209 protein-coding genes, 2 tRNA genes, 2 pseudogenes and 3 riboswitches (2 of these 216 running past the window's edge) are annotated in these 227,987 nt (G+C 66.0%); of the genes and pseudogenes, 94 read left to right on the top strand and 119 right to left on the bottom strand.

Annotated features, from left to right (window positions below; translation table 11 throughout):
* Window positions 1–2,302, bottom strand: partial view of a glycoside hydrolase family 31 protein gene (locus tag AB8808_RS03280; RefSeq protein WP_369926713.1) — the 5' portion only. 302 nt of this gene lie to the left of the window's left edge; the window shows 2,302 of its 2,604 coding nt (coding positions 1–2,302); its start codon is at window positions 2,300–2,302; the stop codon falls past the left edge of the window.
* A 154-nt stretch (window positions 2,303–2,456) separates the two neighbouring features.
* On the opposite strand from AB8808_RS03280, the gene AB8808_RS03275 reads away from it, so the two are divergent.
* The gene (locus AB8808_RS03275; RefSeq protein WP_036137703.1) at window positions 2,457–2,711 is read left to right on the top strand and encodes a CsbD family protein; all 255 of its coding nucleotides are present in this window, start codon (window positions 2,457–2,459) and stop codon (window positions 2,709–2,711) included.
* Between the two features lie 1,033 nt (window positions 2,712–3,744).
* Here AB8808_RS03275 and AB8808_RS03270 read toward each other — a convergent pair.
* The gene (locus tag AB8808_RS03270) at window positions 3,745–5,016 is read right to left on the bottom strand and encodes a GGDEF domain-containing protein (protein WP_369926711.1); all 1,272 of its coding nucleotides are present in this window, start codon (window positions 5,014–5,016) and stop codon (window positions 3,745–3,747) included.
* Between the two features lie 115 nt (window positions 5,017–5,131).
* On the opposite strand from AB8808_RS03270, the gene dusB reads away from it, so the two are divergent.
* Window positions 5,132–6,118: a tRNA dihydrouridine synthase DusB gene (dusB, locus tag AB8808_RS03265; RefSeq protein WP_369926709.1), complete on the top strand. Its 987-nt coding sequence runs from the start codon at window positions 5,132–5,134 to the stop codon at window positions 6,116–6,118.
* Window positions 6,119–6,133: 15 nt separating this feature from the next.
* On the opposite strand, the gene AB8808_RS03260 is transcribed toward dusB, so the two are convergent.
* The gene (locus AB8808_RS03260; protein WP_369926707.1) at window positions 6,134–7,141 is read right to left on the bottom strand and encodes a glycoside hydrolase family 15 protein; all 1,008 of its coding nucleotides are present in this window, start codon (window positions 7,139–7,141) and stop codon (window positions 6,134–6,136) included.
* Window positions 7,142–7,297: 156 nt separating this feature from the next.
* Here AB8808_RS03260 and AB8808_RS03255 point away from each other — a divergent pair, with 156 nt between their 5' ends.
* Both AB8808_RS03255 and fdhD read left to right on the top strand, forming a co-directional pair.
* Window positions 7,298–9,604, top strand: a complete 2,307-nt coding sequence (locus AB8808_RS03255; protein ID WP_369926705.1) for an FdhF/YdeP family oxidoreductase — start codon at window positions 7,298–7,300, stop codon at window positions 9,602–9,604.
* Entirely contained in the window at window positions 9,591–10,412 is an 822-nt protein-coding gene (gene fdhD / locus AB8808_RS03250; RefSeq protein ID WP_369926703.1) for a formate dehydrogenase accessory sulfurtransferase FdhD, read from the top strand. Before AB8808_RS03255 ends, fdhD begins: the two co-directional genes overlap by 14 nt.
* Before the next feature lie 10 nt (window positions 10,413–10,422).
* On the opposite strand, the gene AB8808_RS03245 is transcribed toward fdhD, so the two are convergent.
* From AB8808_RS03245 to fusA, 4 genes are read right to left on the bottom strand one after another with little or no spacing between them, the layout of a single operon-like run.
* The gene (locus AB8808_RS03245) at window positions 10,423–10,761 is read right to left on the bottom strand and encodes a hypothetical protein (protein WP_369926701.1); all 339 of its coding nucleotides are present in this window, start codon (window positions 10,759–10,761) and stop codon (window positions 10,423–10,425) included.
* Window positions 10,758–11,294, bottom strand: coding sequence for a molybdenum cofactor guanylyltransferase (gene mobA, locus AB8808_RS03240; protein WP_369926699.1), 537 nt, complete (start codon window positions 11,292–11,294; stop codon window positions 10,758–10,760). Before mobA ends, AB8808_RS03245 begins: the two co-directional genes overlap by 4 nt.
* On the bottom strand, window positions 11,291–12,487 hold the full coding sequence (locus AB8808_RS03235; protein WP_369926697.1) for a molybdopterin molybdotransferase MoeA: 1,197 nt from the start codon (window positions 12,485–12,487) through the stop codon (window positions 11,291–11,293). Before AB8808_RS03235 ends, mobA begins: the two co-directional genes overlap by 4 nt.
* Window positions 12,484–14,580, bottom strand: a complete 2,097-nt coding sequence (gene fusA, locus AB8808_RS03230) for an elongation factor G (RefSeq protein WP_369926695.1) — start codon at window positions 14,578–14,580, stop codon at window positions 12,484–12,486. The genes AB8808_RS03235 and fusA overlap by 4 nt, the downstream gene beginning before the upstream one ends.
* A gap of 544 nt (window positions 14,581–15,124) precedes the next feature.
* On the opposite strand from fusA, the gene AB8808_RS03225 reads away from it, so the two are divergent.
* Window positions 15,125–15,697 (top strand): aldo/keto reductase, encoded by a 573-nt coding sequence (locus tag AB8808_RS03225; protein ID WP_369926693.1) that lies wholly within the window; start codon window positions 15,125–15,127, stop codon window positions 15,695–15,697.
* Between the two features lie 57 nt (window positions 15,698–15,754).
* Here AB8808_RS03225 and AB8808_RS03220 read toward each other — a convergent pair whose 3' ends face one another.
* Window positions 15,755–17,125, bottom strand: coding sequence for a glycosyltransferase (locus tag AB8808_RS03220; RefSeq protein WP_369926691.1), 1,371 nt, complete (start codon window positions 17,123–17,125; stop codon window positions 15,755–15,757).
* Between the two features lie 34 nt (window positions 17,126–17,159).
* Window positions 17,160–17,381, top strand: a riboswitch (cobalamin riboswitch).
* A 196-nt stretch (window positions 17,382–17,577) separates the two neighbouring features.
* Between AB8808_RS03220 and metE the strand changes: the two genes are divergently transcribed.
* The 3 genes from metE (at window position 17,578) to AB8808_RS03205 (ending at window position 22,130) form a co-directional block, all read left to right on the top strand.
* Window positions 17,578–19,869 (top strand): 5-methyltetrahydropteroyltriglutamate--homocysteine S-methyltransferase, encoded by a 2,292-nt coding sequence (metE, locus tag AB8808_RS03215; RefSeq protein WP_369926689.1) that lies wholly within the window; start codon window positions 17,578–17,580, stop codon window positions 19,867–19,869.
* Window positions 19,870–20,237: 368 nt separating this feature from the next.
* Window positions 20,238–21,458, top strand: a complete 1,221-nt coding sequence (gene metK, locus AB8808_RS03210) for a methionine adenosyltransferase (protein ID WP_036137726.1) — start codon at window positions 20,238–20,240, stop codon at window positions 21,456–21,458.
* Window positions 21,459–21,608: 150 nt separating this feature from the next.
* A complete protein-coding gene (locus AB8808_RS03205; protein WP_369926686.1) occupies window positions 21,609–22,130 on the top strand; it encodes a DUF4142 domain-containing protein in 522 nt (173 codons plus the stop codon).
* 122 nt (window positions 22,131–22,252) lie between these two features.
* Here AB8808_RS03205 and AB8808_RS03200 read toward each other — a convergent pair whose 3' ends face one another.
* The 5 genes from AB8808_RS03200 to xylA all read right to left on the bottom strand — a co-directional run bounded on the left by AB8808_RS03200 (window position 22,253) and on the right by xylA (window position 28,946).
* Entirely contained in the window at window positions 22,253–23,398 is a 1,146-nt protein-coding gene (locus AB8808_RS03200) for a sugar ABC transporter permease (RefSeq protein ID WP_051938464.1), read from the bottom strand.
* Window positions 23,399–23,438: 40 nt separating this feature from the next.
* Window positions 23,439–24,986, bottom strand: coding sequence for a xylose ABC transporter ATP-binding protein (locus AB8808_RS03195; protein ID WP_285405523.1), 1,548 nt, complete (start codon window positions 24,984–24,986; stop codon window positions 23,439–23,441).
* An 80-nt stretch (window positions 24,987–25,066) separates the two neighbouring features.
* Window positions 25,067–26,083 carry a D-xylose ABC transporter substrate-binding protein gene (gene xylF / locus AB8808_RS03190; protein WP_221174271.1) on the bottom strand — a complete coding sequence of 339 codons (1,017 nt, stop codon included), beginning with the start codon at window positions 26,081–26,083 and terminating at the stop codon, window positions 25,067–25,069.
* A gap of 51 nt (window positions 26,084–26,134) precedes the next feature.
* Entirely contained in the window at window positions 26,135–27,616 is a 1,482-nt protein-coding gene (xylB, locus tag AB8808_RS03185) for a xylulokinase (RefSeq protein ID WP_369926683.1), read from the bottom strand.
* A 13-nt stretch (window positions 27,617–27,629) separates the two neighbouring features.
* The gene (gene xylA / locus AB8808_RS03180; RefSeq protein ID WP_369926681.1) at window positions 27,630–28,946 is read right to left on the bottom strand and encodes a xylose isomerase; all 1,317 of its coding nucleotides are present in this window, start codon (window positions 28,944–28,946) and stop codon (window positions 27,630–27,632) included.
* 153 nt (window positions 28,947–29,099) lie between these two features.
* Here xylA and AB8808_RS03175 point away from each other — a divergent pair, with 153 nt between their 5' ends.
* The 3 genes from AB8808_RS03175 (at window position 29,100) to AB8808_RS03165 (ending at window position 33,385) form a co-directional block, all read left to right on the top strand.
* Complete coding sequence (locus AB8808_RS03175) at window positions 29,100–30,278, top strand: XylR family transcriptional regulator (protein ID WP_369926679.1); 1,179 nt, start codon at window positions 29,100–29,102, stop codon at window positions 30,276–30,278.
* A gap of 27 nt (window positions 30,279–30,305) precedes the next feature.
* A complete protein-coding gene (locus tag AB8808_RS03170; protein WP_369926677.1) occupies window positions 30,306–31,352 on the top strand; it encodes an aldose epimerase family protein in 1,047 nt (348 codons plus the stop codon).
* A 161-nt stretch (window positions 31,353–31,513) separates the two neighbouring features.
* Window positions 31,514–33,385 carry an ATP-binding cassette domain-containing protein gene (locus AB8808_RS03165; RefSeq protein ID WP_369926675.1) on the top strand — a complete coding sequence of 624 codons (1,872 nt, stop codon included), beginning with the start codon at window positions 31,514–31,516 and terminating at the stop codon, window positions 33,383–33,385.
* A gap of 133 nt (window positions 33,386–33,518) precedes the next feature.
* Here the strand turns inward: AB8808_RS03165 and ppc are convergent, their stop codons facing one another.
* On the bottom strand, window positions 33,519–36,224 hold the full coding sequence (gene ppc, locus AB8808_RS03160; RefSeq protein ID WP_369926673.1) for a phosphoenolpyruvate carboxylase: 2,706 nt from the start codon (window positions 36,222–36,224) through the stop codon (window positions 33,519–33,521).
* Window positions 36,225–36,316: 92 nt separating this feature from the next.
* Window positions 36,317–36,398: riboswitch (S-adenosyl-L-homocysteine riboswitch) on the top strand.
* Window positions 36,399–36,416: 18 nt separating this feature from the next.
* Between ppc and ahcY the strand changes: the two genes are divergently transcribed.
* Entirely contained in the window at window positions 36,417–37,847 is a 1,431-nt protein-coding gene (ahcY, locus tag AB8808_RS03155) for an adenosylhomocysteinase (protein WP_369926671.1), read from the top strand.
* 233 nt (window positions 37,848–38,080) lie between these two features.
* Here ahcY and AB8808_RS03150 read toward each other — a convergent pair whose 3' ends face one another.
* A complete protein-coding gene (locus AB8808_RS03150; RefSeq protein ID WP_369926669.1) occupies window positions 38,081–38,593 on the bottom strand; it encodes a DUF4232 domain-containing protein in 513 nt (170 codons plus the stop codon).
* A gap of 142 nt (window positions 38,594–38,735) precedes the next feature.
* Here AB8808_RS03150 and metF point away from each other — a divergent pair, with 142 nt between their 5' ends.
* Together metF and AB8808_RS03140 are read left to right on the top strand one after the other, a co-directional pair.
* Window positions 38,736–39,557, top strand: a complete 822-nt coding sequence (gene metF / locus AB8808_RS03145) for a methylenetetrahydrofolate reductase [NAD(P)H] (protein WP_369926667.1) — start codon at window positions 38,736–38,738, stop codon at window positions 39,555–39,557.
* A 53-nt stretch (window positions 39,558–39,610) separates the two neighbouring features.
* Window positions 39,611–40,648, top strand: coding sequence for a CDP-glycerol glycerophosphotransferase family protein (locus tag AB8808_RS03140; RefSeq protein ID WP_369926665.1), 1,038 nt, complete (start codon window positions 39,611–39,613; stop codon window positions 40,646–40,648).
* 3 nt (window positions 40,649–40,651) lie between these two features.
* On the opposite strand, the gene AB8808_RS03135 is transcribed toward AB8808_RS03140, so the two are convergent.
* Window positions 40,652–41,440 (bottom strand): glycosyltransferase family 2 protein, encoded by a 789-nt coding sequence (locus AB8808_RS03135; RefSeq protein WP_369926663.1) that lies wholly within the window; start codon window positions 41,438–41,440, stop codon window positions 40,652–40,654.
* 150 nt (window positions 41,441–41,590) lie between these two features.
* Here AB8808_RS03135 and AB8808_RS03130 point away from each other — a divergent pair, with 150 nt between their 5' ends.
* The 3 genes from AB8808_RS03130 (at window position 41,591) to AB8808_RS03120 (ending at window position 43,993) form a co-directional block, all read left to right on the top strand.
* On the top strand, window positions 41,591–42,121 hold the full coding sequence (locus tag AB8808_RS03130; RefSeq protein ID WP_369926661.1) for a DUF4124 domain-containing protein: 531 nt from the start codon (window positions 41,591–41,593) through the stop codon (window positions 42,119–42,121).
* 65 nt (window positions 42,122–42,186) lie between these two features.
* A complete protein-coding gene (locus AB8808_RS03125) occupies window positions 42,187–43,104 on the top strand; it encodes a branched-chain amino acid transaminase (protein ID WP_369926659.1) in 918 nt (305 codons plus the stop codon).
* A 64-nt stretch (window positions 43,105–43,168) separates the two neighbouring features.
* Window positions 43,169–43,993 (top strand): DUF2846 domain-containing protein, encoded by an 825-nt coding sequence (locus tag AB8808_RS03120; RefSeq protein WP_369926657.1) that lies wholly within the window; start codon window positions 43,169–43,171, stop codon window positions 43,991–43,993.
* 1 nt (window position 43,994) lies between these two features.
* Here the strand turns inward: AB8808_RS03120 and AB8808_RS03115 are convergent, their stop codons facing one another.
* The 8 genes from AB8808_RS03115 to AB8808_RS03080 form a co-directional block, all read right to left on the bottom strand.
* Complete coding sequence (locus AB8808_RS03115) at window positions 43,995–44,870, bottom strand: hypothetical protein (protein ID WP_369926655.1); 876 nt, start codon at window positions 44,868–44,870, stop codon at window positions 43,995–43,997.
* 11 nt (window positions 44,871–44,881) lie between these two features.
* Complete coding sequence (locus AB8808_RS03110; protein ID WP_369926653.1) at window positions 44,882–46,381, bottom strand: esterase-like activity of phytase family protein; 1,500 nt, start codon at window positions 46,379–46,381, stop codon at window positions 44,882–44,884.
* On the bottom strand, window positions 46,381–48,693 hold the full coding sequence (locus AB8808_RS03105; protein WP_369931322.1) for a TonB-dependent receptor: 2,313 nt from the start codon (window positions 48,691–48,693) through the stop codon (window positions 46,381–46,383). Before AB8808_RS03105 ends, AB8808_RS03110 begins: the two co-directional genes overlap by 1 nt.
* Window positions 48,694–48,854: 161 nt before the next feature.
* Window positions 48,855–50,138 carry a sensor histidine kinase gene (locus AB8808_RS03100; protein ID WP_369926651.1) on the bottom strand — a complete coding sequence of 428 codons (1,284 nt, stop codon included), beginning with the start codon at window positions 50,136–50,138 and terminating at the stop codon, window positions 48,855–48,857.
* A complete protein-coding gene (locus AB8808_RS03095) occupies window positions 50,122–50,808 on the bottom strand; it encodes a response regulator transcription factor (RefSeq protein ID WP_036110317.1) in 687 nt (228 codons plus the stop codon). Before AB8808_RS03095 ends, AB8808_RS03100 begins: the two co-directional genes overlap by 17 nt.
* Window positions 50,809–51,004: 196 nt before the next feature.
* A complete protein-coding gene (gene rimK / locus AB8808_RS03090) occupies window positions 51,005–51,940 on the bottom strand; it encodes a 30S ribosomal protein S6--L-glutamate ligase (protein ID WP_369926649.1) in 936 nt (311 codons plus the stop codon).
* The gene (locus AB8808_RS03085) at window positions 51,937–52,386 is read right to left on the bottom strand and encodes an ATP-dependent zinc protease family protein (protein WP_369926647.1); all 450 of its coding nucleotides are present in this window, start codon (window positions 52,384–52,386) and stop codon (window positions 51,937–51,939) included. The genes rimK and AB8808_RS03085 overlap by 4 nt, the downstream gene beginning before the upstream one ends.
* A gap of 190 nt (window positions 52,387–52,576) precedes the next feature.
* Window positions 52,577–53,884, bottom strand: coding sequence for an MFS transporter (locus AB8808_RS03080; protein WP_369926645.1), 1,308 nt, complete (start codon window positions 53,882–53,884; stop codon window positions 52,577–52,579).
* 133 nt (window positions 53,885–54,017) lie between these two features.
* Here AB8808_RS03080 and AB8808_RS03075 point away from each other — a divergent pair, with 133 nt between their 5' ends.
* Window positions 54,018–55,886, top strand: coding sequence for a DUF1302 domain-containing protein (locus AB8808_RS03075; RefSeq protein ID WP_369926643.1), 1,869 nt, complete (start codon window positions 54,018–54,020; stop codon window positions 55,884–55,886).
* Between the two features lie 18 nt (window positions 55,887–55,904).
* Here the strand turns inward: AB8808_RS03075 and AB8808_RS03070 are convergent, their stop codons facing one another.
* The gene (locus AB8808_RS03070) at window positions 55,905–57,110 is read right to left on the bottom strand and encodes a sensor histidine kinase (protein WP_369926641.1); all 1,206 of its coding nucleotides are present in this window, start codon (window positions 57,108–57,110) and stop codon (window positions 55,905–55,907) included.
* 156 nt (window positions 57,111–57,266) lie between these two features.
* Here AB8808_RS03070 and AB8808_RS03065 point away from each other — a divergent pair, with 156 nt between their 5' ends.
* Window positions 57,267–58,394: a Gfo/Idh/MocA family protein gene (locus AB8808_RS03065; RefSeq protein ID WP_369926639.1), complete on the top strand. Its 1,128-nt coding sequence runs from the start codon at window positions 57,267–57,269 to the stop codon at window positions 58,392–58,394.
* Window positions 58,395–58,401: 7 nt separating this feature from the next.
* On the opposite strand, the gene AB8808_RS03060 is transcribed toward AB8808_RS03065, so the two are convergent.
* The 4 genes from AB8808_RS03060 to fabR form a co-directional block, all read right to left on the bottom strand.
* Complete coding sequence (locus AB8808_RS03060; RefSeq protein WP_369926637.1) at window positions 58,402–59,178, bottom strand: HAD-IIA family hydrolase; 777 nt, start codon at window positions 59,176–59,178, stop codon at window positions 58,402–58,404.
* A 67-nt stretch (window positions 59,179–59,245) separates the two neighbouring features.
* Window positions 59,246–60,451, bottom strand: coding sequence for a Na+/H+ antiporter NhaA (nhaA, locus tag AB8808_RS03055; RefSeq protein ID WP_369926635.1), 1,206 nt, complete (start codon window positions 60,449–60,451; stop codon window positions 59,246–59,248).
* A 109-nt stretch (window positions 60,452–60,560) separates the two neighbouring features.
* Entirely contained in the window at window positions 60,561–61,016 is a 456-nt protein-coding gene (locus AB8808_RS03050) for a hemerythrin domain-containing protein (protein WP_369926633.1), read from the bottom strand.
* A gap of 85 nt (window positions 61,017–61,101) precedes the next feature.
* Window positions 61,102–61,755 carry an HTH-type transcriptional repressor FabR gene (fabR, locus tag AB8808_RS03045; protein ID WP_369926631.1) on the bottom strand — a complete coding sequence of 218 codons (654 nt, stop codon included), beginning with the start codon at window positions 61,753–61,755 and terminating at the stop codon, window positions 61,102–61,104.
* A 93-nt stretch (window positions 61,756–61,848) separates the two neighbouring features.
* Here fabR and AB8808_RS03040 point away from each other — a divergent pair, with 93 nt between their 5' ends.
* Together AB8808_RS03040 and AB8808_RS03035 are read left to right on the top strand one after the other, a co-directional pair.
* Window positions 61,849–62,919: a ferredoxin reductase gene (locus tag AB8808_RS03040; protein ID WP_369926629.1), complete on the top strand. Its 1,071-nt coding sequence runs from the start codon at window positions 61,849–61,851 to the stop codon at window positions 62,917–62,919.
* Between the two features lie 9 nt (window positions 62,920–62,928).
* The gene (locus AB8808_RS03035; RefSeq protein ID WP_036137782.1) at window positions 62,929–64,050 is read left to right on the top strand and encodes a fatty acid desaturase family protein; all 1,122 of its coding nucleotides are present in this window, start codon (window positions 62,929–62,931) and stop codon (window positions 64,048–64,050) included.
* A gap of 82 nt (window positions 64,051–64,132) precedes the next feature.
* Here the strand turns inward: AB8808_RS03035 and AB8808_RS03030 are convergent, their stop codons facing one another.
* The 6 genes from AB8808_RS03030 to AB8808_RS03005 form a co-directional block, all read right to left on the bottom strand.
* On the bottom strand, window positions 64,133–64,708 hold the full coding sequence (locus AB8808_RS03030; RefSeq protein ID WP_369926627.1) for a hypothetical protein: 576 nt from the start codon (window positions 64,706–64,708) through the stop codon (window positions 64,133–64,135).
* 73 nt (window positions 64,709–64,781) lie between these two features.
* Window positions 64,782–65,603, bottom strand: a complete 822-nt coding sequence (locus tag AB8808_RS03025; protein ID WP_369926625.1) for a hypothetical protein — start codon at window positions 65,601–65,603, stop codon at window positions 64,782–64,784.
* A gap of 148 nt (window positions 65,604–65,751) precedes the next feature.
* The gene (locus tag AB8808_RS03020) at window positions 65,752–67,089 is read right to left on the bottom strand and encodes a sigma-54-dependent transcriptional regulator (protein ID WP_369926623.1); all 1,338 of its coding nucleotides are present in this window, start codon (window positions 67,087–67,089) and stop codon (window positions 65,752–65,754) included.
* Window positions 67,080–68,516 carry a sensor histidine kinase gene (locus AB8808_RS03015; RefSeq protein WP_369926621.1) on the bottom strand — a complete coding sequence of 479 codons (1,437 nt, stop codon included), beginning with the start codon at window positions 68,514–68,516 and terminating at the stop codon, window positions 67,080–67,082. The genes AB8808_RS03020 and AB8808_RS03015 overlap by 10 nt, the downstream gene beginning before the upstream one ends.
* Before the next feature lie 87 nt (window positions 68,517–68,603).
* Window positions 68,604–68,828: a hypothetical protein gene (locus AB8808_RS03010; RefSeq protein ID WP_369926619.1), complete on the bottom strand. Its 225-nt coding sequence runs from the start codon at window positions 68,826–68,828 to the stop codon at window positions 68,604–68,606.
* 127 nt (window positions 68,829–68,955) lie between these two features.
* Window positions 68,956–69,303, bottom strand: coding sequence for an energy transducer TonB (locus AB8808_RS03005; protein WP_369926617.1), 348 nt, complete (start codon window positions 69,301–69,303; stop codon window positions 68,956–68,958).
* A gap of 169 nt (window positions 69,304–69,472) precedes the next feature.
* Here AB8808_RS03005 and AB8808_RS03000 point away from each other — a divergent pair, with 169 nt between their 5' ends.
* Together AB8808_RS03000 and AB8808_RS02995 are read left to right on the top strand one after the other, a co-directional pair.
* Window positions 69,473–70,303 (top strand): transporter, encoded by an 831-nt coding sequence (locus AB8808_RS03000; protein WP_369926615.1) that lies wholly within the window; start codon window positions 69,473–69,475, stop codon window positions 70,301–70,303.
* A 110-nt stretch (window positions 70,304–70,413) separates the two neighbouring features.
* Window positions 70,414–70,890 carry a P-loop NTPase family protein gene (locus AB8808_RS02995; protein ID WP_369926614.1) on the top strand — a complete coding sequence of 159 codons (477 nt, stop codon included), beginning with the start codon at window positions 70,414–70,416 and terminating at the stop codon, window positions 70,888–70,890.
* Window positions 70,891–70,958: 68 nt separating this feature from the next.
* Here AB8808_RS02995 and AB8808_RS02990 read toward each other — a convergent pair whose 3' ends face one another.
* Window positions 70,959–72,566, bottom strand: coding sequence for a methyl-accepting chemotaxis protein (locus tag AB8808_RS02990; protein ID WP_369926612.1), 1,608 nt, complete (start codon window positions 72,564–72,566; stop codon window positions 70,959–70,961).
* A gap of 441 nt (window positions 72,567–73,007) precedes the next feature.
* On the opposite strand from AB8808_RS02990, the gene AB8808_RS02985 reads away from it, so the two are divergent.
* Complete coding sequence (locus AB8808_RS02985; protein ID WP_369926610.1) at window positions 73,008–73,136, top strand: hypothetical protein; 129 nt, start codon at window positions 73,008–73,010, stop codon at window positions 73,134–73,136.
* A 44-nt stretch (window positions 73,137–73,180) separates the two neighbouring features.
* On the opposite strand, the gene AB8808_RS02980 is transcribed toward AB8808_RS02985, so the two are convergent.
* Window positions 73,181–74,110, bottom strand: coding sequence for a LysR family transcriptional regulator (locus AB8808_RS02980; protein ID WP_369926609.1), 930 nt, complete (start codon window positions 74,108–74,110; stop codon window positions 73,181–73,183).
* A 97-nt stretch (window positions 74,111–74,207) separates the two neighbouring features.
* On the opposite strand from AB8808_RS02980, the gene AB8808_RS02975 reads away from it, so the two are divergent.
* The 3 genes from AB8808_RS02975 (at window position 74,208) to AB8808_RS02965 (ending at window position 77,106) form a co-directional block, all read left to right on the top strand.
* Window positions 74,208–74,966, top strand: a complete 759-nt coding sequence (locus tag AB8808_RS02975; protein WP_369926607.1) for an SDR family oxidoreductase — start codon at window positions 74,208–74,210, stop codon at window positions 74,964–74,966.
* A gap of 259 nt (window positions 74,967–75,225) precedes the next feature.
* Entirely contained in the window at window positions 75,226–76,254 is a 1,029-nt protein-coding gene (locus AB8808_RS02970) for a hypothetical protein (RefSeq protein WP_369926605.1), read from the top strand.
* A gap of 405 nt (window positions 76,255–76,659) precedes the next feature.
* Window positions 76,660–77,106: a DUF3060 domain-containing protein gene (locus AB8808_RS02965; protein WP_185754200.1), complete on the top strand. Its 447-nt coding sequence runs from the start codon at window positions 76,660–76,662 to the stop codon at window positions 77,104–77,106.
* Window positions 77,107–77,148: 42 nt separating this feature from the next.
* On the opposite strand, the gene AB8808_RS02960 is transcribed toward AB8808_RS02965, so the two are convergent.
* Both AB8808_RS02960 and AB8808_RS02955 read right to left on the bottom strand, forming a co-directional pair.
* Window positions 77,149–78,354: an OmpA family protein gene (locus tag AB8808_RS02960; RefSeq protein WP_369926603.1), complete on the bottom strand. Its 1,206-nt coding sequence runs from the start codon at window positions 78,352–78,354 to the stop codon at window positions 77,149–77,151.
* Between the two features lie 165 nt (window positions 78,355–78,519).
* Window positions 78,520–80,007 (bottom strand): S41 family peptidase, encoded by a 1,488-nt coding sequence (locus AB8808_RS02955; protein WP_369926602.1) that lies wholly within the window; start codon window positions 80,005–80,007, stop codon window positions 78,520–78,522.
* 424 nt (window positions 80,008–80,431) lie between these two features.
* On the opposite strand from AB8808_RS02955, the pseudogene AB8808_RS02950 reads away from it, so the two are divergent.
* From AB8808_RS02950 to AB8808_RS02925, 6 genes and pseudogenes are all read left to right on the top strand, one after another.
* A pseudogene (locus tag AB8808_RS02950) lies at window positions 80,432–80,482 on the top strand (hypothetical protein); the annotation flags it as partial.
* Window positions 80,483–80,551: 69 nt separating this feature from the next.
* Complete coding sequence (locus AB8808_RS02945) at window positions 80,552–80,674, top strand: hypothetical protein (protein ID WP_506193284.1); 123 nt, start codon at window positions 80,552–80,554, stop codon at window positions 80,672–80,674.
* A gap of 98 nt (window positions 80,675–80,772) precedes the next feature.
* On the top strand, window positions 80,773–81,153 hold the full coding sequence (locus AB8808_RS02940) for a VOC family protein (RefSeq protein ID WP_369926598.1): 381 nt from the start codon (window positions 80,773–80,775) through the stop codon (window positions 81,151–81,153).
* 31 nt (window positions 81,154–81,184) lie between these two features.
* Window positions 81,185–81,646, top strand: a complete 462-nt coding sequence (locus tag AB8808_RS02935; RefSeq protein ID WP_369926597.1) for a hypothetical protein — start codon at window positions 81,185–81,187, stop codon at window positions 81,644–81,646.
* Window positions 81,647–81,695: 49 nt separating this feature from the next.
* On the top strand, window positions 81,696–82,343 hold the full coding sequence (locus AB8808_RS02930) for a hypothetical protein (protein WP_369926595.1): 648 nt from the start codon (window positions 81,696–81,698) through the stop codon (window positions 82,341–82,343).
* Window positions 82,344–82,352: 9 nt separating this feature from the next.
* A complete protein-coding gene (locus AB8808_RS02925; RefSeq protein ID WP_369926594.1) occupies window positions 82,353–83,687 on the top strand; it encodes an XVIPCD domain-containing protein in 1,335 nt (444 codons plus the stop codon).
* Here the strand turns inward: AB8808_RS02925 and AB8808_RS02920 are convergent.
* The 5 genes from AB8808_RS02920 to AB8808_RS02900 form a co-directional block, all read right to left on the bottom strand.
* On the bottom strand, window positions 83,680–84,468 hold the full coding sequence (locus AB8808_RS02920; RefSeq protein ID WP_369926592.1) for a hypothetical protein: 789 nt from the start codon (window positions 84,466–84,468) through the stop codon (window positions 83,680–83,682). The genes AB8808_RS02925 and AB8808_RS02920 overlap by 8 nt on opposite strands.
* A 149-nt stretch (window positions 84,469–84,617) precedes the next feature.
* The gene (locus AB8808_RS02915) at window positions 84,618–84,806 is read right to left on the bottom strand and encodes a hypothetical protein (RefSeq protein ID WP_369926590.1); all 189 of its coding nucleotides are present in this window, start codon (window positions 84,804–84,806) and stop codon (window positions 84,618–84,620) included.
* A 348-nt stretch (window positions 84,807–85,154) separates the two neighbouring features.
* Window positions 85,155–85,589, bottom strand: a complete 435-nt coding sequence (locus tag AB8808_RS02910; protein ID WP_369926588.1) for a hypothetical protein — start codon at window positions 85,587–85,589, stop codon at window positions 85,155–85,157.
* 261 nt (window positions 85,590–85,850) lie between these two features.
* Complete coding sequence (locus AB8808_RS02905; protein WP_369926586.1) at window positions 85,851–86,096, bottom strand: hypothetical protein; 246 nt, start codon at window positions 86,094–86,096, stop codon at window positions 85,851–85,853.
* A 24-nt stretch (window positions 86,097–86,120) separates the two neighbouring features.
* Window positions 86,121–86,423, bottom strand: a complete 303-nt coding sequence (locus AB8808_RS02900) for a helix-turn-helix domain-containing protein (protein WP_369926584.1) — start codon at window positions 86,421–86,423, stop codon at window positions 86,121–86,123.
* Between the two features lie 184 nt (window positions 86,424–86,607).
* Between AB8808_RS02900 and AB8808_RS02895 the strand changes: the two genes are divergently transcribed.
* From AB8808_RS02895 to AB8808_RS02870, 6 genes are all read left to right on the top strand, one after another.
* Window positions 86,608–87,390, top strand: coding sequence for a hypothetical protein (locus AB8808_RS02895; protein WP_369926583.1), 783 nt, complete (start codon window positions 86,608–86,610; stop codon window positions 87,388–87,390).
* On the top strand, window positions 87,387–88,046 hold the full coding sequence (locus AB8808_RS02890) for a hypothetical protein (RefSeq protein WP_369926582.1): 660 nt from the start codon (window positions 87,387–87,389) through the stop codon (window positions 88,044–88,046). Before AB8808_RS02895 ends, AB8808_RS02890 begins: the two co-directional genes overlap by 4 nt.
* Before the next feature lie 297 nt (window positions 88,047–88,343).
* Window positions 88,344–89,300, top strand: a complete 957-nt coding sequence (locus AB8808_RS02885) for a reverse transcriptase domain-containing protein (protein WP_369926580.1) — start codon at window positions 88,344–88,346, stop codon at window positions 89,298–89,300.
* Window positions 89,297–90,637 (top strand): AAA family ATPase, encoded by a 1,341-nt coding sequence (locus AB8808_RS02880; RefSeq protein WP_369926578.1) that lies wholly within the window; start codon window positions 89,297–89,299, stop codon window positions 90,635–90,637. The genes AB8808_RS02885 and AB8808_RS02880 overlap by 4 nt, the downstream gene beginning before the upstream one ends.
* A 218-nt stretch (window positions 90,638–90,855) precedes the next feature.
* Entirely contained in the window at window positions 90,856–91,278 is a 423-nt protein-coding gene (locus tag AB8808_RS02875) for a hypothetical protein (RefSeq protein WP_369926576.1), read from the top strand.
* Between the two features lie 165 nt (window positions 91,279–91,443).
* Entirely contained in the window at window positions 91,444–93,045 is a 1,602-nt protein-coding gene (locus tag AB8808_RS02870) for a site-specific integrase (RefSeq protein ID WP_369926574.1), read from the top strand.
* Here AB8808_RS02870 and AB8808_RS02865 read toward each other — a convergent pair.
* The 4 genes from AB8808_RS02865 to AB8808_RS02850 form a co-directional block, all read right to left on the bottom strand.
* Window positions 93,038–94,204 carry a hypothetical protein gene (locus tag AB8808_RS02865; protein ID WP_369926572.1) on the bottom strand — a complete coding sequence of 389 codons (1,167 nt, stop codon included), beginning with the start codon at window positions 94,202–94,204 and terminating at the stop codon, window positions 93,038–93,040. The genes AB8808_RS02870 and AB8808_RS02865 overlap by 8 nt on opposite strands.
* Entirely contained in the window at window positions 94,197–95,918 is a 1,722-nt protein-coding gene (gene herA / locus AB8808_RS02860; protein ID WP_369926570.1) for an anti-phage-associated helicase HerA, read from the bottom strand. The genes AB8808_RS02865 and herA overlap by 8 nt, the downstream gene beginning before the upstream one ends.
* A 47-nt stretch (window positions 95,919–95,965) precedes the next feature.
* Window positions 95,966–97,201 (bottom strand): SIR2 family anti-phage-associated protein, encoded by a 1,236-nt coding sequence (locus AB8808_RS02855; RefSeq protein ID WP_369926568.1) that lies wholly within the window; start codon window positions 97,199–97,201, stop codon window positions 95,966–95,968.
* Between the two features lie 101 nt (window positions 97,202–97,302).
* Complete coding sequence (locus AB8808_RS02850; RefSeq protein ID WP_369926566.1) at window positions 97,303–98,985, bottom strand: MobA/MobL family protein; 1,683 nt, start codon at window positions 98,983–98,985, stop codon at window positions 97,303–97,305.
* Window positions 98,986–99,336: 351 nt separating this feature from the next.
* Between AB8808_RS02850 and AB8808_RS02845 the strand changes: the two genes are divergently transcribed.
* On the top strand, window positions 99,337–99,603 hold the full coding sequence (locus AB8808_RS02845; protein WP_369926564.1) for a hypothetical protein: 267 nt from the start codon (window positions 99,337–99,339) through the stop codon (window positions 99,601–99,603).
* 5 nt (window positions 99,604–99,608) lie between these two features.
* Here AB8808_RS02845 and AB8808_RS02840 read toward each other — a convergent pair whose 3' ends face one another.
* A complete protein-coding gene (locus tag AB8808_RS02840; protein ID WP_369926562.1) occupies window positions 99,609–99,992 on the bottom strand; it encodes a hypothetical protein in 384 nt (127 codons plus the stop codon).
* 80 nt (window positions 99,993–100,072) lie between these two features.
* On the bottom strand, window positions 100,073–101,980 hold the full coding sequence (locus AB8808_RS02835; protein WP_369926560.1) for a tyrosine-type recombinase/integrase: 1,908 nt from the start codon (window positions 101,978–101,980) through the stop codon (window positions 100,073–100,075).
* 351 nt (window positions 101,981–102,331) lie between these two features.
* Between AB8808_RS02835 and AB8808_RS02830 the strand changes: the two genes are divergently transcribed.
* The gene (locus AB8808_RS02830; protein WP_285405222.1) at window positions 102,332–103,159 is read left to right on the top strand and encodes a hypothetical protein; all 828 of its coding nucleotides are present in this window, start codon (window positions 102,332–102,334) and stop codon (window positions 103,157–103,159) included.
* A gap of 7 nt (window positions 103,160–103,166) precedes the next feature.
* Here AB8808_RS02830 and AB8808_RS02825 read toward each other — a convergent pair whose 3' ends face one another.
* The 3 genes from AB8808_RS02825 to AB8808_RS02815 all read right to left on the bottom strand — a co-directional run bounded on the left by AB8808_RS02825 (window position 103,167) and on the right by AB8808_RS02815 (window position 107,037).
* Window positions 103,167–103,376 (bottom strand): plasmid partitioning protein RepB C-terminal domain-containing protein, encoded by a 210-nt coding sequence (locus AB8808_RS02825; RefSeq protein WP_506193242.1) that lies wholly within the window; start codon window positions 103,374–103,376, stop codon window positions 103,167–103,169.
* A gap of 730 nt (window positions 103,377–104,106) precedes the next feature.
* Window positions 104,107–104,826 carry a DUF6624 domain-containing protein gene (locus AB8808_RS02820; RefSeq protein WP_369926558.1) on the bottom strand — a complete coding sequence of 240 codons (720 nt, stop codon included), beginning with the start codon at window positions 104,824–104,826 and terminating at the stop codon, window positions 104,107–104,109.
* Window positions 104,827–105,928: 1,102 nt separating this feature from the next.
* Window positions 105,929–107,037 (bottom strand): IS3 family transposase gene (locus tag AB8808_RS02815; protein ID WP_369926556.1). Its coding sequence is split into 2 segments (ribosomal slippage): window positions 105,929–106,776 and window positions 106,776–107,037, totalling 1,110 coding nucleotides; the frame shifts between segments, so codons are not numbered across the junction.
* Window positions 107,038–107,375: 338 nt separating this feature from the next.
* On the opposite strand from AB8808_RS02815, the gene AB8808_RS02810 reads away from it, so the two are divergent.
* A complete protein-coding gene (locus AB8808_RS02810) occupies window positions 107,376–107,675 on the top strand; it encodes a hypothetical protein (protein ID WP_369926554.1) in 300 nt (99 codons plus the stop codon).
* Between the two features lie 453 nt (window positions 107,676–108,128).
* Here AB8808_RS02810 and AB8808_RS02805 read toward each other — a convergent pair whose 3' ends face one another.
* Together AB8808_RS02805 and AB8808_RS02800 are read right to left on the bottom strand one after the other, a co-directional pair.
* Window positions 108,129–108,530 carry a hypothetical protein gene (locus tag AB8808_RS02805; RefSeq protein ID WP_369926552.1) on the bottom strand — a complete coding sequence of 134 codons (402 nt, stop codon included), beginning with the start codon at window positions 108,528–108,530 and terminating at the stop codon, window positions 108,129–108,131.
* Window positions 108,531–108,689: 159 nt separating this feature from the next.
* Window positions 108,690–108,763: transfer RNA gene (locus AB8808_RS02800), tRNA-Gly, on the bottom strand.
* A gap of 134 nt (window positions 108,764–108,897) precedes the next feature.
* On the opposite strand from AB8808_RS02800, the gene AB8808_RS02795 reads away from it, so the two are divergent.
* The 4 genes from AB8808_RS02795 to AB8808_RS02780 all read left to right on the top strand — a co-directional run bounded on the left by AB8808_RS02795 (window position 108,898) and on the right by AB8808_RS02780 (window position 114,180).
* Window positions 108,898–109,605: a hypothetical protein gene (locus AB8808_RS02795; RefSeq protein ID WP_369926550.1), complete on the top strand. Its 708-nt coding sequence runs from the start codon at window positions 108,898–108,900 to the stop codon at window positions 109,603–109,605.
* Between the two features lie 15 nt (window positions 109,606–109,620).
* A complete protein-coding gene (gene trmB / locus AB8808_RS02790) occupies window positions 109,621–110,349 on the top strand; it encodes a tRNA (guanosine(46)-N7)-methyltransferase TrmB (protein ID WP_369926548.1) in 729 nt (242 codons plus the stop codon).
* Window positions 110,350–110,444: 95 nt separating this feature from the next.
* On the top strand, window positions 110,445–112,178 hold the full coding sequence (gene poxB / locus AB8808_RS02785; protein WP_369926546.1) for a ubiquinone-dependent pyruvate dehydrogenase: 1,734 nt from the start codon (window positions 110,445–110,447) through the stop codon (window positions 112,176–112,178).
* 184 nt (window positions 112,179–112,362) lie between these two features.
* A complete protein-coding gene (locus tag AB8808_RS02780) occupies window positions 112,363–114,180 on the top strand; it encodes an SLC13 family permease (RefSeq protein WP_285405299.1) in 1,818 nt (605 codons plus the stop codon).
* Here the strand turns inward: AB8808_RS02780 and AB8808_RS02775 are convergent.
* On the bottom strand, window positions 114,167–114,532 hold the full coding sequence (locus AB8808_RS02775) for a Rieske (2Fe-2S) protein (RefSeq protein WP_369926544.1): 366 nt from the start codon (window positions 114,530–114,532) through the stop codon (window positions 114,167–114,169). The genes AB8808_RS02780 and AB8808_RS02775 overlap by 14 nt on opposite strands.
* An 80-nt stretch (window positions 114,533–114,612) precedes the next feature.
* Here AB8808_RS02775 and AB8808_RS02770 point away from each other — a divergent pair, with 80 nt between their 5' ends.
* From AB8808_RS02770 to AB8808_RS02755, 4 genes are all read left to right on the top strand, one after another.
* Entirely contained in the window at window positions 114,613–114,900 is a 288-nt protein-coding gene (locus AB8808_RS02770; RefSeq protein ID WP_369926543.1) for a hypothetical protein, read from the top strand.
* A gap of 76 nt (window positions 114,901–114,976) precedes the next feature.
* Entirely contained in the window at window positions 114,977–115,855 is an 879-nt protein-coding gene (locus tag AB8808_RS02765) for a methylated-DNA--[protein]-cysteine S-methyltransferase (protein ID WP_369926541.1), read from the top strand.
* A gap of 94 nt (window positions 115,856–115,949) precedes the next feature.
* Window positions 115,950–116,861 carry a drug/metabolite exporter YedA gene (gene yedA, locus AB8808_RS02760; RefSeq protein WP_369926539.1) on the top strand — a complete coding sequence of 304 codons (912 nt, stop codon included), beginning with the start codon at window positions 115,950–115,952 and terminating at the stop codon, window positions 116,859–116,861.
* Window positions 116,862–116,985: 124 nt separating this feature from the next.
* A complete protein-coding gene (locus tag AB8808_RS02755; protein ID WP_369926537.1) occupies window positions 116,986–117,237 on the top strand; it encodes a hypothetical protein in 252 nt (83 codons plus the stop codon).
* A gap of 2 nt (window positions 117,238–117,239) precedes the next feature.
* On the opposite strand, the gene AB8808_RS02750 is transcribed toward AB8808_RS02755, so the two are convergent.
* The 4 genes and pseudogenes from AB8808_RS02750 to AB8808_RS02735 all read right to left on the bottom strand — a co-directional run.
* Window positions 117,240–118,562, bottom strand: a complete 1,323-nt coding sequence (locus AB8808_RS02750; RefSeq protein WP_369926536.1) for an ABC transporter permease — start codon at window positions 118,560–118,562, stop codon at window positions 117,240–117,242.
* A 9-nt stretch (window positions 118,563–118,571) separates the two neighbouring features.
* A complete protein-coding gene (locus AB8808_RS02745) occupies window positions 118,572–119,738 on the bottom strand; it encodes an ABC transporter permease (protein ID WP_369926534.1) in 1,167 nt (388 codons plus the stop codon).
* 14 nt (window positions 119,739–119,752) lie between these two features.
* Window positions 119,753–120,439: an ABC transporter ATP-binding protein gene (locus tag AB8808_RS02740; protein ID WP_369926532.1), complete on the bottom strand. Its 687-nt coding sequence runs from the start codon at window positions 120,437–120,439 to the stop codon at window positions 119,753–119,755.
* Between the two features lie 22 nt (window positions 120,440–120,461).
* Window positions 120,462–121,523: pseudogene (locus AB8808_RS02735) on the bottom strand (efflux RND transporter periplasmic adaptor subunit); the annotation flags it as partial.
* Between the two features lie 118 nt (window positions 121,524–121,641).
* Between AB8808_RS02735 and AB8808_RS02730 the strand changes: the two are divergent.
* The gene (locus tag AB8808_RS02730) at window positions 121,642–122,328 is read left to right on the top strand and encodes a fumarylacetoacetate hydrolase family protein (RefSeq protein ID WP_369926530.1); all 687 of its coding nucleotides are present in this window, start codon (window positions 121,642–121,644) and stop codon (window positions 122,326–122,328) included.
* A 70-nt stretch (window positions 122,329–122,398) separates the two neighbouring features.
* Window positions 122,399–122,809, top strand: coding sequence for a large-conductance mechanosensitive channel protein MscL (gene mscL, locus AB8808_RS02725; RefSeq protein ID WP_369926528.1), 411 nt, complete (start codon window positions 122,399–122,401; stop codon window positions 122,807–122,809).
* Between the two features lie 191 nt (window positions 122,810–123,000).
* Here mscL and AB8808_RS02720 read toward each other — a convergent pair whose 3' ends face one another.
* Together AB8808_RS02720 and AB8808_RS02715 are read right to left on the bottom strand one after the other, a co-directional pair.
* Complete coding sequence (locus tag AB8808_RS02720) at window positions 123,001–125,946, bottom strand: outer membrane beta-barrel protein (RefSeq protein ID WP_506193266.1); 2,946 nt, start codon at window positions 125,944–125,946, stop codon at window positions 123,001–123,003.
* Between the two features lie 232 nt (window positions 125,947–126,178).
* On the bottom strand, window positions 126,179–127,174 hold the full coding sequence (locus AB8808_RS02715) for a helix-turn-helix domain-containing protein (protein ID WP_369926525.1): 996 nt from the start codon (window positions 127,172–127,174) through the stop codon (window positions 126,179–126,181).
* A 195-nt stretch (window positions 127,175–127,369) separates the two neighbouring features.
* Here AB8808_RS02715 and AB8808_RS02710 point away from each other — a divergent pair, with 195 nt between their 5' ends.
* The 3 genes from AB8808_RS02710 (at window position 127,370) to AB8808_RS02700 (ending at window position 131,008) form a co-directional block, all read left to right on the top strand.
* Entirely contained in the window at window positions 127,370–128,083 is a 714-nt protein-coding gene (locus tag AB8808_RS02710) for a response regulator (RefSeq protein ID WP_369931321.1), read from the top strand.
* Window positions 128,084–128,109: 26 nt separating this feature from the next.
* Window positions 128,110–129,489 (top strand): ATP-binding protein, encoded by a 1,380-nt coding sequence (locus AB8808_RS02705; RefSeq protein WP_369926524.1) that lies wholly within the window; start codon window positions 128,110–128,112, stop codon window positions 129,487–129,489.
* Window positions 129,490–129,574: 85 nt separating this feature from the next.
* On the top strand, window positions 129,575–131,008 hold the full coding sequence (locus tag AB8808_RS02700; protein ID WP_369931320.1) for a M20/M25/M40 family metallo-hydrolase: 1,434 nt from the start codon (window positions 129,575–129,577) through the stop codon (window positions 131,006–131,008).
* Between the two features lie 137 nt (window positions 131,009–131,145).
* Here AB8808_RS02700 and AB8808_RS02695 read toward each other — a convergent pair whose 3' ends face one another.
* The 3 genes from AB8808_RS02695 to AB8808_RS02685 all read right to left on the bottom strand — a co-directional run bounded on the left by AB8808_RS02695 (window position 131,146) and on the right by AB8808_RS02685 (window position 135,973).
* Window positions 131,146–134,244: an efflux RND transporter permease subunit gene (locus tag AB8808_RS02695; RefSeq protein ID WP_369926523.1), complete on the bottom strand. Its 3,099-nt coding sequence runs from the start codon at window positions 134,242–134,244 to the stop codon at window positions 131,146–131,148.
* 10 nt (window positions 134,245–134,254) lie between these two features.
* Window positions 134,255–135,394 carry an efflux RND transporter periplasmic adaptor subunit gene (locus tag AB8808_RS02690; protein ID WP_369926521.1) on the bottom strand — a complete coding sequence of 380 codons (1,140 nt, stop codon included), beginning with the start codon at window positions 135,392–135,394 and terminating at the stop codon, window positions 134,255–134,257.
* 117 nt (window positions 135,395–135,511) lie between these two features.
* The gene (locus AB8808_RS02685) at window positions 135,512–135,973 is read right to left on the bottom strand and encodes a MarR family winged helix-turn-helix transcriptional regulator (RefSeq protein WP_036137870.1); all 462 of its coding nucleotides are present in this window, start codon (window positions 135,971–135,973) and stop codon (window positions 135,512–135,514) included.
* A 77-nt stretch (window positions 135,974–136,050) separates the two neighbouring features.
* On the opposite strand from AB8808_RS02685, the gene AB8808_RS02680 reads away from it, so the two are divergent.
* Window positions 136,051–136,575 carry an O-acetyl-ADP-ribose deacetylase gene (locus AB8808_RS02680; protein WP_369926519.1) on the top strand — a complete coding sequence of 175 codons (525 nt, stop codon included), beginning with the start codon at window positions 136,051–136,053 and terminating at the stop codon, window positions 136,573–136,575.
* Here AB8808_RS02680 and AB8808_RS02675 read toward each other — a convergent pair.
* From AB8808_RS02675 to AB8808_RS02620, 12 genes are all read right to left on the bottom strand, one after another.
* Window positions 136,572–138,257, bottom strand: coding sequence for a BatD family protein (locus AB8808_RS02675; protein ID WP_369926517.1), 1,686 nt, complete (start codon window positions 138,255–138,257; stop codon window positions 136,572–136,574). The genes AB8808_RS02680 and AB8808_RS02675 overlap by 4 nt on opposite strands.
* 2 nt (window positions 138,258–138,259) lie before the next feature.
* A complete protein-coding gene (locus tag AB8808_RS02670) occupies window positions 138,260–140,212 on the bottom strand; it encodes a tetratricopeptide repeat protein (RefSeq protein WP_369926515.1) in 1,953 nt (650 codons plus the stop codon).
* A gap of 8 nt (window positions 140,213–140,220) precedes the next feature.
* Entirely contained in the window at window positions 140,221–141,201 is a 981-nt protein-coding gene (locus AB8808_RS02665; RefSeq protein ID WP_369931319.1) for a VWA domain-containing protein, read from the bottom strand.
* The gene (locus tag AB8808_RS02660) at window positions 141,194–141,700 is read right to left on the bottom strand and encodes a DUF4381 domain-containing protein (protein WP_369926513.1); all 507 of its coding nucleotides are present in this window, start codon (window positions 141,698–141,700) and stop codon (window positions 141,194–141,196) included. Before AB8808_RS02660 ends, AB8808_RS02665 begins: the two co-directional genes overlap by 8 nt.
* Window positions 141,700–142,620, bottom strand: a complete 921-nt coding sequence (locus AB8808_RS02655) for a DUF58 domain-containing protein (RefSeq protein ID WP_369926511.1) — start codon at window positions 142,618–142,620, stop codon at window positions 141,700–141,702. Before AB8808_RS02655 ends, AB8808_RS02660 begins: the two co-directional genes overlap by 1 nt.
* Window positions 142,617–143,609, bottom strand: coding sequence for an AAA family ATPase (locus AB8808_RS02650; RefSeq protein ID WP_369926509.1), 993 nt, complete (start codon window positions 143,607–143,609; stop codon window positions 142,617–142,619). Before AB8808_RS02650 ends, AB8808_RS02655 begins: the two co-directional genes overlap by 4 nt.
* A 120-nt stretch (window positions 143,610–143,729) precedes the next feature.
* Window positions 143,730–144,404: a hypothetical protein gene (locus AB8808_RS02645; protein WP_369926507.1), complete on the bottom strand. Its 675-nt coding sequence runs from the start codon at window positions 144,402–144,404 to the stop codon at window positions 143,730–143,732.
* A 168-nt stretch (window positions 144,405–144,572) separates the two neighbouring features.
* Entirely contained in the window at window positions 144,573–146,852 is a 2,280-nt protein-coding gene (locus tag AB8808_RS02640; protein ID WP_369926505.1) for a type IV pilus secretin PilQ, read from the bottom strand.
* Window positions 146,853–146,871: 19 nt separating this feature from the next.
* Window positions 146,872–147,399: a pilus assembly protein PilP gene (locus tag AB8808_RS02635; protein WP_369926503.1), complete on the bottom strand. Its 528-nt coding sequence runs from the start codon at window positions 147,397–147,399 to the stop codon at window positions 146,872–146,874.
* Window positions 147,399–148,049, bottom strand: coding sequence for a type IV pilus inner membrane component PilO (locus AB8808_RS02630; protein ID WP_036137887.1), 651 nt, complete (start codon window positions 148,047–148,049; stop codon window positions 147,399–147,401). Before AB8808_RS02630 ends, AB8808_RS02635 begins: the two co-directional genes overlap by 1 nt.
* Window positions 148,046–148,810 (bottom strand): PilN domain-containing protein, encoded by a 765-nt coding sequence (locus tag AB8808_RS02625; protein ID WP_369926501.1) that lies wholly within the window; start codon window positions 148,808–148,810, stop codon window positions 148,046–148,048. Before AB8808_RS02625 ends, AB8808_RS02630 begins: the two co-directional genes overlap by 4 nt.
* Window positions 148,810–149,868, bottom strand: a complete 1,059-nt coding sequence (locus AB8808_RS02620; protein WP_369926499.1) for a pilus assembly protein PilM — start codon at window positions 149,866–149,868, stop codon at window positions 148,810–148,812. Before AB8808_RS02620 ends, AB8808_RS02625 begins: the two co-directional genes overlap by 1 nt.
* Window positions 149,869–150,101: 233 nt before the next feature.
* On the opposite strand from AB8808_RS02620, the gene AB8808_RS02615 reads away from it, so the two are divergent.
* Together AB8808_RS02615 and AB8808_RS02610 are read left to right on the top strand one after the other, a co-directional pair.
* Window positions 150,102–152,678 (top strand): penicillin-binding protein 1A, encoded by a 2,577-nt coding sequence (locus AB8808_RS02615; RefSeq protein ID WP_369926497.1) that lies wholly within the window; start codon window positions 150,102–150,104, stop codon window positions 152,676–152,678.
* Window positions 152,679–152,716: 38 nt separating this feature from the next.
* On the top strand, window positions 152,717–153,343 hold the full coding sequence (locus AB8808_RS02610; protein WP_369926496.1) for a hypothetical protein: 627 nt from the start codon (window positions 152,717–152,719) through the stop codon (window positions 153,341–153,343).
* Between the two features lie 369 nt (window positions 153,344–153,712).
* Here AB8808_RS02610 and AB8808_RS02605 read toward each other — a convergent pair whose 3' ends face one another.
* The 4 genes from AB8808_RS02605 to glnE form a co-directional block, all read right to left on the bottom strand.
* Entirely contained in the window at window positions 153,713–155,008 is a 1,296-nt protein-coding gene (locus AB8808_RS02605) for a citrate synthase (RefSeq protein WP_369926494.1), read from the bottom strand.
* A 270-nt stretch (window positions 155,009–155,278) separates the two neighbouring features.
* The gene (locus tag AB8808_RS02600; protein ID WP_036137903.1) at window positions 155,279–155,524 is read right to left on the bottom strand and encodes a type B 50S ribosomal protein L31; all 246 of its coding nucleotides are present in this window, start codon (window positions 155,522–155,524) and stop codon (window positions 155,279–155,281) included.
* Window positions 155,525–155,608: 84 nt separating this feature from the next.
* The gene (locus tag AB8808_RS02595; RefSeq protein ID WP_369926492.1) at window positions 155,609–156,556 is read right to left on the bottom strand and encodes a nucleoside hydrolase; all 948 of its coding nucleotides are present in this window, start codon (window positions 156,554–156,556) and stop codon (window positions 155,609–155,611) included.
* Window positions 156,557–156,606: 50 nt separating this feature from the next.
* Window positions 156,607–159,495 (bottom strand): bifunctional [glutamate--ammonia ligase]-adenylyl-L-tyrosine phosphorylase/[glutamate--ammonia-ligase] adenylyltransferase, encoded by a 2,889-nt coding sequence (gene glnE, locus AB8808_RS02590; RefSeq protein ID WP_369926490.1) that lies wholly within the window; start codon window positions 159,493–159,495, stop codon window positions 156,607–156,609.
* Window positions 159,496–159,672: 177 nt separating this feature from the next.
* Here glnE and AB8808_RS02585 point away from each other — a divergent pair, with 177 nt between their 5' ends.
* Both AB8808_RS02585 and AB8808_RS02580 read left to right on the top strand, forming a co-directional pair.
* A complete protein-coding gene (locus tag AB8808_RS02585) occupies window positions 159,673–161,568 on the top strand; it encodes an LTA synthase family protein (RefSeq protein ID WP_369926488.1) in 1,896 nt (631 codons plus the stop codon).
* Window positions 161,569–161,782: 214 nt separating this feature from the next.
* Window positions 161,783–162,790 (top strand): hypothetical protein, encoded by a 1,008-nt coding sequence (locus AB8808_RS02580; protein WP_369926487.1) that lies wholly within the window; start codon window positions 161,783–161,785, stop codon window positions 162,788–162,790.
* 59 nt (window positions 162,791–162,849) lie between these two features.
* Here AB8808_RS02580 and AB8808_RS02575 read toward each other — a convergent pair whose 3' ends face one another.
* The 3 genes from AB8808_RS02575 to AB8808_RS02565 form a co-directional block, all read right to left on the bottom strand.
* Window positions 162,850–163,761, bottom strand: a complete 912-nt coding sequence (locus AB8808_RS02575; protein ID WP_369926485.1) for a hypothetical protein — start codon at window positions 163,759–163,761, stop codon at window positions 162,850–162,852.
* Window positions 163,762–163,947: 186 nt separating this feature from the next.
* A complete protein-coding gene (gene groL, locus AB8808_RS02570; protein ID WP_369926484.1) occupies window positions 163,948–165,594 on the bottom strand; it encodes a chaperonin GroEL in 1,647 nt (548 codons plus the stop codon).
* 98 nt (window positions 165,595–165,692) lie between these two features.
* Window positions 165,693–165,986: a co-chaperone GroES gene (locus tag AB8808_RS02565; protein ID WP_036110126.1), complete on the bottom strand. Its 294-nt coding sequence runs from the start codon at window positions 165,984–165,986 to the stop codon at window positions 165,693–165,695.
* Window positions 165,987–166,229: 243 nt separating this feature from the next.
* On the opposite strand from AB8808_RS02565, the gene AB8808_RS02560 reads away from it, so the two are divergent.
* From AB8808_RS02560 to accC, 6 genes are all read left to right on the top strand, one after another.
* On the top strand, window positions 166,230–168,491 hold the full coding sequence (locus AB8808_RS02560; protein WP_369926483.1) for a protein-disulfide reductase DsbD family protein: 2,262 nt from the start codon (window positions 166,230–166,232) through the stop codon (window positions 168,489–168,491).
* Window positions 168,488–169,027, top strand: a complete 540-nt coding sequence (locus AB8808_RS02555; protein WP_369926481.1) for a TlpA family protein disulfide reductase — start codon at window positions 168,488–168,490, stop codon at window positions 169,025–169,027. The genes AB8808_RS02560 and AB8808_RS02555 overlap by 4 nt, the downstream gene beginning before the upstream one ends.
* A 20-nt stretch (window positions 169,028–169,047) precedes the next feature.
* Window positions 169,048–169,602, top strand: coding sequence for a DUF1415 domain-containing protein (locus tag AB8808_RS02550; RefSeq protein ID WP_369926479.1), 555 nt, complete (start codon window positions 169,048–169,050; stop codon window positions 169,600–169,602).
* A gap of 129 nt (window positions 169,603–169,731) precedes the next feature.
* Window positions 169,732–170,181: a type II 3-dehydroquinate dehydratase gene (aroQ, locus tag AB8808_RS02545; RefSeq protein WP_036137924.1), complete on the top strand. Its 450-nt coding sequence runs from the start codon at window positions 169,732–169,734 to the stop codon at window positions 170,179–170,181.
* Between the two features lie 62 nt (window positions 170,182–170,243).
* Window positions 170,244–170,705: an acetyl-CoA carboxylase biotin carboxyl carrier protein gene (accB, locus tag AB8808_RS02540; protein ID WP_036137926.1), complete on the top strand. Its 462-nt coding sequence runs from the start codon at window positions 170,244–170,246 to the stop codon at window positions 170,703–170,705.
* 10 nt (window positions 170,706–170,715) lie between these two features.
* Window positions 170,716–172,080, top strand: coding sequence for an acetyl-CoA carboxylase biotin carboxylase subunit (accC, locus tag AB8808_RS02535; RefSeq protein ID WP_369926476.1), 1,365 nt, complete (start codon window positions 170,716–170,718; stop codon window positions 172,078–172,080).
* A 238-nt stretch (window positions 172,081–172,318) separates the two neighbouring features.
* Here accC and prmA read toward each other — a convergent pair whose 3' ends face one another.
* Entirely contained in the window at window positions 172,319–173,218 is a 900-nt protein-coding gene (gene prmA, locus AB8808_RS02530) for a 50S ribosomal protein L11 methyltransferase (RefSeq protein ID WP_369926475.1), read from the bottom strand.
* A gap of 62 nt (window positions 173,219–173,280) precedes the next feature.
* On the opposite strand from prmA, the gene AB8808_RS02525 reads away from it, so the two are divergent.
* The 3 genes from AB8808_RS02525 (at window position 173,281) to purH (ending at window position 176,210) form a co-directional block, all read left to right on the top strand.
* On the top strand, window positions 173,281–174,090 hold the full coding sequence (locus AB8808_RS02525; protein WP_369926474.1) for a zinc-ribbon and DUF3426 domain-containing protein: 810 nt from the start codon (window positions 173,281–173,283) through the stop codon (window positions 174,088–174,090).
* A gap of 177 nt (window positions 174,091–174,267) precedes the next feature.
* Complete coding sequence (locus tag AB8808_RS02520; protein WP_369926472.1) at window positions 174,268–174,549, top strand: helix-turn-helix domain-containing protein; 282 nt, start codon at window positions 174,268–174,270, stop codon at window positions 174,547–174,549.
* A gap of 71 nt (window positions 174,550–174,620) precedes the next feature.
* Complete coding sequence (gene purH / locus AB8808_RS02515; protein ID WP_369926470.1) at window positions 174,621–176,210, top strand: bifunctional phosphoribosylaminoimidazolecarboxamide formyltransferase/IMP cyclohydrolase; 1,590 nt, start codon at window positions 174,621–174,623, stop codon at window positions 176,208–176,210.
* Here purH and AB8808_RS02510 read toward each other — a convergent pair.
* Window positions 176,182–177,180, bottom strand: coding sequence for a bile acid:sodium symporter family protein (locus AB8808_RS02510; RefSeq protein WP_369926468.1), 999 nt, complete (start codon window positions 177,178–177,180; stop codon window positions 176,182–176,184). The two genes, purH and AB8808_RS02510, sit on opposite strands and share 29 nt — an antisense overlap.
* Window positions 177,181–177,272: 92 nt before the next feature.
* Between AB8808_RS02510 and AB8808_RS02505 the strand changes: the two genes are divergently transcribed.
* Complete coding sequence (locus AB8808_RS02505) at window positions 177,273–178,163, top strand: LysR family transcriptional regulator (RefSeq protein ID WP_369926466.1); 891 nt, start codon at window positions 177,273–177,275, stop codon at window positions 178,161–178,163.
* A gap of 44 nt (window positions 178,164–178,207) precedes the next feature.
* Entirely contained in the window at window positions 178,208–178,906 is a 699-nt protein-coding gene (locus AB8808_RS02500) for a glutathione S-transferase (protein ID WP_369926464.1), read from the top strand.
* A 67-nt stretch (window positions 178,907–178,973) separates the two neighbouring features.
* Here AB8808_RS02500 and AB8808_RS02495 read toward each other — a convergent pair whose 3' ends face one another.
* Window positions 178,974–179,498, bottom strand: coding sequence for a DUF2782 domain-containing protein (locus AB8808_RS02495; RefSeq protein WP_285405131.1), 525 nt, complete (start codon window positions 179,496–179,498; stop codon window positions 178,974–178,976).
* 96 nt (window positions 179,499–179,594) lie between these two features.
* Here AB8808_RS02495 and polA point away from each other — a divergent pair, with 96 nt between their 5' ends.
* Complete coding sequence (gene polA, locus AB8808_RS02490; protein ID WP_369926462.1) at window positions 179,595–182,330, top strand: DNA polymerase I; 2,736 nt, start codon at window positions 179,595–179,597, stop codon at window positions 182,328–182,330.
* A gap of 423 nt (window positions 182,331–182,753) precedes the next feature.
* Complete coding sequence (locus tag AB8808_RS02485) at window positions 182,754–183,410, top strand: VOC family protein (RefSeq protein ID WP_285405128.1); 657 nt, start codon at window positions 182,754–182,756, stop codon at window positions 183,408–183,410.
* A 52-nt stretch (window positions 183,411–183,462) separates the two neighbouring features.
* Here the strand turns inward: AB8808_RS02485 and AB8808_RS02480 are convergent, their stop codons facing one another.
* The 3 genes from AB8808_RS02480 to AB8808_RS02470 all read right to left on the bottom strand — a co-directional run bounded on the left by AB8808_RS02480 (window position 183,463) and on the right by AB8808_RS02470 (window position 186,061).
* The gene (locus AB8808_RS02480; protein ID WP_285405126.1) at window positions 183,463–183,999 is read right to left on the bottom strand and encodes a hypothetical protein; all 537 of its coding nucleotides are present in this window, start codon (window positions 183,997–183,999) and stop codon (window positions 183,463–183,465) included.
* Between the two features lie 10 nt (window positions 184,000–184,009).
* Entirely contained in the window at window positions 184,010–184,735 is a 726-nt protein-coding gene (locus AB8808_RS02475; RefSeq protein WP_369926459.1) for a hypothetical protein, read from the bottom strand.
* Between the two features lie 780 nt (window positions 184,736–185,515).
* Window positions 185,516–186,061: a hypothetical protein gene (locus tag AB8808_RS02470; RefSeq protein ID WP_285405122.1), complete on the bottom strand. Its 546-nt coding sequence runs from the start codon at window positions 186,059–186,061 to the stop codon at window positions 185,516–185,518.
* Window positions 186,062–186,284: 223 nt separating this feature from the next.
* On the opposite strand from AB8808_RS02470, the gene AB8808_RS02465 reads away from it, so the two are divergent.
* The 4 genes from AB8808_RS02465 to AB8808_RS02450 all read left to right on the top strand — a co-directional run bounded on the left by AB8808_RS02465 (window position 186,285) and on the right by AB8808_RS02450 (window position 191,741).
* Window positions 186,285–186,503, top strand: coding sequence for a hypothetical protein (locus AB8808_RS02465; RefSeq protein ID WP_036137951.1), 219 nt, complete (start codon window positions 186,285–186,287; stop codon window positions 186,501–186,503).
* 42 nt (window positions 186,504–186,545) lie between these two features.
* A complete protein-coding gene (gene uvrD / locus AB8808_RS02460) occupies window positions 186,546–188,753 on the top strand; it encodes a DNA helicase II (RefSeq protein WP_036137954.1) in 2,208 nt (735 codons plus the stop codon).
* A 67-nt stretch (window positions 188,754–188,820) separates the two neighbouring features.
* On the top strand, window positions 188,821–190,539 hold the full coding sequence (locus AB8808_RS02455; protein WP_369926456.1) for an Hsp70 family protein: 1,719 nt from the start codon (window positions 188,821–188,823) through the stop codon (window positions 190,537–190,539).
* Entirely contained in the window at window positions 190,536–191,741 is a 1,206-nt protein-coding gene (locus AB8808_RS02450) for a hypothetical protein (protein ID WP_369926454.1), read from the top strand. The genes AB8808_RS02455 and AB8808_RS02450 overlap by 4 nt, the downstream gene beginning before the upstream one ends.
* A gap of 1 nt (window position 191,742) precedes the next feature.
* Here AB8808_RS02450 and AB8808_RS02445 read toward each other — a convergent pair whose 3' ends face one another.
* From AB8808_RS02445 to AB8808_RS02435, 3 genes are read right to left on the bottom strand one after another with little or no spacing between them, the layout of a single operon-like run.
* A complete protein-coding gene (locus tag AB8808_RS02445; protein ID WP_369926452.1) occupies window positions 191,743–192,996 on the bottom strand; it encodes a heme biosynthesis protein HemY in 1,254 nt (417 codons plus the stop codon).
* Complete coding sequence (locus AB8808_RS02440; RefSeq protein WP_369926450.1) at window positions 192,993–194,204, bottom strand: uroporphyrinogen-III C-methyltransferase; 1,212 nt, start codon at window positions 194,202–194,204, stop codon at window positions 192,993–192,995. The genes AB8808_RS02445 and AB8808_RS02440 overlap by 4 nt, the downstream gene beginning before the upstream one ends.
* Window positions 194,205–194,250: 46 nt before the next feature.
* Entirely contained in the window at window positions 194,251–195,030 is a 780-nt protein-coding gene (locus AB8808_RS02435; RefSeq protein ID WP_369926448.1) for a uroporphyrinogen-III synthase, read from the bottom strand.
* A gap of 111 nt (window positions 195,031–195,141) precedes the next feature.
* Here AB8808_RS02435 and AB8808_RS02430 point away from each other — a divergent pair, with 111 nt between their 5' ends.
* From AB8808_RS02430 to AB8808_RS02420, 3 genes are read left to right on the top strand one after another with little or no spacing between them, the layout of a single operon-like run.
* A complete protein-coding gene (locus AB8808_RS02430) occupies window positions 195,142–195,606 on the top strand; it encodes a YiiD C-terminal domain-containing protein (RefSeq protein WP_036137968.1) in 465 nt (154 codons plus the stop codon).
* A gap of 29 nt (window positions 195,607–195,635) precedes the next feature.
* Window positions 195,636–196,049: a YgdI/YgdR family lipoprotein gene (locus AB8808_RS02425; protein ID WP_369926446.1), complete on the top strand. Its 414-nt coding sequence runs from the start codon at window positions 195,636–195,638 to the stop codon at window positions 196,047–196,049.
* Window positions 196,050–196,096: 47 nt separating this feature from the next.
* Window positions 196,097–196,543, top strand: coding sequence for a rhodanese-like domain-containing protein (locus tag AB8808_RS02420; protein WP_036137970.1), 447 nt, complete (start codon window positions 196,097–196,099; stop codon window positions 196,541–196,543).
* Window positions 196,544–196,581: 38 nt separating this feature from the next.
* On the opposite strand, the gene AB8808_RS02415 is transcribed toward AB8808_RS02420, so the two are convergent.
* On the bottom strand, window positions 196,582–197,670 hold the full coding sequence (locus AB8808_RS02415; RefSeq protein ID WP_369926444.1) for a 2Fe-2S iron-sulfur cluster-binding protein: 1,089 nt from the start codon (window positions 197,668–197,670) through the stop codon (window positions 196,582–196,584).
* A 15-nt stretch (window positions 197,671–197,685) separates the two neighbouring features.
* On the opposite strand from AB8808_RS02415, the gene AB8808_RS02410 reads away from it, so the two are divergent.
* The 7 genes from AB8808_RS02410 (at window position 197,686) to pssA (ending at window position 203,751) form a co-directional block, all read left to right on the top strand.
* Window positions 197,686–198,138 (top strand): hotdog fold thioesterase, encoded by a 453-nt coding sequence (locus AB8808_RS02410; RefSeq protein ID WP_369926442.1) that lies wholly within the window; start codon window positions 197,686–197,688, stop codon window positions 198,136–198,138.
* A complete protein-coding gene (locus tag AB8808_RS02405; RefSeq protein WP_369926440.1) occupies window positions 198,135–199,079 on the top strand; it encodes a serine/threonine protein kinase in 945 nt (314 codons plus the stop codon). Before AB8808_RS02410 ends, AB8808_RS02405 begins: the two co-directional genes overlap by 4 nt.
* 57 nt (window positions 199,080–199,136) lie before the next feature.
* On the top strand, window positions 199,137–199,580 hold the full coding sequence (locus AB8808_RS02400) for a hypothetical protein (RefSeq protein ID WP_369926439.1): 444 nt from the start codon (window positions 199,137–199,139) through the stop codon (window positions 199,578–199,580).
* A 28-nt stretch (window positions 199,581–199,608) separates the two neighbouring features.
* On the top strand, window positions 199,609–200,778 hold the full coding sequence (locus tag AB8808_RS02395) for a class I SAM-dependent rRNA methyltransferase (RefSeq protein ID WP_369926437.1): 1,170 nt from the start codon (window positions 199,609–199,611) through the stop codon (window positions 200,776–200,778).
* Window positions 200,779–200,825: 47 nt separating this feature from the next.
* The gene (locus tag AB8808_RS02390; protein ID WP_369926435.1) at window positions 200,826–201,908 is read left to right on the top strand and encodes a DNA topoisomerase IB; all 1,083 of its coding nucleotides are present in this window, start codon (window positions 200,826–200,828) and stop codon (window positions 201,906–201,908) included.
* A 65-nt stretch (window positions 201,909–201,973) separates the two neighbouring features.
* Window positions 201,974–202,894 carry a hypothetical protein gene (locus tag AB8808_RS02385; RefSeq protein ID WP_369926433.1) on the top strand — a complete coding sequence of 307 codons (921 nt, stop codon included), beginning with the start codon at window positions 201,974–201,976 and terminating at the stop codon, window positions 202,892–202,894.
* 236 nt (window positions 202,895–203,130) lie between these two features.
* A complete protein-coding gene (gene pssA, locus AB8808_RS02380; RefSeq protein WP_369926431.1) occupies window positions 203,131–203,751 on the top strand; it encodes a CDP-diacylglycerol--serine O-phosphatidyltransferase in 621 nt (206 codons plus the stop codon).
* Between the two features lie 6 nt (window positions 203,752–203,757).
* Here pssA and pnuC read toward each other — a convergent pair whose 3' ends face one another.
* The 3 genes from pnuC to AB8808_RS02365 form a co-directional block, all read right to left on the bottom strand.
* Window positions 203,758–204,345 carry a nicotinamide riboside transporter PnuC gene (gene pnuC / locus AB8808_RS02375; RefSeq protein WP_369926429.1) on the bottom strand — a complete coding sequence of 196 codons (588 nt, stop codon included), beginning with the start codon at window positions 204,343–204,345 and terminating at the stop codon, window positions 203,758–203,760.
* Complete coding sequence (locus AB8808_RS02370) at window positions 204,335–206,515, bottom strand: TonB-dependent siderophore receptor (protein ID WP_369926427.1); 2,181 nt, start codon at window positions 206,513–206,515, stop codon at window positions 204,335–204,337. The genes pnuC and AB8808_RS02370 overlap by 11 nt, the downstream gene beginning before the upstream one ends.
* Window positions 206,516–206,571: 56 nt before the next feature.
* A riboswitch (TPP riboswitch) is annotated at window positions 206,572–206,668 on the bottom strand.
* Window positions 206,669–206,671: 3 nt separating this feature from the next.
* Entirely contained in the window at window positions 206,672–207,823 is a 1,152-nt protein-coding gene (locus tag AB8808_RS02365) for a phosphotransferase enzyme family protein (RefSeq protein WP_369926425.1), read from the bottom strand.
* Window positions 207,824–208,045: 222 nt separating this feature from the next.
* On the opposite strand from AB8808_RS02365, the gene AB8808_RS02360 reads away from it, so the two are divergent.
* On the top strand, window positions 208,046–208,936 hold the full coding sequence (locus tag AB8808_RS02360; RefSeq protein ID WP_369926423.1) for an MASE1 domain-containing protein: 891 nt from the start codon (window positions 208,046–208,048) through the stop codon (window positions 208,934–208,936).
* 15 nt (window positions 208,937–208,951) lie between these two features.
* Here the strand turns inward: AB8808_RS02360 and AB8808_RS02355 are convergent, their stop codons facing one another.
* From AB8808_RS02355 to AB8808_RS02315, 9 genes are all read right to left on the bottom strand, one after another.
* The gene (locus AB8808_RS02355) at window positions 208,952–209,410 is read right to left on the bottom strand and encodes a hypothetical protein (protein WP_369926421.1); all 459 of its coding nucleotides are present in this window, start codon (window positions 209,408–209,410) and stop codon (window positions 208,952–208,954) included.
* Window positions 209,411–209,544: 134 nt separating this feature from the next.
* Window positions 209,545–209,838 carry a hypothetical protein gene (locus AB8808_RS02350; RefSeq protein ID WP_369926419.1) on the bottom strand — a complete coding sequence of 98 codons (294 nt, stop codon included), beginning with the start codon at window positions 209,836–209,838 and terminating at the stop codon, window positions 209,545–209,547.
* A gap of 2 nt (window positions 209,839–209,840) precedes the next feature.
* Entirely contained in the window at window positions 209,841–210,167 is a 327-nt protein-coding gene (locus tag AB8808_RS02345) for a hypothetical protein (protein ID WP_369926418.1), read from the bottom strand.
* Window positions 210,168–210,177: 10 nt separating this feature from the next.
* Entirely contained in the window at window positions 210,178–210,555 is a 378-nt protein-coding gene (locus tag AB8808_RS02340; RefSeq protein WP_369926416.1) for a hypothetical protein, read from the bottom strand.
* 54 nt (window positions 210,556–210,609) lie between these two features.
* Window positions 210,610–210,873, bottom strand: a complete 264-nt coding sequence (locus AB8808_RS02335) for a hypothetical protein (protein WP_369926411.1) — start codon at window positions 210,871–210,873, stop codon at window positions 210,610–210,612.
* Window positions 210,874–210,933: 60 nt separating this feature from the next.
* Window positions 210,934–211,563 (bottom strand): DUF2589 domain-containing protein, encoded by a 630-nt coding sequence (locus AB8808_RS02330; RefSeq protein WP_369926409.1) that lies wholly within the window; start codon window positions 211,561–211,563, stop codon window positions 210,934–210,936.
* A 71-nt stretch (window positions 211,564–211,634) separates the two neighbouring features.
* Window positions 211,635–212,168 (bottom strand): DUF2589 domain-containing protein, encoded by a 534-nt coding sequence (locus AB8808_RS02325; protein ID WP_369926408.1) that lies wholly within the window; start codon window positions 212,166–212,168, stop codon window positions 211,635–211,637.
* 3 nt (window positions 212,169–212,171) lie between these two features.
* Window positions 212,172–212,729, bottom strand: a complete 558-nt coding sequence (locus AB8808_RS02320; RefSeq protein WP_369926406.1) for a glycoside hydrolase family 108 protein — start codon at window positions 212,727–212,729, stop codon at window positions 212,172–212,174.
* Window positions 212,730–212,845: 116 nt separating this feature from the next.
* Window positions 212,846–213,580: a LuxR C-terminal-related transcriptional regulator gene (locus tag AB8808_RS02315; protein WP_369926405.1), complete on the bottom strand. Its 735-nt coding sequence runs from the start codon at window positions 213,578–213,580 to the stop codon at window positions 212,846–212,848.
* 134 nt (window positions 213,581–213,714) lie between these two features.
* Here AB8808_RS02315 and AB8808_RS02310 point away from each other — a divergent pair, with 134 nt between their 5' ends.
* Window positions 213,715–214,506: a winged helix-turn-helix domain-containing protein gene (locus tag AB8808_RS02310; protein ID WP_369926403.1), complete on the top strand. Its 792-nt coding sequence runs from the start codon at window positions 213,715–213,717 to the stop codon at window positions 214,504–214,506.
* Window positions 214,507–214,528: 22 nt separating this feature from the next.
* Here AB8808_RS02310 and AB8808_RS02305 read toward each other — a convergent pair.
* From AB8808_RS02305 to rplM, 3 genes are all read right to left on the bottom strand, one after another.
* A tRNA-Gln gene (locus AB8808_RS02305) sits at window positions 214,529–214,602 on the bottom strand.
* A 54-nt stretch (window positions 214,603–214,656) separates the two neighbouring features.
* Window positions 214,657–215,049, bottom strand: coding sequence for a 30S ribosomal protein S9 (gene rpsI, locus AB8808_RS02300; protein WP_036138010.1), 393 nt, complete (start codon window positions 215,047–215,049; stop codon window positions 214,657–214,659).
* A 9-nt stretch (window positions 215,050–215,058) separates the two neighbouring features.
* On the bottom strand, window positions 215,059–215,487 hold the full coding sequence (rplM, locus tag AB8808_RS02295) for a 50S ribosomal protein L13 (RefSeq protein ID WP_369926400.1): 429 nt from the start codon (window positions 215,485–215,487) through the stop codon (window positions 215,059–215,061).
* A gap of 269 nt (window positions 215,488–215,756) precedes the next feature.
* On the opposite strand from rplM, the gene coq7 reads away from it, so the two are divergent.
* Window positions 215,757–216,398 (top strand): 2-polyprenyl-3-methyl-6-methoxy-1,4-benzoquinone monooxygenase, encoded by a 642-nt coding sequence (gene coq7 / locus AB8808_RS02290; RefSeq protein ID WP_369926398.1) that lies wholly within the window; start codon window positions 215,757–215,759, stop codon window positions 216,396–216,398.
* On the opposite strand, the gene AB8808_RS02285 is transcribed toward coq7, so the two are convergent.
* Both AB8808_RS02285 and AB8808_RS02280 read right to left on the bottom strand, forming a co-directional pair.
* Window positions 216,395–217,081, bottom strand: a complete 687-nt coding sequence (locus tag AB8808_RS02285) for an extensin-like domain-containing protein (protein ID WP_369926396.1) — start codon at window positions 217,079–217,081, stop codon at window positions 216,395–216,397. The two genes, coq7 and AB8808_RS02285, sit on opposite strands and share 4 nt — an antisense overlap.
* Before the next feature lie 40 nt (window positions 217,082–217,121).
* Window positions 217,122–217,994 (bottom strand): aldo/keto reductase family oxidoreductase, encoded by an 873-nt coding sequence (locus AB8808_RS02280; protein ID WP_369926394.1) that lies wholly within the window; start codon window positions 217,992–217,994, stop codon window positions 217,122–217,124.
* 138 nt (window positions 217,995–218,132) lie between these two features.
* Here AB8808_RS02280 and AB8808_RS02275 point away from each other — a divergent pair, with 138 nt between their 5' ends.
* On the top strand, window positions 218,133–219,017 hold the full coding sequence (locus tag AB8808_RS02275) for a LysR family transcriptional regulator (RefSeq protein ID WP_369931318.1): 885 nt from the start codon (window positions 218,133–218,135) through the stop codon (window positions 219,015–219,017).
* Between the two features lie 47 nt (window positions 219,018–219,064).
* On the opposite strand, the gene speD is transcribed toward AB8808_RS02275, so the two are convergent.
* Window positions 219,065–219,850 carry an adenosylmethionine decarboxylase gene (gene speD / locus AB8808_RS02270; RefSeq protein WP_036109987.1) on the bottom strand — a complete coding sequence of 262 codons (786 nt, stop codon included), beginning with the start codon at window positions 219,848–219,850 and terminating at the stop codon, window positions 219,065–219,067.
* 414 nt (window positions 219,851–220,264) lie between these two features.
* Here speD and crp point away from each other — a divergent pair, with 414 nt between their 5' ends.
* Window positions 220,265–220,879, top strand: a complete 615-nt coding sequence (gene crp, locus AB8808_RS02265) for a cAMP-activated global transcriptional regulator CRP (RefSeq protein WP_216165444.1) — start codon at window positions 220,265–220,267, stop codon at window positions 220,877–220,879.
* A gap of 19 nt (window positions 220,880–220,898) precedes the next feature.
* Here the strand turns inward: crp and AB8808_RS02260 are convergent, their stop codons facing one another.
* The gene (locus AB8808_RS02260; RefSeq protein ID WP_369926390.1) at window positions 220,899–221,849 is read right to left on the bottom strand and encodes a bifunctional helix-turn-helix transcriptional regulator/GNAT family N-acetyltransferase; all 951 of its coding nucleotides are present in this window, start codon (window positions 221,847–221,849) and stop codon (window positions 220,899–220,901) included.
* Window positions 221,850–221,988: 139 nt separating this feature from the next.
* On the opposite strand from AB8808_RS02260, the gene AB8808_RS02255 reads away from it, so the two are divergent.
* Window positions 221,989–222,735, top strand: a complete 747-nt coding sequence (locus AB8808_RS02255; RefSeq protein WP_369926388.1) for a sulfite exporter TauE/SafE family protein — start codon at window positions 221,989–221,991, stop codon at window positions 222,733–222,735.
* Window positions 222,736–222,754: 19 nt separating this feature from the next.
* On the opposite strand, the gene AB8808_RS02250 is transcribed toward AB8808_RS02255, so the two are convergent.
* From AB8808_RS02250 to AB8808_RS02235, 4 genes are read right to left on the bottom strand one after another with little or no spacing between them, the layout of a single operon-like run.
* Window positions 222,755–223,462, bottom strand: a complete 708-nt coding sequence (locus tag AB8808_RS02250; RefSeq protein ID WP_369926386.1) for a haloacid dehalogenase-like hydrolase — start codon at window positions 223,460–223,462, stop codon at window positions 222,755–222,757.
* 8 nt (window positions 223,463–223,470) lie between these two features.
* A complete protein-coding gene (trpC, locus tag AB8808_RS02245; protein ID WP_369926384.1) occupies window positions 223,471–224,310 on the bottom strand; it encodes an indole-3-glycerol phosphate synthase TrpC in 840 nt (279 codons plus the stop codon).
* Between the two features lie 49 nt (window positions 224,311–224,359).
* Window positions 224,360–225,391, bottom strand: a complete 1,032-nt coding sequence (gene trpD, locus AB8808_RS02240) for an anthranilate phosphoribosyltransferase (RefSeq protein WP_369926383.1) — start codon at window positions 225,389–225,391, stop codon at window positions 224,360–224,362.
* Window positions 225,392–225,410: 19 nt separating this feature from the next.
* A complete protein-coding gene (locus AB8808_RS02235; protein WP_369931317.1) occupies window positions 225,411–226,007 on the bottom strand; it encodes an anthranilate synthase component II in 597 nt (198 codons plus the stop codon).
* A gap of 236 nt (window positions 226,008–226,243) precedes the next feature.
* Here AB8808_RS02235 and AB8808_RS02230 point away from each other — a divergent pair, with 236 nt between their 5' ends.
* Entirely contained in the window at window positions 226,244–226,936 is a 693-nt protein-coding gene (locus AB8808_RS02230; RefSeq protein WP_369926381.1) for a hypothetical protein, read from the top strand.
* A gap of 38 nt (window positions 226,937–226,974) precedes the next feature.
* Here the strand turns inward: AB8808_RS02230 and AB8808_RS02225 are convergent, their stop codons facing one another.
* On the bottom strand, window positions 226,975–227,934 hold the full coding sequence (locus AB8808_RS02225) for a thioredoxin domain-containing protein (protein WP_369926379.1): 960 nt from the start codon (window positions 227,932–227,934) through the stop codon (window positions 226,975–226,977).
* Window positions 227,922–227,987, bottom strand: partial view of a hypothetical protein gene (locus tag AB8808_RS02220; RefSeq protein ID WP_369926377.1) — the final stretch only. The gene runs 444 nt beyond the window's last position; 66 of the gene's 510 nt are visible here — the last part of the coding sequence; its start codon lies off the right edge, out of view; the stop codon is at window positions 227,922–227,924. The genes AB8808_RS02225 and AB8808_RS02220 overlap by 13 nt, the downstream gene beginning before the upstream one ends.

Here is a 227,987-nt window from a genome sequence, read left to right as displayed (position 1 = left end):
GACGGACACGCGCGATCACCTCGTGCGCCTCGTCCATGCTCACCGGGCCGAGATCGATCCGGATGCACAACCACGCCGTGTCGAACAGCCACGTGCCCTGCTTCGGCTGCGCACTGTAAGGCAGCACGCGCCCGTCCACCTCCACGCTGTCCGGCATGCCCGCATCCAGGAACTGCACGATGTAAGAGCGCACCGGATGCTTGCCCGGGAAGTCGCCTTCGCTGCGGGCGATGTGCAACCGGTGCGAGGTGGCATCCTTGCGGTTTTCCAAACGGATGCGCGAGCACTCGCCACGCCGGTAGCCCTGGCTCTCGCCGTCGTCGTCGTAAAGTTCGGTGTGGCCCTCGGCGCCCGGGAACACCTGCAGGATCAGCTCATCCGGCACCTTGGCCAGGTCGCGCATGCCTTCCGGGTACAGCGGAACGACACTCCCGTGGCGAACGAACACCGGCGTTTCCTCCAGGGTGTAGCACTGCGCCAGCACGCGGCCACCCTCGAAAACGTCGGCGCCGTCACGGCTGTACCACCGACCCGGCGGCAACCAGACCGGAAACGGCGCGGTGCCGTCGGCGCCTACGGGCACCGTCACCGGCGCCACCAGCAGGTCGTTGCCGAACATGTATTGCGAGGGGTGCGTGTACGCCTCGTCGTGCTCGGGCCAGTGGTAATACATCGGCCGCACGATGGACAGGCCCGTCTCGTAGGCCTGCCGCGCGGCTGCATAGATATACGGCGCCAACTGGTAACGCAGGCGGATGGCCGCAAAGATGGCATCGCCATAGGGCGGCCCGAAGTGCCACGGCTCCTTGTGCAGGCTGGCCTCCTTGGCCGAATGCGTGCGCAACACCGGGCTGAACACGCCCAGCTGCATCCAGCGCGCGTAGAGCTCCGGCTCCAGGTGCCGCTCCGGGCGCGGGATGTGCTTGTGGAAGGTGTGCCCGCCGATGTCGTGGCTCCAGTACCCATACAGCACGTTGGACGCCATGGCGGTGAAGTGCGGCTGGTAGGCCAACGAGGTCCAGGAGATCACACTGTCGCCGGAAAAACCGATCGGATAACGGTGGTTACCGAGGCCGCCCCAGCGATGGTAGATCAGCCCGCGCTGGTCGCCCTCGCGCTGCATCTGGGTAAAGAACACGTGGTTGAGCCACCAGGTGTTTGAAAGGCCCGGATGGGCTTTCGACTCGGGCCACTGCTGCCAGTCGAGCCACCAGAAGTCCACACCCTCCCGCTCCAGCGGGTGCAGCACCGTGTCGAACAGGGCGCGCATGTACGAACGCGACGTGCCCTCGAAGGGGATGGGCGCCTGCGTGGAGGTATCCCACGACAGCGCATCGGCCATCGCCTGGTACTTTTCCTCGTGCGGCATCACCCCCGAGGCCGGGTGCAGGTTGAGCGTCACGCGCAGCTTCTGGCCATGCGCCCACTGCATGAATGCGACTGGGTCCGGAAACAGGCTGCGGTTGAAGGTGTAGCCGGTCCATCCGGACTGTTCGCCGAAGACATCCTTTTCCTCGTGTCCCGGGCGCAACGACAGCCCGGGCGTGGTGTGCCAGTCCATGTCCAGCACCAGCACGTCGAGCGGAATGCGTTCCTTGACGAAGCGCGCACCCAGCGTACGCAGCTCCTGGTCCGAATAATTCCAGTAACGCGACCACCAGTAGCCGAACACGAACCGCGGCGGCATCGGCTGCGGCCCGGCGATCGCCGCGAAATCGGCCAGGGCCGCCGTGTAGTCGTGCCCGTAACCGAAGAAATACAGGTCCTGGCGCTCGCCGGACGGACGCGCCGTGACCCAGTCGTCGTCGTCCAGGCCGAAGCTTTCGGTATCGTCGACCACATGCCAGCCATCGCGGGCGAGCAGGCCCTCTTCCAGGGGCAAGGTGCTGCCGTCCTGCCAGGTGTCGCCGTCGTAACGGTCCAGCGTGCGGTACGTGCCACCCAGGTTGGCGGTCTGCATGTCGCCCGGATGCCAGACGACGTCCGCGTCGCCGTGCCCACGCAGGCGCACCGAGAGATTGCCGGCCTGGAAGCGCCCGCCGGCCTTGTCGTAGCGCAGGCTCAGGCGATCAGTGTCGATCTGGAGGGACGCGTCGTCCTCGGTCACCTGGAACGCCGGCACATCGAGGTCACGGTGCACGACCACCTGCGTACGGCCATCGCGGAACCGGCCCTCCGCACTCCACTCCAGTCGCAGCAACCGCGGCGTGAGGACAGTGAACCGGACAGGGCACCGGGTCACGACCGCCGCGGGCCTGGCGGCCGCGCCGGACGAGGATGGCTTGTCTTTTTTCGCTTCCATGGGCGGATGGACCCTTCGTCGAACCGGAAGTCCACGATTATGGCGCGTCGCCGCATGGACCCGGTGAATGAACGGAGTCGACGAGGTCTTGTCGCTTCGTGCACTTACGACAAGGCACTGTCGGCCCTCGTCCAACCCACCTGGAGCAAAAACCATGAACGAAGACCAGATCCGCGGCGCCGCCAACACTGTCGGCGGCCGTGTGCAGCGTGCCGCCGGCGCCCTCGTGGGCGACCACGGCATGGAAGGCGAAGGCGCCATCCGTGAGACGGCCGGCCGCGTCCAGGCCAAGGCCGGCGAAGCCGTCGACACCGTCCGCGATGCGGTTGCCCATCGCCCGCTCGGCGCGATCCTGAGCGGCTTCGGCGTCGGCATCCTCGTCGGCATGCTGCTCGCGCGCCGCGACTGATCGTTCGTCAGGTTTGTGCGAAGACAGCCGCGCGGGCGGCGGGGAGTTGCTCCCTGTCGCCTGCGCGGTTTTTTTGTTTTTGCGGGTTTGAAAGCTCGCCTTCGGCATCGCGTTGGGCCTTATTGCGTTGGAGCAAGAGCCGGCGGGTGCCACCCTCGTGGCCACGCCTGCGGCGACCCGTCAATGAAAGCCGCTCCGCGGCCATGTATTGATTGCCCTACGGGCCGCGTCGGGCTTCGAGCGGGGGTTTTCGACTCGACATCCCTGTCTCGCGAAAACGGCCGGCCGTCCTGGCCGGCCCCCTTCGGGCCTTTTCCGTTCGAATCCCTCGCCTGCGGCTACCGGCCACGAGGGTGGCACCCGCCGGCTCTTCCTGACACTGAGGTTGCGTGTGGGAAGAGCGAAGAGCCTGGTTTCGCTTCGTGGCTGGGAACGCTCGCTTGCCTGCTTTACATGGCATCGGTCGCCTTAGATACGTTGAGGGTTCGCGCACGTGCGTGCGCTCCTACCCCCCCCCCCAAGCCGGCGGATCACGCGTGGGATATGCCACAACCTGTCCTACCCCTAGGGTAGGAGCCCACGATGTGGGCGAAAAGCCAACGAAGCGCTGACGCCATACCCCGCACATCTGCGACCGCTCGCGTCACAACCCACCTCAGTGTCGGGAAGAGCCGGCGGGTAGCCCCCTCGGTGCCGGTAGCCGCAGGCGAGGGTTTCGCACAGATCAGGCCCGAAGGGGGCCGGCCAGGACGGCCGGCCGTTCTCGCGAGACAGGATGTCGAGTCGAGAACCCCTGTGCGAAGCCCGACCCGGGCCCGAAGGGCAATAGATATACGGCCGCGCCAGCGGCCCTTCCTTAGCGGGTCGCCGCAGGCGTGGCACCGAGGGGGCTACCCGCCGGCTCTTGCTCCACGGCACACGGCACACGGCACACGGCACACGGCACACGAAAACCTTATCGTGAAAAGATGTCGCGCACATCGTGCGCTCCTACAAACACGTGGTACATCGTGCGGCGTGCGCCAAAGCGGGATCAGCCTGCTTCGCAGCGATTGCGGCCTGCGCGTTTTGCCGAATACAGTGCCTGATCGGCGCGTTCGAACACCTCGGTGGTCGTGTCGTTCCGGCCGAAGCAGGCGACGCCGCCGGACATGGTAACGGTGACCGGCTTTCCGCTGGCATGGAACGCGAGTGAGGCCACTAGGGCGCACAGCGCCTTTGCAGCCTGGAGGGCGGCATCGCGTTCGATGCCGCTGAATACCACGACGAATTCCTCGCCGCCGTAACGCGCCACGAACGCCGCATCAGGGAGCTCGCGGGTCAGCGTCTGGCCCACGATACGCAGCACGGCGTCGCCGGCGGCGTGGCCCAGGCTGTCGTTGATCGTCTTGAAATGGTCGATGTCGAGCGCCGCCAGGCAGAGCGACGCGCCGGTTTCGCGCATCCGCGCCTGGGCCGCTTCGATGTGACGCTCGTAGGCCAGCCGGTTGGGCAGGCCGGTGAGCAGGTCGGTCAGCGCCAGCGCGTGCTCGCGGCGCAGCGAATCCTGCAGCGAGCTTGCCTGGGTTTCCAGCTCCTCGACACGGTCGCGCATGCGCTCGGCGCGGTCGCGGTAGGCGGCCATGCGGGCGTCCTCGCGGTCGCGGTACTCGCGGAAGTGCGTGTCGATCAGCGACAGGCGCGCATTGACCTCCGCCTGAAGGGCGCCAAGGTCTGTCGCGGTGAGGGTGCTTTCGCCCAGCGCGCGCATTTCCTCGCGCACCGTGGCATCCAGTTCGCGGCCGCCCGCGGTGGCTTCGCCATAGGCCAGTTCGGCGGCGAGGTAGCGGGTCATGTCGCCGAGACGCGAGCTGACCGCGGCCAGTAGGTCCTGCAGGCGGGCGATATCCGTGCGCAGCGACGCCACCACCTCACTGTCTTGCTGCAAGGGTGAGGGTGCTACGGCCTCGGTTGCCGCGACGGCGGGCGCAGCCGGCGCGGCGGCGACCACGGAGACGGCGGGCGCGGCCGGGGCATCGTCGTTCACCGCCGGCGGCAGGCGATCCAGCCCGGCCACGGCTTCCGACAAGGATTCCAGCAGCGTATCCAGCAGGGCGGGCTGGGGGGAGTCGCGCAGCGCCTCGTTCAGCCGGTCGAGCAGGCCGTCGATGTCGCTGCCTTGGCCCCGGGCAAGGGCGGCCAGGCGCACGGCGAGGCGGCGCAGGCCTTCCTCCAGCTCGCGGAAATCGCGCTCGTCGCGCTCCATCCTCTCCAGTGCGAGGTGGTATTTACGCTCCCAGATGTCCTGTTCCACACCCGTACCCATGATCCGGCTTCAGCCCCTTGGTGCCATGGAAGCATATCGGCCGGCCGGCGTGGGACTTGATCCCGACCCATCGGGCCCGACGACGGTCGTGCCGCGGATCGCGTAAAATCACGCCATGCGCATCGGCCCCTACACCATCGCGCCCCACGTGGTGCTCGCACCCATGGCGGGCGTGACCGACAAACCGTTCCGGCTCCTGTGCAAGCGCATGGGCGCGGGCCTGGCGGTGTCCGAGATGACTGCGTCCGATCCGCGCCTGTGGAACACCCCCAAATCGCTGCGCCGGATGGACCACCAGGGCGAGCCGGAGCCGGTCAGCGTGCAGATCGCCGGCTACGACCCCGGCATGCTGGCCGAAGCCGCGAAGTACAACGCCGACAACGGCGCCCAGCTGGTCGATATCAACATGGGTTGCCCGGCCAAGAAGGTCTGCAACGTGTGGTCCGGTTCCGCCCTGCTCCAGGACGAACCCCTGGTCGCGCGTATCCTGCATGCCGTGGTCCGCGCCGTGGACGTGCCGGTCACCCTGAAGATCCGCACCGGCTGGGACCGGGAACACCGCAACGCGCTGACCATCGCGCGCATCGCCGAGGACGCCGGTATCGCGGCGCTGGCCGTGCACGGCCGCACGCGCGCCGACAAATACGAGGGTGACGCCGAATACGCCACCATTGCCGCCGTCAAGGCTGCGGTCGGCATTCCGGTGATGGCCAACGGCGACATCACCTCGCCGGAGAAGGCACGGCACGTGCTGGCCGCCACCGGCGCGGACGCGATCATGGTGGGTCGCGGCGCCCAGGGCCGGCCGTGGATCTTCCGCGAGATCGCTCATCACCTGGAAACCGGCGGCTTCCTCGCCGAGCCGTCGCCTGCCGAGGTGCGCGACATCCTCGCCGGCCATCTCGAACAGCTTTATGCGTTCTACGGCGAACGGATGGGCGTGCGCATCGCCCGCAAGCACCTGGGTTGGTACGCGAAGGACCGCCCGGAAAACGCCGCTTTCCGCCACGTGGTCAACCAGGCCGAGGACGCCGCGTCGCAGCTGCGGCTCATGCGCGAGTATTTCGATGCACTGGCCGCCGGCGTGTCGCTGGCGGCCTGACCCGAGGCATCGACCCTACACGGCCCGCTGTAGCGGGGCATCCGGCGAGACGACCGCCTGGCGCAATCCCTCCGGCAGGCCGGCATCGCCATAGCGCTCGATATAACGGGCCAGCGTGTCCGCGAAGCCCTCGTCCGAGGCCCAGCTGACCTGGTCCACGGCAGGCCGATGACCGTGCACGTGGTTCAGCAGGTCGACGCATTCCTGGCGATAACCCAGGTCCAGGAAGCGGGCCGCCGCACGGGAGCATTCCACCAGCGGCGCGGCGGCGAAGCCGCCCGTGCCGGGATGTTCACCCACGATGCCGCCACCGGGTGCGCAGCACAGCTTCAACGCCAGCACGTCGCGCAACCGTTCCTCGAAGTCGGAACCCTTGTAACGGCAGCGGTCGCTCCACCAGGTCCAGTAATGGATGGTGTCGCCCAGGCCGTGCAAGGTATCCGCGATCAATGCGGCACCGCCGTCCACCGGTGCGGCCGCCAGCACGATGGCCATGCTTTCGCCGGCGGCAAGCCGCACATGCGTCGCAGCCAGTTCGTCGGCGAAGTCCAGCGGACGTGAACACGCCACGTACCAGCCGTCCACGGTGCGCGCCTCCAGGGCGGGCGCGGCGTCCACCGCCACGGCGCACACCAGCCGGAAGGCCACCTCGCCTTCCGTGCAGCTGACCAGGCGAACGAAACGCCCCGCCGGCACCGACTCGCCCTGCCCCGGGCGGCCTTCGGCCAGCGGCATGAAGTCCACCACGCGCACCTCGCCCGTCGCCATGCGCCCGGTGGTTTCGAGCACCTGGGTGCCGGGCACGTAAGCGGCGGTCCACTCGACCGGGCCGTCCGTGTGCAGCGCCAGCAGGGCGCGGTCGGGATGCGACGGCTGCAAGGCCCCCCGCGCACGGTCGAGCGCCAGGCAGGCCAGGGACGCGTCGTCGCCCACGCGGCCGAAGCCCCGGAGATCGCCGATGGGCAGTCCACGCGGCGCGGGGGCGTCATCGTGCAGCACGGTTGCGAGCGGTTGGGCTGGCACGTTCGATTCTTCCTGGCGACGGGGAGGGGCGCCGAGCGGCGCGGAGGTTGGGGCAGCACCCGGCAAGGCCGCGTGAATGCCCTCGGCCACCGTTCAATTTCCTCGCCGACACAGGCGCGTAGAATGGCGCCAGGCGGGTCAACCTGAGGCACAGGCATGAGCGAGAACGACATTCCCGGCATCGAACCCTACGACGGTGCGGCAGGTGGGTGGGGCGCGCTCGGCGCGGTCGCCCGCGCGCTCAGCGGCCAGATGGCCCTTGCCCGCGAGTCCATCGCGCTGCACAAGGTCAACCAGCCCAAGGGCTTCGACTGCCCCGGTTGCGCCTGGCCCGATCCAAAGGAAACCTCCTCGTTCGAGTTCTGCGAGAACGGCGCCAAGGCGGTGTCGTGGGAAGCCACGGCGAAACGCGTAAAACCGGAGTTCTTCGCGGCCAATACCGTCGCCGACCTGTGGAACCTGACCGACTACGCCCTGGAGGGCCTGGGCCGGCTGACCCACCCGCTGGCCTATGACGCCGACACCGATACGTACCGCCCGATCGCCTGGGACGACGCGTTCGCGCGCATCGGCGCCGCCCTGCGCGCGCTGCCCTCGCCGGACATGGCCGAGTTCTACACGTCGGGGCGCGCCTCCAACGAGGCGGCGTTCCTTTACCAGCTGTTCGTTCGCGAATACGGCACGAACAACTTCCCCGACTGCTCCAACATGTGCCACGAGGCCACCAGCGTGGGCCTGCCGGAATCGCTGGGCTCGGGCAAGGGCACCGTGACGCTCGAGGATTTCGATCACTGCGACGCGATCTTCTGCATCGGCCACAACCCCGGCACCAACCATCCGCGCATGCTTTCTACATTGCGCGAGGCCTCGCTGCGCGGCGTGCCCATCGTCGTGCTCAACCCGCTGCCCGAGCGGGGCCTGGAACGCTTCACCTCGCCGCAACACCCGGTGGAGATGCTCACCAACAGCGCCGTGCGCATCGCCTCCACCTATTACAAGCTGAGGATCGGCGGCGACGTGGCGGTGCTCAAGGGCATGATGAAGTATCTGCTCGTCGAAGACGCCAGGGCCCTCGCCGAGGGCATGCCGGGCGTGATCGACCGGGATTTCATCGCCGCCAACACCACCGGCTTCGAGGCGCTGGTCGCCGACATCGAGGCGACCGACTGGGCGGCCATCGAACGCACCTCCGGCCTGACGCGCGCGGAGGTCGAGCACGCGGCATCCATCTATGCCCGTGCGTCCAAGGTGATCGTCTGCTACGGCATGGGCATCACCCAGCACGCGCACGGCACCGAGAACGTCCAGCAGATCGCCAACCTGTTGCTGATGCGCGGCAACATCGGCCGCGAAGGCGCCGGCATCTGCCCGCTGCGCGGCCACAGCAATGTGCAGGGCGACCGCACCGTGGGCATCACGGAGAAGCCGAACGCCGCGCTCAACGAGGGCCTTCGCAGCACCTACGGCTTCGAGCCACCGGTTGGGCATGGCCACGATGCCGTCGCCGCGGTGATCGCCATTCGCGAAGGCCGCTCGAAGGCGCTGGTGGCGCTGGGCGGCAACCTGGCCGTGGCCATGCCCGACACCGAGGAAACCTTCGCCGCCATGCGTGGCCTCGACCTCGCCGTGCATATCGCCACCAAGCTCAACCGCTCGCACCTGATCCTGGCCCGGCAGTCGTTCATACTGCCCTGCCTGGGCCGCACCGAACTGGACGAGCAGGCCACCGGGCCGCAGGCGGTCACGGTGGAGGATTCCATGTCGATGGTGCATGCGTCCGCCGGCACGCTGAAACCCGCGTCGGAACACCTGCGCTCCGAGCCGTGGATCGTCGGCGGCATCGCCAAGGCCACGCTGCCCGCCACCCGCGTGGACTGGGACCGCCTGATCGGCGATTACAACCTGATCCGCGACGACATCGAGAAGGTCTTTCCGCTCTTCCGCGACTTCAACCGGCGCGTCGGTGCACCCGGCGGTTTCCGCCTGCGCGTCGCCGCCAGCGAGCGCGCCTGGGACACGCCGGACGGCCGCGCGCATTTCCTCCTGGCTCGCGGGCTGGACGAGGATGCGCCGCTGGCCGAGGGCGACCTGATGCTCACCACCATCCGCTCGCACGACCAATACAACACCACCATCTACGGCCTCAACGACCGCTACCGCGGCGTGACCGGGCGGCGCGACGTCATCTTCCTGCACGCCGACGACCTCGCCGCACGCGGACTGAAACACGGCGATCGCATCGACGTATTCGCCACCGGCGCCAACGTGGCCGACGGCAAGGCACGCGCCGTGCGCGGGTTCACGGCGGTGGCCTACGACATCGCGCCGGGCTCCGTGGCCATGTACTACCCGGAGGGCAACGCGCTGATCGCGCTGGAAAGCCACGATCGCCGCTCCGGCACGCCGGCCTATAAATCGGTGCCCGTGCGGATCGAACGGGCGGCGGCGCATGCCGTTGCCTGATCGTAAGTCGACGGCCGGATGGGTGACGCGACCCGTGCTGCGCTTCGAGCGCGGCGCGGCCACGCAGGACGACGACCGGCTGGCCGAGGAAGTGCCGGTGGCGATGCATGTGGACGGCGAACCGTTCGCAGTGATGATGGCTACGCCGCACGACCTCGAGGACTTCGCCCGCGGTTTCGCCCTGACCGAAGGCAAGGTGGCGTCGATCGACGAGATCACGTCGATCGACATTCGTGAAGTGCTGGAGGGCGTCACGGTGGACGTGCGTACCGTGGGGCACATGCCGCGCGAGCGTCCTGTCGAACCGCCATCGCGCACCCTGCCCGGCCGCAGCGGCTGCGGCATCTGCGGCAGCCGTGAGCTGGAAGACGTGGTGCGGCATCCGCGCCCTGTCGGGGCCGGCCCGTCGATCACACCTTCCGCCATCGAACACGCCCTGGCATCCCTGCGCGGGTCGCAACCCATCAACGCATTCACCGGGTCCGTCCACGCCGCCGCCTGGGCCTTGCCGGACGGCACCCTGCTCAGCGTGCGCGAGGACGTCGGCAGGCACAACGCGCTGGACAAGCTGATCGGCGCACTGCTGGCGGCGCGCATCGACACCGACCAGGGATTCGTGGTGCTGACCAGCCGGGCCAGCTACGAGATGGTGACCAAGGCCGCCGTCGCACGTATCGCGGTGGTGGTGGCTATCTCCGCGCCTACCGCGCTGGCGGTGCATCTGGCGGCCGACTGCGGCGTGACCCTGATCGGCTTCGCACGGCCGGGGCGCTTCAACGTCTACACGCGGCCGCAGCGGATACTTTAAGGGGACGGGATCAACCGCGCCGCCGACGCAGGCTGTCCTTCACGTCCACATCGAAACGCACCGTGGTGGCGACGGTCTCATGGCCGGGTATCTCGAACACCAGGCCGTCCTTGCTAGGCAGCCGCGCCTGCAGTTCCTGCAACGCCGTGCGTGGCACTTCCATCCGCCACTCGTGCGCATCGCCTGAAAGCACGCATGCCGCGCCATCGGTGGCATCCACTGCGTAGCGCATCGTGAACACCGTGCCGAACGCTGTCGAACCCAGCAGGGCGACGTTTTCCAGCAGGACGGACAGTTCGTCCTCGTCGATGCGCACGCGGATCGTGTGGTTCTCCAGCTGCACTCTCATGCCGTCGCCTCGCGCCATTGATCGGGTGTGTTGCAATTGACCAGTCGCGGCGTCACCGCTGCGTCGAGTGGCAGCATGGCCACACCCAGTCGCGACTGCAGCGCGGCGATCGAGCATGCCGGACCGGGCTGGGTCATCAGCTCCTCAAGCGCCGTGCGTGACATCGCATCCAGGCGCAGGCGCATCGGCAGGGGGTGGCCTTGCCAGCAACTCGTGGCGTGGATGCCTGCCGACGCCAGCAAGGGCGCGAGCAGGGGCTCGCCCAGGTGCGGCATGTCCACGGGCACCACGAGCAATTCTCCGTCGGGCAGGTGGTCGGCCACGCTGGCGATACCGCCGACGGGGCCGCTGCGCGGCCAGCGGTCGGGGATGCCACCAGGCCGATCGCCGCTGACCGCGACGATGGCCGCGCCGGCGGCGTGCAATGCAAGGATCGCGCGCTGCAACAGCGTGGCACCGTCTATCACCAGTCCGGCCTTGTCACGCCCCATGCGCGAGGACAGGCCGCCGGCAAGCACCAAGCCGAGGATCATCGAGCATCCGCCGGGTCGAGGGGCCACGCATCCACCCTTCCGTTGAACGCATCCGCCGCGGACAGCCATGTGTCCGCCTGCGTGTAAGGCACGATGCGATAGGCGGCCTGAGCCGGCATGACGCACACCCTCGTTTCGCCATCGATGTCATCGATGAATCGACCGAGGGCGAAGTGATGCAGGCCCTCGCGCAAGCTCACGCCTTCCGCGACGCGCACGCGCTGCGGGCGTTCGGGAGGCAAGCCCGCCATCGCGCGCAGCACCGGCGCCACGAAGAAGCGATAGCCCACCGCGACGGCCATGGGGTTGCCCGGCAGGCCGAGCACCAGCGGGCCGTCGTCGAAGCGGGCGGCGAGCAACGGCTTGCCCGGCCGCATCGCCACCTTGTGGAACAGGGTATGCGCGCCCAGTGCCGACAGCGTGGTGGGAACGAAGTCGAACCGACCGGCCGACACGGCACCCGTGGTGACGATCAGGTCCACACCGGCCACCAGGGCGTCGGCGATGGCCTCGTGGAAAGCCGTACCGACATCGGGAACCTGCCGACGGAAGACCAGCCCGGCGCCCCAGCGCAGCAAGCTGGCCGCGAGGAACGGGCCGTTGGAATCGTGGATGCCACCGGCCGGCAGCGCACCGGCGGGATGCAACTCGCTGCCCGTGGCGATGATGGCCACACGCGGCCGCCGTACGACATCGACGCCGTCGATACCCAACGCGGCCAGCAGCATGACGGCCGACGCATCGATACGCCGGCCAGCGTGCAAGGCGACGCTGCCCGAACGGATGTCCCCACCGACGGTGCGCACGTTCTGGCCCCGCGGTTCGTCCGCAAGAAAACGTACGCGATCGCCGTCGCGCTCGCAGCGCTCCAGCGGCACCACGCTATCGAAGCCTTCCGGCATGCGCGCCCCGGTGGCGATCTCGCAACATTCTGCTTCCGGGTAGGCCGGCGCGCCATCGCCCGCGGCATGCATGGCGGCCACACGATAGCCGGTACCGGCGGCGATGGAGGCCCCGGGGGCCCGTAACGCGTAGCCATCCATGGCCGCGTTGTCGAACCCCGGTAGCGATAGCGGGCTGACGACATCGGCGGCGAGGACCCGCCCCGCCGCCTTGTCGAGCCCTGGATGCTCACTGCTAAGCGTCCTGCATTCGGCGAGCAACCGCGTCACGGCATCGGGATAGGCAATCATCCGCCAAGACTAACGGCAGCACGCCCCGCATGCGACACCTCCTGCGCCGACGCCGGACGGTAGGCATGGAACGCCACCGTGGCCGATGCGCGCCCCTGGCTCAGCGAACGCAGCGCGGTGCTGTAGCCATCCAGCCGGGCCAGCGGCACGTCGGCTTCGATCGCCGTGCGCGCCTGTGCCTCGGTGAGCTGGACGATATGCCCGCCACGGCGTTGCAGGTCGCCGAGCACATCGCCGACGGCCGTGCCCGGGGTGCTGACCGATACCCGCATCACCGGCTCCAGCAGTACCGTGCCTGTCGCCTCCAGGGCGGCTTTCACTGCCATCTGCGCGGCCCGATGGAAGGCCGCCTCGTTCGAATCCACCGCGTGGGCCTGGCCGTCGAGCACCGTCACGCCGGCACCGACCACGGGGTGACCACGCGGGCCCTCGAGCAGCGCCGACCGCACGCCCTTCTCCACGGCCGACTGGAAGGCCTTCGGAATGACGCCACCAGTGCTGCGGTCCTCGAAGCGATTGCCCGCCTCGCCGGTCGGGGCCAGCGACAGCACGACACGCGCGTACTGCCCGCTGCCGCCGGTCTGCTTGGCCAGCTTGCCTTCGACCGGACCGGAGGCCTTCGCCGGGGTTTCCTGGTAGGCCACGCGCGGCGAACCGGTACGTACCGACACACCCCATTCGCGGCGAAGGCGCTCGACCATCACCTCCAGGTGCAGTTCGCCCATGCCCCAGACCAGCGTCTCGCCGGTATCCGGATCGGTGCCCACGCGAAACGACGGGTCCTCCTGCGCCAGTCGCGCCAGGCCGTTGCCGAGCTTGAGCAGGTCGGCGGAGCGCTCCGGCGACAACCGCCAGGACAGCACGGCCGGCTGCGCCTGGATCGTCTCCAGCCTTACCGGGCGATGCGGGTCGGCCAGCGTTTCGCCCGTGGCGACGTCCTTCCAGCCGGCGACGGCTACGATGTCGCCCGCTTCGGCAAACTCGACGGCGTCGGTTTCGTCGGCACGCACGACGGCAAGCCGGCCCACGCGCTGGACGCGATCGGTGCCGCTGCGCCACACCGCATCGCCGACGCGCAGGCGTCCGGCATAGACACGCACGAACGCCAGCGGGCCATGCGCCTGGTGGACCACCTTGAAGACCAGCGCCGCCAGGGGCGCCTGCGCATCGGGCAGCACCGCGATGTCACCGTCGTCGGCATGCGCGACCACGGGCGGACGATCCACCGGCGACGGCAGATAGTCGACCATCGCATCGAGCAACGCCTCGATGCCGACGTTGCGGAACGCAGAGCCCGCCAACACCGGCGAACCGATGCCCGCCAGCGTGCCGCGGCGCAACGCTGCGCGCAGTTCGTTCGCCGTGATCGGTTCGTCCGCCAGCCAAAGAGCGGCGAGCGTGTCGTCGTGATCGGCCACCGCGGCCACGAGGTCCGCACGCGCGGCCGCATGGACGGCGCGCTCGGCGGCATCCCACGCGTGCACGCCGGCCGGACCGGCGGCATCGAAGCGCCACGTGCGCTCACCGACCAGGTCGACCAGGCCGGTCATGTGTTCGGCCTCGATGACCGGCCGCGCGACGACCCAAGGGCGGGCGCCCAGCGTGTCCCGCATCTGCGCGACCACGGCATCGAAGTCCGCCCCCGGGCGATCCATCTTGTTGACGAACGCCATGAGCGGCACGCCATGGCGGCGTGCCTGGTGCCACACCGTTTCCGATTGCGGCTGCACGCCCGCCACGCCGGAAAAGACGGTGACCGCGCCGTCGAGCACGCGCAACGAACGTTCCACCTCGATCGCGAAATCGATGTGTCCCGGGGTATCGATAAGGGTAAGCCGATGCGGCTCGCCGCCATCCGGCGTCCACTGCGCGCGCACGGCCGCGGCACCGATCGTGATGCCGCGCTCGCGCTCGAGCTCCATGTGGTCGGTGGTGGTCGCGCCGTCGTGCACCTCACCCGTGCGATGGATCGCGCCGGAGGCGTAAAGCAGGCGCTCGGTGAGCGTGGTCTTGCCTGCATCCACGTGCGCGATGATGCCAAGGTTGCGCCAGCGGTCGACGGGAATGCGGGTATCGCGGTTGACGGTGTTCATGGGTGACAGTGTCCTGAAGGGATCGCCAGGGGCGTGGACGAGGGGGCAAGCGAGGCACTCCCCGATCCGACGACCGCCGCCCCTGGCGGAGCCGGACGGGTCAGGATCGGGGGTCGCGGCGGTTCTTCATGGCACGTGCACTCCGGAGACGACGAAAAAAAGTCAAAAAAAAGCACCCTTGCGGGTGCTGTCGACAGGCTGCTGGCGCCGGCCGCCTAGGAGGGCGTGCCGCACCGCACGAAGCGCGCGCACCCGCGACGCGCCCCAGGGGCGATCGATAGGCGGTGCTTCAAATCGTGCTTGCAACGGAACATGGGGTGGCGCTCTTCAAAGGTTGGCAGGGATGACACCATAGCGTCGTGCGCATGACATAGGGGCATGCACGACGCTTTCAAGCACGCCATCGAAAGATTACGAAGACTATATCCGGTCGAGCGGCGTCGCGAAGACGCCAAAAGCAGCGGCGGGGATGTCACGGGAGCTCTATGCCACGTCCACGTGACATCCGCCAAGATCGCTGTTTCTTTCCATGGAGTCCCTACCCATGCGCTACGTGAAACTCGGCCGCACTGGCCTGGAAATCTCCCCCGTCGTCCTGGGTTGCATGACCTACGGCGTGCCCGACCGCGGCAACCACGCATGGACGCTGGATGAAGCGCAGAGCCGCCCCTTCCTGCGCAAGGCGCTGGACCTGGGCATCAATACGTTCGATACCGCCAACGCCTACTCGGATGGCACCTCCGAGGAAATCGTCGGCCGCGCGCTGCTCCCGTGGAGCCCGCTCGCACGCGGACGGCTGACGCGCGACTGGGACGAAGACAGCACCCGGCAGCAGAGCGATGTGTTCGGCAGCACGCTTTACGGCGCCACGGAAGATGCCGACCGTGCCACCGTTTCGGCGGTGAAGCAGGTGGCGGAAGCGCGCGGCGTACCGCGGGCACAGGTGGCTCTGGCATGGGTCGCGCAGCGCGAAGGCATTACCGCGCCGATCGTGGGCGCATCGAAGCCGCAGCACCTGGACGATGCCGTGGCGGCGATCGAGCTTACGCTGACCGCCGACGAGATCGCCACGCTGGAGGGCGCTTATACGCCCAGGGCCATTGCGGGCTTCGAATGATGCATGCCCTGCCCAAATGACGCGCAATCGCCGCGCACCGACGCGTGGCGGTTGCGATCAGCGCGCTGTCGAAGGGGCGGGTGAATGCCGCCGCGTTTCGATCGCCTTTTCGATAACGTCGGCGGCCTGTGACGCACCCGTTTCCGCCCGGATAGCCGCAGCCGCGCGTTGCGCGCGCAGGGCGACGCCTTCGTCGGCAAGCAACTCGCGCAACCGCGCGGCGGCGCGATCCGCACGATAACGAGCCGCTGGCAACACGGCGCCCACGCCGAGTCGAACCACTCGCGCCGCGTTGTCCGGCTGGTCGAACCCATGCGGCACGACCAGGGAGGGGCAGCCGGCGCGGAGGGCTTCCTGAGTGGTGCCTACGCCGCCGTGATGCACGACGGCCGCGGCACGTTCGAACAGGGCGCCGTGCGCGGCGTATTCGACGGCAAGCACGCCATCGGGCAGCACGGTCGGCAGGCGCGAACGCATTTCCGGCGATCCCGTCAGCAGCACGGCGCGGCGGCCAAGCATCGCGGCGGCACCCAGGCTTTCGCGAAGGAAGCCTTCGCCCGCGTGGACCGCGGCCGAGCCCAGCGTGAACACCAGCGGTGGATCGCCGGCGTCGAGGAACGCCGTGAGCAGTGGCGGCAGGCTGCCCCGGGAGGGAGCGTAACGACAGTAGCCGGTCACCACGGTGCGCGCCGGGGCATCGGCCGGCGCCTGCCCCAGCAACGGGGAGTACATCGCCAGCACACCGTCGCGCGCGTGCTGGCCGCGGTGGAAGGGATCGCCCCCTGCCGATACCGGCGCCAGGCCGAGCGACTGGCGGAATCGGCGCACCGGGCGCGTCCACGGTGCCGTGACGTGCTCGGCCAGACGGCGAAGCCAGGCACCGCGGCGTGGCGTGGCGCGCAGGAAGCGGTCGAGCACCGCCAGGCCTGTGGCGGGCGGATCGTACGCCGACAGGAACGCGGCCGGCGACAGTACCGCCGACAGCCAGGCGACAGCCGTGGTCTCCCCGAGGATCTGCGCGGCGAAGGCCAGTGTGGTCGTGACGATGGCGTCCGCATCCGTGCAGACGGGCGCCAGCGCCCGGTAGCTCGCCGCCACATCCGCAGCCGCCAGGTCGCGAACGACGAAACGCGGGCCGCGTAGCGGGTGGAACGCGCGCGCGGCAAAGGCGGCCTTGTCCTCCGGCTCGGCGATGCCGCTGGCCAGGAGGAAGCGCAAACCAGCGTCCGCCACCGCCTCGCGATGGATGGCGTGCGCGGCCACGGTGACCCGGTGCCCGCGCGCCGCCAACTCCCGGCCCACCGCCAGGAAGGGAAACAGGTCGCCCTGTGACCCGACCGTCGCCATCACGATGTGTCGCCCCGCCATGTCCTGCCTCCCGTCGATGTCCAGGCGCATCCTCGCGGCCGGCATGTCGAGGCGATGCATGCCGCCCGCGTTGACCTGGCCCCGTCACGCAGGCTAGTCTTCGCTCGCCAGCGGTCTTTATCTCTCTATTCGAATGGAGAGATAAAAGCTAAGAGGGAAGCCGGTGCGAATCCGGCGCTGCCCCGCAGCGGTATGTGGAGACGAACGCGTCACAGGCACTGGATCGAACAACGATCCGGGAAGCGACGCGCAAGGCGGCACCTTTCCCGGTGCCACATCCACGAGCCCGAAGACCTGCCGCCGGCCTGAGCGCGGGTACCGTCATGGGTACCCGCGCTCCGCACGACCTGGACCCACCGCGCCTGCGTGGTGGCCCGGTTCGCCCGCGGGGGCGAAGGTCGACGGCACGCCGCATGACACCCACGACGCCGCGCACCTGCGTGCGGCGGCGCGCGCGTATCCGGCAGCGGGCCGCCCTTCCCTCCTCTTTGCCACGAAGAGGACGTATCCACATGCCACACGTTACCTACCCCGGTTTTCCCCGCATCGGCAGACGCCGTGAACTCAAGCGCGCCCTCGAAAGCCACTGGCGGGGCGACACCGACCGCGAGGCCCTGTTCACGGTGGCCCGCCAGCTGCGCGAGCGGCACTGGCAACTCGCCCGCGAGGCCGGCGCCGACAGCGTGCCGGTCAACGACTTTTCCCTGTACGACCACGTGCTCGATGCCGCCGTCGCGGTGGATGCCATCCCCGACCGCTACCGCGACCTGCATACGCGGGACGCCCTGGCCGGCTACTTCGCCATGGCGCGCGGTCGCCAGGACGACACGGTGGACCTGCACGCACTGGAAATGACCAAGTGGTTCGATACCAACTACCACTACATCGTTCCGGAACTGCACGCGGGCCAGGTCTTCGCCACCCGGGCCGACAAGGCGGTGGCGGAATACCGTGAGGCCGTGGCCGCGGGCCATACGGCGCGCCCGGTGCTACTGGGGCCGTTGAGCTTCCTGCGCCTGGCCAAGACCGTGGACGGCAGCGATCCCCTTGCCCTGCTGGATGCCCTGTTGCCGGCCTGGAGCGGCTTGCTCGACGCGCTGACGGAGGCAGGTGCCGACTGGATACAGGTCGACGAACCGGCCCTCGTGCTGGACCTCGACCCGGCCTGGCAGGCGGCGTACCGGTCGGCGTACGCCGCCATCGGCGAGCGCAAGCGCGGACGTATCCTCCTGGCCACGTACTTCGGCGAACTGGGGGCCAACCTGGCCCTGGCCACATCGTTGCCGGTGGCCGGCCTGCACGTGGACCTGGCCCGCGCGCCCGGGCAACTGGACCAGGTGATCGACGCGCTGCCCGCCGGGAGCGTGTTGTCCGCCGGCGTGCTCGACGGCCGCAACATCTGGCTGAGCGACCCCGCGATCATCGGCCCGCGCATCGCCCATGCACGCAAGCGCCTGGGTGACGATCGGCTCTGGCTGTCCACCTCGTGCTCACTGTTGCACGTGCCCATCGACGCCGCCGAGGAAAAGCGCCTGCCCGGCGCGATCGGCGAGTGGCTGTCGTTCGCCCGGCAGAAGATCGTCGAACTGCGCCGCTACGCCGATGCCGCGACCGGCGACGAGGCCGCGCAACGCGTGCTCGCCCGCCAGCACGATACGGTGGAGGCGCGTCGCCGCTCGCCCGACGTGGTGCGCGCCGAGGTGCGTACGCGCGTGCGCGGGCTGACACCGCAGTTCGGCCAGCGCCGTTCGGCCTATGCGTTCCGGGCCAACGTGCAGCGTGAGCGCTTCGGGCTACCCGACCTGCCCACCACCACCATCGGCTCGTTCCCGCAGACCGCCGACCTGCGGCTCGCACGTGCCGCCCACCGGTCCGGCAAGCTGGACGACGAGGCCTACCAGGCTGTGCTGCGTGACGAAGTACGCCGCGCGGTGACGTTCCAGGACGAGGTAGGGCTGGATGTCCTCGTGCACGGCGAGCCCGAGCGCAACGACATGGTGGAGTACTTCGGCGAGCAGCTGCAGGGCTATGCGTTTACCTCGCTGGGCTGGGTGCAGAGCTACGGCTCGCGCTGCGTCAAGCCACCGATCATCTACGGCGACGTGGCCCGTCCGGCGGCGATGACGGTCGCCTGGTCCAGCTACGCGCAATCGCTGACCAACAAGCCCATGAAGGGCATGCTGACGGGCCCGGTGACCATGCTGCAATGGTCGTTCGTGCGCGACGACCTGCCCCGCGCCGAGGTCTGCCGGCAGATCGCGCTGGCCCTGCGCGACGAGGTGCACGACCTGGAAAAAGCCGGCATCGGCATCGTGCAGATCGACGAGCCCGCGCTGCGCGAGGGCCTGCCGCTGCATCGCGCCGACTGGGCCGATTACCTCGGCTGGGCGGTGGACGCGTTCCGGATCACGGCCGGCGGCGTGAGCGACGCTACCCAGATCCACACCCACATGTGCTACTCGGAGTTCAACGACATCATCGAGGCCGTCGCGGCCATGGATGCGGACGTCATCTCCATCGAGACCAGCCGCTCGCGCATGGAACTGCTGGATGCCTTCACCCGCTTCCGCTACCCGAACGGCATCGGTCCCGGGGTCTACGACATCCATTCGCCCCGCGTACCGGCCGAGGCCGAGATGGCCGACCTGCTGGACCGGGCACTTAAGGTGCTGCGACCCGACCAGTTGTGGGTCAATCCGGATTGCGGCCTGAAGACCCGTGACTGGCCGGAAGTGGCCGAGGCGCTGAAAGGCATGGTCTGGGTCGCCCGAACGGCCCGGGAAAAGCTGACGACGGCGGCATAAAAGGACCGGTAGGAGCCCACGACGTGGGCGAACCCTCAGACCACACCCGGCGAATGAAGCCATGGACCGCATCCATGCCGGCGTTTCCGTGCGACGAACGAAGCAGCTTCAAAAGCGCCCAGGCGAGTCTGAAAACGCTCGCCTGGGCACGAGGTCGGCTTTTTTCGCCATAGCTACGTAGACGGTTCGCCCACATCGTGGGCTCCTACACGGAAGGGGCGGGTCCGGTTAATCGGGCCCGGCCCCTGAACATCCATGCAATCGTCACCGTCGAGGCGTACCCTCCCCCGCTGCAAACCGGCGATGGGGGGTGTATCATGGCGCGCCCCATTTATCTCTTTATCCGTAAAGAAGGATATATACCCTCGATGAGCAATTACCTCTTCACCTCCGAGTCGGTCTCCGAAGGCCACCCGGACAAGATCGCCGACCAGATCTCCGACGCCGTCCTGGACGCCATCCTGGCCCAGGACCCGCGTGCACGCGTGGCCTGCGAGACGCTGGTGAAGACCGGTGTCGCCATCGTCGCGGGTGAAATCACCACCAGCGCCTGGATCGACCTGGAAGCGCTGACCCGCAAGGTCATCCTCGACATCGGCTACGACTCCTCGGACGTCGGCTTCGATGGCGAGACCTGCGGCGTGCTCAACCTGATCGGCAAGCAGTCGCCGGACATCAATCAGGGCGTGGATCGCAAGAAGCCGGAAGAACAGGGCGCGGGCGACCAGGGCCTGATGTTCGGCTACGCCACCAACGAGACCGCCGAATACATGCCGGCGGCCATCCATTACGCCCACCGCCTCGTCGAGCAGCAGACCAAAGTCCGCAAGAAGAAGAACTCGCCGCTGCCGTGGCTGCGCCCGGATGCCAAGAGCCAGGTCACCCTGCGCTACGAAAACGGCGAAGCAGTGGCCATCGACGCCGTCGTGCTCTCCACCCAGCACGATCCGGACGTGAAGCAGAAGGACCTGATCGAAGGCGTGCGCGAGCTGATCCTCAAGCCGGTGCTGCCGGCCAAGCTGCTGCACAAGGGCACCAAGTTCCACATCAACCCGACCGGCAAGTTCGTGATCGGCGGTCCCGTGGGCGACTGCGGCCTCACCGGTCGCAAGATCATCGTCGACACCTACGGCGGCTGGGCCCGTCACGGTGGCGGTGCGTTCTCGGGCAAGGATCCGTCCAAGGTCGACCGTTCGGCCGCCTACGCCGCGCGTTACGTCGCCAAGAACATCGTGGCGGCCGGCCTGGCCGACCGTTGCGAAATCCAGGTCAGCTACGCCATCGGCGTGGCCGAGCCCACCTCCATCTCGGTCACCACCTTCGGCACGGGCAAGATCGCCGACGACAAGATCGAGAAGCTGATCCGCAAGCACTTCGACCTGCGCCCGTACGGCATCATCCAGATGCTCGACCTGGTGCACCCGATGTACCAGCCGACGGCTTCCAACGGCCACTTCGGCCGCAAGCCCTACGAGATCACCGACAAGAACGGCAACACGTTCACGGCGTTCTCGTGGGAGAAGACCGACAAGGCCGACATCCTGCGCGAGGCCGCCGGCCTCGGTGCGAAGGTCGCTCGCGTCAAGTAAGAATCACGCGATACGCATGACGTAACGGGCGCCTTCGGGCGCCCGTTTTCGTTGGTGGCATCGGCGGCGCGCGGCAGTCCGGTGCGGCAAGGTCACGAGCCTTTCATGGCCGGAATGCGACATCTGGGCCCTGTTATCGGAGGATCCACCATGTCCCGTACCCTGCCCCGCTTCCTCGCCGCCACGCTGCTGGTGGCCGCCCTGCCCTTCGCCGCCCATGCCCAGGTCAAGGATTCCAAGGGTGGCAGCGCCACCGACGCCGGCTTCGTCACCAACGCCAGCGGCGCGGGCCTGACCGAGGTCGAACTGGGCAAGCTGGCGCAGACCAACGCCGGCTCGGCGAAGGTGAAGGCCTTCGGCCAGAAGATGATCGACGACCACACCAAGGCGGGCGAGGAACTGAAGGGCCTCGCTGCCGGCGATCGTGGTTACGCCACCGCGGAAGCACCGCCGCCGGCCAACCAGAAGGACATCGATGCGCTGAAGCGCATGAACGGTGCGGCCTTCGACAAGGAGTTCGCCAAGGTGATGGTGGCCGACCACGAAAAGGCCGTGGCGATCTTCGAGGTCGAAGCAGAGAAGGGGTCCAACAAGGAGCTGCAGGCGTTCGCCAAGAAGACCCTGCCGACGCTGAAGCAGCACCTGAAGATGGCCCGCAACCTCGACAAATAACGAGGCATAGCCAACCCACGCAGGAGCGCACGGTGTGCGCGAACGGGTAATGCGGAAGGTTTATGTATTCCGTCACCACCCATCGCGCACATCGTGCGCTCCTACATGGTGGTTATGGGCGATCAGCCGTTGCGGTTGGAGCCGGAGAGGACGTCCACCCACACGGCGAGGACCAGGATGGCGCCCTTGATGATCATCTGCCAGGAATTGTCCACGTCCATCAGCTGCATGCCGCTGTCGAGGCTGGCCATGACCAGGGCGCCGATCAGCGCACCGTAGACCGTGCCCGAACCGCCGCGCATGGAGGTGCCGCCGATGAAACAGGCCGAGATGGCGTCCAGCTCGCCGCCGGTACCGGCGGAAGGTGAACCGGAGCCCGTGCGTGCCACCGTGATGATGCCGGCGAAGGCGCACATCAGGCCCATCAGCGCGAACACCACCAGCTTGACCCGGGCCACGTTGACGCCGGACAGGCGCGTGGCTTCCATGTTGCCGCCGACGGCGTAGATGTGCCGGCCGAACACCGTCTGCGTCGACACGTAGGTGAACACCGCCAGCAGGCCGAGCAGGATCATCACCGGGATGGGGATGCCGTTGGCGTCGTTGAGCGTGCGCACGAAGGCGAAGATGACCGCACCGATCGCCACCAGCTTGACCACGTCGATCCACGTCGCGGCCTGCTGCAGGCCGAGCTTCGACCGGCGCAGCCGACGGCGGACGGTCAACGCGACCATGGCGAGGAAGATGACGCCGCCGATCCAGCGCGACATCTCAACCGGCACGAAGCCCTGGCCCAGCTGGATCAGGTCGTCCGGTGCCGGCGCGATGGTGGAACTGCCGGTGATGTAGAGCACGATGCCGCGGAACGCCAGCATGCCACCCAGGCCGACGATGAACGAGGGCACGCGCATCTTCGTGACCACGAAGCCGTTGAACGCGCCGATAGCCAGGCCCAGCAGCATCACCACGCCGATGGACGGCCATGTACCCCAGCCCTGGTTGACCGTGAGGATGGCGACGACGCCTCCCAGCAGGCCGAGCTGCGAGCCGATCGACAGGTCGATCTCGCCCGCGATGATGACGAACACCATGCCGCAGGCAAGCATGCCGGTGATGGCCATCTGCCGGAACAGGTTGGACAGGTTGCCCGGCGTGATGAACGCCGCGTCGGTCTTGACGTGGAAGAACACCCATATGAGCGCGACGGCGATGAGCAGCGCGAGGATCTTGTAGCGGACGAACAGTTGCTGGATTTGCTGGGCCTGCATGGAGGAGCTTCCGTGGTGGCGCGTGAAAGGGTTCGAAGGATCAGGCCGCGTGAGCGGGGCCTTCGGCGGCATGGGAGATCGCAGCCTCGAGGACCTGCTCCTGGGTGAGACCGACGTTCTTGAAATCGCCGCGAAGCTTGCCCTCGCCGACGACGAGCACGCGATCGCTCACACCGAGCACCTCGGGCATTTCCGAGGACACCATGATGATGGCGACGCCTTTCGCCGCCAGCTCGAACATCAGCTTGTAGATGTCGTACTTGGAGCCGACGTCCACGCCGCGCGTGGGCTCGTCGAGGATCAACACCTTCGGCCCGGGCAGCAGCATCTTGGTCAGCACCGCCTTCTGCTGGTTACCGCCGGACAGGCCGACGATGGCCAGTTCGGGGCTGGCGGTCTTCACACGCAGCCGCTTGATCTCGGCGTCGACCACCTGCAGCTCGGCCTGGCGATCGATCTGGCCGGCGTGCGCGTAATGCGCCAGCGTGGCCAGGGTGATGTTATCGCCGACACCGAGCAGCGGCACGATGCCCTGGCGCTTGCGATCTTCCGGCACCAGCGACAGGCCGGCCTTGATCGCCTGCTCGGGCGAACGGATCTTCACCGGCTTGCCTTCCAGCACCAGCTCCGCTTCGTAGCGGCCCGGGTAGGCACCGAAGATGGCCGAGACCAGCTCCGTGCGGCCCGCGCCCACCAGCCCGGCGATGCCGAGGATCTCGCCGCGACGCACGGCGAAGGAGATGTCGTCGACCCGCTTGCGGTTCGGGTTGGCCACGTCCCAGCAGGTGACGTGCTTCGCCTCGAAGATCACCTCGCCGATGTCGTGGTCCATCTTCGGGAACAGGTTCTCGATCTCGCGGCCCACCATCGCAGTGATGATGGAATGCGTGGTCATCTCGCTCATGGGCTTCGTGACGATGTGCTTGCCGTCGCGGATGACCGTGACCGTATCGCAGACCCGCGCCACTTCATCCAGCTTGTGCGAGATGTAGACGCAGGCCACGCCGTCGCGCTTCAGGTCTTCGATGATCGACAGCAACGTGTCGGTCTCGGACGAGGTGAGCGACGAGGAAGGTTCGTCGAGGATCAGCAGGCGCGCATTCTTGGCCAGCGCCTTGGCGATCTCGAACAGTTGCTGGTAGCCGCCGCCGTAGTTCATGACCGGGGCCGCGACGTTGACATCCTTCAGCTTCAGCCGGGCCAGCAGGGCCTCGGCCTTGGCGTACATGGCGTCGTAGTCCATCACGCCGCCGAACTTGCGGATCTCGTTGCCCAGGAAGATGTTCTCGGCGACGGAGAGCTGCGGTACCAGCATCAGCTCCTGGTGGATGATGACGATGCCGGCGTGTTCGCTGTCGCGCACGGACTGCGCCTGCAGTGGCTTGCCGTCGAACAGGATCTCGCCTTCCCAGGTGCCGTAGGGATACACGCCGGAAAGCACTTTCATCAACGTGGACTTGCCTGCGCCGTTCTCGCCGCACAGGCCGACGCACTCGCCGGGCCGCACGGCCAGGTCGATGCCATTGAGCGCGCGCACGCCGGAAAACTCCTTGACGATCTGGCGCATCTCGAACAGGTATTCGCTCACGGTGTTCCTCTCTCATGGCGACGCCCCGCACCAGGGCGGGGCGTCCCGATCTTACGCTTTAACGCCCTGCGCCTGACGCCTTACTGGCCGACCTGCGCCTGGGTGTAGAAGCCGTCCTTGACCACCAGGTCGACATTGGCCTTGGTCAGCGCCGTCGGCGACAGCAGGATGGTGTTGATGTCGCCGGTGCCGTTGTTCATCTTCGAGGTGAAGTTGGGCGTCTTGCCCTGGGCGAGGTCGACGGCGAGGTTGGCGGCATCCGTGGCGATCGTCTTGATCGGCTTGTACACCGTCATGGTCTGCGTACCGGCCTTGATCCGCTTGATCGCGGCGAGGTCGGCGTCCTGGCCCGACACGGCCACCTTGCCGGCCAGCTTCTGGCCGTTCAGCGCGGCGATGGCGCCACCCGCGGTGCCGTCGTTGGAGGCGACGATGCCCTGGATGTCGTTCTTGCTGGCGGTGAGCGCGTTCTCGATGATCTTCTGCGCATTGGCGGCCAGCCACTCGTTGGTCCACTGCGAACCGACGATCTTCACCGCACCGCTCTTGACCAGCGGGTCGATGACCTTCATCTGGCCTTCGCGGAGGATCTTGGCGTTGTTGTCGGTCGGCGCGCCGCCGAGCAGGAAGTAGTTGCCCTTGCCACCGGTGGCGTCGACCACGCCCTGTGCCTGCATCTGGCCGACCTTGTCGTTATCGAACGAGATATAGGCGTCCACGGGCGCACCCAGGATCAGGCGGTCGTACGAGATCACCTTGATACCGGCTGCCTTGGCCGACTTGACCACGTTGGTCAGCGTCTTGGCGTTGAACGGCACGATGACGATGACGTCGACCTTGCGTGCGATCAGGCCTTCGATCTGCTGGATCTGCTTCTGCTCGTTGGCGTCGGCGGACTGCACCGACACGGTGGCGCCCTTGGCTTCGGCCGCGGCCTTGAAGTAGTCGCGATCCTTGGTCCAGCGCTCCACGCGCAGGTCGTCGATGGAGAAGCCGATCACCGGCTTTTCCTTGCTGGCGTGCGCCTGCGGAGCGCCGAAGATGCCGGCGCCGACCATCGAAACGGCGAGTAGGGTGTATAGGGCCTTCTGCTTCATGCTCATCTCCATGCTTGGGTACACCCCCGGTCGGGGTGGAAAAAACGCGCCTCAGGGGGCGTCGGAATACAGCGGCTTCAAACGCTCGTACGAGCGGCGGAACAGAGGGTGACGCGTTTGCAGGAAATATGCATGACGCGCTGCATCGGGCTCGCGCACGGCGGTCACCTCGGGCATCGGGCAGACCTCGTCCAGCGTGGCGTCGGTATCGACGGCCAGCCGGGCCAGGCGCGCCGCGCCCAGGGCCGGCCCCACCTCGCCACCGCTGCGAAGCACCAGCTTCTTGCCGAGTATGTCGGCCAGCATCTGGGTCCAATAGGCGCTGCGCGACCCGCCACCGATCACCGTGACCTCGTCGGCCACCAGGCCGGTGGATTCCACGGCGAGCAGGCCGTCGAGCAGACCGAGCCCCACGCCTTCGAGCGTGGCGTTGGCCAGGTCGGCGCGCGACGTGCCCGGCACCAGGTGCGTGAACGAACCGCGGGCGTGGGCATCGTTGTGCGGCGTGCGCTCGCCGGTGAGGTAAGGCAGGAACATCGGGCCGTCCGCCTTGAGACCGGACGCCTCCGCCTCGGCGAGCAGGGCGGGTACGTCGGTGAAGCCGGTGAGCCGCGCGGTGAAGTCCAGGCAGCTGGCCGCGTTGAGCATCACCGACATCAGGTGCCAGGTATCGGGTAGCGCGTGGCAGAAGCTGTGCACCGCCTGTTCGGGACTGGCGCGGAAACCGTCGGAGACGGCGAAGTACACACCCGACGTACCCAGCGAGAGCATTGCCTGTCCGCTGCGTACGATGCCGACGCCCACGGCGCCGGCGGCATTGTCACCGCCACCGGCCGCGACCGGCACGGTGTCCATGCCCCAGCGATCGGCCAGGGCCTGGCTCAGCCGGCCCGCCGGCTGGCTGCCTTCGAACACCTCCGGCATGTGCGAGCGATCCAGGCCCGTGGCGGCCAGCATCGCGTCGCTCCACTGGCGCTTGCCGACATCCAGCCACAGGGTGCCGGCGGCGTCGGACGCATCGGTCATGTACTGGCTGGTCAACCGGAGCCGCAGGTAATCCTTCGGCAGCAGCACCTTCGCCACCCGAGCGAAGATGTCCGGCTCGTGCGTGCGTACCCACGCCAGCTTGGGCGCGGTGAAGCCGGGGAACGCCACGTTGCCGGTGATCTCGCGGAACCCGGGCACGTTCTCCAGTTCGAGGCATTCGCGATCGGCGCGGGTGTCGTTCCAGAGGATCGCCGGACGCAGGACGGCATCGTCCGCGTCCAGCAGCGTGGCCCCGTGCATCTGCCCGGACAGGCCGATGGCGGCCACGCGGCGGGCATCGGTGCCCTCGAGCACTTCGGCCACGGCCGCTTCGGTCGCGGTCCACCAGGTGGCCGGGTCCTGCTCGGACCAGCGCGGTTTGGGGTGGGATACCTCCAGCGGGCTGGAGGCACTGGCCCGCACCGCCCCGGTATCGTCGATGAGCACCGCCTTGACCGATGAGGTGCCGAGGTCGATGCCCAGGTACATGCGTTCCTTTGCTTCCATGACGGGTTCCCGGTCAACCGTAGATATAGCGGTTGACGATGTTCTCGAGCAACTCCTGGCCGCCGGAGACATGCTTCGGCTGGATGTCACGCGTCATGGCTTCATCCGACAGCGATGCGAGGGTAAACCCACCGTTGAGGATCTTCGCACCCAGCTCGGCATCCCAGCCCGCGTAACGCTTCGCCTTGAAATCGGCGATGGCGTCGCGCTCGATCATCTTCGCCGCACGCTCGAGGCTGAGCGCCAGCGCATCGATGCCGCCGATGTGGCCGTGGAAGAGGTCTTCCGCCGCGCTGCTCTGGCGACGCACCTTGGTGTCGAAGTTGTAGCCGCCCGTGGTGAAGCCGCCGGCCTTGAGGATCTCGTAGGTCACCAGCGTGAGTTCCTCGACGCTATTGGGGAACTGGTCGGTATCCCAGCCGTTCTGCGGATCGCCACGGTTGGCGTCGATGGAACCGAACAGGCCCAGCGCGATGGAGGTGGCCACCTCGTGCTGGAACGAATGCCCCGCCAGCGTGGCGTGGTTGGCTTCGAGGTTGGTCTTGATCTCGTTTTCCAGCCCGAAATCCTTGAGGAATCCGTAGACCGTGGCGCTGTCGTAGTCGTACTGGTGCTTGGTCGGCTCCTGCGGCTTGGGCTCGATCAGGATCGTGCCCTTGAAGCCCAGCTTGTGCTTGTGCTCCACCACCATCTGGAGGAAGCGGCCCAGCTGCGCGCGCTCGCGTTTCAGATCGGTGTTGAGCAGGGTCTCGTAGCCCTCGCGGCCGCCCCACAGCACGTAGTTCTCACCGCCCAGGCGGTGCGTGGCTTCCATCGCGTGGCGCACCTGGGTGGCCGCGTAGGCGAACACTTCCGGCTGCGGGTTGGTCGCGGCGCCGGCGGCGTAACGCGGGTTGCTGAACACGTTGGCGGTGCCCCACAGCAGCTTGACGCCGGTCTCGGCCTGCTTCTGTTCCAGCACGTCGACCATGGCGGCGAAGTTGTTGCGGTACTCCGCCAGATTGGCGCCTTCCGGTGCCACGTCGGTGTCGTGGAAGGTGTAGAACGGCGTGCCCAGGCGCGAGAAGAAATCGAAGGCGGCATCGGCTTTCTCGCGGGCCTTGCTCATCGGATCGCCGGCGGTCTGCCAGGGACGCTCGAACGTGCCCGCGCCGAATACGTCGGAGCCCGGCCACACGAACGTGTGCCAGTAGCAGACGGCCAGGCGCAGGTGCTCGGCCATGCTCTTGCCCAGGATCTGCTTCTTCGCATCGTAGTGATGGAACGCCAGCGGGTTGTCCGAGCCGGGGCCCTCGAAGGCGATGTTGGGAATATGGGAAAAGTACGACATAACGAATCCTTGACAAACATGGGGACGAATCGTGTCGATGCTGACTAGCCCAGGGCATCCGGCGCAATTGCGATTTCCCTCGCCGCCCCGGTACTTTTCTTTGCCGCGCTGCGTCATGGCCGGAAACAGCGATTCCTGCTAGTTTTCGCGGCCATGGCACCGCACCGCATCGCCCTGCTCTTCAATGCCAACAAGGTGTACGACCGCCAGGTCATCGCCGGCATCGGGTATTACCTCAACAGCACGCGGGTGGAGTGGGACCTCTTCATGGAAGAGGACTTCCGCAGCCGCATGCGAGACATCCACCTGTTCCGTGGCGACGGCGTCATCGCCGACTTCGACGATCCCGAGGCCCCGGATGCGCTGCGCGACCTGCACATCCCCGTGGTAGCGGTCGGCGGCTCGTACCGCGACGCCGCCGACTACCCGGTCGGCGTGCCATACATCGCCACCGACAACGTCCGCCTCGTGCGCCTGGCCTACGATCACCTGATCGAGCAGGGGCTGACGCGATTCGCCTTCTACGGCATTCCCCGCAGCCCCGGCAGCCGCTGGGCCCAGGAGCGCGAGCACGCCTTCCAGGCCATGGTCGACGAGGAATCGGTGGACGGCGTGTTGTACGAGGGCTCGCCCACCAGCGCGGGCGGCTGGGGCCATGCGGTCGAGGAACTGGTCACCTGGCTGGCGGAGCTGCCCAAGCCGATCGGCATCATCGCGGTCACCGACGCGCGCGCGCGCCAGCTGTTGCAGGCGTGCGTGATGGGCGGCTTCGCCGTGCCCGAACAGATCGCCATCGTCGGTATCGACAACGACCCCATGGCGCAGCTGCTCACCCGCATTCCGCTCACTTCCGTGATCCAGGGCGCGGAGGAAATGGGCCGCACCGCCGCCCACCTGCTGCACCAGATGCTGCGCGGCGTGGACTGCTCGGCCTCGCGCGTGCTGGTACCGCCGGTAGGCATCAACGTGCAGGTGTCCAGCCGGTTCCAGCCGATGCGCAGCCCGCACGTCATGCGCGCCAGCCACTACATCCGCCAGTACGGCTGCCTGGGCATCAAGACCGAACAGGTGGCCGACTACGTGGGCGTGTCCCGCACCGTGCTCGAGGAACACTTCAAGCGCGAACTGAAGCAGACCGTCCACCAGGTGATCCTCAAGCACAAGCTGGACACCGCCTGCGACCTGATCGCGCACTCCGAGGTGCCGCTGGGCGACATCGCGCTGCGCTGCGGTTTCACGTCGCTGCAATACATGTATGCGGTATTCCGTCGCGAGTACGACTGCACGCCACGCCAATACCTCGACCTCCATCGCAAGACGGCGGCCACCTGACCGCCTTCCGCAAGGAACGCTTCATCCATGCCCGTATCCAACGCCACCGCCTGGGGCCACCTCCCCGACGGCCGCCCGCTCCATCGCTGGACCCTGCGCAACGCCCGCGGCGCCCAGGTCGACATCGCCGACCTGGGAGGCACCCTGCTCTCCTGGCAGTCGCCGGACCGCCAGGGCCGGATGGGCGAGGTGCTGCTCGGACACGCCGACGCAGCCCAATACCTAGCCTCCGACGCCTACATGGGCGCCATCGTGGGCCGCTGGGCCAACCGCATCCGCGGCGGCCGGTTCCGGCTGGACGGCATCGACTACCGCGTAGACCGCAACGATGGCGGCAACCACCTGCACGGCGGCCACGAGGGCTTCCACGTGCAGCGCTGGGATGTCGAACCGGATGGCGATTCGCTGGTGTTGCGCCTGGTCTCACCCGAAGGCGACGGCGGTTTTCCCGGCGAGGTAAGCGTGGAACTGCAGGTGCGCCTGGACGACGAGGGCACGCTGGACCTGACCTATGTCGCCACGAGCGATGCGCCGACGCCGCTAAGCCTCACCGCCCATCCTTATTTCAACCTCAACGACCGCCGGCCGGATATCCGTGACCATATGCTGCGGATCGACGCCGACGAGTTCCTGGCGATCGATGCCGGCGCCATTCCCGTGGGACGCCAGCATGTCGCCGGCACGGCCTTCGATTTCCGCGAGGCCGCCCCGATCGGCTCACGCCTGCACTGGCCCGATCCCCAGTTGCGCCTGGTCGGCGGGTTCGACCATTGCTACGTACCGCAGGGCCCGGCCGGCGCGACCCCACGCACGGTGGCCGTGGTCAGCGAACCCGCCAGCGGCCGCCGGCTGACCGTGGCGACCGACCGCCCCGGACTGCAGTTCTACAGCGGGCAGAAACTCGCCGGCCAGCTCGATCGCCATGGCGAGGTCTACGGGCCATTCGCCGGCTTCGCCCTGGAAACCCAGGCTTTTCCCGACCAGATCAACAGCCCCGAGGCCGAGGCGGTCGTGCTCCGCCCCGGCACCCCCTGGCGCCAGCACACGCGCTATACCCTCGGCACAGGGGCGTAGGAGCGCACGATGTGCGCGAAAAGCCAACAGGGCGGCGACGCGGCCACGTAGCGACGTAGCGACGCGGCACCGCCCATCGCGCACATCGTGCGCTCCTACACCCCCTTCGTACAGCGCGACCGATCCACCCCGTGCCCCGCTACCCGGTTACAATCGCGGGTATGTCTCTTATTCAATTGCTCAATGTCGACTACAGCGTCGGCGGTCCGCTCCTGCTCGAACAGGTGAACCTCTCCCTCGACGCGGGCGAGCGCGTCTGCGTGGTCGGGCGCAACGGCGCGGGCAAGTCCACGCTGATGAAGCTCATCGCCGGCGAGATCCATGCCGAGGACGGCGAGATCCGCCTGCAGGGCGGCACGCGCATCGCGCGTCTGACGCAGGAAGTGCCGCAGGACACCACCGGCAGCGTGTTCGACGTGGTGGCCGAGGGTCTGGGCGAGCTGGGCCACCTGCTCGCGCGGTACCACCACCTTCTGGAAGAAGGCGACATGGATGCCCTGGGCGATGTCCAGGCGCAGATCGAGGCACACAACGCGTGGGATCTGGATTCCCGCGTGCAGCAGGTCATCGAGCGCCTGGAACTGCCGGCCGAGACCGACTTCGCCGACCTCTCCGGCGGCATGAAGCGCCGCGTGCTGCTCGGCCAGGCACTGGTCCGCGACCCGAACCTGCTGTTGCTGGACGAGCCGACCAACCACCTGGACATCGAGGCGATCGCCTGGCTGGAAACCTTCCTCAAGGGCTTCGCCGGCAGCATCGTCTTCATCACCCATGACCGCAGCTTCCTGCGCGCGCTGGCCACCCGCATCGTCGAGATCGACCGCGGCAACGTCACCAGCTGGCCGGGCGACTACGACAACTACCTGCGCCGCCGCGAAGAGCGCCTGCACGCCGAGGCGCAAGCCACGGCGCATTTCGACCGCAAGCTGGCCCAGGAAGAAGTGTGGATCCGCCAGGGCATCAAGGCGCGCCGCACCCGCAACGAAGGCCGCGTCCGCGCATTGAAGGCCCTGCGTCGCGAGCGCGCCGAGCGTCGCGAGCAGACCGGCACGGCCAAGATCACCCTGGGCAGCGCGCAGGCCTCGGGCCGCAAGGTGGTCGACCTCAAGCACGTCACCCATGGCTACGCCGGCCGCACGCTGCTCCGCGACCTGTCCACCACCATCATGCGCGGCGACCGCGTCGGCATCATGGGCCCCAACGGCGCGGGCAAGTCCACCCTGCTGAAGATCCTGCTGGGCGAGCTGAAGCCGCAAACCGGCGAATCCACGCTCGGCACCAGCCTGCAGATAGCCTACTTCGACCAGCACCGCTCCACGCTGGACGACACCGCGAACGCCCTGGACAACGTGGCCGAAGGGCGTGAGTACATCGAGCTCAACGGGCAGCGCAAGCACATCATCGGCTACCTGCAGGATTTCCTGTTCTCGCCCGAGCGCGCACGCGCGCCGATCACCCGACTGTCGGGCGGCGAGCGCAACCGCCTGCTGCTGGCCAAGCTGTTCGCACAGCCGTCCAACCTGCTGGTGATGGACGAACCGACCAACGACCTCGACGTCGAGACGCTGGAACTGCTGGAAGAGCTGCTCAACGAATACACCGGCACGCTGTTGCTGGTGTCGCACGACCGCGACTTCATCGACAACGTGGTCACCAGCACGCTGGTGCTGGAAGGCGACGGCGAAGTCGGCGAGTACATCGGCGGCTACAGCGACTGGCTGCGCCAGAAGCCGGCCATCGAGGCGGCCCGCGCCGCCAGCGCAAAGGCCTCCGCACCGGCGCCCGCTGCGGCAACGCCGCCCCCGGCCGCGCCGAAGAAGAAGCTGTCGTTCAAGGAACAGCGCGAGCTGGACCTGCTGCCGGCGAAGCTCGAGCAGCTCGAGACCGAGATCGCGAAGCGCACCGAGGCGATGAACGACCCGAAGTATTACCAGCAGGATGCCGCGGCCATCACCCGCGCCAACGACGAACTGGCGAAGCTGCAGGCCGAGCTGGATGTGGCGTTCGCGCGGTGGGAAGAGCTCGAGGGTTGAGGGGCGTTAAAAGCATCGCCCACATCGTGGGCTCCTACCCGGCCTCGCCCCGGTAGGAGCGCACGATGTGCGCGAAAAGCCAACAAAGCGGCAACGCGGCAAGTCCCATCGTTGCCGCGTCGCGCGCCCGATCTCACCCCGTGTTCTGCAACCCCTGCGACACGCCATTGACGCAGGCCACCAGGGCATTGAGCAACGCATCGTCCTTACCCTCCGTCGCCCGCCAGCGGCGCAGCAGGTCCACCTGCAAGAGACTCATCGGGTCCACGTACGGGTTGCGCAGGCGGATGGATGTAGCCAGCCGCGGGTCACCGGCCAGCAACTCGCTGGCGCCCTTCAGCTTCAGCACCCAGGCCACCGTGCGCTCGAATTCGGCGCGGATCATCGGGAAGAACCGCTCGTGCAGCGGCCCGGCCAGGCGCGAGAACGCTTCCGCGATGTCGATATCGGCCTTGGCCAGCACCATCTCCACATCGTCGAGCATCGTCGAGAAGAACGGCCACTCGTGGGCCATGCGGACCAGGTCGTCTTCGCCGCATTCCTTCGCCACGGCGTCCAGCGCGCTACCCAGGCCGTACCAGCCGGTGAGCACCGCACGACACTGGGTCCACGAGAACACCCAGGGAATGGCGCGCAGGTCTTCCACGCCCTTCATGCTGCGTCGACGCGCCGGGCGCGAGCCGAGGGTCATGCGCTCGATCACGTCGATCGGCGTGGCGCCGCGGAAATAGTCGACGAAACCCTCCGTATCGACGAAAGCGCGGTAGGCCTTGCGGCTTTCGTCGGACAGGCGGGCCATGAGGTCCTTCCAGCCGGCCTCGCGGGTCTCGGTCTCGCGCGGACGCAACGAGGCCCGCATTACGGCGCCCAGGGTCTGCTCCAGGTTGCGCACGGCCAGCGCGCGGATCCCGTATTTGCGATGGATCACCTCGCCCTGCTCGGTCACCCGCAACACGCCGCCGACCGAGCCGCGCGGCGAGGCCATCAGCGCAGGCGTGATCCGCGAGCCGCCACGGCTGGCCGAACCGCCACGACCGTGGAAGAAGGCCACGCGGATACCGGCCTTCGCGGCCACCTCGAGCAATTCGACCTGGGCGCGCTGCAGGCTCCATTTGGAAGCGACCGTGCCGCCATCCTTGCCGCTGTCGGAGTAACCGAGCATCACCCACTGGCGATCGCCGCGAGCCTTCAGGTGTTCGCGGTAGACCGGGTCGTCCAGCAGCGCCTGCAAGGTTGCCGCGCCGCCGGCGAGGTCGTCGATGGTCTCGAACAGCGGCGCCACGTCGAGCGGCACGCGACCGTCGTCGACCAGACCGCCCCGACGCGCCAGCGCCAGCACGGCCAGCACGTCGGCCGCGGTTTCGGCCATGCTGATGATGTAGAGGCCGGTGGCCTCGGTGCCGTAGCGCTGCCGCGCGTCCGCCAGCGTCGCGAACACGGCACGCAGCATCTCCGCCGCGTCGTGGCTTTCGCCGGCGGTGAAGGCGAGCTCGCCGGAGGCATACGGCCTCAGGGCCTCTACCCGTGCCCCGGTGTCGCGCTGCGCCCATTCGGCGTCGTCGAGTAGCGCACCCAGCGCCTCGTCGTGTACGCGGGCGTCCTGACGCACGTCCAGACGAGCCAGATGGAAGCCGAACGTGCGTGCGCGCCACAGCAGGCGGCCGACCGCATAAGCGCCGGCATGGCGGCCATCGTGATCGAGCAGGCTTCGCTCGATCAGCGCGATGTCGTCGATGAACGCATCGGCATCCGCGTAGGCCTGTGCCCCCTCGTGCAGCGTCGCCTCCAGGCGGGCCGCGACGAACGCCAGGAAGGTGCGATAAGGCATGTCCGCGTGACGCGGGCGGATGCGCGCCGCCGCCTCGGGAAGATCGTCGCGGTAGGTGTGCAGGCGCCGCGCCAGCGTGTCGTCCAGGGTCACGCGATCGTCGGTCTGGCTGAGCAGGCGGCCCAGCGCCGTGACGTCTTCGAGGTAACGCTCCAGCACCAGTGCGCGCTGTGCGGACAGCGTGGCGGCAATGGTGTCGGCGTTGACGTTGGGGTTGCCGTCCATGTCGCCACCCACCCAGGTGGCGAAGCGGAGCAGGCGGGGAATCGTGATGCCCTCGCCATAGGTCTCGTCGATGGCCTGCCGCAGCGCCTCGTAAAGGGCCGGCAGCACGCGGTAGATCGGCCGGGCGATATAGAACCCGACGTGATCGAACTCGTCCTGGACGCTGGGCCGCACCGGCGATGCTTCGGCGGTCTGCCACCCCGAGGACAGCGCCATGAGGATGCGCGCGTCGTCGTCACGGCGCTCCTGCGGTGTACGCGAAGGATCGAACTCGTCGACCAGCGCGCGCACGATTTCCTGTTCCTTCTCCAGTAACGACCGGCGCACCGCCTCGGTGGGATGCGCCGTGAACACCGGCTCCACGTCGAGCCGGTCCAGCAGGGAAGCCAGCTCCTCGCGACCGACCCCGTCCTTCTTCAGCCGGGCCAGCACGGCGGCCAGCGACTCGGGCTGGGCCGACCCGCCCTCGCGCTGGTAATCGCGACGGCGGCGGATGCGATGCACGCGCTCCGCGGTGTTCACCGCCTGGAAGTAGGTGGCGAAGGCGCGGGCCAGGGACTCCGCGTCGGCGGCCTCCAGCCCGGTCAGGGTATCGGCCAGGGCGTCCACGGCGGCTCCGCTGCGCCGGCGGTGGATGGCCGCGGTGCGTACATGCTCCACCCGTTCGAAGAAGGGCTGACCGCCCTGCTCGGCCAGCATCTGGCCCACCAGGGCACCGAGGCGGCGCACGTCCTCGCGCAGGGGGCCGTCGTGGGGCAGGAATTCGGGATCGCGCGCAGCTTCCATCGGACTCTCACGTAAGACGAAACCCCGAGAGTACCGAAAAACGTGTTCATCCTTGCATCCGGATTCCGCGATATAATCGCCGGACCGTTTTGCCCGTCGAGGGGCGCTGCGACCATGGGCATCGTCCCCTGGCCAGGCTCGACGCGGCGTCCCACCAAACGGCGCCCCCGTGAACTCCCGGAGCTACGCCAGATGAACGCCGTTACCAAAGACCAAGCCTTCGACGATTTCAAGGTCCGCGATATCTCGCAGGCCGCCCTCGGCCGCCGCCGCATCCGCATGGCGGAAGAGGAAATGCCGGGCCTGATGCAGATCCGCGCCCGCTACGCCAACGAAAAGCCGCTCAAGGGCGTGCGCCTGTCGGGCTCGCTGCACGTGACCAAGGAAACGGCCGTGCTCGCCGAGACCCTGCGCGAGCTGGGTGCGTCCGTGCGCTGGGCCTCCTGCAACATCTTCTCCACCCAGGACGACGTCGCCGCGGCCCTCGCCGCCGACAGCCTGCCGGTGTTCGCCTGGAAGGGCGAGTCGCTGGAGGAGTACTGGGAGTGCACGCTGGACATGCTGACCCACCCGGGTGAGCTGGGCCCGCAGCTGATCGTGGACGACGGTGGCGACGCCACCCTGTTCATCCACAAGGGCGTGGAGCTGGAAGACGGCAGCGACTGGGTCAACACCCCCAGCGGCAGCCACGAGGAGCAGGTCATCAAGGATCTGGTCAAGAAGACGGCCGCCGCGCGTCCGGGCTGGTTCAAGAAGGTGGCCGCCGAGTGGAAGGGCGTCTCCGAGGAAACCACCACCGGCGTGCATCGCCTCTACCAGCTGGCCGAAGCCGGCAAGCTGCTGATCCCGGCGATCAACGTCAACGATTCGGTCACCAAGAGCAAGTTCGACAACCTCTACGGTTGCCGTGAGTCGCTGGCCGACGGCATCAAGCGCGCCACCGATCTCATGGTGGCCGGCAAGGTCGCCGTGGTCTGCGGTTACGGCGACGTGGGCAAGGGCTGTGCCCATTCGCTCAAGGGCTTCGGCGCCCGCGTGATCGTCACCGAGATCGACCCGATCAACGCCCTGCAGGCAGCGATGGAAGGTTTCCAGGTCACCACGATCGAAGAGACCCTGGGCCTGGGCGACATCTACGTCACCACCACGGGCAACAAGGACATCATCACGCTCGAGCACATGGCGGCGATGAAGAACAACGCCCTGGTCTGCAACATCGGCCACTTCGACAACGAGATCCAGATCGATCGCCTTAACGGCGCGAAGGATGTCACCCGCGAGACGATCAAGCCTCAGGTGGATCGCTACACCTTCGCCAAGGGCAACGCCATCTACATGCTGGCTGAAGGTCGCCTGGTCAACCTCGGTTGCGCCCATGGCCACCCGAGCTTCGTCATGTCGAACAGCTTCTCCAACCAGACGCTGGCGCAGATCGACCTGTGGAAGAACAAGGATACTTACGAGAAGAAGGTGTACCGCCTGTCGAAGAAGCTGGACGAGGAAGTGGCTCGCCTGCACCTCGCACAGATCGGCGTGAAGCTGACCGTGCTGACCAAGGACCAGGCCGACTACATCGGCGTGCCGGTGGAAGGCCCGTACAAGCCGGATCACTACCGCTACTGATCGACGGTTCGTATCGTTGAAAAAGGAAGGCGCCTTCGGGCGCCTTTTTTATGGTTCGTCACGCATGACCGGGGCCGTCCCGAAGCCGAAGCCAGAGCCATCGTCCCTCGTAGGGCGCGGCGATGAGGCGCTGGGTGGTCATCCTCTGAGCGAGTTCGGCCGCTTGCGGCCGCTGCCCGGGAGCAGAGGGTGACCGCCCGACGCCTCCTTTCCGGTAACGCGCGACGAACCTTCTATTGCTTCGATGTCATCGGCGGTTGCTCGACCTTCGCCGGCGCATCGCCCTGCGCGCACACATGCGCCTGCATTGGCCCCTCGATCACCGCGGTAGCGCCGAAACGGACGCGGACACGCGCCGAGGTGAAGCAGCGGCTCCGATCGTAAACCTCACCACTTATCCAGCGCAGGGTGGTCACCGCCTCCGTGCCCGGCGCCAGGCGCACCGGCAGCACGATGGGACCGGGATGCATGCCGGGAGGTGCGTTGCGTAGGGTCGGTTGCTCGGCGCCCGAGGCATCCAGAAAAACGACCGTCGGCAGGCCGGGAAGCAGGCAAGGCGTGCGACCCGTGTTGCGCACGATCAGCCGCGTGCCGCCATGTGACATACCGTTGAATTCGCCGTCGCCCGCGTCGGTGCGCACGGCGAGGTCTTCGGCGCGGCAGGCGGTGGGCGCCCGAGGAGAAGCGCCGGTGGCGGCGAGTCCCTTGGTAGCGATGATCGTGGCGAGTGCGAGGGAAGCGATCATGACGGGTCTCCTGGATGCCTTGTTTCTAGAGGCTACCGGTTGAACGGACGTGCAACAGGGCGGAGGCACCTTCCCTAACAGGCATCTTTCCATCGAGATATAAAGATATATACAATGACGGCGACCCTCCTGGATGCCGACCATGCCTGCGATCAGCTTCGAATTCTTCCCGCCCAAGACCGAAGAGCAGCGCGTCCAGCTCGATGCCGCCGTCGCCCGGCTCAAGAAGAGCGAGCCGGACTACGTCTCGGTGACCTTCGGTGCCGGCGGTTCGACCCTCAGCTACACGGACAGGACCGTGAAACAGCTGCGCCAGGAGCACGGGCTGTCAGTGGCCCCGCACCTGTCTTGCATGGGCGGCACGCGGGCCGAGATCGGCGAGCTGCTCGATACCTACAAGGCCTCGGGATGCCGGCGCATCGTCGCCCTCCGCGGCGACCTTCCCTCGGGCATGGCCACGCCAGGCGATTTCCGCTATGCGGCGGAGCTGGTCGCCTTCATACGAGAGCACAGCGGCGATCACTTCCACATCGAGGTGGCGGCCTATCCGGAAACGCACCCGCAGGCGGAGAACGCCCTGGCCGACCTGCGCCATTTCCGGGACAAGGTGGACGCGGGCGCGGATGGCGCGATCACGCAGTATTTCTTCAATGCCGATGCGTACTTCCGCTTCGTGGAAGACGTGACCCGCCTCGGCGTGAGTATCCCCATCGTGCCCGGCGTCATGCCGATCGCCAATTTCAGCCAGCTACGCCGGTTCTCGGAGCAGTGCGGCGCGGAGATTCCGCGGTGGATCGTCAAGCGCATGCAGGCCCATGGCGACGACGCGGCAGCGGTGCGTGAACTGGCGGCGGACGTGGTCGCCGAACTGTGCCGCCGATTGATCGACGGCGGCGCACCGGGCCTGCACTTCTACACAATCAACCGTGCACGCGCGACGACGGCGGTGCTCGACCGGTTATAGAGGCGTCGTCTTCTATACTTCGGCCCGTTCACCGACCCACCAGGAATTCCTGCATGCGCGCCTGCGTCATGTTCGCTACCGAAGCCTATGCGCTGCCGATCCTGCGCCCCCTGGCAGCGGCTGCCATGGCGCGGGGTATCGCGGTGCGCTGGCTGACGACCGATGCCGTGGCGGCCCGGCTGAGCAACGACGAAGTGCGCCTGCGCCAGCTGTCCGAAGCACGCGCCTTCGCACCGGATGCCACGTTCTGCGCCGCGAACTGGGCGCCACCCGGCATCCCGGGGCTCAAGGTGCAGGTGTTCCACGGCTTCAACGCGAACAAGCGTGAGCCGGATCGCGGCCACTTCGCCATCCGCGGCTTCTTCGATCTGTATACGACACAGGGGCCGGCGACGACGCTGCCCTTCCAGGCACTGGCGGCGCAGCACGGCCACTTTGCCGTGGTCGAGACGGGCTGGCCCAAGCTCGATCCCTTGTTCGGCCACAAGCCCAGCCCACTGATTGCAGGTGATGGTCGACCGGTGGTGATGTTCGCCTCCACCTTCAGTCATCGCCTCAGTTGCGCACCGGCGATGCGGGAGACGTTGCGTTCGCTCATCGCCCGTGGCGACCGCCATTGGCTGCTGACGCTGCACCCGAAGTCCGAGCCGGCACTCATCCAGGCCTATCGCGCGCTGGAGGCGCCCAATGCGCGCTACCTGGATGCCGAGCGACTGATCGACATGGAACGCGCCGCGGACGTGCTGGTCTGCGACACCTCGTCGGTGATCCACGAATTCGCGGTGCAGGACAAACCCGTGGTCACCGTGGCGAACCGGCGGCCCGAGCCGTTCATGCTGGACGTGGCGACGCCTGCCGAGGTGGATGCGGCCATCGACGTGGCGCTGTCGCACCCGGCACCGCTGATGGCGGCACTCGAGGCCCACGGCGACGACATCCACCCTTACCGCGACGGGCGTTCGAGCGAGCGCGTGCTCGATGCGACCGAAGCCATGCTTGCCGGCGGCGCGGCGCGGCCTGGTCGCAAACCACTCAATCCCGTGCGTCGCTACAAGGCCTGGCGCGATCGCGCGGCCCTGTTCGACCGGTGACCCTCAGGGCTTGAAGCCCTTCTGCAGCAGGTATTGCTTCACGTACTTGCGGCGAACGTATTCCACGCGAAGCAGGGCATAGATCAGCCCGCGCCAGCCGTCGAGGAAGCCGCCACGGAAGACATAGCCCTTGAGGAAACGGAACGCGGGGCTGAGCACGATCTGCGCCAGGCCCGTGCGCTTGCGCCTGGCGAAGGCCTCTTCGGCCATGAGGTGCGCGTAGCGTTCCTGCTTGGCCAGCATGGCCGACAGCGAACGGTAGGGATCGTGGTCGAGCCAGCCGTCGATGGTTTCCGTGCGGCCTTTGACCACGACGGATTCGTGGATCTCGCGGGCACCGTGCCAGCCCGCGGTGCGCCGGTCGAACAGGCGCACGACACGATCGGAGCCCGCGTTGCCGTGCTTCATCACCTTGCCGAGGAAGCGGTTGCGCCGGACGATGCGGAACGCGGCGGTGTCGCCGGTGCCCTTGGCGAAGCGGGCCAGGATCGCCGCGCGAAGACTGGGGTCCACCCATTCGTCCGCGTCCAGGCAAAGGACCCAGTCGTTGCGCGCGGCGGCGACGGCAAAATCCTTCTGCGTACGGAAGCCGTCGAACGGGCGGTGGATCACGCGCGCGCCCGCTGCTTCGGCCAGCGGGACGGTCGCGTCCAGGGAGCCGCCGTCCACGACGACCACGTCGTCGCAGAAGTCGGCGGAGGCGAGGCAGGCGACGATACGGTCGGCTTCGTTTTGCGCGATGACGCACAGGGAGATCGGCAAGCGCGACGTGTCGGCGGGGGTCGGGGCCATGAAGGTGTGGGCCGCTGCGTGGTGGGATGTGCCACTTTACCAGAGCCCCCCTACCGGACCGGTCGCGCCCCTCGCCCTCCGTTGCCGTCCGTCACCGTCCGTGGAGGCGTCGTGGGAGACGATGGTCACCCCCTTTCTCGCATGCCTCCCGTGAACCGTCAGCGCGCCCTTCCCACCCTCTGCACCCTGCTCGCGATCGCCGTGCCTGCCGCCGCGCAGACGGCCATTCATCGTTGCGTGGGGACGGACGGGCGCCCGGCGTTCACTGACCAGCCCTGCGGGACCATCGGCGCCACTCCGGTCCTGCCGCCCGCGGCTACGTCGGCCCGGCCAGGTGGCGCCGTCGCCGATGGCGCCTCGGTGGGGCTGCTCTGCGCCAAGAGCCTGGCCGACCTGCGCGGAAGCATCGCCCAGGCCTTCGCCCTGAAAAGCGCCAATCGTATCGGTGGGCTGGTGCTGTGGAACGCGTCGGGCCAGAGCGCAGCCGAGGGCATCCGCGGCATCGAGGCACTCATCCGCCAACCGCTGGTGTCGCTGGATGGCGATGAGGCGGCCGGCATCGACGTCGCGACCTCCGTACCCGGGGGCGGCCTGGCCACGCGCCACACGCATTTCGACGTGGTCCGCGATTCGGGATGCCTGTGGCTGCGTCCTCGCCCCCAGCCGTCCGCCTCGCCCTGACGCAACGCGCCATGTGCCGCCGCCTGGCACCCGTTATCATGGGCGGTCCCCTCCGGAGCGCTCACATGTCGCAGAATTACCCCGAATGGATCTGGCAGAACGGGCAGATCAAGCCCTGGCGCGATGCCACCGTCCACGTCATGGCCCACGCGCTGCATTACGGCTCGTCCGTTTTCGAAGGCATCCGCAGCTACAAGACGCCCGACGGCGCGGCGATCTTCCGTCTGACCGATCATCTCAAGCGGCTGTACCTGTCCGCGAAGATCTACGACATCGAGATCCCCTATTCGCTCGAGGAACTCGCGGCCGCCTGCCGTGAGGTGGTGAAGAAGAACGACCTGCAGGCCGCTTACCTGCGCCCGGTCGCATTCCGAGGCCTGGGCGGTTTCGGCCTCTCCGCCGACTGCCCGACCGACGTGGCCGTCGCCACCTGGCCCATGGGCCCCTACCTCGGTCCCGAGGCCCTGGAGAACGGCATCGACGCCTGCGTGTCGAGCTGGCAGCGGTTCGCACCCAACACCATCCCGGCCGGTGCCAAGGCCGGCGGCAACTACCTGTCCGGCCAGCTGATCGCGCGGGAAGCGCGCCGCCTCGGCTTCGGCGAGGGCATCGCGCTCGCCTCCACGGGTCTGCTGAGCGAGGGTGCCGGCGAGAACCTGTTCCTGGTCATCGACGGCGCGCTGCACACCACCCCGGCCAGTGCGTCGATCCTGACGGGCATCACGCGCCACACGCTGATGACGCTGGCCCGCGAGGACGGCCTCGAGGTGGTCGAGCGCGACCTGCCACGCGAGTACCTCTACCTGGCCGACGAGATCCTGATGTGCGGCACGGCGGCGGAAGTCACGCCCATCCGCTCGGTCGACGGCAAGCAGATCGGCAGCGGCAAGGCTGGCCCGATCACGCGCCGCCTGCAGGAGCAGTTCTTCGGGCTGTTCAGCGGCAAGACGACCGACCGCTGGGGCTGGCTCGAGCCGTTGTGATAAAACATCGCGCGCAGGGGGATGCCCTGCGCGCGATGTTCCGCATTCCACAGGGGGAAAACGAATGAAAATCCAGCAGGTCGCCGTCTGGGCGATAGCCGCCGCGTGCGCCGTCAGCGGTTGCGCCAGCGTACACAAGGCCGGCCAGGATGCCGATGCCAGGGCGAAGCGTTTCGCACCGGTTCCTGACAAGGCCTTGGTCTACATCTACCGCAATGAGATCCTCGGTACCGCAATCAAGCTTCCGGTCCTCGTCGATGGCATCGCCGTGGGCGACACCGGTCCCAACAGCTTCCTTGAAGTTGCCGTTCCCGGCGGCGACCACATCATTACGTCCAAGGGCGAAACGGACTCCACCCTATCCTTGGCCACCACTGCGGGCCAGGTGTACTACGTCTGGCAGGAGGTGAAGGTCGGCATGTGGGCAGCCAGTTCGCTGCTGCACCGCGTCGACGAAACCAAGGGCCAGAAAGGCGTCCGCGAGAGCAAGCTGCTCGTGACCGAAGCGCCGACGCTCCGGGCTCCCGACGACGCCATCGTCGCCCCGGCCCCGGCTTCGGCCACTGTTGCGCCGACCCATGCCGACGCTGTCGCAGCCCGCGTGACCGCGCCGCAAAGCGAGGTGGTGCCCTCATCAGCGTCGATGGCCGCGCCAGTCGCGCCAGTGAAGACCGAGTACGGCCTGGCCGCCCTGGACAACCGCATCGGCAAGCCGATGTTCGAGGCCGCGCAGGATGTGGCATCCGCCCACCAGTGCGAGCGCCTGCTGCGCGTGCGCAGCGTGGACGGGGACAACGCCCACTTCTTCAGCCGTTGCGACAGTGGCGGTGCACCGATCGAGATCCTGTGCAACGCCACCAGCTGCCACGAAGGCCCGCCGCAGGGGTGAATCAGTTACAGAAACCGTTCGGGAACGACGACGAGCGATAGGCATACAGCCAGCTCGTCTTCCCACCGTCGTTGGCAATGTTCCAGCCGTTGCCGATCGAGCCCATCGCCGTATTCAGCACCTGCGATCGCTGAAGCACCGGCGTGGTGAAATACTTGTCCGCATCCGCGTCCACGCGGAACGACAACTCGGCCAGTGCCGGCGTGGTTGCGCCGTCCACGTACCACAGCGTCAGCGTGAACTCGGCCACGGACTGGCCCAGGTCGGCGGTCGGGCCATCGTATTCCTGCTGGGTCACGGTGACGCCGGCCACCTTCGACAGCGTGGACGACGACAGCGACGACAACGCGGAAGCGCCGGGGAACTGCTTGATCAGGTCCGCCACCGTGCCGGGCGTGGTCGTCGCATCCTGCTTGGTCGAATGCGCCAGCACGAGGCCGCCGGGGGTGACGTCCGTTTCCAGCTTGGTCTTCTTGTTCTTGCCGACGCCGGACACGTCCGTGGCGTAGGATAGTTCCTCGTCCGGATGGCGGAACTTGAACTGGATGTCCTGGTCGTCGCCGGCGCGCGTGCGCACCGAGTAGCCCGCCTTCATCAGCGAGCAGCTGTGCGCCGTGTCGTAATAGGCCAGCGTGTCACGGTTGCCCGCGCTGAAACCGCCACCGACCGTCTTGTCGAAACCCAACGCGCTCAGGCGTGCGGACAGGTTCTGCAGCAGCGTGCCGGCCGCGCTGGACGGGTTGCTGGCAAAGCGCGACGCGTCCAGCAGCACCTTGTATTCCTTGCTGTCGACATAGGCCGGGCTGTTGGCGTGGCTGGCGAACGAGCCCAGCAGGAGGCTGGCCGAAAGCAGCGAGAGAACCGTACGTTTCATCATGCGCGTGACCCTTATCGGTGGGGGGAAGCAACGGAGGAACGCATGCCCGGCAAGCTCAGCCGGTACACGAGTATGCGGTTGTCGTTGTCGATGTCCGAATCGCAGCGCTGGCCGTCCATGACGCAATGCCGTGCGATGAAGTCGTTATCGTTGCCGACCAGCAAAAACCAGTCGTCGGGATGCGCTGGATCGAGCGTGGGCACCAGGTCCATCGCCTCCCATTTCTCCGACAGTTGTGCCTTGCCCGCCTCATCCGCTTGTACGCCGAGGCCGAAACGGGCCAGGTTGGCCGGATCCAGCAGGTTCACGAACGGCAGGGTGGTGGCCGTATGGATGTCCGCACGCAATACGCCGCGTGCATCGATGACGGGCGTGCTGCCGGTTTCGTACGACGTACCCGCGAGGTTGGTGGCGCCGTCGGTATCCACCAGCAGGACGCTCTTGAAGACGATGGGCCGCTTGCCCTCGGCGCCGTAGCCGCTACCGTCGCGAGCCAGCATGAGGAAGCGATGGTCGTCGAGGGCGCGGATCTCGCTCTGCGCCGCGGTGCGGTTCGGGCTGCCGCCGTCACCCCGATCGGTGTAGGACGGCAGGCGCACCACGTAGTGCGCGATGGGCGTCGTCGGCGCCGCGGTTCGGCTCGTGTCGTAGACGACGACGCGCGCCAGCGTGCGGCCGGACGCGTCGCCGGGCGCGCTGTCCTGCACCAGCGCGCTTTGCAACACCACGAACAGGCGCGTGCCGTCGGGCGACAGCGCCATGCCTTCCACGCCCTGGTTGTTGCGCCGGCCGGTCGCTGGCGGACGCAGCGACGTGAAGTCCGGGCGGCCCGTGGCATCCCGCGGGCGCACCGCGACCGGCGGCGCCACGATGCCGGTGAGCCGTCCACGCGGGTCGAAGCGATACACGTTGGCCGCGTATTCGTCGCCGACGTAGAAACCGCCATCGGGCGTGAACTGCAACGACTCGGCGTCGAGCGAGACCTTGCCGGCACCCGTTCCCTTCGCCGGCGACGGCAACACGACGCCATGCTCGCTGCGAATACCCTGCCCCGGCTCGGCGCCGGTGAAGGGCCGGCCGTCGAAGTCGCGCAGTTCCCGTCCGCCGTCCGGCAGCAACGTCAGCTGCGGCGTGTCGCCCAGGCGCAGGGTGAGCCTGAAGCGATGCAGGCGCCCACGGTAATCGAAGAAAAGCTGGTGCTCGGGATCGTTGCGCCCGCGATCCGGCAAGGTCCACAACACGCCGGTGTACGTATCGCCCTCACGTTTCCAGGTGCCGGGCTGGATCGCCAGCGACGAAAACGAGCCCAGCGTGTCGCCGAGGAAATCCACCGTGCCCGCCGGCAGCGAGCCCGCGGCCACCAGGCCGCGATCGACATAGGTGATGCCACCCATTCCGACGCTGCGCGGAAGTGGCGTCGTTGCCAGATCAGGCACACGCAACTCGAGGGTCTGTGCCGGCAGGCTACCCAGCGCAAGGCTGGCAACCAGTCCCGCGATCACCCGACGCATCAGAATCGTACGTCCAGCGTGGCGAACAGCTGGCGCGGCGCCGATGCGTGGAAGACATAGGCGGTGCCGTTCGGGTCGCTCGGCACGAAGGCACTCGAGTCCAGGTTGCTGGCGTAACGCTTGTTCGTGAGGTTGGTCACGTTGAGCGTCAGGCGCACGTCCCTGGCCACGGAGAACGCACCGAAGTCGTAACCCGCCGACATATCCCAGGTGGTGAAGCCGCCGAAGCCCTGGTCGTTGGTGTACGTATAGAAGCGCTCACCGGTGTACTTGCCGCGCAACGAGGCGAACCAGGGGCCCTGGTTCCAGTCGAGTTGCGTGGCCAGCAGCCGCCCCGGCGTGTCCGTCTGCGTCTTGCCGCGGGTGTGCTGCACCACGCCGGCCTGCGTGTAGTCACCGGCATAGGTGGAGCGGTTGTACGACGCGGAGTTGTACCAGCGCAGGTGATCGGTCGGCTGCCACACGAAGGTGGCTTCCACGCCACGGCTGTTCACGCCGCCCACGTTGTAGAAGCGGTTGCCGCAATTGGCGCCGACCGGCTGGCGCGAATCGCACGGGTTGTATTGCAGCAGGCGATTGTCGAAGCGCACATCGTAGGCGGCCAGCGATGCGGCAAAGCCGTCGCGCTCCAGACGGTAGCCGGCCTCGAGGCTGCGCGACTTCTCCGGCTTCAGGTCGCCCTGGCTGTTCCAGATCGACTGACTGACCGCCTGCGGACCGAGCTTGAAACCACCCTGGAACATGGCGATGTTCTTGGCGAAGCTGGCGAACACTTCCTGGCCCTCCGCCAGCTTGTAGCGCGCACCGAACTGCGGAAGCAAGGCCTTGCTCGCGCTCAGCTTGCCGGTGGCGAACTGGTTGTTGGACGTCGGGCTGATCGGTGTCCTGGCCACGCCCGGCAGCGCTTGCGCGTCGGAGGTGACATGCGGACTCTTCACGCCCACGTCGACGGTCAGCGCATCGTCGAGGAAACGCATGGTGTCCTGCAGGAAGGCCTGCCGCGTGTTCCACACCGTGCGCTGGTCGAACACGCCCAGGTTGGGCTGGGTGTCGATCCTTCCGCTGAGGTCGCGCGGGCTGGTGACATAGCTGCTGTAGCGCGAGGCGCTGGAAATGTTGTGCTCGTACCAGACGCCGCCTTCGAGATGATGGTTGGCGAAGTCCCACGCGGCCGAGAGGATCGCACCCGAGCGGTTGATCGTGTAGAGCGTGTTGCGGAAAATGATCGGCAACTGCTGCGGCGTACCCGGATACGAGTAGGTACCGCTGTTCCAGTTGTGGCCTTCGCCGGCGTCCTCGTGATGGTAGACCTGGGCGTGCAGGGTCACCGTGTCGCTGGGAAAGAAATCGCCCGCGAGGTAGTACAGGTTGTCGTCACGCAGGATCTGCCCCGCGGTGAAGGCACCGTCCGCATCCGTGTCCGCGCCGCTGCGGTCGCAGCGCCGCGCATTCAGGGTGCCGGCATTGCAGTACGCCTTGCCGATGGCTCGCTGCCAGTTGGGGGCGTAGCCACCCCAGTCGTAACCCAGCCCGCGCGCCAGCTCGCTCTTGGACAGGTAGAAATAATCCGCCTGCGAGGTACGCGAGGTGTCGGCGAAGGCGGTGAAACGCGCCCAGTCGAAGTCCCACACCGCCTTGCCGTTGAACTGCTTGGTGGTGGAACCGTTGTATACGCTCTGGTGGTTCCACAGGTCCGACGTGGTGCGCGCGCCCGACAGGTACATCGAGAAACCGTCGTGCTCGCCGGTGTCGAAGCGCGCAAAGGTGCGACGGTTGGCGTCGCTGCCGAAGGTCTGGGCCACGCGGCCACCCATCGTCTTCGCCGGATCGTTGGAGCTGTAGGCGATCGTGCCGCCCAGGTTACTCGTGGAAGGCGTACCGAGGTTGCCGATGCCTTCGGAAAGCTCCGCACCGGCGAAGTTTTCGGAGATCAGCGCGCGGTTGATCGACAGGCCGTTGTAGTTGTTGTACGCGCTGTCACCCAGAGGCATCCCGTCGAGGGTGTATCCCAGGCGCGTACCACTGAAGCCGCGCAGGCTCAGCGTCATGGATTGCTCGTTGGTACCCAGCGCATCGGCGGACTGCGCATTGACGCCCGGCAAGGTGTTGAGCACTTTCTGCAGGCTGGTGCCCGGCGGCAGCGCCTTCTGATCGGTGGTCCGCAGGCGCTGCACCTGGCGCGTCTCGCCGCTACCGATGACGGACACCGTGTCCAGGTCCTGGGCCTTCTCGCGTCCGGCGGTGCCACCGGTGGTCGCGGGCGGCGGGGTGGTGTCGTTATCCGTAGCGTACGCGGCGGAGGCGAGGGCCATGCCCAGGGCAACGGCCAAAGCGGAATACTTGAACAAGGGGCGTCCTTACATGCTCGGGCGCCGTGGCATGTTCCTCCCCTGAGGACCGCACTTCTCGCGCCGTTGAGCCCCGGATGGTGCGACAGTAAAATGAAAGCTTGGTGACAGTGACTGTTGCTAGATCAGCGGAAATCGATGGTCGAGATCGCGCCGGCCATGTCGGGACGCGGCCGCAGCGACACGTCCCAGTCATACAGTTCGCACAGGCGACGCACGATCGCCAGGCCCAGGCCGGCACCACCGCCCGTGGCGCTTTCGCCGCGGATGCCGCGCTGGAACAGCTTTTCGGCGTCCTCCGGCTTGATGCCGGGGCCGGTATCGATCACGTCGACGCGGCCGTCGAGCACGCGCACGGTGACCTTGCCCTCCATCGTGTACTTGATCGCATTGCCGATCAGGTTGGTCAGCGCCACCGACAGCACGGAGGCCGGCGCATTGACCGTCACGCTGCCGTCCGCGATCAGCTCGATCTCGATGGGCTTCATGCCCATCTGGGGGCGCTGGCTCTCGATGACGTCCGCCGACACCTTGGCCACGTCGGTGGTCTCGCCGCGCGTGGGGCCGCGGCGTTCCGCGCGCGACAGCAGCAGCAATGCCTCGATCAGCTCAGTGGCCTGGCGCGATGCCCGCTCGATGCGCTTGAGCCGCTCGCGCAGCTTGTCGGTAAGGTCGGGCGAGCCCTGCAACAATTCGGTGGTGCTGGCGATGACCGCCAACGGCGTGCGCAGTTCGTGGCTCACATCGGAATTGAATTCGCGATCGCGCTCCACCACGGAGGTCAGCCGCGTGGCGTATTCGTCCAACGCCACGGCCAGTTCACCCACCTCGTCGTCGGCGAAATGCGGGGCCAGTGCCTCGGCCTTGCCCACCCGGCGGAAGTCGCGCAGGCGCCGGGCCAGATCGGTCACCGGGCGCAGCACACGCGACGACAACCACACGCCCAGCACCAGCGAGAACAGCCCGAACAGGAACACCGCCGCGACCACGCTGGTGACCAGCTGGCGCTTGCCTAGCTCGTCGCGGGAGACGTCGAACTGGATGAAGCTGATGATGCCGTCCTCGCGCCGCACGGCCACCTTGTAGTGGCGGGGCTTGCCGTCCTTGCCGTCCTCGTAGACGTCGTGCACGCCCGTCTGCAAGGACTGCCAGTTCAGCGGCGCCTTGTAGAGCGTGCGGTCGCTGAAGGTCGCGCCCTTGATGATGTCGAACGGCGGGCGCTCCGCCGGATTGGCGCGCACCTTGGCATTGATCGAGTCCACCTCGTCCTGCAGCGCCGAGTTGATCAGCTGCTCTTCGACGCGGGTGCGGATGTTGACGGCCGCGTACGCGAACAGCGCGCTCAGGCCGAACCCGAACAGCGTGAACGTGACGATCAGGCGGAAACGGAGCTTACGTCTGGACCGCATCCGGATCGACCATGCGATAGCCAATACCGTGACGCGTATGGATCAACGGTTTTTCGAAGGGTTTGTCGATCGCCGCGCGAAGGCCATGGATGTGCACGCGCAGGGAATCGGAATCGGGGAGTTCCTCACCCCAGACCCGCTGTTCCAGGTCCTGCCGGGTGACCACCGACGGGCTGGCTTCCATGAGCGCCTGCAACAGCTTGAGGCCGATCGGATTGAGCTGGATCGACTTGCCCTCGCGGCTGACCGTGAGGGTATCGAGGTTGTACGTGAGGCCGCCGACCTTGAGCACGCGGCTCTGCGGGCCCTTGCCCCGGCGTGCCAGCACCTCCAGCCGGGCCGCCAGTTCCTGCAGGGCGAACGGCTTGGTCATGTAGTCGTCCGCGCCGGACTCGAAGCCGGTGAGCTTGTGCTCCAGCGAGTCGCGGGCGGTGAGCATCAGCACGGGGGTCTGCTTGTGCGCCTCGTGGCGCAATTTCTTGGCGACGTCCAGGCCGTCCATGCCCGGGAGTGTGAGATCGAGCACGATGACGTCGAAGTCGTGGACCACGGCCAGGTGAAGGCCCGTGACGCCGTCGCCGGCAAAATCGACCACATGGCCGCGATCTTCGAGGTAATCCCCGATGTTCGTCGCGATGTCGGTGTTGTCTTCAATGACCAGGACGCGCATGCGGCACTCCGTTGGGCGGTCGCTCTTGTGAATCTTGAGAGTATTGCGACAGCAAGCTTAACGGGGAACCCGTGAAGCGGACAGCACTAAAAGAGAGGCCCGGGCGGAAGGACCGCCCGGGCCGAAAGAACTACTGCCCCGATACCGTCATTCCGCCCCGCGGAATCACAGTGGCACCTTTATAGGTCAGCGGCGTTTAAATCGCTGTTAACCCCTTGGGCGCCTTGGGCTTGCGTGGCTTCGGCGCGACCGGCCGGGCGGCCAGGCGCTGCTCGCAGTGCGCCACGATGGCGCCGGCCACGTCCACGCCGGTGCTGCGCTCGATGCCTTCCAGGCCCGGCGACGCATTCACTTCCAGCAGCAGCGGACCGCGCGAGGAACGCAGCAGGTCGACGCCCGCCACCTCCAGGCCCAGCGCCGACGCCGCCTCGATCGCCACACGGCGCTCGTCGTCGGACAGCTCCACCTGGGCCGCGCTGCCGCCGCGGTGCAGATTGGCCCGGAACTCGCCCGGCGCGGACGAGCGCTGCATGGACGCGACCACCTCGTTGCCGACCACGAAGCAGCGCAGGTCGCTACCGTTGGCCTCGCGGATGAACTCCTGGACGAGGAAGTTGGCGTACAGCCCGCGGAACGCCTCGATCACGCTCTGCGCGGCCGATTTCTTCTCCGCCAGCACCACGCCGGCACCCTGGGTGCCCTCGTTGAGCTTGATGATGTGCGGCGGGTCGCCGAGCATGGCCAGCAGGTCGTCGGGGTTGTCGGGGTTGTCGCCGAAGGCGGTCAGCGGCATGTCGATGCCACGGGACGCCAGCAGCTGCAGGCAGCGCAGCTTGTCGCGCGCGCGCAGCACCGCATCCGACGGATTGGGTGTGTACACGCCCATCTGTTCCAGCTGGCGCAGCACCGCGGTACCGTAGAACGTGCTGGAGGCACCGATCCGGGGAATGACGCAGTCCACCGGACCCAGCGGCTTGCCCTTGAAATGGATGGCGAACGACCTGGGCGAGATGCTCATGTAGCAACGCAGGGGGTCGATCACGCGTACCGTGTGACGACGCTTGCGCGCCGCCTCGACAAGCCGCTGCGTGGAGTACAGCCGCGCGTTGCGCGACAGGATGGCGAGCTTCATGAAGGGTCCCGGACGACGCGGCGCGGCGTCTGCGAATAGGAAAGCGCGGGATCGACCAGGAAACGTCCGAAGAGCGCCGTCCGGCCGAGCAAAAGGGGAAAAAGCATGTGTCGGCGGTCGGTCAGGTTCACCTCGGCCGTGAAGCGACGACCGGCCAGCTCGATCTCGGTATCGATGAACCAGCGCGTGGTGCGATGGCCGCCCGAGTCGGTGACATTGCGCCGGCCGGTGGCCTTCACCTCGCAGGGGTCGGACAGCCCGCCCTTGCGGGTGGTCCGCGCCTGGAAACGCAACCATGCGCCATCGGCGCGCTCGTCCACCTCCAGCCACTCGACGTGCAGCGACGAGGTGCGCGCGCCCGTATCGAGCTTGGCCTTGAGGACGGTGACGCCGAGCGACGGAAGTGCGAGCCGTTCGCGCCAGCCGAGGGTGATGACATCAGTCATGGGGTCTGGTGCGACGTGTGTGGGGGCGAAAGGGAACGCGGGAAACCGGCGTGGTCGTCACCAGGGACGACGCACGATGAGGAAAGCATGCCCAAGCCCGGACCGCTGCGCAACCAGGATGACAAAGGCCGCGGCGAGCCACGCCGTCACCCGCATGAAATCGACGTGAAGCCCCGTGTCGCGTCGGGCGTCAGGACGATACGGCGTGGCGCTTGTCGACGATCATGTAGACCGAGGCGGCGACGCCGACCAGCGACACCAGCGCAACATAATGCGCCGGACCCATGCCGCCAGCCGAGCCGGCCATGTAGCCCACAACCAGGGGGGTCACTGCGCCGGCAATCGCATATGCCACGTTGTAGGACACGGAAATGCCAGAGAAGCGGATCGCGGCCGGGAAGGCGGCGACCAGCACCGCGGGCACGACACCGGCCACCCCGGCGAAGACTCCGGCCAGGGCGTACAGGGGATACAGGTGTTCCCCACCGGCCTGCAGGTCGAAATACAGCGCGTAGGTGCTGAGCATGAGGCCGACCGACGCGATCAGCATGGCGCGACCGCGACCCAGGCGATCCACCAGCAAGCCACCACCCACACACCCCAGGCAGAGGGTGAAGGCGCCGATGCTGCCGCCGGTGAACGCCCTCGTGGCATTGACGTGGAACGCTGTCTGCATCAGCGTGGGCGTCATCAGGATGACGACCACGATGGCGGCCGTGAGCACCCAGGTAACGGCCATCGACAGCAGTACGCCCGGCAGGTGATCGCGCACCACCACCCACGCAGGAAGTTCTTCGGACAGCTGCCTGCGCTCGCGCATGCGCGCGAACACCGGCGTCTCGCTGAGCCAGCGCCGCAAGTAGACCGCGATGAAACCGAACACCCCGCCCAGGATGAAGGCGATGCGCCAGCCATGGTCCATGAGCGCCTCGGGCGACATGTGCGCGTTGAGGTAGGCGGCCAGCAGCGAGCCCAGCAGGATGCCGAAGGTGAGTCCCGCGGAGAGGCTGGCCACGGCGAGGCCCTTGCGACGCGAAGGCACGTGCTCCGACACGAAAACCCAGGCACCGGGTACTTCGCCGCCGATGGCCACGCCCTGCACCACGCGCAGCAAGGTCAGCAGCACCGGCGCGAACAGGCCGATGCTGGCGTAGGTGGGCAGTACACCGATCAACAGTGTCGGCACCGCCATCAGGAACACGCTGAGGGTGAACATGCGTTTGCGGCCGACGCGATCGCCGAAGTGCGCCATGACGATGCCGCCCAGCGGCCGCGCGAGGTAGGCCACGGCAAACAGGCTGAAGGCCTGCAACTGGGCCAGCCAGTCCGAACCGCCCGGCGGAAAGAACAGGTGGCCGAGGGTCTTCGCGAAGTACACGAAGATCACGAAGTCGTAGAACTCCAGTGCGCCTCCTAGCGCGGAAAGCACCAGCGTTTTTGCATCGCGGCGATCCAGCGGGCGCGCGTCGAGGGTGTCATCGGGAAGGGTTGCACTCATGAGCGATATTCGCCGGATACGAGGGAAACGAGTAAAGCTGCGACGAAAGTCGCAGAAGACGGACGTCCAGACGCCTTGCGCCCAATATAGCTGCCATGTCTAGAATGCCGTCAAGCTTTCCAGGGAACGAACGATGCATCCACGCCGATGGCTACTCGCGGCGGCCCCGCTGACGGCGCTGTTCGCCACCGCCTTGCAAGCCACCGAATTCACGCTCGCCGATGGCCAGGTGCAGGGCACGCTCAAGACACGCATCGTGGCAGGGACCGGCGTGCGCCTGAACGATCCGTCGAAGCACCTGGTCGGCAAGGGCTTCCGATCCGACGGCAAACCCAAGGGTGGTGATGGCGCCGACACGGCCGACGACGGCAACCTCAACTACGGCAAGAACGATGTCTACGCCAGCCTGTTCAAGGTCACCAGCGCACTGGACCTGAAGTACGAGAACATCGGCCTCGCCGCCAGCGCGCGCGTCTGGTCCGACCCCACGCTCGAACACCACGACGTGCCGCAGGGCAGCGGGGCCAGTGCGTTCGCCGCCGATCGGCCACTGGACGACCGCGGCTTGTCGAAGTCCAACCGCTTCTCCGGTTTCATGTGGCTCAACGCGTATGTGTACGGCCATTTCGCGCTGGACGACCAGGCGGCGCTCGACCTGCGGCTGGGCAAGCAGACGGTGAAATGGGGCGAGGGCCTGTTCATGCAGGGCGTGAACCAGGTGAATCCCACCGACTACACCACGCTGCACCGGCCCGGGACGGATCCGGCCACCGAAGCGCAACTGCCGGTCGAGATGCTCTGGGGCAAGCTGACCTTCGATCCACACTGGAGCGTGGAAGCGTTCTACCAGTGGAAGTGGCGACCCGCCGAACTGGACCCCTGCGGCACGTTCTTCTCCGGCACCGACCTGGGCGTGGATCCGGGCTGCGGCGGTATCGAGAGCAACGCCTATTACCCGATCAACGCCTACAGCCCGGGTGCGGGACGATGGCTGAGCGACGGCTACCAGTACGCGGTCGGTGGCGTGCTGCCCCGCGCGGATACGCGCGACGGCAGCGATCACGGCCAGTACGGCGCCACGTTGCGCTACACCTTCGATCGCCCGGCGACCAACCTGGCCGTGTACTACATGCGTTACAACTCGCGCCTGCCGATCCTCGACGCCACGACGATCGATCCCACGCAGCAGAACAACGCCGTCGTGCCGCTGCTACTGGCCGCCGGCGCCCCATTGGCGGACGCCCAGCTGTCCGCACGGCTTTCCTCCATCCACGTCTTGTGGGATTACCCCGACGACATCCGTCTCTGGGGCGTTTCCGCCAGCACGCGCGTGGGTGCCTGGAAGATCGCGGGCGAGGCCAGCTACACGCAAGACCTGCCGGTGCAGATCAACACCGCCGACATGTTCGCCGCGCTGACGCGCAGCGGCGGCCCCATCGGCGCACGCAACACGCGCCTGCCACCGGGTGGCGTGCTTGCCGGCTCCGACCGCCACGACCGCACGCAGTTGCTGCTGAACACCACGCGCGCCTTCACCGGGGTGCTGGGCGCGGCCAGCGGCAGCTTTGCCGCCGAGCTGGCCTACAGCCATACCGACCTGCCCAGCCTGACCGACGTGCGCTACGGGCGTGGCTTCCACTGGGGCTTTTCCAGCGAAGGCTACGGCGGCGCCTGTCCAGCTATCCAGAATCCCTCGGGTTGCCACGACGGCGGCTATTACACGCGGTCCGCCTGGGGCTATCGCCTCAAGACCGCGCTGGCCTATCCCGTGGCACACGGTTGGATGGTGTCGCCCAGCCTGGGCGTGGGCCAGGACGTGCACGGTTATTCGGTGGACGGCCAGCTGGTGGGCGGCCGCAAGCAGGTCACCCTGGGGGTGGGCGCCACCCTGGACACCACCTGGTTCGCCAACCTCACCTACACGAACTATCTCGGGCATCCCACGTACGACACGCTGGCCGACCACGACTTCGCGACGCTGTCGATCGGCGCGAATTTCTGATCCCGACGCAGGGCGGCCTCAGGCTGCCTCGGTGGCCGCGGGGCCGGACACCTGGTCGAGACCCACCCGGAAACAGGTACCGCCACCCTCACGCGGGAGAATCCGCACCTCCGCGCGCAGTGCGTCCGCGCTTTGCCGCACCAGCCACAGGCCCAGGCCCAGGCCTTCGGCTTGCGGGTCGGCCTGCCGGAATGCGGCGAACAGTTCCTCGACCTTGTCGGGCGCGATGCCGCAACCGGTGTCCTCGACCTCGATGATGACCTTGCCGTCGATGGCCCGCGCCGCCATGCGCACCGTGCCGCCGTCGGGGGTGTACTTCACGGCGTTGGACAGCGCGTTGCCCAGCACCGTCTCCAGCAGTAGCCCGTGGGCGAGCACCACCGCCGTGCTGGGCTCGATCGTCAGCGCCACGCGCTTGCGCTGCGCCGCACGGCGCCAGGTGGTGTCCAGCGCGTCGAAGACGTCGCCCAGCATCACCGGGGTCAGCTCCACCGTATCGCCGCCGGCATCCACGCGCGTGGCCGCCAGCAGGCGGTTCAGTTGCTGGTCCATGCCGAGCAGGTCGGCGCTGGCCCCGTCCAGTCGCGGGAGCTGGTCGTCGGGCACCGTGCCGCGTACACGGGAGATCGCGTAAAGCGCCGCGCGCAACGGCGCCTTCAGGTCGTGGCCGGCGGTCGCCACCAGGCGCGCGAGGTGATCGCCACGACGCTCCGAGCGACGCAGCATGCGGCCCAGTTCCAGCTGGGTCATCACTTGCCGGGCCAGCCGGCGCAGCGTGTCGAGCTGGAAGTCGTCGAGCGTGCGCGGCTTCGTGTCCAGGACGCATACCGTGCCCAGCGGCAGGCCGTCCGCGGTCTTGAGCAGCGCCCCGGCGTAGAACCGTAGTCCCGGTTCGCCGGTGACCAGCGGGTTGAAGGCGAACCGGCTATCCCGCGTGGTATCGGGAACGACCAGCAGATCGTGCTCGAGGATCGCATGGGCGCACAGTGAGGTGTCCAGCGGCGTCTCGCGTACGCCCAGCCCGATCTCCGCCTTGAACCACTGCCGCTCCGCATCGATCAGGTTGACCACCGAGATCGGCGCCTGGCACACATAGGACGCGATCCGGACGATGTCCTCGAAAGGGGATTCCTTTTCCGTATCGAGGATGCCGAACGACGACAGCGCCGCCAGGCGACGGGCTTCCGCCGCAGCGGGCAACTTGGGGGCGGGCGCGTGGGACATGGGCTTCTCCGGGACGCGCCATTCTGGCAGGTCGCCGCGTGGAAGCAACGTAGGCTGCCGTTCGGGGCACGTTTTCACGATTTCGTTCGCCTGGCTACCACGTGCCGTGAACACCCGCGATTCCATACTGGTGCATCGATCTTCCAGGAGCATCCGATGTCCGCAACCAACGCCACCCCGACCGACCGTAAGGTCCGCTACGGCTTCGTCGCCCTGGGCGACATCACCCAGGAAGCCATGCTGCCCGGCGTGGACCATACGGGTAACTCCGTCGTCACCGCGCTGGTCAGCAGCGACACGGCGAAGGCGGCCAAGGTGGCCGAGCGGTATGGCATCGACAGCGTCTACAGCTACGACCAGTTCGACGAGCTGCTCGCCTCCGGCAAGATCGACGCGTTGTACATCGCCACGCCCAACTGGCGGCACGCCGAGTTCGTCATTCCCGCGCTCAAGGCGGGTATCCACGTGCTGGTGGAGAAGCCGCTGGAGATCAGCAGCGAGGCCAGCCGCGAGATCCTGGCGACGGCGGCCGCATCCACCGCCAAGCTGATGGTGGCCTACCGGCTCCACTTCGAGCCGTCCACGCTATCGCTGATCGACCGCATCCGTTCGGGTGAACTGGGCCAGGTGCACACCTTCAGCGCGACGTTCGCCCAGATGGTCGATCCGACGAACCATCGTGCGACCAACGGCGCGAAGGCCGGCCCGGTATTCGACATGGCGCCCTACCCCATCAACGCCGCGCGCTACGTGTTCGATGCCGATCCGATCGAGGTGGTGTCGGCGGTGGGGCTGCGGCACCCGGACTCGGGGCTGGGCGACTTCGATCACACTGTGGCGGTGACGCTGCGCTTCCCCGGCCATCGGGTGGCCTTGTTCTCGGTGTCGTACTACGGCCACGCCGTGGACGCGTTCTACGCGGCCGGCACCAAGGGCAGCGTCCACATGCGTCCCTGCTTCACCTACGGCGAGTCGCTGGAGCAGACGGTCAGCGTCGGTGATATGAAGCATACGTTGGCACCGCCGGCCACCGACCAGTTCGGCGGTGAGTTGAAGTACTTCTCCGAATGCGTCCTGGGCAACGAAGACCCGGAGCCGGACGGCCAGGAAGGCCTGATCGACGTGCTGATCGTCGAGGGCATCATGGAGGCCCTGGCCAGCGGCAAGCCGCAGAAACTCGATCTGCCGGCCCGCGAGCGCCGCATCGATACCCAGCGCCAGAAGATGACGCTGCCCAAGGTGGAGGCGCCCGCTCCCGTGGACGCCGCCAAGCCGTCGAAGTAAGCGATCCTCAATCCTCGAGCAGGTCCGCCACCGATTCGAGGATTTCCGCCGGACGGAAGGGATAACGATTCACTTCCGCCCGATCGGCGATGCCACTCAGCACCAGCACCGTGTGCAGGCCGGCCTCGATGCCCGCCACCACGTCGGTGTCCATGCGGTCGCCGATCATGCCCGTGTTGTGCGAGTGCGCGCCCAGCTTATTCATGGCCGAGCGGAACATCATGGGGTTCGGCTTGCCGACGATGTAAGGCAGCCTACCCGTCGCCTTGGTGATGAGCGCCGCCACCGCACCGGTCGCCGGCAGCGGCCCCTCGGCGCTGGGACTGGTCACGTCCGGATTGGTGGCGATGAAGCGAGCACCCGCGCCGATCAGGCGAATGGCCTTGGTGATCGCCTCGAACGAATACGTGCGCGTTTCGCCGAGCACCACGTAGTCGGGTGCCGTATCGGTCATGATGAAACCGGCCTCATGCAATGCCGTGGTCAGGCCCGCTTCGCCGATGACGAACGCGGAGCCGCCCGGCGACTGCGCCTTGAGGAAAGCCGCCGTCGCCAGCGCCGAGGTCCACAGCTGATCTTCCGGCACGTCGATGCCCGAGGTGCGCAACCGCGCGCTGAGGTCGCGCGGCGTGAAGATCGAATTGTTGGTCAGCACCAGGAACGGCTTACCCTGGTCGCGCCATTGCCGGATCAGTTCCGGCGCGCCCGGCAAGGCCTTGTTCTCGTGCACCAGCACGCCGTCCATGTCGGTGAGCCAGCATTCGATGTCTTTGCGATCGGCCACGAAAGGCTCCTTCTAAGGGGTGAACGGTGACCCCGGAGCATACCGCGAGGCACAAGGCAGCACGGCGTCAGCCGTCCACCGCCGCTTCCGTGGAGGCGGGTGCCATGCGCAGCACGATCCAGCCGGCGAGCCCCGCCAGCAGCGAACCGGCGAGGATGCCCAGCTTCACTTCATCCTGGTAGTCGGGATGATCGGGGAACGCCAGCATGCCGATGAACAGGCTCATCGTGAAGCCGATGCCGCACAGCAAGGCGGTGCCGAACAGCTGCATGCGCGACGCGGCCCGCGGCATCCGCGCCCAGCCCAGCCGGATCGCCAGCCATGCCGCACCGAATACGCCCACCAGCTTGCCCAGCAGCAACCCCAGACCGACGCCCAGCGTGGTGGGCGCCAGCCACTGCGCCAGCCCCACGCCCGCGAAGGAAATGCCGGCGTTGGCAAAGCCGAACAAAGGCAGCACGGTGATCGGGACCAGCCGGTGCAAGGCATGCTCCAGGCGCAGCAACGGCGAATGGGTGCAGTCGTCGTCCGAGGGCAGGCGTCCCTGGCGATCGGCCAGGGGAATGCACAGCGCCGTCGCCACGCCGGCCAGCGTCGCGTGCACGCCCGACTTCAACACGAGCACCCACAGCACCGCTCCCACGAGCAGGTAGGGCCACAGGCGGGCGACGCCGAGGCGATTCATCAGCGCCATGACCACGACTGCCAGCACGGCGAGGCCGAGGTAGAGCGTGGACAAACCCGGCGTGTAGAACACCGCGATGATGACCACCGCCCCCAGGTCGTCGATGATCGCCAGGGCGGCGAGGAAGGCTTTCAGCGAGGCCGGCACACGACTACCCAGCAAGGCGGCCACGCCGAGCGCGAAGGCGATGTCGGTGGCCGAGGGAATGGCCCAGCCGCGCATGGATTCGGCATCGCCGCGATTGACCAGGAGGTAGATCGCCGCGGGCACGATCATCCCGCCCAATGCCGCCAGCCCCGGCAGCACACGCAGCGGGTTGGAGGCCAGCTCGCCGTCTATGAACTCGCGCTTGATCTCCAGGCCCACCAGCAGGAAGAACACCGCCATCAGGCCGTCATTGATCCAGTGCAGGGCACTCAGTGGCCCGACCATCGCATGCAACGCCGCAAAATACGCCGGCGCCCAGGGCGAGTTGGCCACCGCCATGGCGAGCGCCGCCGACCCCATCAGCACAAGGCCACCCACGGCCGAGCCCGAAACGAAGTCGACAAGTCGATGCAGCGGTCGCCAGATAAGTGTCTTGAGCAACGGACTCTCCTGTCCCTGAAAGTCCACGATGGTCACATCATGAGCTATACGAGGCAAACCGGCAGCTTGCCGGATCGCCGCGGGCCGGTGCCGGCGGCGATGTCACGGGTCACTCGGCGCGCAGGCGCTTCTCGTGCCCGGCGAAATCCTTACGGTATTTCTTCGCCAGGGAAGTCTTCTGCGTCTCCCTGAGGATCTTGCCGGCCAGCTGGAAGAAGATCTTCTCCTCTTCGCGCAGGTGGTCGTGCAGCTCGTCCGAGAGCTTCGCCAGGTTGGCCGTCCAGCTACGGCCCGCGTGGCTGCGTGTCTGCATCTCTTCGATCAGATCGTCCATCTTGTGGTGATCGGCCAGGGCGTCGCGGGACGAATGCAGCCCCCGATCGTCCATCAGCATGGGCACGTAGAGGTAGCGTTCCTCGGCCGCCTCGTGTGCCGCCAGTTCGATACGCAGGGCGGTGAACAACTCCACGCGGTGGGGGCCCGGCTCCGAGCGCTGCAGCTTGCGCACGAGGGAGCGCTGGGTGGCGTGGCTTTCGCGCAACGCTTCGAAGATGGTTTCGGACATGGCGGACCCTGGCGGCAGCTGAGGAATGAGACCGCGCGATCATCGGCCACACCGTGTGGATGATTCGTCAGCCGGGAGAAGGGATCTAACCGGCCGCCTGGTCCAGCACGCGCGATCCGGTGATGATCATCCGCAGCATCTTGGCGATCTGCTCGATCACCTGCGGATCGTGCTCGGGCGGCTGGTCCATGGCGATCGCGCCCATGGCGAAGACCAGCCGGGTGATCGCCTTGGACACCAGTGCCGGCTCGTGCAGGGTGGCGCGTTCCGCGGCGGCAAGGCGGATGAGATCGACCCGCAACTCGTCCTCGAAGTACATCAGTTCGCGCTCGACCGCCTGCTTGAAGGCGTCCGAGCCCACCGCCCCCTCGCGCAGCAGGACATGCAGCAGCTTGTCGTCGGCGCGCAGTTGCTCCATGAACGTCTCGACCGAGACGCGGATGACGCTGCGATCGGTGGACGTGGCGCGTTCGCGGGCCGAGCCGATGATGGTGCGCAGCGATCGGCCAGCCAGGTCGATGAGCGCGATGGCCAGCTCGTCCATGTCGCGGAACTGACGATAGAAGCTGTTCGGGGCGATACCGGCCTCGCGGGCCACCTCGCGCAAGCTGACCGTGGAGAGTCCGCGGTTGGGGCCGATCAGCTTCAGCGCGGCGGCCAGCAGGTCCTCACGGGCGATACCGACCTTGCGTGGCGGCGTCGGATTGGCCAGGGACGGAGTGAGGATGATCGAGGTCATGAGGCGGCGATGGCGGGCAAGACCCGATCATACTCCCCCCTCGTCACTGCACAACTGTATAGACATTCGTAAACATGGGCGTATAGTGAACGCATGAACGCCCTCCCCGTTCCGAAGTCACCCCGCCTGCAACGCGCTGTCCGGCGCGCCGTGTCCCCTGCCCTGTTCGACTTCTGGGCCACGCGGTTCAATCCGCTGTGGACCCTCGAACAGCCCATGGCACGCGTTCTCTCGCGCACGCCGGCCGGCCGGGATGCCGTCACCCTGGTACTGCGGCCCAATCGCCACTGGCGCGGCATGCTTCCGGGTCAGCACGTCAACGTCGGCGTGGAGATAGAAGGTCGCCGGCTGGTCCGCAGCTACAGCCCCACGCCCCTGGACGACGGCACGCTGGCCATCACGGTCAAGGCCATGCCGGGCGGCGTGGTCAGCGGCCACCTGGCCCGCAAGACGTGGATCGGCGACGTGGTCACGCTCGGCCAGGCGTTCGGCGACATGACCCTCCCCGCTCCGCGCGACGACCTGCTCCTGCTGGCCGCCGGCAGCGGCATCACGCCGATGCGGGCGCTGGTCCGCTCACTGGCCGCACAGGGCATGCCGGTCAAGGTCGACCTGATGTACTGGGCCCGGCAGAGCGACGAACTCTGCTTCGTGGACGAGTTGCAGGCCCTGGCCGCCGCGCACCCGCGCCTGCGGGTGCGCACCTTGCTGACGCGTGATGAAAACGCCCCCGACGAGCGCATCGACGCCATCGCGCTGACCTCGGTGGATGACCTTGCCACGCGCCATGTGCTGGCCTGCGGTCCGGGTGGTTTCGTCCAGGCGGCGCGCACGCGGCTGCACGGCTACGTGGCGCGATTCGATGCCGAGGCATTCAGTGCGCCGGCCCTGGTCGACGGCGAGGAAGGCGAGGTCCAGGTCCATCTGGCACGCAGCGGTCGCACCCTTACCCTCCCCCGCGGCCGGTCGCTGCTGGAAGGCCTGGAAGCGCAGGGCCTTCGTCCCGCGCACGGCTGCCGCATGGGCATCTGCAACACCTGCGTCTGTGGACGCGAGTCCGGCACGGTACGGCACACGCTGACCGGCATGCACAACGGCGAACCGTCGACCCAGGTGCGCCTGTGTGTCAGCGCGCCGAGCACCGATCTGGTCCTGGACCTCTAAGGAAATCACATGGCCCGTATCACCAACCGCATTCTTTCCGCTGCCGAGCTGCAGTCGTTCGGCGACGAACTGGACGCCCTGCGCGCACGCGTCACCGCCGATGTCGGCGCGCGCGATGCACGCTATATCCGCCGCATCGTGGCCGCCGTGCGCTGGACCGGCGTCGCCGGACGCGCCCTGCTCTTCCTCGGTGCCTTCGTGCATGCCGTTCTGGTGCCCGCATGGATACTGGGCGTGCTGTGCCTGGGTGCGTCGAAGATCCTGGAAAACATGGAACTCGGCCATAACGTGATGCACGGCCAGTACGACTGGATGGGCGACCCGAAGCTCAACGGCAAGACCTACGAATGGGACATCGTCGCGACGGGCGATGCCTGGCGCAAGACGCACAACTTCCAGCACCACACGTACACCAACGTGCGCGGCATGGACGACGACATCGGCTACGGCCTGCTGCGCATCTTCCCGGAACAGCGCTGGCGCCCGTTCTACCTGATGCAGCCGTTCATCGCGGTGGTCTTCATGCTGCTGTTCCAGTGGGGCGTGGCGATCCAGGACCTTCGCGTGGGCCGCTGGTTCGCCGGCAAGATGAAGGGCGCCGAACTGCGCCGGGCGTTTCGTCCGGTCGGCCGCAAGATGGGCCGCCAGCTGCTGAAGGATTACCTGGTGTTCCCGCTGTTGGCGGGCCCGTTCTTCCTGCCGGTGCTGCTGGGCAACATGGTGGCCAACGGCATGCGCAACGTGTGGACCTTCGTCATCATCTTCTGCGGCCACTTCACCGCCGATGCGGAAGTGTTCCCGAAGGAAACCATCCGCAACGAAACCCGTGGCCACTGGTACCTGCGCCAGCTGCGCGGCTCGTCGAACATCGCCGGTGGCAAGCTGCTCAACGTGATGTCGGGCAACCTCAGCCACCAGATCGAGCACCACTTCTTCCCCGACCTGCCGGCCAACCGCTACGCGGCCATGGCAGTGGAAGTGAAGCAGATCTGCGCGCGTTACGGCCAGCACTACAACACCGGCTCGCTGCCGAAACAGTTCGGCCAGGTGATCTGGCGCATCGTGCGGCACGCGTTCCCGAGCCGGGCCCGTGCGGTGCGCATGCCGGAAGCGGCCATGCAGGGCGGCTGAGGCGATAAAAAAGGGCGGCGCGCCGATCACCCCCGAGGTGGTCGACGCGCCGCCCTTTTTCATGGGCGCGGAAGCGGCTGGATCAGTGCTTGGGCTTGGGCTTCTTCGGCAACGCCGTCACGGAGCCCGCATCCTTGCCAAGGCTTTCTACTTCGATCACCGCACCGTGCGGCGTATCCAGCCAGCGGCCTTCCACGCCGATACCACGGCCGACCACGAGATGCTTCGACAGCGCATCGGCGGCATGGGGCGGAATGCGCGCGATCACGCCATCGTCCAGCAGCACGCCGTGCACGTTGCCCTTGGGGCCGTGCAGCAACCGCTCCACGGTGCCCTCGTACGACCAGCGCGAACCGTCATCGGCCACTTTCGGCTTGTCGTGCCCCTTGGCGGGACCCTCGTCCACGATCCGCTTGCCGCGGGGCGGGTCGATGGCGACGGCCACCACGAGATCGACGTCACGCAGCGCCACGCCACGCACCTCGATGGTCGCGCCGGGCTTGATGGCTTTCTCGATCGCGGCGGAAAGGTGCGGCGGCGTGTGCACCTCCATGCCGTCATCGAGCAACAGGCCGTCGATGAGACCGTGACCGTTGAGGAGGAAACGGTCCAGGGCGCCGCGGATCACCGGCAGGCGATCGGGGTCGAGATGATGCATGGGTATCTCCAGTAAAAAGGGAAAGCAGGACGGCCGCCCGTAAAACGGGCGGCCGTGTAACGCGGTGCTCGGCTCAGCGGACGGGCGGCGGAACCATGCCCACCGTGTTGGCCGGACCCGGCACCGTCTGCGCCGGCGCCGGGGGGGCGGGCGGCGGCGGGAGCTGACCCGGCTGCGGCGGCGGCACCAGCGGCTGCTCGGTACCGGGGGAAGCGCCGATCGCCGTGGCCTGAATGGCCCTGCCGAAGGGCGACTCCACGCCAAAACCCTTGGCGCTCAGGCGGGCGCCCGGTTGCAGCAAGGGGTTGTCCACCGCAGCCGGCGGCGGCACCCGCACGATCGGGCCGCTATCGAGGACCACGCCGTTGACCTCGCCCATGGGCCCCAGCAGTGCCTGGGTCACGCGACCCTGCGCGTCCATCGGCTGGAGGGCCGGCGGGAGCGGCGGTGCGGGCGGAACGGCGGGCGGCGTATAGACCAGCTTGTCGCCATTGGGCAGGCCGAGCGACGCGGCGCGGATCAGCGGCAACGTACCCACCCGGAAACCGTCGATGTCGAGACGGTCGCCCGTCCTGGCCTTGGCGGTCAGCGACGCGCCGAGGGTCGGCGGGAAATCGACCTGCGTGTGGTCGGCAAGGAGCACGCCGTCCACCTCACCGTTGGGGTTGACCAGGAAGCGAGCGATGCGACCGTTCAGTTGCACGCTGCGCTGGGACGAGGCCATCGGCGGCGGGGGCGGCGGCGGAAGCGGTGCGGCCTGATCCGGTGCCGGCGGCTGGGCCTGGGCTGCCGTGACGGGCCGGGGCGCGGCGGGCGACGGAGCGACGGTGGCGGCGGCTGCCGTCATGCCTGCGCAGGCGGCGAGGATGGCGAAGGAAAGAACGCGAGTTTTCATGTTCGACTCCGAGGTGCGGTGGGGAGGCCGCATCAGGTCGATGCATGCGCCGTGCCAACCCTGGGAACGCCCTGCGGCGCGGCCGTGCGCGTCGGGTGCCGGCGGCGATGTCCCTTTCCGGGACACTCGGATGTCCGCCCGCAGGACATCATTCCAGCCCGTAATCCACCAGCTTGCGATAGAGCAGCTGGCGCCGGATGCCGAGCCGTCGGGCTGCCTCCGCACGGTTGCCACGCGCCTCGCGCAAGGCGTCGACGATCATCGTGCGCTCGAGGCGTGCCACGGCATCGGGCAGGCTTTCGGACGCGGAATCGGTATCGACGGTAATGGTCGCGGCCGGCACTGCCGTGTTGAGCATCGGCGCGAGATCCGTTGCGTCGATGCGCTGGCCTGCCACCAGCACGCGACAGCGTTCCATCACGTTGCGCAGCTCGCGCACGTTGCCGGGCCACGCATACGCCTGCAACAGCGCCAGGGCGGCCTCCGTGAGTTGCTTGCCCGGCCGGCCGTCTTCCTGGAGGAAACGATCGGCCAGCGCCGGGATGTCCTCGGGGCGCTCGCGCAACGCGCCCAGTTCGATCGGCAGCACGTTGAGGCGATAGAACAGGTCGCTTCGGAACGTGCCTGCCGCGATGAGGTCACCGATGCGGCGATGCGTGGCGGCCAGCACGCGGACATCCACACGGACCGGCTGGCTGCTGCCCAGCGGCGTCACGGCGCCTTCCTGCAACACACGCAGCAGTTTCGCCTGCATGGGCAGCGGCATGTCGCCGATCTCGTCCAGCAGCAGCGTGCCGCCATCGGCCTCACGAAAATAGCCCTCGCGCTCCGTGGAGGCGCCGGAAAACGCGCCGCGCCGGTGTCCGAACAGTTCGCTCTCGAGCAGGTCGGCGGGGATGGCCGCGCAGTTCACCGCGACGAACGGCCGTGCGGCGCGCGGGCTGGCCCGGTGCAGGGCGCGCGCGACCAGTTCCTTGCCCGTGCCCGTCTCGCCCGTGATCAGCACCGGCACGTCGCTGGCGGCGGCCAGTCCGATGCGTTTCTGCACCTGGCGCATCCCCTGGCTGCCCCCTGCCAGCTCGGTGTCGTCGGCCGTCACGGCCGGCACGCTGGTCCGCTGTCCGGAAGCCAGCGCACGCGCCACGATGTCGGCCAGTTCGGCACGCCCGATCGGCTTGGTGAGGTGATCGAACGCACCCAGGCGCATGGCGTCGATGGTGTTCTGGCCCGACGCGAAAGCAGTGAGCATGATGACCGGAATGGCGCTGATGCGGGCATCCGCCTGCCGCTGGCGCAGAAAACTGATGCCGTCCATCGTCGGCATGCGGTAATCGACGAAGGCGAGCTCGACCGGCGAGTCGGCCAGCATGGCCAGCCCTGCGCTGCCGTCCGTCGCCACGATCACCTCGTGCCCCATCGAGCCCAGGGTGACAGCCAGCGTCGCCCCGAAATCGCGATCGTCGTCGATGAGCAGGATCAGCGCCATGGCAGCTCCACGCGAAAAGCGGTCTGGCCGGCGTGCCATGCATGGCCGACGGTTCCGTTATGGGCTTCGACGATATCGCGTACCAGTGCCAGCCCCAGGCCGTTACCGTCGATGCGGTCCGTGGCGAAGGGTTCGAACAGGTGGTCGCGAACCTCCTGCGACATGGGTTCGCCCACGTTGGCGACGATCATCACCAGCCGCCCGTCCGTGGTCTCGATGGACCAGTTCACGGTACTGCCGGTAGCACGATGACGCAGCGCGTTGCGCAGCAGGTTGTCGACCGCGCGCTCCATCTGCGCCGGATCGAGCGACCAGGTGGTCGCCCCGTCGCCGAGGCGCAGTGCGACGGCGGCTTGCCCTTCGCCCAGTTCGGCCAGCACGCGCCGGGCCCACTCGGCGATGCCCACCTCGGCGCGCTCCACGCGCACCGGCTGCACCATGCGCAGCAGCGTTTCCACCAGGGCATCCAGCTTGCCCACCTGTGCCAGCATCAGGTCCAGCGAGGCGTGGGTGGTCGGGGACAGGGCTTCGGGCGTGATCGCCAGCGCGTTCTCGGCCGCCAGGCGCAGGGTGGCGATGGGGTTGCGGATCTCGTGCGCCACGGTGGCGGTCATGCGACCCAGCGAGGCCAGGCGCTCATGACGGCTGAGTTGACTGGCCAGCGTGGCCGCCTCGCGGTGGCTCTCGGCCAGCCGGGTCGCATAGCGCACCACCGTCTCGCCCAGGCGATCCAGCTCGGGCGCGCCCGTTCGCGGCAGGTCGGGAATGGCGTCGCTGTGCGCCAGCGCGTGCTCCACCGCGGCAAAGCGTCGTGACCAGCGCCGCATGATGGCGCCCAGCGCACCGGCCGAAGCGAGCGCCAGGGCCAGCAATACGCCCGCCGCCGCCGCGAACAATCCGGACGAGCGACCCGGCGCACGGGCCAGGTGGGTCATGGTCCATCCCGCGCGGTACGCGTCGATCGGGCAGGCGGCGATCAACAGCGATTCGCGCTTCCCGGAACGGGTATAGCCGACCGCCTCGTGCCGCGACAGGGCCGCTGCGGCCGTCGTCGCCAGGTTGCCCCGCTCCGCGTCCGGCACGTCGGACTTGCTGCCAGAGCCCTGGTACGTGGGGTAGGCGTAGGCGACGAAACCCGTGCGATTGTCCCAGACGCCGCCCTCGATGCCGTCCTGGTCCGCCAGCACCAGCTGCACCACGACGTTGGCAAGGCCGTTGGCCAGCGACTCCGAGCGCGCGTCCGCACTGGCACCGTTATAGCGGGCGACCAGGGACGCGCAATCGGTGTCCAGGGTTTGTCGCGCCTGGGCAAGCTGCATGCTGCCGGACTGCTGCCAGGCGGCGAACAGCAAACCGGCCATGCCGACGCAGCCGGCAAGGATCAGCACCCAGACCAGGAAAAGCTGACGGGAAAGGGTTGCGGGCATGGGACACCGGGGAGGAAAGTCCGGCGAGGGTAGGCGTGTTATCGGTACGCTTTCGTGAACGGCCCGGACGACGCGCGCCCCGCAGCGCTACGACTCCTCGAAACCGACGCCTGTCGGCGAGGGGACGTAGAGATCGTGCGCGAGGAAGCCGAGACAGACCAGCGTGAGTATGACGCCGGCCGCGATCCAGAGACGACGGCGCGCCGGATTCCAGCGGGCGCAGTACTGACGCCACCAGGGGAAGGCCGCCGCTGCGGCGCGCACGCCGTGCAACGCCCATTGGCTGTTTTCCAGATGCTGGAGTGCCCACATCGTCCTTGATCCTTCTGCTCAGGCGGTCGTCGTCCGCAGGATTATGGATAAGAGCGACCGCGAGCGGTGTAGGCCTAGGCCCAGCAATTGTGTAGGCATTCCCCTACACAGATTCCGACATTCTTCCCTAGGCTTGGGGCGCCACAGCGGCATGCGCCACCGCGGCGCCGGAGGGATCGAGCTTGACCGGTACGATCGCCTCGACACTCCGTCGGGTCCCATGCTGGACGGGTGGGTTGAAGGCGTGCGCCTCGACGACTGACAGCGCCTTGCGGTCCAGGTCCGCATTGCCCGTCGTGCGAACGATCCGGGCGTGACTCGCATGTCCGTCAGCGTCAACGGTGACCTGCACGATAGCCTCGCCCGAGGCCGGCCGCCCCGAGGCGTCTTTCGGCCAGTCGTCGGCATGCACTGCCTGCGTCAGGAACGCACCGATGGCCATCAGAACCCGATAACCCGCGATGTGTCTGCCCATGACCTTCTCCGGAAAATGTCCGGCCGAACTGTAACGCCGATCGCACGCGCGACGAACCGTAAGTTTGCGCGTTGTTTACGGCATCCCGTCCAGGAAACCTATTGTTTTTACGGCGTGTCGCAATAACTTGCGCGTACCGGCACCGATTGCCTCCGATATCCCGCACCCCATGAATTCATATACCCGCCTCCGCCATCGGACGCCTGCGCTGGCCGCCTGTCTTGCGATGGCCCTGCTGGCAATGTCGGCACCATCCTTCGCCGACGATGCCGCAACGCCCCTCTGCACCGACCGGCCGACCAAGGCCAACTCGACGTGCACCGTGCCTGCCGGTTCCGCCCAGGTCGAAATCGATATCGGCAACACCACGCGCGATCATCAGGCATCGACGACCACGCGTACGGTCAACATCATCAATCCGACGCTGAAGTACGGACTCGACGATAAAACCGACATACAACTCAGCTGGTCGCCGCACATCGCCGTGGACACGCGCGACCAGGCAAGCGATGCGCGCAGCCACGCGTCCGGTCGTGGCGACACCTATCTGCGACTGAAGCATCGGTTTGTGGATACCGATGCTGTCTCCGTAGCAGTCATCCCCTTCGTCAAAGCGCCTACCGCAGCGCATGGCATCGGCAACGATCGCTGGGAAGGCGGCATCGCTCTGCCTGTCGCCTTTCCACTCCCGGGTGGCTTCGCACTGACGCTGGGCCCCGAAGTGGATGTGCTGGCCGATCTCGATGGCTCGGGTCACCATGCGGCGCTGGTCAACCTGGTCAATGTCGCCCACCCGCTGGGCAACCGGATGACCCTCGCCGTGGAAGTGTGGGACCTGGTCAACCGCGATCCCTCTGGCACGGTACGCCAGCGTTCGGCGGATGTGGCGCTGAGCTACCTCGTCACGCCCGCCTGGCAGGTCGATGTGGGTGCCAATGTCGGCATGACCCGTGAAACACCCGATCGCCAGTTCTATGTTGGACTATCGGCCCGTTTTTAAGCGGGGCGCCATCGATCATGATCTACGCTGGTGCGACAATGTCTGGGCGAACCGTTGTGTCGGAGGCTCGGGGGTCGCATGGCGTAATGAACGAGGGTGACAGGCTGTTGATGAACGAACTCGGCCCGCGCATCTGCATCCTCGGGCCATCCAATGCGGGTAAATCAACCCTGGCGCACACCATTGCGTGCGCCAATGATCTGACGTGTGTGCACCTCGACCAGTTGCGGCACGTGCCGGGTACACCGTGGACGCTTCGGGACGAAGAAGCCTTTCAGGCACTGCATGATGCCGCCATTGCGGAAGACCGCTGGGTGATGGAAGGCAACTATTCGCGCCTGCTACCCAAGCGTCTTGCCCGCGCGACCGGTCTCATCGTGCTGGATGTATCGACCGGCACGAGCCTGCTGCGGTACGTGCGGCGATGTCTGGGCGGCGGTCCACGCATCGGAGGTATCGGCGCAACGCGCGACCCCGTCCGCTGGGCGATGCTCATGCACATTATCGGACCGACGCGAGCCGGTCGCAGGCGTTATGCCGAGGTGTTCGCCCAAAGTGCCCTGCCCAAACGATATATCAGTGGATAGGGAACCTGACCCGATCCGCGAGCATGTGCTGGCAGACGACAGCGCAGCCATGGCTGCGCTGTCTACGTTTATGCCGGCAACAGCACGGCTAGCGGCGGCAGGGATTCAGCCGGTGTCTCGCGCTGCTCGTTGTCCTGACTGACGCGAAACTCTCCAACCAGCCTGGCGAGGGCATCTGCCTGCCCCTTCAACGATTTGGAGGCCGCCGAGGCTTCCTCCACCAGCGCAGCGTTCTGCTGGGTGACGTCATCCATCTGGTTGACCGCCTGACGCACCTGGCCGATGCCCTGGCTCTGCTCCGTCGCCGCCGCGGCGATTTCGTTGACCAGATGAGTGACCTGCTGGATGGCCACGCCCATGGAGTTCATGTTCTGGCCCACGTCGCTCGCCTGGTTGACACCTTCTTCAATCAGTTCGTTGGAGGCACCAATCAGTGTTTTGATCTCACGTGCAGCCTTCGTGGAGTTCTGGGAGAGGATTCGCACCTCACCGGCAACGACAGCGAAACCCCGGCCGTGCTCACCCGCACGAGCCGCTTCCACCGCGGCATTCAGCGCCAGGAGGTTGGTCTGGAAGGCAATGCCTTCGATCAGCGTGATGATGTCGTTGACCTTGTGCGAGCTATGGCGAATGTTACCCATGGTAGCCAGCATCGTATCGAGTGACGAGGCACTTTTCTTCGACAAGTCATTCATGCTGCCAGCCAACTGGCTTGCCTGACGCGTGTTGTCGGCGGTCTGTCGGACGGTCTCGTGCAGTTCAGTCACGCTGGCAGCGGTCTCTTCCAAAGACGCGGCCTGCTGTTCGGTTCGCGATGAGAGATCTTCATTGCCCGCTGCAATTTGAGAAGACGCGCTACTGACCGACTGGGAAGCGACATTTACCGATACGAGTGCTTCGGACACCCGTTGCATCAGGCGGTTGAACGCGCGCGCCATGGTGCCTATTTCGTCACTACGGGATGCATCGGCGCTGACCGTAAGGTCGAGGCGCTCGCTTGCAACGGTCATGGTGTTACCGATATCCCGAAGACTTCCGCGCACCCGAAGAATGGTGACCAGTGCGAAGAAGCCGAGCAGCAAGATAGTGGCCGAAACACCTGCGGCAATGCCCCACACGGTCTTGCTGAAGATGCTGTGGTTGGTGAGGCGCAGGCCTTCACCGACCTCGATGTTGATGACAAGCTGTTTTTGATAGTCCGAAATAAGCTGGCGAATGGTACTGCCAACGCCGTCTTTACCTTCGATGAGAGGCAGACTCACGGCATCGTTATGTGCTCGGGACGCGGCCAGGAAGGCAGGGAGCTTTTCTTCGGTGTTTCGGATGTTGTCAAACGCGACGTGTGTAAGCCTTTCGTCTTCCGCGCTCGAAATGTCGTTCGTCAGATACGATTTCGTCAGGTCTTTCAGCCCGACTATCTGATGCTGAATACGAGCTTCCACTTCCGGCAGCTTGTTGTTATCTGTCTGGCTTTGATGCACGTAGAGCAGAATGGAGAGTTCGTTGCTTTGATCGATCAGTTTCCCCAGATCCTTGATCGAGGGGATAGCGTTGGCCTGGACATACTCAAAGCGATCTTGAAAGCCGGACGTTACCGTTACGGCAACAACACCCAATGCGACGAGCGCGGCAGAAAAAAGTGAAAACGTAAGCAACAGCCGCTGCGTGACGCTCATGTGATTCTTTTTCATTTTGGCAGTTATCTTCTAGAAGTGCTGGCACTGCCCTTTCCGAGAAAAGTGGGAGTTACCGATTTAGTAGAGGCAAAATCCGTTGCGGATGGCATGCTGGATATTCATCGGTTATCGGCGCGCGGTAACAAATATTGAGGGTGAAGCGAAAGATGATGCGGGCGCTCACGCCTGGTCGGTATTCGATGCCAGATGCGACGAATACCGCACAGACGTCTCGTTCGCACTTCATAAATGGCGCAGAGGCGCACGGACGACCGGAAAATTCACAGAAATTCGACATGCTTTGTAATCGTCGTTTACGTGGATACACTCCTTGCACTCGATGCCGACGCACCCGCTGTCTTCTATGGTCGTGTTGACGTGTTCGAGTGGAACCCTGAAGTAAAGGGCAGCTCGGAGTTGATCGTGAAGTAGATCGATGCGATGACTCGTAAGGATGCGTATCCGTCGGCCACCCTGGTGTGGAATGCCCAAGGTGAGGAGATTACGCAGCGCATCGTTCCGGCCTTCGAGGCCAAGCCCGGTGCCGCGGTGCTCTATCACGTGGAGTGATGGCGCTTAGTCCGTCACACCGGATGATGTCGCTTTTGATACGTTCATTTCCTCGACGGGACAGGCCCGCGCCACACCGGATCGCCCAAGGCCTCCGCGAAATAGTCTGCCACCGCTTCCACTTTCGCCGGCCGATTGCGTGTGGTCGGCGAAACGAAGTACAAGCCGCCGCCCGGCTGCTGCCACTCGGCAAGCAATGGAACAAGGCGTCCATCGCGCAGGTATTCCGCTGCGATGAATTCGGGCAGCGCGGCGATGGCCTGCCCCGCCAGCAACACCGGCAGCAAGGCCTCCGAGTTGGTTACACGCAACCGCCCCATGGGATGCACGACTTCTTCCTTCTTGCGTCCATTCCGAAAGCGCCACACGTCGCTGCCCGCGCGGAATGCATAAGCAAGGCAGTGCGCTGGATCCAGATCGCGTGGATGCCTTGGCTCGCCGTGCCGCGCGACATAGGCCGGGGCCGCCACCGTGTAGCGGGACACCTCGCAGATGCGTCGCGCCGCCAGTGACGAATCGGGCAGCGAGGCGATGCGGAGCGCGGCGTCGAAGCCGTCACCGATGACATCGACGACGGCATCGGACAGATGCAGGTCGATCGACAGTTCGGGATAACGCTCGAGCAACCCGGGGAGTATCGGCGCGATCCAGTGCACGCCGAAGGTCATCGGCACAGCCAGGCGCACCGTGCCGCGCGGAGAGGCGGACTGATCGCGTGCCAGTGCCTCCGCTTCCTCGGCGTCACGGTACAGCTGCGTCGCCCGCCCCAGCAGGCTCGTGCCGAACGCCGTCAACGCCAGCTGGCGGGACGTCCGGTTGAACACGCGGGCACCCAACCGCTTTTCAAGACGCGCGATGCCGCGCGAAAGCGTCGGCACAGAGAGGTCGAGATCACGGGCCGCCGCTGCGAACGACCGGCACTCGGCGATCTTGGCGAACAGGGCGAGGCCCTCGAAGTCAGGAAGCTTTGACATTCATTTCTGCAACGATAGTTTTCATTTGATTCTATTTCGTTCATACCGGTACGTCGATAACCTGTGCTCATCAACCCACGCGTATCGAGGTACCACCATGTCGCGCAAGCTTGAAAACAAGATCGCCGTCGTCACGGGCGGAAGCACCGGCATCGGCCTGGAAACGGCCCGCCAGTTCGCCCTCGAGGGCGCCACGGTCTACATCACCGGCCGCCGTAAGGCCGAGCTGGATGCCGCAGCGGCGTCCATCGGTCCGCAGGCCACCGGGATCACGGTGGACTCGACAAAACGTGCCGATCTGCAGCATCTGGTCGACTTCATCAAAGCCCGGCACGGGCGCGTCGATGTGCTTTTCGTCAACGCGGGCGGCGGCTCGATGCTTCCGCTGGGCGCTATTACCGAAGAGCACTTCGACGACACCTTCGACCGCAACGTGAAGGGCACCTTGTTCACCGTACAGGCGATGCTGCCCATTCTGGGCGAAGGCGCCTCGGTCATTCTCACCGGGTCGACCGCCGCCACGAAAGGCACGCCCGCTTTCAGCGTCTATGGCGCATCCAAGGCCGCCGTGCGCGCCTTGGTCCGTCACTGGATCCTGGATGTCGACAAGAGCCGCAAGCTACGCTTCAACACCCTGAGCCCCGGGCCGACGCGCACACCGGGTCTGGTGGACCTCGCCGGTCCCGATGCGGCCCAGCAGCAGGGGCTGCTCGACTTCCTCGCCACCCAGGTGCCACTGGGACGCGTGGGTGAGCCGATCGAAATCGCGCGCGCCGCCGTGTTCCTCGCATCGGACGATGCCAGTTTCGTCAACGGCATCGAGCTGTTCGTCGACGGCGGTCAGGCGCAGGTGTAGTTCGTCCCGCTCGCTCGTCTGCTGGCTTGCGGCGCTGGCCTCCAGCGTCGCGGTTACGAAACTCCTCAACGCCTTTCCCTGCTAACCGTCCTTCTCTCATGGTGAAAGGCCAAGCCTCGGAGCATCCGCGCGATACCTGACGACACGCCGCCCACACGACGCGCTCACGTGCGGCAGGACACTGTCCGCCGCACAGCACCGGATCGCCCTAACAACGACGCCGGCCCTTCTCGTCTGGCCGATGGCCAAAAGGACTTCCATGAATACCATCCGCTCCGAATCCGGCTACAGCGCCCCTGTAGGCTCCCGCATCACCGAAGGCGACGTGTCACTTATCCGTCGGATCTCGTGGGGGTCGATCTTCGCCGGCGTCATCATGGCCGTGGTCATCCAGCTCGTCCTCAGCCTCATTGGCGCAGGCATCGGCTTCAGCACGACCGACGCCCTGGCCCATGATTCGCCCGATGCCTCCAGCGTAGGCATCGGTGCCGCGGTCTGGTGGGGCGTCAGCAGCGTACTGGCCCTGTTCACCGGCGGCTGGGTCGCCGGCCACCTCGCAGGTGCGCCTGGACGCACCGACGCCATGCTCCACGGCCTCGTCGCCTGGGGTCTGGCCAGCCTGCTGGGTGCCTATCTGGTCGCCACCGCCGTCACATCCATCGTGAAGGGTGGGGCCACCGCCGCCGGTGCCGCCGCCAGCGCGGCTGGCAGCGGTATTGCCGCCGCCGCGGGTCCGGTGGTGGACGCAGCGAAGAACCAACTGCAGGAAAGCGGCATCACGATGGATTCGCTCAAGGGTCAGGCCAATCAGTTGCTGGCACAGACCGGCAAGCCCGCCTTGCAGCCCGATGCCCTCAAGCAGCAGGCCAACGGCGCGGCCAACCAGCTCAACGACGCGGCCCAGAACCAGGCCAACGGCGACACCGGCGAAGACGTGCAGACCGTGGCGCAGCGCATCATCACCTCGGGTAGCGACACCGTGCAGCAGGCGGACAAGCAGGCCCTGGTCAACGTGGTGATGGCACGCACCGGCGTGTCGCAGCAGGAAGCCGAGCAGCGCGTGGACACCTGGATCACGCAGTACCAGCAGACCAAGGCCAAGATCGCGCAGGCGAAGGCCGAGGCCGAGGTGAAGGCTCGTGAGGCCGCCGACGTCGCAGCCAAGGCTGCCGCCAAGGCGTCCCTGGGCGCGGCGATCGCACTGATTCTGGGTGCCATGGCGGCTGCCCTGGGCGGCGCGCTGGCGGGCCGCCGCTATGTGGTGGTCGTGGATGAACGCCTGCGCTGATCGCTAACGCGATCGAGCGAGCCTCGGCGCGCACGACGCGCTCCGGGGTTGCCGAGGCCCGAGGGCTACGCGGCAAGTATCCAAAAAGGCGACGGTTTTTTTACCGTCGCCTTTGCTTTGCCCGCGTTGCCCCCCCTGCATGGTCTTCCACGCGAATGATGAACGATCGCGTGGCGGTAGCTGGACGATTTCCGGGACGCAAAGCACTATCGGAACACCCGGCCACCGTGCGGCCACGGCCTGGCCCACAAGGAGATCGCGATGACGCTTCGCCCGCTTTTTTACCTGTCATGGCTAGCGCTTGCCGCGTGCACGCAACCATCGGCATCATCGGCCGACAGCACCGCTGCACCGCCCGCCGCACCCCAGGTCGATCCCATACCACCGGTTGCCTCCGTGCCCTCCATGGCATCGACGCAGGCCGGGGACGGCGACGGTGAACGCGAGACACTGTCTGTCACCTCTACCACCGGCACGATCAATTGCGAGAACCGCAACGTCGATATCACCGGGCAGCATGCGACCCTGATCCTGCGTGGGCACTGCGGCATGGTCGCGCTGCTGGGTGCCTACGGAAACCTGCAGATCGAGCATGCGGAAGGTCTGAGGGTGGTCGGCGCCAATGCCCAGGTCGTCACGACGAGCGACCTGAAGACCGTCGAGATCTTTGGAGACCGTGGCACTTTTCAGGTCGGCCATGTCGATGAGCTGCGCGTGCCGGGCCGCGAAACGCGCCTGCGCGCCTTGTCCATCCGCTCCGCCACGCTGCACGGCAGCAACAACGAGGTCATCCAGCAGGACGGCACCGCCGTCGTCCAAGACTACGGAAAGGACAACCGGATCGGTTCCTGACGGACGAAGCTACATGGCCATCGTGCCCAGGGAAACGCCGCCCTAGGTCCGCACGAATACCTCGACGCGCCGGTTCGCTTGCCGTCCGGCGGGATTGTCCTTGCCGTCGACTTCGTTCGGGGCGACGGGTTTCGATTCCCCGTAACCCTTTGCCGTAGCCTTGATCGACAATCCTCGCTGGACCAACGCGTCGCGAACCGACGCCGCCCGTCGCTCCGATAGTTGCTGGTTATAGTCGTCGCTGCCCTTGCTGTCGGTATGGCCACGTATCTCCATGTCGCGTGCCTGCACATGGGACAGGGCGCCGGCCAGCGCATCCAGAATGCGCGCGGCATCCGGGCGTATCGCCGACTTGTCAAAATCGAACAACACACGATCGCTCAGGGTGATGAGGTAGCCGCACGGCGCGCCGGGCGGCGCGAACCGCTTCATCGGGGGGAAGCGTCCCGCTGGCACCACCCTGGCTAGCGGCGCCATCGTCACGGGATGCGGCGGGGTACCTATCTGGCCGGTGCCGTCGCCGTTGTTGCGAAGCAGCCCGTGGGGACCGTTCCAGGTGCCCGAGCCGTCCGCGTTGATGGTCAGCAGGCCCTCCGGGCCGTTCCATGAGCCACTGCCATCGCCGTGGTTCTGGATCACGCCGCCCTTGCCGTTCCAGGTGCCTGCGCCTTTACCGTCCAGGCTGATGATGCCAGCGGGACCGTTGTACGTACCCGATCCATCGGCATGGACCTGAACGATCGCGTCGGCGCCGTCGCCCACCGACCCGTTGATGGTGCCGCTGCCATCGGCGTTGACGCTGACCACGCCACCCTCGAAGTTGGCCGTGCCGGTACCATCCGCACCGATCTTGAAAACGCCGTCCTTACCGTTGCGAAGCAGGTTGCCCTGTGCGTCCACGCTGGTGATGCCACCGTCGTTCACCAGCGTGCCGTCCGTGCCGCAACGCGCAGGCGCCACGCTGATGCCGGCGACGGGATCGATGGCATCCTTCATCGATGCTTCGAGCGCCCGCTGCGCCGGGGTCACGCCCAGGATGTCCGGCACCACGATCGTGGGGATGACCGGGAAATCGGGGATGGGCGCGGTGTCGTCGGGGGCGGTGACGTCGGCCGCGCGCACAGCCTGCGGCATCTCGCGCGGTGTTTCATGGCTCACCGGCGGCGGCGCGGCCGCGTGCTCCCGGTCGTCCGACGCCCCGCAGCCCACGAGGAGCCCTATCGACAGCCACAATGGCAATGTCCGCATCGCTCGATCTTCCCATATCCGGATCTCGTGGCCCGTAGTTCATCACGAAACCCGGACATAGCGATACCGCGGACCAAACCTCGACAGGTCGGTCGGATCCGCTGGCGAAGCCAGGACATGGCGAACTGGCAGAGCGCATTTTGTTGGATAACGACGCACCCACACTTAGGGCTTAGGGGTATTTCGTCCCAGCAAAATCGCCTTGACCAGACTTGCCTGCCCGCCATCCTGCAAATCGGCGAAGGTGGTCGGGATCGCAACATCAGGGCGCACCCCGATGGACTGGAACGTATAGGGTCGCGTTCGGCTGGGTGCGAATCCATCCTGCGCCAACGTGTTTACCAATGCCTCTTCCGGGTGACTGCCCTCGGCAAGTGATCCGGAGGGGTCGAAGACCGTCAGGTTGCCTGACAACCGCACGGCATACCCCGATCCGGGCAATGCATCGGCGGATGCACCACCGAACTCGTATCCGCCACCTGCGCCCACGGTGCTCTCGCCGACGACGGTGGCTCCGGACGCCCAAAGCCAACTGGCGAGAAATTCACCAGCCGACCGTGTGCCTGCATCGACCAACACGACGCGCCGTGCCTTGGTAGCGACGTGCCCGCAGCTCGGGTCCGGCTGTTCCTTCTTCAACATCACGGTTCCCGCCCTGGAACCATGGAAGACATCGAGTGCGGTAACCGGGGGACGTGACCCGAGCGCATCCGCCATCAGCCGAGCCTCCCGATCGAAACCACCGAGGTTGCCGCGTAAATCCAGCACGAGAACGTCGGCGCCCTTGGCAGCGAGTTCGGCATCACCGATAAAGGTGTGCATCACCGCGCAATAGCCGGCAAGCATCGCCGTGGTCTCGGTAGCCCCTGGAAGCTCGCTGGCCGCATCGGAGGCGGCCACGAACGCATCGTCGTACTGAGGGGCAAAGGCGCCGACGCGCAGCGTGCCGATGCGGAGGCCCTGAAGGGTGAACTGTCGGGGAAGGTCGCTACGGTTGATCGCACGGGTCATGGCCTTCGCCAGGATCGCATCTACCGCCTTGTACGGCAGATCGACTGTCTTGACGCCACCCTTGGCGTCCTGCAACTGCAGAGTGACCTGCTTTCCAAGGCCAGCCACCCGGTGGACGACTGGTGTCGCCATACCCAGCTCCGTCGCCGCTTCCGCGTATCGGCCTCGACGGTGACCACCGAACGTCAGGGTAGCCGCATGAGTCAGCCACGCACCGGCGTCCTGGCCATTGATGGCCGTGACGCGATCGCCCTCGGTCACCGTGGCCTCCGCGCCGTCGGTGCCAAAGACCCGCCAGACGACCATGCTGCCGTCGCTGGCTGTGCGAAACAGCACGCCCAGCGTCTCGGACTTGCCGGCGTTCTTCCCCGCCAGCGCGACGTGCTGGTCTTCAAGGGCAACCAACGCGCTAGTGAGTTGTTCCGCGGTATTCACGGATGCTAACGGAGCATCGGGTGCCCAGAAGGCCTGCCCCTGGGTTTCCAAGGGGAAATCATGCCGGTAGCGTTCGACAAATCGAAGCGACGGGTATGCCTGCTGCACCTGGGTTCGAAGCAGCTGGCCGTCGGACGGTGCCGCACGTGCGCTGTTCATCGCGACGAGGCTGCAGAGCATGGCAGCCGCTTGGTACATCTTGGGCATGAGCGATCCTGAAAGGGTATCCAGCGGCGACAGGTTCCGGCGAGAACGCCTGCGCACCATAAGCCGACCATAGGTGGCGTGGGTCGAACCGCGAAGTGCAGGAAGTCACGACTTGCCGCTCGAATCGAGCCGCGCGGAAGGCATGCCGGAACGACTGACGCGCAATCCTTAAAAAAATGTCCAGCACACCCAATCGCCCTCGCTGCACTTCAGAGTTTCGGTAGTGCGTATTCAGGCATTTGTAGTGCAGCGAGCCGCCGAGTTCCTGGGCGGACTGTTGGCATCGTCTGCTCATTGGGTGCTACGCTCCTGGACGTAAGCGCATCGTCGGTAATGACGGCATGATGTGACCGGGATTGACGATTTCCATCCCACCTGAATGCGCTGTGCCGTAACTCCAAGCCTTACGCGAGAGTGATCAACTATGGCACTGATTCAATGTCCAGAATGCGGACACGATGTATCCGACAAAGCGGCGGCTTGTCCACACTGCGGCCATCCAGTGCGCGGGCAGGTCAAGAGTGATCGCGTATTGAACAGCAACGTGGCAAGCAAGATCGTTGGCATGCTCGTCGGTTGGCTCATCGTTCCGTGGATCGCGCGGCTTCTGGCGATGGTCCTGTTCTGCATCGTCCTGATCGTGATGTTCATGAAAGGGCGCGGTTGAAGTGACGGAGCGAGAAGCGTCCGCGAACCCGTAGCGCTACCGTGCGCTACTCGCGGTTTAGTCGGCTAGCCACAGCTCAGCCTACCCTGGGGTTCTGCATGAAACGAGTCACCGGTGTCGGCGGCATTTTCTTCAAGGCCAAGGACGCGCCGGCCCTCCGTGCGTGGTATCAGAGGCACCTCGGCATCGATGTCCAGGCATGGGGCGGCACAGCCTTCCGATGGGACGATGGCGATGGCAATCCGATCAACGGGACAACCGTCTGGTCGATTTCATCCGGCGATGAGCAGGTGCCCGATGGGCACACCTTTATGATCAACTATCGCGTGGAGGACCTGCATTCGCTGATCGAGGTTCTTCGCGGAGAGGGCTGCCATGTCCTCGATAAAGTCGATGACTCCGAGCACGGCAAGTTTGGCTGGGTGATCGACCCGGAAGGTAACAAGGTCGAACTGTGGGAACCGCCTGCGGACGAGTGATGAACGAAACGCGCTGACGAAGAGGCACCTTATGCTCCACGAACGGTTGCTCATCCTGGTGGCCGTGTTGATGATGGGCGTCGCTGCGCAGCCATCGTTTGCCGCAGACAAGCGCTTGTGCGATCCGTTGAAGTCCTTCGTGCATTCCGTACATGCTGGCGAGACGCGCAAAATCGTCTTTAACGCCATCTGGGGCTCGTCATTCAAGACATCGGACCAGACGAGTTTCTCCCTGGACGAAAAAGCATGCGTGCACGACGGTTATGAGCCAGCGAAGCCGTTTTGTGCGGCTCTCGTCCAGATCGGCTCGATGGAGTTCCCCGGCGGAAACGCCGAGGAAGTCGTGGAGTGCCTGACCGGCGAGGCGCATAAGAGGGGTCTTTTCCTCGCAAAAATCGACGCGACCATCACCGTGGGTAATGACGACAAGGGCCAGCCTGATCGATTCCCGATGGAGCGTTTGGTTCAGCAGGAAACCCGCTTGCTGAGGTAGGCTTTGGTGGCCAGTCCAGTCCTTCGTTTTGCCACTTACAGGAGTTGCCATGCCCATCCCTGTCGTTTCCGGGTCTCCTCGCCGCACTGTTCTTTTTTCCCTGGCCACGTCTGGCGCCCTGCTGGCTGGCCTTGCCTTTCCGGTCCACGCCACGCCCCCGTCCAACGTTCCGGCTAACATCCAAGCGCTGATGGTTACCGGCGACACAGTCCTTGCCTTCCAGTCGGCAAAGCCCTTCGGTGCGGATAGCGCCGGCGGCGCTCTCGTCGTCCGCCATGTCCAGCCCGACCCGAAGACCCAAAATACCTGTGAGCTATGGCTGCTGCGTGCCACGGGTGCGACGTATGCTGTCTCGGCCAAAAATGGCGAGGTGGTCGATTGCCGGTACAACGAGTCCGCCAAAAACGCCGACACCATGGCTTTGTCCCACAACCTGACAGTCACCCCCACCTCGGTCACCTATTTCAACGAACTGTCGCGCGGGGGGACCACCTATGCGTTTGCATGGGATGCGCAAAAACACGGCTGGCATCTCCAACACGTTGAGGCCACCTCGGTTGAAAACGGTGAGTCCGGGGTCATCGTCTACAAGTCCGTCCTCGACTACCCCGCCACCCTCCCGCTGCTGACCATCGATGCGTTCTCACCGAAAGCCATCCGTGAAGCGCTGCATACCCACCGCGCCGTCGTGCACTAGGAGCAGACCATGCCGCAGTTCAATGCCAGCTCTGCCCTGCTGCTCAAGCGCTTTATTGAATCCGGTGTCACTTCCCCGGAAGAACTGAGCAATGTGATGGGCAATGCCTCGGTGGAGACGGGGAGCTTCTCCACCATGGATGAGCGGTTTGGCTACCGCAGTGTCGAGCAGGTCGTGGGTGCTGTAAAAAGCGCTGGCACCCGAAATACCCGGGAGGAAATCCAGGCGGCCATCGAGAGCAAAGACCCCAAGCAGATGGCCCACATCCTCTACGACAACCGGGCGGACTTGCGAAACACCAACCCCGGGGACGGGTGGACCTTCCATGGGCGTGGCTACTTCCAGTACACGGGCCGAGACAACTACGAGCGCTTTGGCGAGAAGTTCGGGGTGGACCTCAAAAACCATCCCGAGCCTGCCAGTGAGCCGGAGATGGCGGCCAAACTTGCCATCGCCTACTGGAAAGACAAGGTACCCGAGGCTGACCGCACGGACGCCTATGCGTCGGGGGTGGCCATCAATGGTGGGGAAAATGGCGCGGATGCGCGCATTGACCGCTCGAAGCAATGGGCGACCCTTATCACGCCTGAGCTCGTTCAAGGAGTCAAAGACGGGTCCATCTCGCTCGAACAGCTCCAGACGATGGGCAACAGCCCCCAGCATGGTGCGCACCACGAGCAAGGTCACAGCCTTCGCCTGCACGACCGCTCAGACGCCGTGGGCACCTTGCAACAAAACCTCAATGAACTCGGCTACAAGGATGCCCAGGGTCGTCCCCTCGCGACTGACCATGCCTTTGGGCCGGGAACCGAGGCGGCGGTGCGGCAGTTCCAGCAGGACCACCACCTCAAGACCGACGGGGTTGCTGGACCTGCCACCCTTGCCGCCATCACGGAGGCCAAGACCCACGCCCAGGCAGCACCGTCCGTGCCGACTCTCCTCGATGCCCGCCATCTCGCCAACGGGATGTATGAGCAGGCGCATGCCTGCGTCGCCAGCATTGACGAGAGCCAGGGTCGAGCGCCTGGTCCGCACACGCAGAACTTCGCCGGCACCCTCACAAGCTCCTCCCTAGCATTGGGCATGCAACGCATCGACCACGTCGTCTTGAGTGACGATGCAAGCAGGGCATGGGCAGTCCAGGGACAGCTCAACTCCCCCTTCAAGCAGTTGGCCGAGGTGAACGTGATGCAGGCCATCCAGACCCCGCTGGCGCAAAGCAGTCAGGAGGCGGCCATGCATGTACAAAACAACGCCCAGCAGCAGGCGCAGGTCCAGCAACAGCAGCAAGGCCAACAGCAGGACCAGGTGCAGCAGGCGGCCGGTCCTTCAATGGTTAGATGACGGCACCGGGAGGGCGGGTGTCGTTGGCCCCGCCCTCCCGGATGGCTGCAAGCACGATGGCTTCAGTCAGGAGACCACGTGCATGGTCTCCCCTCGCCCTGACCCACCGTTCGATGGCGGCAATCAACAGCACGACGGCGAGGCCCATCCACAGGTCAACCTGAAAGTCGCCGCCCGCCGGTCCCAAGGCACGCAGGTCGAGAAATGCCTTTACCAGGCCGAACAGCACCCCTACCGAAGCCAGGGTCAGTGTGCTGCCGCCAAACAGTATCGAGTACAGGCCCTGAACCACGAAAGGGCGTCTGTCATAAAAGCGGCTCACGCCCTCCAGCACCATCACTGGATAGCTGCCAAGTATTCTGGCCTGTTCCGCATGCAGCCCGTAGGCCTTTTGGATGTGTCGCCCCTGGTCTTGCACCAGAAATTCCCGGCGCAGCCAGAGAAGCCACAGCATGCTGACAACAATCAGCCCCCCAGTAACCATTCCAACCCAGGTAGTGACGTCGAACGTCACAGCCCAGAATCCCGAGTCCAGGTTCAAACGATGTCGGCCCGCAAGTGTCCGCATCGCAGAAAAGATGACCGCCGAGGCAATCTCGACCGGCATGACACACCTGAGAGTCCAGACGAGTTTTTTTTCATAAGCATTGCTGTTTTTCGACCAACGGTATTTCGCAGACCACGCCAGGATGTCGATGACCTCGCTGGCATGTTTGTCGTGATTTGAGTCGTCAGGACTCTCACTGTTCTCGTAACGCGTCTCGGGCACCGCGCTCTGCATGCTCTGTCATCACAGGGAGCCGAAATAACCCTGTACATCCGTCGGCCGCGCAGCATAGAAACGCTCGACCGATTTGAGGTCTTAAAGGTCGTGGGAAGAAAGGGACTGCACCGGCTTCAGTTGATGGTTGTAGGCGCCGATCACCCGCGTCACGCGGTCATCAGCCAGTGACGCCAGCGAATCAGGGGTAATGCCAGCAACACCAAAAGAGCCACGATGCCAATTCCGTCGATGACGACAACCGTCCTTTGTGCCATCCCGAGCAGTGCGGTCCGTTCGTCCGGGAACGTCGTGACCGCACCGATACAGGCAATCTCGACTAAAACCCCAAGCACCATCACGGCAGGTCCGCAGGCACACGGAAGCGGACATAGAGTCCGGCGGGGCGACGCAGGAAAGGGGCTTTGGCACGACGGCGATACCTCAAACCATACCTTTTTTGAAGGCCGTTTCCGGGTATAGCTGATTGCCCGAACCCGTTGTGCCGCAAGGGCCACAAGGGTCGATGGAGCGGGTGAAGGGACCTGTCGAAAACACCACCGCAAGCCGTTGTTTCCACACACATAACCACGGCAAATCTGGTGCTCGAAACAGGACCTCAAACAATACCCGCAGGGGAATAAGGCTATCAGCGCGCCGCCACGGAGCGCCAGCCCCCAACGAGGCTTAGCCCCCGCGGCCGTGGCTCAGGCCTCTTCCTTGTCGTCTTCTAGGTCGTATTCAAAATAGGTGGTGTATCGATTGGGCTTGCCCCTCTTGCGCCACTCCACCGTCAATTTCTCGATGGCGGTTTCGACGCCCTCCGTTCCAGCACCGTCCACATCGGTGAGGAACAGCACATCGAAGACGTCACAATGGTCGGGATCGTCCAGAGTGCCGTATGTGCAAATGCGTCCTTCGCTGTTGACCACATAGGTCAACAACAACACATCATCGTCCTCTCCCTTCCCCCGCCGCTCCGGGCGCTGCTTCAACTCTTCTGAAATGGCCTGCGCCCTGTGCATCTTCGTGGGTCGCGTGCCAATTTCCACGATGACCACGTGGTGTTCCAAAAGATCGTCGCAGATGTCGCTGTCGGTCCGGTCAGGATCCAAGTCGATCACGATGGTGCCAACGGTCATAACAATCCTTAGCGTTGCCACCGCGGTGGTGGCCGCAGCCAATTTTGCGATACCAAGTTACCGCCAGCTTGCAGGCACGGAGATTTAACTTGGAGGCCGAGGCAGAACATCGGCAACGTCCGAGGTTCTGCCTCGGCCGGCCCGAAGGGCAAGCTCATCGCTGAATTGGGGCCGCAGTCGACTATCCAGTTCCAAGATGATCGACGCCAGCCCAAGCTCTGCGAATTCGATTGCCTTTGATCCCCCCTCTGTGTTTCGAGGCTAGAAGACTGACGTCACGTCAATCACAAGGATCTTGCGCGTTCCCGGGCCGTTCTCGAATGAGAATGTGAATGAACCGCTGTCATCGCGTCCCGTCTTGCCCTCAACGACGCTGATCGTCTCTTGGATGTCGAGAAACCGCACCAGCTCATTCGCGCCAACCAAGCCTTCGTCTTCTGTCGCGCACAGCACTTCAAGGTTCGGATCAAATTGGTTAAGGTGGGCGATCAGCTCTTTAACCTTCATCTCGCGGCTCCTGTCAGAAAGGCTCTATTTCGTCGTCTTGCGCTTAGCCGTCGGTCTTGCGCCCAAGGCTTGCTCAACCTCTGTTGCCCAGCCTACTAGATCGGTCCCGCAGGCCAGGCACCAGTCTCGTATCTGCAACGTGTCCAGCCGTGATCCGCGCTCCGCCGCGCTCACGTAGGTCTGGGACCTGCCCAGCTTCGAGGCGAACTCCGTCTGGGTCAGGCCCGTCCTCTCCCTGAGCGCCCGAAGCACGCCCAACACGAGCTGGTTCTCAGGTCGATACAGCGATTTGGCGGGTTGAGCCGCCGTTCTCTTGGATATAGCCATGACCTACCCCGGGGAGCTGACGGGTCATAAAGCTATACCGGTCAAAGCCTTATTCCGGTAATGGATAGTCGGTTAGTCGTTATTCAACTAGAACGTATTTGACGACGCTACTCTGGCCGCGCCAGGGAGGGCCGCGGGGCCCCTGGGATCACGGAACGTTCCCCGCACAACAGAGGGATTTCACATGCCTAACCGCCGGTTCCACCGGATCGCCACTTGGGTGGCCGTTGCCGCTCTACTCCTGACAGTTCACGCGCAAGCTCAGACCACCGGAGGCCTTCGAAGCTTCCTTCAAAAGGCTGGGGCAACGGCATCTCACGCGGCATCATCGGTCTTCGGGACCGGCAACCCCTCGGCCACCTCCGGGCAAGTGGCCGGACCCGCCACAACCACGGGCGTTTACTACCGACCGATCAACCCGTCATCTCCGGGCGCGATCGTCGGGATCTTCGACCGCCACAGGATGGGTGACGCGTGGCCGCGAGTGGCCGTGCATTTTACCCAGGCCGGTGCCGATCAGGCCTGCTGGCGGGCGGAAGCCACGGTCTGGCGGTCAGCGAAAGATCGCACCATCGAGACCTTCAACATCTGCAACGCCCCGTTGGCGTTCACCGACCAAATGGGGCAGACCCGTTACATGACGGCACCCGAAGACGCGCCCGGCGGCGGCCAAGGCCTGGTGGCGATCAACACGGCGCAAAACATCCAAGGAATGAGCCATGCGGACACGGCTCCCGGCGACGTGCGCAGCGCCGGCCCGTTGCCCCCTCACATGCTTTTCTACCTCGGGCAAGGCAGCGAAAGTGGCCCGCTCGCTCGGCAATACCATGAAATCCTGGTCCGCCTGATGTGGCTCACCGGGTGGATGAACCACGCCAACCCCACCATCGACACTCACAGCGGCAAGCTCCTGTGGGTGATCAGCGTCGATCCCAGCGCCATGAATGCGCAGGAGCCCACGCCGTGATCAAACTTCTCGCCATCATCGCCATCGGCTTCGTCATCGCCCTGGTCGTCCAGCATTTGAACGCCAAGCGAGCCGCGCGGCACGCTGAAAACCATCCGCCGCTGAGCGTCACGGAGGAGAACGGCTGGACGACGATCGTCACCACGCCCGCACCGCTCCCTGGGCGCGTCAGCGTGATCTCCTGGATGATGGCCCTGGCCGCTGGGGTGGCCGGCGCGCTGTTGGGCGCCAAGGTCGACCCGAACTCCCCGCTCCCAGCGATATTCGGCCTGGCCTCATGGATCGGCTCGGGTCTTTTGATCAGCAAACTGTTCCGGGCAGGGCACGACGCGAACCGCCAGGTTCAACGCAGGCCGTTTCAGGTGTCGGCCCAGGGCATCCGTTTGCCCAACGGCACGTTGGTGGCGCCCGGCCAGATCTACGCGATCCGTCGCGGCAACACCCACAGCGGCGCCACCGTGGTGGTGGGCGGCGTGGGCGTCGCCGCCGGGGTCTCACAGATGGCCGCGGTCACCGCGCAACTCCTGACCCAGGTGAGTTACACAGTGGAAGTCGAGCACGGTGGACGGACGACGGTGTTGGCTGGTGGTCTGACCGAAACGCAAGCGCACGCAGTGGTAGCTGAAATTGCCCGACGGCTGCCAGGGCTCCTGTAACGCCGCCCGCACCCGCCCAACCAGCAACGCCAGAGCGTAGATCAAGGTGCTAGTCGAACCGCCCACATCCATTCCAAGACGCGGCCCACCCAATAATTGCGAAATTCGCGCGGCCGTGCTAGCGTTTCACCATACCAGCGACCAGGAGCAGCTCCGGTCTAATGTCTGGTCCCTAGGGCGTTTCATCTATTTACGTATGCCCGGCCGCAGGCTTTCGCCCGGCCGGGCATTTCGTATCTGCCGCCCGTGATCGGGTAGGCTTGGTCTAAGGAAGCCCGCATTTCGAGACCATGCTCCATGAGCCCAAGACCGCTACGTCAGCTCTTCGACGCCATGTATCACGGTAAACACGATTTTGAAGAATTTCTGCGGCTGAACCCTGCCGAACATCGCACACCGGTCAAGTGGAATCGGCGCACTATTTACAAAGCATCGCAGACGTTGCGGGACTTCCATTACTTCTTGAATGGTTTTCTGCTCGATTACCTTCCAGTGAACGAAACGGTTTCCTTCGCCTATCGAAAAGGAACCTCGCTTCCCAATGCGGTCGCGCCCCATCGTGACGGTCGCGCCTTTTATCAAACTGATCTCGAAAAGTTTTTCGACAGCATCAGCGCCTCGATGGTGAAGGTAGTCTTGGAGAACGCGAAGACACCCATAGAAGACCTGCCAAAGCATATCGATCACATCGTCGACCTCATCACGGTGGACGGGAGTTTGCCTATCGGTTTCTCAACATCCCCAACGTTGAGCAACGCTTGTCTGCTCCGGTTCGATACCAAACTGGCCCTGCTTTGCGAAGAGCGACAATGGGTCTATACCCGTTACGCCGATGACATTGTGATATCCGCACAGGAACGAGAAAGCCTGCACGACGCGCCACACGTGGTCCGCGATTGCCTGGCAAGCGAGTTGGGCGACACGTTTCGTCTCAACGAGAAGAAAAGCAAGCTCACCACCATCGGTCGGAAAGTGAAAGTGCTTGGCCTGGTCATCTTGCCGACGGGGAAGATTGTCATTGACCGTGAGGTGAGGGAGAAAATCGAATACCAGCTGCATTTCTACATCACCGATAGAAATCGCCTGGCGAAAATCTTCCAGGAAACCTTAGATGAAAGCATTGAAGATGGCCTGGAAAGACTGAGCGGCCTCATCAGCTATGCGCATGACGCCGACCCAGACTACTTCGAAAAGCTGCGCGTGAAGTTTGGCACTACGGTCATCGACAGCTTCCTGCACAGGTCAGCAACGTGACGACACTAAGGGTCACTCTCAAATCCATCCAACACATTTCCAGTCTGGCGGTTGAAGTCGACCTTGACGCAAGCGGCCTCGTCTGTGTGGTGGGGCGAAATGGCGCGGGCAAGACGACCTTAGTGCGCGCGCTGCGCAATCTGTCAAATGCCGACACATTCGTTCGGACAGCCAGTCCCAGGGCGTTTTCCAAGGACAGCGAGATCATCTATGAGATAGATCGAGAGAGGATCGTCTTCTCCTACGATGAAGGCATCCGATCCATCAATTGCAAGGGCAGCATACCTAAGGGTATGCGGGACCTAATTTCCGCTGAGCTGCCCATGCCTCATGGAAATCGCTTCAACTACTTCAAAAGTGCCAGCGAAGCCGACTTGGACATAAGGAAAGCTCTCGCCCTCACACGCTACACCAAGCCCGAGGAACTCATCGAATTTTTGACGGCAATTTATGGGACCGCGTTGTATTCAAACTTGGCTGAGGTGAAGCACAAGGGAAAGAGCTATTTTGCCATCGTTAGAGAGGACGGGACTTACATTAGGGAAGATTACCTAAGCTCAGGCGAATACTTTCTGATCAATCTTTACCGATCTATCAAAGGGTCCGCCAAGCTCATCGTCATTGATGAAATCGACCTTTCTTTGGACGCCGCAGCGCAAGCGAAGATGTCCGATTGGCTCAGATCCTTCGCCATTAAATATGAACGAACGATCCTGTTCACGACGCACTCCCTGGCCGTCATGCAAACCCTCGAAGACTCCGAACTTAATTACATGGAGGTCGACGGAGGGAACGTTTCGATACAACCCGCATCTTTCAGCTACGTGAAGGCTCGATTGTTCGGCTTTAAAGGATGGGATCGCTACATCCTCACAGAAGACGTCGTGCTTCTCGGGTTTATCGAGGCGATCATCGCCAAGTTTTGTCCCGACAGCTTCTTCTCCCACAAAATCGTGTTTGTAGGCGGCGCACCCCGGGTCGTCGATCTGATGAAGCACAATGCCAAAGAAAACTTCTTAGCTCCTACGGAGCACGTGATCGCCATCCTCGATGGAGACCAAAAGGATCAAAAGTTTGCGAAGTCGGCGGGGATCTACGTTACCCCGATCGAGAGCGTTGAGAAGGCCGTCTACGCCGATAGCCAGTCCAAACAAGAATTTCCATTCAAGACCGACAGAAAAAACTTCACCAGCGAAAAGGATTTCTACAATTTCTTACAGCAGAAAAAAATAGCGACCGCCAGTGAGATTGATCGATACCTGATCGATGCGAACAACGCAGCCTTGCAGCCGCTTGTCGAGATACTTCGTGCTTTCCTGTCGGCGCGGCCCCTGTAAAGCAGCATATGCTGCTTCGATGCCGGGACTGGCTGACGGCGCATTTCAGGACTTCCGCGCACGAGGTCGCCGTGAAAATCAGATATCCGTGGGTGTGGGGCGGGTGGAAGATGACGTGATCGGCTTCCGACGCGCCATACAGTTACCTAACCTGGGTATGGGGTCTGCTCACCTCCACAATTAGTGAAATCCAGCAACGCGAGAAAGGAAAAGACGCCATGGCGACAACGGAAGCAACGGCTGATGTGAAGTCAGAGGTTGTTCCGCTGCGACCAAAGCAAGCCCTTCTCCTCGCGTTGCTGGAAGCTGATCCCCGCCTGGCACGGGACACACAACGAGATCGGCTCATGCTGTTAGCAGGCATGTTCGATCGCTACATCGGGCCGACGAAGATGGGGCGGCTGCTCGTGGGGTTGAGGTCGCTGCATGCGGCCGGGAAACTCGACACGCACGTGTTCGACTACATCGGCAATGACGATCCGCCGCTCGCGACCGCCGATGCGGTGATCGCACGATTGGCACAGCAGGCGTGGTCCGAACAGACCGCCGTGGGCGTGGATCGGCGCCGGGTGAAAGCGCTTCGCTTGTTGGGCTGTATCGTGAAGCGGACGACGTTCGTTGAGAATTCCGCGGCAGCTTAGCGTTGCTAGCGCTGCAGGCGAGCCCCCAAGCCGATTCGTTCTAAACCCATGAAAATATTGGGTTAGGAGGCTTGACATCTCCCAAATTTCTCGTTGGATGGAGGCGTGGACACCCGTCCCCGGAAGCCAGATGGCTTCCCCCAAAACGCCTCACCCGGAGACACCATGCCATCCCAGCCCCCATATGGCCGCTCATTGCGGTCCGCCCCCGGCTTGCCCGCTGATTTCTCGCGGCAGACACCCCACTCCGCCAACGTTGCTCAGGCCGACATGATCGTCGCGGGCCTCGGTGACGCGCCTGCCCCCGAGAAGTCGCGGCGGTATTACGCCCACGCGTCTGACGGACGTCGCGTGACGGTTCGAACCAACCGCCCTCTTCGCCAAGTCTTGGAGGCCCTGGAAGACAAAGCAGGGATGCCTGTGACGAACGTTACCATCGAGGGCGTCCGCCGCCCCCAACCTACCCGGGGCATCCGACCGACCGATCATCATCTCGCGCTTCTGGGGCTCGATCAGCTGACGCTTAGGTCACCAACGCAAGATGCGCCGCCTCCCGCCCGTGACGTCGTCCCAGCGCCGGCGACCTTTCTCATGCCTCGACCCGCCACGCGTGTTTATCTGCCCGACGAGATCATGCTGTCCGACCGCATGGCCCGCTTCATCCAATCGATGGAACATCGAGATGCCAACCGTTCTGGGATCAACGACACCATCTACACCCTGCGGATCTTCTACGAACTCGTGGGGGACAAACCTGTTCGCGAGCTCAACGTCGCCGACGCTGACGTCTTCCAGGATGCTTTGACCCTTTGGCCACCAAATGCCAGCAAGCGTCGCGCATTCCGGCTGATGCGCGCTCCGGAGGTCCTCGCAAAGGCCCAGCGGATCGGTGGCGCTCGACTGAACCTGAGAACGCGGCAGAAGCACATCGATCGCCTCCGCGCATTCTTTCGATGGCTCGAACTCAGAAACGAAGCCATGCCCGGCCTTCTCTTCGGCGTGAAGCTTTACCGACGCAATCAGGATTTGGGCCGGCACAGAGAGCCCTTCACCGACGACGACTTGCGCCGGATGTTTGAAGTCCTTCGGGCACGAAAGCTTTCGACACCCCACATGTATTGGGCCCCGATCATCGCGCTCTACAATGGGCTCCGTCTCAACGAGATCGGGCAATTGTATGTAGACGACATCATCAAGTTGGATGGGCATTGGTGTTTCGACATCACTCGTGACCGCCCGGGCCAACGCCTCAAAAATTTCAACTCCCGCCGGGCGCTCCCTATCCATCCCACCATCCTGGAGTGCGGGTTCCTTGACTTCGTGGATCAGGCCCGGCGATGGCAGCGAAACACACTTTTCCCAGGCCTCGTGTGGGGCATAAGCGGCCCTGGGGACACGATTGGAGACTGGTTCAATCGAAACTTTTTACGCAAGCATTGCGGGATTACGGCACGGTCGAAGACGTTTCATTCCTTTCGGCACTGCTTCGCCACACTTGGGGAACGCTCGCGGGTCACCGATACACGGCTTGCCATCATGCTTGGGCACAGCGCTGGCAGAAGCGTGCTCCGAACGCACTACGTCAAACATGCCACGCCGGGTGAACTGGTGCATGACATACGAGCCATTCGTTTTCCTGAGCTCGCGATAGATGCCTATCGCCCGCAGGACTATGAAGATGCCTTCCGGCGCGCGAGCATTGAAGAAAGCCGGACCGATCGCTTGGATCGCGTGTATGGGACCTACCACTTAGGGCGTCTCAAATGACGCCTGGCGCCGGCCGAAGGTCACGTGGCGCCCCGGCCGGCTGCCCATTGTCGACAGTCAGTTTGTCGCGAAGGTAATTCACTGCCGCAGTGGCATTCGCGATCACAGGCATGTTGAATTCTTTGTCGAGTTTCAAATGACCGCTGCACATCAGCGCTCGAAGTGGCGCCTCGGTGAACATGACATCGTGGTAGCCGGCTGCGGCGCACGCATGATGCAGATCCAGCAGCCAGTGTCCGTTGAGACGCCTCCCCTTGTCCCATCGAATGGCTGCGTGACACGCGGCGTGGACGTAGAGCGTAGGAACCCGCTTGGCCATGAGCTTCGGTCTCAACCGAAAGACGTTAAACAACATGGTCTGCATGCTGTCTTTGAATTTTTCGACTTCGGCCTCGGTAAAGCCGGGGAGGCGATCCGAAAGAAACAAACGGGCGGCGGCGTCATCGAAGAACTTGATCGTGCCAGACACTTCTGCCGCGAAGGCTTGCTTGAAGCTACCGATTTCGGGCGCGTATTCGACCATTTTTTCGTTGATGCGAGAGGCGCTGCTGTTCATGACGGAGGAAAAGTCTTTGTCTCGGTCGTGGTCGGCCATTTCGAGAAATGTCATATTCCACATCAAGTCGATGAATGACTTCTGGGTCACTCGATTGTTCCGAGCGTCCAACGCCTCGGCGAATGGCACACGAGCGCCAAGGACCATCCCAGGCTTCACCCATGTCAGAGCGGGTTCCACCCCTCCCGAACCCGCCGGGTCGTCCATAAATCGTTTCAGCTCCATACTGACCCGCTCAGGCTCCGTGCGTAGGCAGACACCATCACTGAGCTCATCCATCACGGCCGCTGTGGCACGGCGGACTTCCAGGGCGGCATGCTGCATCGTCTCGATATAAGCAGCATCACTCACCGGGCAAACCGCGCGGCCCGACCGAACAAGTTGCCGCAACAGATCCAAAAGAACCGCATGTTCGGGTTGCCTAGGCTTTCCCGAGCTGGCTTCTCGCATCACCACCCAATAGCAAGTGTCAAGGTAGATCTTCGTTTTTGGGGCGACCCGGTTACCAAGCTGCGTGCACAACCCATGAAAGTAAATTTCGGGAGACACTTCTGGATGTGCCCGATGCCGAGCAAGGTTTGCTTTGATCTCTACGTCACGCATCGATCTCTCCGAGCGGTTCGTGATACTCGTCGGCACGGGAGTTCCAAAGGTCGAACGCAGCATCCTGAGAACGAGGAAGTGGATTAGCGGTGGGTGCACGCATCAAAGATGGCATTTGCAGGCTACCCCCGAACGCGATGGCTGTCTGCCGGGGCAATCCGGCAATTCGCCGGACTTCACGCCGGTCTGCCCATTCACTCGCCGCCTGCACGGCCGCCAGATCTTTGTCAGACGTGAGCCTGAAAGAGATCCAGTTATTACACTGCGAAAGGACGGTCGGCGAGACCTCTGACGGCCTCTGCGTGCTCAGCCAAAGCGCTAGACCGAACTTCCGCCCCTCCTTAGCCAAACGCTCGTAAGCTAAGGAATTAGCGACGGCCTCGTCGCCAGTGCCCATAGGACGCAGGTAGTGGTGCGCCTCTTCCAGGACAAGCATCGTCGGAACCTTGTTCTCTTGCCCACGGTGGAAGAGCTCATAAGCGTATAGCTCCAATAACGCTCCCAGGACAAACGGTGTCAAATCGTGGGCGACCTTCCTCAGATCCACGATGTGCACGCGCCATTCCACTTCCGCGCCACCGAAAATCTTGTCCACAAGGGCGGTTGACTCACTCTTCCAACTCAGAGGAACGCTGTGCCCGGCGCCGCCACCCACGTCCACCACCGCGCTAAACATCGGATCTTCCACGAACCGATTGACACGAGTGATCAGGGGCGCGACGTTGCCGTAGTTGAAGGCGTTTCTTTCAAATCCGTTTCGGCCCGGGACCAACGCATGGCTCTCAGCGATAAGCGCCGATAAAGCTTCCATGGGTGGCCAGACATTCGCTGTCCCCGCTTGGTTGTCGCGAAGTCGCTGCATGCTCTGCGCCGCGGCAGTAGCCCCGTCGGCTCGACAGTCATCAAACAGCGTGGGGGCCGCATCGCCCGCAAGTCCGACGCCGTTTCGATCTTGGAACCATCGAACCTTGTTCAAAGCCTCGATGGCGAAGGTCAGTGCCGGACGCTGCGTCTTGTCACTTGGGATCAGTAGCCTCTGCAAGCCGAGGCGGCCCAGAGCAAAATAGGGCAATCGAAGGCCTTGCGCGCCTTCGTCGCCCAGGCGTGTGACCTTGATCGCCTGCTCGGGCAGCGTTGCCGGGTCAAACGCATCTTCATATTCGCCATTGATGTCAAAGATGACAATGCGGGCGCCCGGAAACTGGACCACCTGTTGCAAGATGGCGGCGGTGAAGCAGCTTTTTCCCTGCCCTGAACTTCCGAGGACGGCGACGTGCCTGCTGATGAGGTCTTCAAGGCCGACCATCAACGGCCCCCCTCCCCTCAGATCGTCGCCGAGATGGATGGGCGCTTTCAGGGTGCGGTGGCTTCCGAGGACCGCCGTTAGCTCTTTCTCCGTCAACGGGAATGCTTCTGCACCCAAGGGAGGCGTCGACAGGGAGTCGGATATGAACTCGTAAGTGGTTTCCGCCGCTGCCAGTCGTCCGACAATCAGGCCCTTGATCTGACGAAGTGGTTCGCCGGCCGTCGCGCCAGCAGCACCAATGCGATGCGCTTCCTTTGGCTCGGCAAAAGTTAGTGACAAAACTTTGAGGATGAGCAGACGACTGCCGGCATCAAGCGCCAACAGACTTCCGATGTCCGTCACGACCGACACGCCCTGGCTGTGCGCGGCCAGATGGCCACGATGGACATCCAGGAGGTTGAGCGTCACTTCGGTCCCGTCAACCTGGACAACGTATCCAACCGCGTTTCGACTTTTCATTCCGGCAGTCCGACTTCGTCACGGCGCTCTTCCGGCTCTCGGAGGCGTCGTTCCAGGTCGCGCAGGTCCTCGTCATAAATCGTTGGCTCAGGCAGGTCGTTTGCCAAGGCGTGCAGATACGCCTCAGCACCGCCTCCCACGATCGTCACCCGCGGACTGTCAAGCGACAACAACCTACGGACCGCGACCGGCAGGTCCTCCTGTGCATCCAGTCCCACAAACTCGGGAAGATAGATGACCAGTTGCAACGTTGGGTTCAACAATGCAGAACTCAGCAGCCGATTGATGTGTTCGTCGCCAAAGCCGTAGCCGACAATGACTAGGCATGATTGGGGGCGCGCGAGAAACTCGGCAAACCTGCGCAACAGTTCGCCCAAGACAAATCCGATGGTCTGCATGTATTTGGCCGCGCTAGGCAAGACCAGGGCGCCTAGCTCTTCCTCGTCATTTTCGAGAAATGCCTTGATGCCATGCCATGCTCCGGCCGCCTGCTCTTCGTAAAATCCGTCGTCGTGCTCTCTCCACGTCAGAGAGCCGTGCAGCTTTGCCAGGTATACGTTGTAAACGCCGAAGCGCGCCTCACCACGGGCCTGCGTGTTGCGGAAGCCAAGGTCGAAGCTCTGCGGTGAAAACCGGCGAGCGTGCGTTCCTATAAAGCCGTTGGAGACCGACATGCCGATGGACTCCGCTGCCCATTCGATCGCCAGGTCATAGTTCGTCGTGAAGATCCAAGGCGAAGCCTGGCCAGGCTGCCGGGCAGCCGTCATTTTTTGCAGGATCGTCCTGTGGTCCCGCAACCCGTCATCGTCATAACCGACGCCCGAAACGCTCTCCCACCAAGCTTCGCTGAGGATGGCAGCCTTGACGACCGCTCTATGCAGATCAGCTTTAACGGCATTGCCTGCGTCCAACTTGTCGTCTTTGACCCTTGCCCACTCGGCCAGCGCGATGCCCAAGCGATCAGCAAGCTGTTCGATGTTAGGAGTGGAAGTTCCCTTTATGTCAGCGTCTTCGGCGCTGACAAGGCCTTCGTCCGCCAACCATTCCGCCGATTTAGCATATTCTTCGACGAACGCATCCCACAGGTCCTTGACGACCTTTCCGCCGGCCGACACCGAAGCCCCGGCTCCGAGGAGCATTCCGACGTTTTCCAGCCTCAATAAGTTAGCAAGATGCGCTCGTAAGGCGATCTTGTCTTCAATCTTCGAACCGCCCCGAAATGCGACCGTCATTCCCTGTCTCCACTGGTTTGAGGACAGGTTGGCTCCGCATATGGCACCTGACCCCTTGCAGGCCATCCTCCGTCGTTTGGCTCCTGCGTTCAACGGCTGGGTCACGAAATTCGCATGGATGTCCGAAGGCGAAGTTTCAAAGCCTCTGGCTCGGGAAGGTCGACAGCGGCGTTGCCCGGCGGCTCGGGGACACGCGACGCGATTGCCGGTTCCAACCACGGGCGTTCGTCGTCGTATGCCGCCGCCAGGAGATGCGGCGCCAAGCCTGGATTGATCTCGACGAACGCGCTGACAGCGTCGTCAAGGCGGGCGGCCTGCTGTGCTTGTTCGTCGACTGCCACGTTCGCCGCCTGGTCGATGTCGTCCAGCGCGCTGACGTGGGCACGAGCGGTGCTTTTCAGTCGCTGGACGCGAGCGTTCTTCACGGACGCCTGGTCGTGGAGGGCACGCCATTCTCTCGGCTTACCGTCCGAGCCTGGCATGGCTTTGGCAGCGCGCATTTGCCAAGGATGGTTTGCTTCCCACTCCACCACCCTTTCTTCGGCCACAGACCGTTCCGCCCGTGCGCCGTCGAGCTCGTAGTCGACGCTGAGTTTGGCCGCCATCCGTCTCTCACGGTCGTCATTCATACCGCGCAGACGTCGAGCCAAAAGGACCAGCACAGCCAGCACGCGTTCGATGACGCCAACTGCCTGGTGTAGCCGCCTGACTGCTTCGCTGGCTTCTGGACCGTCAGGAGCCGGCACGACGGCCTGGAAGCGATGGAGGAGCGTTTCCGGCCCTTGGCCGTCCCACGGGCTCGGGCGCGCGCCTCGGCGCGGCAGCACCGGTGCTGGGTCCGGTGCTGTTTCTTTGACCTCATGGGTATCCAATGCAATTGGCTCGTCCGATGGCGACGACGGCGGCACGGGCACCGGCGTCGCTGCATTCGCCGCTCTGATGAGACGGGCGACCTCGATGGCGCCTTCGTGTTGAGCCGTCAGGCCGGCCGCCTGAGCCGCTTTGTAGACCTCAGACATGACGATGATCTCGCGCAAGGCGTCCCCCTTGCGAGTGAAGAAACCTTTGCGCTCCATTGCGGTGGCCGCGGGACCGACGACCGGCTGGGGAACGATCGGCAGACCCTGCCGTTCGTAGCTCAGGTGCGTGTAGTCTGCGGGCAAGTTGTTCTCTGCGGTGAACCGATTTGCCAGTTCCGCCCACTTGGCGTTAAGTTGCTCGACGATGGCGGACGAGGTTCGCTTGTTGGAAAGCATCGAGAGTTTGGCGCCAAATCCCGTCGCCCCTTCACTTTCATCCACATCCGACAGCTCGCGCGTTGGGAAGTAGAGATGCGCATGGTAGCCCTGCCGCTCTTTGGGTTTCAGGTTGCCTTGGACATCGAGCTCGGCGTCTCGATGCAGCCCCATCGAGACCGGGGTCCGCAACTGCACCGAGATGTAGCGCGCGAGCTCTTCCGCCAAGTTCCCGGCTTGGTCATCGGATAGACCGAAGGGAACGGGAATTCGATAATCTCGCGCGATCTGCGCGTCTTTACGTCTCTCTGCTTGTTCCACACGGTTCCAAAGCTGCGCCGGATCGGTGGCCCAAGCGGGTGCACCCGGCGGCGCCACCGTCAGGGCACGCACGACCTCTTCGCCTAGCGCGCGCTTGCGGTAGTCATGCCATGTCTTTGTGCGTTCGTCGTAGAGGCGAAGGCCCAGACGATACGCAGCGCCGGCCACTGCTGAGTGACCGGCGCTACGGTTGTGCGTTTGGAGGTGGGGGCGGGCATGCTGCGACATCCATCAATCCTTGATGTATCACCCCCGCACAGCGCGGCGATGAGCGGTCATCCTGACCTAGATGAAGAGACCGCCGACCCGAGTAAGCATCTGCCCGACCCCACGCCATTGATGTAAGCAGACGAAAAGAAAGTGTCAATTGTGGTTGAGACGCCATTTATTGCTTTTGTGATGGTGCTCTCAGATCGTGGGAAACCGCAGAGTTTCGCGGTTTTTTGCGTTTGCTGTGGCCCTTAGCGTTGTGATCGAAGATCACTAAGACGCGCTCTTTCGCTCGATCTTTCGTATGTCTGGATGCTCCTTGACAGGCTGTGCTGATCCGCTAGCTTGCGACCAAAGGAGCCCCCAACGATGAAACACACTCTGACGTTCTCTGAGCACGAGCCCACCATGAAGCAGCTTTGGTTGGCTGCGTTCACCAACCTCCTGTGCCACATGGCACCGGATGACGCCATCGTGGCCGCCGACCGCGCGCTCCATTTATGCAACGAAGCTTGGAAAAACCCGGAGTGGGTGCACACTTGGCAATACAAGCACAACTATCCTGTCGGCTATCAATTTGCACATGCTGACAGCGGGACACCAGCCACACCTGAAAACGACGACTACAACGGCTGACGACCTTACGGCGAGCGCCTGGAAATTAGCGCGTTTGGAGGACCATTGGGATCTACGTCACCGCCTCCAACAGCGCGGTTTTTGAGGATGTCCTGAGCGGCTTCACCGAGAGTCCTTTTAGTATTTTTGGGCAGCTCGACTTTCGCATCAGCCTCGCGGTTTCGCTTCTTCGCCTCCTCATCTGCTGTGCATCGCTCAGATGTAGGACCAAAAACCACGGAGCCGAACTGCAAGACCGAAAACTCATCGCGCAGGAGCCGTGTGGTGCCGTCGGGGAACCGTCTCACTATCGAGTAGCGCGCGGCCTCGTAAGGCTCTGCTCCATCCCCGAGATAGAAAGGGCCCAAAATTTCTTCAACGAATGGTGGTTGATTATTGCTCTCTTCCATTTCTCATCTCTCCGCGGGTTGATTTCGCTGGTCAAGCTTGCCTGGAAATAAGTCAATGGTGTGATGGCTTCGCTCCGTCTTCAACTTGGCTTTTGTCCACGCCGAATGGCCCGGGCCGCCACTGCTTCGTCTCGTTTTCGTTTCTTTTTCAAGACCCCAAACACCAGGGCAAATTGCCCAGCTTTGTAGGCAGCCAAGGGCGGAAGCCCGAACTGACGTGTGATGGTGTCCACATGCTGCTGCCGCGTCGCCAGCGTCTTGTGGCGTATATAGTGCTTCCCCAGCACGCTTTCGGACTGATGCCCGGTCAACGCCCCAATCTGTGCTTCGGTCAAACCGACCCCGTCGGCGGCATCCGCGAACGTGTGTCGGAACGAGTGGAAGACCAGTGCGGGGTCGTGGAGCCCCGCGGCCCCGGTGTAGCCGCGATTGAACCACTTGGAGACTTTGTCACCGGGCCCGTTTTTGGCAGTCCACGAGCCATCCGGGAACACGCGATCAAAGCCCAGCGCGCGGACGTCGGCGACATATTCAACGAAGCCCAGCGCCAGCACCTCGGACGACAAGGGGACGAACCGTTGGCTCTGCGGGTTTTTCAGCGGTCCAGCGTGGTAGTTGATGTCCACGCCCCAGACGCCACCCACTTCGTGCACGTCAGCCAGGCGCAGCTGAGCCAGCTCGCGCAACCGCGCACCGGTGTGTAACGCAAGCAGCGGCAGCCAGAAATACGACGGGGTGGCCGCATGGGCCGCCCGCAGCTCGGGCGCAAAGAGCGCCGCCAGCTCGGGCTGAGTGAAACCCCGCCGGGTGAGTGTGGCCTTCTGCGCCTTGGTCTGTAAACGCACTCCCGACAGCGGGTTGTGGGTCATTTCGTGTCGCTGCACCGCCCAGCCGAAAAACTTGCGCACGTTGTCCAGGTGCTTGTCTTTCGTGCGGACGTTGATGCCGGGCGGTTGCTCCTTCTTGGCTTTCTTGATGATGTCGCGCGTGCTCAGACCCTTGTAAGCCGGAAGCACCCTGGCACGCGCGGGCCAGACCGCCAACACCGCACGGAAGGCGTCCACGTCGTCCACGCCCAGCTCATCCATGGGCTTACCCGCCCCCACGATGTCCACGAACAACCCCAAGGTCGCCACCGTTTCATGCACGGTCGCCGCCGCCGGGTTCCTCTCCTTAAACTGGGTCAGGAAGAGATCGCGGGCCTCGCCCAGCGATCGAACCGCCTTAGACGAAGATCCCCGCGGCGCCGACCGACTGACCCGGTCGTGCAATTCCATGACGCGACGATGGTCCTCTTCGGTGTCTGCATGCACGTCGAGCGAACCGTCCGCACGCCAGGTGTAGGAATAGGCCGCATCCAAGATCCTTTCCGTCGGACCTTCGGGTGCCTTCACCCGCGCGCGTGCGCCGATCCAGCGGTCGAATGCCTGGATGAAATCCGGATCCAATTCAGCCTGGGCGATCAACGCGGTCACGAACACGCGCACCGTCGCCACGGACCGGCGCCACGTTTCCGGGACAATCGGATCCACGCGGGCGCGCTTGGCTCGGGCGAGGATTTCTTGCGGGGCAGCGTCTTTGAACAGTGCGCCGCGGCCGGCGTCGCGGGGCCAGTCCAACATCTGCGTCGCGAACCGATCCACATCCTCGGCGGACAGCGCAGCGACAGGCTTGTCTCCCACCAGCGCCAGGAACAGCTCCAACGGCCGGCGCGCGGCAGCGTGCGTCTTCACGTAAGCGTCTATGCGCTCACTGAGCTGGACAGAAGGCGGGGTGGGCATCCGTGCTGACCTCTGGCTTTTCATCTCGGCAAACCGATGAGCCAGAGCATACCCAAGCCGGGCGGCTTCCAGGCGCGCGGCATCGCCGCGCAAGCTGCCCAGCGATCGAACAATGGTCTTGGACCCCACTGCTTCCCGCAGCGCCAAGGGCACCCAGTAGCGTGCAAATAATCCGCTTGGGCGACGCAGCAACAAGGGCTTCGGCATCGAAACAGTCCCTCAAACAGTACCTCGGAAAGGTCGGTTTGAGGTGGCCTTCGCGCTCCAAAAAATCCTTTGCTAGCACGCAGTTGCAGCGGCCTAACGGAAGGATTGGAGCGGGTGAAGGGAACACCCTGGCTCATCATTTAACCCGCTGAGCTGCCTCAATAACCAGGCCAGACAAGGGGTTGGGCGGTGCGATACCCAGAACGGGACTATGTCGGAAGGATACCAGCAAGTCCGGCGGACGATTTCGGCTGGCAACAACCTATACGCGTAATCGGCCGCAAACGCGGTTGTTGCCTCCAGAAATCTCCCAGAGAGCCGACCCCATGGACACCCACATGGAAGGCGCATATGGACCACGCTCGCTGCACACTCGACGACAAGCCTTACACCGCGTTCGACTTCTCCAAATTGGCTCCGGTAACCCTGGAGAATTATCGGCGCAACCTCGTTTGCGCAGAGTGCGAAGGGCCAGCCTTTTTCCGCAAACAATCTGCGGATGGACGGGCGCCCTGCTTTGGAGGCCGTCCCCATAAGCCCGGATGCAGCCTGGCAAGCCAGGAAGGCGGTGGCTGGGGCGTTGATGGCGGGGATGGCGAAGACGAGCGCTTGAATCCAGGCGACCGCATCGTGGTCGACCTTCGCCTGGACGTCGGGAGCGCAGGGGCGCCCGGAGGCAACCCGTCCGACCGACAGCATGGTCAGGGCCGCTTCTTCGGCGGCGCAAATGGAGAGCAGCGTTCTCGAACGTACAAGCGGCTTCGGGCGATGCTGAGGGCCCTCGTTGAGGGCCACGGACTAGCCACCTCGAATCAAATCATTGAGCTCACGGGTGTCATCGAAATGCCCGCGAGGGAATTCTTTGTGCCCTTCGGTGAGGTTGCCAGCCTTCCCGCAGGCCAGTACAGAGGCTTCTGGGGATCTCTGTCAGACGCGCGGCACGGGAAGGACGGCGCAATTTATCTCAACACCGGAGGACTGACCGAGCCAAGCATTCGCGTACCGGAAGCCGACAAACAAGTCCTTCTGGAAATGGTGAAAGCCGGGAACCTCGAAGAACTTTCAGGTGCGTATGTTTTGGTGCTGGGAAAGGTCGGGACTGCTAGGGATAACGGAAAACGTTTCATCACTCATAAAAGCGCTTTGTATCTGGCGATGCTCGTACAAAAGCAGCGCTGACACTTGCCTATCCCGCCCCCACATCCGCAGTTTCGGAAGTCCTCTGGAACTCCTTGAGATACTCCGGCCGGTGGCGGGCAAGCCAGCGAACGACCGACGCGTTGCCCAGCCACTTGCCCAGATGTCCCTTGACGATGGTCAGGTGCAGCACGTCTGGGCCATAGGAATCTTCCACGGCTGAGGTCTGCATCTGGAGTGCGGCAAGCTCGCGCTCCATCCGCCCGATGGATTCGACCGTCCCTGGTCTTGCCGCCACCTTGGACTCATAGGGGACACACACCTCTATGACTTTTTACCTTGTGCCCCACCCGATTTGCTCGGCGCGTTGCCGCGTCCGCCACCTGAGGGCTTTCCCGGATTCTTGCTCGGTGCATTCGGAACGGGTGACTTTGCCATATCGTTGCTCCTGTGGTGTCAGGCCGGCCGAATGGGCATCTCGAAAATCGCTGGCCACACTCCTGACGTATGCGTGGATGTACCTCTCCCTCCGTCGAGCGGAGGTCAAAACCGTGGCGCAATTTCAGGTCATCCGGGAAGTGGCTGGCATCACGGGATGGGTATCGTCAGAAATCGACTCACCGGGCCGAATGGCTCCGCCCTGCTTTTCCGATAGGGTGTAGGCAGGTACCGACAGACGGCAAGACCCTCGGGTGGCAAACATGGAGTTCCCGGTGGCGCGCGCCATCGCCCACCGGCTCGCGGCCCTCGCAGCCGACGCGGGGCATGCCGACGTAGTCACCGCTGCACTGCGCGTCACCGAGGTGCTCGGTCCTCCGGGTTCTTCTCCCAAAAAGGGATGTGGTCAGGCAGTCGAAGCGTTGTCTCTCGCCATCGATTAGGCCCAAAACGCACTCAAAAGCGGTCGTCCGCGCATCCACTGAAGGTCGGCGGCGGGCAAACGGGCACCGGTTGGCTGGGGTCGACCCGCCTGCGGCAGGCAGGTCCAGTTAGTGAGGCCCTTGCAGCACGCCCATCATGCACATGTAATCCGACATCGGCATGAGATGGACCGCCGCTCGCCGCTTGTCCACCTCACCGAGGTCATCAACAGGCTTTCTCGGCGCGAGGTGACCGTTCTCGTATCCGAGCTGTGAGCCATAGGGCTGCGCCTTGCCGAGGCGAAGGGCGACACGGTCAGCCAGCATGGCAGCATTGTCCGGGGCAAACCCCGTGCTCCCCTGCTTTGCATTCTCAGCCAGGACGCGCTCTTGCAAGGCAGGGTCCATGTCTGCGTGCTGCACAAGAACAAACAGCGCCGCCTGCCCGTCTTCCCCGATGGCGTCGCGCGTCGGCAACCCGTGTGCCGTAATGGCCCGCAGGCGTTCGAGGTGGCGCTTGTCCACGTCCATCACCGCCTGGACGACAGCCTGGGACGGATGTTCACCCGCTTGCTGGAGAGGTGTGCGAACGCGGACATCGTCCGCTTCCATCTTCAGGAGCTCGTCGTGCAGCGCGGTGTCGCGGGGCTTGGAATTGGCGCTTGCCTGACGCAGGGAGGCAACCTGGGCCTCCCGCGTCTTCAGCCACTGTGCTGCCGAGGGGCAAGGCTTGGCAAGCATCTCTTCGAGTGAGACATCCTGGCCGTCTTCGGCATGCACGGCGGGCAAGGAAAATGCGGTGCCCAGCACAAGGCCTGCAAGGACGACATGAGCGAGCAGTTTGGTCATGCGACGGTTTTCCCTTCGGCGGCTGAATACATATGTTGCCGACCTTGCCCCGCTGCGTCTGTCAGGGAACACCTACATTCGTTCGCTGGAGCAGATTCACCGCCCATGGGCCAACCTCGTCCCATTCCCACGGTTCCCACCGGCTGGTGTCCGACCATGGCGCCAGCAGCGCCACACATCGACGGTGGCCCTTGCTTCGTCCACGGGCGGCCCTGAGAAGGGGTTCGGACCGGTGCTCAAGGGGATTGCTCACAGGCAGCAGCAGCTCTACGCATCGCCAGTGCCCCCGATGCGCCGCATGGAGCAACGCAGCTGAGCGCTGGCCGGCGGGGTCGACATCGGGGTGGCCAATGAGCAGGGCGACGGTGACGTGGTCACCATCCCACGCAGCATCCTGCAAAAGCCTTTGGAGCTGCATATCCATAAAAGTGGGCCTCCTTGCCCGTCGGTCATCCCTTTTCGAAATCAAAGCCGGCGAGCCGTCCGCGCTTCCCGCAAGCCCGCTTTCCGCATCTTGCGGTCGAACATCCGTCGGCGCTCCGATTGCACCAAGGATTTCACTGCGGCGATGTAGCGGGTCGCGCTCTGTCGGTCGAAGTCAGCCACCCTCACCGCCCGCCTCGCCCAGCCGTGGCCCGCCGAGCGTTGGCTGCACCGGCGGATGACCGCAGGAGTTGGGTTATCCGACCAAGGCCAGCCTGGCGTGCTCAGGCGGTCCCTGCGGTCGAGGGAGACGGTGGCAGCACTCCAGGGCCAGCACTGTGTATCGACTTCGTCGAACTGCGCGTGACGCGCCACAGCCCGGTAGTCCAACCAGGTGTTGAAGGGTTCGACATGGTCGGGCTCGTTTCGGAGATAGAAGCGAACCAGACGCAGGGCCTGGGCATGCTGGAGATGGAGGGAGAGCTGGTGGGCCTTCCATGCCGCCCAGAGCTCGGCGGTCGAGGCGAACAGCTTTCGCTCTCCTATCCAGTAGGGCTTTCCGTTCTCCGCGTGGCTCAGGGTCCACGCAGTGTGGGAGACCCCGTCGGGGGTAAAGCTGGCGGCGGATTGGAGGGTCAGGCGGATTTTTGAGAAGTAGCGTGTGTCGCCCCCCCATTAGTTAGTGCCAACCATAACCCAAGGTCGCCGGATCATTTTGCTGCCTGAATTCTGCGGGCGTCAGCCCGCCTAAGCTGTCGTGCGGTATCTCGCGGTTGTAGTCGGCTAGCCAAAGCTCTGCCTGCTCGCGTACTTCGGTCAGGTTCCGAAACACGTGCATGTCGAGGACACCACGCCGGAAGCTGCCGTTGAAGCGCTCGATGAAGCCGTTCTGCATCGGCCTTCCCGGCTCGATGAAGTCGAGCTTGATGCCTTTGCGTTCTGCCCATTCCGCCAGCGCAAGAGCGACGAATTCCGGACCGTTGTCCAGGCGAAGCTTCGACGGATAGCCGCGCCACGCGGCGACACGTTCGAGCGTTCGGATCACTCGCGATGCAGGAAGATTAAGGTCGATTTCCACAGCGAGTGCCTCGCGGCTGAAGTCGTCGATGACGTTGAACGTTCGGAAGCGGCGGCCGTCCCACAGCGCGTCGGACATGAAGTCGATGGACCAGCTTCCGTTGATCGCCTCGCCGGCCACCAGTGGTAGCGGGTGACGCGTCGGGACACGCTTCTTGCCGCGTCGGCGGCGATTCAACTGCATCTGGCAATACACGCGCCACACCCTCTTGTGGTTCCACGGCAGACCGCGCCGGCGGATGATCTGAAATAGCTTGTCGAAGCCGCGCTCGGGGAATCGCTCAGCCAGCTCCGCTAATAGCCCGATGACGGGCTCGTCGCGATCAGGGCGAGCCTCGTAGCGCAGCGTAGATCGCGAGAAGCCTAGTGCCTCACAGGCCCGGCGCTCGCTCCATCCGTGCTGCTCGACCAGCCAGGTGATGAGCGGGCGCTTATGCGCCGGGTCTACAGCTTTTTTGCGATGAGATCCTTAAGCCCGTGGTTCTCCATCGCCAGATCCGCATACATGCGCTTGAGCTTGTTGTGCTCCGCTTCCAGGTCACGCAGGCGATGAACGTCCGACGCCTCCATGCCACCGTACTTCGATTTCCAGGTGTAGTAGGTCGCCTCGGAAATGCCGAGCTCCCGGCACATGTCCTTGACCTGCCTGCCGCCTTCGACCTGCTTCAGCGTCGCAACGATCTGGCTCTCGGTGAATTTGCTCTTGCGCATCGTGGGTCTCCTTGGGGATATTTTGCCCGGAGACCTCGGTTTATGTCTGGAGTAAGTTTACGGGGAGTCGACACCATCAGTTTTTCCGGCTCATCCTATACTCTGGCCGACAACACTCCTGGGAATACGGACGGGTCTGTATTCAATGGCGGATTCAGCTATCAGGGGTTAGGGGTAGCCTTTGGCGCGGGAGCTGGCATCAGCAAGATAAGGATAGGTAGCGCGTTGTCTTCAGGTTATTCTCCGGGCTCGCAGGGTGGCTTTTCGGAAGGAGCATCGTCTGACATTGGTCGCTCTTGGGTCACCACCAACAAGACCAATTCGTGCGGCTGCCACTAATGTCGACACCTATCTTTATTTCAATATGGGCTCTAGGGGCCATCGCCACGCTAGTGGTTTCGGTCAACATCATTCGCTTGATTACGAGGTTGAAAGAGAGGTATCCAGCGCTCTACGAGCGTGTGGGAAAGCCTTCTCTCATCACCCAAGGCACCGCATTTCTCTGGCGGCTGAAACATCACCGATCCGAACTGGCTCCCAGGGATTCGAGCTTTCTTTCACGCATTCTTGTGCAGGTTTACGTGGCATATGGCTTGCTGGTTGCGATGGCGATCAGCGTTGCAATGACCACTTTCTGAGGTGCCCTAGGGCTCTGAGGATCAGCAACCAACGCACCCGTTGAGAGGGGGCTCACGGGCGGCTTTCTGGCAGCAGGCATGGCAACGTAGTCAACCTCTAACCTCGTCACCGGCGCTGTATCGGGCCCCACGCTCAGATTCGCCAACTCGCTTTGCACCAAGTGCCCATCGCTGCTCGTCTGCGCATAGCAACGTGAACGACGGCTCGCGGCAGGCAGGATGAGGTGGAGATTGGGCTATGGTGGATTTGATAGTGCGGAAGGAACCCAACCCAGCGAACTCTTGCCGTTTTGTCGCATGCCGGGGCCAGCGGGCGACGGCATCGAAGAAGGCCATGCAGTGGTCGGCTGTCAATTCACGCACCACCTTGTTCCCCACGATGCCGCGAAACAGTGACAGCGTGTGGCGGCTTTCCATCAGCGTCTTCTTGTCGCCCACCGCGCTCAAGGTCGGCTAGGTGCACCTCCATCTGATGCGCAAAAAAGTCGTCGCGATGGTGCCCTCGCGCTCGAGACTGGCCGTCCCGCGGGCCGTCTGCGCCGGACTGGATGGCGTCGATGCCGCCATCAGGTCACGGAACTGCCGCTCGTCCTCGGGCGTGTCGATGCGCACATTGGTCAGATGCGTGCCGCTGGGAAGCCGAACCATCACCGATGGTGAGTTGGACAGCGTTCTCCGCGTTTTTAAGCAGCTGTCAATGTCAACCACGACCCCTCCCTGTCGCATCCTCCTGAATGCGTTGGAGAGTGCCATATCCAGCAGAGCCGCGGCCAGCCGGGCTGATTCTCCGGGCACTTGCCGGAGTGGGCGCGCCAGAAAGCGCGAGCCCACGCGGTCGCGCAGGTCCGTCGGCATGCGGAAGCGCACATAGAGGCCAGCGGGTCGGTGGAACAGAAGTGGCTTTGGCACGGAAAACAATACCTAAAACGATACCTCGGGAGGGCGTTTCAGGTTCGCTGCGTCGGCCGAAAAAGACGTTGCAGATAAAGCACTTAGCTTCGAAAAAACCGAAGCTGGAGCGGGTGAAGGGAATCGAACCCTCGTCAGTAGCTTGGGAAGCTACAGCTCTACCATTGAGCTACACCCGCATCGGCCACCGATGGTAATACGAGACCCCTCACCCGCGAAAGGTGGCGTCCACCTGAACGCACCCAGGCGGCCTCCCCCGGCGCCCCGGGGACCGGCGCATAATCGTGCCGGGGAATCTGACGAGGGTCGGCTCATGCATCGCGCACTAACGCTTTCCGCTTTCTCGGCGCTCGCGCTGTGTGCCGCCGGCGCTACTTTCGCGCAGTCGCGCACGGTGTCCACCGCCGACATGCCCAAGCCAGGGGTCAGCTACATTTCCGGCCCCGCCGTCCCGGTGCGGCGGGAAACCGTGAGCACCGGCTCCCTCCCCCAGCCGCCACACCTCTATGTCGGCGACCAGCCCACGTTGATAGACGACGGCTACGACCGCGACCGTGACGCGCCGTACAACGACGGCTACGGGGGCTACTACGGCGGTAATTACGGCGGTAGCTACGGAAACGGCTACGGCCACGACGACCGTTACGATCGCGATCGCGACCGGAACCACGGCCGGCCCGACCACGGCGACCACGGCAACGGCAGCCGTCCGCCGACCACCTCCAATACGGTGATGCTCCCCGCGCGCGGCAGCGGATCATCCAACGCCACCGGCGCGGGCGTGACCCTCGCGCCGGACCGCTCCCGTCAGGACGACCGCCGCGACCGGGACGATCGCGGCAACGGCTGGAACCGCGGCAACCCGGGCTGGCGCAACGGCCACGACGACCTACCGCCCGTCCAACCGGGCATCGGCACGACCAACAGCCGCGCGCCGCAACCCGGCACGGGCATGGGCAGCGGGAACCAGCCCGGCACGGGCATCCCCATGCGCGGCGGTGGGTGGAACAACGGGCGCTGACGTTACACTAGGCGCATGCAGACCACCCCCGACGACGACAGCCGCGACGACGCCGCCGGCGACGCCCCCTTTTACCGCCGTATCCGTAGCTTCGTGCTGCGCGAAGGCCGGATGACGCCTGCGCAACAGCGCGCGTTCGACGACCACTGGGCCCGCTTCGGCCTCGACTACCACGGCAGCGTGCGCGATCCCGACGACGTCTTCGGGCGCGATGCGCCGCGCGTGCTGGAAATCGGCTTCGGCAACGGCGAGGCGCTGGCCTGGGCCAGCGAGCATGACCCCGCGCGCGACTACATCGGCGTGGAAGTGCACGGGCCGGGTGTCGGCCGCCTGATGAACGTGCTGGCCGCGCGCGACGCGACCAACGTGCGCTTGTATAAGCACGACGCCGTCGAGGTGCTGGAGCACGAGATCCCGCCGGGCAGCCTGTCGGAAGTGCGGATCTGGTTTCCCGATCCCTGGCACAAGAAGCGCCACAACAAGCGTCGCCTGGTCCAGCCGGCCTTCGTGCAGCTGCTGGCCTCGCGCATGGCACCCGGCGGCCTGCTGCACCTGGCCACCGACTGGGAGGCTTACGCCGAGCACATGCGCGAGACGATGGAAGCCGCCGAAGGCTGGCGCAACCGCGTCGGCCCGGGCCAATCCGCCGAGCGGCCCGCCTGGCGTATCGAGACCCACTTCGAGCGGCGCGGCACGCGCCTGGGCCATGGCGTGTGGGATTACCTCTACGAGTGGCACGGCTGATCGCATGAAACCACGAGAAGCGGCGGCGCGCCCGACGACGGTGCGTTGACCGTCGGAGGCGCTTAATGCGGGGCTTCGCGTTCACGGAGTGCCCCATGTCCATCGCCAACCTTGCCGACCTCATCGCGGCCACCCTGGAAGAAGCCGGCGTACGCCGGATCTACGGCGTCGTAGGCGACAGCCTCAACGCGATCACCGATTCGCTGCGCGAGCGCCAGCGCATCGACTGGGTCCATGTCCGCAACGAAGAAGCCGGCGCGTTCGCTGCCGGTGGCGAAGCGCAGCTCACCGGTGAACTGGCCGTCTGCGCCGGCAGCTGCGGCCCGGGCAACCTGCACCTGATCAACGGGCTGTTCGACTGCCATCGCTCGCGTACGCCGGTGCTGGCCATCGCCGCGCATATTCCCAGTGCCGAGATCGGCAGCGGCTACTTCCAGGAAACCCATCCCACCGAGCTGTTCCGCGAGTGCAGCGTGTACTGCGAGATGGTCTCCGACGAATCGCAGATGCCGCGCGTGCTGGAGTCCGCCATCCGCGCCGCCGTCGGCCAGCGTGGCGTGGCCGTGGTGGTGATCCCGGGCGACGTGGCCATGCGCAAGTCGCCGGTGAAGACCGTGACCCCGGTGGCCGGCCTGCTGCCGCCGTCGCCGAAGGTTGTACCGGCGGCACGCGAGCTGGATGCCCTGGCCGACCTGCTCAACGCGGGCAAGCGCATCACGCTGCTCTGCGGCCGTGGCACGGCAGGCGCGCACGACGACCTGATCGCCCTGGCCGATGCGCTGAAGTCGCCCATCGTGCACGCGCTGGGCGGCAAGGAGTTCGTGGAGTACGACAACCCCTTCGACGTGGGCATGACCGGCCTGATCGGTTTCAGCTCCGGCTTCCACGCGATGGAGGACTGCGACACCCTGCTGATGCTGGGCACGGATTTTCCGTACCGCCAGTTCTATCCGGAAGACGCGACGATCGCGCAGGTGGACATCCGCCCCGAAAACCTCGGACGACGCTGTCGCCTGGACCTGGGCGTGGTGGGCGACGTGGGTGAAACCATCCGCGCCCTGCTACCGCGGATCGAGCCCCGACGCGTGCGCGGCCACCTCGACCGCTGCCTGGCGCATTACGCACGGGCCCGCGAAAGCCTGGACGAGCTGGCCCGGATCGAGCCGGGCCACGACCTCATCCACCCGCAGCAGGTGACCCGCCTGGTCAGCGAGCTGGCCGAGGACGATGCCATCTTTACCTGCGATGTCGGCACGCCGACGGTGTGGGCCGCGCGCTACCTGGCGATGAACGGCAAGCGTCGCCTGCTCGGCTCGTGGGTGCACGGCTCGATGGCCAACGCCATGCCACAGGCGATCGGCGCCCAGGCGTCGCATCCCGGGCGGCAGGTGATCTCGCTCTCCGGCGACGGTGGTTTCACCATGTTGATGGGCGACTTCATCACGCTGGCCCAGGAAGGCCTGCCGGTGAAGGTCATCGTGCTCAACAACGGCACGCTGGGCTTCGTCGAGATGGAGATGAAGGCTGCGGGCCTGCTGGAAACCGGCGTGGAGCTGAAGAACCCCGACTTCGCCGCCATGGCCAACGCCATGGGCATCCATGGCCGCCGCGTCGCCCGAGCCAGTGACCTGCCCTCGGCCATCGCCGAGGTGCTGTCGCATGACGGCCCCGCGCTGCTGGACGTGGTCAGCAACCGGCTGGAACTGTCCATGCCGCCGAAGATCACCGCCGAGCAGGCCAAGGGCTTCAGCCTCTACGCGCTGAAGGCGGTGATGAGCGGCCGTGGCGATTCCATCGTGGACCTGGCGGTGAGCAACCTCAGCCGCTGACGATGCACGATGACCCGCGGGCCGCCCCGGCGGCTCGCGGGTCATCGTTTTTCTTCAGCCGGGAGCCACCCCCGACGCGTATACTCTTGCGGCATCGATAGCCGCCTGGCAACACCATGCCACCGCACGCCTCCAACGACCGGACCCGGACCCCCGGCTCGTGGCACTGACCCTAACGCCTGAAATGATCCTCGTGCTGGGCCTGGTGGGCTTCACCATGCTCATGCTCGTTCTGGAGTGGATCCGGGCCGACCTCGTCGCCCTGCTGGTCGTCGTCACCATCGGCCTCACTGGCCTGATTCCCGGCGATCAGGTGTTCAACGGCTTTGCCGGTAACGCGGTTATCGCCATCATCGCCATCATGATCATGGGCGCCGGCCTGGACCGCGCCGGGGTGCTCAACCTGACGGCCGCCTTCGTGATGCGCATGGCGCGTGGCGTGGAATCGCGCCTGGGCGTGGTGGTCAACTCGGTCACCAGCCTGTTCAGCGCGGTGATCCCCAGTCAGGCGCTGGCCGCGCTGATGATCCCCGTGACCAGCCGGCTGTCGGCCCGCACCGGCGTGCCGATGTCGCGCCTGCTGCTGCCCATGGCCTTCTGCATCCTGACGGCCACCAACACCACGCTGATCGCCAACTCGCCGCTGATCGTGTTGAACGACCTGATCGCCAGCGCCAACAGCAACCTGCCGCCCGGGGCGCACACCATCCCCCGCTTCGGCCTGTTCAGTGTCAGCCCGGTGGGCCTCGTGCTGGCCGTGGTGGGGGTGCTGTTCTTCTACTTCTTCACCCGCAAGCTGCTGCCCGAGCGTGAGGACGAGCGCCTCAAGGTCACCCCCGGCCGCACCGAAAGCTACTTCGCCGATACCTATGGCATCGCGGGCGAAACGGCGGAGCTCACCGTCACGGCGGAAAGCCCGCTGGTGGGCATGAGCATCGGCGAGGTGGAGCAACTGCACGGCGCACCGCTGATTCTGGCCATCAAGAACGGCAACGAGAGCCGCGTGGCGCCGCCGTCCGACCAGATGATCTGGGTGGGCACCGTGCTGGGCGTGCTGGCGCCGAAAGATGCCATCCAGGCTTTCGCCAACAACCAGCTGTGCCGCGTATCCATGCGCATGCGCCAGCTAGGCGAGCAGTTCAACACCACGCGCGCCGGTATTTCCGAGGCGGTGGTGCCGCCCAGCTCGCGCTTCATCAAGCAGACCGTGGGCGAACTGCGCCTGCGCAAGCGCTTCGGCATTTCCGTGCTGGCGGTCAACCGCGGAGACGAGGTGTTCCGCGAGGATGTACGCGCGGTCAGCCTGCGCGCCGGCGATACCCTGGTGCTGCACAGCAAATGGCGCGATCTGCTGCTGGCCGAGGAAGACCGCGACTTCGTGGTGGTCACCGACATTCCCAAGGAAGAACAGCGCCCGGGCAAGATCTGGCAGGCGGTGGGCTTCTTCGTGTTGGCCAAGTGCCTGGCGCTGTTCACCCACCTCGACCTGTCGGTGGCCATGATGACCGGCGCCGTGGGCATGCTGCTCACCGGCGTGCTCAACATGGACGAGGCCTACAAGGCCATCAACTGGAAGACCATCTTCGTCACCGCCTGCCTGATTCCGCTGGGCTGGTCGATGGACTCCACGGGCACGGCGTCGTGGCTGGCGCAGGAAGTGCTGGCGATCCTCGGCGGCGCGCCGCAATGGACCTTGCAGCTGTGCATCGCCGTGCTCACCCTGATGTTCTCGCAGGTGATGTCCAACGTCGGCGCCACGGTGATGATGGTACCGCTGGCGATCAGCGTGGCGGTCAGCACCGGCGGCAACCCATCGGCCTACGCGTTGATTGTCGCGGTGTCGTCGTCCAATACCTTCCTGCTGCCTTCGGGCCACCCTGCCCTGATGATGATCGCGGGCCCTGGGGGCTATCGCGCGAAGGATTTCCTGCGGGTGGGGCTGCCGCTGACGGTGCTGGTACTGGTAATCACCCTGGTGGTGATCAACCTCATGTACCGCTGAGAGGTTTCTCAGCCGTGAGGCGCACCGCACCCTCGACCACCGTGACGGGCACCACGCGCAGACGGTCGCCGCGGCAGGGGCCCTGGGTGCAGTCGCCACTGTCGGCCGCGAAGGTGGCGCCGTGCGCCGCGCAAATGATCGTGCCGTTGCGGACCAGGAACCGCCCGGGCGCGTAATCCAGCCGGCGGCCCGCATGGGGGCACACGTTGAGGTAGGCGTGCGCCTCGTCCCCGTGGCGGTATACCAGCAACGACTCCACCTCGCCCTGCACGAGGGCTTCGGCTTCGACGGCGCCGCCATCGGGAATGTCGGCCAGCAGGCAGAGGGGTACGGCGTAGAGGTCGGGAGTCATGGCACTTGTCTATGAGGGTGGGTTGCCCCAAGGTAACGCGGCAACCACGCATGTCATTGTGCCATACGGATTTTTAACCAATGCGCTTCGTCTTCCCGCCCCTTCGTCGTTCCCGCAACCCACTGGCCCGCGTCCTGTCCGTCGTGGCCGGCCTGGCCGTGCTCGGGGTGCTGCTGGTGTTCGGCGTGGTCGTCATCGGCGTGATGCTTGCCGGTGGCCTGGTCTTCCTGGCCGTCCGCCAGTGGAAGCTGGCCCGTGGCGGCGGGCACCCCGTGCCGCAACCCTCGGCTGCGCGTGCACCGCACGAGCCGAAGGTGCTGGAAGGCGAATTCGTGGTCATCCGCGAGCGCCAGCCGGTCCATCATTAAGGCCGCCCGCGCAAGAAGCGGATAGTGGCGGGCACAGGCCCGCGTCTACGCTGGCTCCTCCCACCCGGAGGCCACGATGAAAACCCAGGTTCCCGCCATGCGCCCTACCGCCGACGATGCCCTGGAGCGGGTCCGCGCCGCGCTCGATGACGGTGGCGGCGCCAGCGATCTCGCCACGCTGGCCACCCTCGCGGGGCTCAGCCCGACCCACCTGCAACGCGCCTTTCGCCGTCGCTTCGGTGTCAGCCCCGCCGAGTACGCCCGCGCGCGTCGCTTCGACCAGCTGCGTGGCGCGCTCCGCGAGGGGGCCAGCGTCACCGATGCCGTCTACGAGGCCGGGTTCGGTTCCGGCAGCCGCGTGTACGAAGAGAGCGACCGGCGCCTGGGCATGACCCCGGCCAGTTACCGCGCCGGTGGCGCCGGGGCGACCATTCGCTACACCACCACGGATACGCCCCTGGGTCGCTTGCTGGTCGCCACCACGGCGCGCGGCGTCTGCGCCGTGACGCTGGGTGACGACGACGACGCCCTGCATGCACGGCTGGTGGCGGAGTTCCCCCTTGCCGAGCACGAGCGCGTGGATGCCGGCCGCGACGACTGGCTGGACGCCGTCATCGCCCGGGTCAGCCGCGACCTGGGCTGGATGCATGGCGACATGCCCACCATGCCACCGCTGGATGTCGCCGCCACGGCTTTCCAGTGGCGGGTCTGGGAGGCCCTGACGCGCATACCGCAGGGCGAGACGCTGAGCTACGGCGAGCTTGCCGCACAGCTGGGCGTGCCCAAGGCGGCCCGTGCCATCGGGCGTGCCTGCGGCAGCAACAAGCTGGCGTTGCTGGTGCCCTGCCACCGGATCATCCGCGAAGACGGCAGCCTGGGCGGCTGGCGCTGGGGCCTGGAGATCAAGCGACAGCTGCTGGCCATCGAGCGTGCCGTGAGCGCCGCTCAAGCCTGACCTGCAAACGTTTCGCTACCGCGCCATGCGCGACGGCGATATCTTCCCCGCTCCGCGCCGCACGATGCGGCGTGTGCCTGCCCCCGGGTTCCCCATGTCCGACGCCACGTGCCACGCAAACCCTACCGCCCTCCCCCTGGCCAGCCCGCGCTGGCTGGTGCCGCTGTCGTTGCTGTCGATGTACCTGATCTGGGGCTCCACCTACCTGGGCATCCACTACGCGCTGGTCAGCTACCCGCCGTTCCTGCTGGCGTCGATCCGCTTCGCCGTCGCCGGCGTGCTGATGTTCGCGGTGCTGCGCCTGCGCGGGGTGGCTTTGCCCACCGCATGCCAATGGCGCAACGCGGCCATCGTCGGCACGCTGCTGCTCGCCGGCGGCAACGGCCTGGTGTGCTTTGCCGAGCAGTCGGTCGGCTCCGGCATCGCCGCCGTCGCGGTGGCCAGCATGCCGCTGTTCGCGGCGGCGTTCGGTGGCCTGTATCGCGAATGGCCCACGCGCGGCGAGTTGGTGGGCTTGCTGCTCGGCTTCGTCGGCGTCGTGGTGCTCAACCTGGGCGACGGGCTTTCCGCCTCACCGCTGGGCGCCATCGCCCTGATCGGCGCGGCCATGGCCTGGGCCTTCGGCTCGGTATGGTCCAAACGCCAGGACATGCCCTCGGGCCCGATGAACACCGCGGCGCAGATGCTCTGTGCCAGCGTGTCGCTGGCGCTCCTCGCGCTGCTGCACGGCGAGCGCCTGCCTGCCCATCCTCAGGTCGGCGCAACGCTCGCCCTGGCGTACCTCATCGTGTTCGGGTCCATCGTCGCCTTCAGCGCCTACCTCTATGTGCTGAAAACGGTGCGCCCCGCGCTGGCCACCAGCTACGCCTACGTGAATCCCCCCGTGGCGGTGCTGTTCGGCGTAGCCCTGGCCGGCGAGCACGTCGGCCCGTTCGACCTTGCCGGCATGGCCATCATCCTCGTGGGCGTGGGCATCATCACGCTGATGCGAACACGCAAGGCCTGAGTTTCGCCCCGGCGAATGTGACACGGTTCTCGACCTGCGCCCGCGCCCGCGTTTTTGAGAATTATTCGATGGGCGGTGCGCGACCGCCCGCCTAGGCTGCCCGTTTCACCTACGGGAGAACGGCATGACAGGCAGCCTGGCAACGCGTAATCGGCAAGCGCACCGACGACGCCTGTGCGTCGCGCGCGGCCTTACGGTCATGGGTATCGGCGTGGCGGCCATCGCGTCGTGCCAGCGTTTCCGGCCCGATACCGACACCATGTATGCCGACCTGGACGCCCGGCTGTCCGACATCGACGCCTGCGACGCGCGGGACGGACGATGGAACCTCGAACGCGATGCCTGCGAGCCCGGCAAGGGCCCGCGGGCTGACTGAGTTCACAGTTCGCGGAGCGCCGTGGTCACCGGCACGCGCGCCGCGCGCAGTGCGGGAAACAGGCCACCGATGAAGCCGATGGCCAATGCCCACTTGATGCCCGTCCACAGCAACGCGCCGCCCACGTGGAAACGAAACACCACCTGGCTGAAATTCGAACCCAGCGTGGAGGCGGTATATCCGTTGAAGACCAGCCACACAACGCCTGCGCCGACCATGCCACCCACCAGCGCCAGCAACATCGTCTCCAGCATCACCGACACCACGACCGGCAGCCCGCGGAAACCGATCGCCCGCAGCGTCGCGATCTCCCGCGCACGCGCCTGCACGGCGGCGAACATGGTGTTGAGCGCACCGAAAATGGCACCGATCGCCATGATCAACCCCACCGTGATGCCGACGGCACGCAGTACCTTGGTCAGGCCCTCGGACTGCTTGCTGAAATAGGCCTGCGTGGTACTGACGTCCACCTTCAGTCGCGGGTCGGCCGCCAGCGCCGCCTTGAAGGCCGGGAACGCCTGCGGCGAGTCCAGCATCACCGTGACCGACTGCACGCTGCTGCCGCGGCGGTACGCCGAAGCGACGCTCTGGGCGTCGCCCCACAGCTCGGACTCCAGCGCGTCGCCGGACGTGAACTCGCCGACCACCGTCCACGTCTGCCCGGCCAGGCGAATGCTCTTGCCGATGTCCAGCCCGGCGAATTGCGCGCGCGCACCCTTGCCCACGATCAGTTCGCGCAGGCCCGGCTGGAACGTGCGTCCCGCCACGATCTTCACCTGGTCGCGCAACGCCCACACATCCGCGCCGACGCCGCGAATCGGCACATTGGCATCGGTGTCGGGCGTGGCCTTGCGGGGAAGATTGGCGACGACCACCAGCTCGCCGGACGCGATCGGCCGACCCTTCGCATCCTTCTTCACGCCCGGCGCCTGCATCACCACGTTGGCGCTGTCGCGATCGAGGATGGAGTTGAGTTCGGCTTGCGAACCGCCGCGCAACACGATGGCGGTGCGGTCGTTACCCGTGGCCCGCAGCGTTTCGGCAAAGCCGTCGCTCATCGCCAGCATGGCCACCAGCACACCGACCACGCCCGCGATACCGACCACGACGACGGACGACGAGCCCAGGCGCTGCACCACGGTGGCCAGGCCCACGCGGGTCACCTGCCAGGTCTGCCGGCCACGCCGGCTGAGCGCCATCCACACAGTGAAGGCGAGGCCCAGTGCCACGATGCCCTGCCAGGGCAACGCGATCCATACGCCCAGGAAGGCGGCGGCCAACGCCAGTGTCAACAGGCCGAAGCCGATTTTCTTGATGCGATTCATGACGGTTCCTCAGCGCCCTGCGAGCGCGTCGACGATGTTGAGGCGCATGGCGCGGCGGGCGGGCAAGGCGCCGACCAGCGCGCCGATCGCCACCATTAGCGCCAGCCCCGTGAGCCAGGTCTGCAAGCCGATGGGCGGAAGATTGAGCATGCCGCCGCTGCCCTTGGCGACGATGGGCACCACGATGCCCGCCAGGGCCAGGCCAAGCACGCCGCCAAGCACCAGCAGCAGGATGCCCTCGGTCAGCACCATGCCGAGCACGCTGCGGCTGGAAAAACCGATGGTCTTGAGCACGGCCAGTTCGCTGGTGCGCTCGCGCACGGCCTGCGCCATGGTGTTGCCGGTCAGCAGGATCAGGGTGAAGAACACCGCGCCCATGATGGCCGAGACGATCAGGCCGATATCGCCCAGCTGCTTGGCGAACGATGCATTGAACGCCTGCTCGGTCTGCGTCTTGGTCTCGTGGTCGGAGTTGGCGGACAACGCGTCGATGGCCCTGGCCACGCTGTCGGCCTTGTCCGCCGAGGTCAGCTGCACGGCGTACCAGCCCACGGTCGTGCCGATGCTCTGGAACGCGTTGGCATCCTCGAAATACTTGTGGTGGAAGAAGAACTGCTGGTCGGTACCGTTGGCCGCGCCAGGGGCAGGCTTGTAGATGCCCACGATGTCGAAAGGCCAGGTCTTGTCGCCATTGCGCTGCGGAAAGATGGTCGACTGCAACGGCACCTTGTCGCCCACCTTCCAGCCGAATCGCTTCGCCAGCGCCTCACCCACGATGGCGCCGGTGCGCGTGGCCTCGAACACCTTGCGCTGGTCCGCCGGCAGGTCGATCTCGTGGTAGATATCCAGGTAGTTGTCGCTGACCGCGAAGCTGAGCACGAAGTTTTTCGGGTCCTGGTAGATGCCACCGAACCAGTTGGCCGTGCCCACGGCTTTCACGCCCGGGATCGCCTGGATGCGCGTGGTGAGGCTTACCGGCAACGACTGGATGATGGAATAGCGCGACGCGGTGATCAGGCGATCCACGCCGATCACGCCATCGCCGGAGGAAAACGCGGCGCGCGTGGCATCCAGCATGCCGAACAGCAGGAAGGCCGCGAGGATCGACGCCAGCGTGAAGAAGGTACGCGTCTTGCGCCGGAACAGCGCCGCCCAGATCAGGTGCATGTATTTCATGCGGAACTCCTTGCTCAGGCCGCGGCATGTTCGACGAGGCTGCCCTTGTCGAGATGCAGCGTATGGTTGGCGTACTCGGCGGCCTTGGGATCGTGGGTCACCATCACGATGGTCTTGCCGTGCTCGCGGTTGAGCTCGCGCAGCAACCCCAGGATGTCCTCGGCCGATTGCCGGTCCAGGTCGCCGGTCGGTTCGTCGCACACCAGCAAGGTAGGATCGGAGACGATCGCGCGGGCGATGGCCACGCGCTGCTGCTGGCCGCCGGAGAGCTCCGACGGCTTGTGCGACGCGCGATCGTCGAGTCCCACCAGTTGCAGGGCGATCGACGCGTTCGTGCGTCGCTGCGCGGCCGACAGCTTCGTCAGCAACAGCGGCAGCTCGACGTTGCGTTGCGCGGTGAGCATGGGCATGAGGTTGTAGAACTGGAAGACGAAGCCGACGTGCGCCGCGCGCCAGCGGGCCAGTGCACCCGCACCCAGCCGGTCGATCCGCTCACCGGCCACGGCAAGGCTGCCGGCGGTCGGTGTATCCAGCCCGCCGATCAGGTTCAGCAACGTGGTCTTGCCCGAACCGGACGGCCCCATCAGGGCAAGGAAATCCCCTTCCTCGATCTTCAGGTTCACGCCGTGCAGCACCTCGACCTTCTGCCGGCCGCGTTCGTAGACCTTGGAAAGGTCCTGGATGTCGATCAGGGTAGTCATGGCTTGGATCTCCGGACGGTCAGGGCGAGGAAACGGTGGTGGGAGCAGTGACGGCGGCGACGGGTGTGGCACGGCGTTCGAGGAAGGAGACGCGCACACCCATGTCCGGCACGATGCGGGCGTCTTTCGTCTCCAGCGCGACGCGTACCTTCACCGTCGCCTTGCCGCGATCGGCCGCGGGCACGATGGCGATCACATGGGCGCCGATCTTCCAGTCCGGATAGGCATCCAGCACGGCCTCGGCCGGCATGTCCGCCCGCACGCGGCCGATATAGGCCTCGTTGACGTCCACGTCGATCTCCAGCGAATCCATGTCGACGATGGTGCCGACGCCGGTGCGCGTGAAGCCGCCACCCGCCGACAGCGGCGAGACGATCTCGCCGACCTGCGCCGCCTTGTCGGTGATCACACCATCGAACGGCGCGCGCACCACCGTGTAGTCGAGATTGACCTGGCCCACGCCCACCTGGGCGTCGGCCGCGTCGGCCTGGCGGCGTGAGGTGTCGAGCTGGGCGCGGTATGTGGCGGCCTGGGTGCGGCTTTGCTCGGCCTGCTGTTTCGATACCAGCCCGCGAGCGACCAGTGCCTCCTGGCGATCCGCGTCGCGCAGCGACTGGTCGAGCTGCGCCTGGCTCTGCGCCACGCCGGCACGCGCCGCGGCGGCATTGGCACGGCTGGCCTTCAGGCTGGCGCGCAGCGCGTTGTCCTCCAGCCGGGCCAGCACCTGACCCTTCGTCACCCGGTCGCCTTCCTCGATCAGAACCTCGGTCAGCGTGCCGGTGATCTGTGCCGACACCGTCGCCTGGCGGCGTGCGGTGACATAACCGGTGGCCTGCAATACGGTGCCGGCGTCCGCCACGGAGGTTGGGGCTACGGCCGCGGTCGGCGCGGGTGGTGGCGCCGCCTGGATCGCGACAGGCCGTCGGACGACGAGCCAGGCCACGGCGGCGAGGACGAGCAGCAGCGACACGATACCTAGCAGCCACCACACGATACGCGCCGGCTTGCCGTTTTCGCCCCCCGGCGATTCCTTCTGCGACCTGTCGATCTTGAGCTGGCGCAGCAGCTCGGCGTTCGCTTTCATGTTCCCTGGCCCCTGGCAATGCGGATCGACAACACGATCATCCGGCCCGGACGGGACCCGCACTACCGCCGCCCATCAACCATCCGCCGTGACATCTGTCACCTGATACCCTTTGCCCATGCATACCGTCATCCCAGCGCCGGCCTCGCCGAGCATCCCCGTCACGGGGCGCACCGAACGTTTCCCGGTCCGCCGCGTTTTCTGCATCGGCCGCAACTACGCCGACCACGCGCGCGAGATGGGCGCCTCGGTCGATGCCGCCAACCCGATGTTCTTCACCAAGCCCGCGGACGCCCTCGTCACCGATGGCGCCGACGTGCCCTACCCCTCGGCCACGAACGACCTGCACCACGAAGTGGAAATGGTCGTGGCGCTGGGCTCGGGCGGCTCGAACCTTACGACCGAACAGGCCGCCGCCACGGTGTGGGGCTATGGCGTGGGCCTGGACCTGACCCGCCGCGACCTGCAGGCGCAGGCCAAGGCCAAGGGCGCACCGTGGGACGTGGCCAAGGCGTTCGATCACTCCGCGCCCGTCTCCGCCCTGGTGCCCGCCGACCAGGCCTCGCCCGACGCCACCACCCGTATCGCGCTGGAGATCAACGGCGAGCTGCGCCAGCAGGCGGTGCTGGGCGACATGGTGCTGGGCGTGGCGGAAATCCTCGCCGCGCTGTCGAAGCTGTTCGAACTCAAGGCAGGCGACATCGTCTACACCGGCACCCCGGCCGGCGTGGCCGCGCTCGTGCGCGGCGATCGTTTCCGGGCCACGCTCGAAGGCATCGCCACGCTGGAAGGCCGCGTGGTCTGACTTCGCGAACTCCTTACATCCCGCCCGTTAGTTTCCTACGTTCGACGTCCCGACCCCAAGGAGAACACCCATGAGCATCGTCGCGGAATTCAAGAAATTCGCCCTGCGCGGCAACGTGATCGACCTGGCGGTCGGTGTCGTGATCGGCGCGGCCTTCAGCAAGATCGTCACGTCGCTGGTCGACAACATCATCATGCCGCCCATCGGCTGGCTGATCGGCGGCATCGATTTTTCCGACTGGAAATGGGTGCTCAAGCCCGCCGACGCCGCGAACAAGACCGCCGAAGTGGCCATCCAGTACGGCGTGTTCATCAACGTGCTGATCCAGTTCATCATCATCGCGTTCGCCATCTTCCTCGTGGTCAAGGCCATCAACCGCCTCACCCGCCGCGAAGAAGCCAAACCCGCCGCCCCCGCCGCCGACGTGGTGCTGCTCACCGAGATCCGCGACCTGCTCAAACAGCAGCCCCCGCGCCCCTAACCCGCCACCGAGCCTATGCGCGCGCGGTAGGAGCGGACGATGTCCGCGATCCAAGCCCAACGCCACGCACAAAAAAAAGAGGCCGCTAGGTGGGAGCCCGGCGGCCTTATCTGGGGAGATCGTTGCGCCGCAGTAGATGAGTCGGGGGACTCGCGGCGCTTATTGTTGGTATGACCTAGCCAAACGCCCGATCAGAAGTCGTAGTTGATCCCGAAGCGGACATAACGCGGCGTGCTGAAGTAATTGATGCGGTCGTAGTTGGTGTTGAGCGCCTTGCTGTTGCCGTAGAGGGCATACGTGGACGTCGCCACGGACTCGTTCAACAGGTTGTAGACCATCACGTTGAAGCCAAGTTTCTTGTCGGCCCAGACCGGACGGTATTCGGCGGACAAGGACACGATGTGCTGCCAAGGCTGGCGGCCCGCGGCACCGGGGGCGGAAGCCACGCCACCGCAGTAGTGGTAGTAGCTGCCGTAGCCCACCGGGTTGCTCTCGTCCGCACCGTAGTAACCCAGGCACGTCTTCGGCGTACCCGAGAGCAGCGCGATGTTGCCTGACAGCATCCACTCCGGCGCCACCTGCCACGAACCGTAGATCTTCAGCTGGTGCTTGCGGTCATTGGACAGCAGGCCGTTGGAGTTCTCCATCACCTTGCCGAAGTCCCAGTCCACCGTGGCCGACACGTCGGACTGGCCGATGTCGGACCGGACCTGGCCTTCGCTGTCGCCGTAGCTCTTCGAATACACGTAGTCGATCTTGGCCTGCCAGGTGCCATCGAACGGATGCTCGAGGAAGGTCTCCAGCCCGTAGTAGCTGCGCTTGGCATGCGGCATGCCGAAGTCTTCCTTCGTCACGTCGATGCTGTAGTAGCCGCCGGCAGGATTGACGATGCGGTAGGTGTTGGCACGGCCGGGATTGGAGAGGTAGCAACCGTTGAGCGTGGTCGGATCGATGTCGTAACCCAGCGCCGCCCCCTTCGCCGCAATGGTGCCCGTATCGCAGATATCGTCGAGGATGTTGCGCAGCTTGCGCACCTGGCCCTTCATGCCCCAGACGTAGTCGGCGTTGATCTGCTGGGTGAAGCCCAGCAGGTATTCGTCCTGGTACTCGGAACGGATGTTGCTGGAAGCGACCGTCTTCGCATCCGGCGCCTGGCCGTACTCGTTGTTGGCCGATACCGCGCCGCCGGTGGATGACGCGAGCGGGGTGAGCCCGGTCGGATTGCCGTTGGCATCGATACCCGTGTACGTGTAGTACTGGTTGGTGTAGAGCGAACCCGCCGCCGCGCGCAGCGCCACCGAGGCCGGCATGGCGAGGTAATAGCGGCCGGCATTGGCGTACACTTTCAGCGACGAGTCGCCATGCACGTCCCAGCTGAAACCGACACGCGGCGCCCATTGCGGCTTGGTCATGCGCAGGTAGGCGTCGCCGTTCGGGTTGTAGTTGGTGAACTGGTCGTTACGCAGGCCGATCTTCACCAGCCAGCGATCGTCCACCTGCCAGCTGTCCTCGATGTACTGCGCACGCTGCTTCACCCGCACGGACGCCGAGGTGCTATAGAGGTATTTGGATACGTAGTAGCCCGTTTCGCCGCCCGCACCCGTGTTGGGCGCCGCGACGAACGGTGTGCCGCTGATCGGCGTGGCCGGATCGCCGAACCCGTAGATCCATGCACTGCCCGTCTGGCCATCGTCGATATCGTGCGAGTTGAGGTTGTCGATACCGGCGGTGACAGTGTGGTCGCCGAGCTTCCAGGACAAATCGAGGCGCAGGTTGTTGCTGGTGGCGCGGTGGTTCGGATTGTCCGCGGTCAGCACCGTCTGCGAGTTGACGATCGAGTTGCCGCCGGTGATGGCGGGATTCTCGAACTCGGAGCCGTTGATGTACGTCAACGACGGATCGTAGCCCGGTGTCTGGCTGAAATACGTCATCTTCTGCTTGCCGTACAACGCGGTCAGCGTGATGTCGTCAGTGATATAGCTGGTGTACTTGGCGATGGACACCTGCGCGCTGTTCTTGGTCGAGGTGTCGAAGCTGTTGAGGTCACCGGTCTGTTTGGTGTCGTAGTCGTAGTTGTACAGGTTGCCCTTGTACGATGTTTTCGTCGACGCGCCGGTCAGCTCGAGGATGTTGTTGTCGTTGATGTTCCAGTCGACCTTGGCGTACCACTTCGGATTGCTGTACTGGTACTGCGTGTTGTACGACGAGGTCACCGCGCCCACGCTGTCGCCGGACCGCTTGTCGCCTTCCACCGCGGCGAAGAAGAACAGTTTGTCCTTGATCAGCGGGCCGCCGACATACGCGCTCTCGGTGGTTTCCCACGATTTATCCTGCGAATAACGACGGTAGATCTCGCCGTCATTGGCGCCGGCCACGTAGTAGCTGTTAGGGCTGGTGCCGCGGGCGAACGCCGGGGTCCACTGCACCTGCGCACCGAAGTGCCATTCGTCGGTACCGCGCTTGCCACTCTGGCTGATCACGCCGCCATCGGAACGTCCGTAAGCGGCGCCGTAACCGCCGCTGAGAATTTCCTGCTGGTCGATGGCGCCGTAAGGCAGGCTGATGCCGCCGAAACCGCTGAGCGGATCGGTGGTGTTGAAGCCGTTGAGGTAATACGCGTTCTCGGTCACCGAAGAACCGGAGAACGAGACCAGCGACGAACCGGTCGTGCCGCTGGTAAAGCCGCTGTAACCGGGCACCACGCCGGGTGCCAGTAGTGCGATGGCCTCGGCGCTGCGTGCCAGCGGCAACTGGGCCAGCTGCTGCGAGGTGATGACGGTGCGCGCGTCCACGCTGGACACGTCGATGGCCGGCAGCGAATTGGCCGAGACGGTGACCGCGCCCAGGCTGGTGGTGGCACCGCTGGCGGCAGCGAACGACACCTCGGTACCCGAGCCTACCCGCAGCGTGATGTCGCTGCGGGTGTCCAACACCTTGCCGCCCTGCACGAGGGAGACGGTATAGGTGCCCAGCGGCAGCGAGCCCACGGTGTAACGGCCGTCACTACCCACGGTCACCTCGCGGGTCACGCCGGAGCTGCTCCTGGCCTGGACGGTTTCCCCTTCGGCCGCCGGCGCCTGGCCGAAGATGCTGCCGGTGGTCGACTGGGCCAGGGCGACGGTGCTGCCCAGGGCCATCGCCAGCGCCAGGCTGACCCGGCTGAGCCGGATGGATGTCGGATTCTTCACTGTGGAACTCTCCCCGAAATTTAGGATGTGCGACGCCACGGGGCGCGCGCCCGGCAAGGCGCTCTCCCCCACTGCCCATGGCGTGTGGTTCGATGCGGAACGTTCAGTGGCCGCATGGCCACGACATCAATCTAGTGTTAAGAACATGCACCCATTCGGCGGAAACTGCCGCGTCATTCGGTCATTCGTTGGATGTTTGGACGTCCGAACCATCGAGCATGGGTATCGGGCCGAGCATGGCGGCCTGGCGAAACCGCCGCGGCGACGTACCCACGTGATCACGAAAACAACGGCTGAAGTTGGTCATGTCGCCGAAGCCCCAGGCATGCGCGATGTGCGCGATGCTCCGATGGCGAAGTCGGGGATCGGCCAGCTCGCGCTGGCAGCGGGCCAGGCGTTCCAGGCGTACCCAGCGCATGAGCGTCAGGCTCTCGTCGGAAAATAATTCGAACAAATGGCTGGACGACAGGCCCACGCCCTTCGCGATCATGTCGATACACAGCTCGGGATCGGCCAGGTGCTCGCGCGCGTACTGGCGTACCTGGCGCTTGTGGTAGTGACGCAGGCGCGGCAACGCATCGCCTTCCGCACCCACCGATTCCAGCGCCGCCGCAAGAAGGTGCGGAACGGCATCGGCCAGCCGATCGGCCACCGCTTCGGTCAGGCCCGCGGGATGCGCGAACATTTCCTGGAACAACACGCGAAGGAAGCCTACGGAAGCGAGGTGTCCCGGCAAACCGATGGCAGCCGCGTCGGCCAGCCGGGGAATGACGTCACGCAGCGCCGCCAGCGGCAGGTGGATCGCCTGCACCGTGCATCGGCCCACGTCCAGGCGGAACGGTCGCGACAGGTCGATGAGGCAGAAGTCGCCCGCGGCGAGGTCGCCATGACGGCCGTGCTGCTCGATACGTGCGCGGCCATCCAGTTGCAGGCTGAGCAACACGGCCTGCCGGTGCTCCGGGGGCAGCGCGTTCTCGGTCAGCACGTGCGGGGTGTGGCGGAAGACGCCCAGGCGCAGGCGTTCACCGGCATACCCGTCGATCAGGGCGCTGGTCTCGAAGCGGCTGGGCGCGCGCTCGACCAGCGCCTGCCAGAAGCGACGGGCCAGGAGGCGATTATTTGCGATACCCTCGTCGACGGGTGGCGACGTGGCAAGAACAGACGATAGGGACGGCAAGGCGGCGATTCCGATAAGCGAGTGGGCACGGCGGCGCGAACGGCGGCATGGTCTTCCCTGGATGGCGTTGTGCGGTGGCTTACGCTAAGCGGTTGGCGTCACGGAAGAATGTCGCTGTGTGTCCGTTGTGTGTCGGTTCTTTTGCCGCGTCGGCAAACGCCGCGCGGTCGCGTCTGGTATCTAATCCCCATGTCCATGGACCTCCATCCCCTCATCCTGGTCGTCGACGACGATCCCGAACTGCGCGAACTCATCGCCGGCTTCCTCGGCGGCCACGGCTATCGCGTGCGCGCCGCGGAGAACGTCGCGGCCATGACCGCATCGATCGAGCGCGAGCGCCCCGACCTCATCGTGCTCGACGTGATGATGCCGGGCGAGGACGGCTTGAGCGCCGCGCGGCGGCTCGCCGCGGCCAAGGGGCCTCCCGTGATCATCCTCAGTGCCCTGGGCAGCGACACCGACCGGATCATCGGCCTGGAGGTGGGCGCCGACGATTACCTGGCCAAGCCGTGCAACCCACGCGAGTTGCTGGCCCGCGTGCGTGCGCTTCTCCGTCGCAGCAGCCGGGGCGAAGCGGTGCATGCCGCGGAGGCACGCCCGTACGGTTTCGCCGGCTGGCGGCTGGATGTCACGCGGCGCGACCTGCGCGATCCCACGGACATCTTCATCAACCTGTCCGACGGCGAATTCGCCCTGCTCCGCGCGTTCGTCGAGCACCCGCAGCGCATCCTCAGCCGCGACCAGCTGCTCGACCTGGTCCATGGCGGCCGTGCGGAGGTATACGACCGGGCCATCGACACGCAGATCAGCCGGCTGCGGCGCAAACTCAACGACAGGGCGCAGGAAGAAATGATCCGTACCGTGCGCAGCGAGGGCTACATGCTGCTGCCAAAGGTGACCCGGTTGTGAGCCGAGGGGCCGGACCATCCATCTTCGTGCGCACCTTCCTGTTGACGTTATGCGCCCTGCTGGTCTCGTCGGGTATCGGGTTGGGCATCCTTGCGTGGCGACCACCGATGCTGCCGCCCATCGCCAGCCTGTTCGACGTGGTGGCCGCCCTGCGCATGGACGACATGCCGCCCGACCCGGCGGGTGTCGCCGGCCCGGGCGCCGCCCCCGACGCGCGTGCCATGAACGCCGCCGGCGGCGACGACCGTCGTTTGCTGCCACCGGGCGCGGACTTCATGCCGCCGATACCGGCGGATCTGGACGTACTGACGCAGGCGGCGGCGCCCGTGGCGCCGGACGGCACGGACGCGCGCCTGTCGGCCCACCTGCTGCCACGCCTGGCCATGTTGCTGCGCGTGCATCCCGATGTCCTCCGTGTCTATGCCACCGACAGTCGCATGGATCGGCACCGCGGCGGCATGCGGATGACCCTGGGCGCCGCCTCGGTGGTCGGCTGGCAGCAGCCCGATGGGCGCTGGCGCGTCGCGCGGGTTCCCGCCGAGACGTTCCCCAACCTGCTCCAGGAAGAACTGGTCTGGCTGTTGGGCGCCGGCGTGCTGATCCTCCTGCCGCTGGCCTGGTGGTTCGCGCACGCGCTGTCCGCGCCCATCCACCGCTTCGCGGAGGCGGCGCAACGCCTGGGTGCGGATACCGGTGCACCACCCGTACCGCGCGATGGCCCACCGGAAATGCGGCGCGCCGTGGATGCCTTCAACACCATGCAGGGGCGCGTGAATCGCCTGCTGCACGAGCGCACGCACATGATCGCCGCCATCGCGCACGACCTGCGCACACCGCTCACGCGCCTGTCGTTCCGTCTGGATGGACTGCCGGAGCCGCTCGGTAGCAAGGTGGATGCCGACCTGCGCGAGATGAAGACCATGATCTCGGCGGCACTGGATTTCATGCGTGACCGTTCGCTGGGCACGCAGCGACAGCCGCTGGATTTCCGCCTCCTGGTCGAGAGCGTCGCCGACGATCTGGTCGATGTCGGCTACGACGTCTCGATTGTGCCCGGTCCGCCGGTCACGCTGGACGGCGACCCGGTCGCCCTGCGTCGCGCCGTGGTCAACCTCGTGGAGAACGGCCTGAAATACGGGCAGCGCGTCCGTCTGCGCCTGCGCGCCGGCCATGGCGAGTGCCTGCTGGAGGTGGACGACGACGGCCCGGGCGTTCCCGAGACCATGCAGCAGCAGGTCTTCGCCCCCTTCTTCCGGCTCGAATCCTCGCGCAACCGGGACACCGGCGGCATCGGGCTGGGCCTGGCTACCGTGCGCGCCATCGTGCTGGATCATGGCGGCAGCATCGTGCTGCGCAATCGCAAGGAGGGCGGCCTGCGCGCCGTGGTGGCCTTGCCGCAGTCGTAGGTCCATGACTTTCGACCTACGCGGCGGCACCCCGTGCCGTGGTCATAATCGACCTTTACCGTCCTCGGGGGTCACCATGCGTTCCATGTTCCGCCTGCACGCGCTTGCCGCGTGCGTCGCACTCGCCTTCTCCGCCCATGCCGCCGACAAGGCCACCGCCATCCCGGACAACGCCATCGCCGCTGCCAGCCAGCTGCGCGACCGCGCCATGAACGACGACACCGGCTATGCCTTCGTCTCGGGCCTCACCACCGAGGTGGGCGCACGGCTGGCCGGCAGCGCCGCGGATGCGCGCGCGGTGGCCTGGACCGTGGCGAAGTTCAAGGCCATGGGTTTCGACAAGGTCTACACCGAGAAGGTCAGCTATCCGCTGTGGCAGCGCCGCAGCGAGCACGCCCAGGTGGTGTCGCCGTTCCCGCAGCCGCTGGCGCTGACCGCGCTGGGGTATTCCGCAGGTACACCCGCGGGCGGCCTGACCGCCGATGTGGTCGGCTTCGACGACCTGGATGCGCTCAAGCGCGCGGACCCCGCCAGCGTCAAGGGCAAGATCGTCTACGTGTCCACGCATATGCAACAGCAGAAGGACGGGCACGACTACGGCAAGGGTTCGGCCACGCGCACAGGCGGCCCGGTGCTCGCCGCGAAAATGGGCGCCGCGGCGTTCCTGCTGCGTTCCGCCGGCACCGATCCGCACAGCCGCACGCCGCACACCGGGGTGACCGGCTTCACCGATCCGAAGCAGGCGATTCCGGCCGCCGCGTTGTCGCTGCCGGATGCCGACCAGCTCGAACGCATCCTCAAGGAAGGCAAGCCGGTGACGCTGCACCTCGACCTGGACGTCGGCTTTGCCGGCACGTACGAAGGCACCAACGTCATCGCAGAAGTCACCGGTCGCAAGTATCCCGACCAGGTCGTGGCCATCGGCGGCCACCTGGATTCCTGGGACCTCGGCACGGGTGCGATCGACGACGGCGCCGGCGTGGCCATCGCCGCGGCCGCCGCCAAGCTGATCAAGGACATGCCTCAACGTCCGGACCGCACCATCCGCGTCATCGCCTTCGCCAACGAGGAGATGGGCCTGTGGGGCGGCAAGGCGTATGCCGAAGCCCATGCGAAGGACGTAGCAAAGTTCCAGCTGGGCACGGAGTCGGATTTCGGTGCGGGTCGCATCTGGCGCATGACCGCCAGCGTGAAACCCGAGGCGCGCGACGCGATCGCGCAGATCGCCAAGGTGCTCGAGCCCATCGGCGTCACCTATGACGCCAGCAAGCCCGGCGGCGGCGGCTCGGACCTCTCGCAGATGCACGCCAGGGGCATGGCGGCGTTGTCGCTCACGCAGGACGGCACCGACTACTTCGACTACCACCACAACGCCAACGACACGCTGGACAAGATCGACCCGAAGGCCCTGGCGCAGAACGTGGCGGTGTACGCCACATTCGCGTACATGGCCGCTCAGGCGAACGGCGATTTCGGCTCCGCCCCCGGCGCCTTCGCCAGCGACGGCGCGCACGACTGACCTTCAACGACAGCCCGGGTCGCGACACACCCGGGGTAGGAGCGCACGATGTGCGCGACATGTTTTGAGGCCGAACCTCGAAGCTGGCGCGCACGATCAAAGGTTATCGCGGCGTTTTTCGCGCACATCGTGCGCTCCTACACCACAGCGGGCGGCGCGGGGCGGCGGGACGCGAGGCGATCCTGCAGGCGATTCATGTAGAGGTAGATCACGGGCGTGAGGTACAGCGTCAGTATCTGCGACACGACCAGGCCACCGACCACGGCCAATCCCAGCGGCCGGCGTGTCTCCGCACCGGCGCCGATGCCCAGCGCGATCGGCAGCGTGCCGGCGAAGGCGGCCATTGTCGTCATCATGATCGGCCGGAAACGGACGCGACAGGCTTCGAAGATCGCCTCGTACGGTGCGACGCCGCCGTCGCGCTGAAGCTCCAGCGCGAAGTCGATCATCATGATCGCGTTCTTCTTCACGATGCCCACCAGCATGACGATGCCGACGAAGGCGAACAGGTCCAGCGACGCGTGGAACAGCACCAGCGTCAGCAGCGCACCGACCGCCGCCGCCGGCAGACCCGAGAGAATCGTCAACGGATGGATGAAGCTCTCGTAGAGGATGCCGAGCACGAGGTAGATCACGAACACCGCCAGCAGCAACAGCAGGCCCATGCCCTTGACCGAGTCCTGGAACGCCTGCGCCGTACCCTGGATGCTGCCGCTGAGCGTGCCCGGCAGGTTCATCGCCGTGGTCGCGCGCTGGATACGCTGCACGGCGTCGCTCAACGACACGCCCGGCGCGAGGTTGAACGACACGGTGACGGCCGGCAGCTGGCCCTGGTGATTGACCGTGAGCACCTGCGGCTTGCGCTCGAACTTCGCCACGGTGCTCAGCGGCACCAGCCTGCCCGTGTCGGAGGTGACGTAAAGACGGGAAAGCACCGCCGGATCGTCCTGCATGCGACGTTCCACCTGCAGGATCACCCAGTACTGCGTGGCCGCGCCGTAGATCGTGGATATCTGGTTCTCCCCGAAGGCGTCGCCAAGGGCCGTCTGCACCTGTGACATCGTCAGGCCCAGCGGACCCAGCTTGTCACGGTTCACCGTCACCACCATCGACGGACTGTTGAGGTCCAGGTCGGTGGTGACGTCCTGGAAGCCGGGCAATTTCTGGAACGCCGCGACCAGCTTGCCCGACCAGGCGTAAAGCGCTTGCAGATCGGTCGACTGCACCGTGTACTGGTATTGCGCCTTCGACTGGCGACCGCCCACCTGGATCGCCGGCGGGTTCTGTATATAGGCCCGGATGCCGGGCACGTCGGCGAAGCGCTTGCGCAACGACTGGATGATCTCGTCCGGGGTGGTGTGTCCGCGCGCCGCGGGATCCTTCAAGCGCAGCAAGAGCGAGCCGGCGTTAACCGTGGCGCGTGCGCCGCCGGCACCGACGCTCGACATCACCGCCTCAATGTTCGGGTCGTCCTTGGCGATCTTCGCCAACACCTGTTGCCGTGCCGACATGGCGCTGAACGAGATATCCGTGGGCCCTTCGGTCGTCACGCGCAGCTGGCCGCTGTCGCCGGCCGGGATAAAATCCTTCGGGGTGACGACGAACAGCACACCCGTGGCCACGAGGCTCAGGGCGAACACGAGCAACACCACGCGCGGATGGCGCATGCACCAGGCCAGCGTACGCGTATAGCCGTCCGACACCGCGCCAAACCCGCGATCGAACCAGATCACCACACGGCTGCGCTTGTCGTGTGCGTGCGCCTTGACGAAGCGGCTGCACAGCATGGGCGTCAGCGTGATGGACACGAACCCGGAGATCAGTATGGACACGCTGATGACCACCGCGAACTCGTGGAACAGGCGGCCCACGATGCCGCCCATGAACATCACGGGGATGAATACCGCCACGAGCGAAAGCGTCATCGAGAAGATGGTGAAGCCGATCTCGGTGGCGCCCTTGATGGCGGCCTCGTACGGCGCCTCGCCCATCTCGATGTGCCGCATGATGTTCTCGAGCATCACGATCGCATCGTCGACGACGAAACCGACCGCCAGCGTCAGCGCCAGCAGCGACAGGTTATCGAGGCTGTAGCCCAGTGCGAACATGGCCCCGAACGTGCCCAGCACCGAGATCGGCAGGGCCACGGCGGGAATCAGCGTGGCGGACGCATTGCCCAGGAACAGGTAGATCACCAGCACCACCAGGATGCCCGCGAGCACCAGGGTGAACTGCACGTCGTGCACGGAGTCGCGGATGGATACCGAGCGGTCGTACATCACGTCCAGCCTGACCGAGGGCGGCAGCGTGCGTGAAAAATCCGGCAGCAGCGCGAGGATGCGATCCACGGTTTCCACCGTGTTGGCGCCGGGCTGGCGCTGGATGGCCAGCGTGATGGCGCGTGTGCCGTTGAACCAGCTGGCCTTCTGGTCGTCCTGCACGCTGTCGCGCGGCACGGCGATATCGGACAGGCGCACGGGCGCGCCATTGCGGTACGCCACCACCACCTGGGCGTAATCCGCCGCGCGCATCAGCTGGCCGTCCGAACGGATGGACAGCAACTGGCGGCTGCCGTTGAGCGAGCCCGTGGCCTTGTTGACGTTGGCGGACGCGATCGCGGCGGCCATCTGGTCGACACCGATACCGGTGGCCGCCAGCCGGTCGGGGTCTACCGCGATGCGCACGGCGTACTTCTGCGAACCGTAGACGCTGACCTGCGCCACGCCGTCGACCATCGACAAGCGCTGGGCCAGTTCGGTCTCGGCGTAGTCGTCCACGGTGGACAACGGCAGCGTGGACGATTGCATGGTGAGGAACAGGATGGGCGCGTCCGCCGGATTCACCTTGCGATAGGTCGGCGGGGTCGGCATGTCCTGTGGCAACTGGCGCTGCGCGGCGGAGATGGCCGCCTGGACGTCCTGGGCCGCACCGTCGATGCTGCGGTCCAGCGCGAAGGTCACCGTGATCGTGGTGGAGCCGAGCGAGCTGGACGAGGTCATCGAATCGATGCCCGCCACGGTGGACAGCTGCGCCTCGAGCGGCGTCGCCACCGACGATGCCATGGTCTCCGGCGAGGCACCCGGCAGGCTGGCGCTGATGTTGATCGTCGGGAAATCGACGTTGGGCAGTTCGTTCACCGGCAGCCTGGGATAGGCCACGATGCCGAAGATGACCAGGGCGGCCATCAGCAGCGTGGTCATCACCGGCCGACGGATACAGAGTTCCGGCAGGTTCATCCCGACGCCCTCATCCCTCGTCTACGCGCACGCGCGCGCCGTCGACCAACAGCAGCTGGCCTTCGGTGACCACGCGTTCGCCGGGCTGCAGGCCCTTGTCCACCACCACCAGGTCGGCCGTGGTGGCGCCCGTGGTGATCGGGCGCTGCTCCACGGTCTGGTCGGGCTTGACCACGAAGACGAACGTGCCGGCGGACGAGCTCTGCAGCGCGATCACCGGGATGCTGATCGCGTCGCGCAGCCGGGTGGTCGGCAGGGTCACCTCGGCGAACTGCCCCGGCGTGAGCCGGGCATCCGCGTTGGCGAAGCGCCCCTTGAGGACGATGGTGCCCGTGGTGACGTCCACGGCGTTGTCGATGAATTCCAGGTCGCCCTGCAGCGGTGCGCCCGTGTCGCCGGGGATCTTCGCCCGCACCGTCAACGGCCCGCTCCGCACGCTGTTGCGCACGGCGGCCAGGCTGTCCTCGGGAATGGCGAAGGCGATACGGATGGGATCGACCTGGTTGAGCACCACGATGTCGGTGGTGTCGGCCGTCAGGGTGGCGCCCGGCCAGGCCAGCGGCGAACCGGCCACGCCGTCGAACGGGGCCTTGATCGTCGTGAAATCGAGCTGGGTCTGAGCGGCCCGCACCGCGGCACGGTCGCTGACCAGCGCCGCACGGGCCACGCCGAGATTGGCCTTGTAGAGGTCGACATCGGCGCGGCTGACAAAACCCTTGCCCAGCATGCTCTGGTAGCGGCCCATGTCGGCCTCGGCCTTGGCCAGTTGGGCTTCGTCGCTGGCCACCTTGCCCTGCGCCTGGTCCAGTGCGGCCTGTAGCGGGCGCGGATCGACACGCGCGAGCAACTGGCCCTTGGTCACGTGGGTGCCCGGCGTGAAGGCCAGCGTCTCGAGCTGACCGCTGACGCGCGAGCGCACGTTCACGGTGGAATAGGCTTCCGCACGGCCGATGATCTTCAGTGACAGGTCGATCTCGCCGCGCTGCGCCTGGGCCGCCTTGACCGGTGTCGCCGCGGTCGGACGCGAGCCGCCGAGGGTCTTCGGCGCGTCGTCGTGTCCCGCCCCATGCCGCCAGACGGCGATGCCGACGGCGGCGGCGACCAGCAGGCCGACGATGAGGACGAGCTTCTTCCCTGGGGATCGCTGCATGGGTGCTCCGGCCGGAGCCTTCGGGCTTCGGTCGCCGCATCCGGGGACGCGGACATGGGTGTGGGGTTTCGATTAACCGTAAACGCTAACGCATATCCGTCAGGATGGTTGACCGGCTCAGTTCTCTTCGCCCGGCCCGTCCAGCGCCTGGAGGTTTTCCTTCATGCGGTCCAGGACCGCCAGCATCACCTGGAGGTCGTCCAGCGAAATGCCCTGGGTGGCGTCGCGACGGAGGCCGCGCGCAATGTCTTCCATGTCGTCGATCACACCACGGGCCTGCTCGGTGTCGTGCAGCCGCCAGGCCCGGCGATCCTTCGGGTCCGCCCGGCGCTCGACGAATCCGGCCGCCTGCAGGCGGTCGATGACGCGGCCCACGGCGATCGGCTCCATGTCGAGTTGTTCCGCCAGCTCGTTCTGGCGCATGCCCGGCAGCCGATGCAGTGCCTTGAGGGCCCGCCATTGCGCACGGGTCAGCCCGAAGCGCACCGCCCGACGATCGAAGTGCTTGCGGAAGAGCAAGGTCACGTCGTTGATCAGGTAGGCGAACGAGATGTCTTCAACTTTGATCGGGTCGGCCATAACCTTCGGGGACAATACAGAACTGACAGACGACCATCGTAGCCAATTGGCGCCGTGCCGTCACAAGGAGTTGCCTTATGGGCCTGACCATTCGCGAGGCGGACATCACCACCCTGGCGGTGGATGCCATCGTCAATGCCGCCAACCCGTCCCTGCTGGGCGGTGGCGGTGTGGACGGCGCCGTCCATCGCACCGCGGGCCCGGCGCTGCTGACGGCCTGCCGGGCCTTGCCGGAGCACCCCCGGGGCGTACGCTGTCCCACCGGCGAAGCCCGGATCACCCCGGGATTTGCCCTGCCGTCCCGCTTCGTCATCCATACGGTGGGTCCGGTGTGGCATGGCGGCGGACACGGCGAGCCGGCCCAACTCGCCCAGTGCTATGAAAACTGCCTTCGACTGGCGCGGGAGCACGGCCTGGCGTCCATCGCCTTCCCGGCCATCAGCGCGGGCGTCTACGGTTATCCGCCCGACAGCGCCGCCCGACTGGCGGTGCGGACGGTGCACGAGGCGCCCTGGGCGCCCGAAGAGGTGATCTTCTGCACGTTCGGCGCGGCCATGACATGCGTCTATGAAGCCGCGCTGGCCGACGCCTTGCGCGGCTAGCGCGGGTAAAGCGGCGGCAGCACGGTGCTGTCGCCGCCACGCGGCGCGGCTTTCCAGGCGAACCCGTCCACGAACGCCTGACGCAGGCCGTCCCGATCCACTTCCGCGCCGGCGAAGCGGGCTCGCTGGAGCTGGGCGATCGCCGCTGGCTGCGGGCCCGGCGCCAGGAGCGCGGAAAGCGCGCCCAGCGTCCGCGCGGATGGCTGCGCGCTGGCTGCCCAGGCCAGCAGCGCCCGCTCGATCGCGGCGGATTCGGCATGCGCCGCGGCCTTGAGAAAAGCCTCGCGAGCCGGTCGCTCGCGGGTGGGCGCCGCTGCGGCGGGGCGCGCCGAAGGCGGTGCTCCGGGCTTGCGGCGCCGCATGACGAACCACGCGACCACGGTGAGCAGCCACAGCACGCACGCACCGACGAACAGCCACGGCCAGGGTACGCCGCTCGCGGGCAACGACGGGGGCGGTGTGGATGCAGCAGACCCTGCCGACGGCGCATTTGCCGCGGCAGCGGGCGGCGTCCCCGCAGGTGCCGCGGCGGAGCCGGCCGCGGGCGACACCTCGATGTCGCGCGCGGGCAGGGTCGCCACTTGCGCGGTGTCGGTCACCACGTTCCACCAATGCAACGTCGTAGCGGGAATATGCAGGGTGCCCGGCCGCGTCGGTACCACGGCAAAGCCCTGCTGGCGTCGCCCGGTGATCCAGGGGCCGCTTGCGCCGCCGCCGGTCACCGCCTTGTCGGGATAGACGTCCGCGCCATCGAGCGTCGGCAACGACAGCGCCGGCAGCGCCTCGAACGGCATGCCGGTGGCATCGACGCGCATCGTCAGCGTCATGGGCTGGCCCACGCGCGCCTTGCCGTCCGCAGGCAGGCCGTCGAGCGCCAGCGTCAGTTCGCGCGCCGGGATCCATGCACCGCCGGTGGCGCTGGCTGGCCGCGGGCGCACCTGGACGATGCTGCGTTCGGCCACGGCATTGACCGGTGAACCGGTACCGAAGAACGCACTGGCATCGGAAGCATCCACCGCCGTGCCCTGGAAACTCGGCGGATGGATCTCCAGCGGGCCCGCATGCTGCGGGAAGATGGCGTAATGCCGCTCGACCACGTTGAAGCGGCGACCGCCGCGGGTGGTCTGGAAATTGGCATCCTGGCCGACGCGACGGATCTCGGCGCCTTCCGCGGAGGGATCATCCAGTTGGCCGTCGGCCAGGTTGACCGCGAAATACAGGCGCAACGTGTAGTCGATCTGCTGCCCCACGTATGCCTGCGACGGGTCGGTCTTGGCCTCCAGCACCACGGGCCGATCCGCGGGCGCGTTCGACGCATTGCCGGCCGGCGACACATCCAGCGTGAGCGGCTGTGTCTGCTGCCCGCCGATGGCCAGGGCCGGTACCGTCAGATGGCCCTCGTGCCGCGGCCGCAGTGCGATGCCAAGGATGGTATGCGCCTCGCGGCGGCCGTTGACGACGCTGAGACTACGGTTGGTCGAGGTACCCAGCACGACGAAGTCGGTCATCAGCGGCGACAGGTCGGGCGTGTCTCCGGCGGCATCGCCCAGCTCGATGTTGAGCGTGACGGTATCGCCCGCATCGATCGAGGCGCGATCCAGCGAAGCCGTCGGCGCCACCGCCTGCGCAAGGGCGACGAACGACAGGCAAAGTAACAGGCAGGCTAGGAGCAGGCGGCGCATCGTCATTCCTCCGGCTCCGCACCATGGCGACGCTGGTACTCGAGCATGAATTTTCTTCTCAGCAGGCCGCCCGGATCGTCGGGCACGCGCAGCAACGCGCGTTGCACGTCGGGTGGCAGTTTCGATGCCGCATCGCCGGCGGACAACGCGCCCAGGTCGTGCGGCTTGCCATCATCCTTCTTCGCGTCCTGCGCAGCGGCCTTCCCGGACATGGCCTGGTCCATCTTTTCCTTCAACGCCTGCTGGGCACGCTCGGCTTCGGCTTTCTCGGCCGCGGACTTGGCGGCCGCATCGCCCTGCGGCGGCGACGTCTTGTCGGCAGCCTTGTCGCCATCCTTCCCGGAAGCACTGTCGTCCTCGCCGTCCTTGCCGTCCTTGCCATCGTCACCGGGTTTCTGGCCATCCTTGCCGGGCGGCTGATCCTTACCGGACGAGTTTTTCTGGTCCTCGCCCGCGTTCTTCGGGTCCTGCTGGCCGGCGTCGTTCTTGTCGCCGTTGCCGTGCTGACCGTTCTTGCCGTTCTTGCCGTTCTTGCCCTGCTGGTCCTTGTTGCCCTGCTGATTCTTCGTGTCCTGCTTGTCTTTCCCGTCTTTCGACGCGTCGTTTTGCTTCTTGAGGAAGTCGGCCACCGCCGCGCGATTGGCGGCAGCATCCGCATTGTGCGGATCGACCTTCAGCGCGCGATCGTACGCCGCCAGCGCTTCCTCGTAGTGCTGCTGCTTCGCCAGTGCATTGCCGAGGTTGTATTGCGAATCGGTGTCGGTGCCGGACTGGAGAGCGTGTTGTGCCGCGGCGAAATCGCCGGCCTTGTAAGCCGCCGCGCCGCGCAAGGCAGGGCTGCGCGCCAGCGCCTGCGCCCGTTTGGCGTCACCTTCGCGCAGGGCCGCGGCAGCTTGCTGGTCGGGCGTGCGGAAGGCATCGACCACGCCGTGGGCACGTGCCGGTGACGACCACGGCAGGCAGGCCAGCAACAGGACCAGCATCCAGCCCCGACGAAACGCCAGCGCGACGAGCGGCAACAAGGGCAGCAGCAGCCACGGACCACGGTCCTGCCACGCGCCGGCCTGTGCGCCGTCCACCGCCTTGCCCTGGCCGTCGTCGTGCAGCATGCCGGCCAGGGTAGTGACGTCGGTGCCGCTATCCGCCAGCGGAACGAAGCGACCGCCGCCGGCAGCGGCCACCGCCGACAACGCGGCATCGTCACGCGCCGCGAGGGCGATGGCGCCGCTGTCGTCCTTGAGGAAACCGCCGTCCGGCGTCGGTACCGGGCCGCCTCGCAGCGTACCGACACCGAGCACGGAGACACGTGCACCGGCGGCACGCGCACGCGCCGCGGCCGCCACGGCCGAGCGATCGGCCGTATCCGTCACGAGCACGATGGAGCCGCCGCGAAGATCCGCATGACGGACCAGGTCGGCCGCCATGTCGATCGCCTTGGCCGGGTCGTCGCCGGTCACCGGCATGGTGTCGGGGGACAGCGCCGTCAGCAGGTCGTCCACGCTGTGCGCATCCGTGGTGAGCGGTGCGACGATGAAGGCTTCGCCGGTGTAGGCGATCAGTCCGTTCATCCCGTCGCGGTTGGCCGCATACAACTCGCGAACCTTGTAACGCACGCGGCTGAGTCGATCCGGCACGATGTCCTTGGCCAGCATGTGCGGTGACATCGACACCACGACCACCTGCGCCGCGTGCTCGGCGAAGAGCTTCTGCGATTGGCGGTTCCAGGTCGGGCCGGCCAGGGCCAGCACGGCGAGCAACCCGGCGGCAACCACGGCCACGGCCGGTCCGCGCGAAGCCGTTGGCGTACCGTCGAGCAGATAGGGCAGCAGGGCAGGATCGGCCAGTCGCGACAGCACGCGCGACGACGAACCACGACGCCCGACCAGCCAGGCGATCGGCGGAACCAGCAGCGCCAGCCACAACCACTGCGGCTGCAGGAAATGGAAGTCGGCCATCGAGGGAATCATCGACGTGCGCTCCCACCCAGATAGCGCGGCGCGGCGCCGACCATCAGCAGACCCAGCGCCAGCAGCAACGGCCAGCGAAACAGTTCGATATGCGGACGCAGGGCGGCCCCTTGTTGCGGCAACGGCTCGAGGGCGTCGATGGCACGATACGCCTGCGCGATTTCATCGGTGTCGGTGGCGCGGAAGAAACGACCGCCGGTCTGATTGGCGATATCGGTGAGCATGCCTTCGTCCAGATCGGCCGACGGATTGACCGTGCGGCTACCGAAGAAATCGGGGACACGCATCGCCGTGGCACCGATGCCGATGGTGTAGATGCGCACGCCCGCCGCCTTCGCTGCACGGGCCGCCTCGCGCGGGGCGATGGACCCGGCGTTGTTCACGCCGTCGGTGAGCAACACCACCACGCGCGCTTGTTCCGGAAGGCTGGCCAGTCGTTTTACGGCCACGGCCAGGGCATCGCCGATCGCCGTCTCGCGACCCGGCAGTCCGACCACGGCACCGTGCAACTGCGCACGCACGGCATCGAGGTCATAGGTGAGCGGCGTGACCAGGTAGGCTTGCGAGCCGAACAGGATGAGCCCGAGTTCATCGCCCGCGCGGCGGTCGATGAAGTCGCCGGCAATGGCCTCCACGGCGGCGAAACGCGTGACCGCGCGACCGGCCAGGCGCATGTCGTCCAGCGACATGCTTCCGGAAAGATCGACGGCGAGCATCATTGCGCGACCGCTGCGCTGTTGCGGTTCCGGTGGGCCTAGCTGCTGCGGACGCGCCGCGGCGGTCACCAGGCACAGCCAGGCCAGCCCGAGCAGCAGCGTGGACGCGAACGGGGCCCGCATCGACGCGGCCTGCGTCAGCGCCAGGCCGGGCTGCGGCAGGTTCAGCGCCTGCGCGGGCCGAACCGGCCGCAACACGCGACGCAGCAGCCAAGGCAATGGCAGCGCGAGGAACATCCACGGCCAGGCGAAGTCAGGCAGGAACATGCGATGCCCTCCCCGGTGTGGCGGACGAAGCACGACGACGCATCACCGCGCGGATCCAGGCTTCCGCGTCGCGCGCCACGAGCGGCACGTCGAGCGACGCGGCCGGCTGGTAGATCGCTGTATCGAGTTGTACAAGACGAGTCACGTCGCAGTGTGGCGCCATCGCCGCCAGCGCGTCGCGCCATGCATCCCCACGCAGCGTGACGCTACGCGCCTCACGCGTGCGGGCAACGCGACGAAGCAACTGACTGACCGCCGCGGCGAAGCGCGCGGTATCGCCGTCCGCGTCATGCCGTGCACGGGCCTCGCGGAGTTCGTCGAGCGTGGCGTCCACGTGCCGTCGCCACGCACGGCGGCGACGCCAGACGATCGCGCCTGCTGCCAGCGCAACCAGCAGCAGGCCGAGCAGCACCCACCAGCCTGGCGCCAGCGGCCACCAGGCGGACACGTGCGGCACGTGGATGTCGCGCAGTACCGGACCCTGGTCGGGCATCAACGCGCCCTCCCCGTGCCGAGCAACGCGACGATCGCCTCGAGGGGATCCTCGCTGGTGTCGATGGAACGCACGCGAAGGCCCAGCCCGCCTGCCAGCGCGGTGAGCTTGCGCTGGCCCTCGCCGAGTCCGCGCGCGAACTCGGCACGTTGCCGGTCGCCCTGCAGCGCCAGATCGTAGTGGGTGCCGCGGTAGGCGATCGGATAGCGGCCGGCCGGCGGCTCGGCCAGTTCCAGCGCATCGGCCACGCCCAGCACCGACACCTCCGCCTTGCCGATCAGCCCGAGCATGCGCCCCCGTGCCGCGTCATCGACGGCGAAACCATCGCTGACAAGCAGCACCCGGGACGCGCCGTGCATGAGGCGACCGGCGCGTTGCAGGGCACCCGAAAGCGGTTCGTCGGCGTCCGGCGGAAGCGCATCCCACCCGGCGATGGCACCGAGCACCGTCAGCGCACCACGTGGACCGCCCTGCGGCCGGACGAGCTGGCGCTGGCCACCGAAGGCGAGCACGCCGACGCGTTCCGAGCCGCGCATCGCGTACCACGCGGCGATCGCGGCGGCACGCGCGGCCTGCACCGACTTGAAGCGGGTACGCGTGCCGAAACGCATGCTGGCATTCATGTCGAGCAACACGAGCAGGCGTCCTTCGCGCTCTTCCTGGAACAATTTCGTATGCGCCACGCCGCTGCGTGCGGTCAGGCGCCAGTCCATGCGGCGAACATCGTCGCCGGCCTGGTAGACACGCGACTCCGCGTAATCCATGCCACGGCCGTGCAGCCGCGCAGGACGCTGCCCGCTGCGCGGCGCACGCGAGACGACCTGGGGCGCCGGGGCGCGCGCCACGCTGGAGCGCAACGCGATCAGTTCGGGCAGCGACACGTGGACGCGCCCATCGGCAACGGCAGGGACGGCGGTCACGGCAGCGGCACGAGGTCCAGCAGGCGATCGATCACGGCATCGGTGCGCACGCCTTCCGCCTCGGCTTCGTAGCTGGGCAGCACGCGGTGGCGCAGCACCTCGTGGGCGATGGCGTGGATGTCTTCGGGTACGACGAAGTCGCGACCGGCCAGCCACGCGTGCGCGCGGGCGCAGCGATCCAGCGCGATGGTGGCGCGGGGGCTGGCGCCCCAGGCGATCCAGCGCGCCAGTTCCGGACCGTATTTACCGGCCTCGCGCGTGGCGACCACCAGCTGGGTGATGTAGAGCTCCAGCGGCGCGGCCATGTGCACGGCGAGCACCGCGTCACGCGCGGCGAACACATCCGCGGGCTGCAACAGGTAGGCCGGTGGCGGCACGGGATGCATCGCCTCGCGGGCCTGCTGGCGCGCCAGCCGCAGGATGGCCAGCTCGGCTTCGGCGTCCGGGTAGCCGATGGTCACGTGCATCAGGAAACGATCCAGCTGGGCCTCGGGCAGCGCGAACGTGCCCTCCTGCTCGATCGGGTTCTGCGTGGCCATGACCATGAACAGGTCCGGTAGCGGCCACGTGCGGCGGCCGATGGTGATCTGTCGTTCGGCCATCGCCTCGAGCAGGGCCGACTGCACCTTGGCCGGCGCGCGGTTGATCTCGTCGGCCAGCACGATGTTGTGGAACAGCGGCCCCCGCTCGAACTCGAAGCTGCCGGTCTGCGGGCGGAAGATGTCCGTGCCCGTGAGGTCGGCCGGCAGCAGGTCGGGCGTGAACTGGATACGGTGGAAGTCCGCTTCCACGCGGGTGGCCAGGGCCTTGATGGCCGTGGTCTTGGCGAGGCCGGGCGCGCCTTCCACCAGCAGGTGGCCGTCGGCCAGCAAGGCGATCAGCAGGCACTCCACCAGGTGGGGCTGCCCGATGATGCCGCGGGTCAGTTCCTCACGCAGGCGGAGGAAAGCCTCCTGGAGCGGGGTCGTGGCGTTCGGCGTCTCGGACATCGGTGGATCTCGTATCGGGTGGAAGACCGATGAGACCACAGTCAGCCCGGTAAGTTTAATCCCTGTGGCCCGGAGCAGCCTCGTCACCCGACTGGGCCACAGGGAGGTCACTGGGTAGGACTAGGACCCGGTCGAGGTCATTACCGCGGTATTGCCCTGCGGGACATAACGCGGAGCCTGATCGAGGCCCGGTGCGAACGCCGCCACCCGATGGAGCGTCTGCAAAAGATACGGCTGGCACTGGCTCGCTTGAACGCCGGCACTCGCCGTCCAGCCGGCGGGCGCGGAACTGTTGCTGCACATGCCCAGACCTTCCGATGCCTGCGCAATGGTGGAGATGCCATAGCCACCGCATTGACCCGTCGTCAGAGCATTCGCCGTGATGACGTAAGGGCTCCATATGACGCTAGGAGAGCACACTGCGAGGTTGTTGGCGGCTAACCTGAGCGTCATGGCGCCCTGAAACCCCGCACAGATCGAACTAACGGTATTGATGCCGGTAATGAAGTAGGGTGCCGGATAGCCAGAGCCGAAACATGCCTGGATGCCGTTGGACGCCGGCGAGAGAGACCAGCGATAGACCCCTGCTCCGGGGCATGCGCCATTGACATCCGAGGCCACGACAACGTAGCCGGCCGGAAGCGCTTGATTGCTGCACTGCGTGATGGCCGCAGCCTGCGTGATAGCAGACGCACCGACCGTCTCCTCAGAGGTGCTGGCATGCGCAGGTTGAAGCGCAACGAAGCCTAGTGCGCATGCCAAACAAAGGTTGATCCATGTTCCCGAAAATCTCATCAGACGTATCCTCTCGCGTTGACGATCCTTATCGCCCTCGGCATTGAGGGCCCGCTGACAATACGCCGCAATACTTTGGGGCCGTGTGACTGCCTGCACATTCCTACCGTGCAAAACAAAAAGAGGCGAATGCAATCCTTCGCCTCTTGATGAATACGTGAGTCGCGGTTACTGCAACGTATCGGACAGGATGCGCGGCGTCACGAAGATCAGCAGCTCCGCCTTGTTGTTACCGCGACTGGTGCGACGGAACAGCGCGCCCAGGCCCGGTATGTCGCCGAGGCCGGGCACCTTGTTCGTGGTGTTGGTCTTGGTGATCTCGTAGATGCCACCCAGGACCACGGTCTGGCCGTTGTCGACCAGCACCGAGGTGTTGATCTCGCGGGTGTCGATCTGCGGCACCGAACCGCCGCCCGGACTGGTGACGAACTGGGCCAGCGCATCCTTCTTGACGTTGATCTTGAGGTACACGCGGCTGTCGGCGGTGATCGTCGGGGTCACGCGCAGCTCGAGCACGGCATCCTTGAACTGCACGGTGGCGTTCTGCGCGCCACCACCCGAGCTGGAGGCCTGGTAGGTCACGTAGCCGATCTGCTGGCCCTGCTTGATGATCGCCTCCTGCTGGTTGGCCGTGATCACGCGCGGGCTGGAGATCAGCTCGCTGCGGCCTTCGGTCTGCGCGGCTGAAAGCTCCAGGTCCACCAGGTAGTTGGCACCCAGGATCGCCAGGCCGATGCTGCCCGCCGGGTTGGACACCGGCAGGTTGACGTTGTAGCCGCCCGGCAGCGTGTACGGATCGCGGACCGGCAGCGTGCCCGTACCGCCGTTGGCATTGTACTGATTGACCGCGTTGCCGTAATTTACGTCACTGTTGCGGACACTGGTGACGAGGCCGCCAGCGCCACCGGCGGTAGTGCCGGTGCCGCCGCTGCTGAGGTCAGGCGACGTGCCGACGACCTGGTTGGCGTTATTGTGGTTGAACGCCTGCACCCCCCAGCGCACGCCAAGATCGCGGGTAAAGGTATCGGTGGCTACGACGATGCGCGACTCGATCAGCACCTGCTGGACCGGGCGGTCGAGCGTGCCGATCAGCTCGCGCAGGTCGCGGATCTTGTCCGGCGTATCGTTGATCAGCAACGTGTTGGTGCGGTCGTCGAACGACACGCTGCCGCGACCGGAGAGGAAACCGCGCGAGCCGCTGGTGGACGCGCCGCCGCCGGTGCTGGTCATGCTGCCCTGGGTCAGCAGCTTGGCGATGTCCTCGGCCTTGCCGTAGCTGATCGGGATGTAGTCGGAGACCAGCTCCGCGGAATCCTGCGCCTTCTGGCGGGCATCGGCGAGGCTCTGCTCGTAACTGGCCAGTTCGGCCTGCGGGGCGATCCAGATGACGTTGCCACTACGACGCTTGTCCAGGCCCTTGGCACGCAGGATCACGTCCAGCGCCTGGTCCCACGGCGTGTTGACAAGACGCAGCGTGACGCTGCCGCCCACGGTGTCGGAGGCGACCAGGTTGAGCTTGGCCTCGTCGGCGATCAGCTGGAGGGCCGAGCGCACGGGGATGTCCTGGAAGTTGAACGTCAGGCGGGAACCCGAATACGTCGGGTCCTGACCCTTGGCGGCCTTGCCGGTGGGCGCGGCGGCCTTCTTCGGGGCCACCTCGACCACGTAGTCGGCACCGCTCTGGTAGGCCGACACGTCCACGTCGCCCTTGGTGCGGATGTCGAGACGGGCGCCGCCCGGCGACGCCTTGGACTCGATCGACTGCACCGGGGTGGCGAAGTCGAGCACGTCCAGGCGCTGGGCCAGCTTCGGCGGCAGCGACGAGCCGGCCAGGCTGACGATCACGTGGTCGCCCTCGCGGCGCATTTCCGGCGTGGTGCCGGTGCCGCCCAGCGTCACCATGACGCGGCCTTCGCCATTCTGGCCACGACGGAAATCGATGTTGGACACCGGCGAGCCGGCGCTGGAAGGCAGCGCCTTGGTCGGGTCGCTCACGGTGGCGGTGGTGGTCGTGGCGCCGGTCGGACCGTTGTTCACGGTGACGAAAAGCGTCTTGCCTTCCACACGGGTGCGGTAGGCCGACTCGCGGAACAGTTCCACCGTGACGCGGGTCTTGCCGGCCGCGGAGATCACCGACACGCCCTGGGTCGAGCCCTTGCCGATGTCGAGGTGACGGGTGCTGTAGGCGTTGGTGGTGCCCGGCAGGTCGATGGCGATGCGCGGTGGATTGTTGGTCGTGAAGACCTTGGGCGTCGGCGCCTGCTCCGAGAAGGCCAGCCGCAGTTCGATGCGGCCGCCCGGCTGCGCGTCGTAGCTCACGTTCTGCAACGTGTTCTGCGCCGAGGCGGTGCCGGCGAAGGCACCCGCCATGGCCAGCGCGGTGCCGAGGATCCATCGGCGCGCGCGGTGACGCGCGCTGCCCGGCGGATGATTCAGTTTGGTCGTCATGTGCGTCATCCCCGAGTTCTTATTTTTCGCCGACCGCGATGCTTGCCGGGCGCTCCATCCAGCCGCCCGAGCCATTCGGCACCAGTTCGACCAGATCGATCCGATCCTCACCCACGGACGTGATGCGACCGTAGGCCTGACCCATGTATTCGTTGCGATGGACCCGATGGATCACGCCACCGGGGTCCTTCACGAGCGCCTCCAGGCTGGCACCAGCACCAACCGTGCCAACCATCTTCAGGCTGTCGAGGCCGAACATCTCCAGCGGTTCCTTCGGCCTGTTTTCGTCCGGGCGCGGACCGCTGGCGACGTTGCTGTCCATCTCCGCCGTGCTGGGGCTGAACGGATCGCGCGCGCCCTGGTCCTGGTACGCGAAGGTTTCGAAGGTGCGGATCACGGGCAGCGCCGGGATCGGCTCGCCCTTCTTGTGTTTCTCGGCATCCACCCACTCGCGCAGGTCGGACGTGCCCTTGGTGCAGCCGGCCAGCGAGAGAGCGCCGAACAGGGCGATCGCCAGCGGGCGGGTCAAGGCGTCATGGCGTTTCATCACGGCGTCGCCTTCTGCAGCTTGGATTTCGCCTGCGGGGTCTCGTCGTCCTCGAGGTAGCGATAGGTCTTCACTGTGCCCTGCAGCACCAGCTGGCCGTTGCCCGGATTCTTCGCGTCACCGGCCTTCGGGCTGAGCGACACGTCGTGCAGCGTCAGAATCACGACGCGGGGCAGCGAGGCCACACCGCTGATGAAGGTGCCGAACTGGTGGTAGGTTCCCACCATGCGCAGCGTGATCGGCTTCTCGGCGTAGAAGTCCTTGGGCGTTTCCGGACCGGGCTGGAACAGCTCCGTCTCGATGCCCGCGGCCAGTGCCGTCTGCGAGATGTCGATCAGCAGTTCGGGCATCTCCGTCTTGCTGGGCAGCTGGCGCAGCAGGGTGCGCAGCATGTCCTGCATGTCGGACAGCTGCTGCTCCAGGGCCTCGAGGTTGGCCGACTTGGCCTGCTTCTGCGAGAACTGGCCCTTGAGGGTTTCTTCCTGCGATTCGGCGGAGGCCAGGTCGTCCTGCTGGCTGCTGATCTGGAAATACCAGCCGCCCAGCATCACCACGACGAACACCAGGCCGGTGAAGAACGTCTTGATGGGCTTCGGCCAGCCGCCGACGTTGTGCCGGTCGAGGTTGCGCAGATCGTCGAAGAACTTCATGGCTTGACTCCTGCCGGAGCGGCCGCGGCCGGCGGGATGGTCGCCGGCGACATCGTCGTGGTGGCGGCCTTCGCGGGCGCCGGTGCGGTAGCCGATGGGGCGGTCGCCGCCGGCGCAGCGGTGACGGCCGTGGCGGCCCGGACCAGCGGTGCGGGTACGGCGGCGGTCGGGACGGCCACCGTGGCGGTGCCCGCCGGCGCGCCGTCCTGGGCGGTGTCACCCGGGGTCTTCAGGTGCACGTCGAGGCCGAACGAATACGGCATGCGCGACGCGTCATGGGTGTTTTCGGTCTTGCGCAGGTCCGCATGGCCCATCCACGGCGACGCTTCCACGTTGCGCATGTATTCGGCCACGCTGGAGTTGGACTGCGCCACGCCGTCCAGCGACATCGAATCGCCGGACTGCTTCATGCCGGACAGGCGCGCGGACGCGGGGATGGTCTTCACCAGTTCGTCGAACAGGTGGACCATCTGCGAACGGTTGGCCTGCAGCTCCTCGATGATCTGCTTGCGCTGGAGCAGGTCGGCCCGGACCTTTTCCAGGTCCTTGATCTTCTCGATGCGGTCGTCGAGCTGCTTGATCTCGCCGGTCAGGTAGGTGTTCCGCTCGGCCTGGTTGTCGATGCGGGCATCCATCCACAGCGACCAGCCGATCAGCACGACCAGGGCGGCACCGAAGGCCAGGCCGAGCTGGATGTAGAACTCGCGCTCGCGCTGCTTGCGGCGTTCGGCGCGCCAGGGAAGTAGGTTGATCCGTGCCATCAGTCGAAGCTCCTCATGGCGAGGCCGACGGCGATCATCAGCGCGGGGGCGTCCTGGGCCAGGGTCTGGGCCTGCACGCGGTTGGACAGGGCCATGCGCGCCAGTGGATTGGCGACGACGCAGGGCACGCCCAGCTGCTGTTCGAGCAATTCGGTGATGCCGTCGATCGAAGCGCAGCCGCCGGCCAGCACCACCTGGTCCACGCGGCTGTATTCGCTGCCCGCGAAGAAGAACTGCAGCAGGCGGCTGACCTGCTGCACCAGCGATTCCTTGAACGGCTCCAGCGCTTCCATCTCGTACGACTCGGGCAGGCCACCCTTGCGCTTGGCCCGACCGGCTTCCTCGTAGGACAGCCCGTAGCGACGCATGATCTCGTCGGTCAGCTGCTTGCCGCCGAACACCTGCTCACGCGAGTAGATGGTGCGCTGGTTCTTCAGCACGGCCAGGGTGGTCATGGTGGCGCCGATATCGACGACGGCCACCAGGGCATCGCGCGACACCGCGAGCTGGTCGGCGACCATGCCGAAGGCGTTCTCCATGGCGAAGGCCTCGACGTCGACCACGCGGGCGGTCAGTCCGCCCAGGTCGAGCGCGGCGATGCGCATATCGACGTTCTCGGTGCGGGACGCCGCCAGGAGCACGTTGTTCATCTCGGGATTGTCGCGGACCGGGCCCATCACCTCGAAATCGAGGCTGACTTCCTCGATCGGGTAGGGAATGTACTGGTTGGCCTCGACCTGGATCTGCCCTTCGAGGTCGTCCTCGGACAGATCGGCCGACATGGGGATGATACGGGTGATCACGGCCGAGCCCGCCACGGCGGCGGCCGCGTGCTTGAGCTTGGAGCCGGAGCGGGCCAGGGCGCGGCGAATGGCTTCGCCCACCGCCTCGACCTCGACTATGTTCTTTTCGACAACGGCGTTGGGCGGCAACGGCTCGACAGCATAATGCTCGACGCGGTAACGCCCACCGGCCTGACTGAGTTGTAGCAGCTTTACCGCGGTCGAACTGATATCGACACCGATGAGCGGCGCCGCTTTGGGTGTAAAGAGCCCCACGTTTCCCCCTTCCCCGCGCCTTGTCGGAATTGGTCTTCGGCGCGATGGCATTAGATCGAAATCTTAACGGATTGGCAACGGCCTGTTTTGGCCCTTGCCGGCACTAATTCACAAATAGCGTCACTGGGTTAGCGAAAACCCCTCACCTTGCGTCGAACCCGGGGCGACCGCCCCACCTCCCGGCGAAGCTCTATACTCCGCCACGACCCTCACGCCGGTGAACCCTCTCTTCCATGCGAATTCTCAAGCGTCTGCTGCGCATCGGGCTGTATCTCGCCCTGGCCGGCATCCTTTTCGTGGTAGGCGCCATCGGCGTCGCCTACTGGCTCCTGGCGCCGCGCCTTCCCTCCGTGGCGGTGCTCCGTGATTACCACATGCAGGTTCCCTTACGAGTATTGAGCTCGGATGGACGCCTGATCGCTTCCTTCGGTGAGACCCGCCGCATCCCGGTGCATATCGCCGACGTGCCGGCTCGCCTCAAGAATGCCGTCTTATCGGCCGAGGACGGCGACTTCTACAGCCATCCCGGCGTCGATTGGCACGGCATCGCCCGCGCCGGCATCCACGTGATCCTCTCCGGTGGCGACAAGGGCCCGGGCGGCTCGACGATCACCCAGCAGGTGGCCCGCAACTTCTTCCTCAGCCCCGAGAAGCTCTACTCCCGCAAGCTGACGGAGGTGTTCATCGCCCTGCGCATGGAGAACGAGCTGACCAAGGACCAGATCCTCGAGCTGTACATCAACAAGATGTTCCTCGGGCACCGGTCCTACGGGCTGGCCGCCGCGGCCTCGTATTACTACGGCAAGACACTGGACCAGCTGACCGTGGCCGAGTGCGCGTCGCTGGCGTCCACCTTCCAGCTGCCCTCGGTGGTCAACCCGCTGAACAACCCCACCCGCCTGGTCAACCGCCGGAACTGGGTGCTCGGCCAGATGCTCTCCAACCGCTTCATCACCAAGGCGGAGTACGACGAGGCCGTGAAGGAGCCTAACGACGCCTTCCCGCACGAGCAGCAGATCGAGGTGGACGCCCCCTACCTGGCCGAGATGGTCCGCCAGCAGGTGCTGGAGAAACTGGGCAACGACGCCCTCACCGAGGGTTACGTCGTGCGCACCACGGTGCCCAGCGACAGCCAGGCGGCGGCCAACGATGCCCTGCGCGGGCGCCTGTCCGCCTACGATCGCCGCCACGGTTACCGCGGCCCGGAAGGCCACGAAGAACTGGCGGCCCAGGCTGGCCCCGAGGAGTACGACCGCGTTCTCGCCGGTTACACGAGCGTGGCCGGCATGATGCCGGGCATCGTGACGGCCACGGGCGCGAAGGAGGCCACGGTGTACCTGTCCGCGAAGGAGACCGCAACCATCAGCCTGGAATCGATCGCCTGGGCCCGTCCCTACGTCAACGAAGGCCGTGCGGGCGCCGCGCCGACCCGGGTGGACAGCGTGCTCAAGCGGGGCGACATCGTCCGCCTGATCCGCAGCGAGAAGGACGACCTCTCCGAGACCGCCAGCGCGTCGGACACCGCCAAGGTGAGCACTGAGGCCCGTCCGGAACCGTCCAAGGGCCCCTGGCGCCTGACCCAGATCCCCGCCGTGCAGGCCGCCCTGGTCTCGCTCGACCCCGAAGACGGCGCTGTCCGTGCGCTGGTCGGCGGCTTCAGCTTCGTCCGCTCGAAGTTCAACCGCGCCGTCATGGCCGCCCGCCAGCCGGGCTCCAGCTTCAAGCCTTATCTGTATTCGGCGGCATTCGAGCGCGGCTTCACTCCCGCCTCCATCGTCAACGATGCCCCGGTGGCCTTCCCCGACCCGTCGCGTCCCGACGGCATGTGGACGCCGGCCAACGACGACGGCAAGTTCGCCGGCCCGATGCGCCTGCGCGAAGCCCTGGTCCAGTCGAAGAACCTGGTCTCGGTGCGCCTGCTGGATGCCATCGGCATCCGCTTCGCCCGCGATTACATGACCCGCTTCGGCTTCACGCCGGACGCCCTGCCGCAGAACCTGTCGCTAGCCCTGGGCACGGCCTCCGTGTCGCCAATGAGCATGGCACGCGGTTACGCGGTGTTCGCCAACGGCGGCTACCTCATCACGCCGTATTTCATCTCGCGGATCGACGACCGCGACGGCAAGCCGGTCTACGTGGCCAACCCAGAACGCGCCTGTGCCGAGTGCCAGGAGCGCATGCTGAACCCCACGCCGGCCGGCCCGCCCACCCAGGCATCTACGGCGCTGATCCCGGCCAAGCCCGCCGCCAGCAGTTCCGCGGCTGGTGTCGGTACCGGCGATGCCGTGCTGCCTGCCGACGCCCACGACAACACGGCGCAGGCGCCGAAGCTGGCGCCGCATGTGATCGACGTGCGCAACGACTACCTGATCACCTCGCTGATGCAGGACGTGATCAAGCGCGGTACCGGCTCGGCGGCACGTGCGCTCGGTCGCGACGACCTGGCAGGCAAGACCGGTTCCACCAACGATCACCGCGACGCCTGGTTCGTCGGTTTCAACGGCGACATCTCCACGGCCGTGTGGGTCGGCTTCGACGACTTCAGTTCGCTGGGTCGCGGCGAGTTCGGTGCCAAGGCGGCCCTGCCCATCTGGATGGATTACATGGGCGCGGTGTTGAAGGACAAGCCGTCACATACGCTGGCCATGCCCCCGGGCATCGCCACGGTGCAGATCGATCCCGGCTCCGGCCTGCCCTCGCCGGGCGGCATGAGCGAAGTCATGAAGGTGGAAGATGTCGACCGTCTGCGCGAGCAGGCCGCACAGAAGCAGGAAGAGGAACAGCAGGACCACGCCTACGACATCTTCTGACGGCAAACGTACGCATACACACCACACGGGGGTGAGTCATGGCACGAGGCGAACACCACAAGATCCATGCCCAGGACCGGGCGCAGCGGCATCGCGTCCTGGTCGCCCAGGAGGCGGCCCGCCTGATGAGCGAGCATGGCATCCGTGACTTCCACCACGCGAAGCTGAAGGCCGCGGAGCGGCTGGGCATCGTCGATACCCAGGCCTTGCCGCGCAACCACGAGATCGAGGACGCGCTGCGCGAACACCAGCGCCTGTTCCAGGCCGACACGCAGCCGCAGGCGCTGCGGGCACGTCGCGAGGCGGCGATCGAGGCGATGCGCTTCCTGCGCGGCTTCGATGCGCGACTGGTCGGCGCCGTGCTGGAAGGCACCGCCGACGACCACTCGGCCGTCTGCCTGCATCTCTTCAGCGACGATCCCGAGGCACCGGTCCTGTTCCTGCAGGAACAAGGCATTCCACTGGAAACCCAGACACGCCGGCTGCGCTGGTCCAACGACACGCAGAGCGAACACCCCGTGCTGCTGTTCGGCGCGGACGGCATCCCCTTCGACCTCACCGTGCTGCCCATGGACGCCCTGCGCCAGGCCCCGCTCGACCGCGTGGACGAACGCCCCATGCGCCGCGCCACCGTCTCGATGGTCGAGGCCCTGCTAGCCGGGTAGGAGCGCACGACGTGCGCGAACCCCAAACGTTGCTGCTCCGAATGAAACCGCCCTTCGCATAAATAAAGGCGTTTCCAAGCGCCGAACGAAGCAAACGCATCTCCGACCGGGCTCACGGAAACGCCTGCACATGTAGGAGCGCACGATGTGCGCGAACCCCAAACGTTGCTACTCCGAGTGAAGCCGCCCGTTGCATAAATAAAGGCGTTTCCAAGCGCCGAACGAAGCAACCGCATCTCCGACCGGGCTCACGGAAACGCCTGCACATGCGGAAGTCAGGCTTCATTCGCACGATGGGGTCTGAGGGTTCGCGCACGTGCGTGCGCTCCTACCGCGCTAAAAAAAGGCCCGCATTTGCGGGCCCCTTTTTTAGCGTTTGTCGTTCGGGATGTAGTCGCGAACGTCGGCGCCAGTGTAGATCTGGCGGGGGCGGCCGATGCGCGCGCCCGGGGTTTCGTGCTGTTCGATCCAGTGGGCGATCCAGCCGGAGGTGCGCGCGATGGCGAACATCACGGTGAACATCTCGGTGGGGATGCCCAGCGCCTTGTAGATGATGCCGGAGTAGAAGTCGACGTTCGGATAAAGCTTGCGCTCCACGAAGTAGTCGTCCTTCAGCGCGGCTTCTTCCAGCTTCATGGCCACATCGAGCAGCGGATCGTTGACGCCGAGTTCCTCGAGCACCTTGTGGCACATCTCGCGGATGATCTTGGCGCGCGGATCGAAGTTCTTGTAGACGCGGTGGCCGAAGCCCATGAGGCGGAAGGAATCGTTCTTGTCCTTCGCGCGCTTGACCGCGGTCTCGACCTTGTCGGCGGAGCCGATTTCCTCGAGCTGCTTGAGCACGGCCTCGTTGGCGCCGCCGTGTGCCGGACCCCACAGTGCCGTGATGCCCGCGGCGATCGACGCGTACGGATTGGCACCGGTGGAACCCACCAGGCGAACCGTGGAGGTCGACGCGTTCTGCTCGTGGTCGGCGTGCAGGATGAACAGCAGGTCGAGCGCCTTGGCGACCACCGGGTTCAGTTCGAGCGGCTCGCTGGGCACTTCGAACATCATGTGCAGGAAGCGGGTGACGTATTCGAGGTTGTTGCGCGGGTAACGCGTCGGCCAGCCGATCGAGTGACGATAGATGGCGGCCGAGATGGTCGGCATCTTGGCGATCAGGCGGACGGCGGCGAGCTTGCGGTCTTCCGGGTTATCGACATCGAGCTTGTCGTGATAGAACGCCGACAGCGAAGCGATGGAACCGGCCAGCATGGCCATCGGGTGCGCGTCGTGGTTGAAGCCGCGCAGGAAGAACTTGAGGTTCTCGTGCATCATCGAGTGATGCGTGATGTCGTGCTCGAACGCGGCGTACTCGGTCTTGTTCGGCAGTTCGCCGTTGAGCAGCAGGTAGGAGGTCTCGAGGAACGTGGACTTCTCGGCCAGCTGTTCGATCGGGTAGCCGCGGTACAGCAGCACGCCCTTGTCGCCATCGATATAGGTGATGGCGCTCTTGGTGCTGGCGGTGCTGCCGTAACCCGGATCGTAGGTGAAGTAACCGGTGTCCTTGTACAGCGTGCCGATGTCGACGCACTCGGCGCCGAGCGTGCCGCCGATGACCGGCAGTTCGCTCACGGGCTTGTTGGATTCATCGACCAATTTGACGGTTTTGGCGTCGGACACGGCGAGCTCCTCTGTGCTTTGTTCCCGCCGCCTTCCCGCGGGAAAGCGACGTAGCCATGGTTGGGATAACGACCCCCTGGGGAAGGCGCCGTACCGGTCGCAACCCGCGACCGAAGTTCCCCATTATCACACAGAGGCCCTTCTAACGTCCGTTAGCCCGACGTGTAAACCGTGCACGCAAAAAGACACGGGGCAAGCCGTGGGCCTGCCCCGTGTCTTTTTATCCTCGCGACACGCCACCCCGCAGGCGGCGCGCGGATGATGCGCTTCTTACTTCTTGCCGTAGCGCTGACGGAACTTGTCGACGCGACCGCCGACGTCCAGCGTCTTCTGCTTACCGGTGTAGAACGGGTGCGAATGGCTCGAGATATCGAGCTTGATCACCGGGTATTCGTTACCGTCTTCCCACTTGACGGTGTCCTTGGAGGACATCGTCGAACGCGTCAGGAACGCGAAATCGGAGGAAAGGTCCTGGAAGACCACCGGCTGGTACTTCGGATGGATGTTCTCTTTCATGGCTTGAACCTGAGAAATAGCGGGGTGAAAAGAGCGGCATTGTAGCCCGCACCCGGGGCCTTCGCAACCGGCGGCCCAGGAAACCTAGGTGGACGCGACCGGCGCGACGCCCAGCGCGCCGACGATCAACTCGCCGAAGCGATCGTGGTCCACTTCCAGCACCACCCGGGCGTTGGGGCGCCCACCCAGTCGAGCCTGCCAGTCCACCACGGTGGCGCCACGGGTCAGCCGCCCGTCCAGTTCGATGGCGACATGGCGGGTTTCCGCGCGGACGATCATCGCGGGGTCCAGCGCCACGGCCATGGCCAGCGCGTCGGCGGCGATGAAACCCGTGCGCTCGTGGGCGGCGTTGAAGCGGCGCGCCGTGCCGAAGATCTTCTCGAAGAAGGCGGCGCGGTGGTCGCCCGCCGCTATCCAGCGGTCGTAGACCTCGTCGGGGAAGGCATGGCGGACCGTGGCCTCCCAGTCGACCAGATCGAAACCCTCGAACGCCTCGAAGACGACGTGCGCGGCTTCCGGATCGAAGCCGATGTTGAACTCGGCGGGTATCCGGCCGGTGTTGCCGTGCCCCGTGACCGCGCCGCCCATGACGACCAGGCGCTTGACGCGTGCGGGAAACGAGGGATCGAGCCGCACGGCCAGGGCCAGGTTGGTCAACGGTCCCAGGGCCACCAGGGTCAGCTCGCCCGGGCGCTCGCGGGTCAGGCGGATCAGGGCGAGGGCCGCGTGCTCGGCATGCGCCGTGTGCGCCGGCTCGGCGAAGCCGACATCGCCGAAGCCGTCCGCGCCGTGCACGAACGCGGCGTCCTCGTCGGGCGCGCGCACCAGCGGCGACGGGCAACCGGCGAACACCGGCGTGGTCGCGCCGATCAGCTCCACGAGGGTGCAGGCGTTGCGCACCGTGTGCCCCAGGCCGACGTTACCGGCGGCAACCGTCAGGGCGGTGACGTCGGTGTGCGCATGGGCCATCAGGATGGCCAGCGCGTCGTCCACGCCGGGGTCGGTGTCGATCAGCAGCGGCAGTCGGTTCATCGGGGTATCGGTCCGTGGACGGCCGCACAGCATAACGCCGGCCACCGGCTTCAGACAGCCTGACGGGGCGCCGCGTCGGTGGCGGCGAAGGCGAAACCGAGCTCGCCCGCCACCTGGGTGACCCCGGCGAGCACCCGATCCAGCGAGGGCGTGCGCGTGGCGATGCGCGGCCGGAGGTCCAGCGTGCAGGCGAGGCCGGCCTGGAGCAGGTCGGCATGCGCGACATGCAGCGTATCGGCCTGCGCCTGGCTCAGCAGCCCTTGCTCGCGCAGCACGTCGATCAGCGGGCTGCTGGCCGGCGTATCCAGGATGGCGGGGCACGTGGCGGCATGCGCCAGCACCATGCCCTGCAGGATGAACTCGATGTCGATCAAGGCACCGCCGCCCTGCTTGAGATCGACATGGCCGGCGTCGGAACGATCGCGCTCGCCACGCCAGCGGGCGCGCATCGCGTTCACCTCCGCGAGGACGCGCGCGGCGTCACGCGGCGTGGCGAGGATGTCCCGGCGGATCTCGGCCAGCAGGCCACCGACGCGCGCATCCCCCGCCACCGGCCGGGCACGCAGCAGCGCCTGGTGCTCCCAGGTCCACGCACGGTCGCGCTGGTAGGCCTCGAAGGCATCCACGCTGGCCACGAGCAGGCCCTTGGAGCCGTCCGGCCGCAGGCGCGTATCCACGTCGTAGAGCTTGCCCGCGTGGGTCTGCGCGCTTAGCCAGTGCATGACCCGCTGGGCCAGTCGCTGGTACCAGCGCGTGCCGTCGACCGGGCGCGGTCCGTCGCTCATCGCATTGGCGCGCTTGCCGTCGTAGACGAACACCAGGTCGAGGTCGGAGGCAAAGCCCAGTTCTTCGCCGCCAAGGCTGCCGTAGCCCAGCACCGCGAAGCCACTGCCCTCACCGGGAAGACGCCCGTGCTGCGCGGTCAGCTCCCGCGTGGCCAGGGCGAGCACGGCCGCGACCACGGCCTCCGCCAGGCCGGCCAGGCGCCGCGCGGTGGCTGTCGCGTCCGCCCGGCCGTCGTTGAACGCCAGGCCCAGCCGGAACGCGATACTGGAGCGGAACTCGTTGATGCGCTCCAGCTCGTGCTCCGCGTCGCGCTCGTCCAGCGTGCCGAGCGAACGGGCCATCTCCGCCGAGATGTCCGCGCGCTTCAGCGGCAACTGGTCGATGCGCGGATCGAGCACATCGTCGAGCAGCAGCGGTTGCGCGATGACACGCTCGGCAAGGAACGCGCTATCGGCGAAAACATGGGCCACGCGGCGACGCGCGCTGGGTTGCTCATCAAGCAGCGCCAGGTAGGACGAACGTCGCGCCACGGCCTGCACGAGACGCAGCATGCGCAGCAGGCTGGCCGCTGGCGAGGCGCTGCCCCGGGCCGCACCGATCAGCTGCGGCATCAACCGCTCCAGCCGCTCGGACGAGCGTGCCGACATCGATCGCACCGACGCGGCGCGCGGCAGCTTCACCAGCTCCGCGGCCACATCGTGGCCCGGACGAAAACCCGATGCCTCCAGGGTAGCCCCCACCAGCGATTCGTCTCTCGCGGCACTCCATAACTCGACGTCGGCGGCGGGCGCCACCGCCTTGCCGCCGGCCTCCGGCACCAGCACGGCGGCAAACTCGGCGGATACCGCGTCGCGATGGCCGGCCAGCACCTCAGCCAGCGCGTTCCACGAGGGGTAATCCATGCCCAGCGCAAGCCGTTCGCGAGATAACTCGTCGTCGGGAATATCGTGGGTCTGGGCGTCGCGCAGCATCTGCACGCGGTTTTCCAGCAGGCGCAGGAACAGGTAGGCCTCGCGCAACAGCTTCGCCCGCGCTGCCGGGATGTAACCCTTCGCCTCGCAGGCACGCAAGGCGGGCAGCAGCCCGCGCACGCGCAAGGCGGGATCGCGCCCGCCACGGATCATCTGGGTGAGCTGCACCACGAATTCGATTTCGCGGATACCGCCCGGCCCCAGCTTGAGGTTGCCGGCCAGATCCTTGCGCGCGACTTCCGCGTCGATCAGCGACTTCATCTCGCGCAAGCCGGCGAATGCCGTGTAATCGAGGTAACGCCGATACACGAACGGCCGCAGCATGTCCTGTAGCTCGCGCCCGGCGACACGATCGCCGGCCACGGGACGCGCCTTGATCCAGGCGTAGCGCTCCCAGTCGCGGCCCTCGCGCTGGTAGTACTGCTCCATCGCGGCGAACGGTAGCGCCAGGCGCCCCGCGTTGCCGAATGGGCGCAGGCGCAGGTCGACACGGGCGCAGATGCCGTCCACGGTGGGTTCGGCGAGCAGGCGCACCAGCTGGCGTGTCTCGCGGATGAAGTACTCGCCGTTGTCGAGGGGACGCGCGCCGTCGGTCTCGCCACCGGAGGCATAGGCCAACACCAGATCGATGTCGGATGAGAAATTCAGTTCGTTGCCACCCAGCTTGCCGAAACCCACCACCACCATGCGCTGCTCCACGCCCGCCGGGTCGCGCGGGCGACCGTAACGTGCGTGCAGCGACTGCTCGGACCAGCGCAGCGCAGCCGACAACAACGTTTCGTAGAGCGCGCTGGTGGAGGCCAGGGTGTCGTCGACATCGTCCAGGCCATTGACGTCGCGGAACACGATGCGCAACGCCTCGGCATGCCGGAACCGCCGCAGCATCGCCATGCAGTGTTCCTCGTCGGCCGGCAGGTCGAGCGAGGCGGCGCGGGTGCTGGCATCCGGATTGCCGCGAAGGCGCTCGAGGCCGGCCGGGGATAGCAGTTCAGGCTGGCGACGCAGCACATCGAACGCGAAATCCGAGGCCAGCAACGTGCGGCGGATGCGCTCGGCTACGCCGGCGTCGTCATGCAGCGGCACGCGCGCCGCGCGGCATGCCGCCATGACGTCCGCATAGCGATGGTCGATGAGGGCGCGGAGTTCGGGACTTTCGCGTGGCACTGGCGTGGAAGTATTCATGGGATGGTCATTGTGCCCGAGGCGGACCCGTCGCGGCCGGGTTCGCAAAACTGAGGTTTTTCTTGCGAATCATGACCTTTTTTGTCATGACATTTCGATGACCGCCTGACAACCGGTTCATGTCCATTACGTTACAGTCCCGATCCCCTCACGACGGGGGCGCGATACGAGGACGCTATGACTCTCCTTTCATCACATGGGCGTGACATCGCCGGACGGGTCGCCCTGCCGCTGTGCCTGGCGGTCGCGTTCGTCCTCTACACGGGCTTTCTCGACGGCAACCCTGGCGTCGCCAGCAGCGCATGGGCGGAGCGCCCCTGGCACCTGTTCGCCAACGCGCTGCCGGGGCTGCTGTTGGCCTCGCTGCTGCTGGTGCTCACCCGTCGCGCCTGGTTGTCCTTCGGCATCGCCTTCCTGGTGCAGGGTGCGGTCCTGGCGGTCAGCGCGATCAAGATGAAGAACCTGGGCTCGCCCCTGCTCCCGGCTGACTTCCGCATGGTCGGCCAGCTGAAGAACGGCGGCCTGCACCTGCTCGGCGGTTACCTGCCCGCCAGCCCGCTGCCCTACCTGGCCATTCTCGGCGTCGTCGCGCTGATCGCCCTGGTCGCCCGCGTAGAGCCGCCACTGTTCGCAAGGCGCACCCACGGCCGCAGGCTGGTTTCCGGACTGGCCCTGTTCGCGCTGATCGGCACGCTGGCCGCCGGGGTGCCGGCCTGGTCGGCGATGTACAACAAGGACCGTCTGGGCATGCAGCCCTGGTCGGCCGCCTCCAACGCCGGATACAACGGCGTGGTCACCACGCTCATGCAGTTCCGCCTGCAGAACGCCGGCAAGAAGCAGAAGGCCGATCCGGCCGAGGCACAGCAGTTCCTCGCGGCCACCGATGCGCAGCTGCGCCAGCACATGACCAGCGCCGCGACGAATGCACGCCAGACGCCGGACATCGTGGTGATCCAGAGCGAGTCCTTCTTCGATCCCGCCGTCATTCGCGGCATCGAGCACGAGGACTTCGCGCCGAACCTGCACCGCCTGGCCCAGCACGCCAGCACAGGGCAACTGCACGTACCCACGTTCGGCGGCGGCACCATCCGCACGGAGTTCGAGGTACTGACGGGGCTGTCGCTGCGCTACTTCCCGACCATGCAGTTTCCTTACCTGCAGATGCAGGCCGGTGTCATGCCGGGCATGGTCCGCGTCCTGCGCTCGCATGGCTACGAGACCGTCGCCGTGCACGGCAACGATGCCGGCTTCTGGAACCGCACCGCGGCGTTCAAGTCGCTGGGCTTCGACCGTTTCGTATCGCAGCCGGATTTCCCTAAGGACTTTCGCAAGGACGGCCAATACATGGCCGACAGCGCGATGACCGACGAGATCATGAGCCAGTTGAAGGATGCCGGCCCGCCGCGCTTCGTCTTCGCCATCAGCATGGAAGCCCACGGCCCTTACGACGCATCGGTGAACATCGACACGAAGGAACGCGATGCCATCTCCGTGCCTGACGGCATAAGCGACGACGCCAAACTGCAACTGCGCAACTATATCTATCACATGCGTCACGCCGACGCGGAACTGGGGCGCCTCGCGGCGCTGCTCAAGCAACGTGAGCGCCCCACGCTGCTGCTGTTCTACGGCGACCACCTACCCGCCCTGGTCGAAACCTACGACAAGGCCGGCTTCGTCAACGGCGACACGATGCTGACGCAAACGGTGCCCTATGTGCTGATCGATGCGCATGGCGACGGTCCGGCGCCTGTCAAGGCCGACCTGGCGGCATGGATGCTTCCCGGCAAGCTGCTCGAGCAGGCCGGCATACACGACGACCCCTATTTCGCCCTCACCCAGGTCGTGGGCCAGCAGCTGGCGTCGCTGACCCACGCACCGGATGCGAAAGAGGCCCCGGAAGATGCCGGACAGACGTTCACCGACACGTCGATGAAGAACATCGCGATGCTCCGGATGAAGCGCAAGCTCGACCCCTTGGTGGCCAGCTACACGCCACCGGACGCGACGGGTGCGATCGTCCGTCAACCGGGCGAGGCCGAGCCAGCCGCGGGAGCCGGCGCGGGGCAATAATCCACCTTCGCAACATATTGCGGATGTGTGCCGAATTTACAGCCCGATTGCCGATCCATGCCGGCTATCCGGTGTGCTGCGTCACAAAACACCTGTCATCGCATCGATAGCTTGGTCATGCACCCAGCGCGGTGCGGGAGCCGGGGGGACGCGCGCCGATCACCGTTGGTCGACGGCACAGGGACGACGCCCTTTCAACGCAGGAGTCGTACGCATGAAAAGGTTCGCTTCCATCGGCAAGGTCGTGGCGCGCGCAGGCATGGTCGCCGTCATGTTCTCCCTTGCATCGGTCGCCAGCGCGACGGATACGTCGCCGTCCACATCGGTCGCCCGACTCACTCGCGTCGGCACGATGCCGGGCAACGCCAAACCGGCCGGTATTCCCGACGATTACGTCGTCACGCCCAACGGTTATTTCTCTCCCGATTGCGTGGCCACCGTGCATGCCGGGGACGAACTACAGACGAACGGCATGATCCGACGCGCCTCGGGCACCATGGAAAAGGCGGCTACCTGCGGCAAGGCCAATTACACCTTGCAGGGCGAACGCATCGAAGCCGACGGTCGGCGCACGCTGCGCAGCGCGGCGACCCCGCCACCGGAACAGAGTGGCTGGGTACAGTCGGCGAACTACACCAGCAGCACGCCGATCGGCCGTATCGTCGCCACATGGACGGTGCCGAGCGCCCCCACGACAAAAGACGACCAGGTCATCTATTTCTTCCCGGGCCTGGAACAGCTGCCCACGGTGAAGTCCATCCTCCAGCCCGTGCTGGGCTGGAACGGCTACAACGACAAGGCATGGACCCTGGCCAGTTGGAACTGCTGTGTCGACGGCACCACCTTCCATAGCGATCCGATCCCCGCGAGCGTCGGCGATACCGTGGTGGGCGATACCTACTCCACCTGCGCGGCGGGCCAGTCGTGCTCCACGTGGAAGATCGACTCGCGCAACACCACCACCGGCAAGACCAGTTCGCTGACCACCAACCCGTATGCCGACCTGACCTGGGTCTTCGGCGGCGTGCTGGAGGTCTACAACGTCTCCACCTGCGGCGAGTACCCCGGCGGCCCCATCACGTTCCGGAATATCCAGGTGTACGACCGCAACAACACGCGCGTCGCCTCGCCGCCGTGGCGGGGAAGCAATACCTCCGGCATCAATCCCCAATGCAATTACGGCCTGAGCACCACGGCGACCTCGGCCACGATCTCGTACTGAGCCCGTTGCGCGACAGGGCCCCTTGCGCCACCGCCCGTACCCGGCCAATTGCCGACGTATCAGCGGTGGCGCACATCGGGGGCCTGGTCGTCCTCCCTATAACTGAAAGGGGGAGCCGCGTCGTTGCCATCCAGTCTCACGATGGGTAGTACACGCCCCGTCGCTGATGCGAAATCGCGCTGACCCTTACGCGCTTCCTCGACACCGGCGGCCCCACGCTCCGCCGCGTAGAAGACGGCCTCGATCGGCAGCCGGGCCGGAATGTCCTGCGGCCACTCCGCGATCATCAGTTCCATGTAGCGCCTGGATCGGATCTCCAGTCGACCGCCCTGGCGGGCAAGGATACTCAGCTCGAACGAGAAGGCATCCACGCCGAACGAGCACTGATGCAACGCCCGGCGACGGAACGCATCGGGCGGATTCTCCGGCTCGGGCGCCACGGAGAGATAGTGCTGTGCGAAGGCTTGCGTGGTGACGATGCCTTGCTCGGCGCAGGGGCGGCTGTCCACCGGGTATTCCGCGCTGGCGCCGCATCCGTAGGCACCTCGTTCCAGGCTTGTAACGGCGTCGTACGGGAACGAGCACTTCATCTGCCACACGTAGCCACCGTTCTCGCTCCAGCGATCCGCGGGGGCAACGATGAACCCCGCCGTCTGGCCGAACAGCTCACGCGAACCGACGTCGCGGCGAAAGTAACTGAACGACACGCCGTAGTACGCGTCGTCGGGGCGAGGATTCCAGAAGTGATAGCTCGCCCCCAGCGCCGCATTGCGTATCAGCACGCCACTGCAGAAGTACGCGGCCCGTTGGCCGCCGTCACAGGCTGACGGCACGTCGTCATAGCGGGCATTGAGCGCGGCGGCCACTTCCGCGCCCACGGGCTGCGCATGCGGTGGACGGGATGGTTGCCGTGCACAGGCGACGCACAACGACAAAACGATGAACAACGAGTACCGGGCTTTCCTTGCCATGGCTGGCGCTCCTGCGCGCGGGATGGGCGCCCAGATAAGCCTTCCACGCCGCGGGTCGCAACCCCGATCGCCAGGCGTTTAAGGCCATGCGCACAGCAACCGGTTGATCGGTAGACGCATTTGCTCGGCGCATAAAAAAGGCCCCGCTTGCGCGGGGCCTTCGTGGAACAAGATGCAAGGCGGGACTTAGAAGTCCATACCACCCATGCCGCCCATGCCGCCGCCCGGGCCACCGTGGCCGCCGCCGTCGTCCTTCTTCGGCACTTCGGTTACGGCCGCTTCGGTCGTGATGATCGAGCCGGCGACCGAGGCCGCGAACTGCAGGGCCGAACGGGTCACCTTGGTCGGATCCAGGATGCCGAAGGCGATCATGTCGCCGAACTCGCCGGTCGCGGCGTTGTAGCCGAAGTTGCCTTCGCCGGCCTTGACCTGGTTGACGATGACCGACGCTTCTTCACCGGCGTTGGTGACGATGGCGCGCAGCGGTGCTTCCAGCGTGCGACGCGTGATCGCGATGCCGAGGTCCTGGTCGGTGTTCTTGCCCTTCAGGCCTTCCAGCGCCTTCAGTGCACGGATCAGCGCGACGCCGCCGCCCGGGACCACACCTTCTTCGACGGCTGCGCGCGTGGCGTGCAGGGCGTCTTCGACGCGGGCCTTCTTTTCCTTCATCTCGACTTCCGTCGCGGCACCGACCTTGATGACGGCAACGCCACCGGCCAGCTTGGCCACGCGCTCCTGCAGCTTCTCACGGTCGTAGTCCGACGAGGTCTCTTCGATCTGCGCCTTGATCTGCTTGATGCGCGACTGGATGCCTTCGGCATCGCCGGCACCGTCGATGATCGTGGTGTTTTCCTTGGTGATCACGACGCGCTTGGCGCGGCCCAGATCGGTGATGGTGGCCTTGTCGAGCGCCAGACCCACTTCCTCGGAGATGACCGTGCCGCCCGTGAGGTTGGCGATGTCTTCCAGGATGGCCTTGCGACGATCGCCGAAGCCCGGCGCCTTGACGGCGGCGACCTTGACGATACCGCGGATGGTGTTGACGACGAGGGTGGCAAGAGCTTCGCCCTCGACTTCCTCGGCCACGATCAGCAGCGGCTTGGCGGCCTTGGCGACGGCTTCGAGCACCGGCAGCAGCTCACGGACGTTGGAGATCTTCTTGTCGTGGATGAGGATGAACGGGTCGTCCAGTTCAACCTGCTGCGACTGCTGGTTGTTGATGAAGTACGGCGAGAGGTAGCCGCGGTCGAACTGCATGCCTTCGACGACGTCCAGCTCGTTCTCGAGGCCCGAGCCTTCCTCGACCGTGATCACGCCTTCCTTGCCGACCTTGCCCATCGCCGTGGCGATGATGTCGCCGATGTTCGCATCGGAGTTGGCCGAGATGGTGCCGACCTGGGCGATGGCCTTGTCGTCGGCAGTGGGGTTGGAGAGCTTCTTCAGCTCGCCGACCGCGGCGATGACGGCCTGGTCGATACCGCGCTTGAGGTCCATCGGGTTGATGCCCGCGGCCACGGCCTTGAGGCCTTCCTGGATGAACGCCTGGGCGAGGACGGTCGCGGTCGTGGTGCCGTCACCGGCCACGTCGGAGGTCTTCGAGGCGGCTTCCTTCACGATCTGCGCGCCGATGTTCTCGTACTTGTCGGCGAGTTCGATTTCCTTCGCGACCGAGACGCCGTCCTTGGTGACGGTCGGGGCGCCGAAGCTCTTCTCGAGCACGACGTTGCGGCCCTTCGGGCCCAGGGTGACCTTGACGGCATTGGCGAGGGTGTTGACACCCTTCAGCATGCGGGCGCGAACGTCTTCGCCGAAGCGGACTTCTTTAGCTGCCATAAAATTTTTGCCTCAAAATTTGAATTGGGTAACGGGTTCTTGATCTTGCGACCCGGCAGGCGCGGCTACCGCGCCAGGGCCAGGCATGCTTTGGAAGATCAGCCTTCGAGAACGGCCACGATGTCGTCTTCCTTCAGGAAGACCAGCTCTTCGCCGTCGACCTTGATTTCCTGGCCGGCGTACTTGCCGAACAGGACCACGTCGCCTTCCTTCACGCCCATCGGGCGGAGCTGGCCGCTGGCGAGCAGCAGGCCGGTACCGGCGGCGATGACCTTGCCGCGAGTGGGCTTCTCGGTGGCGCTGTCGGGGATGACGATGCCACCGGCCGAGACGCGCTCTTCTTCGAGACGCTTGACGATGACGCGATCGTGCAGCGGGCGCAGTTTGCTCATGACTTCTCCAAACATGTGTTTGACGGGAAAGGATTTGTTACCACCCTGTTAGCACTTGGCCAGGGTGAGTGCCAGAATTTTAGCCAGAAGAATGCGTCAACCGGAAGTCTTTCTGGATGCTCGACAGATGGCGGCGCGGACGTCGGGTTCAAGGGCGCGGGCGGAAAATAGTTACCCGGACGCGCGTGCAAGCCAGACCGGGCTGGCCCGGTCATAATGTCCAACGCCTTCCCGGAGAGTCCCATGCCGTCGCTATCCCGCTTCACGCGGAACCTCGTCGCCCTCGTCCTGCTGCTCGCCACGCTGCCCGCGCTCGCCCAGGATGCCGAGGACGGCCTGCTGCCGGTCACCCAGGCGTTCCAGCTCACCTCCGATGCCAGCCAGCCGGGCACGGTGAAGCTGCACTGGCGCATCGCGCCCGACTATTACCTCTATCGCGGGCGGATCGTCATCAAGCCGACCGACCCGACGACCCTGACACTCGGTACCCCGGCGTTGCCCGACGGACTGAAGAAGCACGACGAATACCTGGGCGACGTGGAGATCTACCACGGCGACATCCAGGCCACCTTGCCCTATACGCTGGCCGATGCCGCGACGAAGACGGTGGCGCTGGACGTCCAGTACCAGGGCTGCCACGAGGTGGAGCCGAAGATCTGCTACCCGCCGCATACCGAGCACCTCAAGCTCGCCGTCGGCGCCCCCTCGACGATCCCGGCGGCCCATACTGCGGCGCCGGCGACAACGACGGCAGCCACGGCACCCGGCGCCGGCGCCGCGCTACTCGGCAGGCCCGCCGCGCTGCCCGGGACGGATGCCCAGGCCCTCCCGGCCGACCAGGCGTTCCGCTTCGAGGCGCTGGTCAAGGGTGGCAACGCCCTGCTGCTGCGCTGGACGATGCCCAAGGACTATTACCTCTACCGCGACAAGACCCAGATCAAGGTCGTGTCGCCCGCCGGGGTCACCGCCGGCGAGCCCGACTGGCCCAGCGGCACGGCGCACCACGACGAGCATTTCGGCGACACCATCGTCTACTTCGACCAGGTGGAACTGCCGGTGCCGCTGGCAGGCGCCGCGAAGGACGGCAAGCTCCAGCTCGAGGTGGCCTACCAGGGCTGCCTGGAAAACGGCATCTGCTATCCGGTGATGACCCGCCGCCTCGATGTCGACCTGGCCACCGGCGCCGTCATCGTCGCCGCACCGGCCAGTGCGACGACCGGCACGCCGGCGACGACACCCGCCGACGTCGCTCCGACACCGCCGCCCAAGGACCTGATCCCGGCCGGCACGGATGCACCGGTCGGCATCCTCGCCGCGATCGGCCTGGCCCTGCTCGGTGGCCTGGTCCTCAACCTGATGCCCTGCGTCCTGCCGGTGCTTTCGCTGAAAGCCATCACCGTGCTGGAAAGCGGCGAAAGCCCGACCGCGGCGCGCAAGCACGCCCTCTGGTACACCGCCGGCGTGCTGGTCGCCTTCGCCGCCCTGGGTGTCGTCATCGTCGGTATCCGCGCGGCCGGACACGGCATCCAGTGGGGTGCGCAGTTCCAGCAGCCGGTCGCCATCGGGCTGCTGGTCTACGTCATGCTCGCCGTCGGCCTTTCCATGTCGGGTGTGTTCGAGATCGGCGGGTCGCTGGGCAACCTGGGCAGCGGCCTCGCCTCGCGCTCAGGCCCCTCGGGCGACTTCTTCACCGGCGTGCTGGCCGTCGTGGTGGCCAGCCCGTGCACGGCGCCGTTCATGGGTTCGGCCATCGCGTTCGCGTTCGCCGCATCCGTGCCCGTCGCCTTCCTGATCTTCCTCGCCCTGGGCCTGGGCCTCGCCCTGCCCTTCCTGCTGATCGGTTTCGTGCCGGCCATCGCCCGGCTGCTGCCGCGGCCGGGTCGCTGGATGGAGACCCTGAAACAGGCGCTGGCCTTCCCGATGTACCTCACCGCCGTGTGGCTGCTGTGGGTGCTGACCAAGCAGCGCGGTGCCGATGCGACGGCCCTGGTGCTCGCCGGTGCCGTGCTGCTGGCGATGGCCTTGTGGTGGTACGGCCGCAGCCGCCGCGCGGGGCTGTCGTGGGTATTCACGGCCTTGCTCACCGCCGGCGCGCTGGCCGCGCTGTGGATGGTGCACGGCTTGCCGGCCGCCACCGCGTCGGCGACGGCGACCGACGGCTCGGTGCCTTACTCGCCGGCCAGGCTAGCGGAACTGCGCGCGGCCGGCACGCCCGTGCTGGTCGACATGACCGCCGACTGGTGCATCACCTGCAAGGCGAACGAGAAAGCCGTGCTGGACACCGATGCGTTCAAGGACCTGCTCAAACGCACCGGCACCGTCTACATGAAGGGCGACTGGACCGACGTGAACCCGACCATCGCCGCATTCCTAGAGCAATACCATTCCGTCGGCGTGCCCCTCTACGTCGTCTATCCCAAGGGGGGTGGCGACGGCCGGAAACTGTCCACCGTGCTCACCTACGACACCGTGGCAGGTGCGCTCGATACCGCGTCGCACCCATGACGCGAGGGCCGACGTTCTGGATCGTCGTGCTGGCCATCGCTGGCGCGGCGCTGGGCGGGTATGTCGAGCACCGCCTCCAGGACCCGCCACCGCCCGAGGGCGTAACGGTGGCCGGGCCGGGAGATTTGCCGCCCGACGCCGTCTACGTCGGTCTGGAGGGCACGGCGCATCGCCTGTCCGAATGGCGTGGCAAACGCATCCTGGTCAATTTCTGGGCGTCGTGGTGCGCGCCTTGCCGTCGTGAGATGCCCTTGCTGGACGCTGCCCACGATCGCACGGGCGCCCGCGCCTCGGGCGTCGTCATCCTTGGCGTGGCCGAGGACACCGCAACGGATGTACGCCGCTACCTTGCGCAGCAGCCCGTGGCCTATCCGATCCTGCTGATCGACGGCCAGGCACCCGGCGGGTCGCTGTCGCTGGGCAATACCCGCAGGGTGCTGCCTTACAGCGTGCTCATCGGCGAAGACGGCCGCATCCTGAAACGCCGGGTGGGCGCACTCAGTCAAACCGATATCGACGCGTGGCTCGCGCCCTGACCCTACGGAGACCCTGCCCCATGGACCCCATGCCCACCGCCGACGAGACGATCGAGGCCACCCGCCAGTGGCTCGAACGCGCCGTCATCGGCCTCAACCTGTGCCCCTTCGCCAAGGCCGTGCACAAGAAGGGCCAGGTCCGCTTCGTGGTCAGCGACGCCGAGCAACCGCTGCCATTGCACGACGAACTGGTTCGCGAACTGAAGTTCCTGCGCGACACCGATCCGGAAGTGGTCGACACCACGCTGCTGATCCATCCCTGCGTGCTGGGCGACTTCATGGACTTCAACGATTTCCTGGAGATCGCCGACGACACCGTGGCGGAGCTGTCGCTGGACGGCCAGATCCAGGTCGCCAGCTTCCATCCGGACTTCCAGTTCGAAGGCACGGCGCCCGACGACATCACCAACTACACCAATCGCTCACCGTTCCCCACCCTGCACCTGCTGCGCGAGGCCAGCATCGACCGTGCCGTGGCCGCGTTCCCGGATGCGGCAAGCATCTTCGAAGCCAACATGACCACCCTGGACGCACTCGGCCACGACGGCTGGCGCGCGCTCTTTCCCAAGGCCTGACCATACGGCGGCGTCTGGAAAGTCGCTATCTCCAGCGAACTGCGCCGATCTTCACCGAACTGGACAAGGCCGGGCGACAGGCGCACACTGCGCGGCGTTCCGGAACTCCGGACCCAAGGCAGGTGAACAGTGGCCAGGATCCTCGTCCTTCACGGACCCAACCTCAACCTCCTCGGCGTACGCGAGCCCGCGGTGTACGGGCGCGAAACGCTCGCCGACATCAACAACTCGCTGCAGGCGCGCGTGCAGGGCACCGGCCACGACATCAGCTGGTTCCAGTCCAACGCCGAGCACGAGCTGATCGCGCGGGTCCACCAGGCCCGCGACGAAGGCATGGCCTGGATCCTGATCAATCCCGCCGCGTTCACCCATACGTCGGTGGCGCTGCGCGACGCCTTGTCCGGCGTGGCCATCCCGTTCATCGAGATCCACCTGTCCAATCCGCATGCGCGTGAGCCGTTCCGGCACCATTCCTACCTGTCCGACATCGCCGCCGGCGTGATCTGCGGCTTCGGCGGCGACAGCTACCGCCTGGCGCTGGAAGCGGCGTTGCTGCGCCTGGCCGTGCCCGCCGCCTGACACCCCCCTTCGCGGCGCGCCTTCAGGCGCCCGCACCTCCACCACCGACTAAGGGTTGCCCCATGGACCTGCGCAAGATCAAGAAGCTTATCGACCTGCTCGAGGAATCGAACCTCGCCGAGCTGGAAATCAAGGAAGGCGAAGAAGTGGTTCGCCTGTCGCGCGTGCCCAAGGGCACCGCCGTCGCCCAGCCGATGTACGCGGCACCGCCCCCGCCGGCGCCTGTCGCCGCCGCACCGGTAGCCGCCGCTGCCGCGCCCGCTCCGGCCGCCGAACCCGGCCTGCCTGCCGGCCATGTCGTCAAGGCGCCGATGGTCGGCACGTTCTACGCCGCCTCCACCCCCGGCTCACCGGCGTTCGCCAGCGTGGGCCAGCAGGTCAAGGCCGGCGAAACGCTGGGCATCATCGAAGCCATGAAGATGTTCAATCAGATCGAAGCCGACGTGGCCGGTACGGTCGTCGCGGTCCTGGTCGAGAACGGCCAGCCGGTCGAATTCGACGAACCGATGTTCGTCATCGCCTGAGGCCACACCCATGCTCGAGAAGGTCGTCATCGCCAATCGCGGCGAAATCGCGCTGCGTGTGCTGCGCGCATGCCACGCGCTGGGCATCAAGACGGTCGCGGTGCATTCCACCGTGGACCGCAACCTGAAACATGTCGGCCTGGCCGATGAATCGGTGTGCATCGGCCCAGGCCCCTCCGCCGACAGCTACCTCAACATCCCGCGGATCATCGCCGCCGCCGAGATCACCGACGCCGGTGCGATCCATCCGGGGTACGGCTTCCTGTCCGAGAACGCAAACTTCGCCGAACAGGTCGAGCAGTCGGGCTTCATCTTCATCGGCCCCACCGCCGACGTCATCCGCCTGATGGGCGACAAGGTCGAGGCGATCCGCGCCATGAAGGCCGCCGGCGTGCCGTGCGTGCCCGGCTCCGGTGGCCCGCTGGGCGACGACGTGGACGAGAACGCGCGTATCGCGCTGGAGATCGGCTACCCGGTCATCATCAAGGCGTCCGGCGGTGGCGGCGGTCGCGGCATGCGCGTCGTGCGCACCGAGGCCCACCTCGCCAACTCCATCGTCATGACCAAGCAGGAAGCCAAGGCGGCTTTCAGCAACGATCAGGTGTACATGGAGAAGTTCCTGGAAAATCCGCGCCACGTGGAGATCCAGGTGCTGGCCGACGGCCAGGGCAATGCCGTCCACCTGGGCGAACGCGACTGCTCGATGCAGCGCCGTCACCAGAAGGTGGTGGAAGAAGCCCCGGCACCCGGCATCACGCCGGAACTGCGCGCGGAAATCGGCAAGGTCTGCGTCGATGCCTGCCTGCGTATCGGCTACCGCGGCGCGGGCACGTTCGAGTTCCTGTTCGAAGGTGGCCGTTTCTACTTCATCGAGATGAACACCCGCATCCAGGTGGAGCATCCGGTGACGGAGCTGGTCACCGGCATCGACCTCGTGCGCGAGCAGCTGCTGATCGCCGGCGGTGAGAAGCTGTCCATCCGCCAGGAAGACATCGTGCTCACCGGCCATGCCATCGAGTGCCGCGTCAACGCCGAAGACCCCGACACCTTCATGCCCAGCCCCGGCACGGTGAAGCGTTTCGAGGCGCCGGGTGGCCCTGGCGTGCGTGTGGATACCCATCTTTACGACGGTTACCGCATCCCGCCCAACTACGACTCGATGATCGGCAAGATCATCGTGCACGGCCCCGACCGCGCCACCGCCATCGCGCGCATGCGCATGGCACTGAACGAGACGGTGATCGAAGGCGTGAAGTGCAACATCCCGCTACAGCAGCGCATCATGGCCGACGTCGGCTTCCAACTCGGTGGACAGAACATCCACTACCTGGAGAAGCGCATGGCCGAACAAAAGGAAACGCCGCCCTCGGTGTGATACGAGAATCCCGCCAAAACGGCGGGATTTTTTTTGCGTTGCGCACCGGCAAGCGTGCGGCCCGCCACCCGCCACCCGCGACCGCACCGCCAGCGCCAGCGCCACGGTTGTAGGAGCGCACGATGTGCGCGACATGTGTCGAGGCCAAGACATGGAGCTGGCGCGCCAGCCCATGGTCACCGCGAAAACATGTCGCGCACATCGTGCGCTCCTACGCCACGCGGATCACCTGGGGTGATCAACGCCTGCGAAGGCCACTGATGCGAACCCAATCTTCCAGCTGGCGGATTTCCAGGTTGTCGAACCATTCCGCATAGCGCGTCAGCAGTTCCTCGTGCTGGCCGAAGAGGATGCCCGAGATCGCGAACGGCGCGCCCGGCTTCACGGCCGCGGCGAAGGTCGGCGCGAGATCGCCGAGGGGGCCGGCAAGGATGTTCGCCACCAGCACGTCGGCGAGTTCGACCGGTGCTTCGCCTGGCAGGTAGACGGCCAGGTCGGCCTGTACGCCATTGCGCTCCGCGTTGTCGTGCGAGGAGACGATGGCCTGCGGGTCGTTGTCGATGCCCACGGCACGCGCTGCGCCCAGCTTCAGTGCGGCGATGGCGAGGATGCCCGAGCCGCAACCGAAGTCCAGCACCGACTTGCCGGCCAGCTGCTGGCCGTCCAGCCACTCCAGGCACATCGCCGTGGTCGGGTGCGTGCCGGTGCCGAAGGCGAGGCCGGGATCGAGGCGAACGACCACGATGTCGCCATCGACCGGCGGTTCGATATTCGACGGATACACCCACAGGCGACGACCGAAGGGCATCGGCTTGTAGTCTTCCATCCACACACGCGTCCAGTCCTGGTCGCCCACGTCACGCCATGCGATCTGCGCGGGCTCGATGAAGGGCAGGTCGTCGGCGATCGCCGCCGTGAGGCCGCGACGATCGGCGTCCGCCTCGAACAGCGCGTTCAGCACGATCTGGTTCCACAAGGGCAGCTCGCCCACGCCCGGCTCGAAGATGGCTTCCTCGTCGGGCGTTTCGGCATCCGCATCCTGCAAGGTGATGGACAGCGCGCCCAGGTCCTCCAGCGCGGCTTCGACGCGCGGCTGCTCGGCGGCGCGGATCGTCAGGGAAAGTTCGAGCCAGGGCATCGTGTGGCCAATCGGTGGACGGGGGAGACGATTCTAGCGGGCCCGCACGTTATGATCGAACGATGTACACGCAGTGTCCCGAGTGCCTCACCGTCTACAAGCTCGACGCCGCGGCGCTCGTGCCCGCCTACGGCTGCGTGCGTTGCGAGCATTGCGACACGGTATTCAACGCGCTCGGCACCCTGGCCGGCCAGCTGCCGCCCGAGCCGTTCACGCGGCTGGACGAACACGCGCTGGACCGCGAGCCGCCGACGGCCGGCGTGGCGGTATTCCGCCCCCGCGCGCTGCCCGACGAGCCTTTGCCGGCTACTCCCGCGCCCACGGACGACGAGCCGGGCGACGACGCCACCGACTTCTCCGGCCTCACCTTTACGCCGCGGTTCGCGCGGCGGCCTCGGCATTCCTGGCGCACCGCCATGTGGGTGGTCATCTGCGTGGCGCTGATGCTGGGCCTGGGCGCGCAACTGGCCTGGGCCAAGCGCGACGTGCTCGTCGCCGATCCGACCATGGGCCCGCTGCTGGCGGCCGGCTGCGCCGTCGTCGGCTGCCACCTGCCGCTGGTCGCGGCGCCATCCCAGTTCCGCCTGCTGGCGCGCGATGTCGAGCAGCATCCCTCCGTGCGCGACGGCCTGCTGATTACCGCCAGCGTCCGCAACGACGCCTCGTTCGCGCAGCCCTACCCCGTCGTCACCATCGTGCTTGCCGACGCCAACGGACAACGCCTGGCCATGCGGCGATTCCAGCCGGCCGATTACGTCGGCGACGCGGATGTGCGCGAGCGCGGCCTGCCTGGCGGGGCCACTACCGCGATGGTGTTCGAGGTGCAAGACCCGGGCCAGCGCGCGGTCGCCTTCGCGTTTTCGTTCGACTGAACCGGCAAATAAATTTTCTTTTTGCAAGCCTGCACTTCACCGCCCGGGACGAGTACACTCGGTTCCCTTCGCGACGTCAGACCCCCGTTCACGGCGTGTCCCAGTCGTAGCCCAAGCGACCATCATCATCAAGAACCGACCGAGGACCCGCGCCCCGGCCTGCGAGAGGGGAATGCCTTGAACGCTGTGAGACTGACTGCCGGCGAGGCCGCCAACGAGACCTCCATGCAGAGCGCCCTCAGCGAATGTGTCAGCCGCACCGTACTTCGTTATCTCGCCGACATCGGTGACACCGAAGGTGGTGAAGGCCTGCATGCCCTGGTCATCCGCGAGGTCGAAGGGCCGCTGCTGCGCGAGGTACTGGCCTTCCACGAAGGCAACCAGAGCCGCGCCGCCGTCGCCCTCGGCATCAATCGTGCCACCCTCCGCAAGAAGCTGGCGGCCCACGGCCTGTCCTGAGTGCCGCCACGGCCAAGCCGCACGGCCATCCGGGCGGCTATAATGGAGCGCTTTCCGCCCCGGAAGTGCCCATGCCCACGCCCGATCTCGTTCCCGTACGCCGCGCGCTCGTCAGCGTTTCCGACAAGCAGGGCCTGACGGAACTCGGCCGCCGCCTCGCGGCCGCGAACATCGACATCCTCTCCACCGGCGGCTCCGCCAAGGCACTTCGCGACGCAGGCATCCCCGTGCGCGACGTGGGCGATCTCACCGGCTTCCCGGAAATCATGGCCGGTCGCGTGAAGACCCTGCACCCGCGCGTGCACGGCGGCCTGCTCGGCCGCCGCGGCACCGACGACGCCGTGATGGCCGAACACGGCATCCTGCCGATCGACCTGCTGGTGCTGAACCTGTATCCGTTCGAACGCACCGTGGCCGATCCCGCGTGCTCGCTGGACGACGCGATCGAGAACATCGACATCGGTGGTCCCGCCATGTTGCGTGCCGCCGCCAAGAACTGGAACGACGTCGGCGTGCTGACCGACCCCGCGCAATACGACGCCGCGCTCGCGGAGATCGAAGGCCAGGGCGGCTTGTCCCGCGCCACGCGTTTCGCGCTCTCGGTGGCTGCGTTCAACCGGGTGTCCAGCTACGACGCGGCCATCAGCGATTACCTGTCTGGCGTCACCCTCGACGACACGCACACCGCCGTCGCCTCGCGCGCCGAATTCCCGCAGCAGTCCAACGGACGCTTCGTCAAGGTCATGGACCTGCGCTACGGCGAAAACCCGCACCAGTCCGGCGCGTTCTATCGCGACCTGTACCCCGCGCCCGGCACGCTCGCCACGTTCCGCCAGCTGCAGGGCAAGGAACTATCGTTCAACAACATCGCCGATGCGGATGCCGCGTGGGAATGCGTGCGCCAGTTCGATGCGCCGGCCTGCGTCATCGTCAAGCATGCCAACCCCTGCGGCGTCGCCGTCGCCGCCGACCCGCTCGCCGCCTACGAACTCGCCTATGCCACCGATCCCACCTCGGCCTTCGGCGGCATCATCGCGTTCAACCGTCCGCTGGATGCGGCCACGGCGAAGGTGATCCTGAAACGCCAGTTCGTCGAGGTGCTGATCGCCCCGGCGGTGGATGCGGGCGCGGTGGAGGAAGCGACGAAGAAGGCGAACGTGCGGGTACTCGAGATCCCCCACGGTGACGGCCGCAATACGCACGACGTGAAACGCGTCGGCTCCGGCCTGCTGGTGCAGACCGCCGATCATCGCCAAGTGGGCCGCGACGAGCTGACCGTGGTCAGCAAGCGTCAGCCCAGCGCACAGGAAATCGACGACCTGCTGTTCGCCTGGCGCGTGGCCAAGATGGTCAAGTCCAACGCGATCGTCTACGCGAAGGACAACCGCACGGTGGGCATCGGCGCCGGGCAGATGAGCCGCGTGGTCAGCGCGAAGATCGCCGGCATCAAAGCCGAGGAAGCCGGCCTTACGGTGCCCGGCAGCGCCATGGCCTCGGATGCGTTCTTCCCCTTCCGCGACGGCATCGACGCCGCCGCCGCCGCGGGCATCCGTGCGGTCATCCAACCCGGTGGTTCCATGCGCGATAGCGAAGTGATCGCCGCCGCGGACGAGAACGACATGGCGATGGTGTTCACGGGCGTGCGCCACTTCCGGCACTGAGGTCCTGCACCGGGTCGCGGCGCAGTGCATAGCGCCGCGCCAGCACCGCGCAGGTCATCAGCTGGATCTGGTGGAACAGCATGATCGGCAGCACGATCAGTCCCAGCGGATGGCCGGCGAACAGCACCTTCGCCATCGGCACGCCCGAAGCCAGGCTTTTCTTCGAGCCGCAGAAAACGATGGTGATCTCGTCTTCCGCGGCGAAGCCGAGCGCCCGCGCCCCGTAGCGCGTGGCCAGCAGCGCACAGGCCAGCAGCACGATGTTCACCACGACCAGCCCGCCCAGCACCCGCGGTGGCAACTGGTGCCATAGCCCCTGCAGCACCGCCGCGCTGAACGCGGTATAGACCACGAGCAGGATCGAACCGCGATCGACATAGGTCAGCAACGTGGCGTGCCGACGCACCCAGCCACCGATCCAGCGCTGCGTCACCTGCCCGGCCACGAACGGCACGAACAGCTGCAGCACGATGGCCCCGACCGAGTGCCAGGACAGACCGCCCTGCCCGGTGCCGGCGATCATCGCGCCGACCAGCAGCGGCGTGATGAAGATACCGAGCAGGCTCGACGCGGACGCCGAGACGATCGCCGCGGGCACGTTGCCCCGCGCGATCGAGGTGAACGCGATGGACGACTGGACGGTGGAGGGCAGCGTGCACAGGAACAGGATGCCCAAGTAAAGGTCTGGCGTGACCAGCGGCGACAGGATGGGCTTCAGCAGCAGGCCAAGCAGCGGAAACAGCACGAACGTGCTGGCCAGCACCGTCAGGTGCAGGCGCCAGTTCGTCATGCCCGCCACCACGGCCTCGCGGGACAGCTTGGCGCCGTGCAGGAAGAACAGCAGGGCGATGGCGATGTCGGTCACCACCTCGAACACACCGGCTGCGCTGCCGCGGCAAGGCAGCAGGCTGGCCAGGATCACGGTGGCGATCAGGGACAGGGTGAATCCGTCGGGAAGGAAACGGCGCATGGCGATGGCCTGGGAGTAACAAGGCACCTATTGCAGCGCCGGCCACTTGATAAGGCAAATCGTTTTATCTGATCCGGTGATACATTAATCGCATGAATGTCTCCCTGCGCCAGTTGCGTGCGTTTCTCGCTGTCGCCGACCAGCGGCATTTCCGGCGTGCGGCCGAGACACTGCATCTCACCCAGCCGGCCGTCAGCCGCCTGGTCGCCGACCTGGAAAGCGAACTGGATGTCCGCCTGTTCGATCGCAGCACCCGCGAAGTCGTGCCGACCGAGGCCGGCCGATACCTGGAACAGGCACTGGCACGCGTGCTCGACGAACTGGACGGCGTGCTGGCGCATGCGCGCACCCAGGCCGATCCGTTACGCGGCCGTGTGCGCCTCGCCGCGGTACCCACCCTGGCGGCCGGGCTGGTGCCACCCTGCATCGCCTGGTGCGCGCGGCACCACCCGGCGCTGGAGATCATCCTGCGCGACCAGAACCAGGCCCAGGTGCTGGATGCCGTGCGTGGCGGCGAGGTGGACTTCGGCCTGACGGTGGAGCCGGCCACGGTGGAGGAATTCGACACCGAGACCCTCATGCACGACCCGTTCGTCGTGGTCTTGCCACCGGATCATGCCTTCGCCACGCGTCGCACCGTGCCATGGGAGGCGCTGGCCGACCAGCCGCTGGTGCTGCTGGATCATGCATCGGGCAGCCGCCGCCTCATCGATGCCGCTTTCGCGAAGGCGAACATCCCCATGCGGGTGGTACTCGAGGTAGGTCATCCCCATACCGCCTTCCGCATGGTGGAAGCGGGGCTCGGCATCACCGTCACGCCCCGGCTTTCGCTGGACGCCCTGCGTTCCGGACTGGTCACCGCGCCGCTCACGCCACGCCGCGGCCGCGCGGTGACACTGGTGCGACGTCGGGCACGCTCGCTGTCGCCCCCGGCGCAGACGGTATGGGAAGCCTTTCGCGACATCGCACTCACGCGGACTTAAACGAAGGGTGCGCATGCTCGGCGCTTTACCGCAGGAGCCCGCCGATGAGCTACGCGCTTTATTACTGGACCGGACTGCAGGGCCGTGGCGAATTCGTCCGCCTGTGCCTGGAGGATGCCGGCGCCACGTATACCGATGTGGCACGCATCGAGGGCGACGACGCGATGACGCCCTTCCTCGAAGGCCAGCACGAGGGGGCGCTGCCGTTCGCGCCGCCGTTCCTCAAGTCGGGCCACCTGGTGATCGCACAGGTCGCCAATATCCTGCAGTACCTCGGCCCGCGGCACGACCTGGTGCCGGAAAGCGAGTCCAGGCGCCTGTACGCCCATCAACTCCAGCTGACCGTCAGCGATATCGTGGCCGAGGCGCACGATACGCATCACCCGGTATCCACGGCACAGTATTACGAGGACCAGCGCGACGAGGCGAAGAAGCGAGCGAAGGATTTTCGCGAGCTGCGTATTCCCAAATACCTGGGCTATTTCGAGAAGGCACTGGAGCGTGGCGGCGGCCGGTTCGTGCTGCACCAGCATTCGTACGTGGACCTGTCGTTGTTCCAGCTGATGACGGGACTCGAATACGCCTTCCCGAAGGCCATGGCGAAACAGGCGCTGCCGTTGCTGCGCGACCTGGCCCGCCGTGTGGCGGACCGCCCGAACATAGCCGCCTACCTGGCCTCCGATCGCCGCATGCCATTCAACACCACGGGTATCTTCCGCCACTACCCCGAACTGGACGGCTGAGCGGCCTACCAGGCATCGCCAGCGTCATGCCCCCCGATCCAGAGAGCATGACGCTGGGGCCCATCGGTCAATTCCTGTCGACGGGCTTGGGCGCCGCGCCCCATTCGTACACCTTGTAATAAACCGGATTGACCGGACCGTTCTTCGGGTCGTTGTGCAACTTGCCGTCCGGGTCGGCCATGTACGTCTGCGGCACGCCGTTCTTGGGCGTCACCACGACCATGAACAGCCGGCCACCCGTACGGTATTCCTCAACACGGTCGTCGCCCTGCTGGCGCACGGTCACCTGCGGCGCCTGCTGGCCGCGCGCGTCCACTGCGCCGTGGTCCTGCATGGCCGGCAGGTCCACCGGAGAGCGAACGCCCTGGGCATCGGAGGTAGCCGGGGTGGACTTGCCGTCCTGCGCCTCGTCGTACGTGACCGGGCGGTCCACGGGCTTCTGGCCCGAGCGGTCCGGCTCACCGGGTTTGACGCCCGGATCGTTCAGGCCCGGCGGCGGAGGCAGCGGCGCGAACTTCGTGGCGGTCTGGGCGAAGGCGGGCAGCGCCAGGGCGAGGGCAAGCGCAGCGACGAGGATGGGCGAGCGGTTCATGGGAAGTCTCTCCTGGCGGGGTGCCGAGAATAGCAAGGCGACAGCGGCTTTCCACGTGAACAAACCCTGCGCGACCGGCCATGAGAGAATCCGGGGATGCCTACACTCACGCTCATCGACGGGTCCTCGTACCTGTACCGCGCCTTCCACGCGCTGCCGCCCCTGACCAACGCCTTCGGCGAGCCCACGGGCGCACTGTTCGGCATCGTCAATATGTTGCGCACGACGATGAAATCCGGCCCCGACTACGTGGCGTTCGTCTGCGATGCGCCCGGGCGCACGTTCCGCGACGATCTTTACCCGGAGTACAAGGCCAACCGTCCGTCGATGCCGGACGACCTGCGCGCCCAGGTCGAGCCCATGATGAAGATCGTCGGGGCGCTCGGCTTCCCCATCCTGTGCGTGCCCGGCGTGGAGGCCGACGATGTGATCGGCACGCTGGCCCGCCAGGCCGCCGAGCAGGGTATCGACACGATCATCTCCACGGGCGACAAGGATTTCGCGCAGATGGTCGGCAAGCACACGCTGCTGATCAACACGATGACCAACACCACGCTGGATACCGACGGCGTGATCGCAAAATTCGGCGTGCGCCCGGACCAGATCGTCGATTACCTCTCGCTCATGGGCGACAGCATCGACAACGTGCCGGGCGTGGAAAAATGCGGCCCGAAAACCGCCGCCAAGTGGCTGGCCGAGTACGGCAACCTCGACGCCCTGCTCGCCAACGCCGACAAGATCGGCGGCAAGATCGGCGAGAACCTGCGCGCGGCCATCCCGCGACTGCCGCTATCGCGCGAACTGGTCACGATCCGCACCGACGTGCCGCTGGAATTCGCCCCCGTGGACCTCGCCCTGCGCGATCGCGACGTGGAAGCACTGCGCGAGCTTTATGCGCGCTACGACTTCAAGGCGGCGCTGAAGGATCTCGACGCCGGTGTCGACGCGCCGGTGCGTGGTGCCGGGGCCATCGCCGCTTCGCCGGCCGGCGCGCTCGTCGCCACCCCCGACGCGTCGCTGTCGCACGCGGGCGAGTACGAACTGGTGCTCACCGAGGCCCGTTTCGCCGCGTGGCTGGAGAAGCTCGAGACTGCCACGCTGATTGCCTTCGACACGGAAACCACCAGCATCGATGCGATGCAGGCGGAGATCGTCGGCGTCTCGCTCGCGGTGGAGCCGGGCAAGGCGGCCTACATCCCGCTCACCCACGATTATCCCGGCGCGCCTGCGCAGTTGCCGAGGGATCACGTGCTGGGTGCGCTCAAGCCGATCTTCGAAGACCCGCGCCGGCGCAAGGTGGGCCAGCACGGCAAGTACGACATCAACGTGCTGTCGCACTACGGGATCGAACTGCGCGGCCTGGCGCACGACACCATGCTGGAGTCGTACATCTTCAACGCCACCGCCACGCGCCACGACATGGATTCCCTGGCGCAACGTTACCTGGGCTACACCACGATCAAGTACGAGCAGGTGGCCGGCAAGGGCGCCAAGCAGATTCCGTTCTCGCAGGTGGACTGCGACACGGCCTGCCGCTACGCCGCGGAGGATGCCGACATCACGCTGCGCCTGCACCACGCACTGTGGCCGAAGCTGGAAGCCGAACCCTCGCTGCGTGCGGTCTACCAGGACATCGAGATCCCGCTGGTGCCTGTACTGGCAAAGATGGAGCGCACCGGCGTGCTGATCGACGCGCACGTGTTGCGCCTGCAGAGCCAGCAGTTGGGCAAGCGCATGCTGGAGCTGCAGACGCTGGCCCACGCCTCGGCGGGTCACGAGTTCAACCTGGATTCGCCCAAGCAGCTGCAGGCCGTGTTGTTCGACGAACTGGGCCTGGCCGCGAAGGTCAAGACACCCACGGGCCAGCCGTCCACGAACGAGGAAGCCCTGGAGGCGATCGCCGAGACCCACGAGCTGCCGCGCTTGATCCTGGAGTACCGGGGCCTCGCCAAGCTGCGCTCCACGTACACCGACAAGCTGGCCGGCATCGTCAATCCGCGCACGGGCCGCGTGCACACCAGCTATCACCAGGGCGCCGTGGCCACCGGCCGGCTGAGTTCGTCCGACCCCAACCTGCAGAACATCCCCGTGCGCACCGAGGAAGGCAGGCGCATCCGCCAGGCCTTCGTCGCCCCGCCCGGCTGGCGCATCGTCGCGGCCGATTACTCGCAGATCGAACTGCGCATCATGGCCCACCTGTCGGGTGACGAAGGCCTGGTGCGCGCCTTCCGCGACGGCGGCGACGTGCACCGCGCCACGGCGGCCGAGGTGTTTGCCGTGCCCGCGGCGGAGGTCACCACCAACCAGCGTCGCGCCGCCAAGGCGATCAACTTCGGCCTGATGTACGGCATGAGCGCCTTCGGACTGGCCAAGCAGCTCGGCGTGGACCGTGGCGAAGCGTCCGATTACATGGCCCTGTATTTCGCCCGCTACCCGGGCGTGCGTGCCTTCATGGATGCCACGCGCGAGCAGGCGCACCGCGACGGCTTCGTCCAGACCCTGTTCGGCCGCCGCCTGTACCTGGACAACCTCACCTCCCGTAACCAGGCCTTCCGTGCTGGCGCCGAACGCGCGGCCATCAACGCGCCCATGCAGGGCACCGCCGCGGACATCATCAAGCGCGCCATGATCGTCGTGGCCGCGTGGATCGCCCCGCGCGACGATGTACGCCTGCTCATGCAGGTGCACGATGAACTGGTCTTCGAAGTACGCGAGGACGCGGTTGACGAGATCCGGGCCGGCATCGAAACGCACATGACGGCGGCCGCCACGCTCAGCGTGCCCCTGCAGGTGGACATCGGCGTGGGCGCGAACTGGGACGAGGCGCATTGAGCCTACCTACAACCGATTGATTGGGAAGGGGAAATAATTATTCCCCAACTTTCTTTCGGTCAGACTGAAACTTTGTCCGTATTCGGGCGTCTATATATTCGGGCGCACGCAACGGCGTCCCATCGGTGGGTTCCACCTCCCTGGGACCACCCTCAGGACGACCCGATCATCCCCTGGATCGGGTTATCCACCCCACCCCGGCGGCTCCCCTGGCCTCCGGGGTTTTTTTTGGTCCTTCACCATGACCGTGAAAGGCGGCGCGAATCGTCTTGAAGACGTATTCGAGGCCGTGAACACGGCGTCCGCTCAGTGAACTGGCCAACGACACGGTTGCCACTAGCCCAAACAACTGCGCGTTTTGGCGGCGACGTTGATACAGCCCATAATTGGGCGATCACATCACAGGACTAAAGGGAATCGACGATGGAACTGGATCACATTTTTATCTGTGTGGATGATGACGGTCGAGGCGCTGATGCGCTGACAGCCCTTGGACTCATCGAAGGAGCACCGAACACACATCCAGGCCAAGGCACTGCCAATCGGAGATTCTTCTTCCGAAATTCTTTCATCGAGCTTTTACATCTTGTCGATGAGTCAGAAGCTCAAAGTCAGTTAACAGCACCAACCCAGCTCTTTGATCGCTTCAAGTGCGCGGATGGAGTCGCCGCGCCCTTCGGCGTTTGCTTCAGACCATCCACCGCAGGCGAGAAGCCAGCATTTCCGGCTTGGGAGTATCGACCTGTTTACTTACCACCTGCCCTGAAAGTCGACGTGGGATATGCGCCTGTATCCGAACCGATGTGGTTTTTTCTTTCGTTTGCCAGGAGACCCGATGAGGCTCCGATTGAGCGCGCCCAGCCGTTAGAACACGCCAACGGCTTTCGCGACATGACATCTGTACGGGTTACCACCCCCTACAGCCAGGCTTTTTCTGCACCCGCCAATTGCGCAAACCAGCTGCAAGGATTTGACATTGCTCATGGCGATGAGCATCTAGTCGTATTGGAAATCGATCATGGCGCAAGCGGCCAGACACACGACTTACGTCCAGGGTTACCGATGATTATAAACTGGTGATGTAAAGCCAAGTCATACGTAAAAAAGCTTTTTTTGGTGCTGGGGCCGCCGCTCACGGATCGAGGCGTACCCAGCGTTTGTCGACTTTCGCGCAAACGTGGTCGCCACCGCTCGGGCAGAGGCCGAGCCGGCCGGATGTCTGTGCGGCGTTGATCTGCTTCACCCAGCGCGTGGCACGCGATGCCTCGTGTGCTTCCCATAGCGCATAGCCCGCGACGCCGATCAACGCGACCGACCCCAGCGCCGACACAGCGAACGCCTTCCACGCAAAAGCCGCCTGCAGCTTGCCCACCGAAAGCATGCGCGCCTCAAGCCGCTGGGCCGCACCCTCCAGCCGACGTTCCGATGCGCGCACCACCTCGCTAAATCGCTCGATCGCCTTACGGGTGCCGCCGTCCAACGCGTCGCTGGCCGCGCGATGCACGCCCGCCGATACCTGCTCCGAGGCCGCCAGCGATTGTTGCGCCTGCAGGCCCATGGCCTGGCTCGCGCGCATCGTCTCGCGTGCCACCCCGTCCATGCGCTTCTCAATCCGGTCCGTCACCGCCGCCAGTTTCACCGTCAGCGACCTCACATCCTTTTCGTCCATGTATCGCTCCTTACATCGTCATACTCATTACCGGACCCTGCTGAGCCTGTGCTTGTGCCTGTGCCTGCTGCAGGGCCAGATCCTGCTGGCGATTCGCTTCCTGGCCGGCTTGCAGGAACGCCTGGCCCTCCGGGGATTGCAGGTATTCCTGGCCAATCGTTTCGAACGCCTTGTCGTCGTTGGCAACCGTTGCCGCGTAGAGACGTTCAAAGGGATCGTCGCTCACGGCGGTGAGTGGACGATCGAACGTTCCGAAAGGCGCCTGCGTCCAATCACGTTTTGGAAGCTCCCGTGAGATCTCTTTGTTCAGATCACTCCCGGGCACGGGATCACGGATGGTACGAAAGTCGTTCGGCGTGAGGATCGGTAGGTAACTGTGCTTCCCATCCACCCCATGTGGCTCGAGGTGACCGATGTGCCCGTGCGTGCGCTGGATGCCAGCATGATTCAACGCGGCCCACGTGTAGTCCACGCAATTGTTTCGAATGTCTTTGTAGGTCAGGTCGAAGCCGAAGCGGCCGGGGTTTGGGCCGAACTCGTATAACTTGTCGTACTGATCCTTTGATATCTCCATCGTTCTCTCAAAGAATGGATCCATATATCGCTTATCGTCATCATTAAACGGCCTTCCAGGACCATTGATATCGCCGTGACTTTCCGGAGCAAATCCCCAGCTCTTTTTTTCAACCCCGTCGGTTATGGTGTAAAAAACGTGACCCGTGATAGATCGATCCATAGCCGAGATATCCACCGCCGCGGCTCCACGGTCTCCACGGATCGGAGTTCCGGGAGCGGCGGCGTGAATAGTTACCGTGTATCGCCGATTATCCATTAGTCACCTTATTTTCCATGGGGGAATTCGCGTTCGACTGTCAGCCAAGTCGGAACGGCTCCTAAGATCGGCATATCCGACACGGTCGATACCTCGATTCGATAACGTCCATAATCAGGAAAGCGAAAAGACACGACCTGCATATGCGCAACGTCTCGGAGCTGTCCACTTGACGATACGTACGCGATGTCTGTTCCTCGCTCACACATCGAAGGCAGGAATGTATAGGTGTCAGTTCGGATGTCGTAATCGAAGTCGTAATCGTTGACGTCGACGGGAATTTCACTGCCCTCGACCTGGCGGAAGATTCGCACCCGGAGATAAAGCCTGGCTTTGGGCGGAGATCCTCGCAGTTGGTCCGCCGGCCCATGCAAACTTCCATCCTTTATGTAGAAGCCAACCATGTAGACGTTGTGGATGTTTGCGTTGTCCGGAGTAATGGTTACAGGAATGCTTACAGATTCCCCCGCCCTGCTCGCATCGAACCGCACAGATGCAAGCGGAGGAAAAGAGCCCTTGTGACATGCGCCGACGCACCACGCCAGCCCAAGAACTACCGCCGTACGTGTCAACGCCCGGACAAGGACGCCGCTCCTGGCACTAGACATTCGCAGTCGCTTTCTCGACGCGCCCACCACTACTGCGCAGACTTTGAAGGTGCCCCCTCTCGCATCCGTGCACTCGTCACTTGCCATGACGGTACTGTCGTTCAACAGTCAACCACGATGCAATCGGCTCGAAGATCACTAGATCGTCAACCGTTTCGACATCAAACCGATAGCTCCCATAATGTGGAAGCTTGAAAAATACGATCTCCATATCGACGATATCGCGCCGGGTGCCATGTATATCGACGTTGAAAACGTCTGGTCCGTAAGCACGGGCGGCTTCAACGCTCCCGTCTTGATTGTCGTAGTCATGAAGGACGACATCCTCCTCTCTGCCTTTCTCGCCCATGGACACCAGTCTCACTTTTAAGAACAGGTGTGCACCCCGCGGCCTGCTCCAGAACATGAGCAACGGATCGCCCATCTCTGGCATGAGGTATTTGAAGGAGAGCATGTACGTGTACTCCAGCGGAGCAGACGGAGGCACCGTGAACGGAATGCTCAAGAAGTTTCCAGTTCGTGCCACGGAAAACGGTGCGCTCGCAAATGGCGGCACAGCCTTATCGGCACAGCCAGACAACACCGCGCATACAGCCACCATGGCCAACATCGACTTCCTCATACCGCGCTCCCTTGTCGAGTTGCGGAGCATGCCGATATGCGGCCGCCCTGTAAACACCTAAAGTATTGAGAAATAAGGACATTGAGAGTGTTCTCACGAAGGCGCGCCATCTAGATCGCTACATAACGCGCTCGTTGCGCCGAACGAGCACAGACCATCCCCACGCCGCCCTCACATTCGTCAACGCATGCTCCCGCCACCGATCAAAACAGGGAAAAACCACATGCGCGCAGGTCTTATCGTCGTTGGCATCATTCTTGTCGCGGCAGGTATCTGGGTCACCATCGGCAACGGCAGCTACCAGAAGACCGACACTGTCGCCTCGATCGGCTCGGCCAAGATCGAGGCCACCCATGACAAGTCCATCCCGCAGTGGGTGGGTATCGCGGGTATCGTGATCGGTGGCATCGTCGCCGTGGCGGGTATCGCCCAGAAGCGTTAAGCAGCCGGGCCACGGTGGGAGCCCATTCGCTACACTAGGCGGATGGATGTATCCCACCTTCTCGACGATCTCAACGACGCCCAGCGGGAGGCCGTCAGCGCCCCTCCCGGGCATTACCTGATCCTCGCGGGCGCCGGTTCCGGCAAGACCCGCGTGCTGATCAACCGGATCGGCTGGCTGACCCAGGTCGAGCGTGTGCCGTCCTGGGCCATCCTGGCGGTCACCTTCACCAACAAGGCCGCAGGCGAGATGCGCTCCCGCCTGGATGGCATCATCCCGGGCGGCACGCAGGGACTCACAGTCGGCACCTTCCACGGCATCGCGCATCGCCTGTTGCGGCGCCACTGGCGTGAAGCCGGGTTGGTGGAAGGCTTCCAGATCCTCGATTCCGACGACCAGCAGCGCCTGATCAAACGGGTGATCGCCGGCATGGGGCTGGACGAAGCGCGCTTCCCGCCGCGCCAGGCCGCCTGGCAGATCAACAACTGGAAGGACGAAGGCAAGCGCCCCGACGGCATCGAGCACCGCGACCATCCGGTGACGCGCACCTTCGTCGAGGTGTACAAGGCCTACGAGCAGCAGTGCCAGCGCGCCGGTCTGGTGGATTTCGCCGAGTTGCTGCTGCGCGCGCACGAGTTGTGGCTGAAGGATCCCCAGGTTCTCAAGCACTACCAGGACCGCTGGCGCTACCTGCTGATCGACGAGTTCCAGGACACCAATACGCTGCAGTACGCCTGGATCCGCGTGCTGGCGGGCAGCACCGGGCAAGTGTTCGTCGTGGGTGACGACGACCAGGCCATCTATGGCTGGCGCGGTGCCAAGGTGGAGAACGTGCAGCAGTTCCTGCGTGATTTCCAGGGCGCGAAGACGATCCGCCTCGAGCAGAACTACCGCTCCACGTCCACCATCCTCAACGCCGCCAACGCGGTCATCGCGCGCAACGGCGGGCGCCTGGGCAAGCAGCTGTGGACCGACGGCGGCGCGGGCGAGCGCATCGCGCTGTACGCGGCCTACAACGAGCAGGACGAAGCGCGCTTCGTCATCGAGCGCATCCGCGAGCACGTGGCCGAGCACGGCAACGCGCGCGATTGCGCCATCCTCTATCGCTCCAACGCGCAGTCGCGCAACTTCGAGGAACAGCTGATCCAGCGCGACCTGCCCTACCGTGTCTACGGGGGCCTGCGCTTCTTCGAGCGTGCCGAGATCAAGGACGCCCTGGCCTACCTACGCCTCGCCTCCAACCGCCACGACGACGCCGCGTTCGAGCGCGCCGTGAACACGCCGCCGCGCGGCATCGGCGACCGCACGCTCGACGAACTGCGTCGCCGTGCACGCAGCGACGGCAGCTCGATGTGGGAAGCCACGCTGACCGAGGCCTCCATCGGCGGCCTGGCCGGGCGGGCCAAGAATGCCCTGAAGGCGTTCATCGGCCTGATCGACAACCTGGCGCGCACGTTCGGCGGCCACGACAACGTCAGCGGCGACGAATCCCCCACCGCTCTCAACCTGGCCGAGCAGATCGAGCACGCGATCCTGCACACCACGCTGCGCGATTTCTACGAGAACGACAAGCGCGGCAACGGCGAGGCGCGCGTCGAGAACCTCGACGAGCTGGTCAACGTGGCCAGCCGCTTCGAGATGACGCCGGAGGACATCGACGCCGGCCTCAACGAACTCTCCGCCTTCCTCTCGCATGCCACGCTGGAAGCCGGCGAAGGCCAGGGCGAGGCCTGGGACGATTGCGTGCAGCTGATGACGCTGCACTCGGCCAAGGGCCTGGAGTTTCCTGTGGTGTTCCTGGTCGGCATGGAGGAAGGCCTGTTCCCGAGCCAGCGCTCAACCGAGGAAGAAAACCGCCTCGAGGAGGAACGCCGCCTGGCCTATGTCGGCATCACACGCGCGCGTGAACGGCTGTTCCTCTCCCATGCGGAGTCCCGGCGCATGCACGGTACCGAGATGCTGGCGCGGCCCTCGCGCTTCCTCGGCGAGATCCCGCCCGAGCTGATCGACGAACTGCGCCCCCGCGTGCAGGTGTCGCGTCCTGCCTACGCCGACCGCTTCTCGGGTGGTTCGTCACTGGAGGAGGCCTCGCCCATCCGCCTCGGCCAGCGCGTCAGCCATCCGAAGTTCGGCGAAGGCACCCTCGTCAGCGCCGAAGGTGCGGGTTCGCACATGCGTGTGCAGGTGAACTTCGAGGATGCCGGCAGCAAGTGGTTGGTTTACGCTTACGCCAATCTGACCGTGTTGTAAGGGGCGCCAGGGCCATCGATCGGCCGGGGCCGCAACGCGGCCCATGGACGCCGGGGGAAAGCGATACATGATCGTCGGGATCGATCTGGGCACCACCAACAGCCTCGTGGCCGCGTGGGTCGACGGCGTGCCGCGGCTCATACCGAATGCCCTCGGCCGCACGATAACGCCGTCCTGCGTGGGCATCGACGACGACGGCCGTGTCCTCGTGGGCGAAGCCGCCCGCGAGCGCCTGCAGACCCATCCCCAGCTCACCGCCTCGCTGTTCAAGCGTTACATGGGCAGTACGCGCAGCGTACGACTGGGCGACCGCGACTACCGCCCGGAAGAACTGTCCGCCCTCGTGCTGCGCTCGCTGAAGGCGGACGCGGAGGCTCACCTCGGCCAGCCCGTTACCGAGGCGGTCGTCACGGTGCCGGCGTATTTTTCCGATGCCCAACGCAAGGCAACGCGTCTTGCCGGCGAACTGGCCGGACTAAAGGTTGAGCGGCTGCTCAACGAACCCACTGCGGCCGCGCTCGCCTATGGCCTGCACGACGACGGCGGCGGCGAAACCCAGTTTCTCGTCTTCGATCTGGGCGGCGGCACCTTCGACGTATCGGTGCTGGAGATGTTCGACGGCGTGATGGAAGTGCGGGCGAGCGCGGGCGACAACATGCTCGGCGGTGAGGATGTCACCACGCTGATCGTGGATCTCGCCTTTACCCAGGGCCTGCCCGAAGCGGCGCGTAACGATGCCGTATTCATGCAGCGTCTGTCGGCCCGTGCCGAGGCCGCCAAACATGCGCTGACGACCCGCGGAAGCGTTGCCTTCGAGATGGCCTGGCAGGACACCGCGGTGCTGGTCGCCGTCGACACCGGCATGCTGGAGACGGCGGCGCAGCCGCTGCTCAACCGACTCTGGCGCCCGATCGAGCGGGCCCTGCGCGACGCGCGCATTCGCGCGGCCGACCTCGACAACATCGTACTGGCCGGCGGCGCCACGCGCATGCCGATGATCCGCGCGCTGGTCACGCGGATGTTCGGTCGTTTTCCCGCGGTGGGTCACAACCCCGATGAAGTGGTCGCCCTCGGCGCCGCCGTGCAGGCCGGGCTGAAGATGAAGGACAAGGCGCTCGACGAGCGGGTGATGACGGATGTATGCCCCTACACGCTCGGCACCGAGGTGGCCCGCTTCCTCGACGATGGCTCGCAGACGCCCGGGTTCTACGCGCCGGTGATCGAACGCAACGCCGTGGTGCCCGTGAGCCGCGTGCAGCGATTCGTTCCGGTATCGCCGCAGCAGAAGCAGATCCGCATCGGCGTCTACCAGGGCGAGTCGCGCATGGTCCGCGACAATATCGCGCTGGGCGAGGTTACCGTGCCGCTGTCGCCCGGCCCCGGTCATGCCGAGGGCGTGGATGTGCGGTTCACCTATGACGTCAACGGCCTGCTCGAGGTGGAAGTGACCGTGGTGGCCACGGGTGAGGTGGCGCGCGCGGTGATCGAGAGCGGCGATGCGCACATGCCCCCCGACGAAGTGGCCCGGCGTCTGGCGGCGCTGGCCGAACTCAAGATCCATCCACGCGACACGCTGGAGAACCGCACGTTGCTCGCGCGGGCGGACCGGCTCTACGAACAGCTGCTGGGTGAGGTGCGCGAGCGTCTGGGCGAGCGCATCCTGCGCTTCGAGCAGGTGCTGGCCACGCAGGACCCGCGACTGATTTCCCGGGACAGCACCGCGTTCCGCGAAGCCGTCGACGCCATCGAACACGACCACCGTTTCGCGGTGCCACCCTCGGAATGAGCACGCCCACGCCGACACCGTGGCACCTGGAGGCGCTGGGCCTGCCCGCGCACGCCGATCGCGTGGCGGTCCGCCGCGCCTACGCGGCGGCGCTGCGCCGTATCGACCCGGCGGTGGACCCGCGGGGGTTCGCGCACCTGCGCGAGGCCTACGAGGCGGCTCGCGCGTGGTGCGAGGCCATGGCCGCCGACGCCGCGGCAGCGGAAGCTGCCGTCGAGGCGCCAGCGGAGATGCCGTGCGAGGCGGTCGACCCTGTCGACGCACCACAGTCCGGCAACGCACCGGCCGATGTCACCGTCCCGTCGGGTGACGACGTGGATGACGAGGCCGTCGCTTCCGCGACCGATCCCACGATCGTCCTGGCCTGGCGATTTGCCGCCGACGTGGCGGCGCAGAGGCCCGATGAGGTGGCGACCTCGCTCACGCAGGCCCTGGCCGAAGTACGCACGCAGTACATCGACGCGCCAGGACGCTTCGAGGAACACCTGATCGACCTGATCGGCCTGCAGCGCATCGGCCATCGCGCGGCGGTGTTCGCGGCGATGGAGGACCAGTGCCACTGGCGCGAGGTCGGCCACCTGGCCTCCCTGGGCGAACGTGGCCGCTGGATCGAAACCGTGATGGTGCAGCGCGATGCCTGGGCCCAGCTCGACAGCGGCTGGCGCGAGGCATGGCTGGCGCGCTTCGTCCGCGCGGAAGCGGGGCTGGACCGCTCGCTGCTGCGAGACTGGCCCGACGTGGCACGTCTCTACCAGCGCTATCCGGCGTGGATCGGCCTGCACCTCTCGGCGGCCACACTGAGCGCATGGCAGGCCCTGTTCGATGCACAGTCGCCCTCGACACGCGACGAACTGACACGCATGGCCGCACCGGATTCGGCCTACCTGCCCGCCCACGTGGCGCGAGCACGACAGCGGTCCGGGCAACGATCCACCCGTCTGACGGTCAGCGGATTCGTGTTGGCCGCGCTGGTGGGCATCGCCAACCTCGTCTCCACCGGCTTGCGCCAGGGCGGTACCGCAGCGTACGGCTACTCGACGGTGCCCGCGGATACACCGCGTCAGTGCGTCGAACTCTACGTCGAACTCGACAAGCCCGATGCGCTGAAAGACCGATTACCCGAGGACGTAAAACGCCTGAAGACGCGGGCCGATCGCTGCGCGGGCGCGGGGCACTGGCATCCGCCGGTGCCCCCTCGCTGACTCAGGGCGACAGGCGCGGCACGCCGTGCTGGTCGCGCTCTTCCACGGCCGTTACGCGGGTATCGATGCGACGCGAGCGAACCTCGGGCAAGGCTTCGGTGGCCTCGCCACGTGCCAGCGCCAGGGCATTGCGATAGCAACGCTGGGCGATGTCGGCGTGATCCTCGCCCACGTACACGTCGCCCAGGGCCTCCCAGGCATCGGCACTGGGCGCGATGGCAAGCGCCCGCTCGAGATACGGCCTGGCCTTGCCCCACAGGCGCACGCGCACGCACATGCGGCCCACGGCCGTCAGCAAGGCGGCATCGTTGGGATGCGTGTCGATCCAGGCTTCCGCCTTGCGCAGGCGCTGGTCGATGTCTTCGGCGCCCATGCCGCCGTACGTCGCCACGAGGGTCGGCGACCATTCGCGACGCAGCGCGGTTTCGATCTCGTCCATCGCGGCCATGGTCTGGCCATGCCGTGCGGCGTGCCGCGCATACGCGTCGACCACCGCGGGAAGGCGGCGCTGGCCCTTCGGCAGTTGCGACCACGCCGCGGACAACGAGGCGCCGTCGGGCGTGCCGGCGATGTACGCGGCCACGACGCGCGACTCGAGTTCGGCCATGGCGCGGGGGCCCAGTTCACTGCTTTTTTGCAGCGGCTCGATGGCCCTCACGGCGTTACGCGTTTCGCCCGTTTCCAGCGACGCCTCGGCGAACTCGATCCAGCCCGCGGGTGTCAGCGCGCCGCTGTCGGCTTCGGGCGCCAGCAAGGCCGCCGCTTCCGATGCACGACCCGCGCGACGCAGCAGGCGTGCGCGCAGCACACGCGCCGCGCGGGGCGTTTCCTGCGCGGCCTGGTCCAGTGTCTCAAGGGCGCGCGTGGATTCACCGTGCCGCTCCGCCGCTTCGGCGGCAGCCAGCAGGGCCGGCCCACGCACGGAGGGATAACGCGCCGCGCGGTTGAGGTCGCGCTCGGCTTCGCCGTGACGGCCTTCGACCAGCGAGACCAGCCCGTCCGACAGGCGGCGGCGACTCAGGTGGCGATGGCGCCGCGTCATGGCGCCGAACGGCCAGCGGATCAGGGCGACCAGCAGCGTGATGGCGGCCCAGGCCAGCAGGAGGATGGCCACGGCCGTGACCACGGTCATCTGCACATTCGTGCCGCGCAGGTGGATGAGCACGTAACCCGGATCGTCCGCCACCCAGTGCCACGCGAACGCGGCGATGGCCGCGACGAGAATCAGACCGACGATCCAGCGCCAGAGCTTCATGGCGTGGCCTTCGGGGCGGACGCCGCCGACGTGGCGGGCGCGGGCGCGGCAGGGGGCGTCGAGGCCGGGGCCACCGGAGTCGCTGTCGCGGCGGGCGCCGATGCACTGGCGGCATGGGCCGGCGCGGCGGTGTCGCCACCCTTGAGGGCGTGCACCGAGCGCAGGCTGCGCAGTTCGGTCAGCGCGGCGCCAAGCTTGGGCGCATTACCCTTCGCCTGGCTGGCGAGCAGCGCAGCCACCCGCGACCGGGCGGCCTGCACGGCAGGCGATGCCGTGTCGAAACGTGCCGACAGCGTGGCGTCCACCCGCTTCAGGGCAGCCTGCCGGCCGGTGTCGTCATACGCCAGCACCGCCGCTTCGGCGTTGGCGACATCCAGCGCCGCCAGTTCGCGGGCGATGCGATCATCCGCCAGCCCCAGTGGCGTACCGTCGTCATGGCTGACCTTGACGATGCTGCCGAGGGCATCGCCGGCACGCTGCCAGAAACCACGATCCTGGGTGGCATCGGCCGGCGCATCGCTGTTCCTCAGCGGCAACGTGGGCAGCTGGGCGCGCAGGTCGGCCAGCGTCGCCAGGTCGCTGGCCCGCGCCGGCGGCGCGATGCCATTCAGTGCCTGGCGCTCGGCGGACAGACTCTGGCGCACCGTGGAGAACGCGGCATCGTTCACCGCGGCCAGCGTCGTGTCGGCGAGGTCGTAGGCCGCCAGCGCAGCGTTGGCATCACCGAACAGGGCGAAGCGTTCCTTCGCCATGCGCAGCAGCGATTCGGTTTCATCGAGCAACATCGCGTCATGGCCGCTGAGGCTGCGCTCGGACAGGTTGGCGACCGCATCCTCAAGATTTTTCGTACGCTCGGACACGCCCTGGATCGCTTCGCGCGCGGAGCGGTTCACGCCATCGGTATCGCCGACGCGGCGCCGGAGGTTGGCGTTGTCGTCGCGCAGGCCGTCCACCGCGGCTTGCAGCGTGTCGACCTGGCCCCGCAGGCCATTGGCGGCGCCGATATCCTGGCGCATGGTCCAGACGGTCCAGCCTGCATAACCGGCGGCGCCCAGCGCGGCCAGCGAGAACAGGATCGCTATCGCCAGCGCGCCGCCGCCGCGACGTGGCGCCGGGTGGGGCGCACGCGTGGCGCGCGCGGTCGGGGGCACGGCGGCCGGGGCGGGCTGCGCCGGAACGGAATCGCTCGGTGGGGTCTCGGTCGTCATGGGGCGCATGCTAGCAGGCCATACGCCAACGCACGGACTACATCCCTCAACGGCGCGTGAACGACACCTGGCTGGCCGCGGCGAGGAGATCCGACGGCATGGCCGAATCGGCCACCACCACGCGCTCGAAGCCCACCGCCATGGCGACATCGCGCAGGCGTTCGCTGCTGACCACGGCCACGGCCTGGACCAGCCGGCGCCATGCCGGTGCGATCAGCGCACGATGCAGGTGATCCAGGGCTTCGGCACTGGACAGCAGCACCGCCGAGCGCCGGGTGAGTTTCAGCAGGGGATCGATGTGGCGGCGATCCAGCCGCGGTGCCACACGATGGTAGACATGGATCTCGCTGAGCCGGGCACCTCGTGCCGCCAGCTGTTCACGCAGCACCCCGCGCCCGCCCGGCGCGCCGATCAGGGCCACCCGCCGGCCCTGGATGTCGGCCAGCTCGGGCAGGCCCAGCACGCCCTCGCTGTTCTGCGAGGCCTCGGGAAACCGGGCGTCCGGCAGGTTGGCGGTGCGCAGGGCGCGGGCCGTGCCGCGACCCACCGCGATGACCACCGCACGCGTGGCGAGAGGCAGGACATCGGCGGCGAAGCGCACGGCGGCCGGGCTGGTGAACACCAGCACGTCGCCCTCCAGCGCCCGGCGCAGTTCCGCATCGACGGCGCTGGCGTCTTCGGTGGCGCGCAGGGAAAGACCCGGCACGCTGACGGGAATACCGCCCAGCTTGCGCACACGCCGGCTCATCGGCCCCGCAGTGCCGGCGGGGCGGGTGATGACGACCGTGACGTTGCGAAGCGGCTGGGTACGGCTCACGAGGGGCATCCGGCAAGTGATACGGGAGCATAGGAACATGGGGTCGGCTGCACCAATGCCGAAGGTTGGGTCGCCATACGGATGCGAACGGTTTGCCTCGCCTCGTAGACTTGGCCGCTTATGACCTCGACAACCCACGACCTCGCCCTTCTCGAGCGCTTCATCCTCGACGGCATCCCCCTCGCGCAGGCCATGCAGGTGCGTCTTGCCGAGTTCGATGGCGAGCGTCTGGTCATGACCGCGCCCCTGGCCCCCAACATCAACGACAAGGCCTGCGCCTTCGGCGGCAGCCTGGTCACCCTGATGACCCTGGCCTGCTGGAGCCTGGTCGAGACCATGCTGCGCCGACGTGGCAGCGACTGCGACGTGTTCGTGGCCGATTCGACGGTGCGCTACCTCGACCCGGTCTGGACCGATCTGCGCGCCGAGGCCCGGCTGGCGCCCGGCGCGCGCTGGACGTCGTTCTTCGCCATGCTGGACGGCAAGGGCCGCGCCCGCGCGGACTTCACCTGCATCGTGCCGGGCGACGACGGCAAGCCGCTGGCCAGCATGGACGCACGCTTCGTAGCCAAACGCCGGGCATAATGCCGGCCGACGCCCCGAAGGACCTCGCCATGCGCCGACTCGCCCTGCCCGCCCTGTGCTTCGCCCTGCTCAGCCTCGCCGGCTGCGCCACGGACAAGCGCAACCAGGCGCTGACCACGACCCTGCAGAACTATGCCGGCTCGATCCGCTGGGGCGATTTCACCGGCGCCCAGGTCTACATCGACCCGACCTACACGGAAGAACATCCGCTCAGCTCGATCGAGCAGGGTCGCCTGGCCCAGTTGCGCGTCACCGGCTACGACGAGGGCGGCGGCCCGCGCCCTGACGGCGAAGACGAGGTGGTGCAGGTGGTCCAGATCAGCGTGGTGAACATCAACACGCAGGCGGAGCGCAGCATCGTGGACCGCCAGCGCTGGCATTACGACCGCGAGAAGGGCAAATGGCGACTGATGACCGGGCTGCCGGACTTCACGGTGCACTGAAGCCGCTATAATCGACCGTTTAGCCCTGTTGGCACGCGGAAGACCCGATGAACGACGTACTGCACAAGTTGCCCGAGTTCGTGAGCAACCATACCGCCCTGGTGGCGCTGTTCGTGGTCATCCTGGCCGTGCTGATCGGCGGTGAGGTGTCCCGCCTCTTCCGCAAGTGGAAAAGCCTGACGCCGGCCGGGCTCACCCAGCTCATCAACCGCGACACCCCGCTCATCATCGACCTCTCCGCCAGCGCGGACTTCGAGAAAGCGCACGTGCCCGGTGCGAAGAACGTGGCCATGAGCCAGTTCGATCCGGAAACGCAGAAAGACCTCAGCAAGGCCAGGGAGATGCCGGTCGTGCTGATCGACAAGGACGGCCGTGGCGTGGGCAAGGCCGCCAACCGCCTGATCAAGGCCGGCTTCGCCCGCGTGTTCGTGCTGGAGGGCGGCACCTACGCCTGGCAGGCCGCACAGCTGCCCACGGCCAAGGGCAAACGCTAGAAGCTCCGGCGAACGCCGGTAACCCCGGCGCTCCCGTATTAAAGGCCGTGGATGCCGGCCCGATTGCGCAGGATCGCATCCAGCACGTCGGGCGCCAGGTCGAACGAATCGAAATACAGCCGGTCTTCCGGCAAGCCCGCTTCGACGAATCGCTGCCGCCCGGCGGCGATCATCGGCGGCGGGCCGCTCATGTAGAGGTCCACGTCGGCCAGGTCCGGATGGTCGGCCAGCAGCGCCTCGTGCACCAGGCCCTCGCGCATGCCGCCGGCCCGCGCCTCATCGGCATCGGAAAGCACCGGCGTGAAGGTCAGGTTGGGCACCTTGTCCGCCCAGGAGCGGGCCAGGTCGCGCAGGTAGAGGTCGGCCGCGATACGCGCGCCCCAGTACACGTGCATCGGGCGACGCGTGCCCAGCGCGATGAAGTGCTCGACGATGGCCTTCACCGGCGCGAAGCCAGTGCCACCCGCCATGAACAGCATCGGACGCTCGGCATCCTCCCGCGGCACGAAGGTACCCAGCGGTGCCTCGATGGCCAGGCGATCCCCCGTCTGCAACGACTCGTAAACCCACGACGTGAATCCGCCACCCGGCACGTGGCGCACGTGTAGTTCGATCAGGCCATCGCGGCGCGGACCGCTGGCGATCGAGAACGGACGATGCTTGCCGTCCGTCAGGATGACATCGAGGTACTGGCCGGGCAGCCAGTTCAGGCGCTGGCCGTCCACGGGCTTCAGCCAGATGCCCACGACATCGGGGGCGAGCATGCGCCGCTCGGCCACCGTCGTGTCCAGCCGCCGGTGGGGAATGTCCTCCACCGACGCGATCTCGCGCACGCGGATGGCGATGTCGCCACGCGGCACCGCCTGGCACAACAGGATGGCGTGTTGCTCGCTCTCCGAGGCGGACAAGGCCACGGGCGGATGGTGCGGGTAGCCGCAATCGCCCTCGACGAGAGTGGCCTTGCAACTGCCACAGACACCGCCACGGCACGAGTACGGCAAGGCGATGCCCGCACGCTGCGCGGCTTCGAGCACGGTTTCGTCGGTTTCGGCGTCGAAGCGCTTGCCGGACGTGGTCAGGGTTACGGTGGGCACCCGCACATTGTAGGACAATGACAGCTTGCCCATGGGACGACACAGCATATGGCCATCTGGAAAGACCCTGTCGACCTCGACCGACTCAACGGCTGGAGCCGCGGCACGATGATGGAAACCCTCGACATCCGTTTCATCGGATCGGGCGACGACTGGCTGCGGGGCACGATGCCGGTGGACCACCGCACGCAGCAACCGTTCGGCCTGCTGCACGGCGGCGCGTCGGTGGTGCTGGCCGAGACGCTGGGCAGTTCGGCGGCCCTGCTGACGCTGGACGTCGAGAAGCAGGTGGCGGTTGGCCTTGACATCAACGCCAACCATATCCGCGGCGTGCGCGGTGGCCTGGTGACCGGTACGGCGCGTGCGGCGCACCTGGGCCGGACCACGCAGGTGTGGGAGATCCGCATCGAGGACGAGGACGGCAAGCTGGTCTGCCTGTCACGCCTGACCATGGCCGTGGTCGCGGCGCGCGGCGGCGCGCCGGGAAACCTGCGCTCGTGAGCGAAGGCGCGCCTTACGCCGCCCTCTCGCCCGATGTGGTGCTCGCGGCCGTGGATGCCACCGGCCGCTGGAGTGATGGCCGGCTGCTCACGCTGAACAGCTACGAGAACCGCGTCTTCCAGGTGGGACTGGAAGACGGCGGTTTCGTAGTGGTGAAGTTCTATCGTCCGGGCCGCTGGACCGATGCGGCCATCGAGGAGGAACATGCCTTCGCCCGCGAGCTGGCTGGGGCGGAACTGCCGATGGTGGACCCGCTGGTGTTCGACGGTCGCAGCATGCTGGTCCATGCCGGTTACCGCTACGCGGTGTATCCACGCCGCGGCGGGCGGGCGCCTTCGCTGGAATCGCCCGACCAGCTCATGTGGCTGGGCCGGCTGCTCGCCCGCATGCATGCCCTCGGCGCACGCGAGCCGTTCCGCGCCCGTGGCACGCTGGACCGGGCGACGATGATCGACGCGCCGGTGCGGGCCACGCTGGGCTCGGATCTGTTGCCCGCCCATCTGTTCGACGCCTATCGCCATGCCGCCGAGCGTGTCGCGGAGGCCGTGGCGAACCGCATCGAGGCGGTGGGCCCCGTGCGCCGCATCCGCCTGCATGGCGACTGCCACCCCGGCAACGTGCTGTGGACCGACGCGGGACCGCACTTCGTCGACCTGGACGACGCACGCATGGGGCCTGCCGTGCAGGACCTGTGGATGCTTGCCGGCGACGACGCCATGATGGATGCCCTGCTCGAGGGCTACGGCCAGTTTCGCGACTTCGACCCCACCGAGCTGGCGCTGGTGCCGGCCCTGCGCGCGATGCGCCAGGTGCACTACGCCGGATGGATCGCCGAGCGCTGGCACGATCCTGCGTTCCCCGCCGCGTTTCCGTTCGCGGCCGAGCCGCGCTGGTGGGAACAGCACATCGCCGACCTGCACGACATCGCCGACGACCTCTGATACCCGCCCGCCTTTTCGTTCCTGCCCTTGTACCCCCCGTTTTCGTGGAGACCGCCTTTGAATTCCTTCTTCACCCGTGTCATCGCCGTGTTCGAGATCGCCGGCGGCCTGTTCGGCCTGGTCCACCAGTTCGAGCGCTTGCTCAACGGCCGCTTCAGCGGCGTGGATGCCATCGTCGCCGTGCTGGGCGTGCTGCTGTTCGGCTTCATCCTCGTGGCGGGCGTGCTGCTGGCCAGCAACGACGGGCGTGGCACCTCGATGTCCATCTGGGCGCAGTTCCTGCAGGCGCCGCTGGTGGCCACGCCGGTGTTCAGCTACGCGCTGTCCAGCGGCGCGTTCGCCAATGTATCGCTGACCTTGCAGCGCTCGCCGCATCTCGGCTTCGACTGGGCCATCGCCGAGCACGGCTGGCTGCTGGCGCTCGGCGGGCCCTCGGCCGCGCACCTGGGCATCAACGTGCTGGCACTGGTTTCCTGGCTGGTGCTTCGTATCGGCCGCTGAACCGCGGCATCCCCGCTATCATGGGCGGATGAACACGTCCTCGCTGCCCGTCATCCGCCTCAAGACCGACCGCCTGCCCGGCCACCCGTGGGTCTGGTCCGCCCAGATCGTCAAGCCCGACGATCGCCTGCCGCCCGGCACCGTCGTCGACGTGCACGACGCCAAGGGCCGCTTCGTCGGCCGCGGCTTCTGGAACGGGCATGCGCGCGTCGCCCTGCGCCTGCTCACCACCGATCCCGACCAGCCCGTGGACGAAAGCTGGATCGCCGCGCGCATCGCGCGCGCGGTGGAACTGCGGCGCGAGCTGCTGCGCCTGGACGAGGTGAGCGACGCCTGGCGCGTGGTGCACAGCGAGGGCGACGGCCTGTCGGGCCTCGTGGTCGACCGCTACGCGGACCATCTCGTGGTCGAGTACTTCGCGGCCGGCATGTGGCGCTTCCGCGAGGTCGTCCACGCCGAACTGCAGAAGCACTTCCCCGGCGCCTCGCTGTACTGGTTCGCCGAACAGCACGTGCAGCGCCAGGAATCCTTCGACGTGCGCTCCAACGACGCGCCCGCCGCGGTCGACGTGAAGGAGCACGGCCTGTCGTTCCACGCGGCGCCCGGGCTGGGCCACAAGACCGGCTTTTTCGCCGACCAGCGCGACAACCGGCTGCGCTTCGCCCGGCTGGCCCAGGGTCGTCGCGTGCTGGACCTGTGTTGTAACGCTGGCGGCTTCGCCGTACACGCGATGAAGGCCGGCGCACATTCGGCCATCGGCGTCGATGCGGACGCCGCCATCCTCGAGGTGGCCCGCGAGAACGCCCGCATGAACGGTGTCGAGGCCAGCTTCGAGCAGGGCGACGTGTTCGAATGGCTGCGCGCCGCGATCGCCCGGGGCGACACCTGGGACGCCATCGTGCTGGATCCGCCCAAGCTCACCCGCGACCGCAACCAGGTGGTCAACGCACTGAAGAAGTACTTCGCCATGAACCGCACGGCGCTGGATGTGCTGGCCCCCGGCGGCATCCTGCTGACCTGCTCGTGCACCGGCCTGGTCGGCGAGGACGACTTCCTGGAGATGATCCGGCGCGTGGCCCTCAACGCGGGCCGTGATATCCAGGTCCTTCACGTGGATGGCGCCGGCGCGGATCACCCGGTAGCGAGCAACGTGCCGGAGAACCGCTACCTCAAGGCGGTGTTCTGCCGCGTGGGCTGACGCCGCGTTCACCGGGCCTTGATCGGCCGCCGGATCACACTCCGGCCATGTCCCGAAAGCCGCCCTCCGACGCCCTCGTGGTCGTCTCCGCCGAACAGGCCCACGCGAAAGCGGCGGGCCTCGTCTACGTCTGCGATACCGACCAGGGCATCACGCGATGCAAGCGTGGCCGTGCCTTCGCCTACCTGGACGCGAAAGGCAAACGGATCACCGACGAGCAGGTGCTCACCCGGATTCGCTCCCTGGCCATTCCGCCGGCCTATAGCCGCGTATGGATCTGCCCGGACGAGCGTGGCCACCTGCAGGCCACCGGACGTGACGCGCGGGCGCGCAAACAGTATCGGTACCACGTGGAATGGCGCAACATGCGCGACCGCGGCAAGTTCGAGCGCATCCTGGAATTCGGCAAGGTGTTGCCCACGCTGCGGCGGCGGCTACGCAAGGACCTGGCGTTGCCCGGCCTGCCCCGGGAGAAAGTGCTGGCGCTGATCGTCAGCCTGCTCGAGGAAACGATGATCCGCATCGGCAACGATGTCTACGCCAAGCAGAACAAATCCTTCGGCCTGACCACCTTGCTGTCGCGCCATGTCGCCGTGCACCGCGGCCGTATCGACTTCCATTTCCGTGGCAAGAGCGGACAGTGGCGCGACGTGCAGCTGGACGATCCGCGCCTGGTCAAGGCGGTGCGCCGCGTGCAGGAACTGCCGGGGCAGCGGCTGTTCCAGTACCTGGACGATGACGGGCACCGGCAGCCCATCGATTCGGGCATGGTCAACGATTACCTGCGCGAGGTGACCGGCGGCGAGTTCACCGCCAAGGATTTCCGCACCTGGGGCGGCACGGTGAACGCGGTAGCCACGCTGGCCGGCACGCCGCATCCCGAAAAGGGTGGCGAAACGGCGCTGCGTGCCACCCTCGCCGGCGCCGTGAAGCAGGTGGCGGCGGTCCTGGGCAACACACCGGCGGTCTGCCGCGCCTCATACATCCACCCGGAGGTGTTCGCGGGGTGGCTCGACGGCGAATTGCACCGGCATGTGCCGCCGACCGGGGCCCACGCATCGCGCAAGCTGGAGACCTTGACGCTGGCGTTCCTTCGTCGGCGTCTGCGTGCGTCCACCCGCTCCCGTTGAGCCCGGCGGATGGCTATAGTGCACGCACGGGGATCGGGTACTTCTTTTCAGGGGTTGGTTTGACGATGTGGCGGTGGAAGGCGTTTCCCGTAGTGCTCGGGCTGGCAAGCGCATCCGGTGTGATGGCGCAGGATGCGCCCGTGGCGCCGCCGATGGTGTTTCCCGACGCACAGAGCCATCGTGGCGTCGTCGACGACACATGGATCGTCGCGCTCAAGCGCCTCCCGGGCGCCAGCCTCACGGCGGTGAAGAATTACGCGGACGAGGGCGATATCGCCGCCGGCGTATCGCTGCGTTATCACCTCGACGACGCCGACTGGATCATCGCCGATGTGTTCATCTATCCCGCGGGTGAAGGCGACACGACGAAAATGCTCAAGCAGGCCGCCGACGATTTTCGCGAGTCGGTAGCCTATGCCGAGCGCCAGGAAATCTACCGGAACGTGTGGTGGGGCGACGAAGCTCCGTACACAGCCATGCTGGGCGGCGGCAGGAAACTCCAGGGCCGCTTCCTGCCGATCGTGTTCGATGCGCAGCAGGACATGCTCACCTCGCGCGCCTACCTGTTCTATCGCAAGCTTTACTACATCAAGATCCGGCTGAGCACGACGGTGGAGGCGGTCGACTCGCTGGCCGAACGTGCGGACGGATTCATCGGCAGCCTGCTCAATGGCGTGGACATCGTCAGTGTCGGCGGCTGCGGGCGGAAGATGGATATCGTGGCGCTGCCCAGCGGCCAGCGCGCTCCGGCGGATTTCACCGACGGGGTGAGCCCGGATGGCTTCGGCATCGCCATTGCGATGTCCCGACCGGGTGGACCGACGTACGCCACGCAGATGAGCAAGGCGATGGTGACCGCGGCGCGTCGCCAGCTGGCGACGGGCTGCACCTCGCTGGATTACAAGCCACCGGGTGACGACAGCACGCACGCGGTGCTTCACCTGAAGTTTGGCCCGAACGACTGGGGTGCATCGCCCAGGCACTGAAGGAAGAAGCGGCCGGGACGCGTCCCACGCCCGGCCGCTGACGTTCGCCGGTGGCGGCCGGGCTCAAATCCTTGAGCCACACCGCGCCACCGGCGGCGACAGCAACATCATGCCCGCCGATACCGCGCCGGACTATGGAAGGATTCTGAAAAATCGGGCGGCTTCGCGTTGCCCATGCACGCCGTACCGACCGCCGAGCCTTGTAGACTGGCGCCCCGTCCCACCCGAGCCCGCCGATGAACCCGAAACCGCGACCGTTTTCCATGATCCGCGACTTCGCGCTGGCCGACTGGTTCACGCTCGGCAACGCGGCCAGCGGCGTGGGTGCACTGTTCTCGACGATGACTTACCTTCAGGAAGGCGGTGTGTGGCACCTCTACATGGCGTGCGGCCTGGTGCTGCTGGCGCTGGTGTTCGACGTGCTCGACGGGCGTATCGCCCGCTGGCGCCAACGGGCCTCGCTGCTCGGCCGTGAGCTGGACTCCCTGGCCGACGTGATCTCCTTCGGCGTCGCGCCCGCCGTCATCGGCTACGGCTGCGGCATGCAGGGCGGCCTTGATCGCGCCATCCTGCTGATGTTCGTCTGCTGCGGCGTCTCGCGCCTGGCCCGTTACAACGTCACCGCGGAAGGCCTGGCCAACGACGAGGGCAAGGTCACCCACTTCGAGGGCACGCCCATCCCCACCTCGATCCTGCTGGTGGCGGTGCTCTGCGCCGCGGCCGGCGCCGGCGCGCTGCACGACGCGATGTGGCTGGGCAGCGTGCGACTGGCCACGCTGACGTTGCATCCGCTGTCGCTCATGTTCGCCGTATCCGGTGCGCTGATGGTCAGCCGCATTCGCATTCCCAAGCTCTGAGGCGGCTCAGGTCGCCGACGCCGGGCCGACCGCGGGCTCGCGGCGCCACGCGCGCAGACCCAGCACGGCCAGCACCACGAACGCGGCATAGAGCACCGCCGTGACGGGTAACGCCTTGTACATGTATTCGCCGACGTAGATCACGTCCACCCCGATCCACAGCCACCAGGCGGCCACGTGCCGACGCGCCTGCCACCACTGGGCGACGAGGCTGAAAGCGGTCAGCCCGGCGTCCAGCCAGGGCAGCGACGCATCCGTCCAGCGGTGCATGGCGTAGCCGAGCGCGAGCGCGGCCGCCGTGCCCACCGCCAGGTGCAACGCGGCACGGCGACTTTCCAGCGCGGCCACGCGCACATGACCGTCGTCGTCCAGGTGACGCCGCCAGCGATGCCAGCCGTAGAGGATCAACGCGGCGAAGATCACCTGCAGGAGGGTGTCCGAGTACAACTTCGCGTCGATGAAGATCCACGCGTAGGCGACCACCGACACCAGGCCCACGGGCCAACACCAGGGATGGCGTCGCGCGGTCAGCCACACGGCCACCGCGCTGACCACGGCGGCGGCCACTTCGAAGCCGGACAACTCAAAGCTCATAGGTCACCGACAGGCGCGCGAGGCGCGGCAGGCCGGGGAACAGGTAGGCATCGCCACCGGACGTGCCCGTGTCGCGCCAGTAGAACCGGTTGAAGACGTTGTCGACATTGAGCCGCCAGGTCATCGCATGGCCACCCACGGCGGTGACATACCGTAAACCGGCGTCGACCACATGGTATGCCGGCACCCGGGTGGAACCGTCGGGCGTGGCCACGTTGCTGCTGGCATACCGCCAGCCACCGAGAACGGCGAGCCCGGGCGCGAAGGGCAGGCTGTAATCGGCGTACACAGCGGTGCGCCACCGCGGCACGTTGACCACCTGGTGATCTTCATACGTGGGTGCGCCGGTGTTTTCCGCGCGCGCGCGGATGACATTGGCGCTGGCAGTGATCCGCAGGCGATCGGTGACACGGCCGGCAAGGTTCATCTCGATGCCCGTGTGGACCTCCTGCCCCTGCTGCACGAAGGTGAAGCCTTCCGCCGTGCCATCCGGGCGCGCGAACTGGTACGACTGACGGACGCGATAGAGCGCGGCCTGCAGGTCGAGCGCATCGTTCACCGCGTACTTGATGCCCGCTTCCGCCTGGCGGGAATGCAAAGGTGCCAGCGTCGTGCCGCCGTTGGAGGTCCAGTAGGGGGCCTCGCGACCCAGCGAAAGACCTTCGCCGTAGCTCAGGTAAGTGGTCAAGGGTGCGGTGGGCTGCCACAACACGGCGGCCTGCGGCAGCGTCTTGGTCTGGCGGGTCGCGCGTTCCAGGGCGCCGGCACTGTCGTAGGCTCGTTCGTCCAGCCGCACCAGGCGCGCGCCGGCCAGCATCTGCCACTGCTCACCCAGGTGCACACGATCGATGGCGAACAGCGTGCGCTGCCAGCTGGTCAGTCGGCGCACCGACGCGCCGGGCTGGTTCGGCGAGGGGTCGAACACCGGCACCGCCGGATCGTCGATGTTGGCCGTACCCACATAGTCGTAGACGTAGGGACGCTGGTCGACGGTACGCCGGAACGCCGTGGCACCCAGGTTCACCTCGTGGTCCAGCGTCCCGGTGGCAAAGCTGCCCGTGACCACACCGCGCACTTCATCGTTCTGCCGCGTGTCGTCGGGGCTGCGGAAATCGTAAACGTCGTAGTCGCCATTGGGCGCGAAGAAATAACCCGGTGTGGCGCCCGAGGCGCACGACGCGGCATAGAAACAGCCGTAGGCGAAGGCCACGTTGTCGTCGATCACCGTATGGCTGTGTCCCGCCGACACCTGTGCGTTCCAGGTGTCGCTGAACCGGTAGTTGAAGCGAAGCGAGGTGTTGCTCGAATGGATGCCGACCGGGCGCTGCCATGGCTGGTAACCGAGCAGGCGCGTGCGATGCGGGTGCGGCGGGATAGCGGTGCCGCCGAGCAACTGGTAACCGGAGGCCGAGCGCCCGCCGCTGGTCTGGTAGTCGGTATCCAGCAGCAGCGTGGCCCGGTCGCCGATCTTCCAGTCCGCGCCGATCGAGATGAAACTGCGCCGGGCATCGGTATGCTCGATGACGCCGTGGGTCTTTTCGTTGGCGGCGTTGACGCGCACGCCAAACGTGGGCGTCAACCATGTGCCCAGGTCGAGTGCCTGGTACGCGGAGCCATGCGAATCGGTGCCCAGCGTCAGCGTGTGCACCTCGGCCGGACGCTTGCTCACATAGTTGATCAGCCCACCCGGCTCGACGACGCCGGCCTCCAGACCGCCCAGGCCCTTCAGCACTTCCACGCGCTCCTTGCCTTCCAGCGCCTGCAACTGCTCCGCCGACATGATCATGCCGTTGAAGCGGAAGCCCGTGGCAAGGTCCAGCGGAAACCCGCGGATGGATACGTCCTGGTAGTAACCGGCCGGCGCGTAGTTATCGTTGATGGCGGCGTCGCCGCGGACCAGCTCGCTCAGCGAGCGCGGCTGGCGATCGTCGATCTGCGCGCGGGTGATGACGGTGATGGCCGCCGGCGTGTCGTGCAGCGTGGCACTGCCGAAGCTGCCGAACGTATCCAGCTGCGAATCCGCCGCGCGATACCCGTCCGCGGTGTTGGCGTGCACATCGACGGTGGGCAACGTACGCGCCTGCGCGGGCGGCGCGGTGTCGTCGGTCGCCCATGCCGACGGGGCGAGCGCGATCAGGGCGAGGGCAAGGCTGGTGCGGGAAAGGGTCATTGTCGTCTTCGCAGGCAGGAACGAAGCGACGGCGCACCGCGCCGCCCGCAAGGACGTCCGTGGTGCAGCAAGCTCCCTACGCCGGTACTAACCGGGTCAGGTTCCAAGGGACTCTCTCAGCCCGGCATTCGCCCGGCACCCCCGCTTCTAGAACGCCTATTGAACCACGAAAGCACGACCGGCGTGGCGCAGGGTGTGGAGCAGCGCCTGCCCTTCAGCGCTGGCGAACCAGTACGCATGACCGAGGAGGAACGTGCGGTAGGCCACGTCGGCATGGTCGCGGCGGCGGGTGACGCCCTCGAAATACTCCACTTCGGACAGCGCGAAATCGACGTGCACCACGGGCAGTACGTCGGTGAGGACACCGAGGTCGTCGTCGGTCAGTGGACGCACCGAGCGATAGCCGTCCACCAGGGCTAGCGCCAGGTCGGTGCGAGCGATGGGTCCCTGCCCCAGTTCGAGCCAGGCGATGGCATTGCGCTCGATGGCGGTGGCCAGGTCGAACAGGGCGAAGGTGCATGCGCAGAGGCCGAAGTCCAGCACGTCGGTGATCCGAGCCGCGTCGCCGGCGGCGCTCCAGCACAGGTTGGAGACGTGCCAGTCGCCGTGCGTCCACAGGGGCGCCTGGCGGGCGACGCCGGCGGCGGCTCGCGCCTGCCAGGGCTGGACGGCCGCCGCGATCTCGCTGCGCCAGTCGCGTTCGTGCAGATAGGCGGCCAGTGCCGGCCGCACCGGCAGCTGGTCCGCCAGCGTGCCCAGCGCATCCTTTGCGCCGAGGATATCCGCGCGGGCCACCAGCAGGTGCGTGCCGCGCTGGGGCGCGTCGAAGCCCTCGGCGGCAAGGTGCAGGCGGGCGAGCATGGCGCCGGCGACCCTTGCGTGCGCGATCCCGCCGATGGGCGACCACGAGAACGCCTCGCGGTAGACGTCCGTGCCGACGGCGCACCGGTGCACCTCGTAGACCCAGTCGCCCCGCTCGACGGCGGAGCGACCCGAGGCGTCGGCCAGCACCGCCGGCACGGGCATGCCCCGTTCACGCACATGCGCGGCAAAGCGGTGTTCCTCGCTCAGCGATGGGACGTCACGTACCCGCCGGTGATGCCGCTTGACGAAGACCTCGCCACCCGCCGTGGCGACCCGGGCCGCCGCGGACAGCGGACGCGGGCTGTGCCACAGGATGTTGCCCGTGGCGCCCAGCGCGGGATAGCCTGCCAATACCGACGAGACCTCGTCCGCAGCCAGGGGGGGCCAGTCCGGAACCTGCTGGTCGCCGGCCAATCCATGGGTGAAATGCGCATCGTCGGTCATGGGCTGAGTGTAGCGATGGGTGCGTTCCGCGTGCCGAATCGGCAAATTTGTCAAATTTTGCTCCATTCGATAGCGACGGCGCCGATAACCCTTCAGACTAGAACCGTGGATCGTGGAAAGTGCCGCTTCCGGCGACTTCGATCGATCCAATCGGGAGGCTGGTGGGGGGCGGATGTGAGAGTAAACAACACGGATCCGTTGGACTGGGGGCGTAGCATCGCCGTGGCGGGCGCATACGCGGCCTGCTACGAGCTCACCCGCAATGTCTCGTTCTCGCACTGGATGCTCCCGGCCGGCCTGCGCCTGGCGTGCCTTCTGCTGGTGCCCCGTCGTTTCTGGCCGGCCCTGGCGGTCGGCGAGTTCCTGCCGATCGCCGAGATGTCGGCACTGCACGCCTCCATGCTGGGCGTGATGTGGGCCGTGCTCAACTCGTTTCCTCCGATCGTCATGTGCATGCCCGCCGTGATCTGGGTGCAGCGGCGGGCGTCCCTGCTTCGCGCCGACGGCAGGATCAACATGGGCATGATCCTGGCCGCTACGCTGCTCTGTTCGCTTTCGGTGACCGCCGGCAACATCGTGGCCTACCTGACCGTGAAGCCGGGCGACGGTTCGCCCCCTCCCGATCTCACCGCCCAGATCGTGCTGGCCTGGCTGCTGGGATGCTACCTGGGTGCGCTGGCGCTGACCCCTACGATCCTCGCTCTGCGCGAGCGGCTGATCGATGCCGGACACAAGGTGAACTGGCGCGACGCGATAACCAGCCCGCTCATGCGCGACATGGTGTTGATCACCGTGCCATGCCTGGTCGGCGCCATGGTGGCCGCCTCGCTGACGGAAGGCGCCTGGCTCCAGGTGGCACGTATCGCCATGGCCGTTCCCGTCCTCGCGCTCACCCTGCGCCATGGCTGGCACGGCACGGCCATCACGGGGTTGCTGGCCAGCGCCGCCATGGCCAGTACTTCGTTCGAACTGCAGGACCCGTCGATGATCCGTGCGCAGGTGGTGATTGCCTTCGTGCTGTCGACCGCCCTGCTGTTCGGCGTGCGAGTGGCTCGCCGAATGGCGGCGAGCCACGTTCCGGCTATTCAGGGGGCGGGTTCGCGTACGGGCTGAAACCGCCCCTGATCGTTACGGGCCCTTGGACGTGCACTCCGATGCGTTCTTGCAGTCCGCCTGGGCCGCCATCAACCGTACGGTTCCATCGGCCTGCGGTGCGATGAATACCTGCACCGTCTCATCCTTGTAGACCGTCTCGCCGGATGTGCTCGCGGCGACCGGAAGCGGCTCGTCCGGCGTCGCCACGTTCGTGGCATCCGAGCCGACCGGTGTACCGAGCAGCGCATAGGGAGTGCGGGCCACGGCACCCCGTACCTTGCCCGTGGTGTCGTTGACCTGGATGTAGCGCGTGGTCCCGCGCTGGAACACGTAGACGTGGTAGTTCGGACTCAGGCTGACGTCAGTGGTGCCAGGCCAGGACTGGCCCAGGCCCGACGATGCGGCGGGCGCCTGGTTTTGTGCATGGGCGAGGCCAAGACCGAGCGTGGCGACCACGAGAGCGGCAAGGGTGGAACGGACATGGCTGTGCATGGATGACTCCTCTGGGGGATTGATGAACGCGTCGGTCGCGGGACATCCACGACCGACGCGTCCACTGTCCCTCAACGCTTCCGGTGGCCACGGGACGGCTGCCGAATACGCTCACAGCTGGAGTCTCTTCACACTCAGGGCACGGTTTCGATCTCCGTGGCGCGTGCCAGCCAACCCTTGAGAGCCCAGCGCCCGAGCAGTACCGCAGCCCCGACATTGAGCACGGCTTCGGTCGGCCACGTCATGGGATGGCTGGGTTGCATGTTGGCGAAGGCCACCCACAACGCGTTCACGTTGACCAGGGAACCGCAGCAGATGATGCCGCAGCAGATCCGTGCCCCTCTCGCCTTGGTGCTATCGGTAACCAGCCACAAGGCACTGATCGCGATCAGGCAACACGAGATGAGGTTGATGAGAATGAGTGCCACGATCACTTGTCTGCTCCCTTGAAGATGCCACCGAGAAACCGGCTAGCCGCGGCTTCGCCGTATTGATCCAGCAGCTTCTGCGCGAGGATCGTCACGTTGAGACCGAAGCAGCCGACGAGGAATGCCACGGCCGCCTTGAGATCGAGGTCGGCATCGGGCAGGTACTGCTTGTGCAGCGCAGGGGAAAGAAACACGGCAAGCATCGAGCCGCAAACCACACGGACGATGGCCCTTCCCTGCGACTTGCCGCCGTACAACGCCACGGGCATGATCGCGCCCCCCACCGCGGCCATGAGCAACCACAGACTTGCGATGCCTTCCATGCTCATCATCGTCTCCTCATGGGTCCCCGACACGTTCCAGCGTGCCGCTCCACGCCATCTCGCCACGATCGAAGCGCACGCCGATCGATCCCGTCGACAAGGACGTAAGCGTCAGCTCGCCGGGATAGAGTTGCCTGCAGAACGCACCGCCGTTCTGCGACACCTTGAAGCGATAGGTATGGACATCCGCACGCGCGTCCAGCGCGGCGGCAACGATGCGGCAGGCCGCCGGCTCGCCGAAACGCATCGATACCGAGTCGCCTTCGAACCCCGCCACTACATGCATGGTCTTGCCCTTCGCGCTGTTCGCCACGCCTGCCCATACGGTGCCGTTAGCGATTGGCGGCGCCGATGCGCCGGCATCGAAAACGAACAGACCGGCGACGATTGCCATCGCAATGCGCCCCTTGGTTGATATCGACATAGGTCGCCTCCCTCCTTTTTTGATTTACTTTTCGTCGCCGAGCCACACGGGCTTGCGCGTAAAACCGACGTGATAGCAGATCCACTGCAACACGACCTGGTGCTCGCCGATCTGCAGGATGGTGAAACTCTTTTCCAGGCCCACGATGCTCCCCTTGGGCGACTCGCTCAGACAGCGATTCAACAGCGCCCTCGCCTCTTCCACCTGGTCCTCGGTGCTCATCTGGCTCGGGTTGTTGCTGCCAACGACGATGCGCTTGACGAAGCGGACGTCGGATAGATCGAACATGCTTGCTCCTTCGCGTCTTGGACCGCGACGCGTCCCTGCGCCGCGGTCGCCACGTCACCGTCAGGCGACGGCGGCTTCCTGTTTCGGCTCGGTGGCGGGCGGAGTCAGGCTCCTGACCCGCGGCTCGCACGCGGTCTGCATGATGTCCATCACGCGTGCCAGGCCTTCAGGCATGCCCTTGTCCTCGGCTTTAACATTGAGGTGGTACTTGGCCGAGTTGTCCGACGAACGCGTATTCTGCATGTGCGAGGACACCGACCCGGCCACCTTGGCGTTCAGCGAGAAAGCACCGATCTTGAACCCCGTCTCCACGCTGAAATCGGCGTTTTTCTTCTTCTCGTTGGTTTCCGAGAAGGACGACTTCACTTCCATGTCGAACGTGATGTCCACCGTGCTCACCGCAAGGTTGGGTACCTTGACGATGGAGAGCAGCGGCACGTCCATCGATACTTCCTCCTCGCCGCTGGTGCCGTCGGGATTGACCACCGGCCGCTTGAAGCGAAACGCCGCGGTACGTGTTTCTTCCGAGGTACCGTCGGCGCTCTTCTGGAAACCCACGGTGCGGATGAAGTCCGCCGTGGCCTGCGCGAGCTTGATCTGCGCATCGCAGGCGGCGCCGAGCGGCGCACCGATGAGATCCCCCATCGGCAGGCCCTGGAATTGCTGGGCGATGTTGACCATTTCGGTCATATGAAACTCCTTTTCTGTGGTTTACGACGTGACACACGCCATGTGCATCACGGTCCGGTACGCGGGTGCAGTCACTCCTCGTACCTGAACGTCTGGAACACGCCCTGGGTCTGTGCCAGGTGGTTCATGAGGCGCGCCGTGCCCTCCGTGGGATCGGTACCCTCCACACGCATCACCACGTGCACCGAGCCGGATGTGTGCTCGCTGGAACGAATAGTGGTGTCGACATGCACGGTGGGACGCTTGCGCTCGCCACGCCGACCCCAGGCGAGCGCGTCCTTGATGGTGTCCCCTTCCGACACGGCATCCGCGGCGGCATCGGTGAGGCTGCCGATATCGACATCGAAGCTGATCTCGACATCCTTGATGCGTAGCAGGTTCGTGGACACCAGGGGAAGCAGCGGCGCGCGGTAGAGGTCTTCGTCGTCTTCTGTCGCATCCGGACGCATGGACGGCATGCGGATCACGATGCTCTTGGGCCGGTTGTCCTCGTCGAAATAGTCGCCCAGGTAGGCCATCTGCCTTTTTTCGATGCGATCCTGGGCGTCGATGACGGCACTGGCCATGGCTTCGATCAGGCCGGGTAGCGGTGTCTGCGTAGGCATCCGTCAGCCACCCCGCGCCGTGTCGGCAACCATGTCGAAGCTATCCACGCGACGCAACCAGCCCTTGAGGAAGCGCGCCAGGCCTGGCCGCAGGGTGACCAGGTTGCGGTAGTAGTCGCGACGACCTTCCTGGAAAAGCACCTGCACACGATGCGTATCCGTATTTCGCAACGCCGTCAGCGTCGCTTTTCCCACCCTGCCATCGACGTGCAGGCGTGGCTGCGCATCGAGACGATTGAGCACGCGTTGCAGTAGGCGTGCCGAGGCGGCTCCCGCGTTGACCTGGAAGTCGCACACCATGTTGGCCAGGTGCTGCGAGGCGAACTCGTCGCCACGTATTGCGTCCCAGTACAACGCCTTGTAGATCGTCGCGGCCTGCATCTCGGTGAGTCCGCGCAGCGCTTCCAGCGTGGGAGCGACGCCCAGGAGTTCACGGGCACAATGCGCGAACGTCGCCAGTGTGATGCCGCGGTTCGTGGCGCCGCCCGGATCGTGCGGGTCGTTGACGTAACCGCCTTCGTGACTGAAGAGGATGGGAGCGAATCGATGAAAATCGGCCATGATGTTTTGCTTCCTTGGCGTTGTCTGCCGTTGGGTGAACTATGCGCGACCACTCGCGTAACGCATATCGGTCGAGCACTGATTTGCAGTCGGGTGGGCGAGGGCTACGATATCGATCACATATCCAGCGCTACCAGGCCCTCACGAATGGCGTAGCGCGTCAGCCTCGCTATGCCACGCACGCCGAGCTTCTCCATCACATGATCGCGATGCGTACCGACCGTCTTCATGCTGACGTGAAGCTTTTCGGCGATCTCGCGCGTGGCGAGACCTTCGGCATATAGCCTTGCCACCTCGCGCTCGCGTGCACTGAGGCGGGTGACGCGTGCATCCGGCATGCCGCATCGCGAACGAAAACCATCCACGAGTACATGCGCGATATCGGGACTGACGTAGCAGCCGCAGCGAAGGATGCGTTCGATGGCCTCGGCAAGCACCGCGAACGAGCAGCGCTTGGCCACATAGCCGTGCACGCCCGCGTCGAACGCGGCGCGCACCGAGGATGCGTCGTCGCGGGATGAGAGACAGAGCATGCGTAGCTGTGGCCGACACGCGGCAATGCGACGCACGACGTCGATGCCGCGCGATCCTGTCGGCAGGTTGCCGAAGATGATGAGGTCGATGTCGTCGCGCATGCCGAGCCGCGCATATTCGTCGCCGTCACCGGTGCTGCCGACGATGGCGACATGCGCGTGGTTCGTCAGTAACGCGGCGACACCTTCGCGGACGACGGCCTGCTCGTCCGCGAGGATGACGTTCAGACGTCCATCCGGACCTGATCCGGCAGGAAAACGGATCGACGGGACACGCGTTGCATGGGTGACGCATGGATTCATGGACAGGGATGACATGGGGATGCTTCCGGGGGAGGAGTGACGGAGCGTGGCTGTCGTGGCCACGCCCTGTCCTTCCGGAAACCTTACGAGCCCCCCTTTTTCCCGTGCCGACCAGGAGTTAAGGCCGTTGTCACCGGCGCAACCAAGCGATGAAACCACTTAGAGACGCCACCGATGCGTTTACGCTGGGCGACTGGACGGTGCGTCCGCGCCAGGCCGTGCTGGAGCGCGGCGAGGTGCGAGCGTCGCTCGAGCCCAAGCATCTCGATGTGCTCCTGTGCCTGGTCGAGGGTGCCGGCGATGTCGTCAGCATCGACCGGTTGCTCGATCGATGCTGGCCCGGCGAATTCCACGGCGACAATCCGGTGCACAAGTCGATCGCCATGCTGCGCAAGGTACTGGGTGACGACGCCAGGGCACCACGCTACGTGGCTACCGTGCGCAAGCGCGGCTATCGCATCGTCGCGCCGATCACCGATCTCACGGACCGGCAGGCGCATCGATGCGGCAGTGCAGGTGCCGTGCAATGGCTGTTCGATGGCGCCCGCGTATGCCGCCCCATGGCGACGCGACATGCCGCACGCTGGTTGCAGAACCAGGCGTGCTTTGCGGTGACGCTGTCCTATACGCGTCCCGTTGCCACCATGCACCGCGCGCCGCCCAGGGACGAGCACCCGGAGGCCGACCGCACGGACGATTCGCGATCCACGCGCACCCGATCGGCTACGCGTGCCGCGTTGCTGCTGTGCATGAGCTCGACGATCCTCTCGTTGACCCTCTGCACGTGGCTGGCCGTCATGGATGCACGGCGTGCCATCGCTCGCGCGGACGCACTCCACCGGCGCGCCGAGGCGATCATCGCGTGCCACGATCGACGCATGGTCGAGGAACGTCCCAAGGAGGCCTGTGCCGATCCTCGGGACAAAAGAAAAGGGCCCTGATTGCTCAGGGCCCTTTCTTGTTTGGCTGGGAGACTAGGATTCGAACCTAGATAGACAGCGTCAGAGGCTGTCGTCCTACCGTTAGACGATCTCCCAATAAACCGGGTTTCGACGCGCTCTGACCTTGAAGCGTCGAACTTTGAAGCGGGATTAGCGCTTCGAGAACTGCGTGGCGCGACGAGCCTTATGGAGACCGACCTTCTTACGCTCGACTTCACGGGCGTCGCGGGTCATGAAACCGGCCTTGCGCAGCGGCGACTTCAGCGCTTCGTCGTATTCGACGAGGGCGCGGGAGATGCCGAGACGAATCGCACCGGCCTGACCCGTGATGCCACCGCCTGCTACCGTCACCATGATATCAAACTTATCGACATTTTCGGTAAGTTCGAGCGGCTGACGAACGATCATGCGCGAGGTCTCGCGACCGAAGAACTGATCAAGCGGCTTGCCGTTGACGACAATACCACCGGTGCCCTTGCGAAGGAAGACGCGGGCGGCGGAGGTCTTGCGGCGGCCGGTACCGTAATTCTGCTGGGTAGCCATGTTATTTCCTTAGATTTCCAGCGCCTGGGGCAGCTGCGCGGTATGCGGGTGCTCGGCGCCGCCGTACACCTTGAGCTTGCGGTACATGGCGCGACCCAGCGGGTTTTTCGGCAGCATGCCCTTGACGGCGATCTCGATGACTCGCTCCGGGTGCGTGGCGAGCAGATCCTTGAGACTGGTGGTCTTCAGGTTGCCGACGTAGCCGGTGAAGCGGTGGTACATCTTGTCGTCCAGCTTCGCACCGGTCACAGCCACCTTGCCGGCGTTGATCACGACGATGTAATCGCCGGTATCGACGTGCGGGGTGAACTCGGGCTTGTGCTTGCCGCGGAGGCGACGCGCGATCTCGGTCGAGAGACGACCGAGCGTCTTGTTCGTGGCATCGACCACGAACCAATCACGCTTGACGCTTTCCGGCTTGGCGGTGAACGTTTTCATTTCAAATACCTGGTTTGCCGCCTTGATGGGCGGAACACGGAATCGGTGAAAGCAAAGGCGCGAGAGAATAGCGGACTTTTCCCTCATCGCGCAAGCCCACCGTGCAGGTGAGCTTCGGGCCGACAATCATAACATGATGAACGGGCCGTTTCACAAGCCTCGGGAAGCGAAGGTACGACATGCGCGACAAGCGGCCGCAGCGACTTCACCTTTTCCCGTTACCCGCGCATTGTAACGTGAGGTGTCCCGTTTCGTCAGGAGTTTCGATCATGTCCGTTCGCACGCTCAGCCCCCTCGATCGCCTGCTGGCCGGCGTGGAGCGCGCCATGGAGGCCGTCGCGGGCTCGCCGGAAGCGGCCCGCCCCTCGCCCGGCGATACCGTGCCCGAGGCACCGATGTCGGAGATGGAGCGTCGCCACGCGGCCGGGCTGATGCGGATCAACCACGTGGGCGAGGTGTGTGCGCAGGCACTCTACGTCGGCCAGGCCGCACTGGCCCGCACCGACGAAACCCGCACACACCTGATGCATGCCGCGCGGGAGGAAACCGACCATCTGGCCTGGTGCGCCGAGCGGCTGAGCCAGCTCGACAGCCGCCCCAGCCTGCTCAACCCCGTGTGGTATGCGGGCAGTTACGCGATCGGTGTCGCCGCCGCGGCCATCGGCGATCCGATCAGCCTGGGTTTCGTGGTGGAAACGGAGCGCCAGGTGGAAGCGCACCTCGCCGAGCACCTCACGCGCCTGCCACCGCAGGACGAACGATCCCGCGCCATCCTCGCGCGCATGCAGGAAGACGAGGTGCGCCACGCCGATGCGGCGCAGGCACGCGGCGGCATCGCCCTGCCCTGGCCCCTGCCTCGACTGATGCAGGCGGCGTCCGCCGTGATGAAGACCGTGGCGTACCGTATCTAGCGGCAGCCCCCGTAGCCGCTTCCCTGCGCACGGAAGTGCGTGCGGTGGGCGGCGTTGTAATCGGGCCCGAACAACGCGCCGAAATAGCGGCAACCCTCGGCCTGCAGCCCGTGCAGGAAACGCCCTTCGCGCGCTGCGCTCCAGTCACGCTCCACGACCACGCGCCGGCCATCGGCCAGGCGGAACGCGGTGAGATCGATCGCGTCGGCGCGCGCGTGGCGACTCAACGGCTCATCGTCGCGGTGATAGATATTGCGGCACGCGTAGCTGCCCACGTGCTCGATCACGCGCACGCGAGAACCGAACGCCAACTCCGCACCCGGCTGTAGCGCGCGCCGCTCGAACAGCACCATCGCGGCGGCCAGCGGGCAGGTGAGCACGACCGGCGAAGCCAGCCGCGCCTCGCCCAGGGCGGATACGCGCACCGCGTCGCGCCAGCCGCAGCCGCTGGCTTCTTCGCGGTCGGCAAGCGGTACGACGTCGGCACCGGCATGGCGAAGGGCTGCCCGGCACATCGCCGGGTTACCTCCGAGCCGATCCAGCTTGTAGCGTAGAAACGCGTCCGGCGGCGCGGTCAGGTCCATTGGCGCCCACGGGTTGTAGCGATCCGGCGGGCGCCAGCCCCTCGTCCACACGAGGGCGAGGAGGGACAGCAGAAGGGCGAAAAGCAGCAGCGCGCGCATGCCCACCATCCTAGGCACGCACGCGTGAAGGGATGTTCCGTCAGGCCGCCTTGCCCACGGCGTCCAGTTCGCGCAGCACGTCGGCGTCCAGCGTGACATAGGCGGCAGCGAGGTTTTCGGTCAGGTGGGCGACCGATGACGTACCGGGGATCAGCAGGATGTTCGGCGACCGGTGCAGCAGCCACGCCAGGGCGACCTGCATGGGCGTCGCGCCCAGGCGTGTGGCGATGCCGTTCAGCGTATCCGACTGCAGCGGACTGAAGCCGCCCAGCGGGAAGAAGGGCACGTAGGCGATACCGGCCGCGGCCAGGTCGTCGATGAACGCGTCGTCCGCGCGCTGGGCCAGGTTGTACATGTTCTGCACGCAGACGATGTCGCACAGGCCACGCCCTTCGGCCAGCTGGGTCGGAGTGACGTTGCTCAGGCCGATGTGTCGCACCAGGCCCTGCTGTTGCAGGCCCGCCACGGTTTCCAGCATGGGCGCGATGGACCCTTCCGCGGGGCCGTGGGTGTCGAACATCACCCGGAGGTTCACCACGTCGAGCACGTCGCGACCCAGGTTGCGCAGGTTGTCGTGCACGGCGGCGGTGAGTTGCCCGGGGGAGAAAGCAGGCAGCCAGCCGCCCTTCTCGTCGCGGCGCGCGCCGATCTTGGTCACGATGACCAGGTCGTCGCGGTAGGGGTGCAGGGCCTCGCGGATCAGCTGGTTGGTGATATGCGGACCGTAGAAGTCGCTGGTGTCGATATGGTCCACGCCCTGTTCCACCGCGGCATGCAGCACGGCCAGCGCGGCATCGCGGTCCTTCGGCGGGCCGAACACCCCCGGGCCGGCCAGCTGCATCGCCCCGTAGCCCAGCCGATGGACGGAAAGGTCGCCTAGATGGAATGTGCCCGACGTCTGGATCGTGGTCATGGAGGAACTCCCGGTTGAGTGAGTGCCTAGCTTAGGCACCGACGGATAAGTCGATAAGCGAGCACAATCGGCACAGCTTGTCCCGCCTGCCGCACAATGAACCGATCGGAGATGACCATGAAAGCGGACCTCGGCGACCTGCATGCCTTCGTCACCGTCGCGACCGCCGGGGGATTTCGCGAAGGTGCACGCGTCAGCGGCGGCAGCGCCTCTGTCCTGAGCGAGGCGGTCCGCCGCCTGGAGGCCCGCCTCGGGGTCCGCCTGCTCAACCGCACCACCCGCAGCGTGGCACCGACCGAGGCCGGCCGCGGACTGCTCGATCGCCTGGCGCCGGCCCTGGCCGAGGTAGGGCAGGCGCTGGATGTCGTCAACAGCTTCCGCGATCGCCCGGCCGGAACGCTGCGCCTGAACGTTCCCATGAGCGCCTCGCGACTGGTCCTGCCCGCCCTCGTCCCGGCTTTCCTGGCGGCCTATCCGGATATCCGGCTCGAAGTCCTCACGGACGAAAGCTTCGTCGATGTGCTGGCCGCCGGCTGCGACGCCGGCATCCGCTACGACGAGCGCCTGGAGCAGGACATGATCGCCCTGCCGATCGGGCCCCGGGTCCAGCGTTTCGCCACGGCGGCCTCGCCGGCTTACCTGGATCGCCATGGACGCCCGGCGCACCCGCGGGACCTGCTGGACCACGCCTGCCTGCGCGGGCGCTTCGCCAGCGGCAACATGCCCGCCTGGGAATTCGAGAAGGACGGCGAAACGGTCTGGGTGGAGCCGACCGGCCCCCTGGTGGTCAGGGTGGGCGGGGCATCCGACCTCGCGGTGGATGCCGCTATCGCCGGCACGGGCATCGTCATGCTGTTCGAGGACTGGCTGCGGCCGCACCTGGACAGCGGCGCGCTCGAACCCGTGCTGGCACCCTGGTGGCTGTCGTTCCCGGGCCCGTTCCTCTACTACCCCGGACGACGCCTGGTACCCGCGCCTCTGCGCGCCTTCATCGACTTCATCCGGGCGACGGCACCCGCCTGACCAGGGAGCGGGCAGAAAAAACCCCGCTTTCGCGGGGTTCTCCAAGGTTACATAAGGTTGCGGCCGTGGAAGAGCTCTTCGATCTCCCGGCGCAGCAACGATTCGATGCGCTGGCGCTCCTTGAAGGAAAGATCGTCGGCCTGGGCCTCGAACAGGTAGGTGTCGAGGTCGAAGTCCTTGATGTGCATCTTGGTGTGGAAGATGTTTTCCTGGTAGACGTTCACGTCGAACATCTCGTACTTCTGACGGATGTGCTTGGCGAGGTAGTCCTGCACCGAATTGATCTTGTGGTCGATGAAGTGCTTCTTGCCCTTTACGTCGCGCGTGAAGCCACGCACGCGGTAATCGGCGATCACGATGTCCGACTCGAAGCTGTCGATCAGGTAGTTGAGCGCCTTCAACGGCGAGATGACGCCGCAGGTGGCCACGTCGATGTCCGCGCGGAACGTCGCGATACCGTTGTGCGGGTGCGTTTCCGGGTAGGTATGGACGGTGATGTGGCTCTTGTCCATGTGGGCGACGACGGCACCGGAGATGGTGTCGCGGCCCAGCTTCTCGACCACCGGCTCTTCCGAGATCAGGATGGTGACCGACGCGCCCTGCGGGTCGTAGTCCTGGCGAGCGATATTCAGGATGTTGGCACCGATGATCTCGGCCACGTCCGTGAGGATCTGGGTCAGGCGATCGGCGTCGTACTGCTCATCGATGTACTCGATGTAGTTCTGGCGCTGCTGTTCGGACACCGCGTAGCAGATGTCGTAGATGTTGAAGCTGAGCGCCTTGGTGAGGTTGTTGAAACCTTGCAGACGAAGGCGGGGGAGCGGTTTGACCACAGCGACTCTCCGAGGCCGGGAGGAACGGCCAGCAGTAGACGCGGGTTAGCAGCTAGGGTCCCCGCAGATGATGTAAGCGACGGGGCGTCATTCTGCCCGGCGCTTGTGTACGGCATAAGACAAAGGGTCCTTACGCCGAGGGGGTGAAATTATGGGGCAAGACGCTCAGGAATTGAACACGCCCGGGGTGGATCGATTTAATTTGTGGATTTTGTGCCCCGGTTGTCTGCAATAATCGCCCCGACACATGGCAAGTAGGCGACGCCTGACGGAAAACCGTCGGCATACACTCATCCGGGGCTGCCATGCCATTGCGACCCATCGGAATCAGCTGTGGCCCAACTCAAATACTTGCTTCAACAGGCTTTCGAACGTTCGCAAGCGCCGACGGGCTTTGCGCCGGACCCCATTGCGATGGGCCGCTTCCTGGACGCATGCCATCGCCGCCGCTATCCCGGCAAGACGGCGATCATCCGCCCGGGCGACCCGGCCAACACCCTCTACTACGTCGTCGAAGGCTCGCTGGCGGTCTGCACCGAGGACGAGGAAGGCCGTGAGCTGATCCTGGCCTATATCAACCGGGGGCAGTTCATCGGCGAGATGGGCCTGTTCGTCGAGCAGGCGCAGCGCGAGTCGCTGGTGCGCACCCGCACCGCCGTGGAGATGGCCGAGATCAGCTACGAGCGGCTGTTCCAGCTGCTGGAAGGCCCGCTGGCCGCCGAATGCCCCAAGCTGCTGTTCGCCATCGGTTCCCAGCTGACCCATCGCCTGCTGCGCACCTCGCGCCAGGTCAGCCGCATGGCCTTCATGGACGTGACCAACCGGGTGTCCCGCACGCTGCTGGACCTGTGCCAGGAGCCGGACGCCATGACCCACCCGGACGGCACCCAGATCCGCATTTCGCGCCAGGAGGTCAGCCGGATCGTGGGCTGCTCACGTGAAATGGTCGGCCGCGTGCTCAAGCAGCTCGAGGAAGAGCGGATGATCGACGTGGCCGGCAAGACCATCGTGGTACGCGGTACCCGATGAGCCGCCCCCGCGGCACGACTCAGCGGCCCCGGTAGATCATGTGGACGTCCGCGCGCTCGTAATGCGAGCCGGGGCGTAGCGTCGGCTGCCGTTCGAAGCCGGCGCGCAGGTACATGTCCAGTGCCCGGGTCAGCCGGCTGTTGGACTCCAGGAACAGCTCCGTACCCGTCCGGGCGAGGTAGTAGGCGATCGCCGCGTCGAGCAGCCTGCGGCCCGCGCCCAGCCCCCGGTAGTTCTCGTCCACGCCCATTTTCGACAGCTCGTAGATGCCGCCACCGTGGTGCAGCAACGCACAGGTACCGATCACTTCGCCGGCGTAGACGGCGAACAGGATCGCGCCACCGGGCGCCAGCACCTTGCCCTCGGGATCGGCGAACAGGGCGCGGTCCACGTCCTCGACGCGGAAATGACGTTCCAGCCACTGCTGGTTGAGCCGCTGGAAATGCGGCGCCAGCGCCGGGGCATACGGCACGATCCGTACGGTTTCGCTGGCCAGCGCGGCCCGCTGTTCGAGGATGGCCGCGACCAGCGGGCGCTCGGCCAGGGCCTGTTCGCAGCCGTCGATCGCCTCCAGCAACGCCAGCCCCCGGGACCCCATGGACGCCGCCATGCCGCGGCGAATGGACAGCCACACCGGCCCCAGCGCACCGAGCGCCGACTCCCCCGCGTCGGTCAGCGCCAGCACGCTGCGCCGGCCATCCCGCGGGTCACGCTGGCGAACCACCATGCCCGCCTCCACCAGCCGGTCCGCCAGCTGGCTGACCGCCGAATGGGTCTGGCCGATGGCCGAGGCCACGTCGGTCACGGTGGTGGGGCCGACGTCGCGCAGGAAGCGCAAGACCGGAAACCAGCGCGACTCGATGCCCGCGTCGCAGGCCCGGTAAACCTCGTCCACCGCCTGGTAGAAATGATCGCTGAGCGCCTTGAGCCGGCTGCCTAGCGCAAGTTCACGCAGGGAGGAGAGGTACATCGGGCATCCGCGCAAGGGGGTCGAAGACCGAGGCTAGCGGCGGCGGGATGCCGCACGCAAGCGAGCACGGCGATCCCTTCATGCCCGGCACGCACACCGGTGGGCTATGGTGTGTCCATCCCCAAGAAAACGACGGCGCATGGACTGGAGTCAGTTCCTCATCTTCGCCGGCGTCGGCCTGCTCGCCCAGCTGGTCGACGGCGCGCTGGGCATGGCCTACGGACTCGTGTCCAACGCCGTGCTGCTCGCACTCGGCCTGCCCCCGGCGGTGGCCAGCGCCACCGTCCACACGGCCGAGGTGTTCACCACCGGGGTATCCGGCGGGGCACATGCCTTCTTCGGCAACGTGGACTGGAAGACCTTCCGCCGGCTGGCCATCCCCGGCGTGGTCGGCGGCATCCTGGGCGCGTGGTTCCTGGCCAGCGTGGACGGCGACATGCTGAAGCCCTTCGTCTATGCCTACCTGCTCATCCTCGGGGTCGTAGTGCTGGTGCGCGCCACGGGCCGCACCGTCTCGCGCCATCGGGTGCGGCACAAGGGCATCCTGGGCTTTTGCGCCGGGCTGCTCGACGCCATCGGCGGAGGTGGCTGGGGGCCGATCGCCACCTCCACCCTGCTGGCCAGGGGCGGAGACGTGCGGCAGACCATCGGCACGGTGAACGCGGCAGAGTTCGTGGTGACGATCGCCATCTCGTCGACGCTGATCTTCCACATGGGCGTGCAGCACTGGCCCATCGTGCTGGGCCTACTGACGGGCGGCGTCATCGCCGCGCCGATCGCCGCGTGGCTGGTCAGGCACCTGCCGCCACGCTACGTCATGGTGGCGGTGGGTTGCCTGATCGTCGGCATCAGCCTTTACCAGCTGGGTTCGTACGTCCTGCGCTGAGGCGCAGGCCCGGGCGTGATCAGAACCAGTGCAATACGTCCAGCTGGCCGCCCAGTGCGCGGCGGGCCTTCTTCTCCATCTTCGGTGATGGATTGACCAGCACCGCCTTGTCGGCGGCGCGCAGCATGGCCAGGTCGGACAGGGAATCGCTATAGGCCACAGCCCAGGGCCGCGGTATGGCCGCCTTGTCGAGGCTGCGCACCTTCATGCCTTCGACGTTGTGCACGGTGAAATGCACCCCCAGCAGCCCGCCCCGCGTGGACGACGCGATCAGCTCGTAACCGGTCAGACTCACCTCGTCCAGGATGGACTCGACCAGCGTGAGGTCGTTGCCGCTGACGATGACCACCCGGTCGCCCAGCGCGACATGCCGGCGCAATGTCGCCACCGCATCGCGCAGGAACACGCCGGGTCGCCGTGCATACGCCCGGGCGAAGGCGGCGGCCCGGCGTCGGTAGGTGGCCTCGCGCCGGCCGAACGTCACCATGCGCAGGAAAGCGCGACCGAGGATGCGGCTACCCGCCACGGTGGGGATCAGCAGCGGAACGAAGGGCAGCAACGGCAGGCCGAGCAGCAGGCGCCAGCGGCCGGCGCCCGAGAGGCAGTCGCGGAAATAAAGTTCCAGCGTCTGGTGGCGCACGATGACACCGTCGAAGTCGAACAGGACGACGCGGCGCACGTCGGCGGCGGGGGGCGTTGCCCCCGCCGTTTCGTTCCCCTGGTCCATGCCGCCCCTTAGTGCTTGTGCGGCAGGCTGGGCGTGCCAAACAGATTGCGCAGTTCCGCGCCGGGATCGGGGGCACGCATGAAGGCTTCGCCGACCAGGAAGCAGTCGATGCCCTTATCACGCAGCATCTTGACGTCTTCCCGGTTGTGGATACCGGATTCGGCCACCAGGGTGCCGTCGCCGACGAGTTCCTTCAGGCGCAGCGAGGTGCCCAGCGAGGTCTCGAACGTACGCAGGTTGCGGTTGTTGACGCCGATGAGGGGCACGGGGAGGTTGAGCGCGACATCGAGCTCTTCCTCGTTGTGGACCTCGACCAGGACATCCAGGTCGAGCTCGGCGGCGAGCATGGACAGCTCGAGCAGGGCCTTTTCGTCATGCACGACATCGTCGCCCGACTTGGTGGCGAACGCGGCGACGATCAGCAGGATGCAGTCGGCACCGATGGTGCGGGCCTCGTACACCTGGTATTCGTCGACGATGAAATCCTTGCGCAGGATGGGCAGCGAACAGGCCTCGCGCGCCTCGCGCACGAAATCCTCGTGACCCTGGAAGAAATCGGCATCGGTGAGGACGGAAAGACACGCGGCCCCACCCTGCTCGTAGCTGCGGGCGATCTCCGCCGGGTTGAAGTCGGCACGGATCAGCCCCTTGCTCGGGCTGGCCTTCTTGATCTCGGCGATCACCGCCGGCTGGCCGTCGTGCAGCTTGGCATCGATGGCGGCCACGAAGCCGCGCGTGGGTTCCAGGCCGGCGATCATCGCCGCCAGGTCGTCCAGGGATCGGTGACGCTTGCGCTCGGCTACTTCTTCAGCCTTGCGGGCGAGAATGCGATGGAGAATGTCGGGCATCGGAGCGCTTCCTTGGGTAAGGCCGGGCAGAGGGGGATTCCCGGCGATCTCAGGCGCCGAGCCGCCGGGTGGCGGCTACGAACGCCTCCATTTTTGCACGAGCCGCACCGCTTGCGATGGTGGTGCGGGCGAGATCGATGCCGGCCTGGATCGTGGGCGCTACGTCCGCCGTGTACAGTGCGGCGCCCGCGTTGAGGCAGACGATGTCGTGCGGCACCCCCGGCACGCCGGAAATGGCGTCCACCAGCATGGTCATCGAGCCGGCCGCGTCTTCCACCCGCAGGTTGCGACTGGATGCCATGGCCAGGCCGAAGTCCTCCGGCTCGATCTCGTATTCACGGACCACGCCGTCGCGCAGCTCGCCTACCAGGGTAGCCGCGCCCAGCGAGATCTCGTCCATGCCGTCGCGGCCCCAGACCACCAGGGCGTGCTTCGCGCCCAGCGCCTGCAGCGCACGGATCTGGATGCCGACCAGGTCCGGATGGAATACGCCCATCAGGATGTTCGGCGCTCCGGCGGGATTGGTCAGCGGGCCGAGGATATTGAAGAGGGTACGCACGCCCATCTCGCGCCGCACCGGGGAGACCACCTTCATGGCGGGGTGATGGTTCGGCGCGAACATGAAGCCGATGTCCACCTCGGCCATGCAGACGGCCACCTGGGCCGGCAGCAGGTCGATCCGCGCGCCCAGGGCCTCCAGCACGTCGGCGCTGCCGGACTTGGACGACACGCTGCGGCCACCGTGCTTCGCCACCCGCGCGCCGCCGGCCGCGGCGACGAACATGGATGCCGTGGAGATATTGAACGTGGACGCGCCATCGCCGCCCGTACCCACGATATCGACGAAATGCGGGTGGGTGCCGGCATCCACGCGGGCCGAGAGGTCGCGCATGACACGCGCGGCACCGGTGATCTCGCCCACCGTTTCCTTCTTCACCCGCAGGCCGGTGAGGATGGCGGCCGTCATCAGCGGGCTGACATCCCCGCGCATGATCTGGTGCATCAGCTCGATCATCTCGTCGTGGAATATCTCACGGTGCTCGATCGTGCGCTGCAGCGCCTCGGAGGGAGTCATCGGCATGGCGCGTCAATCCTTGTCGTTACGCGGCGAGCGGCAACGGCATGCCGAGGAAATTACGCAACAGGTCGTGACCGTGCTGGGTGAGGATCGACTCCGGATGGAACTGCACGCCCTCGATATCCAGCGTGCGGTGGCGCAGGCCCATGATCTCGTCGATCGAACCGTCCTCGCGCTCGGTCCAGGCGGTGACCTCGAGGCAATCGGGCACCGAGCCCTTCTCGACCACCAGCGAGTGGTAGCGGGTGGCCTCGAACGGGTCGGGCAGCCCGGCGAACACGCCCTGCCCCCGGTGGCGCACGGGCGAGGTCTTGCCGTGCATGATCTCTCGCGCCCGGATCACCTTGCCGCCGAACACCTGCCCGATGGCCTGGTGGCCCAGGCAGACACCGAAGATCGGCAACTCACCGGCCAGCTCCCGCAGGATATCCACGGAGACGCCCGAATCGGCCGGCGTGCCCGGGCCCGGCGAGATCATGATGCGCGAGGGCGCCAGCGCGCGGATATCCGCGACGGTGAGGGCGTCGTTGCGAACCACCTTGACCTCCTGCCCCAGCTCGCCCAGGTACTGGACGAGGTTGAAGGTGAAGGAGTCGTAGTTGTCGATCATGAGCAGCATATGGACCTGACCGGTTTCGTTCATTGCCATGGTCGGCCATTGTACGGCACATCGCGAAGACGCTGACCGGGCACGAGTGGTGCCGAATCGCGCACACATGGTCCAGGTCCAGACCGGCGCACAGCCGCGTCAGCTCACGCCATCCCCGATGCCGGACGGCCGACGCGCAGGGGCGAAGGTGGGCAGCACGCTTCTCTTCGCAAGGAAATCGCACGGCCTGGGCGAAAATGGCGAGCATGCGGAATCTCGACTTCAGTTCATGGCAGGGCCTGCTCTCCACCCTCTTCGGGCTAGCCGTCATCACCCTCATAGGCGTGGGCATCCGTTTGCTGGCCATGCAGACGGTTCAGCAACGCCGAGAGCGGGAAAACAGGCAGATCAATGAGCGACTACGCACGCTGATCGCTGCCTACAAGACGTTGGGCGGCTCGTTCACCGGCAACCTCGCAGTCGACCCCACCCATATGCGCGACCTGCGACTTCGTGCCGCCTCGGCTGAAGGCGCGGCGGGTGACTTCGCTTTGGGCTCGGACCGGGCACGTCGGATTCGCGATGCAGTGGAAGCCGCGCTGTCGGACATCATCCTGCTAGGCACCGAAGAACAGGTGGCGCTGGCAGCCCGAGCCGCCACCGAGATGGTCGAGGGACGCCCGGTGCACATGCACGACCTCGTCGTTTCGCTGCGTAACTTCATCCGCAAAGTCCTCGACCTGGAACCGGTATCGCGGAAGATCGCCATTCCAAACCAGGGACCCGCACGCGTGGTGGCGGCGAAGGGGAAGGCCGATGGCGGCGCAAAGGGTGAAGGCGGTGGCGCAGGTAAAGGCGGCGGAGCAGGGGGTGGCATGGGCGGCGGCATGGCGGCCGGTGCAGGGCTTGGCCTCGGTGGCGGGATCGCTGCGGACGATGCGCACGGGCATCACGAGTAGACGAAAGTCTTCGCTTGAAGGCGAGTCTTCTCGTCGCATCAGCGAGCCTCAGACGTACCGAGCCCGATCTTGCGTAAGGACTCCAGCAACAAGCTCGGGCTTTTATCCAGATCCCATCCCACCTGCGTGTCGATCAATTTTCCCGCCTTGAAGAAGTGGAACGTAGGTATCGTTTCAAAGTTCACATCCTTCCATGCAGCGTTGTCGTAGGCAATCTGCAGACGAAAATCAGGGAACTCGAGGTTCCACTCATCAAGCATCTGCGAATCCAGCTGCACCGATGAATCTGTCACCCAGAGAACACTTGCTTCCTCGAACAAGAGGCTCAGCTGTGCACTTTCCACTATGGCTTTTGCGGCATGACGAGCCATGTGGCAGCCGGCTACCACGACGACATACGCGTCACTGGGAAATTCGACGTTCGAAAGAACCAAGGCTCCACCCTCTCCTGCGCGATATGACGCCGCGAGGGTTTTGTCGATACGGGCGGGCTGAAATACCTTCGGCAACGCCGCCAGCTGAGCCGAAGCATGCGCACGTCGTACGTCCGAAGCCAAAGAGAATTTCCTTGCATTCACAAGCAGATCGTAATGCGATTCGACCTCAGACGCCTCGATGATTCCCCTCCGCTCCAGCTCGCGCGCGACACGCAACAAAACGGAAAGATAGATATCGCGATTCGCGTAGTCACCGAAACGGGCGTAGAACTCAGCTATCTCGCTGACCCGAAACATTTCGTGGATATTCTCATCAGTCAGTCCGCGCACATCTTCCACTTGCTTTGCAATGGATCTCTCGTACAACCAAAACATTGCATCTGCTTTTGCAGAGATACTTGCGTCACTACGCCGTATTTCTGCCGTTTCCTGCCAAAGCGCCGCCGGGGAATCGGCCTGAGTCGCCGCGGCGGAGGCCCCGACCGCGAGGGTCGAGGCGATGAATACCGCAGCGGCGCAGCGGACATGTGGCTGCACCCGGATATCAATTAGCGAGGGCATATCGCAGAGCACCTGCGGCCAGGATCGGGATGGCATCCGCCGGGACTATTCGG

It is taken from the genome of Xanthomonas sp. NCPPB 2632, from assembly GCF_041228075.2.
In the GTDB taxonomy this organism is placed as follows: domain Bacteria; phylum Pseudomonadota; class Gammaproteobacteria; order Xanthomonadales; family Rhodanobacteraceae; genus Luteibacter.
The sequence above is the reverse complement of the archived record's forward strand: the minus strand, read 5'-3'. Positions and strand labels throughout refer to the sequence as shown.

Bases quoted from the DNA above. Each gene is read 5' to 3' on its own strand.
- AB8808_RS03275 (WP_036137703.1), top strand. From the start codon at position 2,457: ATGAACGAAGACCAGATCCGCGGCGCCGCCAACACTGTCGGCGGCCGT.
- AB8808_RS03270 (WP_369926711.1), bottom strand. From the start codon at position 5,016: ATGGGTACGGGTGTGGAACAGGACATCTGGGAGCGTAAATACCACCTC.
- dusB (WP_369926709.1), top strand. From the start codon at position 5,132: ATGCGCATCGGCCCCTACACCATCGCGCCCCACGTGGTGCTCGCACCC.
- AB8808_RS03255 (WP_369926705.1), top strand. From the start codon at position 7,298: ATGAGCGAGAACGACATTCCCGGCATCGAACCCTACGACGGTGCGGCA.
- fdhD (WP_369926703.1), top strand. From the start codon at position 9,591: ATGCCGTTGCCTGATCGTAAGTCGACGGCCGGATGGGTGACGCGACCC.
- AB8808_RS03245 (WP_369926701.1), bottom strand. From the start codon at position 10,761: ATGAGAGTGCAGCTGGAGAACCACACGATCCGCGTGCGCATCGACGAG.
- mobA (WP_369926699.1), bottom strand. From the start codon at position 11,294: ATGATCCTCGGCTTGGTGCTTGCCGGCGGCCTGTCCTCGCGCATGGGG.
- AB8808_RS03235 (WP_369926697.1), bottom strand. From the start codon at position 12,487: ATGATTGCCTATCCCGATGCCGTGACGCGGTTGCTCGCCGAATGCAGG.
- fusA (WP_369926695.1), bottom strand. From the start codon at position 14,580: ATGAACACCGTCAACCGCGATACCCGCATTCCCGTCGACCGCTGGCGC.
- AB8808_RS03225 (WP_369926693.1), top strand. From the start codon at position 15,125: ATGCGCTACGTGAAACTCGGCCGCACTGGCCTGGAAATCTCCCCCGTC.
- AB8808_RS03220 (WP_369926691.1), bottom strand. From the start codon at position 17,125: ATGCATCGCCTCGACATGCCGGCCGCGAGGATGCGCCTGGACATCGAC.
- metE (WP_369926689.1), top strand. From the start codon at position 17,578: ATGCCACACGTTACCTACCCCGGTTTTCCCCGCATCGGCAGACGCCGT.
- metK (WP_036137726.1), top strand. From the start codon at position 20,238: ATGAGCAATTACCTCTTCACCTCCGAGTCGGTCTCCGAAGGCCACCCG.
- AB8808_RS03205 (WP_369926686.1), top strand. From the start codon at position 21,609: ATGTCCCGTACCCTGCCCCGCTTCCTCGCCGCCACGCTGCTGGTGGCC.
- AB8808_RS03200 (WP_051938464.1), bottom strand. From the start codon at position 23,398: ATGCAGGCCCAGCAAATCCAGCAACTGTTCGTCCGCTACAAGATCCTC.
- xylF (WP_221174271.1), bottom strand. From the start codon at position 26,083: ATGAAGCAGAAGGCCCTATACACCCTACTCGCCGTTTCGATGGTCGGC.
- xylB (WP_369926683.1), bottom strand. From the start codon at position 27,616: ATGGAAGCAAAGGAACGCATGTACCTGGGCATCGACCTCGGCACCTCA.
- xylA (WP_369926681.1), bottom strand. From the start codon at position 28,946: ATGTCGTACTTTTCCCATATTCCCAACATCGCCTTCGAGGGCCCCGGC.
- AB8808_RS03175 (WP_369926679.1), top strand. From the start codon at position 29,100: ATGGCACCGCACCGCATCGCCCTGCTCTTCAATGCCAACAAGGTGTAC.
- AB8808_RS03170 (WP_369926677.1), top strand. From the start codon at position 30,306: ATGCCCGTATCCAACGCCACCGCCTGGGGCCACCTCCCCGACGGCCGC.
- AB8808_RS03165 (WP_369926675.1), top strand. From the start codon at position 31,514: ATGTCTCTTATTCAATTGCTCAATGTCGACTACAGCGTCGGCGGTCCG.
- ppc (WP_369926673.1), bottom strand. From the start codon at position 36,224: ATGGAAGCTGCGCGCGATCCCGAATTCCTGCCCCACGACGGCCCCCTG.
- ahcY (WP_369926671.1), top strand. From the start codon at position 36,417: ATGAACGCCGTTACCAAAGACCAAGCCTTCGACGATTTCAAGGTCCGC.
- AB8808_RS03150 (WP_369926669.1), bottom strand. From the start codon at position 38,593: ATGATCGCTTCCCTCGCACTCGCCACGATCATCGCTACCAAGGGACTC.
- metF (WP_369926667.1), top strand. From the start codon at position 38,736: ATGCCTGCGATCAGCTTCGAATTCTTCCCGCCCAAGACCGAAGAGCAG.
- AB8808_RS03140 (WP_369926665.1), top strand. From the start codon at position 39,611: ATGCGCGCCTGCGTCATGTTCGCTACCGAAGCCTATGCGCTGCCGATC.
- AB8808_RS03135 (WP_369926663.1), bottom strand. From the start codon at position 41,440: ATGGCCCCGACCCCCGCCGACACGTCGCGCTTGCCGATCTCCCTGTGC.
- AB8808_RS03125 (WP_369926659.1), top strand. From the start codon at position 42,187: ATGTCGCAGAATTACCCCGAATGGATCTGGCAGAACGGGCAGATCAAG.
- AB8808_RS03120 (WP_369926657.1), top strand. From the start codon at position 43,169: ATGAAAATCCAGCAGGTCGCCGTCTGGGCGATAGCCGCCGCGTGCGCC.
- AB8808_RS03115 (WP_369926655.1), bottom strand. From the start codon at position 44,870: ATGATGAAACGTACGGTTCTCTCGCTGCTTTCGGCCAGCCTCCTGCTG.
- AB8808_RS03110 (WP_369926653.1), bottom strand. From the start codon at position 46,381: ATGCGTCGGGTGATCGCGGGACTGGTTGCCAGCCTTGCGCTGGGTAGC.
- AB8808_RS03105 (WP_369931322.1), bottom strand. From the start codon at position 48,693: ATGGCCCTCGCCTCCGCCGCGTACGCTACGGATAACGACACCACCCCG.
- AB8808_RS03100 (WP_369926651.1), bottom strand. From the start codon at position 50,138: ATGCGGTCCAGACGTAAGCTCCGTTTCCGCCTGATCGTCACGTTCACG.
- AB8808_RS03095 (WP_036110317.1), bottom strand. From the start codon at position 50,808: ATGCGCGTCCTGGTCATTGAAGACAACACCGACATCGCGACGAACATC.
- rimK (WP_369926649.1), bottom strand. From the start codon at position 51,940: ATGAAGCTCGCCATCCTGTCGCGCAACGCGCGGCTGTACTCCACGCAG.
- AB8808_RS03085 (WP_369926647.1), bottom strand. From the start codon at position 52,386: ATGACTGATGTCATCACCCTCGGCTGGCGCGAACGGCTCGCACTTCCG.
- AB8808_RS03080 (WP_369926645.1), bottom strand. From the start codon at position 53,884: ATGAGTGCAACCCTTCCCGATGACACCCTCGACGCGCGCCCGCTGGAT.
- AB8808_RS03075 (WP_369926643.1), top strand. From the start codon at position 54,018: ATGCATCCACGCCGATGGCTACTCGCGGCGGCCCCGCTGACGGCGCTG.
- AB8808_RS03070 (WP_369926641.1), bottom strand. From the start codon at position 57,110: ATGTCCCACGCGCCCGCCCCCAAGTTGCCCGCTGCGGCGGAAGCCCGT.
- AB8808_RS03065 (WP_369926639.1), top strand. From the start codon at position 57,267: ATGTCCGCAACCAACGCCACCCCGACCGACCGTAAGGTCCGCTACGGC.
- AB8808_RS03050 (WP_369926633.1), bottom strand. From the start codon at position 61,016: ATGTCCGAAACCATCTTCGAAGCGTTGCGCGAAAGCCACGCCACCCAG.
- fabR (WP_369926631.1), bottom strand. From the start codon at position 61,755: ATGACCTCGATCATCCTCACTCCGTCCCTGGCCAATCCGACGCCGCCA.
- AB8808_RS03040 (WP_369926629.1), top strand. From the start codon at position 61,849: ATGAACGCCCTCCCCGTTCCGAAGTCACCCCGCCTGCAACGCGCTGTC.
- AB8808_RS03035 (WP_036137782.1), top strand. From the start codon at position 62,929: ATGGCCCGTATCACCAACCGCATTCTTTCCGCTGCCGAGCTGCAGTCG.
- AB8808_RS03030 (WP_369926627.1), bottom strand. From the start codon at position 64,708: ATGCATCATCTCGACCCCGATCGCCTGCCGGTGATCCGCGGCGCCCTG.
- AB8808_RS03025 (WP_369926625.1), bottom strand. From the start codon at position 65,603: ATGAAAACTCGCGTTCTTTCCTTCGCCATCCTCGCCGCCTGCGCAGGC.
- AB8808_RS03020 (WP_369926623.1), bottom strand. From the start codon at position 67,089: ATGGCGCTGATCCTGCTCATCGACGACGATCGCGATTTCGGGGCGACG.
- AB8808_RS03015 (WP_369926621.1), bottom strand. From the start codon at position 68,516: ATGCCCGCAACCCTTTCCCGTCAGCTTTTCCTGGTCTGGGTGCTGATC.
- AB8808_RS03010 (WP_369926619.1), bottom strand. From the start codon at position 68,828: ATGTGGGCACTCCAGCATCTGGAAAACAGCCAATGGGCGTTGCACGGC.
- AB8808_RS03005 (WP_369926617.1), bottom strand. From the start codon at position 69,303: ATGGGCAGACACATCGCGGGTTATCGGGTTCTGATGGCCATCGGTGCG.
- AB8808_RS03000 (WP_369926615.1), top strand. From the start codon at position 69,473: ATGAATTCATATACCCGCCTCCGCCATCGGACGCCTGCGCTGGCCGCC.
- AB8808_RS02995 (WP_369926614.1), top strand. From the start codon at position 70,414: ATGAACGAACTCGGCCCGCGCATCTGCATCCTCGGGCCATCCAATGCG.
- AB8808_RS02990 (WP_369926612.1), bottom strand. From the start codon at position 72,566: ATGAGCGTCACGCAGCGGCTGTTGCTTACGTTTTCACTTTTTTCTGCC.
- AB8808_RS02985 (WP_369926610.1), top strand. From the start codon at position 73,008: ATGACTCGTAAGGATGCGTATCCGTCGGCCACCCTGGTGTGGAATGCC.
- AB8808_RS02980 (WP_369926609.1), bottom strand. From the start codon at position 74,110: ATGTCAAAGCTTCCTGACTTCGAGGGCCTCGCCCTGTTCGCCAAGATC.
- AB8808_RS02975 (WP_369926607.1), top strand. From the start codon at position 74,208: ATGTCGCGCAAGCTTGAAAACAAGATCGCCGTCGTCACGGGCGGAAGC.
- AB8808_RS02970 (WP_369926605.1), top strand. From the start codon at position 75,226: ATGAATACCATCCGCTCCGAATCCGGCTACAGCGCCCCTGTAGGCTCC.
- AB8808_RS02965 (WP_185754200.1), top strand. From the start codon at position 76,660: ATGGCATCGACGCAGGCCGGGGACGGCGACGGTGAACGCGAGACACTG.
- AB8808_RS02960 (WP_369926603.1), bottom strand. From the start codon at position 78,354: ATGCGGACATTGCCATTGTGGCTGTCGATAGGGCTCCTCGTGGGCTGC.
- AB8808_RS02955 (WP_369926602.1), bottom strand. From the start codon at position 80,007: ATGCCCAAGATGTACCAAGCGGCTGCCATGCTCTGCAGCCTCGTCGCG.
- AB8808_RS02940 (WP_369926598.1), top strand. From the start codon at position 80,773: ATGAAACGAGTCACCGGTGTCGGCGGCATTTTCTTCAAGGCCAAGGAC.
- AB8808_RS02935 (WP_369926597.1), top strand. From the start codon at position 81,185: ATGCTCCACGAACGGTTGCTCATCCTGGTGGCCGTGTTGATGATGGGC.
- AB8808_RS02930 (WP_369926595.1), top strand. From the start codon at position 81,696: ATGCCCATCCCTGTCGTTTCCGGGTCTCCTCGCCGCACTGTTCTTTTT.
- AB8808_RS02925 (WP_369926594.1), top strand. From the start codon at position 82,353: ATGCCGCAGTTCAATGCCAGCTCTGCCCTGCTGCTCAAGCGCTTTATT.
- AB8808_RS02920 (WP_369926592.1), bottom strand. From the start codon at position 84,468: ATGCAGAGCGCGGTGCCCGAGACGCGTTACGAGAACAGTGAGAGTCCT.
- AB8808_RS02915 (WP_369926590.1), bottom strand. From the start codon at position 84,806: ATGGTGCTTGGGGTTTTAGTCGAGATTGCCTGTATCGGTGCGGTCACG.
- AB8808_RS02910 (WP_369926588.1), bottom strand. From the start codon at position 85,589: ATGACCGTTGGCACCATCGTGATCGACTTGGATCCTGACCGGACCGAC.
- AB8808_RS02905 (WP_369926586.1), bottom strand. From the start codon at position 86,096: ATGAAGGTTAAAGAGCTGATCGCCCACCTTAACCAATTTGATCCGAAC.
- AB8808_RS02900 (WP_369926584.1), bottom strand. From the start codon at position 86,423: ATGGCTATATCCAAGAGAACGGCGGCTCAACCCGCCAAATCGCTGTAT.
- AB8808_RS02895 (WP_369926583.1), top strand. From the start codon at position 86,608: ATGCCTAACCGCCGGTTCCACCGGATCGCCACTTGGGTGGCCGTTGCC.
- AB8808_RS02885 (WP_369926580.1), top strand. From the start codon at position 88,344: ATGAGCCCAAGACCGCTACGTCAGCTCTTCGACGCCATGTATCACGGT.
- AB8808_RS02875 (WP_369926576.1), top strand. From the start codon at position 90,856: ATGGCGACAACGGAAGCAACGGCTGATGTGAAGTCAGAGGTTGTTCCG.
- AB8808_RS02870 (WP_369926574.1), top strand. From the start codon at position 91,444: ATGCCATCCCAGCCCCCATATGGCCGCTCATTGCGGTCCGCCCCCGGC.
- AB8808_RS02865 (WP_369926572.1), bottom strand. From the start codon at position 94,204: ATGCGTGACGTAGAGATCAAAGCAAACCTTGCTCGGCATCGGGCACAT.
- AB8808_RS02855 (WP_369926568.1), bottom strand. From the start codon at position 97,201: ATGACGGTCGCATTTCGGGGCGGTTCGAAGATTGAAGACAAGATCGCC.
- AB8808_RS02850 (WP_369926566.1), bottom strand. From the start codon at position 98,985: ATGTCGCAGCATGCCCGCCCCCACCTCCAAACGCACAACCGTAGCGCC.
- AB8808_RS02845 (WP_369926564.1), top strand. From the start codon at position 99,337: ATGAAACACACTCTGACGTTCTCTGAGCACGAGCCCACCATGAAGCAG.
- AB8808_RS02840 (WP_369926562.1), bottom strand. From the start codon at position 99,992: ATGGAAGAGAGCAATAATCAACCACCATTCGTTGAAGAAATTTTGGGC.
- AB8808_RS02835 (WP_369926560.1), bottom strand. From the start codon at position 101,980: ATGCCGAAGCCCTTGTTGCTGCGTCGCCCAAGCGGATTATTTGCACGC.
- AB8808_RS02830 (WP_285405222.1), top strand. From the start codon at position 102,332: ATGGACCACGCTCGCTGCACACTCGACGACAAGCCTTACACCGCGTTC.
- AB8808_RS02825 (WP_506193242.1), bottom strand. From the start codon at position 103,376: ATGGAGCGCGAGCTTGCCGCACTCCAGATGCAGACCTCAGCCGTGGAA.
- AB8808_RS02820 (WP_369926558.1), bottom strand. From the start codon at position 104,826: ATGACCAAACTGCTCGCTCATGTCGTCCTTGCAGGCCTTGTGCTGGGC.
- AB8808_RS02810 (WP_369926554.1), top strand. From the start codon at position 107,376: ATGTCGACACCTATCTTTATTTCAATATGGGCTCTAGGGGCCATCGCC.
- AB8808_RS02805 (WP_369926552.1), bottom strand. From the start codon at position 108,530: ATGCCGACGGACCTGCGCGACCGCGTGGGCTCGCGCTTTCTGGCGCGC.
- AB8808_RS02795 (WP_369926550.1), top strand. From the start codon at position 108,898: ATGCATCGCGCACTAACGCTTTCCGCTTTCTCGGCGCTCGCGCTGTGT.
- trmB (WP_369926548.1), top strand. From the start codon at position 109,621: ATGCAGACCACCCCCGACGACGACAGCCGCGACGACGCCGCCGGCGAC.
- poxB (WP_369926546.1), top strand. From the start codon at position 110,445: ATGTCCATCGCCAACCTTGCCGACCTCATCGCGGCCACCCTGGAAGAA.
- AB8808_RS02780 (WP_285405299.1), top strand. From the start codon at position 112,363: ATGATCCTCGTGCTGGGCCTGGTGGGCTTCACCATGCTCATGCTCGTT.
- AB8808_RS02775 (WP_369926544.1), bottom strand. From the start codon at position 114,532: ATGACTCCCGACCTCTACGCCGTACCCCTCTGCCTGCTGGCCGACATT.
- AB8808_RS02770 (WP_369926543.1), top strand. From the start codon at position 114,613: ATGCGCTTCGTCTTCCCGCCCCTTCGTCGTTCCCGCAACCCACTGGCC.
- AB8808_RS02765 (WP_369926541.1), top strand. From the start codon at position 114,977: ATGAAAACCCAGGTTCCCGCCATGCGCCCTACCGCCGACGATGCCCTG.
- yedA (WP_369926539.1), top strand. From the start codon at position 115,950: ATGTCCGACGCCACGTGCCACGCAAACCCTACCGCCCTCCCCCTGGCC.
- AB8808_RS02755 (WP_369926537.1), top strand. From the start codon at position 116,986: ATGACAGGCAGCCTGGCAACGCGTAATCGGCAAGCGCACCGACGACGC.
- AB8808_RS02750 (WP_369926536.1), bottom strand. From the start codon at position 118,562: ATGAATCGCATCAAGAAAATCGGCTTCGGCCTGTTGACACTGGCGTTG.
- AB8808_RS02745 (WP_369926534.1), bottom strand. From the start codon at position 119,738: ATGAAATACATGCACCTGATCTGGGCGGCGCTGTTCCGGCGCAAGACG.
- AB8808_RS02740 (WP_369926532.1), bottom strand. From the start codon at position 120,439: ATGACTACCCTGATCGACATCCAGGACCTTTCCAAGGTCTACGAACGC.
- AB8808_RS02730 (WP_369926530.1), top strand. From the start codon at position 121,642: ATGCATACCGTCATCCCAGCGCCGGCCTCGCCGAGCATCCCCGTCACG.
- mscL (WP_369926528.1), top strand. From the start codon at position 122,399: ATGAGCATCGTCGCGGAATTCAAGAAATTCGCCCTGCGCGGCAACGTG.
- AB8808_RS02720 (WP_506193266.1), bottom strand. From the start codon at position 125,946: ATGGCCCTGGGCAGCACCGTCGCCCTGGCCCAGTCGACCACCGGCAGC.
- AB8808_RS02710 (WP_369931321.1), top strand. From the start codon at position 127,370: ATGGACCTCCATCCCCTCATCCTGGTCGTCGACGACGATCCCGAACTG.
- AB8808_RS02700 (WP_369931320.1), top strand. From the start codon at position 129,575: ATGTTCCGCCTGCACGCGCTTGCCGCGTGCGTCGCACTCGCCTTCTCC.
- AB8808_RS02695 (WP_369926523.1), bottom strand. From the start codon at position 134,244: ATGAACCTGCCGGAACTCTGTATCCGTCGGCCGGTGATGACCACGCTG.
- AB8808_RS02690 (WP_369926521.1), bottom strand. From the start codon at position 135,394: ATGCAGCGATCCCCAGGGAAGAAGCTCGTCCTCATCGTCGGCCTGCTG.
- AB8808_RS02685 (WP_036137870.1), bottom strand. From the start codon at position 135,973: ATGGCCGACCCGATCAAAGTTGAAGACATCTCGTTCGCCTACCTGATC.
- AB8808_RS02680 (WP_369926519.1), top strand. From the start codon at position 136,051: ATGGGCCTGACCATTCGCGAGGCGGACATCACCACCCTGGCGGTGGAT.
- AB8808_RS02675 (WP_369926517.1), bottom strand. From the start codon at position 138,257: ATGCGCCGCCTGCTCCTAGCCTGCCTGTTACTTTGCCTGTCGTTCGTC.
- AB8808_RS02670 (WP_369926515.1), bottom strand. From the start codon at position 140,212: ATGGCCGACTTCCATTTCCTGCAGCCGCAGTGGTTGTGGCTGGCGCTG.
- AB8808_RS02660 (WP_369926513.1), bottom strand. From the start codon at position 141,700: ATGCCCGACCAGGGTCCGGTACTGCGCGACATCCACGTGCCGCACGTG.
- AB8808_RS02650 (WP_369926509.1), bottom strand. From the start codon at position 143,609: ATGTCCGAGACGCCGAACGCCACGACCCCGCTCCAGGAGGCTTTCCTC.
- AB8808_RS02645 (WP_369926507.1), bottom strand. From the start codon at position 144,404: ATGAGATTTTCGGGAACATGGATCAACCTTTGTTTGGCATGCGCACTA.
- AB8808_RS02640 (WP_369926505.1), bottom strand. From the start codon at position 146,852: ATGACGACCAAACTGAATCATCCGCCGGGCAGCGCGCGTCACCGCGCG.
- AB8808_RS02635 (WP_369926503.1), bottom strand. From the start codon at position 147,399: ATGAAACGCCATGACGCCTTGACCCGCCCGCTGGCGATCGCCCTGTTC.
- AB8808_RS02630 (WP_036137887.1), bottom strand. From the start codon at position 148,049: ATGAAGTTCTTCGACGATCTGCGCAACCTCGACCGGCACAACGTCGGC.
- AB8808_RS02625 (WP_369926501.1), bottom strand. From the start codon at position 148,810: ATGGCACGGATCAACCTACTTCCCTGGCGCGCCGAACGCCGCAAGCAG.
- AB8808_RS02615 (WP_369926497.1), top strand. From the start codon at position 150,102: ATGCGAATTCTCAAGCGTCTGCTGCGCATCGGGCTGTATCTCGCCCTG.
- AB8808_RS02610 (WP_369926496.1), top strand. From the start codon at position 152,717: ATGGCACGAGGCGAACACCACAAGATCCATGCCCAGGACCGGGCGCAG.
- AB8808_RS02600 (WP_036137903.1), bottom strand. From the start codon at position 155,524: ATGAAAGAGAACATCCATCCGAAGTACCAGCCGGTGGTCTTCCAGGAC.
- AB8808_RS02595 (WP_369926492.1), bottom strand. From the start codon at position 156,556: ATGAACCGACTGCCGCTGCTGATCGACACCGACCCCGGCGTGGACGAC.
- glnE (WP_369926490.1), bottom strand. From the start codon at position 159,495: ATGAATACTTCCACGCCAGTGCCACGCGAAAGTCCCGAACTCCGCGCC.
- AB8808_RS02585 (WP_369926488.1), top strand. From the start codon at position 159,673: ATGACTCTCCTTTCATCACATGGGCGTGACATCGCCGGACGGGTCGCC.
- AB8808_RS02580 (WP_369926487.1), top strand. From the start codon at position 161,783: ATGAAAAGGTTCGCTTCCATCGGCAAGGTCGTGGCGCGCGCAGGCATG.
- AB8808_RS02575 (WP_369926485.1), bottom strand. From the start codon at position 163,761: ATGGCAAGGAAAGCCCGGTACTCGTTGTTCATCGTTTTGTCGTTGTGC.
- groL (WP_369926484.1), bottom strand. From the start codon at position 165,594: ATGGCAGCTAAAGAAGTCCGCTTCGGCGAAGACGTTCGCGCCCGCATG.
- AB8808_RS02565 (WP_036110126.1), bottom strand. From the start codon at position 165,986: ATGAGCAAACTGCGCCCGCTGCACGATCGCGTCATCGTCAAGCGTCTC.
- AB8808_RS02560 (WP_369926483.1), top strand. From the start codon at position 166,230: ATGCCGTCGCTATCCCGCTTCACGCGGAACCTCGTCGCCCTCGTCCTG.
- AB8808_RS02555 (WP_369926481.1), top strand. From the start codon at position 168,488: ATGACGCGAGGGCCGACGTTCTGGATCGTCGTGCTGGCCATCGCTGGC.
- AB8808_RS02550 (WP_369926479.1), top strand. From the start codon at position 169,048: ATGGACCCCATGCCCACCGCCGACGAGACGATCGAGGCCACCCGCCAG.
- accB (WP_036137926.1), top strand. From the start codon at position 170,244: ATGGACCTGCGCAAGATCAAGAAGCTTATCGACCTGCTCGAGGAATCG.
- accC (WP_369926476.1), top strand. From the start codon at position 170,716: ATGCTCGAGAAGGTCGTCATCGCCAATCGCGGCGAAATCGCGCTGCGT.
- prmA (WP_369926475.1), bottom strand. From the start codon at position 173,218: ATGCCCTGGCTCGAACTTTCCCTGACGATCCGCGCCGCCGAGCAGCCG.
- AB8808_RS02525 (WP_369926474.1), top strand. From the start codon at position 173,281: ATGTACACGCAGTGTCCCGAGTGCCTCACCGTCTACAAGCTCGACGCC.
- purH (WP_369926470.1), top strand. From the start codon at position 174,621: ATGCCCACGCCCGATCTCGTTCCCGTACGCCGCGCGCTCGTCAGCGTT.
- AB8808_RS02510 (WP_369926468.1), bottom strand. From the start codon at position 177,180: ATGCGCCGTTTCCTTCCCGACGGATTCACCCTGTCCCTGATCGCCACC.
- AB8808_RS02505 (WP_369926466.1), top strand. From the start codon at position 177,273: ATGAATGTCTCCCTGCGCCAGTTGCGTGCGTTTCTCGCTGTCGCCGAC.
- AB8808_RS02500 (WP_369926464.1), top strand. From the start codon at position 178,208: ATGAGCTACGCGCTTTATTACTGGACCGGACTGCAGGGCCGTGGCGAA.
- AB8808_RS02495 (WP_285405131.1), bottom strand. From the start codon at position 179,498: ATGAACCGCTCGCCCATCCTCGTCGCTGCGCTTGCCCTCGCCCTGGCG.
- polA (WP_369926462.1), top strand. From the start codon at position 179,595: ATGCCTACACTCACGCTCATCGACGGGTCCTCGTACCTGTACCGCGCC.
- AB8808_RS02485 (WP_285405128.1), top strand. From the start codon at position 182,754: ATGGAACTGGATCACATTTTTATCTGTGTGGATGATGACGGTCGAGGC.
- AB8808_RS02480 (WP_285405126.1), bottom strand. From the start codon at position 183,999: ATGGACGAAAAGGATGTGAGGTCGCTGACGGTGAAACTGGCGGCGGTG.
- AB8808_RS02475 (WP_369926459.1), bottom strand. From the start codon at position 184,735: ATGGATCGATCTATCACGGGTCACGTTTTTTACACCATAACCGACGGG.
- AB8808_RS02470 (WP_285405122.1), bottom strand. From the start codon at position 186,061: ATGAGGAAGTCGATGTTGGCCATGGTGGCTGTATGCGCGGTGTTGTCT.
- AB8808_RS02465 (WP_036137951.1), top strand. From the start codon at position 186,285: ATGCGCGCAGGTCTTATCGTCGTTGGCATCATTCTTGTCGCGGCAGGT.
- uvrD (WP_036137954.1), top strand. From the start codon at position 186,546: ATGGATGTATCCCACCTTCTCGACGATCTCAACGACGCCCAGCGGGAG.
- AB8808_RS02455 (WP_369926456.1), top strand. From the start codon at position 188,821: ATGATCGTCGGGATCGATCTGGGCACCACCAACAGCCTCGTGGCCGCG.
- AB8808_RS02450 (WP_369926454.1), top strand. From the start codon at position 190,536: ATGAGCACGCCCACGCCGACACCGTGGCACCTGGAGGCGCTGGGCCTG.
- AB8808_RS02445 (WP_369926452.1), bottom strand. From the start codon at position 192,996: ATGAAGCTCTGGCGCTGGATCGTCGGTCTGATTCTCGTCGCGGCCATC.
- AB8808_RS02440 (WP_369926450.1), bottom strand. From the start codon at position 194,204: ATGACGACCGAGACCCCACCGAGCGATTCCGTTCCGGCGCAGCCCGCC.
- AB8808_RS02435 (WP_369926448.1), bottom strand. From the start codon at position 195,030: ATGCCCCTCGTGAGCCGTACCCAGCCGCTTCGCAACGTCACGGTCGTC.
- AB8808_RS02430 (WP_036137968.1), top strand. From the start codon at position 195,142: ATGACCTCGACAACCCACGACCTCGCCCTTCTCGAGCGCTTCATCCTC.
- AB8808_RS02425 (WP_369926446.1), top strand. From the start codon at position 195,636: ATGCGCCGACTCGCCCTGCCCGCCCTGTGCTTCGCCCTGCTCAGCCTC.
- AB8808_RS02420 (WP_036137970.1), top strand. From the start codon at position 196,097: ATGAACGACGTACTGCACAAGTTGCCCGAGTTCGTGAGCAACCATACC.
- AB8808_RS02415 (WP_369926444.1), bottom strand. From the start codon at position 197,670: ATGGGCAAGCTGTCATTGTCCTACAATGTGCGGGTGCCCACCGTAACC.
- AB8808_RS02410 (WP_369926442.1), top strand. From the start codon at position 197,686: ATGGCCATCTGGAAAGACCCTGTCGACCTCGACCGACTCAACGGCTGG.
- AB8808_RS02395 (WP_369926437.1), top strand. From the start codon at position 199,609: ATGAACACGTCCTCGCTGCCCGTCATCCGCCTCAAGACCGACCGCCTG.
- AB8808_RS02390 (WP_369926435.1), top strand. From the start codon at position 200,826: ATGTCCCGAAAGCCGCCCTCCGACGCCCTCGTGGTCGTCTCCGCCGAA.
- AB8808_RS02385 (WP_369926433.1), top strand. From the start codon at position 201,974: ATGTGGCGGTGGAAGGCGTTTCCCGTAGTGCTCGGGCTGGCAAGCGCA.
- pssA (WP_369926431.1), top strand. From the start codon at position 203,131: ATGAACCCGAAACCGCGACCGTTTTCCATGATCCGCGACTTCGCGCTG.
- pnuC (WP_369926429.1), bottom strand. From the start codon at position 204,345: ATGAGCTTTGAGTTGTCCGGCTTCGAAGTGGCCGCCGCCGTGGTCAGC.
- AB8808_RS02370 (WP_369926427.1), bottom strand. From the start codon at position 206,515: ATGACCCTTTCCCGCACCAGCCTTGCCCTCGCCCTGATCGCGCTCGCC.
- AB8808_RS02365 (WP_369926425.1), bottom strand. From the start codon at position 207,823: ATGACCGACGATGCGCATTTCACCCATGGATTGGCCGGCGACCAGCAG.
- AB8808_RS02355 (WP_369926421.1), bottom strand. From the start codon at position 209,410: ATGCACAGCCATGTCCGTTCCACCCTTGCCGCTCTCGTGGTCGCCACG.
- AB8808_RS02345 (WP_369926418.1), bottom strand. From the start codon at position 210,167: ATGAGCATGGAAGGCATCGCAAGTCTGTGGTTGCTCATGGCCGCGGTG.
- AB8808_RS02340 (WP_369926416.1), bottom strand. From the start codon at position 210,555: ATGGCAATCGTCGCCGGTCTGTTCGTTTTCGATGCCGGCGCATCGGCG.
- AB8808_RS02335 (WP_369926411.1), bottom strand. From the start codon at position 210,873: ATGTTCGATCTATCCGACGTCCGCTTCGTCAAGCGCATCGTCGTTGGC.
- AB8808_RS02330 (WP_369926409.1), bottom strand. From the start codon at position 211,563: ATGACCGAAATGGTCAACATCGCCCAGCAATTCCAGGGCCTGCCGATG.
- AB8808_RS02325 (WP_369926408.1), bottom strand. From the start codon at position 212,168: ATGCCTACGCAGACACCGCTACCCGGCCTGATCGAAGCCATGGCCAGT.
- AB8808_RS02320 (WP_369926406.1), bottom strand. From the start codon at position 212,729: ATGGCCGATTTTCATCGATTCGCTCCCATCCTCTTCAGTCACGAAGGC.
- AB8808_RS02315 (WP_369926405.1), bottom strand. From the start codon at position 213,580: ATGTCATCCCTGTCCATGAATCCATGCGTCACCCATGCAACGCGTGTC.
- AB8808_RS02310 (WP_369926403.1), top strand. From the start codon at position 213,715: ATGAAACCACTTAGAGACGCCACCGATGCGTTTACGCTGGGCGACTGG.
- rpsI (WP_036138010.1), bottom strand. From the start codon at position 215,049: ATGGCTACCCAGCAGAATTACGGTACCGGCCGCCGCAAGACCTCCGCC.
- rplM (WP_369926400.1), bottom strand. From the start codon at position 215,487: ATGAAAACGTTCACCGCCAAGCCGGAAAGCGTCAAGCGTGATTGGTTC.
- coq7 (WP_369926398.1), top strand. From the start codon at position 215,757: ATGTCCGTTCGCACGCTCAGCCCCCTCGATCGCCTGCTGGCCGGCGTG.
- AB8808_RS02285 (WP_369926396.1), bottom strand. From the start codon at position 217,081: ATGCGCGCGCTGCTGCTTTTCGCCCTTCTGCTGTCCCTCCTCGCCCTC.
- AB8808_RS02280 (WP_369926394.1), bottom strand. From the start codon at position 217,994: ATGACCACGATCCAGACGTCGGGCACATTCCATCTAGGCGACCTTTCC.
- crp (WP_216165444.1), top strand. From the start codon at position 220,265: ATGGGCCGCTTCCTGGACGCATGCCATCGCCGCCGCTATCCCGGCAAG.
- AB8808_RS02260 (WP_369926390.1), bottom strand. From the start codon at position 221,849: ATGTACCTCTCCTCCCTGCGTGAACTTGCGCTAGGCAGCCGGCTCAAG.
- AB8808_RS02255 (WP_369926388.1), top strand. From the start codon at position 221,989: ATGGACTGGAGTCAGTTCCTCATCTTCGCCGGCGTCGGCCTGCTCGCC.
- AB8808_RS02250 (WP_369926386.1), bottom strand. From the start codon at position 223,462: ATGGACCAGGGGAACGAAACGGCGGGGGCAACGCCCCCCGCCGCCGAC.
- trpC (WP_369926384.1), bottom strand. From the start codon at position 224,310: ATGCCCGACATTCTCCATCGCATTCTCGCCCGCAAGGCTGAAGAAGTA.
- trpD (WP_369926383.1), bottom strand. From the start codon at position 225,391: ATGCCGATGACTCCCTCCGAGGCGCTGCAGCGCACGATCGAGCACCGT.
- AB8808_RS02235 (WP_369931317.1), bottom strand. From the start codon at position 226,007: ATGCTGCTCATGATCGACAACTACGACTCCTTCACCTTCAACCTCGTC.
- AB8808_RS02230 (WP_369926381.1), top strand. From the start codon at position 226,244: ATGCGGAATCTCGACTTCAGTTCATGGCAGGGCCTGCTCTCCACCCTC.
- AB8808_RS02225 (WP_369926379.1), bottom strand. From the start codon at position 227,934: ATGCCCTCGCTAATTGATATCCGGGTGCAGCCACATGTCCGCTGCGCC.